The sequence below is a fragment of the Chitinophaga pendula genome (assembly GCF_020386615.1).
GTDB classification, from domain to species: domain Bacteria; phylum Bacteroidota; class Bacteroidia; order Chitinophagales; family Chitinophagaceae; genus Chitinophaga; species Chitinophaga pendula.
The window spans coordinates 6,086,545-6,317,230 of the sequence record NZ_CP077769.1 but is presented as its reverse complement, the minus strand read 5'-3'; the positions used below and the strand labels follow the sequence as shown (position 1 = coordinate 6,317,230).

General features: G+C 47.5%; 198 protein-coding genes and 1 tRNA gene (2 of these 199 running past the window's edge). 104 read left to right on the top strand and 95 right to left on the bottom strand.

Annotation, left to right across the window (positions count from 1 at the left end):
• The 4 genes from KTO58_RS23620 to KTO58_RS23605 form a co-directional block, all read right to left on the bottom strand.
• Positions 1 to 589 carry the beginning of an alpha-ketoacid dehydrogenase subunit alpha/beta gene (locus KTO58_RS23620; protein WP_095837039.1) on the bottom strand. 1,388 nt of this gene lie to the left of the window's left edge, so only the first 589 of its 1,977 coding nucleotides appear in the window; the start codon lies at positions 587 to 589; its stop codon lies off the left edge, out of view.
• 116 nt (positions 590 to 705) lie between these two features.
• Positions 706 to 1,056: a phage holin family protein gene (locus KTO58_RS23615; protein ID WP_095837040.1), complete on the bottom strand. Its 351-nt coding sequence runs from the start codon at positions 1,054 to 1,056 to the stop codon at positions 706 to 708.
• 149 nt (positions 1,057 to 1,205) lie between these two features.
• Complete coding sequence (locus KTO58_RS23610) at positions 1,206 to 1,835, bottom strand: GDSL-type esterase/lipase family protein (protein WP_095837041.1); 630 nt, start codon at positions 1,833 to 1,835, stop codon at positions 1,206 to 1,208.
• Positions 1,836 to 1,923: 88 nt separating this feature from the next.
• Positions 1,924 to 2,853: a hydroxypyruvate isomerase family protein gene (locus KTO58_RS23605; protein WP_095837042.1), complete on the bottom strand. Its 930-nt coding sequence runs from the start codon at positions 2,851 to 2,853 to the stop codon at positions 1,924 to 1,926.
• Positions 2,854 to 3,034: 181 nt separating this feature from the next.
• Between KTO58_RS23605 and KTO58_RS23600 the strand changes: the two genes are divergently transcribed.
• The 3 genes from KTO58_RS23600 (at position 3,035) to KTO58_RS23590 (ending at position 6,910) form a co-directional block, all read left to right on the top strand.
• Entirely contained in the window at positions 3,035 to 4,006 is a 972-nt protein-coding gene (locus KTO58_RS23600) for a formylglycine-generating enzyme family protein (RefSeq protein ID WP_095837043.1), read from the top strand.
• A gap of 147 nt (positions 4,007 to 4,153) precedes the next feature.
• Positions 4,154 to 5,491 (top strand): Gfo/Idh/MocA family protein, encoded by a 1,338-nt coding sequence (locus tag KTO58_RS23595; protein WP_095837044.1) that lies wholly within the window; start codon positions 4,154 to 4,156, stop codon positions 5,489 to 5,491.
• A gap of 108 nt (positions 5,492 to 5,599) precedes the next feature.
• Positions 5,600 to 6,910, top strand: coding sequence for a D-alanyl-D-alanine carboxypeptidase/D-alanyl-D-alanine-endopeptidase (locus KTO58_RS23590; RefSeq protein ID WP_095837045.1), 1,311 nt, complete (start codon positions 5,600 to 5,602; stop codon positions 6,908 to 6,910).
• 47 nt (positions 6,911 to 6,957) lie between these two features.
• Here the strand turns inward: KTO58_RS23590 and KTO58_RS23585 are convergent, their stop codons facing one another.
• Positions 6,958 to 8,706: a carboxypeptidase-like regulatory domain-containing protein gene (locus KTO58_RS23585; RefSeq protein ID WP_095837046.1), complete on the bottom strand. Its 1,749-nt coding sequence runs from the start codon at positions 8,704 to 8,706 to the stop codon at positions 6,958 to 6,960.
• A 558-nt stretch (positions 8,707 to 9,264) separates the two neighbouring features.
• Between KTO58_RS23585 and KTO58_RS23580 the strand changes: the two genes are divergently transcribed.
• Together KTO58_RS23580 and KTO58_RS23575 are read left to right on the top strand one after the other, a co-directional pair.
• Positions 9,265 to 12,348, top strand: coding sequence for a SusC/RagA family TonB-linked outer membrane protein (locus tag KTO58_RS23580; RefSeq protein WP_225859890.1), 3,084 nt, complete (start codon positions 9,265 to 9,267; stop codon positions 12,346 to 12,348).
• Between the two features lie 11 nt (positions 12,349 to 12,359).
• Positions 12,360 to 14,120: a RagB/SusD family nutrient uptake outer membrane protein gene (locus KTO58_RS23575; protein ID WP_095837048.1), complete on the top strand. Its 1,761-nt coding sequence runs from the start codon at positions 12,360 to 12,362 to the stop codon at positions 14,118 to 14,120.
• An 84-nt stretch (positions 14,121 to 14,204) separates the two neighbouring features.
• On the opposite strand, the gene KTO58_RS23570 is transcribed toward KTO58_RS23575, so the two are convergent.
• From KTO58_RS23570 to KTO58_RS23560, 3 genes are all read right to left on the bottom strand, one after another.
• The gene (locus tag KTO58_RS23570; protein WP_198315134.1) at positions 14,205 to 14,747 is read right to left on the bottom strand and encodes a peroxiredoxin family protein; all 543 of its coding nucleotides are present in this window, start codon (positions 14,745 to 14,747) and stop codon (positions 14,205 to 14,207) included.
• Positions 14,748 to 14,843: 96 nt separating this feature from the next.
• The gene (locus tag KTO58_RS23565) at positions 14,844 to 16,256 is read right to left on the bottom strand and encodes a Gfo/Idh/MocA family protein (protein WP_095837050.1); all 1,413 of its coding nucleotides are present in this window, start codon (positions 16,254 to 16,256) and stop codon (positions 14,844 to 14,846) included.
• Positions 16,257 to 16,382: 126 nt separating this feature from the next.
• Positions 16,383 to 17,828 (bottom strand): Gfo/Idh/MocA family protein, encoded by a 1,446-nt coding sequence (locus KTO58_RS23560; protein WP_095837051.1) that lies wholly within the window; start codon positions 17,826 to 17,828, stop codon positions 16,383 to 16,385.
• Between the two features lie 208 nt (positions 17,829 to 18,036).
• Here KTO58_RS23560 and KTO58_RS23555 point away from each other — a divergent pair, with 208 nt between their 5' ends.
• Positions 18,037 to 19,677 (top strand): peptide MFS transporter, encoded by a 1,641-nt coding sequence (locus tag KTO58_RS23555; RefSeq protein ID WP_225859889.1) that lies wholly within the window; start codon positions 18,037 to 18,039, stop codon positions 19,675 to 19,677.
• A 79-nt stretch (positions 19,678 to 19,756) separates the two neighbouring features.
• On the opposite strand, the gene KTO58_RS23550 is transcribed toward KTO58_RS23555, so the two are convergent.
• On the bottom strand, positions 19,757 to 20,443 hold the full coding sequence (locus tag KTO58_RS23550; protein WP_095837052.1) for a gluconate 2-dehydrogenase subunit 3 family protein: 687 nt from the start codon (positions 20,441 to 20,443) through the stop codon (positions 19,757 to 19,759).
• Between the two features lie 63 nt (positions 20,444 to 20,506).
• Positions 20,507 to 22,246, bottom strand: a complete 1,740-nt coding sequence (locus KTO58_RS23545) for a GMC family oxidoreductase (RefSeq protein ID WP_095837053.1) — start codon at positions 22,244 to 22,246, stop codon at positions 20,507 to 20,509.
• A gap of 91 nt (positions 22,247 to 22,337) precedes the next feature.
• Here KTO58_RS23545 and KTO58_RS23540 point away from each other — a divergent pair, with 91 nt between their 5' ends.
• Entirely contained in the window at positions 22,338 to 23,810 is a 1,473-nt protein-coding gene (locus KTO58_RS23540) for a gluconokinase (RefSeq protein ID WP_095837054.1), read from the top strand.
• Between the two features lie 416 nt (positions 23,811 to 24,226).
• Here the strand turns inward: KTO58_RS23540 and mutL are convergent, their stop codons facing one another.
• Complete coding sequence (gene mutL, locus KTO58_RS23535) at positions 24,227 to 26,140, bottom strand: DNA mismatch repair endonuclease MutL (RefSeq protein WP_095837055.1); 1,914 nt, start codon at positions 26,138 to 26,140, stop codon at positions 24,227 to 24,229.
• Between the two features lie 343 nt (positions 26,141 to 26,483).
• Here mutL and msrB point away from each other — a divergent pair, with 343 nt between their 5' ends.
• Together msrB and KTO58_RS23525 are read left to right on the top strand one after the other, a co-directional pair.
• Positions 26,484 to 27,020 carry a peptide-methionine (R)-S-oxide reductase MsrB gene (msrB, locus tag KTO58_RS23530; protein WP_304441915.1) on the top strand — a complete coding sequence of 179 codons (537 nt, stop codon included), beginning with the start codon at positions 26,484 to 26,486 and terminating at the stop codon, positions 27,018 to 27,020.
• Positions 27,021 to 27,190: 170 nt separating this feature from the next.
• Positions 27,191 to 27,733 carry an SRPBCC family protein gene (locus KTO58_RS23525; protein ID WP_095837056.1) on the top strand — a complete coding sequence of 181 codons (543 nt, stop codon included), beginning with the start codon at positions 27,191 to 27,193 and terminating at the stop codon, positions 27,731 to 27,733.
• 67 nt (positions 27,734 to 27,800) lie between these two features.
• Here KTO58_RS23525 and KTO58_RS23520 read toward each other — a convergent pair whose 3' ends face one another.
• From KTO58_RS23520 to KTO58_RS23510, 3 genes are all read right to left on the bottom strand, one after another.
• On the bottom strand, positions 27,801 to 29,513 hold the full coding sequence (locus KTO58_RS23520) for a RagB/SusD family nutrient uptake outer membrane protein (RefSeq protein WP_095837057.1): 1,713 nt from the start codon (positions 29,511 to 29,513) through the stop codon (positions 27,801 to 27,803).
• 19 nt (positions 29,514 to 29,532) lie between these two features.
• Positions 29,533 to 32,772 carry a SusC/RagA family TonB-linked outer membrane protein gene (locus KTO58_RS23515; RefSeq protein ID WP_198315135.1) on the bottom strand — a complete coding sequence of 1,080 codons (3,240 nt, stop codon included), beginning with the start codon at positions 32,770 to 32,772 and terminating at the stop codon, positions 29,533 to 29,535.
• 629 nt (positions 32,773 to 33,401) lie between these two features.
• The gene (locus tag KTO58_RS23510) at positions 33,402 to 33,689 is read right to left on the bottom strand and encodes a YciI family protein (protein WP_095837058.1); all 288 of its coding nucleotides are present in this window, start codon (positions 33,687 to 33,689) and stop codon (positions 33,402 to 33,404) included.
• Between the two features lie 275 nt (positions 33,690 to 33,964).
• Between KTO58_RS23510 and KTO58_RS23505 the strand changes: the two genes are divergently transcribed.
• Complete coding sequence (locus KTO58_RS23505; protein ID WP_157752770.1) at positions 33,965 to 35,602, top strand: amidohydrolase family protein; 1,638 nt, start codon at positions 33,965 to 33,967, stop codon at positions 35,600 to 35,602.
• Between the two features lie 73 nt (positions 35,603 to 35,675).
• Here the strand turns inward: KTO58_RS23505 and KTO58_RS23500 are convergent, their stop codons facing one another.
• A complete protein-coding gene (locus KTO58_RS23500) occupies positions 35,676 to 36,773 on the bottom strand; it encodes a DUF2891 domain-containing protein (RefSeq protein ID WP_095837059.1) in 1,098 nt (365 codons plus the stop codon).
• Positions 36,774 to 36,786: 13 nt separating this feature from the next.
• Complete coding sequence (locus tag KTO58_RS23495) at positions 36,787 to 38,025, bottom strand: NAD(P)/FAD-dependent oxidoreductase (RefSeq protein WP_095837060.1); 1,239 nt, start codon at positions 38,023 to 38,025, stop codon at positions 36,787 to 36,789.
• Positions 38,026 to 38,130: 105 nt separating this feature from the next.
• On the opposite strand from KTO58_RS23495, the gene KTO58_RS23490 reads away from it, so the two are divergent.
• Complete coding sequence (locus KTO58_RS23490; protein WP_095841425.1) at positions 38,131 to 38,436, top strand: YbaB/EbfC family nucleoid-associated protein; 306 nt, start codon at positions 38,131 to 38,133, stop codon at positions 38,434 to 38,436.
• A 261-nt stretch (positions 38,437 to 38,697) separates the two neighbouring features.
• Here KTO58_RS23490 and KTO58_RS23485 read toward each other — a convergent pair whose 3' ends face one another.
• Entirely contained in the window at positions 38,698 to 39,462 is a 765-nt protein-coding gene (locus KTO58_RS23485) for a DUF72 domain-containing protein (protein ID WP_095837061.1), read from the bottom strand.
• A gap of 225 nt (positions 39,463 to 39,687) precedes the next feature.
• Between KTO58_RS23485 and KTO58_RS23480 the strand changes: the two genes are divergently transcribed.
• From KTO58_RS23480 to KTO58_RS23445, 8 genes are all read left to right on the top strand, one after another.
• A complete protein-coding gene (locus tag KTO58_RS23480) occupies positions 39,688 to 39,840 on the top strand; it encodes a hypothetical protein (protein WP_157752771.1) in 153 nt (50 codons plus the stop codon).
• Between the two features lie 17 nt (positions 39,841 to 39,857).
• Positions 39,858 to 40,226, top strand: a complete 369-nt coding sequence (locus KTO58_RS23475; RefSeq protein WP_095837063.1) for a DUF7674 family protein — start codon at positions 39,858 to 39,860, stop codon at positions 40,224 to 40,226.
• A gap of 1 nt (position 40,227) precedes the next feature.
• Positions 40,228 to 40,797: a GNAT family N-acetyltransferase gene (locus KTO58_RS23470; RefSeq protein ID WP_095837064.1), complete on the top strand. Its 570-nt coding sequence runs from the start codon at positions 40,228 to 40,230 to the stop codon at positions 40,795 to 40,797.
• Between the two features lie 40 nt (positions 40,798 to 40,837).
• Positions 40,838 to 40,910, top strand: a tRNA-Thr gene (locus tag KTO58_RS23465).
• A gap of 373 nt (positions 40,911 to 41,283) precedes the next feature.
• A complete protein-coding gene (locus KTO58_RS23460) occupies positions 41,284 to 41,487 on the top strand; it encodes a hypothetical protein (RefSeq protein ID WP_095837065.1) in 204 nt (67 codons plus the stop codon).
• Between the two features lie 411 nt (positions 41,488 to 41,898).
• Positions 41,899 to 42,093 (top strand): YtxH domain-containing protein, encoded by a 195-nt coding sequence (locus KTO58_RS23455; RefSeq protein WP_095837066.1) that lies wholly within the window; start codon positions 41,899 to 41,901, stop codon positions 42,091 to 42,093.
• 22 nt (positions 42,094 to 42,115) lie between these two features.
• A complete protein-coding gene (locus KTO58_RS23450; protein WP_225859888.1) occupies positions 42,116 to 42,466 on the top strand; it encodes a hypothetical protein in 351 nt (116 codons plus the stop codon).
• 63 nt (positions 42,467 to 42,529) lie between these two features.
• A complete protein-coding gene (locus KTO58_RS23445) occupies positions 42,530 to 42,922 on the top strand; it encodes a hypothetical protein (RefSeq protein WP_095837068.1) in 393 nt (130 codons plus the stop codon).
• Here KTO58_RS23445 and KTO58_RS23440 read toward each other — a convergent pair.
• Positions 42,904 to 44,400: a Gfo/Idh/MocA family oxidoreductase gene (locus tag KTO58_RS23440; RefSeq protein ID WP_095837069.1), complete on the bottom strand. Its 1,497-nt coding sequence runs from the start codon at positions 44,398 to 44,400 to the stop codon at positions 42,904 to 42,906. The two genes, KTO58_RS23445 and KTO58_RS23440, sit on opposite strands and share 19 nt — an antisense overlap.
• 339 nt (positions 44,401 to 44,739) lie before the next feature.
• Complete coding sequence (locus KTO58_RS23435; protein WP_095837070.1) at positions 44,740 to 45,216, bottom strand: DUF4920 domain-containing protein; 477 nt, start codon at positions 45,214 to 45,216, stop codon at positions 44,740 to 44,742.
• 223 nt (positions 45,217 to 45,439) lie between these two features.
• On the opposite strand from KTO58_RS23435, the gene KTO58_RS28960 reads away from it, so the two are divergent.
• Positions 45,440 to 45,742 (top strand): aquaporin, encoded by a 303-nt coding sequence (locus KTO58_RS28960; protein WP_198315136.1) that lies wholly within the window; start codon positions 45,440 to 45,442, stop codon positions 45,740 to 45,742.
• Entirely contained in the window at positions 45,646 to 46,143 is a 498-nt protein-coding gene (locus tag KTO58_RS23430; RefSeq protein WP_198315137.1) for an aquaporin, read from the top strand. Before KTO58_RS28960 ends, KTO58_RS23430 begins: the two co-directional genes overlap by 97 nt.
• A 60-nt stretch (positions 46,144 to 46,203) precedes the next feature.
• Here KTO58_RS23430 and obgE read toward each other — a convergent pair whose 3' ends face one another.
• Positions 46,204 to 47,286 (bottom strand): GTPase ObgE, encoded by a 1,083-nt coding sequence (gene obgE, locus KTO58_RS23425; protein WP_095837071.1) that lies wholly within the window; start codon positions 47,284 to 47,286, stop codon positions 46,204 to 46,206.
• A gap of 178 nt (positions 47,287 to 47,464) precedes the next feature.
• A complete protein-coding gene (locus KTO58_RS23420) occupies positions 47,465 to 48,055 on the bottom strand; it encodes an adenylate kinase (protein WP_095837072.1) in 591 nt (196 codons plus the stop codon).
• A 415-nt stretch (positions 48,056 to 48,470) separates the two neighbouring features.
• Here KTO58_RS23420 and KTO58_RS23415 point away from each other — a divergent pair, with 415 nt between their 5' ends.
• A complete protein-coding gene (locus KTO58_RS23415) occupies positions 48,471 to 51,470 on the top strand; it encodes a serine hydrolase domain-containing protein (RefSeq protein ID WP_095837073.1) in 3,000 nt (999 codons plus the stop codon).
• 57 nt (positions 51,471 to 51,527) lie between these two features.
• Here the strand turns inward: KTO58_RS23415 and KTO58_RS23410 are convergent, their stop codons facing one another.
• Positions 51,528 to 51,965, bottom strand: coding sequence for a hypothetical protein (locus KTO58_RS23410; RefSeq protein WP_095837074.1), 438 nt, complete (start codon positions 51,963 to 51,965; stop codon positions 51,528 to 51,530).
• Positions 51,966 to 52,234: 269 nt separating this feature from the next.
• On the opposite strand from KTO58_RS23410, the gene KTO58_RS23405 reads away from it, so the two are divergent.
• A complete protein-coding gene (locus tag KTO58_RS23405) occupies positions 52,235 to 53,290 on the top strand; it encodes a COX15/CtaA family protein (protein ID WP_198315138.1) in 1,056 nt (351 codons plus the stop codon).
• A 109-nt stretch (positions 53,291 to 53,399) separates the two neighbouring features.
• The gene (locus KTO58_RS23400) at positions 53,400 to 55,640 is read left to right on the top strand and encodes a patatin-like phospholipase family protein (protein WP_095837075.1); all 2,241 of its coding nucleotides are present in this window, start codon (positions 53,400 to 53,402) and stop codon (positions 55,638 to 55,640) included.
• Here KTO58_RS23400 and KTO58_RS23395 read toward each other — a convergent pair whose 3' ends face one another.
• Positions 55,641 to 56,657, bottom strand: coding sequence for an alpha/beta fold hydrolase (locus KTO58_RS23395; RefSeq protein ID WP_225859887.1), 1,017 nt, complete (start codon positions 56,655 to 56,657; stop codon positions 55,641 to 55,643).
• Between the two features lie 239 nt (positions 56,658 to 56,896).
• On the opposite strand from KTO58_RS23395, the gene typA reads away from it, so the two are divergent.
• Positions 56,897 to 58,711 (top strand): translational GTPase TypA, encoded by a 1,815-nt coding sequence (gene typA / locus KTO58_RS23390; RefSeq protein WP_095841428.1) that lies wholly within the window; start codon positions 56,897 to 56,899, stop codon positions 58,709 to 58,711.
• A 62-nt stretch (positions 58,712 to 58,773) separates the two neighbouring features.
• Here typA and KTO58_RS23385 read toward each other — a convergent pair whose 3' ends face one another.
• The 6 genes from KTO58_RS23385 to KTO58_RS23360 form a co-directional block, all read right to left on the bottom strand.
• A complete protein-coding gene (locus tag KTO58_RS23385; protein ID WP_095837076.1) occupies positions 58,774 to 59,631 on the bottom strand; it encodes a peptidase associated/transthyretin-like domain-containing protein in 858 nt (285 codons plus the stop codon).
• A 183-nt stretch (positions 59,632 to 59,814) separates the two neighbouring features.
• A complete protein-coding gene (gene recA / locus KTO58_RS23380; protein ID WP_095837077.1) occupies positions 59,815 to 60,825 on the bottom strand; it encodes a recombinase RecA in 1,011 nt (336 codons plus the stop codon).
• A 228-nt stretch (positions 60,826 to 61,053) separates the two neighbouring features.
• Positions 61,054 to 61,743 (bottom strand): hypothetical protein, encoded by a 690-nt coding sequence (locus tag KTO58_RS23375; RefSeq protein ID WP_095837078.1) that lies wholly within the window; start codon positions 61,741 to 61,743, stop codon positions 61,054 to 61,056.
• Between the two features lie 140 nt (positions 61,744 to 61,883).
• Complete coding sequence (gene rpoN / locus KTO58_RS23370; protein WP_095837079.1) at positions 61,884 to 63,386, bottom strand: RNA polymerase factor sigma-54; 1,503 nt, start codon at positions 63,384 to 63,386, stop codon at positions 61,884 to 61,886.
• A 147-nt stretch (positions 63,387 to 63,533) separates the two neighbouring features.
• Positions 63,534 to 64,139: a ribonuclease HII gene (gene rnhB, locus KTO58_RS23365; RefSeq protein WP_095837080.1), complete on the bottom strand. Its 606-nt coding sequence runs from the start codon at positions 64,137 to 64,139 to the stop codon at positions 63,534 to 63,536.
• 134 nt (positions 64,140 to 64,273) lie between these two features.
• Positions 64,274 to 64,705: a hypothetical protein gene (locus KTO58_RS23360; RefSeq protein ID WP_095837081.1), complete on the bottom strand. Its 432-nt coding sequence runs from the start codon at positions 64,703 to 64,705 to the stop codon at positions 64,274 to 64,276.
• Positions 64,706 to 64,962: 257 nt separating this feature from the next.
• Here KTO58_RS23360 and KTO58_RS23355 point away from each other — a divergent pair, with 257 nt between their 5' ends.
• A complete protein-coding gene (locus KTO58_RS23355; protein ID WP_095837082.1) occupies positions 64,963 to 67,122 on the top strand; it encodes a S46 family peptidase in 2,160 nt (719 codons plus the stop codon).
• Between the two features lie 384 nt (positions 67,123 to 67,506).
• Positions 67,507 to 67,875: an IPT/TIG domain-containing protein gene (locus KTO58_RS23350; protein ID WP_095837084.1), complete on the top strand. Its 369-nt coding sequence runs from the start codon at positions 67,507 to 67,509 to the stop codon at positions 67,873 to 67,875.
• 270 nt (positions 67,876 to 68,145) lie between these two features.
• On the opposite strand, the gene KTO58_RS23345 is transcribed toward KTO58_RS23350, so the two are convergent.
• Positions 68,146 to 68,646, bottom strand: a complete 501-nt coding sequence (locus KTO58_RS23345; RefSeq protein ID WP_095837085.1) for an SRPBCC family protein — start codon at positions 68,644 to 68,646, stop codon at positions 68,146 to 68,148.
• A 146-nt stretch (positions 68,647 to 68,792) separates the two neighbouring features.
• Here KTO58_RS23345 and KTO58_RS23340 point away from each other — a divergent pair, with 146 nt between their 5' ends.
• Together KTO58_RS23340 and KTO58_RS23335 are read left to right on the top strand one after the other, a co-directional pair.
• Entirely contained in the window at positions 68,793 to 69,530 is a 738-nt protein-coding gene (locus tag KTO58_RS23340; protein ID WP_095837086.1) for a helix-turn-helix domain-containing protein, read from the top strand.
• Between the two features lie 72 nt (positions 69,531 to 69,602).
• Positions 69,603 to 70,028 carry a VOC family protein gene (locus tag KTO58_RS23335; protein WP_095837087.1) on the top strand — a complete coding sequence of 142 codons (426 nt, stop codon included), beginning with the start codon at positions 69,603 to 69,605 and terminating at the stop codon, positions 70,026 to 70,028.
• 178 nt (positions 70,029 to 70,206) lie between these two features.
• Here the strand turns inward: KTO58_RS23335 and KTO58_RS23330 are convergent, their stop codons facing one another.
• The 12 genes from KTO58_RS23330 to rlmD form a co-directional block, all read right to left on the bottom strand.
• Entirely contained in the window at positions 70,207 to 70,941 is a 735-nt protein-coding gene (locus tag KTO58_RS23330; protein WP_095837088.1) for a DUF4377 domain-containing protein, read from the bottom strand.
• A gap of 38 nt (positions 70,942 to 70,979) precedes the next feature.
• On the bottom strand, positions 70,980 to 71,480 hold the full coding sequence (locus KTO58_RS23325; protein WP_095837089.1) for a hypothetical protein: 501 nt from the start codon (positions 71,478 to 71,480) through the stop codon (positions 70,980 to 70,982).
• 58 nt (positions 71,481 to 71,538) lie between these two features.
• The gene (locus KTO58_RS23320) at positions 71,539 to 72,411 is read right to left on the bottom strand and encodes a hypothetical protein (protein WP_095837090.1); all 873 of its coding nucleotides are present in this window, start codon (positions 72,409 to 72,411) and stop codon (positions 71,539 to 71,541) included.
• 71 nt (positions 72,412 to 72,482) lie between these two features.
• Complete coding sequence (locus KTO58_RS23315) at positions 72,483 to 73,121, bottom strand: alpha-ketoglutarate-dependent dioxygenase AlkB family protein (RefSeq protein ID WP_095837091.1); 639 nt, start codon at positions 73,119 to 73,121, stop codon at positions 72,483 to 72,485.
• On the bottom strand, positions 73,118 to 73,723 hold the full coding sequence (locus KTO58_RS23310) for a DNA-3-methyladenine glycosylase family protein (RefSeq protein ID WP_095837092.1): 606 nt from the start codon (positions 73,721 to 73,723) through the stop codon (positions 73,118 to 73,120). The genes KTO58_RS23315 and KTO58_RS23310 overlap by 4 nt, the downstream gene beginning before the upstream one ends.
• Before the next feature lie 106 nt (positions 73,724 to 73,829).
• The gene (locus tag KTO58_RS23305) at positions 73,830 to 74,807 is read right to left on the bottom strand and encodes a M28 family peptidase (RefSeq protein ID WP_095837093.1); all 978 of its coding nucleotides are present in this window, start codon (positions 74,805 to 74,807) and stop codon (positions 73,830 to 73,832) included.
• A 29-nt stretch (positions 74,808 to 74,836) separates the two neighbouring features.
• Positions 74,837 to 76,339, bottom strand: coding sequence for a cysteine--tRNA ligase (cysS, locus tag KTO58_RS23300; protein ID WP_095837094.1), 1,503 nt, complete (start codon positions 76,337 to 76,339; stop codon positions 74,837 to 74,839).
• Positions 76,340 to 76,483: 144 nt separating this feature from the next.
• Positions 76,484 to 77,605, bottom strand: coding sequence for an endonuclease/exonuclease/phosphatase family protein (locus KTO58_RS23295; RefSeq protein ID WP_095837095.1), 1,122 nt, complete (start codon positions 77,603 to 77,605; stop codon positions 76,484 to 76,486).
• 100 nt (positions 77,606 to 77,705) lie between these two features.
• The gene (locus KTO58_RS23290) at positions 77,706 to 78,824 is read right to left on the bottom strand and encodes an endonuclease/exonuclease/phosphatase family protein (RefSeq protein WP_095837096.1); all 1,119 of its coding nucleotides are present in this window, start codon (positions 78,822 to 78,824) and stop codon (positions 77,706 to 77,708) included.
• A gap of 83 nt (positions 78,825 to 78,907) precedes the next feature.
• A complete protein-coding gene (locus KTO58_RS23285) occupies positions 78,908 to 79,852 on the bottom strand; it encodes a rhomboid family intramembrane serine protease (protein WP_095837097.1) in 945 nt (314 codons plus the stop codon).
• A gap of 431 nt (positions 79,853 to 80,283) precedes the next feature.
• Positions 80,284 to 81,078: a rhomboid family intramembrane serine protease gene (locus tag KTO58_RS23280; RefSeq protein WP_198315139.1), complete on the bottom strand. Its 795-nt coding sequence runs from the start codon at positions 81,076 to 81,078 to the stop codon at positions 80,284 to 80,286.
• Positions 81,079 to 81,131: 53 nt separating this feature from the next.
• Complete coding sequence (rlmD, locus tag KTO58_RS23275) at positions 81,132 to 82,541, bottom strand: 23S rRNA (uracil(1939)-C(5))-methyltransferase RlmD (protein WP_095837098.1); 1,410 nt, start codon at positions 82,539 to 82,541, stop codon at positions 81,132 to 81,134.
• 84 nt (positions 82,542 to 82,625) lie between these two features.
• Between rlmD and KTO58_RS23270 the strand changes: the two genes are divergently transcribed.
• From KTO58_RS23270 to KTO58_RS23255, 4 genes are all read left to right on the top strand, one after another.
• Positions 82,626 to 84,014 (top strand): TlpA family protein disulfide reductase, encoded by a 1,389-nt coding sequence (locus tag KTO58_RS23270; protein ID WP_198315140.1) that lies wholly within the window; start codon positions 82,626 to 82,628, stop codon positions 84,012 to 84,014.
• 162 nt (positions 84,015 to 84,176) lie between these two features.
• Positions 84,177 to 84,920, top strand: coding sequence for a porin family protein (locus tag KTO58_RS23265; protein WP_095837100.1), 744 nt, complete (start codon positions 84,177 to 84,179; stop codon positions 84,918 to 84,920).
• Between the two features lie 184 nt (positions 84,921 to 85,104).
• Positions 85,105 to 85,731, top strand: coding sequence for an outer membrane beta-barrel protein (locus tag KTO58_RS23260; RefSeq protein ID WP_157752772.1), 627 nt, complete (start codon positions 85,105 to 85,107; stop codon positions 85,729 to 85,731).
• A 327-nt stretch (positions 85,732 to 86,058) separates the two neighbouring features.
• The gene (locus tag KTO58_RS23255) at positions 86,059 to 86,751 is read left to right on the top strand and encodes a porin family protein (RefSeq protein ID WP_095837102.1); all 693 of its coding nucleotides are present in this window, start codon (positions 86,059 to 86,061) and stop codon (positions 86,749 to 86,751) included.
• Between the two features lie 402 nt (positions 86,752 to 87,153).
• Here the strand turns inward: KTO58_RS23255 and metF are convergent, their stop codons facing one another.
• Positions 87,154 to 88,107, bottom strand: coding sequence for a methylenetetrahydrofolate reductase [NAD(P)H] (metF, locus tag KTO58_RS23250; RefSeq protein WP_095837103.1), 954 nt, complete (start codon positions 88,105 to 88,107; stop codon positions 87,154 to 87,156).
• 232 nt (positions 88,108 to 88,339) lie between these two features.
• Between metF and lptB the strand changes: the two genes are divergently transcribed.
• The 8 genes from lptB to KTO58_RS23210 all read left to right on the top strand — a co-directional run bounded on the left by lptB (position 88,340) and on the right by KTO58_RS23210 (position 101,750).
• A complete protein-coding gene (lptB, locus tag KTO58_RS23245) occupies positions 88,340 to 89,104 on the top strand; it encodes an LPS export ABC transporter ATP-binding protein (protein WP_095837104.1) in 765 nt (254 codons plus the stop codon).
• Between the two features lie 108 nt (positions 89,105 to 89,212).
• Complete coding sequence (locus KTO58_RS23240; RefSeq protein ID WP_095837105.1) at positions 89,213 to 90,739, top strand: GH3 auxin-responsive promoter family protein; 1,527 nt, start codon at positions 89,213 to 89,215, stop codon at positions 90,737 to 90,739.
• 47 nt (positions 90,740 to 90,786) lie between these two features.
• The gene (fabG, locus tag KTO58_RS23235; RefSeq protein ID WP_095837106.1) at positions 90,787 to 91,536 is read left to right on the top strand and encodes a 3-oxoacyl-[acyl-carrier-protein] reductase; all 750 of its coding nucleotides are present in this window, start codon (positions 90,787 to 90,789) and stop codon (positions 91,534 to 91,536) included.
• Positions 91,537 to 91,727: 191 nt separating this feature from the next.
• Positions 91,728 to 92,282 (top strand): RNA polymerase sigma-70 factor, encoded by a 555-nt coding sequence (locus KTO58_RS23230; protein ID WP_095837107.1) that lies wholly within the window; start codon positions 91,728 to 91,730, stop codon positions 92,280 to 92,282.
• A gap of 72 nt (positions 92,283 to 92,354) precedes the next feature.
• On the top strand, positions 92,355 to 93,485 hold the full coding sequence (locus tag KTO58_RS23225; protein ID WP_095837108.1) for a FecR family protein: 1,131 nt from the start codon (positions 92,355 to 92,357) through the stop codon (positions 93,483 to 93,485).
• A 330-nt stretch (positions 93,486 to 93,815) separates the two neighbouring features.
• Complete coding sequence (locus tag KTO58_RS23220; RefSeq protein ID WP_157752773.1) at positions 93,816 to 97,088, top strand: TonB-dependent receptor; 3,273 nt, start codon at positions 93,816 to 93,818, stop codon at positions 97,086 to 97,088.
• 44 nt (positions 97,089 to 97,132) lie between these two features.
• A complete protein-coding gene (locus tag KTO58_RS23215; RefSeq protein WP_198315141.1) occupies positions 97,133 to 98,665 on the top strand; it encodes a RagB/SusD family nutrient uptake outer membrane protein in 1,533 nt (510 codons plus the stop codon).
• A gap of 94 nt (positions 98,666 to 98,759) precedes the next feature.
• Positions 98,760 to 101,750, top strand: coding sequence for a glycoside hydrolase domain-containing protein (locus KTO58_RS23210; RefSeq protein ID WP_225859886.1), 2,991 nt, complete (start codon positions 98,760 to 98,762; stop codon positions 101,748 to 101,750).
• Positions 101,751 to 101,829: 79 nt separating this feature from the next.
• On the opposite strand, the gene KTO58_RS23205 is transcribed toward KTO58_RS23210, so the two are convergent.
• Positions 101,830 to 102,723: an SMP-30/gluconolactonase/LRE family protein gene (locus KTO58_RS23205; RefSeq protein ID WP_095837111.1), complete on the bottom strand. Its 894-nt coding sequence runs from the start codon at positions 102,721 to 102,723 to the stop codon at positions 101,830 to 101,832.
• 80 nt (positions 102,724 to 102,803) lie between these two features.
• Between KTO58_RS23205 and KTO58_RS23200 the strand changes: the two genes are divergently transcribed.
• A complete protein-coding gene (locus tag KTO58_RS23200; RefSeq protein ID WP_095837112.1) occupies positions 102,804 to 103,856 on the top strand; it encodes a nucleoid-associated protein in 1,053 nt (350 codons plus the stop codon).
• 256 nt (positions 103,857 to 104,112) lie between these two features.
• Here the strand turns inward: KTO58_RS23200 and ricT are convergent, their stop codons facing one another.
• The 7 genes from ricT to radA all read right to left on the bottom strand — a co-directional run bounded on the left by ricT (position 104,113) and on the right by radA (position 112,494).
• Positions 104,113 to 105,624, bottom strand: a complete 1,512-nt coding sequence (gene ricT, locus KTO58_RS23195) for a regulatory iron-sulfur-containing complex subunit RicT (protein ID WP_225859885.1) — start codon at positions 105,622 to 105,624, stop codon at positions 104,113 to 104,115.
• A gap of 284 nt (positions 105,625 to 105,908) precedes the next feature.
• On the bottom strand, positions 105,909 to 107,045 hold the full coding sequence (locus KTO58_RS23190) for a DNA polymerase III subunit (RefSeq protein WP_095837113.1): 1,137 nt from the start codon (positions 107,043 to 107,045) through the stop codon (positions 105,909 to 105,911).
• A gap of 55 nt (positions 107,046 to 107,100) precedes the next feature.
• Positions 107,101 to 107,637, bottom strand: coding sequence for a DUF6252 domain-containing protein (locus KTO58_RS23185; protein ID WP_157752774.1), 537 nt, complete (start codon positions 107,635 to 107,637; stop codon positions 107,101 to 107,103).
• A gap of 158 nt (positions 107,638 to 107,795) precedes the next feature.
• On the bottom strand, positions 107,796 to 108,320 hold the full coding sequence (locus KTO58_RS23180; protein WP_095837115.1) for a glutathione peroxidase: 525 nt from the start codon (positions 108,318 to 108,320) through the stop codon (positions 107,796 to 107,798).
• A 152-nt stretch (positions 108,321 to 108,472) separates the two neighbouring features.
• Positions 108,473 to 109,189, bottom strand: coding sequence for a ComF family protein (locus KTO58_RS23175; protein ID WP_095837116.1), 717 nt, complete (start codon positions 109,187 to 109,189; stop codon positions 108,473 to 108,475).
• Between the two features lie 87 nt (positions 109,190 to 109,276).
• A complete protein-coding gene (locus KTO58_RS23170) occupies positions 109,277 to 110,890 on the bottom strand; it encodes a thiol-activated cytolysin family protein (RefSeq protein ID WP_095837117.1) in 1,614 nt (537 codons plus the stop codon).
• Between the two features lie 233 nt (positions 110,891 to 111,123).
• The gene (gene radA / locus KTO58_RS23165; protein WP_095837118.1) at positions 111,124 to 112,494 is read right to left on the bottom strand and encodes a DNA repair protein RadA; all 1,371 of its coding nucleotides are present in this window, start codon (positions 112,492 to 112,494) and stop codon (positions 111,124 to 111,126) included.
• Between the two features lie 614 nt (positions 112,495 to 113,108).
• On the opposite strand from radA, the gene KTO58_RS23160 reads away from it, so the two are divergent.
• The 8 genes from KTO58_RS23160 (at position 113,109) to pyrH (ending at position 122,824) form a co-directional block, all read left to right on the top strand.
• The gene (locus tag KTO58_RS23160; protein WP_198315142.1) at positions 113,109 to 113,798 is read left to right on the top strand and encodes a zinc metallopeptidase; all 690 of its coding nucleotides are present in this window, start codon (positions 113,109 to 113,111) and stop codon (positions 113,796 to 113,798) included.
• Between the two features lie 364 nt (positions 113,799 to 114,162).
• The gene (locus KTO58_RS23155; RefSeq protein WP_095841432.1) at positions 114,163 to 117,234 is read left to right on the top strand and encodes a SusC/RagA family TonB-linked outer membrane protein; all 3,072 of its coding nucleotides are present in this window, start codon (positions 114,163 to 114,165) and stop codon (positions 117,232 to 117,234) included.
• 44 nt (positions 117,235 to 117,278) lie between these two features.
• Positions 117,279 to 118,643: a RagB/SusD family nutrient uptake outer membrane protein gene (locus KTO58_RS23150; protein WP_198315143.1), complete on the top strand. Its 1,365-nt coding sequence runs from the start codon at positions 117,279 to 117,281 to the stop codon at positions 118,641 to 118,643.
• A 336-nt stretch (positions 118,644 to 118,979) separates the two neighbouring features.
• Positions 118,980 to 119,423 carry a 50S ribosomal protein L13 gene (gene rplM / locus KTO58_RS23145; protein ID WP_095837120.1) on the top strand — a complete coding sequence of 148 codons (444 nt, stop codon included), beginning with the start codon at positions 118,980 to 118,982 and terminating at the stop codon, positions 119,421 to 119,423.
• 14 nt (positions 119,424 to 119,437) lie between these two features.
• Complete coding sequence (rpsI, locus tag KTO58_RS23140; RefSeq protein WP_095837121.1) at positions 119,438 to 119,827, top strand: 30S ribosomal protein S9; 390 nt, start codon at positions 119,438 to 119,440, stop codon at positions 119,825 to 119,827.
• Positions 119,828 to 119,917: 90 nt separating this feature from the next.
• Positions 119,918 to 120,931, top strand: coding sequence for a 30S ribosomal protein S2 (rpsB, locus tag KTO58_RS23135; protein ID WP_095837122.1), 1,014 nt, complete (start codon positions 119,918 to 119,920; stop codon positions 120,929 to 120,931).
• Between the two features lie 149 nt (positions 120,932 to 121,080).
• On the top strand, positions 121,081 to 121,905 hold the full coding sequence (gene tsf / locus KTO58_RS23130; protein ID WP_095837123.1) for a translation elongation factor Ts: 825 nt from the start codon (positions 121,081 to 121,083) through the stop codon (positions 121,903 to 121,905).
• A 205-nt stretch (positions 121,906 to 122,110) separates the two neighbouring features.
• The gene (pyrH, locus tag KTO58_RS23125; RefSeq protein WP_095837124.1) at positions 122,111 to 122,824 is read left to right on the top strand and encodes a UMP kinase; all 714 of its coding nucleotides are present in this window, start codon (positions 122,111 to 122,113) and stop codon (positions 122,822 to 122,824) included.
• An 85-nt stretch (positions 122,825 to 122,909) separates the two neighbouring features.
• Here pyrH and KTO58_RS23120 read toward each other — a convergent pair whose 3' ends face one another.
• Complete coding sequence (locus KTO58_RS23120; RefSeq protein WP_095837125.1) at positions 122,910 to 124,046, bottom strand: DUF3298 and DUF4163 domain-containing protein; 1,137 nt, start codon at positions 124,044 to 124,046, stop codon at positions 122,910 to 122,912.
• 142 nt (positions 124,047 to 124,188) lie between these two features.
• Between KTO58_RS23120 and pdxH the strand changes: the two genes are divergently transcribed.
• Positions 124,189 to 124,836, top strand: a complete 648-nt coding sequence (gene pdxH, locus KTO58_RS23115; protein ID WP_198315144.1) for a pyridoxamine 5'-phosphate oxidase — start codon at positions 124,189 to 124,191, stop codon at positions 124,834 to 124,836.
• Positions 124,837 to 124,940: 104 nt separating this feature from the next.
• Here the strand turns inward: pdxH and KTO58_RS23110 are convergent, their stop codons facing one another.
• The 10 genes from KTO58_RS23110 to KTO58_RS23065 form a co-directional block, all read right to left on the bottom strand.
• Complete coding sequence (locus KTO58_RS23110; RefSeq protein WP_095837126.1) at positions 124,941 to 125,057, bottom strand: 30S ribosomal protein THX; 117 nt, start codon at positions 125,055 to 125,057, stop codon at positions 124,941 to 124,943.
• Positions 125,058 to 125,255: 198 nt separating this feature from the next.
• Complete coding sequence (locus KTO58_RS23105; RefSeq protein ID WP_012788562.1) at positions 125,256 to 125,525, bottom strand: HU family DNA-binding protein; 270 nt, start codon at positions 125,523 to 125,525, stop codon at positions 125,256 to 125,258.
• 305 nt (positions 125,526 to 125,830) lie between these two features.
• Entirely contained in the window at positions 125,831 to 126,133 is a 303-nt protein-coding gene (locus KTO58_RS23100; protein ID WP_095837127.1) for a DUF4286 family protein, read from the bottom strand.
• A 78-nt stretch (positions 126,134 to 126,211) separates the two neighbouring features.
• Positions 126,212 to 126,973, bottom strand: a complete 762-nt coding sequence (locus KTO58_RS23095) for an exodeoxyribonuclease III (protein ID WP_095837128.1) — start codon at positions 126,971 to 126,973, stop codon at positions 126,212 to 126,214.
• 206 nt (positions 126,974 to 127,179) lie between these two features.
• On the bottom strand, positions 127,180 to 129,960 hold the full coding sequence (gene metH, locus KTO58_RS23090; protein WP_095837129.1) for a methionine synthase: 2,781 nt from the start codon (positions 129,958 to 129,960) through the stop codon (positions 127,180 to 127,182).
• A 50-nt stretch (positions 129,961 to 130,010) separates the two neighbouring features.
• Positions 130,011 to 131,027 carry a homocysteine S-methyltransferase family protein gene (locus KTO58_RS23085; RefSeq protein ID WP_095837130.1) on the bottom strand — a complete coding sequence of 339 codons (1,017 nt, stop codon included), beginning with the start codon at positions 131,025 to 131,027 and terminating at the stop codon, positions 130,011 to 130,013.
• Between the two features lie 998 nt (positions 131,028 to 132,025).
• Positions 132,026 to 132,643: a recombination mediator RecR gene (gene recR / locus KTO58_RS23080; protein WP_095837132.1), complete on the bottom strand. Its 618-nt coding sequence runs from the start codon at positions 132,641 to 132,643 to the stop codon at positions 132,026 to 132,028.
• A 52-nt stretch (positions 132,644 to 132,695) separates the two neighbouring features.
• Complete coding sequence (locus KTO58_RS23075; RefSeq protein WP_095837133.1) at positions 132,696 to 134,144, bottom strand: Ig-like domain-containing protein; 1,449 nt, start codon at positions 134,142 to 134,144, stop codon at positions 132,696 to 132,698.
• A 96-nt stretch (positions 134,145 to 134,240) separates the two neighbouring features.
• Positions 134,241 to 137,408, bottom strand: coding sequence for an ATP-dependent helicase (locus tag KTO58_RS23070; protein ID WP_095837134.1), 3,168 nt, complete (start codon positions 137,406 to 137,408; stop codon positions 134,241 to 134,243).
• 148 nt (positions 137,409 to 137,556) lie between these two features.
• Complete coding sequence (locus tag KTO58_RS23065) at positions 137,557 to 137,970, bottom strand: hypothetical protein (protein ID WP_095837135.1); 414 nt, start codon at positions 137,968 to 137,970, stop codon at positions 137,557 to 137,559.
• Between the two features lie 108 nt (positions 137,971 to 138,078).
• Here KTO58_RS23065 and KTO58_RS23060 point away from each other — a divergent pair, with 108 nt between their 5' ends.
• Entirely contained in the window at positions 138,079 to 138,537 is a 459-nt protein-coding gene (locus tag KTO58_RS23060; protein WP_095837136.1) for an SRPBCC family protein, read from the top strand.
• Positions 138,538 to 138,541: 4 nt separating this feature from the next.
• On the opposite strand, the gene KTO58_RS23055 is transcribed toward KTO58_RS23060, so the two are convergent.
• Both KTO58_RS23055 and KTO58_RS23050 read right to left on the bottom strand, forming a co-directional pair.
• The gene (locus tag KTO58_RS23055) at positions 138,542 to 139,072 is read right to left on the bottom strand and encodes a hypothetical protein (protein ID WP_095837137.1); all 531 of its coding nucleotides are present in this window, start codon (positions 139,070 to 139,072) and stop codon (positions 138,542 to 138,544) included.
• A gap of 51 nt (positions 139,073 to 139,123) precedes the next feature.
• Positions 139,124 to 140,116 carry a lipid A deacylase LpxR family protein gene (locus KTO58_RS23050; RefSeq protein ID WP_095837138.1) on the bottom strand — a complete coding sequence of 331 codons (993 nt, stop codon included), beginning with the start codon at positions 140,114 to 140,116 and terminating at the stop codon, positions 139,124 to 139,126.
• A gap of 314 nt (positions 140,117 to 140,430) precedes the next feature.
• On the opposite strand from KTO58_RS23050, the gene KTO58_RS23045 reads away from it, so the two are divergent.
• From KTO58_RS23045 to KTO58_RS23020, 6 genes are all read left to right on the top strand, one after another.
• Complete coding sequence (locus KTO58_RS23045; RefSeq protein WP_095837139.1) at positions 140,431 to 140,940, top strand: RNA polymerase sigma factor; 510 nt, start codon at positions 140,431 to 140,433, stop codon at positions 140,938 to 140,940.
• Positions 140,931 to 141,398 (top strand): hypothetical protein, encoded by a 468-nt coding sequence (locus KTO58_RS23040; RefSeq protein WP_095837140.1) that lies wholly within the window; start codon positions 140,931 to 140,933, stop codon positions 141,396 to 141,398. The genes KTO58_RS23045 and KTO58_RS23040 overlap by 10 nt, the downstream gene beginning before the upstream one ends.
• Positions 141,399 to 141,713: 315 nt before the next feature.
• Positions 141,714 to 142,184, top strand: a complete 471-nt coding sequence (locus tag KTO58_RS23035) for a hypothetical protein (RefSeq protein ID WP_157752775.1) — start codon at positions 141,714 to 141,716, stop codon at positions 142,182 to 142,184.
• Between the two features lie 123 nt (positions 142,185 to 142,307).
• The gene (locus KTO58_RS23030) at positions 142,308 to 142,793 is read left to right on the top strand and encodes a lipocalin family protein (RefSeq protein WP_157752776.1); all 486 of its coding nucleotides are present in this window, start codon (positions 142,308 to 142,310) and stop codon (positions 142,791 to 142,793) included.
• 277 nt (positions 142,794 to 143,070) lie between these two features.
• Positions 143,071 to 143,829 (top strand): metal-dependent hydrolase, encoded by a 759-nt coding sequence (locus tag KTO58_RS23025; protein ID WP_095837143.1) that lies wholly within the window; start codon positions 143,071 to 143,073, stop codon positions 143,827 to 143,829.
• Between the two features lie 34 nt (positions 143,830 to 143,863).
• The gene (locus KTO58_RS23020) at positions 143,864 to 144,370 is read left to right on the top strand and encodes a GNAT family N-acetyltransferase (RefSeq protein WP_157752777.1); all 507 of its coding nucleotides are present in this window, start codon (positions 143,864 to 143,866) and stop codon (positions 144,368 to 144,370) included.
• Positions 144,371 to 144,372: 2 nt separating this feature from the next.
• Here the strand turns inward: KTO58_RS23020 and KTO58_RS23015 are convergent, their stop codons facing one another.
• Positions 144,373 to 145,269, bottom strand: a complete 897-nt coding sequence (locus KTO58_RS23015) for a LysR substrate-binding domain-containing protein (protein ID WP_095837145.1) — start codon at positions 145,267 to 145,269, stop codon at positions 144,373 to 144,375.
• A 289-nt stretch (positions 145,270 to 145,558) separates the two neighbouring features.
• Between KTO58_RS23015 and KTO58_RS23010 the strand changes: the two genes are divergently transcribed.
• Positions 145,559 to 145,894 carry a hypothetical protein gene (locus KTO58_RS23010; RefSeq protein ID WP_095837146.1) on the top strand — a complete coding sequence of 112 codons (336 nt, stop codon included), beginning with the start codon at positions 145,559 to 145,561 and terminating at the stop codon, positions 145,892 to 145,894.
• 131 nt (positions 145,895 to 146,025) lie between these two features.
• Here KTO58_RS23010 and ispG read toward each other — a convergent pair whose 3' ends face one another.
• The gene (ispG, locus tag KTO58_RS23005) at positions 146,026 to 147,996 is read right to left on the bottom strand and encodes a (E)-4-hydroxy-3-methylbut-2-enyl-diphosphate synthase (RefSeq protein ID WP_095841434.1); all 1,971 of its coding nucleotides are present in this window, start codon (positions 147,994 to 147,996) and stop codon (positions 146,026 to 146,028) included.
• 149 nt (positions 147,997 to 148,145) lie between these two features.
• Here ispG and KTO58_RS23000 point away from each other — a divergent pair, with 149 nt between their 5' ends.
• Positions 148,146 to 149,012 (top strand): helix-turn-helix domain-containing protein, encoded by an 867-nt coding sequence (locus KTO58_RS23000; protein WP_095837147.1) that lies wholly within the window; start codon positions 148,146 to 148,148, stop codon positions 149,010 to 149,012.
• A gap of 526 nt (positions 149,013 to 149,538) precedes the next feature.
• On the opposite strand, the gene def is transcribed toward KTO58_RS23000, so the two are convergent.
• A complete protein-coding gene (gene def / locus KTO58_RS22995) occupies positions 149,539 to 150,078 on the bottom strand; it encodes a peptide deformylase (protein ID WP_095837149.1) in 540 nt (179 codons plus the stop codon).
• Between the two features lie 127 nt (positions 150,079 to 150,205).
• Between def and KTO58_RS22990 the strand changes: the two genes are divergently transcribed.
• Positions 150,206 to 151,018: a helix-turn-helix domain-containing protein gene (locus KTO58_RS22990; RefSeq protein ID WP_157752778.1), complete on the top strand. Its 813-nt coding sequence runs from the start codon at positions 150,206 to 150,208 to the stop codon at positions 151,016 to 151,018.
• Between the two features lie 7 nt (positions 151,019 to 151,025).
• Here KTO58_RS22990 and KTO58_RS22985 read toward each other — a convergent pair whose 3' ends face one another.
• The 4 genes from KTO58_RS22985 to kbl form a co-directional block, all read right to left on the bottom strand.
• A complete protein-coding gene (locus KTO58_RS22985) occupies positions 151,026 to 151,799 on the bottom strand; it encodes a tetratricopeptide repeat protein (RefSeq protein ID WP_095837151.1) in 774 nt (257 codons plus the stop codon).
• Positions 151,799 to 152,824 (bottom strand): VWA domain-containing protein, encoded by a 1,026-nt coding sequence (locus KTO58_RS22980; RefSeq protein ID WP_095837152.1) that lies wholly within the window; start codon positions 152,822 to 152,824, stop codon positions 151,799 to 151,801. Before KTO58_RS22980 ends, KTO58_RS22985 begins: the two co-directional genes overlap by 1 nt.
• A 278-nt stretch (positions 152,825 to 153,102) precedes the next feature.
• Entirely contained in the window at positions 153,103 to 153,909 is an 807-nt protein-coding gene (blaOXA, locus tag KTO58_RS22975) for a class D beta-lactamase (RefSeq protein ID WP_095837153.1), read from the bottom strand.
• 130 nt (positions 153,910 to 154,039) lie between these two features.
• Entirely contained in the window at positions 154,040 to 155,227 is a 1,188-nt protein-coding gene (kbl, locus tag KTO58_RS22970; RefSeq protein WP_095837154.1) for a glycine C-acetyltransferase, read from the bottom strand.
• Positions 155,228 to 155,595: 368 nt separating this feature from the next.
• Between kbl and KTO58_RS22965 the strand changes: the two genes are divergently transcribed.
• The 7 genes from KTO58_RS22965 to KTO58_RS22935 all read left to right on the top strand — a co-directional run bounded on the left by KTO58_RS22965 (position 155,596) and on the right by KTO58_RS22935 (position 163,557).
• Complete coding sequence (locus KTO58_RS22965; RefSeq protein WP_095837155.1) at positions 155,596 to 156,081, top strand: RNA polymerase sigma factor; 486 nt, start codon at positions 155,596 to 155,598, stop codon at positions 156,079 to 156,081.
• 26 nt (positions 156,082 to 156,107) lie between these two features.
• Positions 156,108 to 157,193 (top strand): RodZ family helix-turn-helix domain-containing protein, encoded by a 1,086-nt coding sequence (locus KTO58_RS22960; RefSeq protein ID WP_095837156.1) that lies wholly within the window; start codon positions 156,108 to 156,110, stop codon positions 157,191 to 157,193.
• Between the two features lie 44 nt (positions 157,194 to 157,237).
• On the top strand, positions 157,238 to 158,164 hold the full coding sequence (locus KTO58_RS22955) for an outer membrane beta-barrel protein (protein ID WP_095837157.1): 927 nt from the start codon (positions 157,238 to 157,240) through the stop codon (positions 158,162 to 158,164).
• Between the two features lie 31 nt (positions 158,165 to 158,195).
• Positions 158,196 to 158,519 (top strand): hypothetical protein, encoded by a 324-nt coding sequence (locus tag KTO58_RS22950; protein WP_095837158.1) that lies wholly within the window; start codon positions 158,196 to 158,198, stop codon positions 158,517 to 158,519.
• A 388-nt stretch (positions 158,520 to 158,907) separates the two neighbouring features.
• A complete protein-coding gene (locus tag KTO58_RS22945) occupies positions 158,908 to 161,850 on the top strand; it encodes a M16 family metallopeptidase (RefSeq protein WP_095837159.1) in 2,943 nt (980 codons plus the stop codon).
• Between the two features lie 220 nt (positions 161,851 to 162,070).
• Positions 162,071 to 162,637 carry a L,D-transpeptidase family protein gene (locus KTO58_RS22940; RefSeq protein WP_095837160.1) on the top strand — a complete coding sequence of 189 codons (567 nt, stop codon included), beginning with the start codon at positions 162,071 to 162,073 and terminating at the stop codon, positions 162,635 to 162,637.
• Between the two features lie 74 nt (positions 162,638 to 162,711).
• A complete protein-coding gene (locus KTO58_RS22935; RefSeq protein ID WP_157752779.1) occupies positions 162,712 to 163,557 on the top strand; it encodes a hypothetical protein in 846 nt (281 codons plus the stop codon).
• 73 nt (positions 163,558 to 163,630) lie between these two features.
• Here KTO58_RS22935 and KTO58_RS22930 read toward each other — a convergent pair whose 3' ends face one another.
• The 4 genes from KTO58_RS22930 to KTO58_RS22915 all read right to left on the bottom strand — a co-directional run bounded on the left by KTO58_RS22930 (position 163,631) and on the right by KTO58_RS22915 (position 168,847).
• Positions 163,631 to 164,695 carry a hypothetical protein gene (locus tag KTO58_RS22930; protein ID WP_095837162.1) on the bottom strand — a complete coding sequence of 355 codons (1,065 nt, stop codon included), beginning with the start codon at positions 164,693 to 164,695 and terminating at the stop codon, positions 163,631 to 163,633.
• Between the two features lie 127 nt (positions 164,696 to 164,822).
• Positions 164,823 to 166,736, bottom strand: coding sequence for an acetate--CoA ligase (gene acs, locus KTO58_RS22925; protein ID WP_095837163.1), 1,914 nt, complete (start codon positions 166,734 to 166,736; stop codon positions 164,823 to 164,825).
• Positions 166,737 to 166,859: 123 nt separating this feature from the next.
• Positions 166,860 to 167,996 carry a tetratricopeptide repeat protein gene (locus KTO58_RS22920; protein ID WP_095837164.1) on the bottom strand — a complete coding sequence of 379 codons (1,137 nt, stop codon included), beginning with the start codon at positions 167,994 to 167,996 and terminating at the stop codon, positions 166,860 to 166,862.
• Positions 167,997 to 168,232: 236 nt separating this feature from the next.
• Positions 168,233 to 168,847, bottom strand: coding sequence for a helix-turn-helix domain-containing protein (locus tag KTO58_RS22915; protein WP_225859883.1), 615 nt, complete (start codon positions 168,845 to 168,847; stop codon positions 168,233 to 168,235).
• 421 nt (positions 168,848 to 169,268) lie between these two features.
• Between KTO58_RS22915 and KTO58_RS22910 the strand changes: the two genes are divergently transcribed.
• Entirely contained in the window at positions 169,269 to 169,556 is a 288-nt protein-coding gene (locus tag KTO58_RS22910; protein WP_157752780.1) for a hypothetical protein, read from the top strand.
• A gap of 567 nt (positions 169,557 to 170,123) precedes the next feature.
• Positions 170,124 to 170,645 carry a hypothetical protein gene (locus KTO58_RS22905; protein ID WP_157752781.1) on the top strand — a complete coding sequence of 174 codons (522 nt, stop codon included), beginning with the start codon at positions 170,124 to 170,126 and terminating at the stop codon, positions 170,643 to 170,645.
• 153 nt (positions 170,646 to 170,798) lie between these two features.
• On the opposite strand, the gene KTO58_RS22900 is transcribed toward KTO58_RS22905, so the two are convergent.
• A complete protein-coding gene (locus KTO58_RS22900; protein ID WP_095837168.1) occupies positions 170,799 to 171,359 on the bottom strand; it encodes a 5' nucleotidase, NT5C type in 561 nt (186 codons plus the stop codon).
• Between the two features lie 95 nt (positions 171,360 to 171,454).
• On the opposite strand from KTO58_RS22900, the gene KTO58_RS22895 reads away from it, so the two are divergent.
• The 4 genes from KTO58_RS22895 to KTO58_RS22880 all read left to right on the top strand — a co-directional run bounded on the left by KTO58_RS22895 (position 171,455) and on the right by KTO58_RS22880 (position 177,447).
• Positions 171,455 to 172,201: a DeoR/GlpR family DNA-binding transcription regulator gene (locus tag KTO58_RS22895; protein WP_095837169.1), complete on the top strand. Its 747-nt coding sequence runs from the start codon at positions 171,455 to 171,457 to the stop codon at positions 172,199 to 172,201.
• A 32-nt stretch (positions 172,202 to 172,233) separates the two neighbouring features.
• Entirely contained in the window at positions 172,234 to 173,385 is a 1,152-nt protein-coding gene (locus tag KTO58_RS22890; protein WP_095837170.1) for an MFS transporter, read from the top strand.
• 885 nt (positions 173,386 to 174,270) lie between these two features.
• Positions 174,271 to 177,087 carry a carbamoyl-phosphate synthase large subunit gene (gene carB / locus KTO58_RS22885; protein WP_095837171.1) on the top strand — a complete coding sequence of 939 codons (2,817 nt, stop codon included), beginning with the start codon at positions 174,271 to 174,273 and terminating at the stop codon, positions 177,085 to 177,087.
• A 165-nt stretch (positions 177,088 to 177,252) separates the two neighbouring features.
• Positions 177,253 to 177,447 carry a hypothetical protein gene (locus KTO58_RS22880; RefSeq protein WP_095837172.1) on the top strand — a complete coding sequence of 65 codons (195 nt, stop codon included), beginning with the start codon at positions 177,253 to 177,255 and terminating at the stop codon, positions 177,445 to 177,447.
• Between the two features lie 432 nt (positions 177,448 to 177,879).
• Here the strand turns inward: KTO58_RS22880 and KTO58_RS22875 are convergent, their stop codons facing one another.
• From KTO58_RS22875 to KTO58_RS22865, 3 genes are read right to left on the bottom strand one after another with little or no spacing between them, the layout of a single operon-like run.
• Complete coding sequence (locus tag KTO58_RS22875) at positions 177,880 to 178,098, bottom strand: PDZ domain-containing protein (protein WP_095837173.1); 219 nt, start codon at positions 178,096 to 178,098, stop codon at positions 177,880 to 177,882.
• Entirely contained in the window at positions 178,052 to 178,570 is a 519-nt protein-coding gene (locus KTO58_RS22870; RefSeq protein ID WP_095837174.1) for a hypothetical protein, read from the bottom strand. Before KTO58_RS22870 ends, KTO58_RS22875 begins: the two co-directional genes overlap by 47 nt.
• Positions 178,539 to 178,790, bottom strand: coding sequence for a PD40 domain-containing protein (locus tag KTO58_RS22865; protein ID WP_157752782.1), 252 nt, complete (start codon positions 178,788 to 178,790; stop codon positions 178,539 to 178,541). The genes KTO58_RS22870 and KTO58_RS22865 overlap by 32 nt, the downstream gene beginning before the upstream one ends.
• A gap of 475 nt (positions 178,791 to 179,265) precedes the next feature.
• On the opposite strand from KTO58_RS22865, the gene KTO58_RS22860 reads away from it, so the two are divergent.
• The 5 genes from KTO58_RS22860 to KTO58_RS22840 all read left to right on the top strand — a co-directional run bounded on the left by KTO58_RS22860 (position 179,266) and on the right by KTO58_RS22840 (position 185,784).
• Positions 179,266 to 181,350, top strand: coding sequence for a ComEC/Rec2 family competence protein (locus tag KTO58_RS22860; RefSeq protein WP_157752783.1), 2,085 nt, complete (start codon positions 179,266 to 179,268; stop codon positions 181,348 to 181,350).
• Positions 181,351 to 181,362: 12 nt separating this feature from the next.
• Positions 181,363 to 182,877 carry a bifunctional phosphoribosylaminoimidazolecarboxamide formyltransferase/IMP cyclohydrolase gene (purH, locus tag KTO58_RS22855; protein ID WP_095837176.1) on the top strand — a complete coding sequence of 505 codons (1,515 nt, stop codon included), beginning with the start codon at positions 181,363 to 181,365 and terminating at the stop codon, positions 182,875 to 182,877.
• Between the two features lie 165 nt (positions 182,878 to 183,042).
• A complete protein-coding gene (locus KTO58_RS22850; RefSeq protein WP_225859882.1) occupies positions 183,043 to 183,681 on the top strand; it encodes an RNA polymerase sigma factor in 639 nt (212 codons plus the stop codon).
• Positions 183,674 to 185,089, top strand: a complete 1,416-nt coding sequence (locus KTO58_RS22845) for a carboxypeptidase-like regulatory domain-containing protein (RefSeq protein WP_095837177.1) — start codon at positions 183,674 to 183,676, stop codon at positions 185,087 to 185,089. Before KTO58_RS22850 ends, KTO58_RS22845 begins: the two co-directional genes overlap by 8 nt.
• Before the next feature lie 26 nt (positions 185,090 to 185,115).
• A complete protein-coding gene (locus KTO58_RS22840) occupies positions 185,116 to 185,784 on the top strand; it encodes an SGNH/GDSL hydrolase family protein (RefSeq protein ID WP_095837178.1) in 669 nt (222 codons plus the stop codon).
• Positions 185,785 to 185,795: 11 nt separating this feature from the next.
• Here the strand turns inward: KTO58_RS22840 and KTO58_RS22835 are convergent, their stop codons facing one another.
• The 7 genes from KTO58_RS22835 to mutY form a co-directional block, all read right to left on the bottom strand.
• On the bottom strand, positions 185,796 to 185,999 hold the full coding sequence (locus KTO58_RS22835) for a YqaE/Pmp3 family membrane protein (RefSeq protein ID WP_095837179.1): 204 nt from the start codon (positions 185,997 to 185,999) through the stop codon (positions 185,796 to 185,798).
• Between the two features lie 208 nt (positions 186,000 to 186,207).
• Positions 186,208 to 187,584, bottom strand: a complete 1,377-nt coding sequence (locus tag KTO58_RS22830) for a LutB/LldF family L-lactate oxidation iron-sulfur protein (RefSeq protein WP_095837180.1) — start codon at positions 187,582 to 187,584, stop codon at positions 186,208 to 186,210.
• 196 nt (positions 187,585 to 187,780) lie between these two features.
• Positions 187,781 to 188,359, bottom strand: a complete 579-nt coding sequence (locus KTO58_RS22825; RefSeq protein ID WP_095841436.1) for a DUF3109 family protein — start codon at positions 188,357 to 188,359, stop codon at positions 187,781 to 187,783.
• A 90-nt stretch (positions 188,360 to 188,449) separates the two neighbouring features.
• Positions 188,450 to 189,061, bottom strand: a complete 612-nt coding sequence (gene gldD, locus KTO58_RS22820) for a gliding motility lipoprotein GldD (RefSeq protein ID WP_095837181.1) — start codon at positions 189,059 to 189,061, stop codon at positions 188,450 to 188,452.
• 27 nt (positions 189,062 to 189,088) lie between these two features.
• On the bottom strand, positions 189,089 to 190,441 hold the full coding sequence (gene gldE / locus KTO58_RS22815; RefSeq protein WP_225859881.1) for a gliding motility-associated protein GldE: 1,353 nt from the start codon (positions 190,439 to 190,441) through the stop codon (positions 189,089 to 189,091).
• Positions 190,442 to 190,594: 153 nt separating this feature from the next.
• Complete coding sequence (locus tag KTO58_RS22810) at positions 190,595 to 191,050, bottom strand: single-stranded DNA-binding protein (RefSeq protein WP_095837183.1); 456 nt, start codon at positions 191,048 to 191,050, stop codon at positions 190,595 to 190,597.
• A gap of 199 nt (positions 191,051 to 191,249) precedes the next feature.
• Positions 191,250 to 192,320: an A/G-specific adenine glycosylase gene (mutY, locus tag KTO58_RS22805; protein ID WP_095837184.1), complete on the bottom strand. Its 1,071-nt coding sequence runs from the start codon at positions 192,318 to 192,320 to the stop codon at positions 191,250 to 191,252.
• A gap of 389 nt (positions 192,321 to 192,709) precedes the next feature.
• Here mutY and KTO58_RS22800 point away from each other — a divergent pair, with 389 nt between their 5' ends.
• From KTO58_RS22800 to KTO58_RS22780, 4 genes are all read left to right on the top strand, one after another.
• On the top strand, positions 192,710 to 192,997 hold the full coding sequence (locus tag KTO58_RS22800; protein ID WP_073084475.1) for an HU family DNA-binding protein: 288 nt from the start codon (positions 192,710 to 192,712) through the stop codon (positions 192,995 to 192,997).
• A 24-nt stretch (positions 192,998 to 193,021) separates the two neighbouring features.
• Positions 193,022 to 193,864, top strand: coding sequence for a tetratricopeptide repeat protein (locus tag KTO58_RS22795; protein ID WP_095837185.1), 843 nt, complete (start codon positions 193,022 to 193,024; stop codon positions 193,862 to 193,864).
• A gap of 447 nt (positions 193,865 to 194,311) precedes the next feature.
• Entirely contained in the window at positions 194,312 to 195,862 is a 1,551-nt protein-coding gene (locus tag KTO58_RS22785) for an Rne/Rng family ribonuclease (protein ID WP_095837186.1), read from the top strand.
• Positions 195,863 to 196,083: 221 nt separating this feature from the next.
• Positions 196,084 to 197,754, top strand: coding sequence for a L,D-transpeptidase family protein (locus KTO58_RS22780; protein WP_157752784.1), 1,671 nt, complete (start codon positions 196,084 to 196,086; stop codon positions 197,752 to 197,754).
• Positions 197,755 to 197,848: 94 nt separating this feature from the next.
• Here KTO58_RS22780 and KTO58_RS22775 read toward each other — a convergent pair whose 3' ends face one another.
• The gene (locus tag KTO58_RS22775) at positions 197,849 to 198,229 is read right to left on the bottom strand and encodes a RidA family protein (protein ID WP_095837188.1); all 381 of its coding nucleotides are present in this window, start codon (positions 198,227 to 198,229) and stop codon (positions 197,849 to 197,851) included.
• A 125-nt stretch (positions 198,230 to 198,354) separates the two neighbouring features.
• Between KTO58_RS22775 and KTO58_RS22770 the strand changes: the two genes are divergently transcribed.
• The 6 genes from KTO58_RS22770 to KTO58_RS22745 all read left to right on the top strand — a co-directional run bounded on the left by KTO58_RS22770 (position 198,355) and on the right by KTO58_RS22745 (position 203,376).
• The gene (locus KTO58_RS22770; RefSeq protein WP_095837189.1) at positions 198,355 to 199,023 is read left to right on the top strand and encodes a 3-hydroxyacyl-CoA dehydrogenase family protein; all 669 of its coding nucleotides are present in this window, start codon (positions 198,355 to 198,357) and stop codon (positions 199,021 to 199,023) included.
• Positions 199,024 to 199,083: 60 nt separating this feature from the next.
• The gene (gene tsaB, locus KTO58_RS22765) at positions 199,084 to 199,761 is read left to right on the top strand and encodes a tRNA (adenosine(37)-N6)-threonylcarbamoyltransferase complex dimerization subunit type 1 TsaB (protein WP_157752785.1); all 678 of its coding nucleotides are present in this window, start codon (positions 199,084 to 199,086) and stop codon (positions 199,759 to 199,761) included.
• 214 nt (positions 199,762 to 199,975) lie between these two features.
• The gene (locus KTO58_RS22760) at positions 199,976 to 200,335 is read left to right on the top strand and encodes an ArsR/SmtB family transcription factor (RefSeq protein ID WP_073084462.1); all 360 of its coding nucleotides are present in this window, start codon (positions 199,976 to 199,978) and stop codon (positions 200,333 to 200,335) included.
• Between the two features lie 245 nt (positions 200,336 to 200,580).
• Positions 200,581 to 201,984, top strand: coding sequence for an MBL fold metallo-hydrolase (locus tag KTO58_RS22755; protein ID WP_095837192.1), 1,404 nt, complete (start codon positions 200,581 to 200,583; stop codon positions 201,982 to 201,984).
• Positions 201,985 to 202,480: 496 nt separating this feature from the next.
• Positions 202,481 to 202,972, top strand: a complete 492-nt coding sequence (locus KTO58_RS22750) for a BON domain-containing protein (RefSeq protein ID WP_095837193.1) — start codon at positions 202,481 to 202,483, stop codon at positions 202,970 to 202,972.
• 20 nt (positions 202,973 to 202,992) lie between these two features.
• The gene (locus KTO58_RS22745) at positions 202,993 to 203,376 is read left to right on the top strand and encodes a LysM peptidoglycan-binding domain-containing protein (protein ID WP_095837194.1); all 384 of its coding nucleotides are present in this window, start codon (positions 202,993 to 202,995) and stop codon (positions 203,374 to 203,376) included.
• A 72-nt stretch (positions 203,377 to 203,448) separates the two neighbouring features.
• Here KTO58_RS22745 and KTO58_RS22740 read toward each other — a convergent pair whose 3' ends face one another.
• The 3 genes from KTO58_RS22740 to KTO58_RS22730 all read right to left on the bottom strand — a co-directional run bounded on the left by KTO58_RS22740 (position 203,449) and on the right by KTO58_RS22730 (position 206,777).
• Positions 203,449 to 204,324 (bottom strand): lysophospholipid acyltransferase family protein, encoded by an 876-nt coding sequence (locus KTO58_RS22740; protein WP_095837195.1) that lies wholly within the window; start codon positions 204,322 to 204,324, stop codon positions 203,449 to 203,451.
• Positions 204,325 to 204,411: 87 nt separating this feature from the next.
• On the bottom strand, positions 204,412 to 206,010 hold the full coding sequence (nadB, locus tag KTO58_RS22735) for an L-aspartate oxidase (RefSeq protein ID WP_095837196.1): 1,599 nt from the start codon (positions 206,008 to 206,010) through the stop codon (positions 204,412 to 204,414).
• A gap of 68 nt (positions 206,011 to 206,078) precedes the next feature.
• The gene (locus tag KTO58_RS22730) at positions 206,079 to 206,777 is read right to left on the bottom strand and encodes a lysoplasmalogenase (RefSeq protein ID WP_095837197.1); all 699 of its coding nucleotides are present in this window, start codon (positions 206,775 to 206,777) and stop codon (positions 206,079 to 206,081) included.
• Positions 206,778 to 206,927: 150 nt separating this feature from the next.
• Here KTO58_RS22730 and KTO58_RS22725 point away from each other — a divergent pair, with 150 nt between their 5' ends.
• Entirely contained in the window at positions 206,928 to 207,278 is a 351-nt protein-coding gene (locus KTO58_RS22725; protein ID WP_095837198.1) for a hypothetical protein, read from the top strand.
• A gap of 18 nt (positions 207,279 to 207,296) precedes the next feature.
• Here the strand turns inward: KTO58_RS22725 and KTO58_RS22720 are convergent, their stop codons facing one another.
• A complete protein-coding gene (locus tag KTO58_RS22720) occupies positions 207,297 to 208,637 on the bottom strand; it encodes a sensor histidine kinase (protein WP_095837199.1) in 1,341 nt (446 codons plus the stop codon).
• Between the two features lie 20 nt (positions 208,638 to 208,657).
• Positions 208,658 to 210,004 carry a sigma-54-dependent transcriptional regulator gene (locus tag KTO58_RS22715; RefSeq protein ID WP_095837200.1) on the bottom strand — a complete coding sequence of 449 codons (1,347 nt, stop codon included), beginning with the start codon at positions 210,002 to 210,004 and terminating at the stop codon, positions 208,658 to 208,660.
• 339 nt (positions 210,005 to 210,343) lie between these two features.
• Between KTO58_RS22715 and KTO58_RS22710 the strand changes: the two genes are divergently transcribed.
• The 7 genes from KTO58_RS22710 (at position 210,344) to KTO58_RS22680 (ending at position 220,293) form a co-directional block, all read left to right on the top strand.
• A complete protein-coding gene (locus KTO58_RS22710; RefSeq protein WP_095837201.1) occupies positions 210,344 to 211,591 on the top strand; it encodes an efflux RND transporter periplasmic adaptor subunit in 1,248 nt (415 codons plus the stop codon).
• Between the two features lie 188 nt (positions 211,592 to 211,779).
• Positions 211,780 to 212,469 carry an ABC transporter ATP-binding protein gene (locus tag KTO58_RS22705; protein WP_095841437.1) on the top strand — a complete coding sequence of 230 codons (690 nt, stop codon included), beginning with the start codon at positions 211,780 to 211,782 and terminating at the stop codon, positions 212,467 to 212,469.
• Positions 212,470 to 212,864: 395 nt separating this feature from the next.
• Positions 212,865 to 215,279 (top strand): ABC transporter permease, encoded by a 2,415-nt coding sequence (locus KTO58_RS22700; RefSeq protein ID WP_225859880.1) that lies wholly within the window; start codon positions 212,865 to 212,867, stop codon positions 215,277 to 215,279.
• Between the two features lie 45 nt (positions 215,280 to 215,324).
• A complete protein-coding gene (locus KTO58_RS22695; protein WP_095837204.1) occupies positions 215,325 to 215,987 on the top strand; it encodes an ABC transporter ATP-binding protein in 663 nt (220 codons plus the stop codon).
• Between the two features lie 249 nt (positions 215,988 to 216,236).
• Entirely contained in the window at positions 216,237 to 217,688 is a 1,452-nt protein-coding gene (locus KTO58_RS22690; RefSeq protein WP_198315148.1) for a TolC family protein, read from the top strand.
• A gap of 30 nt (positions 217,689 to 217,718) precedes the next feature.
• Positions 217,719 to 219,128: an efflux RND transporter periplasmic adaptor subunit gene (locus KTO58_RS22685; protein ID WP_095837206.1), complete on the top strand. Its 1,410-nt coding sequence runs from the start codon at positions 217,719 to 217,721 to the stop codon at positions 219,126 to 219,128.
• Between the two features lie 145 nt (positions 219,129 to 219,273).
• Positions 219,274 to 220,293: an NAD(P)H-dependent glycerol-3-phosphate dehydrogenase gene (locus KTO58_RS22680; RefSeq protein WP_198315149.1), complete on the top strand. Its 1,020-nt coding sequence runs from the start codon at positions 219,274 to 219,276 to the stop codon at positions 220,291 to 220,293.
• 7 nt (positions 220,294 to 220,300) lie between these two features.
• On the opposite strand, the gene KTO58_RS22675 is transcribed toward KTO58_RS22680, so the two are convergent.
• Positions 220,301 to 220,540 (bottom strand): hypothetical protein, encoded by a 240-nt coding sequence (locus KTO58_RS22675; protein WP_095837207.1) that lies wholly within the window; start codon positions 220,538 to 220,540, stop codon positions 220,301 to 220,303.
• Between the two features lie 442 nt (positions 220,541 to 220,982).
• Between KTO58_RS22675 and KTO58_RS22670 the strand changes: the two genes are divergently transcribed.
• The 4 genes from KTO58_RS22670 to KTO58_RS22655 all read left to right on the top strand — a co-directional run bounded on the left by KTO58_RS22670 (position 220,983) and on the right by KTO58_RS22655 (position 225,788).
• Positions 220,983 to 223,265 carry a glycosyltransferase gene (locus KTO58_RS22670; protein ID WP_095837208.1) on the top strand — a complete coding sequence of 761 codons (2,283 nt, stop codon included), beginning with the start codon at positions 220,983 to 220,985 and terminating at the stop codon, positions 223,263 to 223,265.
• 6 nt (positions 223,266 to 223,271) lie between these two features.
• The gene (locus KTO58_RS22665; RefSeq protein WP_095837209.1) at positions 223,272 to 223,640 is read left to right on the top strand and encodes a response regulator transcription factor; all 369 of its coding nucleotides are present in this window, start codon (positions 223,272 to 223,274) and stop codon (positions 223,638 to 223,640) included.
• A 118-nt stretch (positions 223,641 to 223,758) separates the two neighbouring features.
• Complete coding sequence (locus KTO58_RS22660; protein WP_095837210.1) at positions 223,759 to 225,198, top strand: sigma-54-dependent transcriptional regulator; 1,440 nt, start codon at positions 223,759 to 223,761, stop codon at positions 225,196 to 225,198.
• A 110-nt stretch (positions 225,199 to 225,308) separates the two neighbouring features.
• A complete protein-coding gene (locus tag KTO58_RS22655) occupies positions 225,309 to 225,788 on the top strand; it encodes a low affinity iron permease family protein (RefSeq protein WP_095841439.1) in 480 nt (159 codons plus the stop codon).
• Between the two features lie 47 nt (positions 225,789 to 225,835).
• On the opposite strand, the gene KTO58_RS22650 is transcribed toward KTO58_RS22655, so the two are convergent.
• Both KTO58_RS22650 and KTO58_RS22645 read right to left on the bottom strand, forming a co-directional pair.
• Positions 225,836 to 227,272 (bottom strand): hybrid sensor histidine kinase/response regulator, encoded by a 1,437-nt coding sequence (locus KTO58_RS22650; RefSeq protein ID WP_095837211.1) that lies wholly within the window; start codon positions 227,270 to 227,272, stop codon positions 225,836 to 225,838.
• 75 nt (positions 227,273 to 227,347) lie between these two features.
• Positions 227,348 to 228,790, bottom strand: a complete 1,443-nt coding sequence (locus KTO58_RS22645) for a sensor histidine kinase (RefSeq protein ID WP_095837212.1) — start codon at positions 228,788 to 228,790, stop codon at positions 227,348 to 227,350.
• 451 nt (positions 228,791 to 229,241) lie between these two features.
• Here KTO58_RS22645 and KTO58_RS22640 point away from each other — a divergent pair, with 451 nt between their 5' ends.
• The 3 genes from KTO58_RS22640 to KTO58_RS22630 all read left to right on the top strand — a co-directional run.
• Complete coding sequence (locus KTO58_RS22640; protein WP_095837213.1) at positions 229,242 to 229,544, top strand: hypothetical protein; 303 nt, start codon at positions 229,242 to 229,244, stop codon at positions 229,542 to 229,544.
• 26 nt (positions 229,545 to 229,570) lie between these two features.
• Positions 229,571 to 230,152: a YciE/YciF ferroxidase family protein gene (locus tag KTO58_RS22635; RefSeq protein WP_095837214.1), complete on the top strand. Its 582-nt coding sequence runs from the start codon at positions 229,571 to 229,573 to the stop codon at positions 230,150 to 230,152.
• 108 nt (positions 230,153 to 230,260) lie between these two features.
• Positions 230,261 to 230,686: the 5' portion of a CinA family protein gene (locus KTO58_RS22630; protein WP_095837215.1), read on the top strand. It continues 66 nt past the right edge of the window; the window shows 426 of its 492 coding nt (coding positions 1–426); the start codon lies at positions 230,261 to 230,263; its stop codon lies beyond the right edge, outside the window.

Below are 230,686 nucleotides of genomic sequence, written 5' to 3'. Positions count from 1 at the left end.
TCACTAGCTGTTCGCAGCGATATTGTTCTGCTACCGGCGTACTGAGGCCATAACCATTATTTTCTATGAGGAAGATCACGGGGAGTTCCCATACCGCCGCTACATTCAGTGCTTCATGAAACTCTCCTTCGCTGGTGCCACCTTCGCCGGTAAAGGTGAGGGCTACTTTTTGTTGTTGTTGCAGCTGATATGCGAGTGCGATGCCATCTGCAATAGACAGTTGAGGGCCCAGGTGGGAGATCATGCCGCAGATATGATGTTGGCGGCTGCCGAAATGGAACGAGCGTTCGCGGCCTTTACTATATCCGTCGGGGGAACCTTGCCACTGATGAAATAGTTTATGCAGTGGCATATGGCGGGTTGTAAAAACGCCCAGGTTACGATGTAGCGGAAGTATCCATTCGTCTTCTTCCAGTGCCAGTGTGGCGCCTACTGCAATAGCTTCCTGTCCTATACCGGAGAACCACTTACTGATCTTTCCCTGACGTAATAATAAAAGCATCTTTTCTTCTACCAGGCGCGGATAAAGTAGCGTCTTGTAGAAATGTACCAGTTGTTCGTCGTTGATATTCGTACGGTCGAAATGCATATGGTATAACGTGAAAGGGGTGAAACAGGCGGATGTAAGGAATTATCAGTAAATGCTGAAGGTAGTGGTTGCTGCTGAAAAGTTGCGACAGTTGCCAGTTGGGAAAACAGGCATTTTCAGTTTTCGTCTTTGCTACCGGCCAGGCTGTGCATGATGCTGTTGATAACGGTCATTACGATGCTGAACAATAGGGCCCACCAGAAGCCTTCCACTTTAAAGCCGGGAACCAGTTTGGCAGCGATCAGGATAATGATTGCATTGATAACCAGCAGGAAGAGCCCTAGTGTGACAATTGTAGCAGGCAATGTCAGTATTACCAGGATTGGTTTTACCAGCATATTCAGGAAGGCCAATACGAGCGCCAACAGGAGGGCAGTCAGGAAATCGCTGAGCCTTACACCAGGTAATAAATAGGCGGTCAGCATCGCGGCCAGTGCACTCACTAAAAGACGGATCAGGAAGTTCATAATGTACTGTTTTATACAGTAAATTAACTAAATACTATTGAAATGGGGTGAAGGGGTATCTAAATCTGCCGGGAGGGAATAAAAGAGACAGCCCCCAGAAGTGGTCTGTTTCTTCCAGTGGCTGTGTGGGTATGATATTGTGTGTGTATTTATTTTATCGCTTTATGGATGGTTGTAGCCATAATGGTTGCGCCCACCTTATCAGGATGTACGCCATCGGGAAAGTGGCTGCCGTATGGTTTTAAGGCTGAATACAGGTCGATCACTTTCAGTTTTTCGGCTTTTGCCAGTTTTTTAACGATGGGAATGATCTCATCTTTCACAACGGCTTCACGTATACCAAAGTTATCCTTGAATACCGGCACGGGGTAGCATACATATATTTTCGGTTTAGACGCCAGTTGCCGGAATTCATTGACGAACGCTGCATAGTCGGTATAGAATTCACTGCCATACTTCCAGTTATGTGGCTTGGAATCGTTGGTACCCAGTTTGATGATCACAATATTGGGTTCCCAGGATTTAGCATCGGTGAAGGTGGTTTCGTTCCAGTAGGGATAATCGCCTTTTTTGAGCAGCGTACGTCCACCACGACCGAAATTGCGTACTTCATATTTGTCTCCCAGGAGTCTTTGCAGGTGTGCTGGATAGGTACTATCGCCCAGACCATGTCCTTCCGTGATACTGTTACCGATACAGGCTACTTTTATTTTCTGTTGTGCGTGGGTGATGATGGCGGTAGCAACGAGCATCATCAACAGCAGGAACCGTTTTACCATGGAATTTTATTTTTTTATGAACGCCATCCACTGCCGGGATATGTGAGACTGGCCGACAGGAGGTAGCAAGCGGGTTTATCAGGAAATATTATTTGAAATCATCGCTATCCCGGTATGCTTTGATCAGTGCTAATTCGCCCTCTTTGCCGGGTTTGGAGTTGCCATGTTCCATTCCCATGACACCTTTGTAGCCCTTTTCATACAGGAACTTGAATATATTTTTATAGTTGATCTCACCGGTGGTGGGTTCTTTACGACCCGGGTTGTCACCTATTTGTATGTATGCGATCTCGTCCCAGCACCACTCCATATGTGGAATGATATGACCTTCATTGCGTTGCATATGATAGATGTCGAAAAGTATCTTACAACTGGGGCTTTTTACGGCTTTGCAGATCATGAATGTCTGATCGGAATGGCGAAGGAACAGGTCCGGTGTATCGGAGAGCGGTTCGAGTACCATGGTAAGGCCCTGTTGTTCAAATATTTCTGCGCCGCGACGAAGGGCTTCGATGACATTGGCGGTTTGAATACCTAGTGGCAGATTGCGTTCGAAAAAGCCAGGGACTACTGTCGCCCATTTGGCGTTGACCCGCTTGGCGGTAGCCACGCTTTCGTGGCAGGTCTTGACAAAGGCATCGATAAATTCCTGTTTTCCGGTAGTCAGGGATGTTTTCCAGTTGTTACCCGTGTCTACAACGAATACGCCCATGGTCATATTCAGCTTGGCGAGGAGGGTACCTATTTTTTCCTGTAAGGCGACATCTCTTTTCAGCATCCCATTGTCTTCTATGGCACGGAATCCCTGATCACGCATAAACCGGATCTGGTCCAGGAAATCTTCTCCGGCGCTGTTCTTAAACATGCCGGCATGGGGGGCATAATTGAGATTGAATGTTTTACCAGCCGTCTGAAGGGGAGCGGCGGTAGCAGCAATAGAAGAGGCTATACCGGTGCCCATTGCCATGGCCGAGAGGCTGGCAAAGGTGCTCTGCTGCAGGAATTTTCGTCTTTCCATAACGCTTTGATAAAATTACAGGACTTAAGGAATAGCGATAAATTTAATCGCTTTTCTATGGAAATGCTAGCTTATAGGATAAAAAAAACAGCTCATCCAGCAAATATTTGAGTTTATAAAAAAATATTGCATTCCCGCTCGTTATTTAATAAATTCACCTGCCTATTTTTAATAAACGTAAATGAAACACTTCCTAATGATCATGTCGGCTGGTACTTTTATGTGCCAGGCAGCTGCTGCACAGGAGCAGCCAGCGACGGCATTTACACCTTACGAGCAACAAATACCCGGTACGGACCTAAAATTCAAGATGGTGCCTATACAAGGGGGTTCTTTTTTGATGGGTAGTCCTGCCGGGGAGCAGGGTCGGGGTACCGATGAGGGGCCGCAGCAACAGGTAAAAATATCTCCTTTCTGGATGGGTGCCTGCGAGGTGACCTTTGACGAATATGACATTTATGCTGATGCGGAAAAGGACAAAACACCTACTCCTGACGGGATGACCCGCCCGAGTCCACCTTATATAGACCTGACGTTGGGAATGGGGAAATCCGGAGGATATCCTGCCAACAGTATGAGTCAGTATGGCGCCCTGATGTATTGTCGCTGGCTATATGCCAAAACGGGGATCTTTTTCCGGTTACCGACGGAAGCGGAATGGGAATATGCCTGTCGGGCGGGTAGTACTACAGCTTATCCATTCGGCAAAGATGCCGGTGTGTTGAAGGACTATGCCTGGTATGCAGGTGACAGCGAAAACAAATATCATAAGGTAGGACAGCTGAAGCCTAATGCCTGGGGGCTTTATGATATGTTAGGCAATGTAGGGGAATGGACGATGGATCAATATGACGAGCATTTCCTGGAGAAGGCGGGGAAAGAGAACCCCTGGAATAAGCCAACAGCCAAAACGTCCAGGACTATTAAAGGAGGAAATTATCAGGATACCGCAGATAAGTTAAGAAGTGCTGCCAGATTAAAATCTGATCCGAATTGGAACCGTCGTGATCCACAGATACCTAAGAGTAAATGGTGGAATGCAGATGCGCCATTTATCGGATTCAGGGTTGTAAGACCACAACAGCAACCTACGCCGGCAGAAGCAGCCGAATTCTATGAAACAATGATCGATAAGTATATCGGAGCCAGATAAGTACAGTGTCAAGCAAGTGGGTCAACAGCCCATAATGAGAACAATGAAAATGTAGCCTGTAAGTCCTGATCGTCACATTAAACAATGTATAATATCTACGCGCGCAATTAACACCTAAGAGGTTCAACCAACATAAACACTTTTATCATGAAAGAGCAACAATCATTCCACGCGCAAGGCCGGAGGGAATTTATGAAACAGACGTCCCTATTAGCGGGCGGCCTCCTGGCGATGCCTATATTATCTCATGCCAATTTCTTTTCCGGCAGCAATGATGTCATCAAGGTAGCATTGATCGGTTGTGGTGGCCGGGGTACGGGCGCTGCCGTACAAGCCTTGCGCACCAAGCAGAATGTGCAGTTGGTGGCAATGGCCGATGCGTTTGCTGACCGGCTGGAGAGCAGCTATGAAGGCATAAAAGAAGAACTGGGAGAGCAATCTTCCCGCCTGGCTGTAAAACCGGAGCATAAGTTCGTAGGTTTTGATGCCTATCTCAAAGCGATACCGTTAGCGGATGTGGTGATCTTAACGACTCCTCCCGGATTCCGGCCTATTCATTTTGAGGAGGCGATCAAACAGAATAAGCATGTATTTATGGAGAAGCCGGTGGCGACAGATCCTGCCGGTATAAAGCGCGTATTGGTTGCTGCAGAACAGGCAAAAGCGAAACGTCTGAACGTGGTAGTGGGTTTACAGCGTCATTACCAGGAGTCTTACCGTCAGTTGTATAAACGCCTGAAAGACGGTATGATCGGCGATATCCTGTCTATGCAGGTATGGTGGAACCAAGGTGCATTATGGGTAAAACCCCGTAAACCTGAATATACAGAAATGGAGTACCAGATGCGTAACTGGTATTATTTTAACTGGTTGTGTGGGGATCATATCGTAGAGCAACATATTCATAATATAGACGTGGGTAACTGGTTTATGGGGGCTACTCCTGTTACTGCTGTGGGTATGGGCGGTCGTGCTGTTCGTACGGGCAAAGAGTACGGTGAAATCTATGACCATCACTTTGTAGAGTACCGCTATAACAATGGTGTGGTAATGAATGCACAATGCCGGCATTGGAAAGATGCTGCCAGCCGGGTGGATGAGGAGATCGTAGGAACTAAAGGGCGTATCATTTGTGATAAAGGGATTATCCAGGATCACAAAGGCAAGGTATTGTTCCAGTACCAGCGGAAGCCGGGAGGTGATGTAAGTCCTTACCAGGTAGAGCACGACGAGCTGTTTGCTGCTATTGCCAAGGGAGAATATAAATTCCAGGACGCGGAGCGTGGAGCACAGGCGACCCTATCTGCTATTATCGGCAGGATGGCGACTTATTCCGGCCAGATCATCCCTTGGGATAAGGCACTGAACAGTGGTATTGATCTGCAGCCTAAGGAGTATTCCTTTAATGCCAAACCTCCTGTAACACCGGATGCGGATGGTTTCTATGCATATGCCAAACCGGGGATTACCAAATATTTCAGCTAACCGGCCCTTGTAATTATACATTATGTTTGTGGGGACTGCTGTATGCCGAATTGCATACGGTAGTCCCCACGACATTATAGGCCAGTATTTATCACCCAGATACCATCTATGAAGAGAAGTGTTTTAATCCTGTTGTTGCTGACCGGCGCCTTCTATTCGAGCACGCAAGCGCAATACACACCGGTAAAAAAATGGGCCCAGGAGTTATTACAAAGTATTCCGCTGAAACAGGCACATACCGGCATCAGCATCTACGAACCGGCTACACGTCAATATTGGTATCAATACCAGGCAGATAAGTATTTCACACCGGGTTCCAACACTAAGATATTCAGTTTGTATACTGGTCTGGAAATACTAGGGGATTCATTGCCAGGTATCCGCTATAAGGAAACGGACAGAGTGTTGTATATCAAAGGAATGGGGGACCCGTCTTTCCTGCACCCGGACTATGGTTATCAACCTGTATATGAGCGTTTGCGTGCCGGAGAGCAACCACTGGTCTTATTGCCCGCTGTCAATGAGAACACGCGATTCGGTCCCGGATGGTCCTGGGAGGATTATGCGGAGGACTATCAACCAGAACGGAGTGAATGGCCCATGTACGGTAATGTAGCCCGTATCTGGTATAAGGGAAAGGCTGCGGGTATCAGGCCTGCAAGTATGGAGGCTGGAGGTGGATTTGAGTGGAGGGCTGCAGCGGGGCTCTCTAAGCCGGTTACTATGCGTGATGAGTATCGTAATTACTTTCGATTACAGTGGCCTGCCGGCAGTCAGGATACGTTACGAAGAGAAGTACCTTTCATCACCGGGGATGCGATGGCGTTAGCTGTCCGGCTTGCGGATACTTTGCACCGGCCAGTGCGGCTGGCTACCGGTGCAGATATACCGGATAAATTACTATTACAACACAGCCTACCTGTTGATTCCCTGTTTATTCCCATGATGCACCGGAGCGATAATTTTTTCGCAGAACAGGTATTAATGATGAGCAGTGCTTTATTGTGGGATACGATCAGTAGTAGCCGGATGATCGATCATATGTTGACGCGATATCTGCGGGGATTACCCCATTCGCCGCAGTGGGTAGATGGATCGGGTTTATCCAGGTACAACCTGTTTACGCCGGCAGACTTTATATGGGTATTGGATACCATGTACCGGCGTTTCCCGAAGGAGCGGTTGTGGGAATTATTCCCGACAGGGGGGAAAGGTACGTTGCGCAACTACTATCCGCAGGGATTCGTGCATGCGAAAACAGGTACTTTAAGTGGGTGTGTTACTTTGAGCGGTTATCTGGTTACAAAGAAAGGGAAATTGCTGGTGTTCAGTGTGTTGGTCAATAATCACACGGGGAAGGCAATGGCGGTGAGAAGGGAGGTGGAGCAATTCCTGACGAAGATATGGGCGGGATATTGATAAAAGTAAGGGGGCAGACTGCGTAGGTCTGCCCCCTTGTATAGTGATTAATTCTCTCTCTTTACTTTAAAAGTTCCTGTAACAGGGACAATGACATTGTTTATATCTTTTATATTACCGGAGACAGATCCTATAATATATTCTCCAGCTTTGTTGGCGATTTGAGTAACGGTTACTTTCACGTCTACGTTATTATAGCTGGATGTTGGGTTCCTATAGGAGAAACGGGATGCATTTGCTGTGCCTACTGTATAGGAATCTACAGAAAACTCTAGCCATGTGCTATCTGCACCTCTTTTAGGAGAACCGCTAATTGCAAAACTGTTTGTATTTAAATACGATTTCACGGAATCAAGTGGAGATGTAAATTTCACAGATGTATTATTGATATTCATATCGATAATACCATCTGCGGTCTGCCCACACACTTTAAACGATGGTGTTATGCTACCAATACTTACCTGGAAGGTATTAGTCGTAAGTGCATTGGTTGCATTGTCGAGAAGAGTGAACTCGGCATTTACCTGCGTGTTGGTGCATCGACTTAGTGTGACTTTAAACGTGCCATTACTGATAATAGCCCTGTAATTTTTTCCTTCCAGCAGAATATTCACCAAGCCATTGGCTACCGGATTATTATTACAGTCTTCTACGGTGCCGGTAACAGATAATGCACTGGGGATCGGTATCGCCAGTTTGAAGGTGCCGAGATCAGTAGCTGCAGTCATGGGGGCTAGGTCCTGTTTGAGCAATACGGCGCCGCAGTCATTAAGGATGGTCATTTCTAGCGGTGCGTTAGCGGGTACCATTCCGATCAGCTGGCCTTTATCATTAGTGTATCCATATCCGATACTATTATCCGATTTTTTCTTGATCTGTACAGGTAGATTTGGTAACACGGCGCCCTGTGCATCTAACAGGAGGGCTTTCAGTTGCACGATGGTGAAGGGAGCGTCGCAGTTCCAGAAGGAGAAGTGGCTTACTGTACCTACATACTGTGTGCCCTGTTTGGTCGCGCTGCCATCTTCTTTCCATAGCCCGCTAGCTTCATCAAAATACCATAGGGGGATGGTGGCTGGAGCACTGGCTTGCAGGGATGCGGGTATGTTCATTTTCATCGTTACCTTTTTAGCCGGGTCTAACTGGAGGGTTTCTCCATTATCACCGATCAGTTCTACCGCCATCATGCCGAACGACTGCAATCCTACCTGGGCGCCACCCTGGGCGACGCCACGGAGATCGCCGGGCATGATATCGCGGAAGTTCTTGCTTTCGGGATTGAGATAGGCAAATGCGATGGATACATTACCGGTGTAGATCTGGCCGGCGGCATTCCTGACCTGGCCGGCGACAAAGGTCAGTTCTGTGCTGGGCAGGCTGACGGTACCTCCGCTGCGGCTATCGAAAGTGCCTGCTGTCTTTTTGGGCAGTAGTTCTATTTGCGCGTATGCCTGTGCGTTAGTATTAACCAGCAGGGTACGGGAGCCGGTGAAGTATCCTGGTTTAGTTGCTTTTATCACGGCTCCGGCTGAGGGAACGGCCACTTTCGCGAAGGAGAAGTTACCATTCACATCTGTGGTGGCGGTGATGGTACCGCAAGTAACGGTGGCTCCTTGTACCGGGGACTGATTTTCGTTGAGTACACGGCCTTGCAGGCTGGTTTGGATAACTTCAGGTAGTGGGGGTAAGGTACCTCCATTGCTACTTTCCAGCGAGGTCTCCTTATGGCAGGCGAGAAACGCACCGATCACCAGGAAGACTAATAGGAAGACAGGGTATAGTTTTTTGGTTATCATCGATCTTAAATTGCTATAATCAGGAAGGTTAATCTCCTGTAAATATAGCTGAATGCCTACATGTGTTCAAACTTAGCTGAGGGGATTGCATCATTATAGAGAATGTGTAGTTCCTACGTTTATTTTTAGAAAATATTTAAGTGGATTGCTGTTATCTTGTTAGTGTAATAATTACCCTTTATACAAACACATCAACCAAAAGAAAGGAATTTAACCAAAATCAAACTATCCTGAATATGAATGTATTACCACGGTTGTCGTGCTGCTGGCGCCGCTCGTAGTCATTCATCTGGAATTCCACCAAGAGACCTTTTTCCATTGAGCGTATAAGAACCAGGGTGCGTAAGGACTGCACAATAATGAAAAACTGACAGGCAGTATTACAGCACGCTATCCTACTATTATGGACCTAAAATTAACACTATGGTAAACTGATTCCACTGATACGGCTTGCCCAAGAAGCTGTGTATTACCCACTTTTTATGAAAACAATGAAAGATGCCACAGAGGTAGTACTGCTGCATGCTACCCTATTGATCATTAACTAAAACTTACATTATGGTAAAAATTCCACGCATTGCAAAGCTATTGCTGTTATTGTGCATTGTACCAGCGGCATTGCATAGCTTTTCTGCTGCGGCTGTTCCTGTGCCCGGATTACAGCAACAGCAAAGTCTCACTGTTTCCGGGAAAGTAAAAGATAAAAATGGTAACCCCTTACCGGGCGTAACGGTACTTGTAAAAGACACTAAAAAAGGAGCAACTACGGATGAAAAAGGTAGTTATCAGATCAGGGATGTATCGAAATCTGCGGTGCTTGTATTCCAGTTCATCGGGTTTGAGCGGCAGGAGGCGGCTGTTAGTGCGAACGGAACGGTGAATGTGGTATTAAAGGAGAATGAGCAGACGCTGCAGGAGTATGTGGCGGTAGGTTATGGTGTACAGAAGAAGGTGACGAAAACCGGTTCGGTAGCTTCGATCAAAGGGACGGAGCTTAAGCAGTCGCCAAACGTGAACGTTTCCAACAGTCTGGTGGGGCGGGTGCCGGGTCTGATCGCGATGAACCAGAGTGGGGAGCCAGGTAATGACGGTTCCCGGATATTGATACGCGGTCGGAGTACGACGGGTAATACTAATCCGTTGGTGGTGATAGATGGATTTCCGCGGGATGGGCTGGAGCGTCTGAACCCTAATGACATAGAAAGTATTTCTGTGTTGAAAGATGCGGCTGCAGCCATCTATGGTTCCCGTGCGGCCAATGGTGTGATCCTGGTGACGACCAAGCGAGGTAAATCGGGGAAGCCTACACTCAGTTATGGATTTAACCAAGGTTTTGTACAGCCTACCCGTCTGCCCAAGATGGCTGATGGGCCTACTTATGCCCGTATTGTCAACGAGATCAATGAATATAGTGGTGATAAGCCGAAGTTTACGCCGGAGGATATCCGGAAGTTTGAAGACGGCTCTGATCCCTGGCGGCATCCGAATACGAACTGGTATAAAGCGGTGATCAAGGATGTGGCGTTGCAGAACCGGCATGATCTGTCTATTAGTGGGGGGACGGAGAAGATGACCTATTTCGTGTCGCTGGGGACGCTGTTTCAGGACGGTATCTATAAAAGCAGTGCAACCAATTACAAGCAACATGATGTGCGGGCTAACCTTGACGCGGTGATCACGGACAATATCCGTATACGGGTGGACCTGGCCGGCAGGATGGAGGACCGGAATTTCCCTCCCCGGAGTGCCGGCTCTATCTTCCGGGCGCTGATGCGTGGCCGGCCCACAGAGAATGCTATCTGGCCGAATGGGTTGCCCGGGCCGGATATTGAATATGGTGATAATCCGGTGGTGACTAGTACCAATAAGATAGGTTATGATCGTCAGCGCCGGTATGTGGTGAACAGTGCGCTGGTTGCTGTGATCAATATTCCGAAGGTGCCGGGTTTGTTTGTGGATGGTAGTATGGCTATTGACCAGGCATTTACTTTCCAGAAGCGTTTTACCAAACCCTGGACATTGTATACCCTGGGAGATGGCGTAGATGCTAACGGCCAACCTGTGCTTAATGCTGCGCAGCGAGGGGTGAGTGCGCCGGAGTTATATGAATCCTATGATCAACTGCAAAATATTACGCTGAATGCGAAGCTGAACTATGTCAAATCTTTTGATAAACACTTTGTGAGTGCATTTGTGGCGGTAGAGCAGGCGGAGATGAAAGGCGATAACTTCAACGGGCAGCGCCGCTACTTTGTATCTGACAAGATAGACCAGCTTTTTGCCGGTGCGGACAAGGAGAAAAATATCGACGGTGGGGGGCAGGTTTTTGCCCGGCGGAATTTTTTCGGCCGTGTGTCTTACAACTATAATGAGACGTACCTGTTCGACTTCAACTGGCGGGTGGACGGTTCGCAAAATTTCCCCAGCAATGGCCGTTACGGTTTCTTCCCAGGCGTGTCTGCCGGATGGGTGCTATCTAATGAGCGATTCTGGAAGGAGCGTATCAAGGGGTTGAATTATTTTAAGTTGAGAGGGTCTTTCGGGCAGTTGGGGAATGACCAGGTGCCCAGTTTCCAGTATTTGAGCGCTTATGGTTTCCGGAGTGGTGGTGTGGTATTCGGGACGGATGTTAACAAAGCGATCTATCAATTGCGGACACCTAATCCCAATATTACCTGGGAGGTATTGAACTCTTTCAACATTGGTGTGGAAGGTAAACTGATCAAAGACAAGCTTGGATTTGAGATTGACTATTTCTATCAGCGCAGGTCTAATATCCTGACGCAGCGTAATGCTACGGTGCCTGCTTATACGGGATTGATATTGCCGGATGAGAACCTTGGTAAAGTGCAGAATGCGGGATTTGAGGCATTGATCAGTCATAAGAATGACCTGGGTAAGTTCCACTATGAGGTGATCGGTACGGTTTCTTATTCGCACAATAAAGTATTGTTCAAGGACGAGCCCAGTAATCTGCCGGATTATCAACGGGAGACGGGTAAGCAGATCGGCAGCAACCTGTTTTATGAGGCGATCGGAATTTACAGGGACCAGGCATCTGTAGATAAGACCCCTCATATTGACGGGGCGAGGGCCGGGGATGTTATATTCCGGGATGTGAATGGCGACGGTAAGATCGACGACCTGGATCGTGTGCGGGTAGACCAGACGGAGAGTCCGGAGTGGATACCGGCGTTGACGCTGAGTGGTAAATACAAGAATGTGGATTTCACCATCTTGTTCCAGGGCGGATTTAACGGGCGGCAATATTTGCGGACAGAGTCAGGGTTGATCGGCAATTTCCCGATGCGGTTTGTGGAGGATCGCTGGACGAAGGATAACCCGGATGCTTCCTGGCCACGTGCGTATGACCGTGACCGTGAGTACTGGGTGAACCGTCAGAATACTTTCTGGTATTGGAACACGAACTACGTACGTTTGAAAACGGTGATGATCGGATATACGATACCCGCTTCTTTCCGTAAGCGTATCGGGTTGCAGGATGTGCGCATATATGTGAGTGGCCAGAACCTGCTGACTTTTGACAAAGTAAAGGTATTTGACCCAGAGCTGCCCTGGGGTAGTGGCCAGTTCTATCCTCAGACCAAGATCTACAACGTAGGTATAAACATTACCTTCTAAACCTGTAAGCGATGAAAAAGATACTAAACAATATAATATACGGTGTGTGCCTGATGGCATTGATCTCTACGGGATGTAACAAGGATTTCCTGGAACGTAAGCCGGTGATGGAGGTGCCCGGAGATGATGTGTGGACCGATCCTAACCTGATACAAGCGTATGTGAACGATATGTATTACCAGATGCGTCATGGTTATAATGAGGTGATGCTGGCATCTATGACGGATGAGGCGCGGTTTATCCATGATTATAATACTTCCCGTGTGGTGCAGGGGAATATGTCGGCGGATGATTACGGTCGTATTGGTAGTGATCTTGTGAACTGGAGTACTATCTATACGACGATCAGCAACTGTAACCGTTTTTTTGAAGAGATAGACCGGGCGCCTTTCAGTGATGAGAGCTGGCGAAAGCGACTGAAGGGGGAGACGCACTTTATGCGGGCCTGGTATTATCATTTGCTGGTAAAGTTCCACGGCGGAGTGCCATTGATCACGCGGACTTACAAGCCTAACGACGGTAATATCATGTTGGTGCCCAGGAATTCCTTTGAACAATGTATCCGTTTTATCACAGCGGAGCTGGACAGTGCGATCAACCAGTTGCCGGAGGACTATGACCGTAACAATAAGGGGAGGGCCAGTAAGTTTGCTGCGATGGGATTGAAATCGCGCGTGCTGTTGTATGCAGCCAGCGATTTGTTTAACAACAGCAGTGATACGCTGACGGGTTATACCGGAGGTGATCGCGTTGCACGTTGGAAGGCGGCAAAGGATGCGGCGCTGGCGTTGATACAGACCGGCAAGTTCGAGCTGTATAAGCCGACGGCTTCTCCGGTAGAGAATTATTCGCGGGTATTCCTGGATAAGGACAACAAGGAGATCATCTTCAATAAACTTTTCAATAAGGAGTTGCTAGGTACTTCGCATGATCTATATAATGGGCCTAACGGATATCATAACTGGGGTGGTAATGTACCGCTGGAGAATTTTGTAGCTGGTTACCAGATGGCGGACGGTACACCATTCGACTGGAGCAACGGTAATATGGCGAAGCAGCCTTATGTGGGGCGTGATCCCCGTTTTTATGCAACGATCCTTTATGACGGTGCAAAATGGAAGGCAAGGCCTGCGGATGCCGCTAAGACAGATCCGTTGGGTATTATCCAGACGGGGCGGTATGAGGTATGGAATGCATCGGCTAACCGGGTGGATACGGTATGGGGGTTGGATACGCGTAATAGTGCTATTGAGAACTGGAATGGTACTTATTCAGGTTATTATCTGCGTAAGTTCATGGACATCAACCTGGATGCACAATTTTTCCGAGGTGATCAGCCTTGGGTATTCCTGCGATATGCGGAGATACTGCTGAACTATGCGGAGGCTTGTATCGGTCTGGGAGAGGAAGGAGAGGCAAGGAATTATCTGAACATGGTACGTACCCGCGCGGGTATGCCGGCAACGGCTGCCAGCGGGCAGGGGCTGGTAGATACCTACCGTTATGAGCGCCGTTATGAGCTGGCGTTTGAAGAGCACCGGTACATTGACGCGCGGCGGTGGAAGATTGCGGACAGGGTGTTTAATACTGCGGCGCAGGCGATAGAGATCTATGGGAAGTTAAATCCGGATCACCAGACGCGGGTGTACACCTATACCGTGATCACGACGCAGCCCCGTAAGTTTGACGCCGGTAAGGATTACCTGTTGCCGATACCGGCGAATGAGATCAGGAAGAATCCAGGTATGCTGCGGCAGAACCCGGGATATTAACTGCGATTGGCAGACGTATTAAAATGTGCAGTCGCCGCTATATGTATTTGCATATGACGGCGACTGTTTTTATTTCTCTGCGGATCAGTTGAGGAGTGCGGCTAGTTGTATATCCAGTATATCTCCCCGCAGATCGCGTGCGATGATCCTGCCGGCAGGGTCCAGGAGGAAGTTGGTGGGTAGTACGTTTAATTGATAAATATCCTGCTGTATTCTTCCTGTCCATCCCTGGAGGTTGGACACCTGTGTCCATGGCAGTCTGTCTCGGGCGATGGCTTGCAGCCATTTCTCTTTGTGTTCATCCAGGGATACGCCCAGTACGGTGAAATTTTTGTTTTTGTATTTGTTGTAGAGATTTATGACGTTGGGATGTTCTCTGCGACAATTGGGGCACCAGCTGGCCCAGAAGTCCAGCAGTACGTATTGGCCTCTCAGTGAGGAAAGGGAAACTTGTTTCCCATTTACATCGGGCATGGAAAAGTCGGGAGCTGTCGCTCCGGGCAGCAGGCCTTCACCCTGGGGGGCCTGCGCAGGGGAGTCCTGTGCCGGTGCATTTTTGACAGGGGCTTCACATGCTATTCCACAGGCTATGATTGTAGCCAGCAGGCAGGCAGGTATTTTTTGCATCGTGCGTTTGTTTGTGGCCTCAAAGAACATACATCTACTGTTAATGGAATTATAAAGTTAGTAGTGTGTACTGGTGTTGTGCTTATTGGGAACATGCTATAGTTTCCAGCCAGCGCGGTATTCTCTTTTCACATATTGGTTAGCGTTATCGAAGTTAGCGATACGCATGTCTTTTCCGTTCCATTGCAGTTGTTTGCGACCGGGGCTGCTGAAGTCTTTTCCATTGGTGGAAGGCTGGCGGAAGAAGTAGCTACGCAAGGCGAGGTTGCCCAGCAGGATGGTTTCTGTGAGGGGGCCGGCGCTGCTGAAGGGGGAGCTGGTGTAGGCGCCAAATCCTTTTTTGCAGGCCTGTACCCATTGTTGCTGATGGCCTTCTGCGCCTCCATCGACTGGTTTGATCTTGATACGCGGGAGGGATTGAGCTTTGGAGGCCGGCAGTACGGTGGGATTTTTGCCCCACATGCCGGCGATGATTTTGCCTTCGGTGCCTTCGAATATCATACCACCATCCCAGTCGCCCATGGGCTCGTCGGGACTTAGTTCTGCTGGTCGGCGGGGAAGTATGCCCCCATCGTACCAGGTGAGGGTAACGGGCGGTTTTTCGCCACGGGCGGGGAAGTTAAAATAGATGACGGATGAAGGGGGGCAGCTATCGGTGAGGGCCGCTTCTTTGAAGAAGTCTTCGAATACGCTGCCGGCGCTGCATTCGACGGAAGAGGGGTATCCGAGTTCGAGGGCGCGGAATGGTACGTCCATGATATGGCAGGCCATATCGCCGAGGGCACCGGTGCCGAAGTCCCACCAGCCGCGCCAGCGGAAGGGCATGTACGCTTCGTTGTAATCGCGCATGGGAGCGGTGCCAATCCAGAGGTCCCAGTCTACGCCGGCGGGTACGGTCATTTTATTTTTGGGTGTGGGGATGCCTTGGGGCCATACGGGTCTGTTGGTCCAGCAGTGGACCTGTTGTACCTGTCCGATCACGCCGATGTTGATATAGGCTTCTATGAGGCGGGTATCGTCGCCACTGCTGCCCTGGTTGCCCATTTGGGTAACGACTTTATAACGCTGAGCGGCCTGTGTGAGCATCCGTGCTTCGTATATATCGTGGGTCAGTGGTTTTTCGACGTACACATGTTTGCCCAGTTGCATGGCAGCCATGGCGATGACGGCATGCATATGATCTGGAGTGGAGACCATGACGGCGTCGATGTTTTTACGCTCTTTTTCCAGCAAGGTGCGGAAGTCTTTATAGTATTTTGCTTTAGGGTGTTTTTGCCGGGAGTCCTGGGCTTGTCTGTCGTCGACATCGCATAATGCGACGATGTTGTCGGAGCCATTGTTAAAGGCCTGCTGGATGTTGTAGCTACCTTTTCCGCCGGCGCCGATGGCGGCGATGTTAAGTTTATCGCTGGGGGCGATGTATCCGGGTCCACCCAGTACATGTCGGGGGAGTATGGTGAATCCTGCTGCGATAGCGGCGCCATTGGCGAGGAATTGTCTGCGGTCCATGGTGTTGAGGGTTATTTTACATAAGATACGGAAAAAGGCGCATTGCGTTGGCGGTAGTTGGGCCAATAAAAGAACACCCCGATCTGCGTACAGACCGGGGTGTTAGTGATATCAAGCAATGTGTTATTACACACCTAAAGTCCAGCCATTGCGATATTGACGTTTTACGAACTGGTTAGCATCGTCGAAGTTGGTGATCTTCATGTTGTTGCCATCCCAGAGGAGTTTGATGTACCGGCCCGGGAAGTTGTTGCCGGAGCCTTCTTTACGGATATCGTAGCTACGGATAGCGAGGTTACCCATGAGGATACTTTCGGTGAGCGGGCCAGCGATTTCGAAGGGGGAGCTGAGGGCTTTGGCTTTATCGCTGTTGTAGCCGGCGATGGCAGCGTTTACCCATTGCTGATAGTGTCCTTCTGGTACGCGGGCGATTGTTTGTTTGATGTTCACCTCTTTGGTGCGGGTGGTGGGTAATAAGCTGGGGTACATACCGTAGGTACCGCACATCATTTTACCTTTGGTGCCTTCGAAGATAACGCCGTTACCGCCGTCGCCCATTCTTTCGTTGGGGCCCAGTTCTTCGGGGCGTTGTGGTTGTATGCCACCATCCATCCAGTGCATGGTTACTTCTTTCCCATTTTTGCCTGGGAATCTCATGATTACGTGAGAGGAGGGAGGGCAGCTATCGGGGAAGTATCCACGTTTGAATTCGTCAACGAACACACTACCTACGCTACATTCCACGGAGGTGGGGTATCCCAGTTCGAGTACGCGGAAAGGCGGTTCGATGATGTGACAACCCATGTCGCCGAGGGCGCCGGTACCGTAGTCCCACCAGCCGCGCCAGTTGAAAGGTACCAGTTTGTCTATATAGTCTTTTTGTGGGGCGGTACCCAGCCAGAGGTTCCAGTCGAGTTCTTTTGGTATTTCAGCTTTTTGGGTAGGCCAGGGAATACCCTGTGGCCATACGGGGCGATCTGTCCAGCAGTATACGGTGTGAACATCTCCGATGAGTCCGGCATTGTACCATTCCATCAGTTGACGAACGCCATCGCCGGAGGAGCCCTGGTTACCCATTTGGCTTACCACTTTATATTTTTTAGCCGCCTGCGTGAGCATACGGGCTTCATAAATGTCGTGGGTCAGTGGTTTTTGCACGTATACGTGTTTGCCCAGTTGCATAGCGGCCATTGCTTGTATGGCGTGGTTATGATCGGGGGTGGATACGGATACGGCATCGATATTTTTGTGTTCTTTGTCGAGCATTTCGCGGAAGTCTTTATAGAACTTCGCTTTGGGGAAACGTTTTACGGTATTGGCAGCGCGACGGGCGTCGACATCGCAGAGGTATGCGATATCTACGGGGCCTTTAGAGAATTCAGCGATATCGCTTTCACCTTTACCACCTACACCGATACCGGCGATGCGCAGGCGATCGCTGGGAGCAATAAAACCTTTACCTCCTAATACGTGACGTGGAACGATCATGAAACTAGCTGCAGCCAGGGCGCCGTTTCTGAGGAATGATCTACGGGAAAGTTCATTTCCCTTGTTATTCTTTTCCTGGACCATGAGTGAAAAAATTTTGGATCAATATAGTAGAAAAAAGAGGGAAAAGCGAATTTCCTGTATAAACGGGTGGCTGATTCCCAATGTTTAGCATATTTTAGCGGTTTGGCTATGAGGAATGAAATACGGCGGCTAATAGCAGCGTTTGTTTATTAAGTAAAAAGCGAACTAACTGATACAACCCTTATACCGTTAAACTGACTATCGACTTATGATGCAACAATCTAAACATCCGGCAGCATTGCCATTCCTGTTCCTGTCTGAAATGTGGGAGCGATTCGGATTTTATCTGATCCTGGGTATTTTCCAGTTATACCTGACTGATACCAGCCGGGGAGGTTGGGGGATGGACCGTGCGACAGCGGCGGACATTTTCGGCACTTTTATCGCCGTGGTATACCTGACACCCTTTATTGGCGGATTGTTGGCGGACCGTAAGTTGGGCTACAGCAAATCTATTATTATCGGGGGGATACTGATGGGTTTTGGTTATATCGGCTTATCGGTACATAACCTGACCGTATTTTATATTTCGCTGGCGCTGGTATGTATAGGCAATGGTTTTTTCAAGCCTAACATTTCGACGTTGTTGGGGAATGTGTATAACGATGAGCGTTACCGGAGCCGGAAGGACGTCGGGTATAATATCTTCTATATGGGGATTAACATTGGCGCTTTCATCTGTAATTTCTTTGCTGCTTTTCTGCGTAATAAGGTGGGTTGGGGGGCTGCGTTCATTGCGGCCGGTGTAGGTATGTTCCTGGGGGTGTTGATCTTTATTATCGGGATGAAACATTACAAACATGCGGATGTGCGTAAGCCGGTGCAGGAAGGGGATATGCCGTTGAGCAAGATCTTTTCTGTGGTGTTCCTGCCAGCCATCATTGTGGGGTTGGGAGCGTGGTTTATTCCCGGTAATGTATTTGGTTCTGACTCTACGGATGCGTTCATTTTTGCCTGTATACCGATCCTGATCTTTTTCGTGTCGCTGCTGGTGAAGGCGAGTTCGCGGGACCGGAAGCCTATTGCTGCGTTGCTGGCGATATTTGCTGTTTCCATTGTATTCTGGGCGGTATTCAAGCAGAACGGGACGGCGCTGACGACGTGGGCGCAATATTATACGGACCGGGAGATACCTGCTGTTATAGAGCAACCGGCAAAGGGGCTTTACCTGGTGGAGACGGCACATAATAAAGTGGATTCTGTAACGGCTTTTGATCAGGAGTTCCGGGTAATCAGGGATGCGGCGGGCAAGCCGACGAAGACCTGGGATAAGGAGGCGTATTTCAAGAATGTGGCGCCGGCGCAAATGCCAGCGGTGGGGGTAAGTGTAAGCCTGTATAATACGGAGTTGTTCCAGTCGATCAATCCATTTTTTGTGATCACGCTGACGCCGTTGATCGTGGCTTTTTTTGCCCTGTTGCGGCGACGTAACAAGGAGCCATCGACGCCTACTAAGATTGCGATGGGGCTATTGATATCTGCGTTGTCGACGTTGCTGATGGTAGGGGCAGTATATGTTTGTAGTAATGGCGCTGTGAAGGCCTCTCCCTGGTGGTTGATCGGGTGTTATGGGGTGATAACGATCGGGGAGTTGTTTTTGAGTCCGATGGGATTATCGCTGGTATCGAAGCTGAGCCCGGCGCGTATCACTTCGTTGATGATGGGAGGATGGTTTTTGGCGACATCGATTGGTAATAAGTTGTCTGGTATCCTGGCGACGTTATGGGATACATATGATCATAAGGCGAATTATTTCCTGGTGAACTTTCTGTTGCTTGGCGGGGCTGCGGCGGTGATCTTCCTGATGTTGCGGTGGTTGAACCGGATCTTTAAGGAATATGCGCAGTAGTGATTGCCGGCGATGTATATAAAGCGGCGCGGCTACCTGGTACCAGGTAGCCGCGCTTGTATTTGGACGTGTTATTATATCAATCCCAGGTCATGATGGTGCCACGGTCTTTGATGTTAAGCGACTGTGCCAGTGTTTTTTCGTCGTATGCGAGGCCGTATTGTTTGAGTACGTCATCGGGTACGCCATCCCATTCGTTGGGGGTGTTGCCTTTGTAGCCCAGGTATTCGATACCTGTTTTGCTGGTAAAGTAGCCGGTGGCGGTAAGGTTGCGCATCATGTTGAAGAAAGCGACGCCTTGTGTCATGTCGGCGGGGGCTTTTTCGGGATACGCGATCTTATCGACGAGGGCTATTTGTTGTTCTTTAGAGCAGTCGGTGAAACCTTTGCTATAGTCTTTCAGGCACTGTACGTCGAGCCAGCGGAGGCCGCCGCGCATGGGCAGCTTGTAGTTGGGTTGGTCTTTGACGATGAATTCGATGAATTCCGGTACTTTGGCATCTTGTGCGCTACCGGAGTGATCGTCTGCCGGTATGATGATGTTGGCCAATACGGTGATGGTTTTCATCTCTGCATCGGTGAAGAATTTTTCTTTATGCAGGGAGGCATCGCGTTCGGCTTCTTCTATGGTACGGCCATATGATTCGCCGGCGGCGGTGTTTTCTTCTTTCTTACCGGTATCTTTTTTATCGTTACATGCGGTAAGGATGGCTCCTACAGATAAAGACCCTACAGCGAGTGCTTTGAGGGATTCTCTTCTATCCATAATTGTATATTATTAGCGGTAATGGATTACAAAATGTTGTTGGTCGGCCTGTGTTATGGTGGACTACAGGTTTTGTTTTTTGAGCTGATCGACGATGTACTCGGAGGTACGCAGTGACAAGGCGAGGATGGTCCAGGTAGGATTTTTATCTGCCTGTGACACGAATGAGCCGCCATCTACTACGAATACGTTTTTAACATCGTGGGCTTGGCTGAACTTGTTGAGTACTGATCTTTTCGGATCATCGCCCATGCGGGTGGTGCCTACTTCGTGGATGATCCTGCCCGGGTTTTCGAGGCCATACATGGATTCAGGGCCAGCTTTGGTACCCAGTGCGACGCCACCCATCTGGTGGATGATCTCTTCGAAGGTATCCTGCATGTGTTTGGCCTGTTTGATCTCGTGGTCGCTCCAGGTGTAGTTGAAGCGGAGTACGGGGATCCCGTATTTATCGACTACGTTGGGATCGATTTCGCAGTAGTTGTCTTCGCGGGCGATACATTCACCGCGGCCGGCGAATCCGACGGTGGATCCGAAGAAGCGGCGGTAGTCATCTTTGAGGGATGCGCCATATCCACCGGCCTCTTTGGGTTTTCCATCGGGGCCGGGGTATTTGCCGTTCATATGTTCGATGCCGAATCCGAAGCCATAGGCGGGCATGTTCATGCCGCCCCAGAATTCGACGTGGTATCCGCGGGCGAAGTCGAGTTTTTTATTATCTCCCCACCAGGGTATGTAGAGGTGCATGCCTCCTACGCCATCTTCATTGTAGCGTTTTCGATCCATGAGTTGGGGGAGGAAAGCGCCCCGGGAAGCGCCGGTGGAGTCGTGGAGGTATTTACCTACGACGCCGCTGGAGTTGGCGAGTCCGTTGGGGTGGTTGGCTGATTTAGAGTTGAGGAGCAGCCTGGCGGATTCGCAGGCGCTGGCGGCCAGTACTACTACTTTAGCGTTGACGCGGTATTCCTGGAGGTCGGTTTTATCGACATAGGATACGCCGGTTGCTTTGCCGGTTTTGTCGGTGAGTACTTCGCGGGCCATTGCGTTGACGTAGAGGTCTACGTGGCCTGTTTTCATGGCAGGTTTCACCAGTACGGAGGAGGAGGAGAAGTCGCCATAGACGGTACAGCTGCGGCTGCACTGGCTACAGAAGAAGCAAGGGCTTCTGTCTTTATTAACCGGGCGGGTGAGGATAGAGAGTCGTGATGGTATAACGGGAATGCCTATCTTAGAAGCAGCCTTTTGGATCATGAGTTCGTGGAGGCGTGGTTTTGGAGGAGGCAGGAAGTATCCATCCGGTTCGTTGGGGATCCCTTCTTTGGTGCCGAATACGCCGATCATTTTATCTACCCGATCGTAGTACGGGGCTACTTCTTCGTATGAGATGGGCCAGTCGTCGCCGAGGCCATCATAGCTTTTGTGTTTGAAGTCGCGGGGGCCGAACCGGAGGGAGATACGTCCCCAGTGGTTGGTACGGCCGCCTAACATGCGGGATCTGAACCAGTCGAACTGCGTACCATTCTTTTTCGTATATGGTTCACCGTCAATTTCCCATCCACCGTATGCGGCATCGAAGTCGCCGAAGGGGCGGGTGGTGCTGGCGCCTCTACGGGGAGATTGCCAGGGCCACTTGAGTTGTGTCGATTGTTTTGGGTCGGCCGGGTCGTAGTTAGGGCCAGCTTCCAGCAAGGCTACTTTGAGACCTGCTTCGGAGAGCGTTTTGGCAGCCATTCCGCCACCAGCGCCGGAACCTACAATACACACGTCATAGACTTGACCTTTTTCTTTAATTTCAAATGACATATCGTGGGATTTTTAGCCTTACAAGAGGGTTAAATCTATAAAAAATGCAGAAAATGCAAGGTGTTTTTTATTTTGGTGATCGAATGTATGTATGAGTAAACAGGAACGCTATATAATCGGTGTAGACATAGGTACGGGTAGTACCAAGGTGATCGCCGTGATGCCGGGCGGTAAGATGCCGGCGGTGCACCAGCAAAGTTACCAGACACATCGTCCGCAGGAGGGTTATAGTGAGCAGGATCCGGAGGAGTTGTTGCAGGCGGTGGTGGCGGGTGTACGTACGGTGGTGGCGCAGATGAAGTATGCACCGGCCGGTATTTCATTTAGTGCGGCTATGCACAGTGTGATGGCGGTTGATGAGGACGGTAGTCCTTTGACGCCGTTGATCATTTGGGCGGACAATCGCAGCCAGGCGGTGGCGGATGTGCTGAAAGGCACGGCGCAGGGCCGGCAGTTGTATGAGCGTACCGGGGTGCCTGTGCATCCGATGTCGCCATTATGTAAGATTGTGTGGATGCGGGAGCAGGCGCCGCAGGTGTTTGCGAGGGCGGCGAAGTATGTGGGTATTAAGTCGTATCTCTTTTTCCGTTTTTTTGGTATTTATGTTACGGACTATTCGGTGGCATCTGCTTCCGGGTTGCTGGATATATACACGCTGCAATGGAGTGTACCGGCGATGGCGGTGGCGGGTATCAGTGTGGATCAGTTGCCGAAGCCAGTGAGTCCGGATCATATACTGAAGGGGTTGGGGGACGATATGGCGGAGGCGATGGGTATACCTGCTGATACGCCTTTTATTGCCGGGGGGAGTGATGGTTGCCTGGCGCAGCTGGGTAGTCAGGCGATGGAGCCTGGTCATGCGACGTTAACGATCGGGAGCAGTGGTGCGGTGCGGATGGTGAATTTCAAGGCGGCTACGGATGATAGCGGGCGGTTATTCACGTATGTGCTGATGCCGGAGCAATATATTACTGGTGGCGCTATTAACAATGGCGGGGTGGTGTTACAGTGGTTTATCAAGCAGTTTATGCAGCAAGGGGAGGAAGGGGGTAGTATGGCGGAATGTATAGACCGGGCGTTGGCGGTACCGGCGGGAGCGGAGGGTTTATTATGCCTGCCGTATATGTTGGGAGAGCGGGCGCCGGTGTGGGATGGGCATGCGCGGGGTGCTTTTGTGGGGGTGCAGTTGCATCATACGCCTGCGCATTTTCTGCGGGCGATGTTGGAGGGGATTGCTTTCAGCCTGTTGACGATCACGGAGGGGTTGGAGGAGACGGTATGTCCGGTGACGCATATTTCGGTGAGCGGGGGTTTTACGGCTTCGCCCGGGTGGGTGCAGTTGCTGGCGGATATTTTCCAGCAGTCGATGGCCTTGCAGCAGCAGCGGGATGCTTCGGCTACCGGGGCGGCGATACTGGCTTACCAGGCGTTGGGGATGGACTATCATCCTGAGCAGACGGGGCCTGCGACGGTATTTGCGCCGGATATTCGCCACAGTGCGGTATACCGGGAGCGTTACCAGGAGTACAAGCAGTTGTACGGGCGGTTGGAAGGGTTATTCTGAGGAAGGAAATTGTAATGATATGGGAGGCTGGCCATGGGGCCGGCCTTTTTTGTTGGCGCAGGTGAGTGGTGTGTGTCAGATGACGCGGCCAGGTGTCGCTAAAGGAAAGATGAAAAGTAAGTGATTGTATGTGAGTGAGTTGTGGAGTGGTTGTATAAGCATTCTATAAGCGTTGTATAAGCATTGTATAAGCATTCTATAGCCAGTGTATAGCCATTGTATAGGCGAGGTATATCTATTCTATAAGTGTGGATATGGTTAGCTTATACAAACGGTATACGAATGCTACAGGAATGCTATAGGAATGTTATAGGAGTGTTGAAGGCAAGTTATCAAGGGAGGGTATAAAAAGGCAGGCCCGGATGTGCGTGAGTACATCCGGGCTTGTTGTATAAGGTGTGCGGGGGAGGTGATTATCAGGCACCTCTTTCGAACATTCTGGCCAGGTCGGTTAATTTGAAGGAGATGTAGGTGAATTTACCGGCGGGGGATACGTTGGGCATGCTGCAGGCGAAGAGTTCATCGATGAGGTTTTGCATTTCCTTGGGGGAGAGCGCTTTACCTGCGGGGATGGCGTTATTACGGGCCATGGAGCGGACGAGTTGTTCGCGGCGAGGGAGCCGGAGTTCGTTGCTATAGTTTTTGAACTGTTCTAGCAGGCCTTCGATATTGGCTTGTTCGTTGCCGCTTTGCATATCTGCGGGGGTACCTCTGAGTACGAAGGTATGATTGCCGAAGGGTTCGAGGTCATAGCCGAGGGTACGGAGGTCGGGGAGCATTTCGGCGACCAGCGTTGCATCTGCCGGGAGGAGTTGCAACGTTTGTGGGAACAGGCTTTGTTGTGTGGGCATGGGTGTTTCCTGTAAGGCGCGTTGGTAGCGTTCGTAGAGGATACGTTCATGAGCGGCCTGTTGGTCGACGAGGATGAATCCGGATTTGATCTGGGAGAGGATGTATTGTTGGTGTACCTGTACGGGTACTTTTTGTTCTTCGGTATTATCCTGCCATCCTTCGTCGATGACGGAGGCGGTGGAGGTGCGGCTTTCGAAGTTGGCCGGTATGGTGGTAGCGGCTGGTTGCGACTCTGGGGTAGGCATGGTGTGGAAGTGGCTACGGGCGGTGGTAGTGGTATCGTCGTCGTTGTCACTTTCGTACATGTCTTTCCAGTGGCGCAGGTTGCTGCTGCTTTTATCGATCATGTGGGCCTGGTGGGCCTGTGTAAAGCTTTTATACAGGGAGGACTGTATGGACTGTTCCTGTTGTTGTTCGGTAAAGGGTTGGCTGACGGCGTCGAGTTGTTGTATTTCCGGGTCCAGGTCGAAGTGGAGGGTGGGAGTGACGTTGAATTGGGCCAGGGCGTGTTTTACGGCGGCCTGTACGAAGGCGTACATTACTTTTTCGTCGTCGAACTTGATCTCCTGTTTGGTGGGGTGGACGTTGATATCGACATGGCTGGGGTCTACGTCGATGAACAGGACGTAGAGGGGGAAGCTGTCGGCCGGTATCATTTCGGCGAAAGCGTTCATGACGGCATGGTGGAGGTACGGGCTTTTGATGAAGCGGTTATTAACGAAGAAGAACTGGTCTCCTCTGGTTTTTTTGGCCGTTTCGGGTTTGCCGACGAAACCATGTACGTTCATGTAGTCGGTGCTTTCTTTGACGGTGACGAGGCGAGCGTTGTAGTGCTGGCCGAGTATGGCGATGATACGTTGTTTGAGGGAGCCTTTTTCGAGGTGGAATTGTTCCTGTCCGTTACTATTGAGTACGAACTGGAGGTGAGGGAATGCCATGGCGACGCGGATGAATTCGTCGACAATATGCCGCATTTCTGCTGCGTTACTTTTAAGGAAGTTGCGGCGTGCCGGGACATTGAAGAAGAGGTTCTTCATGGCGATGCTGGTACCTGGGGCGGTCTGGCAGGGTTCCTGGGACCTCACGACGCTGTTGTCGATTTCGAGGAGGGAGCCCAGTTCGTCGTCGTGGCGGCGGGTTTTGAGGACGACCTGGGATACGGCGGCGATGGAGGCGAGGGCTTCTCCGCGGAATCCCATGGTACGGATGTGGAACAGGTCGTCGATGGTTTGGATCTTGGAGGTGGCGTGTCGTTCGAAGCACATGCGGGCATCTGTTTCGCTCATGCCTTTACCGTTGTCGATGACCTGAACGAGTTCTTTGCCGGCGTCGCGGATAATTAGTTGTATTTCCGTAGCACCGGCGTCCACTGCGTTTTCCAAAAGTTCTTTCACTGCCGAGGCGGGTCTTTGAATGACTTCGCCGGCTGCTATCTGGTTGGCTATGTTATCTGGTAATAAATTTATGATGTCCGCCACTTACTTGCCTTTTGGCGTAAAGTTAGTAATAATCATGCAGTTGCCCGAGTGATGTTTAACAAGTGGTTAACAGGCCTGAAGTTTGCGGATGGGAAGCGGGGGAGGGGATTTATATGCTATTTGCCAGCTTAGCGTGGATATACGCCAACGGAGGAGGAGCTTCACACGAAGATGCTATCATGCAAAAAAAGGCATGGTCATCTGTTATTCCGGCAGAACCATAAATGGTGCTGTTTCGTAATTAATATACCGGGCTGAGAAATTTTCAATAATATAGAAAACGTTGTTAATGAGAAGTTAACAGCATTAAATTGCCTGTCTGAAGTGATGGAATCAGATAATTTTGAGTATTGCTGTTTTGCTGGTAGTGGTGATTACCTACTGGTGGAGCGGGATAAAAACCAAGCCAATGGAAGAAGAAAAAAAGAATGCCGTGTATTCCCGCACGGACAGAAGTAAAGTGGACCTGGGAGATGATGAGTGGCGGAGGATATTACCCTCTGATGTGTATAATATAGCCAGGGAGAAGGGAACCGAGTGGGCTTTTACGGGGAAGTACTGGAATAGTAAGGAGGAAGGAACTTATTATTGTGCTGCCTGTGGGAATCCATTATTTGTGTCGGATGCGAAGTTTGACAGTAGTTGTGGTTGGCCGAGTTTTTTTCAGCCTATTGAGAAGTCGAGTGTGATCTATGCGGTGGACAATTCGCATGGTATGCATCGTACGGAGGTGATGTGTGGTCGTTGTAAGGGGCACCTGGGGCATGTATTTGATGATGGTCCGCCACCGACGGGGTTGCGGTATTGTATCAATTCTGTGATCCTGGACTTTGAGGAGGCGAAGGATGCGGAGCGTCGTTACCAGGAGCAAGCGCCTTAAGTAGGGAGGGATCATTAAGATGAAGTTTAATAGCCTGTGTACTGCAATAGCGGGACGAGCTATATTTTTTTCTCCGGAAGTATACTTTGTTTTGCTTCCGGGGGTTATCTCCACTTGAACTGACCGGCCAGATAATTGTATATTAGTTACGTATTAAACCCCTGCCGGTCATGCAAATTTTAAAAGTGATATCCTGGGTACTGGGATTGCTGGTAGTGACGCTGGCGTTGTTGTTGTTAGTGGCGCCGACGCATGTGCAGCTATCGCGTATGGTGATCATTGAGGCACCAGCCAGTAGGGTATGGGGGTATCTGATTCATTTCAGGGAGTTTAATCACTGGAATGCTTGGAAGAAGGCGGACCCTGGTGCCAGGTATAGTATTAGTGGGCGGGATGGGCATGTGGGGGCGGTGGATACGTGGAAGGGGGAGAAGATCGGGGAGGGGCAGCTGGAGCATGTGGCGTTGCAGCCATTTACGCGGGTGAAGCAGCGGCTGACGTTTATCCGGCCCTGGCAGGCGACGGGGAATGTCATTTTTTCGTTGTCGGAGGCGGAAGGACATACTACGGTGATCTGGACTTTTGAGGCTGATTATCCACGTCCGCAGAACGTGTTGGGGTTATTTATGGAGACATCGATCAAGCGGGATTTTGAGGAGGGGTTGGGTAACCTGAAGCAGTTGGTGGAGGCGGGGGGTAAGCAGGAGCCTTAGCTATTTGCTATGATGATATTGGAACGGCCGTCGCGTGGGTACGCGGCGGCCGTTCTTTTTTATGTGGTTAATAGTCTTTGTTCTGTGTGAGGGTGGGTTGTCCGTTTTTGGCGCTGTTGACGATTTCCTGGAGGGGGATGGGATAGTATTCATTTTTATTTTTCACGAAGTTGGCGCCATTGAGGTAGGTGCGTTTAAGTTTTTCTTTGGTGACGTAGTTATTGAGTACCTGGTCGGCGATTCCCCATCTGACGAGGTCGAAAAAGCGATGTCCTTCCATGGCGAATTCGAGGCGTTCTTCGAAGCGTACTGCTTTGCGGGCGGTTTCTTTATCGGCCCATGCGGTGGTATAGAGGCCGATCCTGTAGGCGGCGGCATCGGCGTTGGTACCAGGCATTTTTACGAAACCATTAGGGTTGGCGGCGCGTTGGCGGATGCGGTTGACGAGGGTGCGGGCCCGTTCGAGGGAGCCGACCTCTATCTCGCATTCTGCCAGCCATAGCAGTACATGGGAGAGGCGGACCATGCGATAGTTGTTGGCGTTCTGGCGGGCGTTGCCGTTGAAGGTGTTGGTACCCAGGTCTACTTTATAGAACATGTTTTTGATGGGCGAGTAGGGGCCGGCGTAGGCCTGATCGCGTATCCAGGCTTTGCCGGGATGGACGCCATGATCGAGGTAGGGGATGCCGCGGCGGCCGACGGTCCAGTCGAGGCGAGGGTCGAGGTTACCGGTGTAGGGGGTGAAGGGTGCGGTGGACTCGATATTCTGGTCGTTGGTGACATCGGTATCGTTGAAGTTGTCGACAAGTGGGAGGCCATTGGCATCTGTCTTGAAGGCATTGACCAGGTTCTGTGAAGGCTGGAAGAAGCCGCAGCAGGTGGTGGGGCCTCCATACGGGTAGTTAAGGGTAGCACCCTGGTTACCATTTTCGCCACCCGGTGCGCCATCGTTCACGGAGTGCTGTACTTCGAGTATAGACTCTGCATTGTTGTTGGTGGCGGCGCGGAAGTTGTCGGCATATCGATCTACGAGGGAGTATCCGCCCTGTGATTCTATGGCATCGAGGAGGACTTTGGCTTCGGCATATTTCTGCTGGAAGAGGTATGCTTTGGCCAGCAGGGCGGCAGCGGCCCATTTGGTGGCGCGGCCTTTCTGGTCTTGTCGATGGGGGAGATTTTCGTAGGCGAACTTGAGGTCGGCTTCTATCTTGGGCCAGGTGTTGGCGGTGTTGGGTACTTTGGTGCTTTCCGGGTCTTCGGGGTTGTAGATGGTATCGTCGATGTAGGGGATGTTATTCCACATCTTTTTAGCCTCGAAGTGGTAGTGACCGCGGAGGAAGCGGGCTTCTGCGGTAATGCGTGTACGTTCGTCGTCGTTGATATCTTTGGCTTTGGCCAGCAGTTGCAGGGTGTTATTGCAACGGGAGACGCCATCGTATACGGCGCGCCATTTGCCGCGGAAGTAGCTGTTGTCCGGCAGGATCTGGTAGGTTTCTATCAGAGATATTTCGGGTTGATCGCCGGAGGTGGAACCTTTGTAGGCATCGTCGGAGGCTACGCTGCCATATACCCAATTGTCTGCCGAGCTATGGTAAGTGGTGTTACCTGCTCCGACGCCATCCATGAGGGAGTAGGCGCCAATGAGTACGGCGTTGACGCCGGCGCGGTTGGCCAGTTGTTCGGGGAGTAGTACTCCTTTGGGTTTGAGATCGAGGAAGCTGTCGCTGCAGGCGGCGGACAGGCAGAGTAAGGCGGCTATAAATATTTTACGTGTGTACATAATAGTAAGTTTTAGGAGATCAGAAACTGATGTTTGCACCTACGAGGAATACTTTGGCAACCGGGTAGGCACCTTCGTCGACGCCCATGTGGCGGTCGTTGTTAGGGTCGTAGTTGCGTAAGTTGATCTCCGGATCGAGGCCGGTATATTTGGTGACGGTGAAGAGGTTTTGTGCCTGTACGTATATTTTGAACTGGCTGATAGCGAACCTTTTCAGGAGGCTTTGCGGCAGTTCGTAGGAGACCATGACATTTTTCATCCGGAAGTAGGAACCGTTCTCCAGGTAGTAGGTGGAGGGGTTGCTGCTGATCACGTCGTTGGAGCGGAGTTGTGGTAGTTTGGCATCTGTTTTACCCGGTCTCCAGGAGTCTTCGAGCATACGTACGCTGCGATTGCCACCGAAGGTGGGGAAGTCGGTCCAGTATCTTACGTAGTTGAAGAGGGTATTGCCCTGCACGCCCTGACCGAAGAGGGTGAGGCCGAACTGTTTATAATGCAGGTCGATGTTGATACCGTAGGTGAAATCGGGGTGGGGGTTGCCGATGATGGTGCGGTCGCTGGCGTTGATCTTACCATCGCCATTGATATCACGGAATTTGAACTGGCCTGCTTTGTTGTTGGCGCCGCCGCCGAATTGCACGGCATGTTTGGCTGCTTCATCGTCGGACTGGAAGATACCATCTATTACGTATCCGAAGTAGGAGGAGATGGGTTGTCCGGCTTGTGTGACGGTCATTGCGGGCAGGCGGGTGGTGAAGCCGAAGTAGCGGGTATCTGCGTTGCCATCGGTTTTGTCGACTACGTTTTTATAGCGGCTGAAGTTGACGTTGACATCGTAGGTGAAGTCGCCTTTCATGGCTTCGCCGGCATAGCTGAGGCCCAGTTCTATACCCCGGTTGGTCATTTCGGCGATATTACGGAAAGGGTTGGTGGCGATACCCTGTGTGTATTGTATTTCTACGGGGAACAGCATATCGGAGGTGCGACGATGATATACATCGAGGTTGAAGATGAGTTTCCCTTTGAGGAGGGCGGCGTCGAGGCCGATGTTGGTGGAGGTGGTGGTTTCCCATTTGGCCCGGACGTTGCCGAACTGCATCAGTTCGTATCCCTGGAGGGCGGAGGTGCGGGAGCCATTGAGGTCGTAGAAGGAGGTGGCGGGATTGGTGCCGTAGGTGCTATACGGGGTATAGTTACCTATCTCCTGGTTGCCGGTTTTACCCCATCCGACGCGTAGTTTGAGATCGTTGATGGCGGTGATGGGTTTCATGAAGGCTTCGTCTGAGATACGCCATCCTGCGCTGACGGCCGGGAAGTAGGCCACATTGTATTCTTTAGAGAAGCGGGAGGAGCGGTCGCGACGGAGGGTGAAGTCGATGAGGTATCTGTCGTTGTAGGCGTAGTTTATCTTTCCGAATTCGGAGGCCAGCCGCCAGTCGGTCCATACGCCGCTGTTGGTGGAGGTGCTGGCATTACCGGCATCGATATATTGGTTGTCTTTATCGTCGTTGAAGAAGCGGGTACGTCCGGTGGTGAGGGGGTCGAACATGCTGCTGATGGCTTCTGTACCCAGGAGGATGCCGATGCGGTGTTTGTCGGCCAGTTCCAGTTTATAATTGAGGGTGTTGGACCATGTCCAGGTGTTGCCATAGCCGGTGGTGATGGAGAGGCTGTTGGCGCCTACAGATTCGGAGGATTCGATATCGCGGATGGTGTAGTTGCGGGCGTTGGTCCAGAAGTAGTCGATGCCTATGCTGGTTCTGGCGGTGAGGTTTTTGAGGATATCGGCTTCTAAGTATGCGTTGCCGAAGAGGCGTAGTTCTTTGGCCAGGTTGTCGCGGTTGCGGTAGAGGGCGGCGACGGGATTTTTGGCGTTATCGAGGTCGCCCCCTTTGGTGCCTGCGAAGTTGCCCATGATATCGTATACGGGTATGATGGGTTGCATGCGATAGGCGAAGGAGATGGGATTTCCTTCGTTCTGGTTGCCGGCGGGCTGTCCGATGCGTTCGCCATAGGCTATCTGGAAATTTTCGCCTGCTCTGATGCGTTTGGAGACATTGAATTCGGTATTGGCGCGAACGGAGTAGCGTTTATAGCCGGTATATATCAGTATCCCTTTTTGATTGAAATAGTTAAGTGACATAGCATAGCGGGCGTTTTCGCCGGCGCCGGATACTTTGATCTGGTGGTTTTGGATGGGGGCGGGGTCGAAGATCTCGTCCATCCAGTTGGTCCCTGCTTTGTTGGCTTTGGTGATGAGCCATTTGGTTTTTCGGAAGTCGGGGCCATCGATATCTGCGGAATAGTTGGCCGGGTTGACGCGGGGATCTCCTTCCATGGCGCCATCGGGGAAGATATAGTCGGGAATAACGGGTTGTGCGCCATTGCCGAACTGTGCATGTTTGGGATATCCGTTGGCGGCGACGTTGCCGGCGTTGATGCGGGATTCCCAGAGGAGGCTGGCATATTGTTGTGTATTGAGCAGGTCGAGGAATTTGGCCGGGCGTTGGGTGCCGTAGTAGAAATCATAGCTTAATTTGGGTTTGCCCAGTTTGCCTTTGACGGTGGTGATGATGACTACGCCGTTGCCTGCACGGGAACCATAGATGGAGGCGGCGGAAGCATCTTTGAGGACCTGGGTGGATTCGATATCGCCGAGGTTGAGGGTATTAAGGTTTCCTTTGGTGGGGACGCCATCGATGATATATAGCGGTGAGTTGTCGTTGATGGTACCATAGCCCCGGATACGTACCATGACACTGCCGCCTGGGCTGGCGTCGGTGCCGATGGTTACACCGGCGACCCTGCCTTGTAGTGCTTGTCCGATATTGGTGGCGGGGGTGGACAGAAGTTTTTTGACATCGACGGTGGCGACGGCGCCGGTGATATCTTTTTTAGCCTGGCTGCCGTAGCCGGTTACGACTACTTCATTCAGGTTACCGACGTTTTCGCTGAGGGTGACGTTGAGGGCGGCGGCATTGCCTACGGGTACTTCTTTGGGGGTGAATCCTACGAAGGAGAATACCAGGTTGTCGGAAGCGGCGGCGGTGATGGCGTAGTTGCCTGTGGGGTCGGTGGCGGTACCTTTGTTGGTACCTTTTACGACCACGGTTACGCCGGGTAGTGGTGTGCCTGTTTTTTCATCGGTGACCTTACCGGTGATCTTTTTTTGCTGGGCCCACACCTGAGCGGTGAGTAGCAGCAAGGTGCAGCAACAGGTGATGACGGCTTTAGCGCGGTAAAAAATGTGCATGTTCATACCTTGTTTTTTACATGTGAGGATTGGAATGGAGCGTATATGGTTTATGTATAGACGTAGTTGGTGATACAGGGGCATTTGTTGCCCATGTGTTGCTTGATGATGCGAATGGCGAGACCATGTCATGAGCAGGTGCTCATGGCGGGTATTGACAGTTGTGGGTGTCCCCAAAGTGCTGATTACCGGCCTTTACTGGCTGGTATACAGGGAGTGGTGGCGAGATACCTTATTGACAGTTAGCGGACTTACGTGGAAAAGCATAATTGTGCTGATTTAGGTTGATAATTTATAACACACCAGTACAAGTATCCGGGCATACGACATAATATGCCGGTACGGAACGATAGAAAATCATGGTTCAACAGCTCCTTATTCGTCAGAATGCTTCTTCAAATTGATATGACCTGCTCAGGGGGTCATATAGTGTCGTGGATGAGGAATTTCATAAGATACTAAAATGCGTTCATACCTGCGGGGGTATGGCGGCAGATTAAGATACAACTTTTAGTATACGGTTGCAACTTTTCTTGGGATAATACGAAATGGTAAGGGGGGATTGAGATAGAGGACAGAAATAGTGGCTGTCTGCAGGATAGTTGGCATTTGTTGTTAGTGGATGAAGCCGTCGCCTACGAGATGTAAGGTTCGAGTGCGTTGATATACGAGTTAGGTTCGAATTCGATGATCTCATAGAGTGCCAGCTGGAATTTATCCAGTGGATCATCAGCGATGATCTGTTCTACTTCGCGTCGGCTGGAGGCTTTGCAAAGAATGAGTCCGCCTGTTTTGAGCTTTTTACGACCGGAGAGGATAAACTGACCGCTCTTATAGTATTTTTCCAGGAATGCCTTGTGGGCATCCATATAGTGCTCAATGGCGGCTATCGGGCGTATGTATTGTAAGAGTATCAGGTACATGTGCTGGCTTTACGTTGAAATTTTAGCGCTGTGACTATTAACCTATCCCTTGTCTACGATTTACTGCGATCCTTGACGGGCGATCGCATCCGTTCATATTGAGTGATATATCTTCTGACAAAGGTATAAAAGAATCTTAGTATTTGATGAAGTTATGCGGTACTGGTTGCAGAGTGGTATCTATAAGTGCGCGGAGGTAAATAATATGCGTATACGAAAAGGTAGAGAGGGGGAGATATCGCATTCTTTTGTATCTTTTTGCAAATATTAGCCCTATGTATTTTCGATTAACAGGTTTGTGCCTGCTGGCGACGCTGAGTGTCAGTGCGCAGCGAACTATCCTCCATTGTGGAACGCTTATAGATGCGGTATCCAAGGTTCCCCGCAAAAATATGTCGGTGATCGTTACCGGTAATACGATAACGGCGGTACAGTCCGGATATACGGCTGCGCAGCCTGGTGATAAGGTGATCAACCTGCAGCAGCAGACGGTGACGCCCGGCTGGATGGATATGCATGTGCACCTGGAGAGTGAGACAAATAAGCAGGCGTATGCGGAGAAGTTTACATTGAATCCTGCGGATTATGCTTTTCAGGGAGCTGTATTTGCGGAGCGTACGTTGATGGCGGGTTTTACGACGGTGCGGGATCTGGGAGGCAGTGGTGTGAATATTTCTTTACGGAATGCTATTAACAAGGGGATGATGAAGGGGCCGCGGGTATTTACGGCAGGTAAGGCGATTGCTACGACGGGAGGTCATGCGGATCCTACGAACGGTTATCGCCGGGACCTGATGGGAGATCCGGGGCCGGAAGCGGGGGTAGCGAATGGGCCGGATGAGTGTCGTAAGGCGGTACGGCAGGCGTATAAGAATGGATCGGACCTGATCAAGATCACTGCTACGGGCGGGGTATTGAGTGTAGCGAAGGACGGCAGCAGTCCACAGTTCACCGATGAGGAGCTGGAGGCGATCATCAGCACTGCCAAAGATTACAATATGCGGGTAGCGGCGCATGCGCACGGTGCAGAAGGGATTAAAAGGGCAATCAAGGCAGGTGTGAACTCTATAGAGCATGGCTCTTATATGGATGATGAGGGCATTGCGCTGGCTAAGAAGAGAGGTACCTGGTATGTGCCGACCTTAACGGCAGGTAGATCGGTTGCTGATTCTGCGAAGATCCCTTCCTATTATCCGGAGATCGTACGTCCGAAAGCGGAAGCGATCGGTCCTAAGATACAAGGTACCTTTGCCAAGGCATACAAGGCGGGGGTAAAGATCGCCTTCGGTACGGATGCCGGGGTATATATGCATGGCCGTAACTGGCTGGAGTTCACCTATATGGTGGAGGGCGGTATGCCGGCTATGGAGGCTATCCGTGCAGCCACTATCTATGCGGCGGACCTGTTGGGGATGAAAGATAAACTCGGTAGCATAGAGCCTGGTAAGCTCGCCGATATAGTCGCGGTGGAAGGTAATCCGCTGGACAACATTCAGAACATGGGAAAAGTAAGTTTTGTTATGAAAGACGGAGTCGTATACAAAGGCGCCGGTGCTGGAGAGCCCGGTCCTTCTCAAAGTAAAGGTTTTGCACCTACGGACAAGAAATTCGTGCATGTCGTGAATTTCTATTTGAAGCCCGGCTTATCTGCGGCTGACATCAAAAAATTCGAAGACGGGGTGACCTCGTTGAGTAAGATCCCGGAGATCGCCATTTTCAATCTGGGTAAACCCGCTTCGACGAATCGCCCGGTAATTGACCGGAGCTACAGTTATTGCGAGCTGACGGTGTTTAATAACAAGGCGGATCATGATATCTACCAGGAGCATCCGATCCACAAGCAATTTATCAAGGAGTGCCAGCATCTGTGGGAGAAGGTGGTGATATTTGATTCTGAGACCATCAATTATTAAAGGGTCATCTATGTAAAAGCGGGAGGGGTAGCATGCTGGCATGCTACCCCTCCCGCTTTATATTTTACCCGGATTACCGGGCCCAGGTGAGTGCGTATACGGCGAAGGAGGCGAGCCAGTGTTCGCCTGCATAGTCGCCGCTGGCGACATGTGGGATGGCTGCTTCCAGGTGCTGATTGGCGAGGCGGAGGATGGCCGCCTGATTGTTGCCGGCATGATGGGCGATACCGTAGAGGCACCAAGCCCTGCTGAGGTTAAGGCCATCAAGGTGTACCAGTTTACCATCGGTACGGTCTTTTACCTGTGCGATGGAGAGGATGTCGATCTGTTCTTTAAACAGGCCGGGCAAGAATTGCTGTACCCAGGTTTGATATTCTGCGGCGGGCAGTACTCTCCACATGAGGTCTGCCTCTTCAAGGCAGGGGGAGAGGAAGTCGTAGCCACCAGGTTCCCAGGTGATGGGGCAATCTTTATCCTTGGCGTAGAAGCGGAGGGCGGCCTGACGGATGGCGGTCTGTAAAGCGGCATCCTTGCTGGTAACGGCATAATCCCAGGCGAGACTGAGGCCGAAGGCGAGGTTAGTATGTTCGCCTACGCGGATGGGATACATGATCTTACCCAGGAAGTCGATATATGCCCGGGAGAACTGGGTGGCCAGCGGAGCGATATTAGCCTGTAGTTGTCGGGCTACGGGATCGTTCCAGGTGAGGAGTTCTGTTTGCAGTTGTAGCAGCCAGCTCCAGCCGTAGATGCGTTCGAAGCCTTTATTCTCTTTTTGCTGGAAGATGCGTTGTTCTTTACGGATATTATCGGCGGAGAGATTTTCCAGCAGCTTGGTGCGGATCTGGGCTGCCTCCGGGAGATCCGGAAATGATTTGAGCAATTTTACGAGCATCCAGTGGCCATGTACACTGCTATGCCAGTCGAAGCAACCATAAAAGGCCGGGTGATAGGTCTGTGGCGGTGCGATGAGCTGGCTGTCGGCGAATACCACCCCTGTTTTGTAGGGATATTGTTGTTGCATACAATGCAGGGGGAGCCTGGCCAGGTGGCTGGCGCCAGCGGTGGTAAGGGCGAGCCGGCCTTCGGCGGTATGGGTATACGTTTCCTTTTTATCCTGAGCATATGAAGCTGAGGTGACTAAAAAGGCGAGGAACAGCAATTTTTTCACGATGATGTTGATATTATCGGTTGAAAAGCAATTTCAGGTAGAAGGAGGGTTGTCCCAGTTTTTTGCGCAGGTCGACCTCATGGAACATGCAGGACATGAGCTCTTTAAGTTGCTTGTTGCGGGTACCCATATTCATGAGCATATTGAACAGCCAGGGGTAGCGTACCAATTTTTGCAATTTGGTGCTGACTTGTTGTTCCGGGCCGAGGATGCGGTAAACGGCTTCGTCGTAGGCGGTGAGTGCCTGTTCGCTGAAGTCGTGGGCTTCGATGGCGGCGGCCGCCTGCTGAGCGGCAATACGACCGGAATAAAGGGCATTGCCGATCCCTTCGCCGGTGAAGGGGTCGATCAGGTAGGCGGCGTCGCCGACGAGCATATAACGTTCGCCGGAGAGTTTTCTTCTTTTGCTGCCTAATGGCAGGCCGTAGCCATCGATAGAGCCTGTGAGGGTCGCGTCTTTAAAGCGCTCTTTAAAGACGGGATCGTTTTGCAGCAGCTCTACCAGTATCTTTTTCAAGTTCATTTTCTTCTTACGGGCGACATCACTGACGATACCAACTCCTACGTTGGCTTCTCCATTAGGCAGGGGGAATATCCAGAAGTAGCCTGGCAGTAATCCTTTTAGGAAGTGCAGTTCGATAAAGCTATCCTGATGGAGGTCTTTTACTCCTTTATAATATGCCCGTACGCCTGCCATATAGTGTTCCGGTTCCATGCGGATGTTGGCGACGTCTTTGGTAAAGGAAGAATGTGCGCCATTGGCGACGATGAGTACATCGGCTTTGACGGTGAACTGGCCGGAGGTGTCGGAGATGAGATAGCCATCAGGTTGCCGTTCGTGTTTGTCGATCGTGATGCCTTCGAACAGTTGTATTTCTGGGCGGCGTTTCATTTCATCTACCAGGAAGTTGTCGAAGTCTATTCTTTTACAGACGAATCCTCTGGGATCGTCCCGATGGTTTTGGTAGTCCATAGCGTAGGGGATATCCATTCCTACGCGGTTGGGGGATATGAAGGTGACGCCGAAGCTATTCATTTTGAAGGTTGCTTCCTGGAGGCGCCTGGCCATATCTTTATCTATGCGTTCGAGTATGGTGATTACTTTGCCACTGAGGCCGTCGCCGCAGACTTTGTCTCTCGGGAAAACAGCTTTATCTACTACTACGGAGCGGATACCCAGCTGGGCTAGTTGAAGCGCTGCACATGCGCCGCCGGGGCCGGCACCTATGATACATACTTTTGTTTCGATCATTCCATGAAAATTGGGCTGTTAAGATAAGACAAAATACGGTGCAGGTGTATGCCGGATGGGGAGCCGGGATTTTTTCTGATCTTTACGGCCAGAAAAATACATATTATGTTAGGAGATTTGTTCGGCAAGCTGCAGGAAGCGCAGCAAAAAATGTCAGAAAGTAAGGCGCGTCTGGCGCAGATCACTGTAGAGGGAGAAGCCGGTGATGGTGCCATAAAGGTATTGGTGACAGGTAATCGAGAAGTAAAGAGTATAGAAGTATCCCCCCGGTTGTTGGCAGAAGAGCAGAAAGAGGAGTTGGAGGATCTGTTGATCACAGCGTTGAACAGGGCATTAAAGAATGCTGAGGAGGCCTATGAGGCGGAAATGAAGGGAGTAGCGGGGGGTATGTTTGGCGGTTTGGGGCTGTAAGTAGCGTTAACCATCCGGAACAGCCAATGATAATTGTCATGTATCGTACGAATTAACAGTACTTTATTTATTTCTGTTAAAGTTATTCTAATGTGGAGCAGCGGTAGCTGGTCTGTGAGCAGGAGCTCTATATTTGCTTCATCATGCTACATGCGCAAGCGTTATGGCGATGATGGAGTGAAACACATTTTGGTTTTAGTTTTCAGAATAATAGGTTAAAGTGTTAGTGTTAAGAGGTCCCGTGCTGTCGCGGGGCCTTTTTCATTGTTTGCCCATTTCTTCCGCTATCATGGTATTTAACGTACGTGCATTTTCAATTGCATATCCATAAAAGTCATTATTAAAGAATATCCAAATTTCATGACCATGCTGCAGCCAATGGCAGCATTTTTTCGCATAGGCCCGCAAACTTTGTTTGGTATAGCTGGATGCGTATAATTTTCCAGGACCGTGAAAGCGTAGATAGATATGTTTGGCGGTTACGGCTTCTTTGTAGGGGAATCGTTTTCCGGAGTGGGCGATAACCAATCCTACGTTGTATTTTTCCATCAGTGCCAGGCTATTGCCAGCAAACCAGCTTTTGTCGCGTACCTCTATGGCAAACCGGTAAGAGCCGTATTGTTCGTGTAGGACCTGGTAGAATGCTGCTGCGATATCTTCCTGGAAATGTACCTGTGCAGGTAGTTGTATCAGCACAGGACCCAGCTTGGGTTGTATCAGGTCGAATACGTCAAAGAAGATGCGTAGGGACGATTCGCTATCCCGTAACTTTTTGTAGTGTGTAATGTACCGGCTTAATTTAGGACAGAACCGGAAATGGGCGGGTACTTTTTCAGCCCAATTGATCACAGTCTGTTTTTTAGGCAGGTGATAGAAGCTGGTATTGATCTCTGTACAGTCAAATTCTTTTGCATAGAAGGAAAGGTAATCGATGGGTTTGACATCATCCGGATAATAAAGTCCTTTCCAATCCTTATAGCTCCATCCTGAGGTGCTGATATGCACTTTTGTGCGCCAACTTTTCATAACAGTGCTTTAACAGAAAGGGGTACAAGATATGTACCATATGAGCAGGACTTTACAGATAATGTAAATATCCTTCAGAAACGGAAGGGTTTGTGGCGAGTGCAGAAGGGGGATGTTATCTGTGTGAGGGCTGAAATCTTTGTCTATAGCTTGTTTGCTGGTAAGGAACCTGGGTATGATGGGAGCTGGAATATAATTTGGCATAGTGTATCAAACCTGATCGACATGCAACCGAAGCTCAGCAAAATACCCCGGCGCAGTTTTCACCGGGAGCGGCAATGCCCCCAGCGGCGATACACAATGTATTATATACTGGCGGCGACGGTAGCATTGTCCATTGTAGCACAGTTGCTGGCGAAATATTTACAGCAACATTAAACGAAGAGGAGGTATATATGATCAATCAATATGAAGTACCCGCTTGTATAGAAGATGCGTTGCCTGAGTTAAGGCGGCCATTACATCAGTTTCCAGCCGTGTTTCACATTTACGAAACGGTTACCTGCTTTAAGGACTATATGTTACGTCAGTTACAAGAGCATAATTTCTCTACACTGGCGAGATGTCTGCAGGTGGCGGGCCGGTTATATGAGCGGGGAAACCCGGTAGTACGGAGGGCAGTGGCAGAGATCGTTGTGTCTTCATTGTCCCGGGTGCCATTGGTAGACAAGGTTACCCGTATACAATTGTATTCGCTTATACCCGCCAGTTTTTATCCATTATATATGCAACAACATTTGGGAATCAACACTTCAAACAAATAACATGGAAACCGAGGAAGTCAGTACGCTGACTGCACAGGACATCATTATCCGGACTGCTACCGCAGCCGATGCAGATTTTGCATGGTTCATTACACAGGAGATGGAGGCATCAGCCAAAGCCAGGGGTACTGGTATCTCCAAACGTTCGCCGGAAGCTATCGCAGCCAAGATGCGGGCAGGTAAGGCGGTGATCGCTTTTACACCGGATGGCTACTGGGCCGGGTTTGCTTACCTGGAGAGTTATGATAATGGCCGATATGTATCCAACAGTGGTTTGATCGTGGCGGGGGAGTACCGTAAGCTGGGTATTGCTGCCGCTATCAAGCAACAGTTGTTTGACCTTTGCCGTCAGCTTTATCCGCAGGCAATGATATTTGGTATCACTACCGGCGCCGCTGTTATGAAGATCAATACGCGTATGGGATTTGAACCGGTGGTATATGCAGATATTACACAGGACCCACGGTTCTGGGATGGCTGTAAAAGCTGTGTGAACTATCCTATCCTGACCGCCAAAAACCATAAACATTGTTTATGTACGGCGATGTTATATAATCCGGAAAAAAGCTAAGGAAGAATCGGAGCGGATATGTATTTTTACTATACGTTCCGCCAACCTAGCTCAGCTGGTAGAGCAACAGTTTCGTAAATTGTAGGTCGTGGGTTCGAGCCCCATGGTTGGCTCTTTATATCAAGCCCTTACTACGGTATGCCGTGGTAAGGGCTTGTTTGTTTCATATGATATCTGTCAGGGGATAGCAGTGAGATGTCCTAATATTACCAATGACCGTATATTCTTATCACCTGTAAAATAAAATTCCATGAAGCGATCATTTTCCAACTTTTTATTATTGGATCGTGCGGCGATGAAACATGTCAAGGGCGGTGGCCGTGAGTTGCCTGAAGTTTGTTTTGGCCGAGTACCGTACCTTGTAAAGCAGGACTGTCTGAATATTTGTCCGCAGCCTTGTCAATGCCGGCCTATGATCGCGGGAGAATGGAGATGTGTGCCATGATCTTTTACGTAAGCATTTAAACCCTCAATTAAATAATCTTTATGAAAAAGAACCTGAATTCTTTTGGTACGCCGCTTGGCAGAAATACCTTGCAACAATTAACAGGCGGTGGTGTGACTGCTGCTGCTGCATCCTGTGCCGGCCCCATGTGTGGCGGTTTTGCCGGAGCGACCTGTGAAGGTACCTGTAGATGTGCATGGGTACAGTTTGCTGATTATGGATATTGTGTTGACAAGCGCGGATAACGCCAGCTGATTTTTGTATTAAGCGATGTCTGCCTATTAAGGCAGACATCGCTGTTTGGGAGATATGGGGATTTAGATATGCATATTTTTATTTTATAACGTTTAAATTGAATGTTTACATTCTGATGTGTGTTTTGTATGACAGCTTTGGCATATAATTTGGGTTTGTTTATCATGAGCACGTTTGTAGTGGTAAAAAAAGGTAGTGTTGGTTGGACAATTAATCAGAGATGTTGACCGCAGTGAGCAAAAGTATCTATACTGTATAACCCATTAGAATTAAAATCCAGCCATATTTCGCTATTGTCCATATATGACCACTTGTGTAGACGACGTGTGCCTACAAAAGCCAAACCTAAAGGCTATGCTGTTTGTTAGTATTATTGATTCACACATAAAAAACCATTTATCATGGAGAACAATTCAAATTCATTTTTCACATTTATTGCCGGTGCTGCTGTAGGTGCAGCAGTATGTTATTTCCTGCATACGGATAAGAAAGATGAACTGATCAACAAGGTAAAATATCATGCAGACAGGCTGAAGAATAAGATAAAAGAAGGCAAGCAGCAAGTAGAAGAAGCGATCGACCAAAACCTTTCTTAGTTAAGTATTTCGGTGTTATAACATGAAGAAAAGTGCTATAGAAGAAATCCTGTCACAGACAGGAAATATTGCGAAGCGATATGTGGACACCCGGCTACACCTGTTCCAGCTACAAGCGGCAGGACAGCTGGCAAAGGCGACTGGAATATTTTCAGCGTTGTTGCTGGCTATCCTGCTGTTTTTTGTAGCGGTTTTATTTATGGGTATGGCGCTGGGTTTTTGGATAGAAGTGTATACAGGTAGTTTTGCATTGGGCTTTGCTTGTTCTGCAGGTCTATTTGTGCTACTGCTTGTTATCTTGATCATTTTTCGCAAGCGTCTGTTGCAGCGGCCTATGTTGCACTTTATGATTAAACGTGTGTTTAAAAAATAAATACTGTATCCGCATAATATAGTTTTTATGTAGTCTATTTTTTATCCTATTAAATACGGAGATATGTATCCTGGTAAGATCAATAATATGAAAGCGCTTGCTGCGGAAGTAAGCAGGCTAGATGCTGAACGGGACTACCTGGAATATGAATTGCGGCGATTATTGGCATTTTATAAAAAGGATTACAAAGCGTTGGCGCGAAGTGCTGTAGCGCCTGTACTGGAGCAGTATTATAACCTAAGCCGTGGTTGGAAAATATTGCGTTGGCTGATCCGTTTGGGCTGGCGTACCGGCTGGCTGAAATATTTTTTACAGAAGGTGTTCAAAAAAGTAATTACCTATATCCTGCAATTTGCGGGGATCAAGTTACTTATCAACACCCTGAAAAAAGGAAGGCTGCGAAAACGGGCATTGTCTCCGCAGCCGGTCCGTTATCATTATCCTGCGATAGAATAATCTTCTACTATTTGCGAATGTCCGCATTCATAACTATGTGTGATAACCGGGTTGCCTTGTTTGCCTTGTATATGGGACGCATATGCAGCGCTCATCATTTTAACAGGCATCAGGTGCGATTCGATAGACGACTTTACGTGGTAAGGTTGGCGTAAACCTGCAATGCATTGCAGGAATTCTTCTGTAACTGTTCTTTTCGCCTGTTCTACCACTAAAGCTGCCTGTTGTAATTCATTTCTCTCCGCTATATCCTGCATGGTGATTACTTCGAGCGGTTGTTTACCACCGGTGACGCCTATATTACGGAATACATGTATGTCGAAGTGATTATTCCCTCCCAGCATAAAGTCTTCTTCTGTACTTTTCTCATGTTTATCTTTGGCCTGGTAGGAATGTATCTGTATGTTCTGAAAAGGCCCTTGCTGTATATTGTGGTATTCATGCTTCACGCGGCCGTTGCCTTTATAGAGGTCTTTCCCAGGTAGCAGCCAGTTTCTCCTAGCAAAGCCATTATGTTGCAGGTTGATGGTAATGTTGGCGATATTTTCTTTTGCTTTTAACATGCGAATGATAACGGCGGCATCCATTTCACCAAAGTTTTGGAAGATGTTTTGCAACTGATCGTCGTTGAACAATTTCACTTTATCATATGCTTCACCGAAGTAACGGAGATAGTCTGACTCTTCCAGTTGGGTAAGGAATCCGTTGGGTTGTACGAAGGAGCTGATTACCTGCATTTCATCGGCAAATTTGCCGGTTTGCTCTGACACGGCATAGAATTGATGAATGATATCGAAGATATGATAGCCGCTATGAGAGACTTTACCGTACCCGCTATTATATGGATGGTAATGTTGTGTGACGATCTCTGAAGGCAGGCGCCACTGGCCATCGCAATGATAAGATTGAATGGAGGTGATGGGGCAGTTTGTCTGTGTAGTGATCTCCTCGAGTAGGGTGAGTACCTGCTGAAATCCGGGGTGATATCTACGCTGCACATTTACGATGAATGCCGTGCTTTTTTGACGTTGTAAAGAATGATATTCCTGCATCAGCTGGAGATAGTCGTCCAGTATCCCATCGGCGGCAGCGGGGTCAGTAACTACATGATCGCGGGAAGTGACCGGTTTATCCATCAGGATATGTAGTCCTGTTTGTAACGCCCAGGAGGCATATGGTTTATGTACGGTAGGTTCTGTCGCAATAATGACGCCATTGATCTGGTGATCGGTCACGTATTGTTGCAGCTGGCTGGCAAGTGCGGTCGGAAGCTGTTCTTTGAACGGATCTACGAACAGCAGTTCCGTTTCCGGCATGTGTTGCGAAAAATAATCATTTACGGTTGGTGCTTCTTTTTTAAGATCGATGGCGAGCTTTATCTGTACCGGGTATTTTTGTTGTAAAGCTTTGATAGAAGGAACATAAATCCGGCGGGTGTGCGGGCCAACACCAATGATCATAATGTTAATGGTCTCCATGGACGTGAGGTTGTGACAAGGTTATAAACTGCTAAAAAGTACTACTTATCTGCATAGGGAAACAACCGTGGTAATAGAATTAAAGGTTATTTAATACCCGCTGCAGGCATGATAACAAACAATTATTTTTATAAGACTGGATATGATGCGATCATTATTTTATCGGGTTATGATTAACAATTTTTGGTGTTGAAATACGTGTAAAAAGGAGGGGCAAATTAAGGGCTAATCTCTGGTTATAAAAGTAATCTTTTGCTTGTTGGGTGTGGAAAAAGGGCAGAAAATAAGAACGCCGGTAGCATACTGCCGGCGTTCTTTATAATTGGATGGTAAGTGGTGTTATCTTACCACCAGAACGCCATTGGCAACGATGTCGATATCGGTGCGTGGGGCGTTGATCTTTTCTATTTCTTCTTTGCTTTTGCCTGCATCTTCTGCCCAGTGTTTAAGGCGTTCTACGGAAGTCTCTTTTACTTTAGCAACGCCTTCTACTTCTACGGTTTTGCCTACGATATCCTGTGGCATGAAGAAACCATAATCCTTGAAGCGTACAAGGATAGCTTCTCCATTAGAGCGTTTCAGACGCATAAAGCAGCCTTTTTTCTTACATACTTCTACTACTTCACCCGCTACTTTACCGGTATAGATGGTATCGGACTTTAATTTTTCCTGTAACTGGTCTATGGTCAGGGTCGTATTATTACTAACGGGGGCGCCGTAGGAGACGCCGGGTTTAGCGGAGGGGATAGCAGCTTTCTGGGCCATTGAGGAGCCAGCGATCAGGAGGCTGGCGGCCAGGCATAGTAATATTTTCATGGAGTTGTTTTTGGCGATAAAAATAAGGCAATTCACGCAAGCTGTGGTCACAGATCGGGAAAAAGAAATAAATGAAGCCGACATCCGGATATAGCGACCAGAACAATTTGGTTGACAGCGTTGTATATGTAACAAGTATTCCCATCCGCATAGAGATACTGCCTGCGTTCTGCGGGCAAAATTGTAAGAATTTTTCAGCTATCACCACAAAACAGAGAACATTATGAAATTTTCCTTAATGCAAAAATGTATTGCAGAATTCCTGGGTACGTTTGTACTGGTATTGATGGGCTGCGGGAGCGCCGTATTGGCCGGGCAGCATGTTGGCTTTCTGGGCATTGCCTTTGCCTTCGGGTTATCGGTAGTGAGTATGGCCTATGCGATCGGCCATATTTCGGGATGCCATATTACCCGGCTATTACTATTTCTATGTTATCTACGGGGAAGATATCTGCCGGGGATGCCATTGGGTATATCATTGCGCAGGTATTGGGGGCGATTGCCGGTGCCGGTATATTATTTCTGATTGCACAGGGTAAGGCGGATTATAGTATTGCTGCTGCTGGCCTGGGACAAAATGGTGTCGATGGCGGGTCGCCTGATAAATATACCCTGGCAAGCGGCTTGATCATGGAGGTGGTATTTACAGCTATTTTTTTGCTGGTGGTACACGGTGCGACCAGTAAGAACAGTGGGAACGGGTTGGTCGCAGGGTTGGCCATTGGGTTGAGCTTAACACTCATTCATATTGTCGGGATACCGGTGACTGGTGTTTCTGTGAATCCGGCGAGGAGTATTGGGCCGGCACTCTTTACAGGCGGTGCTGCCTTGTCGAGCTTATGGGTGTTTATTGCAGGGCCGATTGCGGGAGGTTTGATAGGAGGGGGAATATGGAAACTGATCGATAGGGAAAATAGCAAATATTAAGGGCTGTAAAACGGGCGACCAACTGCTAGTTGATCGCCCGTTTTGTATTGATAAGCAATGTTATGCTTGTTCTTCGTCGTCAAGGCCCTCTTCATCGTCATATTCTTCTTCCTCCTCCTCTTTCTCCCAATCTTTTGACAGGGGAGTTACCGGGTTGTTCAAAGCATCCCACAGGATGTCTTTCAGCTGGCTGAGTCCTTGCTGGGTGACTGCGGAGATGAAGATATGCGGTACATCTTCGGGCAGTTCGGCAGAGATGGCAGCTTTGAGTTCATCATCGAGCATATCGCTTTTGCTGATAGCGAGTAGGAATTGTTTGTCGAGCAGTTCCGGATTATATTGTTCCAGTTCGTTAACCAGGATATTGAATTCTGCGCGATGGTCTTTGCTGTCGGCTGGTATAAGGAACAGGAGTACGGAGTTGCGTTCGATATGGCGCAGGAAGCGGTGTCCGAGGCCTTTACCTTCATGCGCGCCTTCGATGATACCAGGAAGGTCGGCGATGCAGAAAGACCGACCGTTGCGATATTCTACCATACCCAGTTGGGGGGTAAGGGTGGTGAAGGCATAGTCTGCTACTTTGGGCTTAGCGGCTGTGATAGTAGAAAGGAGCGTAGACTTTCCTGCATTGGGGAAACCTACCAGTCCTACATCTGCTAATACTTTGAGTTCCAGTAGTTTCCAGCCTTCAATACCTGGTATGCCTGGTTGTGCATATTCGGGGGTCTGGTTGGTAGGGCTTTTGAAATAAGCATTACCGCGGCCACCCTGGCCACCAGGTATCCAGATGATTTCCTGTCCGTCGTGGAGTACTTCGGCCTCTATTTCGCCGGTTTCTTCATCGCGGGCCTGGGTACCGAGGGGGACTTCAATAATAATGTCTTTACCAAAGCGGCCGGTGCAGTTGTCGCCGCTACCGTTTTCGCCATCTTCGGCGATGACATTTTTATGCCAGCGGAGGTGCAATAAGGTCCACAGATGTGCGCTCCCTTTCAGGATGATATGACCGCCACGGCCACCATCGCCACCATCGGGACCTGCCTGAGGGTTGAATTTGGTGCGCATAAAGTGCTTACTGCCGGCGCCGCCCTTACCTGACTTACAGAACACACGTATATAGTCTACAAAATTGCCTTTTTCCACTACTGATATTTAGTTTGAATGAATGAACTATGAGCAGTGATGATGTGGGGATCGCTGCAAATAAAAACGCAAAGATCGTGAAGTTTGGGCGAATTCGTGCAGTTATGAGGCTGCCGGTCGCCGCTTTCACCATCTTTGCGTATTAGTAATGCGGTGTATAGTAGGGTAGAGGGAAGGATTACACCTTTTCTTCTACTACTAATTCATCTACTTCTCTGCTTAGAAGTTCAAAGGTACTTTCGATGGAACCATCTCCTTTTACCTTTTTGAACTTGCCGAATTTAGCGTAATGGTCGGCTACGGGAGCAGTTTTGTTATGATATTCCACGATGCGTGCTTTTACAACGTCTTCACTGGCATCGTCACTACGGCCGGAAGTAACACCTCTGTTGAGCAGGCGGCGGATTAGTTCATCCTCCGGTACTTCCAGGGAAAGTACAATGGTGATGGCTGTTTTCTTCAACGCCAACAGTTTATCTAGTGCTTCTGCCTGGGCAGTAGTACGGGGAAATCCATCAAATATAAAGCCACGGGCAGTAGGGTTTGCATCCAGTTTAGAACTGATCATCCCTATCACTACTTCATCCGGCACAAGATGACCCTGGTCCATGAATTTTTTTGCTTCGAGGCCGAGAGGGGTCTTATCGCCTATTTCAGAACGCAACAAATCCCCTGTGGACAGGTGGATCAGTCCGTACTTATCAATGATGTTAGCACTTTGTGTACCCTTGCCACTACCGGGAGGGCCAAATAAAATCAGATTGATCATGTTTTCTAAATCTTACTTTACTCGCAAGTTTGCAAATATAACAAACAATTGAATGTATGGGTTATTAAAATTAGAATTGATTAAATAATGTGAAATTATTAATCAAAATAGTAAAGATATTTCAAAATAAAGATCAAATCTATGAATTTTCTTGAATACATTTTTGGGAATACTGAACAAGTTTTCTAACAGGATTTATTATATACTTTTTATTGATAATTTGTTGCCGGGCGTTACAATTATCCCATTTTTTGCATGTATTCAGACTGCAGTTACGATAAGATAAGATATTTTTCATGAATAGGCATGACAGTCCTCTTATATGTGGCCAGAATGTTGATAATAGATTGAGTATCATTATCAATATATTTTGGTAGTATCAATGACTGCCCGAAAACTTTTGTAAGTTTATACAATGATGAAACAACTACTGGTTTTAGGAATTACTGGTCTGTTAATGGCCAGCAGCCCTGCCTGGAAGGAAGTGCCTGTCGACAAGGGCAGGAAGAAAGGAACGAAGCAGGAAATGGAACACACACCTGCTGCCCGTTGGGCAGATAGTGTGTTTGATAAGTTGTCGTCTGACGAAAGGATCGCACAATTGATCATGATCCGGGCGCATTCCAACCTGGGGCAGGGACATATCAATGCGGTGATGAAAGACATCCGGGAGAATAAGGTGGGCGGGGTGATCTTTTTTCAGGGAGGGCCGGTGCGACAGGCTTTGCTGACCAATCAGTACCAATCTATATCGGAGGTGCCGCTGCTTGTGGCGATAGATGGAGAGTGGGGGTTGGGAATGCGCTTGGATAGTGTGATCAGCCTACCCCGGAACCTGATGCTGGGGGCTACGCAAGACTCCCTGCTGGCCTATCAGTATGGAAAGCTCATGGGAGACCAGTGCAGGCGTTTGGGGATCCATATAGATTTTGCACCTGATATGGATATCAACAATAACCCCAATAACCCCGTCATCAATGACCGCTCCTTTGGTCAGGATAAATACCAGGTAGCCCGCCTTGGTGTGGGGGTGATACGTGGGTTACAGGATGCTGGAGTGATGGCTAGTGCCAAACACTTCCCGGGTCATGGAGATACCGATACAGACTCTCATTATGATCTGCCTTCTATTAATAAGACAAGACCCCAGCTGGATTCCCTGGAGCTGTATCCTTTTAAGGCGGCAATTGCCGGAGGGGTAGGCTCGGTGATGGTTGCTCATTTATATATACCTGCGATAGATAACAAACCGAATACGCCTACTTCTATTTCTACCAAAGCAGTAACCGATTTGTTACGTCAGGAGTTGGGATTCAAGGGATTGATCATTACGGATGCTTTGGAAATGAAAGGTATTTCCAAGTTTTATAATAACGGACAGGAGTCCCTGCAATCTTTGCTGGCGGGGAATGATCTCATGATATTACCTTCTACGGCAGCAGGTAGTGTTGCTGCTATCCGCAAGGCGATCAAAAAAGGATTGATCTCTAAAGAGGAGGTAAATGAGCGGGTGAAGCGGGTACTGGAAGCTAAATATAACCTGGGGCTACATCGTCCTCAGCAGATCAGCACGGATAATATAACTAATGACATTAACGCAGCAACTGATACTTTACGTAAGCAGATTGCGGAAAAGGCGATCACCTTGTTAAAGAATGATAACCGGCTGATTCCTTTCAATGTGAACAACCGGGATAAAAAGTTGGCTGTTATAGCAGTGGGTGCTGATGGACAGAATACTTTCCTCCAGGCAGTAAAGGCCGTGCGTCCTGACGCGGATATCTTTGTATTCACCTCCAGACAGTCAGCTTCGCAGGCGGCTGCCGTTGCTGCCCGGTTAAAACGAGACTACCAGGCGGTGATTATTGGTTTACATAACTACAATCGCCGGCCTGCCAATGGCTTTGGGATCAGTGCAGCAGAGAAGCTGCTGATCCAGCAACTGGAGCAGGAGATGCCTACGGCCACAGTCGTATTTGGTAATCCTTATGCGATCCAATATTTCTGTGAGGCGCCTACCATCATGGCTGCCTATGAGGACGATGAGATCACGCACCGTGCGGCGGTAAAACTACTTTTCGGACAGTTGTCCCCTAAAGGAAAACTGCCGGTAACAGTATGCGAAACCTTCCCTTTTGGTACCGGTATTACATACGATCTGCCAACGGCGGTTAACCTGCCGCAGGCGATACCGGAAGAGGTAGGGATGAACTCGCGTGTACTACAACGAATTGATGTATTAGCAAATGAAATGATTGCCAAGGGAGCGGCGCCAGGATGTGAGATCCTGGCTATGAAAGACGGGAAGGTGGTTTACAACAAATCATTTGGCTATTATGATTATACCCGCCGGGAGCCGGTTAGCACACAATCTATCTTTGACCTGGCTTCTGTTACCAAAGTATGCGCGACGACTATTGCTATCATGCGGTTGTATGATGAGGGGAAAATAAACCTGGATGCTACACTGGGGGATTATCTGCCCTGGGTGAAGGGAACGGATAAGGAAGGGCTGCGCATTCGGGATATCCTGTTACATCAGGCGGGGTTGGTACCTTATATCCCGTTTTACAAGGAGACGATCTATACCAATGGATTTCCGGATACTGTGATCTATCGACAGGAGGCGGATTCCATACATTCTTTGCGGGTCGCAGAGGAATTATATATGACACGCAGTTATACGGATACAATGTATCGTCGTATCCTGGACAGTAAGTTGTCGCCCAGGCAAGGATATGTGTACAGTGATCTGGACTTTATCTTTCTTGGCAAAATAGTGGAGCAGTTGAGTGCCCGGAAGCTGCAGCGTTATGTGCGGGAGACTTTTTATGAACCATTGGGATTGGCTACGACCGGATTTCGTCCGCGGGAGCGATTTCCGCTGACACAACTGGTGCCGACAGAGTTTGAGCAAACATTCCGGATGCAGTTGTTGCGTGGGGATGTGCATGATCCCGGTGCCGCCATGTTTGGTGGGGTGGCGGGGCATGCCGGCCTTTTTTCCGATGCAAAGGACCTGGCGGTGATCATGCAGATGCTGCTGAACGGGGGCACTTATAACAGCATTCGTTTTATCAAACCGGAGACCGTACGTCTTTTTACTACCTATGGCAGTGCACATAGCCGTCGTGGTCTGGGATTTGACAAACCCGATCGTGATAATGCTTCCCGCCGGGAGCCTTATCCTGCCCGGAGTGCTTCTGCTGCTACCTTCGGACATACCGGTTTTACAGGTACTTGTGTATGGGTGGATCCTACGAATAACCTGGTATTCATTTTCCTTAGTAACAGGGTATGCCCTAATGGAGGATCCAACCTACGGTTGAGCAGTATGCGGGTGCGGGAGAATATCTTCCAGACCCTGTATGATGCGATGACCGCCAAGGTTGAGTTGCAACATATGGCCAAATAAAAAGAGAAAGGCGGGAGGCCCTTCTCTTTTCTTGTTTTCGGTTATAAGTATTCGCAACTATTCGATGTTTGTAACAATGCGGTTTACCTGTGTTTTGGTACCGATCGCAATCGCTTTTTCTGCTACTTTGTTTTTATTGTTACGGATCTCGAAGGTGTAATCACCATCTTCGAGGGACTGTAAGTTGTAGCGAGCAATATAGAGTTGTGTTGCAGGCAATACTTCTCTATGCAGGGTATTGTTGTTACGGTCTTTGATAAACAATACCAGTTTTTCGTTGCTGGGATTGTCTACGCGCAGGCGGAACAACAAGGAGTCTTTGGCTGGCTGTACCAGTTGAATGCTGGGAGCGGCGCCATCGTTAGGTTTTTCGTTGCTGATACGGCTGGTATTATAAGCATATGCACGTTGCTGAGCAGTTGCTGTTACCGAAGTTATAAAGAGGGAAGCTAATACGATACCCAATACTTTGGGTATAGAAAGCAGGTGTTTCATGACATTTGTGTTTTAAAATGTTTGAGCTTTTAAGGGGGCAGTATTAGCTAATACAAAGATGCCTTTCAATTTTCTCCGCAAAGATCATACGTCTCGGTTAACAGAATATTACCGAAGTGTTAAAATAATGTGAGAATTTTAATTAAAAATTTTATATCGATTGTTTTGACCTTATCAGAGAGGGGATACTACAGAACGGGTTTGTTATGTAGTTTTTTATCCCTTCCCGGGCGTCAGTTTCGCATTTGATACTTAATTTTGCAGCGCTTATGGAAAAAATGACGTCAAATCACAGGCCGGTAGCGATCTGGCTTTATATAGGAGTCGGGATGATCATCGTACAGGTGCTATTGGGGGGACTGACCAGGTTAACCGGATCGGGGTTATCTATTACGGAGTGGAAGCCAATACTAGGTGCTTTGCCGCCGATGAATGAGCAAGCTTGGCAAAAGGCGTTTGAACAGTACCAGCAGATAGCGCAGTACAAATATGTGAATAATCACTTTACGCTCTCTGATTTTAAGTTTATTTTCTTCTGGGAGTGGCTACATCGTGACTGGGCCAGGTTGATGGGTCTGGTGTTTGCGGTCCCGTTTATTTATTTCCTGATAAGGCGGAAGATAGACCGGACGATGGTGAATCCCATGATCATATTATTTGTGTTGGGGGCGTTGCAGGGGGCGGTAGGCTGGATCATGGTAAAAAGTGGGCTGAATGAAGAGAATTTATACGTAAGTCATATTCGTCTCGCGGCACATTTTATTGCCGCACTGATATTATTATGCTATGTTTTATGGTTTGCCATGAAACTCAGTGTTCCACGTAGTGAGATACTGAATGTTCCCGGGCTACGCAAACTGAACGTATGGTTGTTAGGCCTGCTGACTGTGCAACTGATCTACGGTGCTTTTATGGCGGGGTTGCATGCTGCACTCAGTGCTAATACCTGGCCGGATATTAATGGCATGTGGGTGCCCGGCGGCATGTTTGTTAAAGGAGGTTTTGTGACAGACATTACGCATAATCATATTACCATACAATTCATTCACCGGGGGCTTGCCTACCTTATTACCCTACTGGTGGCTTTATGGTGGTGGAAAGCCTCACAAACGCCGGAGAGCAGCCTGTTACATCGTGTAAGGTATCTGCCGTTGTTGCTGGTTTTACTACAGGTGCTGCTAGGAGTACTCACGATCCTCAACAGTGATGTGCATATCCCTATCTCTTACGGTATTTTGCACCAGTTTGTAGGTATGTTGTTGTTATTGTCGTTGGTATGGACTTTTTACCTCACACAAAAAGCTCCAGCTGTCGGATATTTATGATGTTGAATGGGCCTCCCCTGGAAGATGACCAGTGGGGGCCTTTTGTTTTAATGCAGTCCTGCTTCATAACTACGGCTATTTTTCGTAAGTTTATTGCAACTAAAGATTCATGAAAGCGAAGTTGCTGTTGGTCAAGATCTACTATTCATTCCCTATACAGTTGCTACTGTTGCATTTTCGCAAGTATCAGGTATTGCTGATATTCTGGTTGATCCTGTTTAGTACGATCAATGGTGGTTTTGCCAAAGTATTTGGTGGAGACGCGTTGTACCTGGACCCGGAATACCTGGGGAATGTAAACTTTTACAGTACAACGATATTAGGCATAGCTGCTGGTATCTTTACCATGAGCTGGCATATTACGACCTTTATCCTGCATACGGGCCGGTTTAAATTTCTTGCCACCACCACACAGCCGTTTTTCAAATACTGTTTGAACAATTCCATTATTCCGCTGGCATTTTTGCTATGTCTGTTATTCCGGGGATGGGAATATCAGCGTTACCAACAGCTAAGCAGCTTTCCCGAGATATTGCTGCTGGCGGAAGGTTTTGTTTGTGGATACCTTTTTGTGATCTTCTTTTCTTTCTTTTATTTTTTTAATGCGGATAAAAATATAGGACGGCGGCTGGAGCGGAAATTCGGTAATACCCGCAACTTCCTGAAGATGGTGCTGAAGCCGACACAGGAGCCGGATGAGAATGCATTGCCTGTCCACAACTACTTTAATACACCCTGGAAGGTACGGAGAGCAAGGAATGTGGACCACTATAACAAACATTACCTGGATAGTATTCTGAAGCAGCACCATTTTGCAGCGATGATCACGGTAGGGTTGGCGCTGGTATTCCTGGTTATACTGGCCTTTATGATGGACTATACGGTATTTCGTATACCGGCGGGCGCCAGTGTGATGTTGTTCTTTGCTTTTCTTATAGGCATTGCTGGTGCATATGCTTATGTGTTGCAGAGCTGGGCTATACCTATGTTGCTGGTGATCTTGTTTGCGCTGAACTGGATGGTGGAGCATGATTGGGTGGATAACCGTAATAAGGCGTATGGCCTAAGTTACCGGATGAAGAAGGAGCGGCCGGAATATAGTGCCAGTGCGCTACAGGACTTTTTTACCAAGGAACGGGCGGATAATGATACTGAGCAAACACGGAAGATATTGGAGAACTGGCGTTCTCATTTTCCGAAAGGAGAGAAGCCTATGCTGGTAGTGATGAATTTCAGTGGCGGGGGGTCGCGTGCCGCAACGTGGAGTATGAATGTTTTGCAGCGATTGGATAGTATGATGGCAGGCGACCTGATGAAACATACGGTTTTGATGACGGGTGCCTCCGGAGGTATGATGGGCGCTACTTATTTCAGGGAACTGTATTACCGCAAACAGCAAGGCGCTCCGATCCAACTGAATGATACTGCTTATACTGCCCGTATCTCAAAAGATCTGCTTAATTCTGTTTTCTCTGCAATGGCTGTGAATGACTTCATCATACCTTTCCGGACTTTTCGTATTGGTAACAATCATTACGCGAAGGATCGCGGATATGCATTTGAACGCCAGCTGAATACAAATACAGGGCACGTATTGGAGAGAACATTGCGGGAATATCAGCTACCCGAACAGCAAGCCTTGATACCAATGCTGGTATGGAATGCTACTATCAACGCTGATGGGCGTCGGTTGTTGATTTCCCCGCAGCCGGTGAGCTATTTATGTGCGCCGGAATATGAATTTCCGACCCGACCTATACGGGATGTGGATGGGGTGGATTTTGCGCAGTATTTTGCTGTGCAAGGAGCTATGGATCTGCGGGTGACGAGTGCTATCCGCATGTGTGCCACTTTCCCGTATGTACTTCCAAATGTATATTTGCCGAGTACGCCGATCGTAGATGTGATGGATGCAGGCATCCGGGATAACTTCGGTCAGCAGACATCCTTAAGATTTCTGTATACTTTCCGGGATTGGATCAATACGCATACTGCCGGCGTTATCTTTTTGCAGGTGAGAGATACACGTAAAAACGATATTGCTGCGATTAAAAAAACAAAAGGACTGAGCGATCTCATGTTCGAACCTTTGTTTACCATGCAACAGCATTGGAGTGCGATGCAGGACTTTAGTCAGGATCACCTGATTAACTACGTAGAAGGATATTTTCCTGATAAATTTCACCGGGTGATCCTGCAGTATGTGCCTCAGCAAGAAAGTAAAGCAGCTGCCCTAAGCTGGCATCTTACCAGCAGGGAAAAAGCAGACATTGCTATTGCATTGGAAAACCCTGCCAACACCAGTGCTTTCAACTATATTATGCAGTTAATGCGCGAAAAAAAGCGCTGATCAATTCGCCTGTAAAAATTCCAATAACGGAGTAATGAATGCCTGATAGGCTTCAATATGTGGCAGGTGGCCGACTCCTTCCAGCGGTACCAGTTTCGCATGTGTTATCTGCTGCGCTGTTTCTTTACCTAATGTTGGATAATCTCCCATTGTTTTACGGACGGCATCGGATACATTGGCCTTTCCCAAAGCGGTACGATCCCTTTGTCCGATGATCAGCAAGGTGGGAACTTTGATCTGACTGAATTCGTAGCACACAGGTTGTGTGAAGATCATGTCATAGGTGAGAGCGGCGTTCCAGGCTACCTGTGCATAGTCCGGGCCTACTGTCCATCCCGCCAGGAGTGTAGCCCATTTCTCAAATGCCGGCTTCCATTTTCCTGCATAATAATTGTCGAGTTGATATTGTTTGATCTTGGTATAGTCCTGTTGTAATTCGGAGGAATACCATTTGTCGACGGATTGATAGGGGACTTTAAGTTTCCAATCTTCGAGTCCTATAGGATTTTCTAGTATCAGGGCAGATACCAGCCCGGGGTACATCAAGGTGAACCTGGTAGCCAGCATACCACCCATAGAGTGTCCGAGAATAGCTGTTTTAGGCACTTTAAGGCTATCCAGCAAGGCCTTCGTCTGTTCAGCCAATAGCTGGAAGGTATATTGTAAGCGTGGTGGTTTAGAGGATTTACCGAAGCCGATCTGGTCTGGTATAATGACCCGGTATCCGGCCTGTGAGAGGTCGGCTGCTGTGCTGTCCCAATAAGCACCGCAAAAATTCTTGCCATGTAGCAGTAGTATGGTCTTCCCATTTGGCTGGGTCGGTTGTACGTCCATAAAAGCCATTTGCAGTTCCTGACCCTGGCTTTTGAGTGAGAAGAAGTGTACCGGATATGGATAGTTATAATCACTCAGTACAGCATCCATTGGGGTAATCTTCTGGGCGATGAGGGCGGTGTGGAGTAACAGTAAGATTAATAGTGCCAGTATATGGCGGTGCATCGTAGAACGGACTTTCATCGGGCAATGGCGATTGATGTGGTTTCCTGGCAGCAAATGTGATGCCTGAAAAGTATCCTGGATAATTAATCCGCTGATTTCCAGTCTATATTAGATGGCAAGTGGGGTAGGCGTCAAATGATTACATTTATTTAAAGCCTCTTTCCTTCAATCTCGGCTGGTTTTCGTACCTTTGCGCCTTCTTTTCGTAGTTGTTGGCCATGAAAAATTTAAAAGCTGACGACGAAATAGTTAAGCATATGAATATTCGTAATATCGCAATTATTGCGCACGTAGACCACGGTAAAACGACATTGGTTGATAAAATCCTTCATCAGGCGAACGTTTTCCGGGCTAACCAGGAGACCGGTGACCTGATCATGGATAGCAACGACCTGGAGAAGGAGCGTGGTATCACCATCTTTAGTAAGAACGCATCTGTGGAGTACAAGGGTACCAAGATCAATGTGATCGATACCCCAGGCCACGCCGACTTTGGTGGTGAGGTAGAGCGTGTATTGAAAATGGCGGACGGTGTGATCCTGCTGGTAGATGCTTTTGAAGGTCCGATGCCCCAGACACGTTTCGTGTTGCAAAAAGCATTGCAACTGCATCTGAAACCTATTGTGGTGATCAACAAGGTTGATAAACCTAACTGTCGCCCGGATGAGGTACATGATTCTGTATTCGAATTATTCTTTAACCTGGATGCTACTGAAGAGCAGCTGAACTTCCCTACCTTCTATGGTTCTGGTAAAAATGGCTGGTTCAACAGTTCCCTGACGCAAAGTGAAGATATTACTCCGCTGATGGATGGTATCCTGCAATATGTACCGGAGCCTAAAGTGAGCGAAGGTACTTTACAGCTGCAGATTACTTCACTGGATTATTCTTCTTTCCTCGGTCGTATTGCGGTAGGTAAAGTAACCCGTGGTGAGATCCGTGAGAACCAGCCGATTGCTTTGATGCAAGCAGATGGTTCTATCAAGAAGTCCCGCGTGAAAGAACTGTATGTATTTGAAGCGCTTGGTAAGAAGAGAGTAACGGAGGTAGTGGCCGGTGATATCTGTGCGGTAGTGGGTCTGGAAGATTTCAACATTGGTGATACCATTGCTGATGCGGAAAACCCGGAAGCACTGCCGATCATCAGTGTAGATGAGCCTACCATGAACATGCTGTTTGGTATCAACAACTCTCCGTTCTTTGGTAAAGATGGTAAGTTCGTGACTTCCCGTCACTTACGTGATCGTTTGGTGAAAGAGACGGAAAAGAACCTGGCTTTGCGTGTAGTTGACTCTGACAATGCGGATACTTTCCTCGTATACGGTCGTGGTATCCTTCACCTGGGTGTATTGATCGAAACAATGCGTCGTGAAGGTTATGAATTGACAGTAGGACAGCCGCAGGTATTGATAAAACATGTGGATGGTAAGAAATGTGAGCCATATGAGATATTAGTAGTAGATGTACCGCAGGAATTCGCCAGCAAAGTGATCGACCTGGTCACTCGTCGTAAGGGTGAGATGCTGATCATGGAGACTAAAGGTGAAATGCAACACCTGGAATTCGATATTCCTTCCCGTGGTCTGATCGGTTTGCGTACGCAAATGTTGACTGCTACTGCTGGTGAGGCAGTAATGGCGCACCGTTTCAGCGATTACAAACCCTGGAAAGGCCCGATCCCTGGTCGTAACAACGGTGTATTGATCGCGAAAGAAGCGGGTTCTACCACTGGTTATTCTCTGGACAAACTGCAGGATAGAGGTTCTTTCTTCGTAGATCCAGGAGAAGAGGTGTACAGAGGTATGATCATTGGTGAGAACAATAAACCGGGTGACCTGGTAGTAAATGCCAACGAGGGTAAGAAGCTGACCAACATGCGTGCGAGCGGAAGTGATGCGGCTACTAACATTGCTCCTAAGATCCTGATGACACTGGAAGAGTGTATGGAATATATCCAGCACGATGAGTGTATCGAGGTAACGCCTAACCACATCCGTATGCGTAAGACCATCCTGGATGAGGAAGAGCGTAAGAAATCTGCTAAGATGATGAAAGCAGAAGAGGTAAAATAGGTTTATAGCACTTCGTTATATGCAAGCCGGTCTGGGTCCCAGACCGGCTTGCTTTTTTGTCTTTAATAGCTGATCTCTACATATGCGGTAGGGGTGCCTTTTTTTTGCTGCCAGCGCCCGTGGCTGCTTTTCCTGACGGAAAGTGTGCCGTTTTTCCGGGTGTCAATTGCAAAGGGACGGGTGCTACCAGCTGCAGTGGGTAGGTATTCGTAGCTGATATAACAATCCTGGGACAACAGGATGTTATAGTTGCTCAGGTCTATATCGAACCAGCCATTGGAGATTGATTGTGTCAGTATGATGTTTTTGTCGATCAGCCGTTTGCCCGGCATGCCATTTTCTATCTGATAGAAATTGATGCGGAAGGTGAGTATATCCGGTTGTTGTAACTGGAGGAAAAGATGTGCGCTGTTGACCTGTCCTTCTTTCCCATTCATTTTTATGAGTTGGGCTACTTCGAAGATGTCGGAGGAGGAATTGGAGGTTGCGGGTATGCGGGAGCTCCCGGCGGGATCTTTTATGCCACTGGTATCCAGGTCAGGGTTCATGCTGATGGATACGGAAACCGTTTCTTCTTCTTTGGGATACAGGATGTATATGCCGGTACGGTTGATGATCATGTCACTCACGGGCACTTGTTGTATGAAATATCCTGGGCATGATAGCGTGATGGTATCGTGCAGGCAGGAGGAAGGGAGTTGTAGTGAAAATTCTCCTTCGGCATTGGAGATGGTACCCTGATCTTTTTGTGAGATACCGATGTTGGCGAAGGGGATATTACGTGGGCCAGGCTGGATGAGGGTGCCTTTGAGATGTAATTGGGCGATTGCGGGTAAGAGGCAGCAAGACAACAGTATTGTTAGTATTATTTTGACCCGGATAGATGGTGTCGATGGTAATATGGGAGATATATAGCACATGGGTGCAATGCTACGGGAAATTTAAGGAATAAGCGCACTGGGGGGTAGGGAAAAGTAGGGTAGTGGTGGGTATGGTCAAAAAAAATCCCCGCCCAGGAGAAGGCAGGGATGTAGGAATACTAACTAACCCAATGCTTAACTAAAACTAAACATATATAACTGTAACTAACTGTGTATGTCGTTTTAAGCTTCTTGTTGTTTTTCGGCTATTTTGGCTTTAATTTTCACTTCCACTTCGGTTGCCACTTCAGGATTGTCGGTGAGGAGTTGTTTTACTGCATCACGGCCTTGTCCTAATTTATTGCCTTCATAGCTGAACCAGCTGCCACTCTTTTGAATGACGCCGTATTCTACGCCCATATCTATCAGTTCGCCTGTTTTGGAGATACCATATCCGAAGATGATATCGAATTCGGCTTGACGGAATGGGGGCGCTACTTTATTCTTTACTATTTTAACTTTTACGCGGTTACCTACTGCTTCGTCACCGTCTTTGATCTGTGTCATACGGCGGATGTCGAGGCGAACGGATGCGTAGAATTTGAGTGCATTACCGCCGGTGGTTGTTTCGGGGTTACCGAACATTACGCCGATCTTTTCACGTAGCTGGTTGATGAATATGCAGCAACAGTTTGTTTTGGCGATGGTAGCGGTCAGTTTACGCAGGGCCTGGGACATGAGGCGTGCCTGTAAGCCCATTTTGCTTTCGCCCATTTCACCTTCCAGTTCACCTTTAGGTACCAGGGCAGCTACGGAGTCTATCACGACTACATCTACTGCTCCGGAGAGGATCAGGCGATCGGCGATTTCCAGGGCCTGTTCACCATGATCGGGTTGGGAGATCAGGAGGGAGTCTACATCTACTCCTAATCTTTGTGCGTAGCTGCTATCGAAGGCATGCTCCGCATCTATTATTGCGCAGATGCCGCCTTTTTTCTGTGCTTCTGCGATTGTATGAATGGCTATTGTCGTTTTACCGGAAGATTCTGGTCCATATATTTCAATGATCCTGCCTTTGGGAAGGCCTCCGATACCCAGCGCTATATCCAGGCCCAGAGAGCCGGTGGATATTACTTCCATTGCATCTGCTGCTTTCTCTCCCATCATCATCACAGATCCCTTTCCGAAATCTTTCTCGATCTTGTCCATGGTGAGACGCAGTGCTTTGAGTTTGTCAGTATTAGCTGTAGACATAGTAGTTAGTTTTATAAATTTAACGGTGTGCTAAGTTATGATGTAATTTTTTATTTTCCTAAAAATTTTAGCATTGTTTCTATTTTGCTAAAACCTGTAGTATTTGACCCGGAATCGATTTTTGTGGTTTAGTCCCTTCATTCCCGATGACAATACAAAGATCAGGTGCCATTGCGCACTGAATATGCGCAGGGTTATTTGTCCGGAAAAAATCTAAAAAAGCCGCTGTTATCCTATGATGGCATAGGCTATCAGCTGGGAGACGATGCCTACTATAAAGCCTGCATTTACTTCCGGGCGGGTGTGTGCGTGCAGGATGAGGCGGGCGGTACCGACCATGCCTGCTACGAAAAAGGTAATGATCAATGGGAAGGTAACATTCATATGCATGCCCCACATCAGGGAGAGCAGGAAGCCGATGACGCCGCCCCAGCCGATGGTATGCATACTGATCTTCAGGTATATATTAGCGATAAAGGACGCGATGATGGCGATGAAGGTACCGAGGAAAAATGCGTTAAAGAACGGAGGGGCTATGCCCTGGCGTTTGAATGTGTAGAAAGCCCAGAAGTAGAAGATCACGGTGCCGACATAGGGGATAATCCGGTCGCGTTGGGACTGCAGGTAGATAGAGCTTACAAAGCCCAATTGGCGGGAGAGTAATACTACTAGCAGGGGGAATACCAGGCTGATGCTGATGACGCGGAAATAGAGGGTATCGAAGGGGAGCCGTATACTTTCCTGTTTGAAGGTCACGAAGTATTCGGGCATTGCCTGTAATACGAGGAAGGTCACTATAGTAGGAATGAACAGGGGGTGCAGTACGTAGGAGATCACCTGAGCGACTGTTCTTATGGAAGCAGGGAACGAGGGTGTTTCTTCAGAAGGAGGTACGATGTGCATTGCTGGTCTTTCCATGTAAGTTTCCGGATTAATTGATGCCCGCAAAGATCGGATATTTTCAGTATTGCTGTCCGGGGGAAAGAAAATATAACGGGGAGGATATGATATGAAAAAAGGGTACTGAAGCGGCAGGCGGCAGTACCCTTAAAAAAAGATCAAAGTTCTTTTCGGAGGCGGGCTACAGGGATGTTGAGTTGTTCCCGGTATTTTGCCACGGTGCGCCGGGCGATATTGTAGCCTTTGTCCTGCAGCATTTTGGTAAGGTGTTCGTCGCTGAGCGGTTTACGTTTGTTTTCGGACTCGATCAGGTCGGACAGTATTTTTTTCACTTCTCTGGTGGATACTTCTTCACCGCTGTCGGTGGAGAGTGATTCAGAGAAGAAAAATTTCAGTTTGAAGGTACCGAACTCTGTTTGTACGTATTTGCTGTTGGCTACGCGGGAGACGGTGGAGATATCCAGTTGGGTGATGTCTGCAATGTCTTTGAGGATCATTGGTTTCATCGTGGTTTCGTCGCCTGTTGTGAAGAAGTCGTGTTGATAGCCCATGATGGATTGCATGGTGGACAGCAAGGTATGTTGCCGTTGTTTGATGGCGTCGATGAACCATTTGGCGGCATCGATCTTTTGCTTGATAAAGAGGACGGCTTCTTTCTGGCGTTTATCTTTTTTATCACCGCGATCGTATTCGCGGAGCATTTCTTTGTAGCCTTCTGAGATGCGGAGGTCGGGGGCATTTTTGGAATTGAGTGTGAGTTCCAGTTTGCCGTTATTATTGAAAATAAAGAAGTCTGGTACGACGTAGCTTTCTGCTTTATTGAGGGTAGCGTAATTGCCACCTGGTTTGGGATTGAGGCGTATGATCTGACCGATCGCGTCTTTTAATCCTTCGTCATTGAGGCCCAGGGCTTTTTGAATTTTCTCGTAGTGTTTTTTGGTGAATTCGTCGAAGTAGTTTTCCAGGATGTGGGTGGCTGTTTGCACGCCCGGGTCGTCCTGATCTCTTCGTTTCAGTTGCAGCAGGAGGCATTCTCTCAGGTCGGTGCAGCATACGCCGGGGGGATCGAATTCCTGTATCCTTTTGATCAGGGTTTTGATTTCTTCCTCGTCGGTGCTGACATTCTGGGAGAAGGAAAGGTCATCTACGATGGCACTTACTTCGCGGCGGAGGTATCCATCGTCGTCGATGCTACCGATTATTTGTTGTGCGATGCGGGCCTGACGGTCTTCCAGTTCCAGCATGCCCAGTTGGCCCAGCAGGTGTTCGTGGAAGGATGTTTCTACTCTTACGGGGATGGTTTTGTTTTCGTCCGGGTCGGGATAGTTATCATCCCGCAGGCGATAGTCAGCGATATCGTCGTCGCCTTCGCTTACATATTCTGAGATATCGATATTATCGTATTCATTTTCGCTGCCATCGGGATCGAAGTCGTCTTCTCCTTCTTCTGCCGTATTAAAATCTTCTGCAGCGTCATTATTATTATTGAAATCTTCTTCCTGCGTATCTTCTTCTCCATATTCGAGCGCAGGATTTTCTTCCAGCTCTTCTTTGATGCGTTCATCCAGATTAGCTGTAGGGACCTGCAGCAGTTTCATCAGTTGAATCTGCTGAGGCGACAATTTCTGCAATAATTTCTGCTGTTGTGTCTGCTTTAACATAATCTTACGTCCCTAACAGGGCAAAATTAATACAATAGTTTAAGTATGGCTCGTCTTTTGTGGACGAAAAGATACTCATAATATTTCAGTAAAATCCGGTGTAATTTCTTGTCGGAAGACAACAGTGCTTCACTCAAAGGTCACAGGTCAAAAGTCCAAATCCAGGGCTAATTGGTCAGGAAGCAGGCGGAATGATTTTCTGTGATATGGCGTATCTCCATGTTGCCGGATTGCGTTACGGTGCTGGATGGTGGGATATCCCTTGTTAACCTGCCAGCCGAAATGCGGATATTCCTCGTGGAGTTGTGACATATGTTCGTCCCGGTATGTTTTGGCCAGTATGGACGCTGCGGCGATACTGGCATATTTCCCATCTCCCTTTATGATACAGGCATGTGGCACATTAGCGTATGGTGTGAAGCGGTTCCCATCTATCAGGATAAATCCCGGTTGTTGGGTCAACTTTTCCAATGCGAGGTGCATGGCCCTGAAAGAGGCTTTAAGGATATTGATCCGGTCTATTTCTTCATTGTCCACGCTGGCTACCGCATAACAAATAGCTTCTTTCTCAATTACATAGCGTAGTGTGTCTCTTTCTGCTGCTTTGAGTTGTTTGGAATCATTCAGTAACGGATGACGGAACCGGTGGGGCAGTATGACGGCAGCGGCGTATACCGGGCCGGCCAAACAACCTCTTCCGGCTTCATCGCAGCCGGCTTCCACAAGTTCTTGTTGATGATATGATAACAGCAAAGCAGAAAAATTAATCCCGGTAAAAATACGATTTTAGCTGAACCCTGAACTTTAAAAAATCGGATGTACAATAAAAAATGGCTGAATAGTATCATCGTATAACCGAAACAGTCATGCTGCCGCGCTGTATTGATTTATTTAAACAGTTCTTTGAAATCTTGTTTAAATTCTGTCCATTCGCTATCGGATTTTTTCATAAAGGTGTTCAGGTCTTTTTTGGTGTTTTCCCAGGCATCCTGGCTACTGTTTTTCACCTCTTCCATTTTTTTGTCTATATCGTTTCTCATGGCTTCCAGCTTTTTGCGGGCTTTTTCGCTTTTGGCGGAGCCTTCTTTTTTCAGTTCTGCTATTCTCACATCGATATCCTGTTTGCGTTGGGCCAGATCGTCCTGCAATTGTTTTTTCTCTTCGGACAGGTAGTCGCCGGCATCTTTTGCGGTTTCTTTGATGCTATCGCCTACTTTCTCCACGCCTTCTTTCATCTCTTCCTTTTTTTCTGCTTGTTTAGGAGTTTCCTGGCAGGCAAAGAATGCAGTTGCGGCAAATAATAAAAAGGCTTTTTTCATATACTGATGTTTTAAAAATTGAATAGCTCTATGTTAGTTTCCTCCATGAGAAGGTGAAAGTTCCCCTTACAAAAGGTGTTCCATTTTTTTAGATGAGGCTTAAGATGTTGTTATGAAAGGTTATAGGGAGATTTATTATTTGTAATATGATAGCTTTCCTCAAAATGTGGCGCCGTCGTTCCCTTCCAGGCGTGGGGTTTTCTGAAAAAATAGTAGGTTTGACCCTCTTTTAAAACAAAATCTTTAACTGACATTTTATGAAGAAAAAAGTATTGGTCCTGCTCTTGCTGCTGGCAGTAAAATTTGCCAAAGCAGACGAGGGTATGTGGCTACCCTATCTGCTGGGACAACAGGTCTATAATGACATGGTAAAAAAAGGTCTGAAGCTCTCCAAAGAACAGTTGTATAGTATCAATAAAGCGTCTATCAAAGATGCGATCATCATTTTTGGAGGTGGTTGTACCGGTGAGATTGTGAGTAGCCAGGGGCTGATATTTACTAACCACCACTGTGGATATGAGGCGATTGCGGATGCGAGCTCTGTGGAACATAACTATCTGAAGGATGGTTTTTATGCGAAGAGCAAGGATCAGGAGATACCTTCGAAGAAATTGTCTGTACAGTTCCTGGTGCGTGTGGAGGATGTGACGAAAGAGGTAGAGGAGGGATTGAAGGGGTTGAATGGACAAGAGCGTATACAAAAGCAGCAGTCAGTAACTGGTGCGATCGTGGCGAAGGCGACGGAAGGTACTGGTTATGAGGCAAGAGTGCTGCCTATGTTCCGTGGTAACCAGTATTTATTGTTTGTATATGAGCGTTATAAGGATATCCGGTTGGTAGGTACGCCTCCGGAGAGTGTGGGAAAATATGGCGGCGATACGGATAACTGGGAATGGCCCCGTCATACTGGTGATTTCTCCGTGTTCCGTGTGTATGCTTCCAAGGATGGAAAACCTGCTGAGTATTCACCTGAGAATGTTCCTTTGAAGCCTAAACATTTCCTGCCTGTTTCTATCAAGGGGGTAAAGGAGAATGATTATGCGATGATCTTTGGTTATCCCGGAGGGACTAACCGTTATGAGAGTTCTTTTGGTGTGGCTTTGAAGACCGCTGTGGAGAATCCTTCGCTGGTAAACCTGCGTGATGTGCGGTTGAAGGCGATGTTTGAGCAGATGAAGAATAATCCTGCGGTGAAGTTGAAACTGGCTTCATCTTATGCCTCTATTGCGAACTACTGGAAGTTTTTTGACGGTGAGAGCAAGCAGCTGTTGAAATACCATGTATTAGAGCAGAAGAAAACGCAGGAAGCAGCTTTTGAGAAATGGGCTGCCGGTAAGCCGGAGTATGCGAATATTTTCTCTGAGTATGACAAGATCTATAAGAGCTGGGCTCCTTATGCGAAACACCGTATGTATATGAACGAAGGGGTGCTGGGATCGCCAGTAGCCGGTTTTGCTGCGAGCCTGCAGGCGGTAGAAAGGGCGCTGGTGCAGCCGAACACACCTGCTGATGCGGTGAAAAAGGCAGTAGAGGCGGCTGATAAGGCACGTACTGCGTTCCTGGAAGAGGAAGATAAAGCCAGTGACCAGAAGATATTGGCGGCTACCTGTAAGATGTTCTATACAGACATTCCGAAAGATCAGCATCCGATTGGGTTTTATGATGGTCTGAAGGCTAAGTTCGGTGCGTTGGATGATGACAATAGTTATCGTTTGTGGGCTGCGGCTTTGATGTCTAATACGATCATCTTTAATGAAGCGAAGTGGAAGGAGTTTGTGGCGAAACCTGATGCAGTGACGCTGCAGACGGATCCTGCTTTTGCTTATGCCAGTGCTTTTATCAAAAATTATGCAGGTAAGTACCAGCCATTGGCGTTGCAGTTCGGGCTGAAGAATGCGGATCTGGGTCGTTTGTATATGAAAGGTATTATGGAGATGGAGCCGAACAAGCAGATGTATCCGGATGCCAATTTCTCTATGCGTCTGAGCTATGGCCAGGTGAAATCTTATGCTCCCCGGGATGCGGTATCTTATGATTATGTGTGTACGATGAAGGGAGTGCTGGAAAAATATCAACCAGGAGATTATGAGTTTGATCTGCCTGCGAACTATGTGGATCTTTACAACAAGAAAGATTTTGGTCAGTATAAAGATCCGAAGCGTAATGATGTAGTAGTGACATTTATTACTACGAATGATATTACGGGCGGCAACTCCGGTTCTCCGGTGTTGAATGCGAATGGTGAGTTGATCGGTTTGGCATTTGACGGTAACTATGAGGCATTGAGCCACAAGATACAGTTTGACCAGGTGTATAATCGTACGATCTGTGTAGATGTGCGTTATGTATTATGGTGTATTGAGAAGCTGGGCGGTGCGAAGAACATTATTGACGAATTGAAGTTGGTGAAGCAGTAACTGTAATGTTTAATTTATAGGAGGTATCCCCTGCGTGATTCATGCGGGGGATATTTTTTTACCACAATTTTCAATTTGGTAACGTCTACGCAGATATGCTGCGTGATGCCTTCGTTACTTTGTGCCGTCATCAGAAAAGAACGGCAACAACCGTCGAAAAGGCAGGCTGGATAAAGGGTCGGGAAGATTTATCTATCTGGTGTGTAAAAAATATTTTTATGAATAACCATATTGATTTGTTGTTAAACGGAAAAATAGTCATAACTTTGCATCCGCTTTTCAAATGATGTTATCAAATACTGCCTGTCCCGGTAAGTGCAGTGATGAAGTTAACCTTGGAGAAACAGTGATTTAATAATAAGAACCCCAGAAAATCAAAAAATTATGATTTACAGGACAATTATCTCAACCGTTATTACGGTTGCGGTCTGCTGGCTATCTGCCTGTCAGACTAATCAGCAGGCGCGTCAAACAGCGCATGTATTACCTACTATTGTGCAATCCGCCACTGCTGGTGCTTATGTAACGATCAAAGGGCATGGTTTCAGTGCGAATGCGGCTGATATCAAGGTGACCTTTGGTAATGTAGAAGCTACGATCATCAGCGCGTCTGCGACGCAGTTGCTGGTGAAAGTGCCTGCCATCGGTAAAGGTACCGTTCGTGTAACTGTGACAGTTAATGATCAGGTATCTGATGTAGCATTGTTTAATTGCACTGCCGTACCGGCATTGGCATATTCTGCGGCCTTCTAGCGGGTAAGGGCATATGAATAGTATACCCATTACTACGGGCCTACGAGGAGGAGTTGCTTTCAATAGGAAAGACCAAGCAGTGATGACATAATGGTCGCATGCCTAGCATCGATCTATCCGGGATATGTTGTACTCCTTGTTACCTTTTATTGTTTGTATACTCCTCCTTTTCCTTTTTATGCATTGCTACTTTTTTCAGGATGCATTGCTCACTTTCTTTCGCTATACGATGATTACTTCCTAGTATGCATCGATGACTGCTTCCATGTTTTATGCATTGATTACTTCTTTTAGCTGCTCGTCTTTGTTGCGTAGATCGATGCCGCCTTCCAGTATAGATTTCAGGTTAGTCATGTAAAATGTCCAGCCATTGGAGCAATCCAGGTGTAGGTTATGTTCCGGTTGTTCGTGAAAGGGGATCTCTTCCTGTGTTAATTCCAATATATATTTTCCCTGTTCATGCCGGATCTGTATGGTTACGATCCCTGCCTTCCCGAATGAAAAACGCAAACGATCCTTTCCATTCATTTCAAGTATAGTGCCTTGTTCTGTTATTTCATCGGGGTGTCCATACCAGCGCCAGAGGTAGGTATCGCCTATTTGTACGGGCAGGTGCGGTTTACGTTGTTGTCCATCCTGTTGTATGAATCTTGCCTGCCGGAGGAACCATTTTTCCAGTTGTGCCGGTATGATAAATGCATCGTAGATAGCTTTGGGGGCAGCTTCTATTGCTATACGCCTCGTGAATCGACTCCATGATTGTGTATGCATAATTGTCGGGTATTAGTAGTTACTTTTATGGCGGCGAATATGTTATGTGTAGTGTATGGCTCTTGATAGGAAGCTTTATATAAAGGTACATATGTTTGGAGGATGCTGTGGACCGAAATTGTTAAATAATCATTGACTTGTAAAGTATGTACAAGGAATTTCGACCCTCTGTGTTATTGCAGCGATATGTGGATGCGTATTGGGTATCGGCTCATGCCGGGGCTACGGTCAGGGCGTTGCGGATATTGCCGGACAGCTGTGCGGATATCATTTTCCATACTGGTGGAGGGATGCTGGCGGGGGATGGGCTGGTGATCGGTACGATGACCGTATACAATGATGTGATTGCTTTGCCAGGTGCTGCCTTACTGGGAATACGGTTCAAGCCGGGCGGGTTATCGGCTTATTGCCGGTTGCCGATGGCGGCTTTGACGGATCAGCGTTATACGTTGCGGGATTTGTCTTTGCGGCAGTTTTATATGTTGCAGGAGCGGTTAGCGGGCCTCACTGACCTGGCGTTGCAGCTTCGTTGTGTGGAGGAGTGGTTGTTGGCTTATTTGCCGGATGTGCATCCCGATACGCAGCGGGTATGGGCGGCTTTATCTGCGCTGCGGGCTGCGGAGGGGAAATGTACGATACCTACGCTGGCGCAGGCTGTATATATGAGTCCCCGTAGTTTTGAGCGGGTGTTCCTACGGGAGGTGGGGGTGAGTGCGAAGGAGATGGGAGGGATCTTTCGTTTCCTGGCGGCGAAGCGGTTGTTGAAAGATCCTGCTGGGGGTACTTTACTGGAGATTGCACTGGCTGCCGGTTATTATGATCATGCTCATTTTACGAAGGCATTCCGGCGATATGCGGGACAGTCGCCCAGTGAGCGGCGTTGAGGATTGTCGTTTTTTTACAAACGGTTCCGAGGCCAGGTTGTTTAACTTTGTCCGTATACAAAAACGAATATTATGAAGCAGCAGCTGACCTTAATTACCCTGGGTGTGCATGACCTGGCGCGGGCGAAAGCTTTTTATGAAGCATTGGGCTGGACCTGTTCTTCTGCCAGCCAGGAGCAGATTATCTTTTTTCAATTGAATAATGGTGTGGGGCTGGCGCTGTACCCCTGGGAACTGCTGGCCGAGGATGTGACGATCCCTGCGGCGGGTGAAGGGTTTCGTGGGGTGACGCTGGCTTATAATGGGGTGGATAAGGCGGAGGTGGACCAGGTACTGGCTACGGCAGCTGCAGCAGGTGCTACTATTGTGAAGCCTGCGCAGGATGTATTCTGGGGTGGTTACAGTGGGTATTTCCGTGATCCGGAAGGGCATTTATTTGAAGTGGCTTATAATCCTCATCTTATTCCGGATGCGAACGGCCAGGTACGGTTTCCGTAACCAGGTGCTATGGTAAAGAGATGCGATGGTAACCGGTGTTACCATGGGCAGGTGCTATGGTAGACTAGCGATATTTAAGGTGATAAAAGACGGTAAAAAGACAGGGCCTGAAGTAACGACTTCAGGCCCTGTCTTTTTATTGATATGTGTGTTTATTGCCAGTTATTTATATGTGTTTTTATTGCCGGGTGGGGTCTACTGGTTTTTCCTGCATGCCGAACATTAGTATGATCTTGCCGCTATCGTAGAGGTTGAGTGTCTGATCGGCAACATCGAAGCGATAGGTGTGGCTATCGAGGAGGCGGAGGAAGGCGCTTTCTCTTTCGTTGGCTTCCTGTTCGATACAAGCTTTGCGGGTGCTGACCACCTGCTGGAATGTGATGGTTGTATCGGAGCTTTCGTAGGCGCCTGAGAGGAGGTTGCAGCCGCCGTTGCCATGGATCTTCATGTTGTTTGGATCGAATTCGATCCACATATCTGAAGGAGCGGTGAGGGTTTTACCATTCAGTTGGATGAGGGCCCATCTTCTGGCGGCGATAAAGCGCCAGGGATTGGTCCGGTCTCCATCGGGTACGGGTGCCGGAGTGGCGGTGGTGGCCGGTGTTTTTTCCAGGACTTTGACCAGTTTGTACCGGAGTGCGGATGCATCTGCCGGTGGGTTATCGACTTTGGTGACGGCGACACGCAGTTTATAGGTGTATCCCGGTTCGAAGTCGAAACCTTCGATGCTATCGTAGAACAGTGTCCAGGTGGAATCTTGTTCGTGCCGGACCTGCATACATTCCATCGGGCCTACGCCGGTGCAGGGTACTTTGTTCTCTTTGATGAGTAAGGTTTCCTGCAGGCCTTTGCCTGAGTTGCAGGTGTTGGCGAGGAGTACTGTTGCCAGTGCGATGGCGAGCTTTGTGATCATAAGGGGCTGGTTTTATGTGGTGATCCGGATCTGCTACCTTAGTCCCTGCACTCGATGTTGGTGAATGGCGTCTGGTTGAATTTTAGCTGTTCGTCTTTTTCTGTATATACGGGTAGTCCTTCTTTATCTAGGTTGGACGGGATGGCTTCCAGCCATTTATCGCCCTCTTTTTTGAATACGACCTTTCTTTTGCTGGTGACGCCTTCACTCATGAATTCATATTCTGCACGCAAGATATTATTCTTTATAACACCATCGAAGGTGCCTTTGTTACTATCTTTTTCGTAGCGGAGGTAGCTGAGTTTACCGGTTGCATGTTCGTTGTCGACGGCCAGTGACAAAAGAGCGGTGTCTTTGCCTTCAATTTGCCTGTAGCACTGCTGCAGGGGGATACCTGGTGGTGGTGGTGCCTGAGCGGAGGTGTCATTATGTGCGGTACTGTCTGTTGTATTGCTGCCATTCTGTTGGGTGTTCCCGGATTGGCAGGCAGCAGCGGCGATGGCCAGGCTGAAAAGCGGAATAATCATTTTGCGTGTCATGTTTCCTATGTACCAAAAAACCTGCCAAGGATAGGTGTTATCGCGAGGAAGGAGGTTGTCAGATGCGTTTGATCCGTTGCAGTATTTCGAGGTAGTATTCGAGTTTGCCCGGGGCTTCGATTTCTACTACTTTGACATCGTTGGCGGCGAGCATATCCAGTTTGAATTTAGAGTCGGCTACGAGGGTGGAGGGGATGTAGTAGTAGAGGGTATTATTGACGGGGATGGTGTTGCGTTGGAATTTTTGCCGGGCGCGATAGGTGAGCAGCCACCAGAGGTCTGTTTCGACGAAGTCGAGGGAGAGGCCGAAGATGTGGATGTCGTGTGTAAAGAAGAAATCGAGCCAGGAGTCGCCGTTGAGCTGTTCGTGTTGGAGGCGTCTGATGAGGGGAAGTTTGGGTGCTTTGGCGCTGGAGTAGGTGGTGCCGGAGACTACGTAGTTGCGCATTTGCTGGAGCTGGCCGCCATAGTGTTCGAACCCGAGATTGATGCTCATGGGGTTATTGCAATCGCCATGGATATGCCAGAAGTAGGTAGGGCCTACTTTATACCGGCGGAATATGCTGTAGAAACGTTCGGTGATGAGGCTGTTGTGATGGGCAGGGATTTTTCCTTCTAGGGTGAATTCGTAGTTGGTGGTGAGGATATGTGCTGGTTCGAGTGCGCGGATGCGTGCGTGTATCTCATTTTCGCGGATGGCGCCAGTTTTCTCTGCGATGAAGGCTTTCAGCGCCGGTTCTTTCAGTTGGTTGAGGCGGATACCGGTGAGGAATATTTCTTCATACAGTAGTGGAAACGGTTTTTTAGGATCGAGTTCGACGCGTTCGCGGGTGTGGGAGAAGTCGAGTATGTCGAGCAGCAGGTCTTTCCAGCTTTGGCCGGGAGACAGGTTATTGATATCGTTTCCGATCAGTAGAACAGGGTGTCGCATAGGATATGTTTTTAATCAAAGGATAGTAACGATGCTGCATGATTGCGGTATAAAGTTATTAAGTAAAGACGCTATTCTATCTGCGCAGGGGGGAAGATATGCCGGAAGGTGAGGTTGATCCTGGCAGGGACGGGTCGTTTGGTTTTGGGTACCTGGTGTTGCCAGTGATGTTGCAACGGGCCGGTCATGATGAGCAGGGAGCCATGTTGCAGATCGACGGTGGCGGTGCGTTGGTGGTCTTGTTTGTGCCTTAGCTGAAATCGGCGGGTGGCGCCGAGGTTGACGGAAGCGATGATGGGGTTGCGGCCCAGTTCGGGTTCGTCGTCGGCATGCCATCCCATGGAGTCCTGGCCATTCCGGTAGTAGTTGAGCAGCACGCTATTAAAGGTAGTGTGGCTGACTGCTTCTATACGGGACTGGATGGTGGATAACACTGGTATCCAGGGTTTTGGGGAGTAGGTGTTGCCGGAGAAGGCGTAGTTGCTGCCGGCATCGCCGTACCAGGCCATGAGGCGAGGGAACGGCACCTGTTTGCCATAGATGATGATGTGTTCCTGTTGCCAGCTGACTTCGTTGAGAAGTTGTTGCATCCAGTTGTCTGCTTCCTGTGGGGGAAAGAAGGACGGGTAGTAGTGCAGCAGGCCATCCTGCAAGGTGATCAGCTGGTGTTCCGGTTCGTGGAAGAAGGGTAGTTGTCTATTTATACTCATACGACGGGTTTCATGTCTTTCCAGGCCCAGAGGTAGCGGCAGGCATGGGAGCGGTAGGGCGCCCATTTAGCGGATATCTTGAGCAGTCGGAGCCGTAATGCTTTTTTATCGTTGGTTTTTTTGATCCTATATAGTTTGATCATTGCCTGTTGTATGCCGAGGTCGTCGATGGAGAAGATATCTTCCCGGCCGAGGTCGAACATCAGCAGCATTTCTACGGTCCATTTACCGACACCTTTGATGCGGGTGAGGTATGTGATGACCTCTTCGTCATTCATTTTGTGTAGTTTCTTATCGGTCAGTTTTTCTTCTATGACGAAGCGGGCTACGTTGTGTACGTAGCTGACTTTGGCATTGGAGAGGCCGATGGCGCGTAGTGTGGGTGCGGGCGTATCGATTACCTGTTGTGGTGTTGGTACTTTTCCATCGTATAGATCGAGGAAGCGTTGGTAAATGATATTGGCCACTTTGACGGATAGCTGCTGGCTCATGATGGCGCCTATGAGCTGCATGGCGATATTCTTGCGCAACGTGAGTTCCTGCAAGGGCGCCTGGATGATGGTAGCCAGGTACTTATCTTTCGAGAGGTGTGCGATGTACATAAGACAAATGATTAGATGTGAATCAATATTTCGTCTTAGTGTCAGCAGTGGGTAGTTAGTAAGCGTAGTACGGGGTTTGAGGGTCCGTACTACGCGGGTATTTTTATCAGAAAGGCTTGGCGTAGATGACTTGCAGGAGGGTTTGGCCTACTGCTTTGAGTGTACGCGGATCTATCACGCTAATATTATCGTTTTGTGTATGCCAGTGTGGGGCGAATCCGCCGTTGGCTTGGAGGGCGATGATATCGAAGGTGGGGATCTTAGCCAGTGTATTGACGTAGATGTGGTCGTCGGTGATGCCGGCGCCATTGTTTTCATATCGGAACAGGTCGGAGTAACCGAGGCTGTTGGCGACATCCCAGAAGGCTTTCATGGGGCCATAGGCGTATTGGCGGGAGGCGGCTTCCATGTAGAACTGGGAGCCGCGGCCGCCTACCATGTCGAACAGGATGCCGTAGTTGGCTTTATAGCCTGGTACGTGTGGGTTTTTGGCCCAGTATTGTGTGCCGAGGCAGTAGCTATCTTCATTTTCGCTGACGCCCATGTCTTCTACATCGGTGAGGAGTATATCGACGCCGATGGTAGGTTTTTGGAGGTGGAACTGCCTGGCTGCTTCTAGGAGGAGACCTACGCCGCTGGCGCCATCGTCGGCGCCGTCGAGTGTTTTTTGTTTATCGAAGGCATCCTGATCGGCATGTGGGCGGGTGTCCCAGTGGGCGAGCAGCAGGATACGTTGTGTGGCTGCCGGGTTGAAAGTGGCGATGATATTGATACAAGGGACGCCTTTTTTGCCTGGAGCGTCTACGGTGGTACGTTGTACGTATACGGTATCGGCGAGAGGTCGGAAGGCGGACAGCAGCCAGTCGGCACATTGTTGTTGTGCCGGTGTGCCAGGTATCCGGGGGCCGAAGCTGACCTGTTTTTGCGTGTAGGCGTAGGCGCTATCTGCCTGGAATGCTGGTATGGGTATGCTATTGGTGGTAGCTGGCGTTTCGTTGCCGGCTTGTTCTTCTTTCTTCCCTGTTGACTGGCAGGCGGCGAGATATATTGCCAGGACTGCTATCAAACTACTGAGTTTGCGCATAACATCATTTGCTTTACTGGCGCTGGTGTTTATCCCTGTTGGAGGGTATAGGACACGGAGCCATCTTTTTCATCTTTGAGCTGGACGCCTATCTCGATCAGCTGATTGCGTATTTTATCTGAAGTGGCGTAGTCCTTTCGGGTTTTGGCCTCTTTGCGCATATCTATTAGCAGTTGGAGTACGCCATCCAGGAGGTTGTTATCTTCTGTCAATGATTCCGGGCGGAGGGCCAGTATTTCTATCAGGAAGGTGTTCCAGGTTTTTTGCAGGAGGAGGAAGGTGTCTTCGCTCAGTTCGTGCATTTTGATCTGGCCTCCTTTTAGGGAGTTGATGACAGGGGTGAGTTCGAAGAGGTTGGCCAGTACTTTGGCGGTGTTGAAGTCGTCGGACATGAATTCGGCGCATTCGTGGCACCATTGGCGGACTTGGGCGTCGAGTTCTTTGTTGAGTTCTCCGGAGGCATTGTTGTACGACAGTTGTTGTAGTACGGCGTAGGCTGCCCATAGGCGTTGGAGGCCTTTTTCGGCGGCCTGGAGTGCTTCATTGGAGAAGTCGAGTGTACCGCGGTAGTGTGTTTGCAGTACGAAGAAGCGGATGGTCATGGGGCTGTAGGGTTTTTCCAGCAGTGGATGTTGGCCGGAAAAGATCTCTGTCAGCTTAATGGTATTGTTATACGCTTTACCCATTTTACGGCCGTTGATGGTGATCATGTTGTTATGCATCCAGTAACGGGCCATGAGTTCATCGTGGGCTACTTCGCTTTGTGCGATTTCGCATTCGTGGTGGGGGAATTGGAGGTCCATTCCACCGCCGTGGATATCGAATTGTTTGCCGAGGTATTTGCTGCTCATGGCGGAGCATTCGATATGCCATCCGGGGAATCCTTCGCCCCATGGGCTGGGCCATCTCATGAGGTGTTCGGGCGGTGCTTTTTTCCAGAGGGCGAAGTCGACTTTGTTATTTTTTTCGTCCTGGCCTTCGAGTTCGCGGGTGGTTTCGAGCATGTCTTCGAGGATGCGGCCGCTGAGGATACCGTATTGGTAGTTGGCGGCGTATTTTTTAACGTCGAAGTAGACGCTGCCGTTGATTTCGTAGGCGTATCCTTTGGCGATGATCTTTTTGATCATTTCGATCTGTTCGATGATATGGCCGGTGGCGGTGGGTTCTATGCTTGGTTCGAGGCAATTGAATTGCAGCATGGCCCAGTGGTATAGGTTGGTATATTTCTGTACCAGCTCCATGGGTTCGATTTTTTCGAGGAGGGCGCCTTTTGCGATTTTATCTTCTGCGGCGCGGCCTTCTTCTTCGAAGTGGCCGGCGTCGGTGATATTTCTTACGTATCTCACTTTATACCCCAGGTGTTGGAGGTATCTGAATACGACATCGAAGGTGATGTAGGGGCGGGCGTGACCCAGGTGAGATTCGCCTGATACGGTAGGTCCGCACACGTACATCCCCACATGTCCCGGGTATAATGGCGTAAAAACCTCTTTTTGCCGGTGGAGGGAGTTGTATATTTTAAGTTCAGACATAGTACTGTTTTCGTAACACGTGTTTCGATTAATGATGCCCTGGTCTTACAGGGGGGATTGCAAATATAAATATATTGTTTTGTCAGCGACGACACTTACAGGAGGAGGAGTATAGTTTAGCGACGTTGTAAGCGGATACGGGTTTCATTCGGGACGTATTGAGAGGTTGGCAATAATGGGATAGTGGTCGGACAGGTCGGAGTTGATTTTCCGGTAGCTGTTGACGGAGAACCGGTTGTCGGGTAGTATGTAGTCTATGCGAAGGGTGGGGGCGATGCCGTCGAAGGTGCGGCCTATGCCGCTGCCGCGTTGCAGGAAAGCGTCCTGGAGGGGCCCCCGGATGGTGAAGTAGGTATAGGAAGCCGGTGTGTCGTTGAAGTCTCCGCAGACGATGACGGGGTGGGGGCTTTCTTTGATGAAGGCGGCCACGATATCGGCTTGGCGGGCGCGGCGGACGAAGGCTTCTCTCATTTTCTGGATGATACCTTTGGTGGCGACGAGGCCGGTATCTTCCTGTTTTTTTATTTTTTCTATGGAGTTATAATCTTTTTCGTTGAAGCGATAGGATTCCAGGTGCATGTTGACGATGCGGATGGTATCTTTTCCTTTGAGCAGGATGTCTGCGTATATGAGGCTTTCGCTGAGGGGGCCTTTGGACAGTTTGACTTTGTCGGCCCGGATAATGGGGTGTTTGGAATAGATGATGCTACCCCAGTGTTGGGTACCGTTGCGGTTAAAGTCGCTGCTGAAGTAGCGGTAAGGTAGTTTCATTTCATGGGAGATATCTTCCCGGTTGTTGAAATCATTTTTTCTTTCGGAGGTATAGAAGTCCTGGAAGCAGGCGATGTCGAGTTCTTGTTTTTTGATAAGGGCGAACATGGCCTGGCGGTTGTATTTGCTATCTTTTTCGTTGTACAGTCCGAACAATCTGACGTTATAGCTCATCATGGTGAAGCTGTTTTTGGGTGCCAGGAATTGTTTTTCGGCAGCGGGGAGTCGGAACGCGATGAAAGCGGTCACTGATTTATACCCGATGGTGAGTGCGACGATGGGGAGCAGTGCGTACCGGAAGTCGAGTACGAGCCAGCAGAGGAAGAATAGGACCAATGCCAGGAGGAGGAATGGGAACACCAATGTGATGAAGCTGATGGGCCAGAACCGGACGGGGGAGATATAAGGTGCCAGGGAGGCCACGAGGAACAGTGCTGCTATGCCTACATTGATGGCCAGAAAGAACCCTTTTGTGAATAGTCTTAAAAATCTCAATTGTCCGTTGCTTTTTTCCTAAAGATAGGGAAGAATGTGATAATCCTTCATAGGGGCAGCGGTGGTATTGCGATCTCTTATCAAGCGGGGGTGGGGGAGGTTATTCTTTTTTGAGGGAGAAGGAGGCCATGATGGGGTAGTGTTCGAGGAGGGCATTTCTGAAGGTAGAGAAGCCATGTATATTAAACTGTTGGTGGGCGAGTATGTAGTCGATGCGGAGGGTGGGTGAGAGGTAGGATAGGGTGCGGCCGAGGCCCTGGCCGTGGTGGAGGAATGCGTCCTGGAGGCCGTTGCTGATGGTGAAGTAGGTGTAGGATACGGGGGTATCGTTAAAGTCGCCGCAGATGATGAAGGGGTATGGGCTGGTGGCGGCGAGGGAGGCCAGTGATTCGGCCTGGCGGGCGCGGGTGGCGAAGGTGTTGCGCATTTTTGCGAGCAGGTGTCTGGGGGAGCCAGCGGGTGTGTTGTGTTGCTGGCCGAAGGCCATGCCGGGGTAGTCGTTGGCGTTGAGCATATAGGATTTGAGCTGGGCGGTGAAGATGCGGACGGTATCCTGGTGGATACGGAGGTCTGCCTGGAGGAAGCTGCTGCCGCTGCCGTTGGGGTTATTGCCGCAGGGGATGCTGATGGCGTTGAGGATGGGATGTTTGGAGAAGAGGATGATGCCGTATCTCCAGGTGTCCCAGTGAGTTCTGTCGCAGGTGAAGTAGTGATAATTGTATCCATATGAGCGGACGATGCGTTGGAGGTGGTCGGTGAGTTCGGGTTTGTCGTTGGTATAGAATTCCTGGAGGCAGAGTATGTCGGGTTGTGCATGTTGGAGGGCGTTATAGATGGCGGTGACGCGGGAGGAGTCGTGTGTGTAGTACCGGAGGCCCATGTTGCTGGTGTTGAAGGTCATGACGGTGAACTGTTGTTCCTGGTCGCGGGAGGCGTTTTGGGGGGTGGGGTGGAGGCCGAAGGTAACGTATATGGCTTTGGTGCAACAGAGGAGGGCGATGGTAGACAAGGTTGCGAGTGGCCAGCGTTTGCAGATGATCCATATGGGGATAAAGCAGGCGGCTATGATGCTGGTGATGGGGAAGAGGAGGCCGGCGAAGCCGCTGAGCCAGTAGCTGCCTGGACTGAGGTAAGGCAGGTAAGCTGAGAGGAGTGATGCTATGATCACCAGGCTGTTGCCGATGAGCAACAGTCGTTGGATAGGACGAAGTTTCTGCACAGTAGTAGCGGGGTTAAGGGGTTACTAAAATAAGTAATTCCACCTACCGGCAGTGTAAATTTTTTATGAATTAAAAGACAGTTTTACTGTTGGCTGGCGCGCAGTAGGGTTTGTCTTTCTTCGGCGGAGAGGGCATCGATCCCCAGTTCATTGATCTTATCGAGGATCTCGTTGAGCCTGTTTTCGGGAACGGCGCCTATTTTGCGAAAGGCGGGGGTATTGTTGGCGGTGGTGGTAGCGTGTGCGAAGATGTTTCTTTTGATGGATTCTTCGGCGGCTTGTTTGCGAGCGGGAGCGGGGTGGAAGACGTGTGTGATATTGAAGAGGAGTCGATTGAGCCAGGCGCCCATGTCGCGGCCATTTTTCCATTGCCACATATAGAGTGCACCCATGATGGCGCCTCCGGCGAGGGGGGCGTAGTATACGGGGTCTTGTTCCATATAGGCGCTGGTGAGTACATGGAGGGCTATAAAGAGCGTGGTAATGATCCAGAGGGGGATACCGCCGCCTAACATGGGGAATATGCGATAGCCGGGGGTAATGGTGGTGGCACCGATGGCGAGGGCCATTACGCTGGCGGAGGCGCCCATGAGGGTAGCGGTGTGGGCGCCGGCCTGGAAGGCTGGCAACAGGTGGATGGCGGTGAGGTAGGTTGCGGCGCCTGCGAGGCCTCCGAAGAGATAGAGGGGGAGGATACGCTGGTGGCCGGCGACATTCTGTAGTAGGGTACCGAAGCAGTATAGCCAGAGCATGTTACTGAATACAAAAGCGACGCCGATGTGTGTAAAGAGATGGGTGATGATGGTCCAGGGGCGGGTGATGAGTAAGGAAAAGTCGGCAGGCATAACGGCCTGGGCGAGCACCTCGGCATTGAACTGGGCCGTGGGCATATTTTCCATGTTATAGATCACCCGGGTAAAGAACAATACAATATATATCGTCAGGTTTACCACCATAATCTGGGTCACCATATTGCGGCCTTCTCCCAGTGAGAGTCGTGGTGACCGTTCTTTTTCCGCTACTTGCATATTATATCGCTTTACAGGAACAAAATTACAGAAAAAAAGGTCCTAAACGACAACAGCAATAATCTCTCCAAAGGTGTGTCCGGGTGGGGCTGGCGCTTGACAAGTGGTTGCTGAGCGGGCATTTGCCTGGGGATCAATGTATTGCGAAGGGGTTGTATAAGCGTTCTATAAGCATTGTATAAGTGATGTATAGCGGTTGTATATGCGAGGTATATCCGGGGTATACCTGATGTATAGTGGTTGTATAAGTATGTATATGGTTAGCTTATACAAATGTTATACGAATGATACAGGAATGTTATAGGAAAGCTACAGGAAGGGAGGTGGCGGCGGTATTGTTGAGCGGGCCAGGAGCAGGGCATGTGAGGGTAAAAGCAGATCGGCTGGCCCGGGAGGGGGTCAGCCGATCTGCTTATGTGTATGAGTATTTGTCAGTAGAAATTAGAGCGGTTCCTGCTGTTCCATATTTTGAGCAGCAGGAAGCTGAAAAGTACGCCTCCGAGGTGTGCGAAGTGGGCGACGTTGTCTCCTGCTGAGTTTTGTATACCGGAGAATAGTTCGAGGAGGATGAGTACACCTACGAAATATTTCGCTTTTACGGGGAAGAGGAAATACAGGAAGATGAGGCTATTTGGGAATAGGTATCCGAATGCGAAGAGTATGCCGTATACGGCGCCGGATGCGCCCAGGGTGGCGGTATCGCGGTATCTTTCCAGGAATTGCTGGAGGAATACTTTGGCATCCTGTAGTTGATCCGGAGAGCTTGGGTAGTTGACCAGTTCATATTGTCCTACGACGAGGTCGTATTTCCGTTGCAGGATGGAGAAGTTGGTTTGGGATGGATCTTCGAGGAATGCGTGTATATCTCTGGTGATGTTGATGTTTTCGTAAGTGAGTACGCCCATGTGGCAGAGGGCGGCGCCGAGGCCGCAGACCATATAGAATATGAGGAATCTTTTGGGTCCCCAGAGGTTTTCGAGGGTGCTTCCGAACATCCACAAGGTGAACATGTTCATGAACAGGTGTCCGAAGGAACCGTGCATGAAGAGGTGTGTAACGATCTGGTGGGGTTTAAAGAGGTCGGAATTCCAGTAATGGAGTGCGAACAGGTCGACGAGTTTGTCGCCTACTGTGATTTGGGCGAGGTAAACTAACCCGTTGATGATCAGCAGGTTTTTAATTACCAGAGGGAGTATTTCGAATCTTCCGGGCCTAAGCTCATTCATTGTCTAATAGGTCATTTATTATAAAAATAGGCAACGCCATTGGAACGCTGTTATCAGGTTCTTTTGCGTAGTAGTACTACGTTTTCAATATGGTGGGTATGCGGGAACATGTCGACGGGCTGTACTTTTTCGACGGTATACATTTCGTCGAGTAGTGCCAGGTCCCTGGCTTGTGTGGCCGGGTTGCAGCTGACGTATACGATTTTGGGTGCTGCTATTTCCAGCAGTTTCTTCACCAGTTTTCCGTGCATACCGGCGCGTGGCGGGTCGGTGATGATCACGTCGGGTTGGCCGTGGTGGGTGAAGAATTGGTCATCGCATATATCTACTACGTCTCCTGCGAAGAATTCGGCGTTGTTGACGTTGTTCCTGTGGGCATTTTCTTTTGCATCGTCGATGGCTTCTTTGATCAGTTCTATGCCGATCACTTTTTTGGCCTGTCGGGATACGAAGATGCCGATACTACCTGTACCGCAGTACAAGTCATAAACAATTTCCGTTCCTGTTAGTTCTGCGAAGTTGCGGGTTACCTGGTAGAGTACTTCTCCCTGGTATGTATTGGTCTGAAAGAAGGATTTGGGACCGATCTTAAATACGAAGTCTTCCAGTTTTTCCTCTACATATCCTTTTCCGTAGAACGTTTTAGGTTCGAGGTCAAAGATAGTATCATTCTTTTTAGGATTGATGGTATATACGATGCTGGTGATCGCGGGTACTTTTTCGAGGAGGTGATTGAGTAGTGCTTCGCGGTTTTTACGGTCTTCGTGGTGGATAACGAGGTTGACCATTACTTCGCCGGTGGTGCAGATGCGTACGACCATATTACGGAGCCATCCTTCGTGGGCGCGGATGTCGTAGAAGGGCAGTTCGTGTTGGAGGGCGTAATCGCGCACGGTATTTTTGATCAGGTTGACCGGTTCTTCCTGCAGGTGGCAGGTTGTTATGTCGAGTACTTTATCGAACAGTTTGGGTACATGGAATCCGAAGGCGTTGCGTTGTGGTATTTCGCCCTCGGTTTGCTGTATTTCTTCTGTGGTGAGATATGCACGGTTGCTGAAGGTGAACTCCAATTTGTTGCGGTAGTGGGAGGTGTGTTTAGAGCCGAGGATGGGGCTGATGGGCGGTAAAGTCATTTTACCGATGCGTTGCAAATGATCTACGACCTGTTGCTCTTTGTATTGGAGTTGGAGGGAGTAGGGGAGCATTTGCCATTTGCAGCCGCCGCAGCCGCCGAAATGTTGGCAAAAGGGAGTAGTACGATCGGGGGAATAGGTGTGGAAGTGCACTGCTTTTCCTTCTGCCCAGTCTTTTTTGTTTTTGCTGAGCCTTACGTCTACTATATCGCCGGGCACTACGCCGCCGTCGATGAAGATTACTTTACCGTCTTTACGGGCCAGGGCTTTACCTTCTGCGGCGTATGCGCTTACGGGTACTTGCTCCAGGACTACATTCTTTTTTCTCACGCCTGCAAAGGTAATGAAAGTTTGAGAGGGGCGGGGGGAGGTATTCAATTTTTCCCTTACATTTACTTTCTTGTTATTATGCCTATGCGTACATTCTTATTGTTGGTGGCTGGCTTACTGAGCCAGTTGGGGCTGCAGGCGCAGCAGGGATACCAGCTTACGATACATTTTAAGGATTATACCGCCGGGAAGATGTACCTGGCGAATTATATGGGGAAGAGTATTTTCCTGGCGGATTCGGCGGAGATCGATGCTGGTGGTAAGGCGGTGCTGAAGGGTGCTGCGGCGTTGCCTGGCGGGATTTACCTAGTGGTATTTCCGGGGAAGCAGCGTTATTTCGAGTTGTTGCTGGACAAGCAGCAGACGTTTAGTATTGAGGCGGATTCGTCTGATGTGGTAGGGAAGACGGTGTATAAGACATCGGCTGACAATGAGCAGTTCCTGGCTTACAACCGTTTTCTGGCGAGTAAGGAGACGTTAAGTAATAAGATACAGCAGCAGTTGTCGGCTGCGCGTACGGCGGCGGACACTGCGGCTGCGCGTCCTTTGCAGGTGGAGTTGAACAAGCAGATACAGCAGTACCGGGATGATGTGATCGGGCGGCAGCCGAAGACGTTGCTAGCGGCTATATTCCGGGCGATGAAGGAGCCGGAGGTACCGGAGAAGCCTGCGGGAGAAGATTCTACCTATGGGTACCGTTATTATAAGGCGCATTACTGGGATAGTGTGGACCTGGCTGATGGGCGGCTGGTGCGGACGCCTATATTGGACGGGCGGTTGCAGAAGTATTTTACGCAGCTGGTGGTGACGCATCCGGACTCTATTGTAGTAGCGGCGGATGAGTTGATTGCGCGTACGCGTAAGGACAAGGAGATGTTCAAGTATGTATTGTGGTGGTTGACCTATAACTATGAGACCTCTCCTTATATGGGTATGGATGCTGTGTTTGTACACCTGGTGGAGAAGTATTATGTGGCCGGGGATGCGTATTGGCTGAATGAGGAGCAGTTGAACAAGATCATTGCCAGGGCGTATTCGATTGCGCCGAACCTGATCGGTCAGCAGGCGCCGCCATTGGACCTGAAGGATTCTACGAACACGAAGGTGGTATCATTATATAAGACGCAGGCGAAGTATACGGTGCTGGTGTTTTGGGATCCTACCTGCGGGCATTGCAAGACGGAGGTGCCTAAGCTGGATTCTGCTTACCGGGCGAGCTGGCAGCAGAAGCAGGTGGCGATCATCGGTATTAAGACGGAGGGGACGCAGCAGGAGTGGATGCAATTTATCAAGCAGCATCAGCTGAAGGGATGGATACATGCGTGGGATCCGACGGGGCAGAGTAACTACCGGCGGTTGTATGATGTGTATAGTACGCCGGTGGTGTATTTGCTGGATGAAAAGAAAAAGATCATTGCGAAGCGATTGGGCGTGGAGCAGTTAGGTAGTTTCCTGGATAGAGTGGCTAAATAAGCCCGAAAAGGAGGTTAATTGTTTGACATTTATTAACATATGAGAAGAATAATCAGCTGTTTATTTGTTTTAACTCATTGTAATACAATTAGATAAGTTCTTTAAAAAGGTATTTGGCACAGTCTTTGAAATCTGAGTAGTCATAATAAAAATCTGTAGGTTATGACTAAGAAAATTATCCTTTCATGTGCTGCCCTAGCACTCTCTTTCGGAGCGATGGCTCAAGCGAGAGTAGGTGTTAAAGGAGGTGTTAACTTCGCCACTATTTCAAAAGACAACGCTGGTAACTTCAGTAGAAGTCAGGGTATCACCCGTTATCACATAGGTGCAATTGTTGACCTCCCGTTATCTCCCATTTTATCATTGCAGCCCGGCGTGTTCTATACCAGCAAAGGCTCCAAACTGGAGGCTGGTAACAAGGATAACGCGACCATCACAAATCCGTACAGTAAGAACGAGACCAATCCACAGTACATTGAAGTACCTATTAACCTGGTTGGTAAAATTCCCATTGGTAATGGTACTACGAAACTTTTTGCAGGTATCGGACCCTACTTTGCTTTTGGTGTAGCTGGTAAGAACAAATCTGAGTCTTCTTATAAGGATGCTACAGGTGCGACGATTACAGCATCTGCATCCAAGAAGATCAAGTGGGATGATGACAATCCGTTTGTGAATGGTGATCCTAACTATGGTGCTGACAAGTACAAACGTTTTGACTTTGGTGGTAACCTGATGGTTGGTGCTGAGTTTGGCAACTTCCTGGTATCTGCTCAATACGGGATGGGTTTTGCGAAGATCAACTCTGGAAGTGTAAACAGCCGTAATGACAATAATAAGAACCGTGTATTCGGTGTATCCGTAGGTTATCTGTTCGGCCGTACTCCTAAGAACACTAAGCCATAATTAACGGGAGCCTATTGAGTAAACAGCTACTCATTTCCTTTTAACAGCGATAAGTTAAATGCAACTTCTCAGTGCATAACGGGCTGCACATGTAATCCAACTAGAACGACAAACAGCTTAGATAAAAAACAACAGATATGACGCCATGCCCGTTTGGCGTCATATTTCACAAACAACACTTCCAATGAAAAAGTTATTATTGTCCGTTGCCGCGCTGATGATTGCCGGCTTATCTTTTGGGCAGGTTAAATTTGGTATCGTAGCCGGACCGCAGTTTTCGAGTTATACGACCAAGGCTAATGGTCAGAGTAAGGAGACCAGTAAATTATTGACCAGCGTGCGCGCGGGTATTACGGTTGATTTACCGCTGGCAGATGAATTTTACATCGGAACAGGGTTATTATATTCTGGTAAAGGAGGACAAGATAAAGCCGGTTCCAACATTAGTTTTAAATCCAGGCTTTCTTACCTGCAATTGCCGATTAATTTCCTCTTCAAACCTGAAGTAGGTAGTGGTAACCTGGTGTTAGGGGTTGGTCCTTATATCGCTTATGGCCTCGGTGGTAAACACGAAGGTAATTTTGCCGGCCTGGTGAATGTGGAAAGAAAGGCTTTTGATGATGAGGCAGGTGCTGCCAAATTAAAACGTTTTGATGCAGGTGCTGGTCTGGTAGTAGGTTATGAGCTGAAAGGCGGATTGAATTTCGGCCTGAATGCTGACCTGGGGCTGGTGAATGCGTATGACAATACGGATAATGGCCGTAGATGGAAAAACACGTCTTTCGGTGTATCTGTAGGGTATAAATTCTAATTCAGACAATTACGACCTTATTAATAAAAGGGAGACGCTGCTTTCGAAAGAGGGCGGCGTTTTTTTATGTTTCCTATTGAAAACCTCCCTTTTTTAAGGTATATATTAGAAAAAATCATCCAGTAATCTATGTTACTTAGATATTATCAAAGTGTTTTATTTTGGAAAATTTAACATTTGATATCAAATGTTATGTAGATTTGGGTGTTTATTACTTGAGTGCGGTATTTTAGAGAGCCAGTTTTAGCACAGGAACAAACCAGTTTTAGCACAGCAATCAAATAGGACAATATTCATTCATTCCCTTCCTTAAAGATCAGTTTATCGATGAAAAAATTTACCCTGGTACTGTTGCCAGCTATATTGTTTTGTTATTCTCTGAAAGCCCAATGGAGTTTAGGCCTTCGGGTAGGTTATGCCGGTTCCAGTCTTCATACGGAAACGGTTGGTAACAAGACCCAAGGAGATGGCCGGCTAGATAGCTATCAAATGGGGCTGATGCTGGATGTGCCTTTAGGTAACAACATGTATATTCAATCTACGCTAAGTTATATTACCAAGGGAGGTCAGCTGGAGCAGTTGAGTGCGAAGCCATCTGGTGTGTATTTGCCGGAGGCGAATGAGGTGAAGCTGCGTTACCTGGAGTTGCCGGTATTATTTGTTTATAAGGTCCCTTTAGGATTTGGTAAGCTGACGGTGGGGGCGGGTCCTTATGCGGGATATGGACTGGATGGGAAGTACAACCTGGCTATCCGGTATAATGGCAGTGTGGTGCAGAGCAGTACGCAGGATATCAGTTTTAGCGGCGGGCGTTCGGGGATTATGTCTACTGATCTGTTGGTGAAGCGCTGGGATGCGGGTGCGTATTTTCAGTTGGGGTTGGAGTTGAACAAGCTGGTGACTTTGCATGCTAATTACAGTTATGGTCTGGTAGATATTGATGCTATTAAGGGGAACGTGTTGAAGAACCGTACGCTGGGTATTACGCTGGGAGTATTGCTCAGCCGGGAAGATTATTAATAACGATATTATATCTGTCCACTTTTTTTCCGATACGACAGCCGGCATATTGCCGGCTGTTTTTATTTGGGGGTGTGGGGCGTATTGGCTAAAATCCCCCAGGGAGTGTTTGAGATGGAGCTATTCTGATAGTATTTTCTGCTTTTTTGCTGCAGTCTTAAAAAATTTTTAGGAGGTTATAGGGGGGGAATGAATTATTGCCGTCCTATAATTGAAGTTGGAGGAATTATTTCCTACGACTGACATAGGAACAGTAAAACTAAAAAGTGTGACAGTTATAAGGATTTGCCACTACGTTTCCACGTAATGGCATTTTTTTTTGTGGTCATGTGGAGGAGAGGGGCCATAAAAAAGGGCCATCTTGCCGACAGCCCTTTATTTGTATCCTAGTATTTACTTTTTTTAGCAGAAGGCAGCTACTGCGGCCTCTACTACTTTGGGTTTGCCCAGGGTATAATAGTGGAGTACGGGTACACCGAACTTTTTCAATTCTTTAGACTGGTGGATCAGCCATTCGGTGCCGACTTCTTCTACTTCTTTATCGGATTTACATTTAAGTATTTCGGAGGACAGGTCGGTAGGGATATCGACATGGAAGGTCCTTGGGAGGACGGATAGTTGTTTTTTGCTGGTCATGGGTTTCAGACCCGGGATGATCGGTACGGTGATGCCCATTTCGCGGCATTTATTGACGAAGTCGAAGAATTTCTGGTTATCGAAGAACATTTGCGTAACGATATAGTCGGCGCCGTTCTCTACTTTACGTTTGAGATAGCCCATATCGGTTTGCATGTTGGGGGCTTCGAAGTGTTTTTCCGGGTATCCTGCTACGCCGATGCAGAATTTGGTTTTTACGCCACTTTGCAGGTCTTCTTCGAGGTAGATGCCATTGTTCATATGGGCTACCTGGTTGAGGAGGTCGATGGCGTACCGGTGTCCGTTTGGATCAGGTTCGAAGGAGGATTCGTTTTTAGGGGCGTCACCTCTCAGAACCAATACGTTATCGACGCCGAGGAAGTTAAGATCGATGAGGGCATTTTCTGTTTCTTCCCGGCTAAAGCCGCCGCAGATGAGGTGAGGGACTGCATCGACATTGTAGTGGTTCATGATGGCGGCGCAGATGCCTACGGTACCGGGGCGTTTGCGGATCTCCACTTTTTCGAAGGAGCCATCTGTTTTCTTTTTGAACATATGCTCACTGCGGTGGTAGGTGACATTGATGAAAGCGGGTTTGAATTCCATGAGGGGATCGAGGTGATCGTAGATGGACTCGATGCTTTTGCCCTTTAAGGGGGGAAGAATCTCAAAGGAGATCAATGTATCTTTTGCCTGTGCAATATGTTCTGTTACTTTCATAATATATAGTATGATAGATGGGGCCTTTGTTATTTACTAAAGACGGGCAAAAATAATATATCTCTGGATGAATTTACAACTAAGGTTACGTTAAGTGGGAGGGGGTATGTGCGGGTGTTGGGTAAGGGGGGCTGGTTGTTTTTAACGTTTTGTTGGCAGCTGGTTTTAAGCCCCTTGGGAAATTGGTGGTGGTCAAGTGAATGAAATGCTTATTTTTGCTAAGTTTGATCATATGGCATTAAGAATACATACGGATCAGTTGGTGAAGCGGTACCGTAACAGGACTGTGGTGAACCATGTATCCGTGGAAGTTACTCAAGGAGAGATCGTAGGATTGCTGGGGCCGAATGGAGCCGGTAAGACCACTACCTTTTACATGGTGGTAGGTTTGATCAAGCCGGATGAGGGAGAGGTATTCCTGGATGATATCAATATTACGAAGCTCCCGATGTATAAGCGGGCGCAGATGGGGATTGGTTATTTGCCTCAGGAGGCTTCGGTGTTCCGGAAGCTGAGTGTGGAGGATAATATTGCTGCGGTATTGGAGATGACGGATTTGAAGAAGGCGCAGCAGCGAGACAAGCTGGAGGAGTTGCTGGAGGAGTTCCGGTTGAAGCATGTACGTAAGAGCCCCGGAGATGTACTGAGTGGTGGTGAGCGCCGGCGTACGGAGATTGCGCGGGCGTTGGCAGTGGACCCCAAATTCATCCTGTTGGATGAGCCGTTTGCAGGTATTGACCCTATTGCCGTGGAAGACATACAGGCTATTGTAGCCAAATTGAAATATAAGAACATCGGTATTCTCATCACAGACCACAATGTACAGGAGACGCTGTCTATTACAGACAGGGCATACCTGCTGTTTGAAGGAAAGATCCTGAAATCGGGTAGTGCGGAAGAGCTGGCAGAGGACGAACAGGTAAGAAAGGTGTATCTTGGCCAGAATTTTATTTTACGTCGGAAGAATTACCTGGACGAGGCGGCCAAGCAGCAGTAATATATTCCGGGCCGGCAGGTCCGGAACTGGCGTTTTACCGCCGGGCGAACTAACACAAGACCATTATTAAAGCTAAACAACTAAAGAGGTCGTACCCGTAATCCTATTATGAGAATTTTAAGTCCTGCAATATCACAGCTGGCGCGTTTGCGTATGGGGCGAATAGAGCATTTTATGCAATATCCCCAGCAGGTGCAGCAGCAGGTATTTCAAAACCTGATCAGTGCTGCGCAGTACACTGAATTCGGGAAGCAATATGGCTTTTCCAACATCTTCAAGATGGATGAGTACAAAAGGCGTGTTCCCATTCATGACTATGACAGCATTAAGCCGTATATACAACGGGTGATGGAAGGGCAGCAGAATGTACTATGGAATACTCCTATCAAGTGGTTTGCCAAGTCGAGCGGTACGACTGCTGACAAGAGCAAGTTCATTCCTGTAACGGTGGAGAGCCTGGATGAGTGTCATTACCGTTCGGGGCGGGATGTATTGTCCCTTTTCTATAACAACTTCCCTGATTCGGATTTGCTGACGGGCAAGTCGTTGGTGATAGGGGGGAGTCATCAGGTAAACAAGCTGGCAGAAGGCGGGGATTCCTATTATGGGGATCTGAGTGCTGTGATGCTACAGAACATGCCGTTTTACGGCAATATGATCCGTACGCCGGACCTGTCTATTGCGTTGATGGATGAGTGGGAAGAGAAGATAGAGCGGATGGCGAATGCGGTGATCCATGAAAATGTTACTTCTATAGCCGGTGTACCGACCTGGACGCTGGTATTGATCCGGCGTATATTTGAACTGACGGGTACTGATAACCTGGCGGATGTGTGGCCTAACCTGGAGCTATATATGCATGGCGGGGTTAGTTTTACGCCCTACCGCGAGCAGTTTGCTCGCCTGATCCGTAAGCCGGGGATGTACTATCAGGAGACGTACAATGCTTCTGAAGGTTTTTTTGCGGCGCAGGATGTGATCGGTGAGGAAGGGCTGCTGTTATTCCTGAATCACGGTATATTCTACGAGTTCATGCCGATGGAGGAATATGGTAGTGCGGAGCCGCGTACGTTGCAGCTGAATGAAGTAGAGCTGGGTAAGAACTATGCGTTGATCATCAGCACTAATGGTGGCTTGTGGCGTTACCTGGTGGGAGATACGGTACAATTCACTTCTTTATCGCCTTTCCGTATCAAAGTGAGTGGACGTACGAAGTCGTTCATCAATGCATTCGGGGAGGAGCTGATCGTGGAGAACTCTGACCGGGCTATTGCGAAGGCGAGCGAGGTGACGGGTGCGATTGTGAATGATTACACGGCGGCGCCTGTTTACTTCAGTGAAGGCTCTAACGGAGGGCATGAGTGGCTGGTAGAGATGGAGGTGATGCCGGATAGTGTAGATCATTTTACGCAGGTGTTGGATGAGACGCTGAAGACGATCAATTCGGACTATGAGGCGAAACGTCATAAGGATATTGCGTTGCGGCTGCCTACGGTGCATGTATTGCCCCAGGGCGCTTTTTGTGAATGGCTCAAGAGCAAAGGTAAACTGGGCGGTCAGCATAAGGTACCCCGGTTGAGCAATGAGCGTCATTATGTAGAGGAGATATTGAGATTTGTCGCCAATAATAAATAACCATTACTTATAACCTACACACTTAAATACAAATCAGATATTAGCATATGAAATTACTGGACAACAAGGTAGCGATCGTAACAGGGGCCAGCAGAGGTATCGGAGAAGCGGTAGCAATAAAGTTTGCTGAAGAGGGCGCTCATGTCGCGTTTACTTATTTAAGCTCTGATGCGAAGGCGAAGGCACTGGAAGAGAAGCTGCAGGCGATGGGTGTAAAGGCCAAAGCCTATAAATCCAATGCAGGTGTATATGAGGAGTGTGAGACGCTGGTGGCAGATGTGCTGAAGGAGTTTGGCGCTATCGATATCTGTGTTAACAACGCCGGTATTTCCAAAGACAACCTCTTGCTGCGTATGAGCCAGGACCAGTGGGATGATGTGATGGATATCAACCTGAAGAGCGTATATAACATGACCAAACATGTGATCCGTCCGATGATGAAAGCCAAAAGTGGTGCTATCATCAATATGAGTTCTATCATTGGTATCAAGGGTAATGCGGGTCAGAGCAGTTATGCTGCTTCCAAAGCGGGTATCATTGGTTTTACCAAGTCTATCGCTGCGGAGCTGGGTAGCCGTAATATTCGTTGTAATGCGGTAGCGCCTGGTTTTATTGAAACTGACATGACCAGCTATCTGAAAGACGGTACCGGTGCGAGCGATTATATCGCTAAAATACCGCTGGGACGTTTTGGTAGTACGGAAGATGTGGCGAATGTGACATTGTTCCTGGCTTCCAATCTGGGTAGTTATGTGACGGGGCAGGTGATCAGTGCTTGTGGCGGTCTGAATATGTAATACAGACTTATTCTTTATACAGAAGGCTTATACTGGTATGGTATAAGCCTTTTTTTATGGTGTTGGCTGTCATTTGCGGGGGGATATTTTCATTTGCAGGAATAACTACAGCAGATTGTCAAAAATTGAAGGATATTGCAGGTGCAGCGCCCGGAATATAATATATTGGCACTGTCACATCTGTTTATTCATTGAAGGGGGAGAATCATCATATCACACAGCATGGGCTGGACAGTTTTGAACGTATGTACAGGCGGTATTATGCCGCTTTGTGTGTGTATGCTTTTGATCTTGTGAACCGTCATGAGCTGGCGGAGGAGATTGTACAAGATACGTTTGTGAGGATATGGGAGAAGTTTGATGAGATAGATATATCGGTATCGGAGCAGGCTTATTTATACAGGGCTGTTCATAATAATTGTCTCAATTTTGTAAAGCAGGCGCGTATGCGGTTGCAATATAGCCCGGAGATGATACAGCAGCTGGAGTCGCGGATTTCTTTGTTATCTGTTGGGGCGGGGCCTATAGAGAAGTTGCATGATCAGCAGCTGCAGCAGTTTACGGCAACGGCGATCAACCAGTTACCGCCGCAGTGCCGGGATGTATTCCGGTTGAGCCGATACGAGCATCTTAGTTACCCGGAGATCGCCCGGGAGTTGAATATATCCGTTAATACCGTGAAAACCCAGATGGCGAGGGCTTTGTACAAGTTACGGGCGTCGTTGTTACCCTTACTGAAAAAATAATTCAAAAATATTTTTGTTGTTTGTCACCCTATGTGTTACTGTCAATTGTCTTAGTAATCAGTTTAGTCTATTATGAACCCAACCCTTTCACCGGAACAGGCGGATGATCTGATCATACGTTTTCTCTCCGGCCAGACAAGTATAGAGGAGCAGCAGCTGCTGGAGCAGTGGATGGCGGCAGATGAGGATCATCTGCAACAGTTCATTGCTTTACGTGATACGTGGCTGCTGAGCTATCAGCCGGATGCGGGTGCGCCTTATAATACGGGGGCAGCCTGGTCGGCGATGGGTTTGGAGCAGGCGGAGGTACATCGTCCGTTTTGGAAACGGATGAGACCGGGATGGGGGAGTATAGCGGCATTGCTGCTACTGAGTATGGTAATAGGCGGTGGGGTGGTATTTGCCTTTTTACAGGGGCGTATGGGCGGCGGTAATGATGGGGTGGTAACGGTGGTAAGTCCGAAAGGGGCGACGACCTATGTGCAGTTGTCTGACGGTAGTGAGGTATGGTTGAATGCCGGCAGCCGGTTGTTATATGCAAGAGGGTACGATGCAGATAAGCGGGAGGTGAAACTGGAAGGGGAGGCTTTTTTCAAGGTAAGGACCAACCCGGCGAAACCTTTTGTGGTAAAGGCGGCTGATCTTCGGATCAAGGCATTGGGTACATCCTTTAATGTAAAGGCTTATGCGGAAGAGCAAACGGTTGTGACGACGCTGGTAGAAGGTAAGGTAAAGATAGAAGCGCCGGATGTGTCGAAAGCGGTGGATATTGTATTGCAACCGCGGCAGCATGTTACCTATCATAGGGCAGCAGCTGTTGCTGAGGACCGGACTGTTCCGGTAGCGGCCCATAAGAAAGTAATGCCTGCTGCCTCTACGATAGAGAGTAGCCAGCTGGAGGATACGGCCCCTTACACTGCCTGGGTGGCGGGCAACTGGATCATCTCTTCAGCGACTTTGGAAGAGCTAGCAGTGACTATGGAACGTAAATATAACGTAAGGGTTGTATTTGCATCTGAGGAACTGAAACACTATAAATTCAGCGGCACCTTCCGTCAGGAGACGTTAGAGCAGGTGCTGGACGTTTTGAAATTAACAGCGCCACTTAGTTATCAGATCAACCACGGACTTGTGATGTTAAAGATGGACAGTGAACTAAAAGAACAATATTCCCGAGCGCTGCCGGGAAGCCATAGTAAGTAGAACATTGTAGTAAAATAAACAGTGAACTAAACAAGAACAGTAATCCGCGCGCTGCCGGGGGCAATGGAAAGTATGTAGAACAATGTAGGAACCAGCGTAATTATTTCACCTGTAAACCAGAATCTATGCAACGTCTGCACGGATAAATTTCACACAAAAAAATTGGGGCATTGCGACTGCCCCAACCAACGAACATCCCTTGCTATGGCAGTTGTTTGCGACATGACTGCCATAAAAACATTCGTCTTAACTAAAAATCTCTACAAGTTTATGAAAATCACATCAAACTTGCTGGCATTTCTTTGCCTCAAGCGAAAAATTCTGCTTGCCATGAAACTAACCATCATCTTGACTTTACTGGCAGTATTACAGGTATCAGCCAACTCTTTCGCGCAACAGACGATCAGTGAATTACAGGTTGAGAAGAAGAGCATCAGAGAGATATTTAAGCAAATAGAGCGTAACAGTAGTTTCCGTTTCTTTTACAATGAGGAGTTTTCCGACCTGAATAATATTCATAGTATACATGTTAAGGACAAAAAGATCAGTGATGTAATGGACCTGCTATTTGCCGGTACCAATACTACTTTCCGGGTGTTAGAGAACAACCTGGTGGTGATTACGCCTGATCCCAGGAGTGTGCGTCAGAAGGTATCCGGTAAGGTATCGGATGCTAAGACGGGGGAGGCATTGCCCGGTGTGACCGTTTCGGTAGAAGGTACTTCTATTGGCGGGTTGACGGATGCGCAAGGTCATTTTACGATTGACGTACCTGGTGATAAACAGACACTGGTGTTTTCCTTTATGGGGTATATCAGTCAGAAGCTGAGCATTGCCGGCCGTAAGCAGCTGGATGTGCAATTGGAGCCGGATACCAAGAAGCTGGATGAGATTGTCGTGGTGGGTTATGGTACGACACGCAAGAGTGATCTGACGGGATCTATCACATCTTTGAAGGCTACTGAGCTGGAGAAGACGGTAGTGACCAACCCGACGCAGATGCTGGCTGGCCGTGCTGCAGGTGTGCAGGTGACACAGACCAGTGCTGCTCCCGGCGGTCGTATTTCGGTACAGGTGAGGGGTGGTAACTCTATCTCCAGTTCGAATGAGCCCTTGTATATAGTGGATGGTTTCCCGATGGCGTCGCTAGATGCCAACCAGTTGAATCCCGGCGATATTGAAGGGATGGAGGTGCTGAAGGATGCATCTGCTACGGCTATTTACGGTGCGCGCGGTGCGAACGGTGTGGTGATCATCACCACCAAAAGAGGCGGTACCGGTACCCGTGTGACCTATGACGGTTACTATGGAGTGAATAAACTCAGCAAGGAAATACCTCTAATCGGTGCACAGGACTTTATGAGCCTGATGAATACCAAAGCGGCGATGAATGGTAACCCAGCGGTATTCTCGCCTGACGAGATCAAAAATGTGCTGGCTACCGTAGGGCCACAAGGTACCAATTGGCAGAAAGAAATATTGCGTACGGGTTCTACACAAAGTCACCAGATAGCGATCGCTACTGGTAGCGAGAATACCAAGGTATATCTCTCCGGTAACTACTTCCGTCAGAAAGGGGTGATCTCCAATACGGATTTCATCCGGTATACCGGTAATCTGAGTGTAGAGCAGAAGATCGGTGAGCGTTTCAAGTCGGGAGTGAATGTGCGTGGTTATCGTACGGAGTCTGACCTGAAAGGTTTTGAAGGGAGCATAGTAGAGTCCAACATTATGTACAACCTGTTGCGTTATGATCCTACTGTGCCTATCCGTAATGCAGATGGAACTTATGGCAGGTCCAAACTGCCGATGTACGGTAACAACCCGCTGGTGTATGTATATGAGCCTACTGATCGTGAGAACAACGTCGGTTTTCACGGAGATGCCAACGCCTCCTATGAGATCATCAAAGGGCTTTCTGCCAAGATGAACGTAGGTTATGATTATGCAGCCAATACTAAAGGAACATACACTCCTACCACCATTCCCGGCAGCATCGGTTCTGCCTCTAAGCGGAAAAGCGGCACCAGTCGTGCATTGATGGAGTTATTTGCCAACTATGATCGTTCATTTGGTAAAGATCACCGAATCAATGCACTGGCTGGTTATTCTTACCAGAAGGACATTTATGAAGACCTGTATGGGGCTTCTTCTGACTACTCCAATGACTACTTCCTATATCATAACCTGGGAGCGGGCAAGAACAGATCTGACCTGCAGACGCTGCAGAACTCCTCTGTGCTGACTTCTTACTTTGGTCGTGTGAACTATGCCTTTAAAGACAGGTATTTGCTGACTGCTACTTTCCGTGCGGACGGTTCTTCCCGTTTTGGTAAGAACAACAAGTTTGGTTATTTCCCCTCTGCATCTGTAGCGTGGAGAGCTTCAGAGGAGCAGTTTGTAAAGGACTGGGGTGTATTCTCCAACCTGAAGGTACGTGCGAGCTATGGTCTGACGGGTAATGACCGTATTCCTAACTACAGTGCACTGGCACGTATGGGTGTAAAGATCGTATCTACTGACGGGGAGACGGTATCAAAAGGACTGGCACCGGATAATATCCTCAATCCTGATCTGAAATGGGAAACCACCTCACAGTTTGATGCTGGTATCGATATGGGTTTCTTTGATAACCGTCTGAACGTTACAGCAGACTATTACTACAAGCGTACTACCGACCTGTTGCAGAACGTACCTACTTCTATCATTACCGGTTTCAACTCTATGCTGGTCAATGCCGGTACGTTAGAGAACCGTGGTATTGAGCTGGGGATCGAAAGTGTGAACTTCCGTACGGACAAGTTCTCCTGGAATACGGCTTTCAATATTGCTTTCAACAAGAACAAGGTGGTATCTCTCGGTGGCCGTGACCAGATCATCATTACCGGTAACAAGCCGGACGGTTCTGCTGCTTATATGGAGTTTAGCATACTGCGTCCGGGATTAGCGCTCAGTTCAATCTATGGTTATATCTGGGATGGTATTATCCAGCAAGGAGAGAAGTACAGTGCGCAGCCTAACGCTGTGCCTGGCGATCCGAAGTTCAGGGATGTGAATGGCGACGGTATTATTGATGCGAAAGACCGTACTGTGATCGGTAATGGTAATCCTGATTTCTTCTTTGGGTTAACTAATGACCTGAAGTATAAGAACTGGGATCTGACTGTATTTTTCCAAGGGTCATTCGGTAATGAGTTGTACAATGTGAACCGGCTGATACTGGAAGAGAACCGTTCTCCGGAGGCGCTGCACTTCTGGCGCCCGGATAATCCCAGCACTACTGTACCCCGCAATGGTTATTACAGTCTGCAATACGGCGGATATGTTAACTCCCGTTTTGTGGAGGATGCGTCTTATGTAAGATTAAAAAATATCGTGTTGGGCTATACGTTCCCGGTAAAGAACTGGGGTAAATCTGTGAAGAACCTGCGTTTGTATGTGAATGCACAGAACCTGTTCACGATTACAAAGTACACTGGTTTTGATCCGGAGGTGAGTACGGATGCGGCATCCGGCATGAATGCCAACCTGGGTCGTGGTAAGGATTTCAACTCTTATCCTGCCAGCCGTATTTATATGGTAGGCGCTCGTCTTACCCTGTAATTGAAAGTGAAGTAATGTATTGCAAACAGTCAAAAAGAACGACCATGAAATATCTTAAATATATATTGGTAGCAGGGTTGGCGATAGGAAGTGCTGCCTGCGAGAAACCGCTGGAAGAGACGCCTTATAGTGTGATACCCGGAGAGCAAGCCTACAATACCAAGGCAGATGCAGATGCAGCTGTGATCGGGATGTATGCTGCATTATATCCTAACTACTGGATGTATTATGGCGGTTACCATATGGTGGTAACCGATATGACGACACCGATGGGCTACAATACACCCGGTGGAGATCTGAAGCAGATGGTGGACTTTGCGTGGAGTCCTGCCAATCAATATCTGCAGAACGAATGGCGGCATATGTGGTCGCTGGTATTCCGTGCTAACCTGGCATTGGAGAAGCTGCCCGGTATCGGGGCATTGGATGAAGCCGTTAAAAAAGAGTATCTGGGGCATGCGCGATTTCTGCGGGCATTGGGTTACTATGACTTGACGAGCCTGTGGGGGGATGTGCCATTGGTATTGCGCAGCAATATCGGCGGTACGGCCAAGCCTCACCGTAACAAACAGGCGATGGTAGAAGCGCAGATCATAGAAGACCTGGTAGCGGCGGCAGCGGCATTACCCGCTAAGCAACCTTCTAACCGGGAGGCCTGGGCTACGCAAGGTGCGGCATATGGTTTATTATGTAAGATCTACCTGCGTCAGAAAAATTACGCCAAGGTAGAAGAGTATGCCCGTAAGATCATGGCTACCGGCCGTTATGACCTGTTCCAGCCGCAGACGGAAGGAGCGAACAAATTGTACAGTGATCTGTTCCTGGAGAGTAACAAACGTGATAATGAATTCATCTATAAGATCATGTATGCTCCTACGGAAGACGGTCTGAATGGTATGGGGGTGCATAACCGGCCTACGGACCTGGATCAGTTTGAGGGGTATGCTTATTATGGTGTGTCGCTGGATTTCTGGTGGACATTTGAAGACAGCGATCCCCGTGGTAAATGTTTCCTTTCTGAATATACCGGTATCACGGGTAAACAATACCGTGCCCCTAAGCAAGGAGAAACATTACCAACGAACATCGCGCCGATGCCTGCGGTATATTCCAAAAAATTCTTTGTAGAGAAAGGGAAGGATCCCAATTTCGACGGTCATAATATGCCTATCCTGCGGTATGCCGATATCCTGCTTTGTTTGGCGGAAGCTATTAATGAGCAGACGGGTCCGAGTGCGGAAGCGATAGAGTTGGTGAACCAGATAAAACGTCGTGCAGGTGCTACTGAGTTGCCTACTTCCGGTTTCTCCAAGGAGACGCTGCGTGACAAGATCTTCCAGGAGAGAGGCTGGGAGCTGGTGTTTGAAATGAAACACCGTGAGGATCTGATGCGTCGGGGTACCTATGTGGAGGCATGTAATAAATACATTGCGGCCCGTAAGTCGAGGGGTGCATTAGGATTGGCTAATGTGGGGCCTGAGAAGCTTTACTTCCCAGTTCCGCAGGAAGAGGTGAATGCTAATCCGAATATTACCCAGCCACCTATTGATGTCATCGAGTTCCCGGCTATCAAATAAACAACTTCCATGACACTGTGAATGATGAATAATGCACCGTTCCCTGTTCAGTTGGGGAATGGTGCTTTTTTTTATGATATGAAAAGACGTTAGTATGAATCATTTGACAAGACGGTATTGGGGTGTTGCGCTCCTTTTTTCTATCTGCTGCCTGACGGTACAGGCACAGCAAGTGAAGTATACGACCGGTAATAATGAGTGGGATACGGATTCACTGGGCAATCACCGGGCGGTGGTACACTTCAAAGGCGGCGGTACAACGGCGCGGGTGGTGATACCGTGGCGGTTGCGGAGTATACAGCCACATCAGCGTATCATCGTGCAGGATGCAGCTACACGACAGCTGGTAGCACCGGTATACGTACGGTCGCTGGACCGGGAGCAGGGGGATATACAATTTACACCGATTTCAGGGAAGGGCATCTACTACGTGTATTATCTGCCATATAAAAACGAGGGAAGGTCCAATTATCCGAAAGGCGTTTATCTGCAAGCGGATCATAATGTGAGCGAACCTTTGCAAGGTAAACTGCCGGCGCCGAATGTAACGGTACAGGCATTGCAAGCCATCGATACGTTCAATACGTTTTACCCCATGGAGGTGATCGCCACGGCGGCGGAGGTGAAGCGGCTGCGGGCGCAGCATCTGCAAGCGCCTTTCCTCGTGTTTCCGGAGGACCGGTTGCATGCTATCCGTATGACGGATGATCTGCCACAGCGATGGATACAATCCGGGCCAGGTTATCGTTTTGCCGGTAAGGCAGACAAAGGGGAATATTTTGCCTGGCAGCTGGGGCTTTATGCATTGAAGCACCTGCAACAGGTAAGGATACAATTCGGAGATCTGCGGTCAGCAGCGGGACAGGTGATCCCGGCGAGCCGTATGAGCTGTATCAATACGGACGGAACTACTTACGAAGCGACGCCTTTGAAGCAAGACGTTCATGTAGCGGCAGACAAGGTACAGGCCATGTGGTGTGGGGTAGATATCCCCAAGGAGCAGGCAGCAGGCGTTTACAAAGGTGTGGTAAAGATACAGGCAGCGGGTCTGGCCGCGGTACCGGTACAGGTGGAGATCACGATCACGGATAAACTGGCAGTGAACGGCGGTGCGGATGAGCCCTGGAAGCAGACCCGGCTGAAGTGGTTAAATTCTACGCTGGCACAGGAGAATGCGGTGATCGCACCTTATACACCGTTGGTCGTGCAAGACCGTACCATACAGCTGTTAGGACGGCAGGTAACGTTAGGCGAAGATGGATTGCCTGCACAGATACAGACTTATTTTACACCAGAGATGACCAGTTTGTCTGCCGTGCCACGTGCTTTGCTGAAGCAGCCTATCCGACTGGATGTATGGACGGTTGACGGTGGTAAGCCGGTAGACTGGCAAAATACGCGTTGGGCATTTACCGGCCAGCAGCCCGGTAAGGTAAGCTGGCAGGCAGAGCGTAAGGCGCAGGGGTTGCAGTTGCTGCTGGATGCTTCACTGGAGTTTGACGGTTATATGATCTATACCATGCGGCTGATCGCCTCACAGGCAGTGACGGTAAAAGACATCGCCTTACAGATACCGATGGATGCAACGGTGGCCAGGTATATGATGGGATTGAACCATAAGGGCGGTGCACGGCCCGGCCATATAGACTGGAAATGGGACGTAGCGCATAAAAACCAAGACGGTGCCTGGATAGGAGATGTTAACGGCGGGTTACAGTTTTCCTTACGTGATCAACATTACTCTCGCCCGCTGAATACTAACTTTTACCTGCAGAAACCTTTAGTATTGCCTGTCTCCTGGGGGAATGGCGACAAAGGCGGAATTACTATGAAAGAGGAGAAGGAGACCTGGCTTATCCGTAGTTATAGTGGAGAACGTACGCTGCAGCAGGGAGATACGTTATATTTCAACTTCCACCTGATCGTAACACCTTTTCATCCGATCAATACAGATTTCCAGTGGGCTAACCGCTTTTATCACAAGTACGACAACCTGGATACCATTAAACGTACAGGCGCTACTGTGATCAATATCCACCATGCGAATCCTATTAATCCGTGGATCAATTATCCTTTTATAGAACATGCCAAAATGAAGTCCTATATAGATGATGCGCATCGTAAGGGGCTAAAGGTAAAGATCTACAATACAGTAAGGGAATTGTCCAACAGGGCTTATGAAACATTTGCCCTGCGTAGTCTGGGTCATGAGGTGTATACGGCAGGACCCGGTGGTGGATATGCCTGGCTGCAGGAGCATGTTGGTAAGGATTATATCGCTGCCTGGTTTGTGCCTGAGATCAAAGATGCGGCTATTGTCAACAGCGGTATGAACCGCTGGCATAACTATTATGTGGAGGGGATGAACTGGCTGGTAGATCATGTGGGTATTGACGGGATCTACCTGGATGATGTAGCTTTTGACCGGGTGACGATGAAACGCATCAAGCGGGTATTGACGAAAGCGGGGCATCCTGGTATTATCGATCTTCACTCTGCCAACCAGTATAATAAACATGATGGTTTTATCAACAGTGCGTTGTTGTATATGGAGCATTTCCCTTATCTGAACAGGTTATGGTTCGGCGAATATTTTGATTATGAGCAGAACGATCCGGATTTCTTCCTGACGGAGGTGAGTGGTATTCCATTTGGCCTGATGGGGGAGATGTTGCAGGACGGTGGTAATCCGTGGAGAGGGATGGTATATGGTATGACCAGCCGGTTGCCCTGGAGTGAGACGGCTGACCCACGGAATATCTGGAAGGTATGGGATGATTTCGGCATACAGGGTTCTAAGATGATCGGTTACTGGGTAGCGGATAACCCGGTAAAGAGCAGTGATCCGAAGGTGCCGGTGACCATTTACAGAAAGCCCGGGGCTGTGCTGTTATCTATTGCCAGCTGGGCAGCCACGGATACGACGGTGAAATTGCAGATAGACTGGAAAGCTTTGGGGATAGATCCGGCGAACGCGGTGATCAAGGCGCCAGAGATCCGTAATTTCCAGGAAGGGCGGGTATTTGACAAAGATGCGGCTATTCCGGTAGCAAAAAACAAAGGTTGGCTGTTGGTGATCCAATAGTCCATAGCACTGATATCGACAGGGGTTGTTGTATGTAACACATACGACAACCCCTGTTCTATTTTGCAATTGTTTTTGATCAGAATTTGGCCCCTGGTATATCGACGAGGAACATCTCTATACATTTTCTATCCTGCAGGGTAACGTATACGGTTTTCCCATCTTTACCGCCGAAGACCAGGTTAGAGCATGCCTTTCCTTTGAGTGGAATTTCTCTTACGAGGCTGCCATTGGGGGCCAATACGGCGATAGTCCCTTTACCATGGCGGGCGACATAGAGGTTGCCTGCTTTATCGCATTTCATGCCATCGAAGCCGAAGTCGGTGAATTCAGCGAACAGCTGTTTGTTGGATATGTTGCCGGCGGCATCGACCTTATATTTCCAGATCTTCCTTTGTATGCTTTCGTTGACGTACAGTGTCTTTTCATCCGGGCTGAGGGTAATACCGTTGGTGGTACCCATATTGTCTTCCAGCAGGACGAGTTTGCCCCCATTGTCTATACGCCAGAGTTTTCCGGTTTGATCTTTCCAGTTGGGATCGGAGGCGAACAGCTGATCTTTGCTATTGATACAGAGATCATTGGGCTGGTTGAAGTGTGTGGAGTGGACATAAACACTTACCTTTTTGGTTTGTGTATTGACCATCAGCACGTTGTGTCCGATAAAGTCGGGGAGTAACATATTACCCTGGCTATTGAACTGGATACTGTTACCGATGCTGCTGTCGGGAAGGGTGAGATAGCGTTGTCCGGCGCCGGTGGTGGGGTCTATTTTGCCGATGGTACCGTCTTTGAGATAGTTGACTACATAGAGATTGCCAGCTTTATCGAAGTTGGGACCTTCAATATTTTGTGAGAACTGGTTTTCCTTGGTGAGGTCATGGGCCTGGAAGAGGGCTAGTTTTTGTGTCTGTGCCTGGGAATAGCAATACAGGGAGCACAAGAGGGCAAGTAAGCCAAAGGTTTTTTTCATGGTGATGTTGATTAGATCGGGATGTCAAAATAATAAAAGATCAGTTATTTACTATTTTCGCGGGGCAATTACCGCACGCTATGATCCATGTAACGGAATTTAATGATCTGCAGCACTTGTCGATCCATAAGGTGGGCAATTCATCGCAGGAGGAGCCACTGATCTGTTCGCAGCAGCCATTGGAGATGAAGGATGAGACGATCAGCCAGCTGCTGATCACTTATTTTATCCAGCCTTTTACTAATAATGCGGAATACTTCCGGTTTTATCATGAAGCTGATTTGCAGCTGAACGAGGTATTCCAGTATTGTAAGCGCATATTTGAGGACCGGGAAGTATTTCACGAGCAATCTGTAAATATTGCCAAACATCTGTATAAACATTCGACACATCCGAAGATAAAGGGAGGGGAGTTGTATGTGGCTTATTTTTCCCGGTGCCAGGTAGATGGGGAGGAAGTAGCGGCCGTGGGTATCTTCAAGTCGGAGAACCGGGATACTTATCTGAAGGTGTTCCTGGCAGATGAGAACTACCAGGTGAATTATGACGATGGTATCAACATCAATAAGCTGGATAAGGGATGTCTGATCTTTAATATTGCGGAGGAGGAAGGGTATAAGGTAAGTGTGGTGGATAGCATCAGTAAGCAGACGGAGGCGGTGTATTGGAAGGATGCTTTTTTGCAGGTGCAGCGTGTAGAGGACAGTTATCATCAGACAGAGGTGGCGGTAAATATGTGTAAGCAATTTATCAGTAATAAGTTGCCTACGGAGTATGAGATGAATAAGGTAGATCAGATGGATCTGTTGAATAAGTCTGCCGCTTATTTTAAGGAGAAGGAGCAATTCAATATGGATGATTTTGCGGAGGAAGTATTGGGGCATCCGGAGGCGATTGCTTCATTCAGGGAGTATAAGGATCATTTTCAGTCGGAGCATCAGCAGCCATTGCCGGACGAGTTTGACATTTCATCGCATGCGGTGAAGAAGCAGCAGAAGGTGTTTAAGAGTGTATTAAAACTGGATAAGAACTTCCATGTGTATATACACGGCAACCGGGATCTGGTAGAAAGGGGATTTGATGAGGCGACGAATATGTATTATTACAAGCTGTTATTTGAGAATGAAAGTTAGTTAAAGACAACATGAGAATATGGAGGGGCCGTTCCGGAAGGGGCGGCTTTTTGTTGTATGGTCAGGTTAGGTGTTGGATAGAGGATAGGTATACGAATGATACAGGAGAGTTATGGGAAAGGTGGACGTGAGATAAGGAATGGCAGTGGTGGGCAAAAGTCAGGAGGTGATTATTAATCATTTATATAGTAAATAAAAAAAGGGCCGGCCATATAGTCTGCATGACATTATTGGCCGGCCCGGTTATTTTTGGCAGCTATTGCTGCGGTTTATTATTTGGACTTTGTTTAGGTTTTGGAGGTCTACGGTGTTCCCGTTTTGGATCTCTTTCCTTTGGTTTTTGGTCGGGGCGTTGTGGTTGGCCCTGTGGTTGTCCGCCTTCTGCTTTTGGTTTGGGCGGTTGTCCGCCTCTGTTTTCAGGACGTGGAGGGCGGTTTTCGCGGCCTTCCTGTTTCGGCGCTTGTTGTTTATTGTCGGGACGTTGATTACCGCGTTCGCGATGTTCGCCCCGTTCGCGGTGTTCCTGTTTGGGATTGCCGCTGCGGTTAGGTTCTGGTTTACCCTCTGGTTGGTTACCGCCTTTGGCCGGTGTGTTGGGTTTATTGGCGGGGGCAGCAGTTTCCAGTTTTTGCTTTTGTTTTTTGTCTTTATCCTTCTGTTTACGTTTATGGGACGTTTTTTCCAGGGATTTCAGACTGATCTGGCCAACTACGTCGGCGAAGCCGAGATCTGTTTCTTTAGGTTTTGACGCGACTACTTCTACTGCTTTAAGGTCGTCGGGGCGTATACCTTGTTTGTTGAGCTGCCGGATCTCTTTCACGCGGGTGATGGTGAGGGGGTATTGCTTATTACTGTTTTCGTAAGAATACCACATGAGATTTTTGAAGATATCTTTCTTCTGCAGGTTGGCAGTTCCGTTAGCTGTCTGAATGGAGTCGGCATCTTCCGGGAAGTCTTTGAGGGCATCCAGGTAGGTATCGAGTTCGTAGTTAAGGCAGCATTTGAGGCGTCCGCATTGACCGGATAGTTTGGCCTGGTTGATAGACAGGTTTTGGTATCTGGCGGCGGTGGTATTGACGCTTTTGAAGTCTGAGAGCCAGGTGGAGCAGCACAATTCGCGTCCGCAGCTGCCGATGCCACCTACTTTTCCTGCTTCCTGCCGGGCGCCTATCTGGCGCATTTCCACTTTTACGCGGAATTCGGAAGCATATATTTTAATCAGTTCGCGGAAGTCGACGCGATCGTCCGCGGTGTAGAAGAATGTTGCTTTACGGCCATCTGCCTGGATTTCTACTTCGGCCAGTTTCATTTCGAGGCCCAGATTTCTGGCCAGTGCTCTGGCTTTGATCATGGCATCTCTTTCGCGGGCCTTGTTTTCTTTCATGCGGTTGAGGTCGTCTACAGAGGACCTGCGGAGTATTTTTTTGACTTCCGGGGTATCTTCTGCGCGACGTTTTTTCATCTGTAGTTTTACCAGTTCGCCAGTGAGGCTGACGGTACCTACATCGAAACCACTGATGCCTTCTACCGTTACCATTTCTCCTTTTTCAAAGATCTGTTTGGTGACGTTACGAAAGAAATCCTTGCGACTACCGTTATTAAAGCTTACTTCTATAATGTCAAATGGTGCTAAGCTATCACCTGTGGGAATATTGGCCAGCCAGTCGAATACATTCAGTCTATTACAACCTCCGCTACTACAACCTCCGTTACTTTTGCATCCTGCCGGCTTCCCTTCCGCACCCGTACCACATCCGGCACAAGCCATATAATTTAGTTTAAATTAAACAAATAACAATTTCCTTGCATTCCTAATCCCTTAAGGTACAGTTTTCTCACGAAAACACAAAAAGGGTGAAGTTACAAAGGTACGTTTTCAAATCAGAACTTGCGTTTTTCATCCCGGTAAGATGAAGTTTGGTAGCGGGTGCGGAGGAGGTGGGAGTGTCTGTATTGGCTATACGAAGGCGTTGCATCCGCATAGGGATGGAAATGATGCGACTGTCCATGATCTTGCTGGACGGGGAGCATAGCGTGCCTGGGGTTATATTATTATACCGGCAGTTCTTTTTTCCTGAATATATACTGTAATTGTATAGAAAGGGCGTGGAAGAGGATCTTGCCATTGGCATTCCTTTCTATATAATAGCAAGCATTATCGAGTGCGGTGCAGATCTGTTCGATTTGTTGCAGGTTGGCCAGTTTTTGCAATTTGGCGGCGAAGTCGACTTCATCGTCTGAGAATGCCAGTTGTGCTTTATCCAGGTATTGTAGTCTTACGGTATGTTCCAGGAGGTTGATGAAGTACCGGAGGAACTGTTTTTGTTTTTCCCGGCCCATTTTAGCGCTGGAGATATTTTCTATCCATTGTTGCAGGCTGGGTTTATTACCGGTAAAGATAAAATTGAGCCAGGTTCTGAGCAGTTCGTGGTAGTCATCTTCGGCATGTTGAAGGAGGGAGAGTGCTTCCCGGTAGTTACCCATGGCGATGGTGGCCACCTGTTGTGCCCTGGCGGGGGTTGCATTACTGCGGTGTACGAGTGCATCGACGAGGATGGGTTTGGGTAGCGGGTTGATCTTGATCAGGTGTGTACGGGACAGAATGGTAGCCAGTATTTGTTCCTGATTTTCTGCGACGAGGATGAATAAGGTATCTGGTGGGGGTTCTTCGATCAGTTTAAGGAGTCGGTTACCCTCGTTGCCCAAGTATTCAGGCATCCACATCAATAATATTTTATAGCCGCTTTCGAAGCTTTTGAGGCTTAGTTTGCGGATGATGTCCTGGCATTCGAGGGCGGTGATATTGCCCTGTTTGTTTTCGGCGCCGATAAATTGGAGCCAGTCGTATGCGTTTCCGTAGGGAAATGAGTTGATGAACTCTCGCCATTCTGCGACGTAGTCGGTGCTGACGGGTTTATCGCCTGGTTTCCGTGGGATAACGGGGTAGGAGAAGTGGATATCCGGGTGGATATATTGGGATGCTTTTATGCAGGCGGAGCAACGGCCACAGGCGCCATTTTCCTGTTTGTCTTCACAAACCAGGTATTGGGTAAGGGCGAGACCAAGGGGGAGGCCGCCGGCTCCTTCGGGTGCCAGCAGCAGCAGGGCATGGCCGAGCCGATTCTGTTGTATGGATTGTATCAGGTGTTGGCTGATATTTTCCTGTCCGATAATGTCTGAGAAAAGCATCCGTGCAAATTAAATGAAAAGGCAGAATGCAGCAAACCTGTATAAAAGGAGATGATTACTTCAGGGAGCTGAAGCATACGTTAGTGAAAGTTCCTTTTCCTATAGTGGTGCGATTGTCCGCTTCGAAATAATAGGTGCCTGAAATGATATGGTCTTCAGGACTGATCTTAGTAATGGTAATGGCAGAGGTGTCAGTATCTGCGAAGCGGTACCCGCTGCCGCTTTTAACGCCTAATACCATGAAGCCGCCGGTGTTAGACGTACCTTTTGCGAAGGAGTATGTTTTAAGCTGCATGGCATCGGAGCCGAGCGAACTTTCTTCGTATGGGCCATCTTTGATGTTCAGCACGAGTCTTACGGAGTCTGAAAGGGCTTCCAGGCTCATGAGCTTAAACTTGCCGGTGTCGGTGCGGGAGCGAAACAGGGTATTGTTTACTACGCGCATGGTGACAGTTTTCCCTGCGATCTGCAATTGCATGGCTGCAGAGGTGCAGTTATAGGGAGCACTATCACCGGAGCGTTTGCAGGAAGTTACTGCCAGCATACATATGCAGGAAGCCGTGACCAGTAAAGAAGGAAGACATCTATTCATAAACAAAGTGTATAACGGTGGCATTAACATGCCTATGTGAGCGGACAGCACTATAATTTCTTTCAATGCGGACTATCTGGTATATAGCATATCATATCCTGTACATATCAACTATGTAAGGAAGGTCAGGTGTAAATATTATTGTGCAGGCCGTGCGTTTACTTTTTCTCTATCGCTGCTATGACAGCAGGATCCGTTGGTTGGGTCTTGGGAGAAAATACAGCGACCAGGTTACCTTTTTCGTCCAGGAGGTATTTCTGGAAGTTCCAGGTTACTTCGGCTGGTTCCATGTGTTTGGCTTTACTTTCAGTCAGCAGCCATTTGTACAACGGATGGATGTCATCCCCTTTAACAGATATTTTAGCTGCCATGGGGAAGGTAACTGCATATTTTTTTGAACAGAAAGCCTGGATCTCGGCGTTGGATCCTGGTTCCTGCTGCCCGAAGTTGTTGGCAGGGAATCCTACGATCACGAGTTTGTCTTTGTACTTGGTATACAGTTTTTCCAGTTCGGCATATTGCGGTGTGTTGCCGCACATGGAGGCGGTATTTACAACCAGTATCTTTTTGCCTTTGTAATCGGCAAAATTGATCTTTCCGCCATCGATAGATGCTACTTTAAAATCGTATATGTTGCCTGATTTAAGAAATAACAATAAGGAGAGTAATGCCATTTTAAGCATAAAATGCAGATTTACGGATTAAAAACATCTATTCAGTAGTGAGTATAAAGGTAATTATCCGCTACTAAAATAATATAAAAATATGAGCAATGGTGTGTGAAGCTTAGGTTAAGCTATTGGTAATCAGTATTACAGGAGTTGAGGGGGGATTACTAACGTACAGCCATGGCCAGGCTGCAGATGCTTACATTGGCCCCGGTTTTTAATAGCTGGAGGCAGCAGGCTTCTGTTGTGGCACCGGTGGTAATGATGTCATCAACAAGCAGGAAATGATCCCGGGCGTATGTTGCGGGATGCTTGATATGGAAGGCTTGTGTTACGTTTTGCCAGCGGGTTTCGCGATTGTGTTTTGTTTGGGAGTGTTTGAAATGGGAACGGTAGAGTAGTTCTTTAACTGGTTGCTGTATAATGGCAGCGATGCCATTTGCCAGTAAAGCAGACTGATTATAGCCGCGTTGCCGTTGTCGTTGTCGATGCAGGGGGACAGGTACAATGGCGGTGATCTCTTGTATCCACGGGAATTGGAGGAGCTGCAGTCCCATCTGGCGGCCCATGTAGCGGGCTATATCCTGTCGTTGGTGGTATTTAAATTGGTAGACGAGCTGTTGAAGTGGGGAAGGTTGTATATAATAATATATAGCTGCGGCATGCTGCACATTTATCCGTCCCTGAAAGATACGTGCTGCCGGGTGGTCGTTGTGTGACAGGCATTGTGTAGCGGGTAACTGGTGCAGGCAGGTCAGGCATAATACTTCTTCTGCATCTGTCAGATCTTGTCCACAGATCTCGCAACAATGCGGGTAAAACAGGTGTACCAGGGAGCGGTAGAAAGAAACGAGCGGCTGCATGGGGTTGGGGGATGGATTCATTACTAAAATAAGTATAAAATGTATAGCGTGATATTAACAGGTGGGTTCGCCCACACCCACCTGTTAATGCCGGGTGTAGTTTTTTAATTAATTCCAGACCGGAGCACTGGTGGTATATCCATTCCCTGATCTGAGTACGTAGTGATAAGAGGAAGAGTAAAAGGAACCCCCTCTGCCGCCCTTAGACGTTTTTGAATACGTTATTTTATCTTTTTCCAGTAAGATGCGTGTTCCTTTGGCGGTGTTTTTAACTTTTTTCTCTGTGGTGGTGGTCACGGGAGTTGTTGTGACCCCAGGTTCTCTGCTATTTTTTGATAAGGTAACGCTGTAGTCGAATTGAATGACATTAGATGCTTTGACCGATTTTGTACAATTAACGTCCTGATAGAAGGCGAGGTATATATCTTCGATGGTTGTCTCGCGGGTAGATCCTGCAGATGGAAAACTAAGTTCATTTCGTTGATTGCTGAATTCTATTCGTGCATATACTTTTTCGATATTGCCGTAATTAATCTGGAATTGTGCTTTGTAAGCAGAATGGTCGCTCAGATAACGCATGTTGAACGTGATGGGTACTCCGGGAGCTTGCGCAGAAAAGGTTTGGCCACCTCCCAGATACTGCAGGAAGTTTTGGTAGCCATTTATTGTCTGCACGGCTTGTGCCCCCAGGCCACCTACGAGGTAGATTTTTATATCGGCGCTATTAATCGTATTGATTTCCTCCTGCGTGAGTGTATTGGAGCCATTAACGATGCCTAATATGCCGAATGCTTTTTCGAAAGCTTTTTTCAACTCATCAAAGCCAGCATCAGATTCCACGGTGATGATTCCCAGTCTTCCATAGGTAACGGAGCTTACATACAACGGAGAGTAAGCGCCTATTATATTGGGGTCAACATTCAGGTCGATCAGCTGGCCTGCTTTTGGGATGTCCATATCGATGGTGAAATTCTTTTGAATGAATTTAGCCATGAGGCCTGTTGATCTGGATATCTTTTTAATATTGGTAGTGGTGCCGCTGGAGGAGTTGAAAAATATCAGATTGGTATTTTTCCCGGTTGCAAAAAGTTCTTTCAGTTCGTCGTAGTAGGTGAATTCTTTGATGTTCAGGTTATACTTAGCAAACCCTAACTGTGCGAACTGGCTATTGAGCAGTACGTTATTTACCTGCCTGGTGGTAGCGGAGAGGGATGGTATGTCTATGGTGGCGGCTACTTTGCCTGCCGGCGCGGGTAATGACACAGAAACACTGATGGGTTTAGGGGTGTAGCCGATGACAGGATTGAAATCGAAGTTTTCTACAGAGTTACCTTTTATCAATGCGCCAGGAAAGATCTGATCTTCATAATCAGTATATACGACATGTTCGTTTGCTTCAACGAGCCAGGAGTAGGCGCCGGTATTCCAGTTAATTACTTCGCGTATCGGATTGATACCTGAGATGACAGTACCTGGGAATTGTGCGGGATCCTCTGCCCGCTTTTGTTCGTCTAGTGAGGCCTGGATATGGAGGGAGCTGTCGGTGTAAGGTGACCTTGGCTGTTGATCCCGAAGATCGATTTGTATTAATTGCTCGGGGTATTTTTTCAGGTGGCTGAAACCGGCAGATTCCTTTGCGGCCGACATAGGTTCGGCTTCTTTTTTACAGGAATAGAGTATGGCTGTGCTCAACAGAAGCCATAGGAAGGGGATTCGTGACATACAAAACAGATTGAAATTATTAAGATGATTAAAAGAAACGGGTACTAACAAGTGCTATTTCGGTATATATAATATGGTAGGGTGCGGGTGAACAAATCCGGGATAACGAAAAAAAAACGCTGACCACTATTTATTATACTAAAATAGTGGGACAATAATAATGAATTCAGTGATAGGTTGGTATCTATCACTGGGGAACTAGATAACGAATATGAAAATTTGATGATTCCGGGTTAGAACAGTTTTTGGTATACTTCTTCTACCCGGCCTACGGAGATCACGTCTATATTGAAACGGCTGAAGTCTACCCCTTTCTTATTATACCGGGAGATGAAGATCCTTTCGAAGCCTAGTTTTTCTGCTTCTGCGATCCGTTGTTCGATCCGGTTGACAGCTCGGATTTCTCCGCTAAGTCCTACTTCTCCCGCAAAGCATATTTTGCTGGAGACGGCGATATCTTCATAAGAGGAGAGGAGCGCGCAGAGGACAGCTAGATCGATAGAGGGATCTTCTACTCTGATGCCGCCGGCTATATTGAGGAATACATCTTTAACGCCGAAATGGAATCCACCTCTTTTTTCGAGTACGGCCAGTAGCAGTTGTAGCCTACGGAGGTCGAAGCCGGTAGCGGTACGTTGCGGGGTACCGTATACAGATTGTGTGACGAGGGCCTGTACTTCGATCAGCATGGGGCGCATGCCTTCCATGGTGGAGGCGATGGCGACACCACTCAGTTCATCTTCTCTTTGGGAGATGAGGATTTCAGAGGGGTTGGTTACCTGTCTGAGGCCCTCTCCGGTCATTTCGTATATACCTAGTTCTGCTGTGGATCCGAATCGGTTTTTGATAGTACGTAGTATGCGATAGGCATAATGTTGGTCTCCTTCGAACTGGAGGACGGTGTCTACCATATGTTCAAGTATTTTAGGACCAGCAATGGTGCCATCTTTAGTGATGTGGCCGATAAGGAATACGGGGGTATTAGTTTCTTTGGCGAAACGTTGCATTTCGGCGGCGGATTCCTTTATCTGGGATACGCTGCCTGGTGCTGACTCAATAAAGGGGGACTGTAGGGTTTGTATGGAGTCAATGATGACCAGTTGTGGCTGTAATTTTTTTATTTCTTGGAAGATGGTTTGGGTAGAGGTTTCGGTGAGCAGGTAGAAGCGTTCGTTTTTGGTTTTGAGACGATCTGCGCGCATCTTTATTTGTTGTGCGCTTTCTTCTCCGCTGACGTAGAGGGTGGTGATATTTTGCAGTAGCAAGGCGTTTTGCAGGAATAATGTGGATTTGCCGATACCGGGTTCTCCGCCTACGAGAACGAGGGAGCCGGTGACGATGCCACCACCCAGTACGCGGTTCAGCTCTGCGTCGGCAGTCTGCCATCTTTCTTCTGCTGCGCCGCTTACTTCGGAGAGGTGTACGGTTTTATCTGTTTTGGCAGTTGTTTCGTTTTTCCATTCTTGTTGACGCAGTGGTATTTCTTTCTGGATCTTTTCTTCTACGAAGGTGTTCCATTGTCCGCAGCTAGGGCAACGGCCGTTCCATTTAGCTGCTTCATAGCCACAATTCTGACAAAAAAAGGCTGTTTTTATTTTACTCATCATTTTTAGATACCTCGGTTACAAATTAACGGGTTATCTGTAGAATGGCGGGTGTTTTTTTGTTTTTTATGGGGTAAGAGGGGATAAATTGATATGATGGGCTAAGATGAACCGAGAAGATATTGTTTGGTAAAAAGAAAAAGAGCCAACAGAAGATTCCGTTGACTCTTTCTACTTACTAACCCATTAAATTCAGGTCTAAATTACTAAATGGCTTCAGAATAAAAAAGTTTATTTAAAGGATGTGAATAACTTTTGATCTTTTTTTATAATGTAATAGATCGGCTCCCATCGGCCATTTCAGCGGTTTAGAGATTGACAATTACTTTCAGCAATTTGGCCTAAAATGTTGATAAATAGGGTTGATGTTGATTATAAATGTATATAAAAAAAGGGGCATAGAATATTTTCTACTAATGACAAATAGTCTTATTTCAATAGGGGCAAAAGATGGTTTGTTGTCAATATGGCAGTGTTAAGTTTATGCAATGACACAAAAAAAGATTTCATAGCGTCAAATATTAAGGAAATCATAAAACCTGTTCATTTGATCGGCCTGGACTCTTATTTGAGGAGGGTAGTTGTAACTTTACATGACTTTAACCACATTGAATATGACACCAGGAATTATGATCGTATCGTTGATCTTTGTCGGGATCAGCATGCTCGTGAGTTTCAGATTAAAGAGCAAGTTTAAGGAATATAGTGAGGTACCGGTTTCATCCGGTATGACCGGCAAGCAGGTAGCGGAGAAAATGCTACGGGATAATAATATTTTTGATGTGCAGGTAGTATCAGTAGATGGTTTTCTTTCTGATCACTATAATCCTGAGAATAAGACGGTAAACCTCAGTCCGGACGTTTACAGTGGGGCAAGTGTAGCGGCGGCAGCTGTGGCCGCCCACGAATGCGGGCATGCGGTGCAGCATGCCACTGCTTACAAATGGTTGGGATTGCGATCCAAGCTGGTACCTGCTGTACAGGTAAGTTCCAATTTGGTTCAATGGGTGTTACTTGGGGGAATCCTGTTGATTAATGTATTTCCACAATTGTTGCTGGGGGGTATTATACTTTTTGGGGTGACTACGCTCTTTTCCGTTATTACTCTGCCTGTTGAGTTCGATGCATCTAACCGGGCATTGGCCTGGCTGAACCGTACCGATATTATGCGTGCGCAGGAGCATGCCAAGGCGAAAGATGCTTTGTGGTGGGCTGCGATGACCTATGTGGTCGCTGCAGTGGCTTCTGTGGTTACTTTATTACAATATATACTTATATATGCAGGAGCCCGATCTCGCGATTAAAAAGACCTACTATACATCAAAAAAGCCACCCAATGGGTGGCTTTTTTATTATAAGGCTATATTTGTAGGACAAGAATACCTGAATTCAGGGAGGAATATCTTTTATGATGATCAAAAAAGATATGTAATTTGCGTTTGTTAACGAAGAGTTCATATTTGAACCCTACTACTTGAACACAACTACTTGAACACAACCAATTGAACACAACTAATTGAACATTTGAGCGAGGAAGCACTTTTTTAACTAACTGTTGATTTATTTGTTGCTGCTGAGAATAAGGTTAGAATTTGCCTACCTGCATTTGATTTGTATTTAATTGTTTATTGAGAATAATCTGTTTTTTATTAACCAAAAACTATGTTTATGCGAAGGTTTTACTCATTGTTGACCTTAGTACTCCTATGTCTCACTTTTTTTACTGCCGCAATGGCGCAGAACAAAACCCTTACCGGAAAAGTAACCGATGCTAAGGATGGTGCTGTGTTGCCAGGAGTGACTGTAAAGGTGAAGGGGTCGAATCTTGGTACTGTCACGAAGATAGACGGTACGTTCAGTGTACCTGTACCCGAGAGGGCTACTGCGCTGATTTTTTCATTTGTTGGATATGGGGATAAGGAGGTATCTATTGTGGGGCAAACTAATTTAAATGTATCGCTGTCTACCGGTGATAAGGATTTGTCTGAGGTGGTAGTTGTGGGCTACGGTACGCAGACTAAGCGTGATATTACCGGATCTGTAGCGAAGGTGACGACGAAGGATATTGCGAACCAGCCGGTGGCAACTTTCGAATCTTCTATTCAGGGTCGTGCAGCAGGTGTTGTTATTGAATCTGGTAGCGGTAAAGTAGGTCAGGCTATGAAGATACGTATTCGTGGTACGTCTTCCGTTTCTGCCAGCAGCCAGCCTTTGTATGTTGTCGATGGGATGCCTATTATCTCTGCCAGCCAGTCAGATGTTACCAACGACCCTACGAATCCTATTGCAGACCTTAACCCGAATGACATTGAGTCGGTGGAAGTATTAAAAGATGCTGCTGCGTCTGCTATTTATGGTGCGCGGGCATCCAATGGTGTGGTATTAATCACTACCAAGAGAGGTAAGCTGGGAGACAAGACCAACATTGAGCTGAATGTTTCTACCAGCTTTAGTAAACCTACCAGAAAGAGAGGGTTCCTGAATGCGAACGAATATCTTGACCTGGTAAAAGAAGTAGCTACCAATGATGGAAGGACTGACTTTAAAAACAATGATACTGGCTATCCTGATGAAGCGACTGCTATCAATGATTATTATAATTATTATGTTGACAACTATATAACTCCTTTTGCTGCGGGAACAGACTGGCAGAAAAGGGCGGTGAATACTAACTGGGAGGATCAGGTGTATCGTAAAACGGCTCATACCCGGCAGATAGATCTGGCAGTGTCCGGTGGTAATGAAAAAACCCGCTATTATGCATCTGGTACATACGCTGATCAGGAGGCAATCGTGATCGTAAACAGGTTCAGAAGATATGGTGCCCGTTTGAATCTTGATCATAATGCTAACAGTAAGTTATCATTCGGACTTAATCTGAATGTAAATCGTCAGCAGCTTGACCGTGTTGCAAATGATAACGCATTGTCAACTCCGGGGCAGATTGTGGCATTGCAGCCATTTTCCCCGATCATTGATCCTGCTACCAACGATCTTAACCTGAATACCTTGTATGCGAATGGATTGCTGGCAGCACGGGAGAGCTTTAACAAGCAGGTAGGTATCCGTACTATCGGTAATGTATATGCTAATTATTACATCTTGCCGTCTTTAAGTTTCCGGACGGAGCTGGGTACAGATATCTATAACCTGGATGAGGAAGATTACAGAGGACGTAATACACAGGATGGTGCCGGTATAGGTAAGGGTAGTTATATTCATAGTCAGAATGTCTCATTGAACAGCAATAACTACTTCAACTTTAATCCTAATCTGGGTAGCCGCCATAAGCTGACAGCTACATTGGGTATGAGTTATCTGCAAAATGATTTTACCGGTTCATTAGTGAGTGGAGAGAACTTTCCTTCAGATGCGATTAAAAATCTGTCTGGAGCTGCTACGATCAGCGATGGTTCTTCTTCTTCCCAGCGTTATACCTTCCTCTCATATTTCTTCCGCTCTACTTATACCTATAAGGATAAGTACATGGCCTCTTTTAGTGTTCGTACAGATGGGTCTTCTCGTTTCGGGCCTAATAACAGGTATGGTTGGTTTCCTGCGGGATCTCTTGGTTGGGTAATATCTGAGGAGGATTTTCTGAAAGGAAGTAAAACGCTCAATTATTTAAAGATCAGAGGTAGCTATGGATTAACAGGTAATGCGGAGATTGGAGAGAACCGTATTTATACGTTGATGGATGTGGTGCGTTATCCTGGATTGCCCGGGTTCCAGCCTGTACAGATCGGTAACCCGAACCTGAAATGGGAGAGAACAGCGCAGGCGGATATCGGTCTTGAGTTTGGATTCTTTGACAACCGCCTGAGTGGTGAGATCGATTATTATAATAAGCAAACTTCTGACCTGTTGCTTCGTGCCAATGTGCCTTTGTCTACCGGTTATGGGTTTGTATATCGTAACGTAGGTAAGATGGAGAACAAAGGGGTAGAAATCCTGTTGAACTCTAAAAACATTGTTGGCAAAGACTTTACCTGGTCTACTTCACTGAATGTGGCGTATAACAAAAACCGGGTAAAAGACTTACAGGGTCAGATTATCGACGCTGGTGAGCAACGTGCGATTGAAGGACAACCTATCGGTGTATTTTTCCTGCGTAAGTTCGTAGGTGTTGATCCGGCCAATGGCGATGCATTGTACGAAGGAGCGGATGGCAAACCAACCAACAACTATGGAGCGGCTCCGCGCCAGATAGTAGGCAGATCTAATCCGGACTGGACAGGTGGTTTTAATAACACCTTCAGTTATCAAGGTATTGACCTGAGTGTGTTCTTTACTTTTGTGCAAGGCAACCAGGTCTATAACAGAGCCGGGCAGTATATGAGTTCTGGCTTTGGTGGTGGATTTGACAACCAGACCCGTGACATCCTGAACAGGTGGCAAAAGCCGGGTGACATCACGGATGTACCCCGTGTATCTTCTAGCTATGCTACCGGTAACCAGACTTCTTCCCGCTGGATATATGACGGTTCCTACATCCGCTTAAAGACGCTGACACTGGGATACAATCTGCCCAAGTCCGTGTTAAATACAATCAAGTTTTCGGGTGTTCGTATTTACGTAGCCGGATATAACCTTTGGACGAAGACGAAGTATCCTGGTGATCCGGAAGTGAATACAGGTACGCTGGGGAATGTGGCCAGTGACAACATTGTAGGCGGAGTAGATTTTTACACTATTCCGCAGGCTAAAACATTTACCGTGGGACTAAATGTGAAATTTTAATCCGGAGTGTACTCCATCGTATGGTATCATTCAAACAGAAAAACATGAAAGCAGGATTCAAATATCTTAGTTATATACTTTTAGGCGCCACCATTGCCGCAGCGGTAGCCTGTAACAAGAAGCTGGACGTATTGCCAGGCGCGCAGATCACGCCGGATCAGATACGTAATGGAGATGATGTAAAGGCGACGCTGGCCGGCGGCTATAGTTCTTTGCAGAATGCAAGTGCTTATGGTGAGCAATATTTATCTGTGCCGGAACTGCTGGCTAATACCAATATCAGGTGGGTAGGCACTTTTGCTACCTATCGTGATGTTGCCTTAAAACAGCAGGTGGTTACTTTGGCACTGGCCACAGATATCTGGAACAGGGGGTATAAAACGATCAATACCATGAACCTTGTGCTGAGTAAGCTTAATCTTTTATCCGCTGCTGAGCAGGCGGTGATAGGCGGCGAGGCTAAATTCCTCCGGGCTATTACTTACTTTGAGCTGGCCGGTATGTTTGGTAAGCCTTATTCGGCTGGTAATATTACTACCAATGTGACAGTGCCTATTGTATTGACACCTATTATATCTGATGATCAGGTGCCTGCTGGTACACAGCCTCGTGCTTCTGTCGACGATCTTTATAAACAAGTGATCAGCGATCTGAAGGATGCAGCTGCCACCTTGCCGGCGGGAAATGGCGTTAAGGCGAATAAATTTTCAGCGTTTGCTTTCCTGGCAAGGGTATATCTGGCACAAGGAAATTATGCACTGGCTGCTGCATCTGCTGATTCTGTGATCAGCAAGGGCGGTTTTTCGCTGACTTCCAGTTTTGATAAGGAGTTTAACAATGCGGGTGTATGGTCATCTGAGGATATATTTGCTATTATTCAGAATGCACAAAGTAATGCAGGAACGACTAATAACGGGCTGGTGACCTTTTTTGCGCCTAAGCCTTTTGGTCGCGGTGACATAGCCGTGCAGCCTTCTCAGCTGGCCCTTTATGATGACGGGGATGCCCGTAAGGAATATTATCAGGCGAATGCACAGAATACCATTTTCTATACCAAGAAATGGAGTGTTTTATACGGAACTATTCCTGTAGTGAGGTTGGCGGAGATGTATCTGACGCGTGCGGAAGCGAATTTGCAGAATAATTCCAGCATTGGCGCTACGCCATTGGATGATGTGAACCGGGTACGTGACCGTTCAAAGGCTGGTATTTTAAGTGCGGTAACGGTAAATGATGTGGTAGCGGAGCGTGAGCGGGAGTTGGCCTTCGAAGGGGACCTTTTCCGTACGGTGAAGCGTCTGAAGAAAAATGTGGGCAACAGGCCTTATGATGATAATAAGCTGGTATTGCCGGTGCCGCAGCGTGAGCGGGATGTAAATCCGAAGTTATCGCAGAACCCGGGGTATTAATTCATTCTTATGCATTATTATATAGGAAGGGCTGGCCATGGCGCCAGCCTTTCTTATTTATATAATTATGGGGATAGGGACGGGTTGTTAGGTATTGTTTACCAGTTGATTAGGTAGGAGAGGAGAACGGACAGTCTGCTAGGGCGTTGTTTTTCAGGGGATTTATTGTCGTTAATAACTTTTAAGCAAATTTTTAATTGTTAATCAATATGTTATAAGGGGTATTGTGAAAAAAGTTGTCTAAATGTATGGTTATTTGAAAAGAGCGGTGTAGTTTTGCACTCCCGATTTTAGGGGAATTTTTTAATAGCGTAGGAAATTTTTATCGTATACACAATGAATACTTTAAGTTTTAAAACAAAATCCGCCAACGAAGCTTACGTAAAGCGCGATTGGTACATTGTAGATGCTACAAATCTGACCCTTGGCAGAGTATGTGCTAAGATGGCGGCTATTTTAAGAGGCAAGAACAAGCCTTACTACACCCCTCATACTGATTGTGGTGATTATATCATCGTGATCAATGCAGAAAAGATTGTGCTTACTGGTAATAAGATCAACGACAAGGAATACCTGACATTCTCTGGTTATCCCGGAGGTCAGAAAGCTGAGGTAGCCAAAGATCTGCTGAAGCGTCGTCCTGAAGTGGTGATCGAAAGGGCTATCAAAGGTATGTTGCCTAAGAATCGCCTTGGCCGTAAGATGTACAAAAAATTATTTGTATATGCAGGAGCAGAGCATCCTCACGCGGCACAGAAACCACAAACTTTAACTTTCTAATTTTTCTCTGATACATGGAAAAGCAAAAAAATACCATCGGTCGTCGTAAGGAAGCTGTTGCCCGCGTGTACATAAGCAAGGGTAATGGTAACATTACTGTGAACGACAAGGATTATAAAACATATTTCTCTCTCATATACCTGCAAAATCAGGTAGAGCTGCCGTTGAAGACGATTGATGCATTGGATAAATTTGACATCAAAGTGAATGCACAGGGTGGTGGTATCAAAGGTCAGGCAGAAGCTATTAAGCTGGGTATCGCGCGTGCACTGTGTGAGGTGAATGCTGAATTCCGTCCTGCGCTGAAAGCTGTTGGTGTACTGACCCGTGATCCTAGAGCAGTAGAGCGTAAGAAACCAGGTAAACGTAAGGCTAGAAGAAGCTTCCAGTTCTCTAAACGCTAATACATGGGAGCGATTAGCTGTTAGCCATTGTACTAATAGCTATCAGCTAGAGCTAAATTTTATTGATCCTTTTAATTGAGACAAATAAACATGGAAAATAATACCTCATTACAGCAGCAGTTACTGGAGGCAGGTGTTCACTTCGGTCACCTGAAGAAGAAGTGGAACCCCAAGATGCTGCCTTATATTTTCGCAGAAAAGAAAGGTATTCATATCATCGACCTGAACAAAACTGTAGAAGGTCTGCAGGAAGCAGCGGCTGCGCTGAAATCCATCGCGAAGAGCGGTAAAAAGATCATGTTCGTTGCTACCAAAAAGCAAGCGAAAGAGATCGTAGCTGATGCGGCTAAGCGCGTAAACATGCCATTCGTAACCGAAAGATGGTTAGGTGGTATGCTCACTAACTTCGCTACTATCCGTAAGAGTGTAAAGAAGATGCAGAGCATCGAGAAAATGCTGTCTGACGGTACTTTTGATAATATCACTAAGAAAGAGCGTCTCACGTTAACCCGTGATAAAGATAAAATGGAGAAAGTACTGGGTGGTATCGCTCAGCTGGCACGTGTGCCTGCGGCTCTCTTCATCGTGGACATCAGCCATGAGCACATTGCATTGGCTGAAGCCCGCAAACTGGGTATCTCTACCTTCGGTATGGTAGATACCAACTCTGATCCTACCCGTGTAGATTTCTCTATTCCTGCCAACGATGATGCGACTAAATCTATCGCTATCATTACCAACTACATTGCTGCTGCGATTGCAGAAGGTCTGGCTGAGAGAGCAAATGAAAAACCTGAGGACATCGAGGAAGAAGAAGAACAGGACAGCAAAGCGCTGAAATTTGAGCTGGAAGGTGGTGAAGATCGTGAGCGTGGCAGAAGGAATGGTCCTGGTGGCGGTGGTAGAAGTGCAGGTGGTCCTGGTGGTGGTCAAAACCGTGGTGGCGGTGGTCCTAACCGTGGTGGTGGTCAAAATCGCGGCGGCGGTGGTCCTAATCGCGGTGGCGGTGGCCCTAACCGTGGTGGTGGCCCTGGTGGCGGCGCTCGTCGTCCATCCAACACTGGCGGTGGTGGCAACAGGAGACCTGGTGGTCCCAGACCCTAACAAGTAATGAGTGGCAATGGCTAATAGTGCCCATCTTTATACCAGGAAGTCTTTTGCTTTCTGATATAGCTGGATACTCTTAACCATTGCCTAACATATACTTCTTAACTTCGCCCACATTACTCAACTTTTTAAATTATTTATATATCATGGCAAATATTACAGCAGCTGATGTAAACAAACTGCGTCAGCAAACTGGAGCGGGTATGATGGACTGCAGGAAAGCGCTGGTAGAAAGTGATGGTGATTTCGAAAAGGCAGTAGATTACCTGCGTAAAAAAGGACAGAAAGTAGCTGCGCTGCGTTCTGACCGCGAAACTAAAGAAGGTGTTATTATCGCTAAGACCAGTGCAGATGGCAAAACCGGTGTGATCGTAGGTCTGGGTTGTGAAACTGACTTCGTTGCAAAAAACGAAGATTTTATAAAATTCGCTCAGTCTATTGTTGACCTGGCGCTGGCTAACGGTATCTCCTCTGCAGAAGAACTGAATGGTGCTACACTGGATGGTGCTACTGTTGCTGATAAAGTAAACGACCAGGTTGCCAAGATTGGTGAGAAAATCACTTTGAGCAAATTTGAGAAAGTAACTGCTGCTGCTGTAGTAGCTTATATCCACGGTAACTACCGTATGGGTGTACTGGTTGGTTTCTCTAAAGAAGTGAGTGAAGAGACAGGTAAGGACGTAGCTATGCAGATCGCTGCTATGAACCCTATCGCAGTTGATGCGGATGGTGTAGCTCCTGAGCTGATCGCTCGTGAGAGAGAGATCGCTGTAGAGCAGATCAAAGCCGAGGGTAAGCCTGCTGAAATGGCGGAGAAAATTGCTCAAGGTAAGATCGCTAAATTCTTCAAAGAAAGCACCCTGCTGCAGCAGGCGTTTGTAAAGGATGGTAACAAATCCGTTGCAGACCACCTGAAATCAGTAGATGCTGACCTGAAAGTAACCGAATTCAAGCGCGTCGCCCTCGGGTAATCGAACTATATTTTGAAAAAGGAGAGATCGAAAGATACTCTCCTTTTTTTTGCGCCTTGCCGTTGGCAGGTGCAGGTGGTGGGAAACAACAGGGAATCATGCTATATTTGCAGCGCTTCTGGCGAAATAGCCGGCATACAGCAAAATTCGTATATTAGAAGACCGTAACTACATTAGCAAATACAACAAAACATTATTAAGAGTCATGTTGCCAAAGTATAAGCGTATTTTGCTCAAACTGAGCGGAGAGTCCCTTATGGGCGAAGGAAATTATGGTATAGATCATAAAGTGATTTCTCAGTATGCGTATGACATTAAAGCGATCACGGATTTGGGTGTTCAGGTTGCAATTGTTATCGGAGGTGGAAACATCTACCGGGGCATGAATGAGGCTGAAACCGGTATCGAACGCGCACAGGGAGACTATATGGGGATGCTTGCCACTGTGATCAACGGGATGGCGATGCAAAGCGGACTGGAGAAAGTAGGCTTATACACCCGTTTGCAATCTGCTATTAAAATGGAGCAGATCGCAGAACCTTATATCCGCCGCCGCGCGATCCGTCACCTGGAGAAAGGTCGTGTGGTAATATTTGGCGCCGGTACGGGCAACCCTTACTTTACGACCGATACTGCTGCTTCTCTGCGTGCTATCGAGATACAGGCAGATGTGATCCTGAAGGGTACCCGTGTAGATGGTATTTATACTGCAGATCCTGAGAAGGATAGTACTGCTACCCGTTTTGAGACCATCACTTTCTCTGAGGTATACCAGAAATCATTGAATGTGATGGATATGACTGCATTCACACTTTGCCAGGAGAACAAATTACCCATTATCGTTTTTGATATGAATAAGCCGGGGAACCTGTTCCAGGTGATCATGGGAAAGAATGTAGGTACACTTGTAAAAGGCTGATAATTAACTCATTGCATATAATTGATAAGGCCCTGTACGCTACCGTACAGGGCCTTATCAATTATACCGGAGAAGGAAGTCCTGATTATGGCTCTTTCATGTATTGACGTATCCTGGTGAAGGGGAGGAAAAGGGTGACCTGTCCCATGGCATAGGGACCGATCTCGTAGGCGGTATAGCTGAAACCGACTCCTTTGTCTGTCATATAGAAGTTATCGGAGACAGGAATGGTATCTACCAGTAGCATGCTGTTGAGCGGATCTGTGGGGGCCATTTTGTATTTTTCGCGGAATGCGGTAGCCAGGAGGTCTTCTATCGGATGCTGGTAGCCAGGTTTAAAGATATCAGTTATCTTCAGTACCTTCTTTTTGTCCAGGTCCAATGTGGTGTATGTGCTACCGCCGTTGCCATGAGCACCGCCGGTGTAGGAGTAACCATACCGTTCTATCACCAGCAGCGGAAATTTGTTCCATACCACCTTTACGTCGCCTTCGTCAGACCAGTTCCATGTAGCTGCGGTGAAATCGTCGTCAATATTACTACTGTCGGCGGTGATGATGTTGCCCTGATAATCAGTCAGGAAGTCGTGTACCTGGTCTTTCAGTAATTGTTGCGGGGAGGTGGCTTTGGCGTTGCCTATGAGCTGCTGACGGATGAATGCGGCTACCTTTTCGTCTGTATTGGTGGCCGGCCAGATAATGGCGTTGCTGACCTGGCCTTTGGCAGAACCTTTCAATCCTGGTTTTAGTTCGACGGAATCGCTGCTAAAGTATACATCAAAGCGTACGGCGTTGCTAAAGTCGCGCTTCAGGGTAAATGGATAAGAGGTGCCTTCTCCGCGCCAGGTGCCTTTAAAGGTGCCGTCATTATCCAAGGTGCCGTTGAAGGTGATCTCTTCTTCGGAGCGCGTATTTTCGAAGAGTACGAGGTGTTTGCTGGAATCGATGCTACCCCATATATCTATTGGTTCTCCTATTTTTTCGTAGCTATAGTATCCTCTGAATATATTAGGTCCATTTTTCAGCAGGTGCATGGTGAGTGCCTGTCCGGCCAATGTACCCTTTAATTGTACGTAAAAATAGGGTGTGGCGGAAAGATCCTGATCAGTAGCTGCGGTTGCCGTACTATCTGACTGCTGGTCTGCGGGCTGGCCTTTCTTACTGTTGCCGCATCCGAAGCAGAGGCTGGCTGAGATGAAGCCACTTAATAACAGCTGTTTCATAGTATTCGTTTAGTGTATACTTCCTTACAAATGTAAGATACTGCTGCATATGAAATGTGTCTTTGTCGATGCCGGCGGCTGACTAAAATCATGGTGACGAGTCGGTAATCCTTAATAAATTTGTAGCTCAAATAACTGGAACATGCTGAATAGAAGTATTGCAGACCTGCGTAAGGACTATCAACTGGCTGCTCTGAGTGAGCAGGATGTGGATAAGGATCCTTTCAGGCAATTTGATAAATGGTGGCAGGAGGCGTTACATGGGGAAGTGGATGAAGCGAATGCGATGACGCTGGCTACCAGTACTGTGGAAGGGAAACCTACGGCCCGTATTGTATTATTAAAGAGTTTTGATGAGAATGGGTTTGTATTCTTCAGTAATTACGAGAGCCGTAAAGGGCAGGAGATGGATGCGAATCCGCAGGTATCGTTATTGTTCTTCTGGCGGGAATTACAACGGCAAGTACGTATAGACGGTGTCGTTAGTAAGGTGTCTGCAGAGATGAGTGATGAGTATTACGATTCCCGGCCATTGGGAAGTCGTATTGGTGCAATTGCATCACCTCAGAGCCGTGTGATTGCGGACCGGGCTATCCTGGAGGAAATGGTCAGTAAAGTAGCGGAACGTTATGTGTCGGAGGCACCGGAGCGACCAGTTTATTGGGGAGGCTATCAGGTGAAGCCTTTGCTGATAGAATTCTGGCAGGGGCGTAGCAGTCGTTTGCATGACCGTATACAATATACTCCCGGATTGGCGGGCAGCTGGCAGATAGTGCGGCTGGCTCCTTGAGGAAGGGTAAATGCAAAATGTAATACTTTAAATGGTTGTGATGACGGTTATTGATTCCGTACGGTCCGGCATTTAGAATTTTACATTTTGCATTTTAGTTTGCCTTAAGCTTTTGGTGCAGCTTTAGCGGCAGTGTTCTTCCTGGTTTTAGAAGATCTGGCTTTGCCAAAAGAGCCATTGGAGATCTTACCTTTTTTGGTTTTGATATCACCTCTACCCATAACAAATTGATTGAAGTTTGTTTGTTTATAAATTACAGCGGGCCTATCAGGTGGGCTACCAGCTGCGTTTTGCGCGCAAATTAATGAATTTTATGATCATTTGTATGCAGCGATTCCCGGAGGGTGTATAAGTAATAGCAACAAAAAAGCAAGAAACATACCTGTTCCTTGCTTGAATAAGTTGTGCTAACTAACTGATTAGAGCTTGTCAGATAAAGCTTTACCAGCTTTGAACTTAGCAACTTTCTTAGCTTTGATCTTGATGATCTGGCCAGTCTGAGGATTTCTACCGTTACGAGCAGCACGTTTAGATACAGAGAAAGTACCGAAACCTACCAGTGTTACTTTACCACCTTTCTTCAGGGTATCAGCAACAGCTTTAGTAAAAGAATCCAGAGCTTCGTTAGCTTGGGTTTTAGTGATACCGGCATCTTTAGCCAGCTTGTCGATTAATTCGGCTTTGTTCATAGTTAGTAAGATTTAACTAGTGAAAAATGTTTGATGTGAGCAAATATAGCGCGTTTTATCAGATTACCAAATTTTTCAACAATTTTTTAAGGAATTTTTTATCGGCTGAAAAAGGCTACAGATAACGGTTACAGCAGATTGCCGGGTTGGCGGGTGAGCATATGAAACTATCGTTGGATTTCATAAATCCCCGTCAGTATTATGTTTGAGGCCTTTCGAACTATAAACGGCACAATAGGTCAAGTATTGTACCAAACTGCCAATCCCTTGAAAACAGTGGATTTCCTGTGGATAAGTTTGGGTCATTAAACGACCTGCATAACGGTTCTAAACGCTACAAACTGGTCTCCGAACAGGTCTATCGTCTTTTGACGGAAGTATGGAGCATGCTCCCGGATGTAGGTTTGATAGTTTTCGAGGCTATCTGTAACGTATTGGACGGTGTAAGTAGGGCCATCGGTGTCGTCCTGTTCGAGCAGGCGGCACATACGATAGTCGTGAAACAGGCCAGTGTCGAGTATTTCAGGGATGTGTACTTCCTTAATCCATCGCAGCCAATCTGTATGGATGTTGTGCGTGACTTTTATGGTGATGTTGTAGATGATCATAATATGCTGTTAGAAAGCCCTGCTATGGTGATGGCAGGGCTTTCGTTGTATAAAAATATTGTCAGGAAAGTAGGTAGATTATACCAATTCGAGGTATACGGGACAGTGATCAGAGTGTTTCACCTGTTGCCATATCTGGGCGCCTTTAAGACGTTCGGACAGGGGTTCGGTGACGTTGATATAGTCGATGCGCCAGCCTTTATTATTGTTCCTGGCATTGGCCCGGAAGCTCCACCAGCTGTACTGGTGTGGTTCGGGATTATATCGGCGGAAGGTGTCGATAAAGCCGTTTTCGAAGAGTTTATCCATCCAGGCTCTCTCTTCGGGGAGGAAGCCGGTGGAGTTCTTATTACCGACAGGATCGTGGATATCGATGGGTTTGTGGCAGATGTTATAGTCTCCGCAAACGATGAGATTGGGTCTGGTTTTGCGTAGTTCGGCCAGGTATCCAAAGAACTCATCCAGCCATTGGTATTTATAGGTTTGCCTGTCGTCTCCGCTGGTGCCGGAGGGGATGTAGGTATTGATCAGCGTGATATCGCCGAAATCGAGGCGTATAACGCGGCCTTCCGCATCGCTTTGCATGAAGCCATTACCATATTGAACGAAGTCGGGTTTGATACGGGTCAACACTGCTACACCGCTGTAGCCCTTTTTCTGGGCGGGGTACCAGTAGTGCAGGTAGCCTAATTTGTCGAATTGCTGGAAGTCTACATTTTCCTGTTGTGCTTTTATTTCCTGCAGGCAGATGATATCTGCGGGATCTGTTTGCAGCCATTCGGTAAAACCTTTCGTCATGGCCGAGCGGAGACCATTCACATTGTAAGATACAATTCTCATAAATGAAGCGTTATGACGGGCGGCAGCAGCGGTTGCGGTGCATAGCCCCGGGATGGTAGTTTATATTGCTAAGGTAAGGATAATTCCTGCTCTATGTGAAAGGGGCAGTAGGCGGCAAAAAAGGACGCCCTGGTGCTGCCGGATGTAGCCGGTGGGACCAGGGCGGTTGTTATTATAAGGTACCGGCTGTTATGGCCGGAGATGGATCACACATCATATTCCAGGTTGGGGCGGAGCCATTTTTCGGCTTCTTCCACGGGCCAGTTTTTGCGGCGGGCGTAGTCTTCCACCTGGTCTTTTTCGATCTTGCCGATACCGAAGTATTTGGCTTCGGGGTTGGCAAAGTACCATCCGCTTACGCTGGATGCGGGGTACATAGCCAGGGATTCGGTGAGGGTGATGCCGGTGTTGTTGGTGGCATCGAGCAGGTCGAATAGTTTGTATTTTTCGGTATGTTCCGGGCAGGCGGGATAGCCGGGGGCCGGGCGTATACCTTCGTATGCTTCTTTGATCAGTTCATCATTGCTGAGATGTTCTTCGCTGGCGTACCCCCAGAATTCCATGCGGACCCGTTTGTGCATCAGCTCTGCGAAGGCTTCTGCCAGACGATCGGCGAGCGCTTTCAGCATGATACTACTGTAGTCGTCGTGTTCCTTTTCGAACTTCTCCAGCCACTTTTCGATACCTATACCGGTAGTAACGGCGAAACCACCGATATAGTCCTGTTTACCGGTTTCTTTTGGTGCGATGAAGTCGGCAAGGCTGAAGTTGGGTTGTCCCGGCGCTTTTTTAACCTGTTGGCGCAGGAATTCCAATGTCTGTGCCGCTATTTCCGGATGGGCTGGCGTTACCTGTACGGTATCGGGTCCGGTTGTGTTGGCGGGGAATATTCCGATCACGGCATTGGCGGTGAGCCATTTGCCATCTATGAGCTGCCGTAGCATTATGCAGGCATCTTCATATAGTTTGGTGGCCTCTTTACCTACTACTTCGTCAGAGAGGATCTGCGGGAATTTACCGTGCAGTTCCCAGGCGATGAAGAAGGGTTGCCAGTCGATATATTCGGCGATCTCTCCCAGATCGTAGGAAGAGAAGGTCTGTACACCTATGTTGCGGGGCGTTACCGGCTGGAATTTGTTCCAGTCGATATTGGCCTTTAGTTTGGTGGACTGTTCGTAGGTGAGGTATTGTTTGGTTGGTTTTTTGTTGCGGAATGCTTCATTGAGCCGTTGGTATTCTTCCTGTACTTCGGTGAGGAAGTTCTTTTTCAGGGCTTTATTGAGCAGACTGCCAGTAACGGTTACGCTACGAGAGGCGTCGAGTACGTGTACTACGCCATGGCCGTATTCAGGTGCGATCTTTACTGCGGTGTGTGTCCTAGAGGTAGTAGCGCCGCCGATCAGGAGGGGTATATCAAACTGCTGACGTTTGAGTTCGCGGGCGATATGCACCATTTCATCGAGGCTAGGGGTGATCAGGCCACTTAGTCCGATGATATCAACATTTTCTGCTTTGGCGGTCTGCAGTATCTTTTCGGCAGGTACCATTACGCCCATATCGATGATGTCGTAGCCATTACAGCCGAGTACTACGCCTACGATGTTCTTACCGATGTCGTGTACGTCGCCTTTTACGGTGGCAAGTAGTATTTTACCAGCGGATTTGATTTCTCCGCCGTTCTCCTCTACCATGCGTTTTTTCTCCTCTTCTATAAAGGGAGTGAGCACCGCCACCGATTTTTTCATTACGCGGGCGCTTTTTACTACCTGGGGGAGGAACATTTTACCGCTGCCGAAGAGGTCTCCGACGATGTTCATTCCCTCCATCAGGGGGCCTTCGATCACTTCCAGCGGTTTATTGTATTTGAGACGGGCTTCTTCTGTATCTGCTTCTATATATTCGGTGATCCCGTTGACTAGGGCGTGACTAAGGCGTTCTTCGATGGTACCTTGCCGCCAGGTCTCGTCTTTTTCTATCACTTTGCCTTTGGCCTTTACGGTTTCGGCAAAGGCGATAAGTCGTTCGGTGGCGTCTTCCCGTCGGTTGAGGATAGCATCTTCACAGAGTTCTCTCAGCTGTGGTTCGATCTCGTCGTAGATCTGGATCATACCGGCATTTACGATACCCATATCCATGCCGGCTTTGATGGCATGGTAAAGGAATACGGAGTGCATGGCGTCTCTCACGGTGTCGTTTCCACGGAAAGAGAAGGATATGTTACTTACCCCGCCACTTACTTTGGTAAGGGGCATGAGTTGTTTGATCTGGCGGGTCGCTTCGATGAATTCAACGGCATAGTTATTATGCTCTTCGATACCGGTGGCGATCGCGAATATGTTGGGGTCGAATATGATATCCTGGGGGTCATATCCGACTTGTTCTGTGAGTATTTTATAAGCGCGGTGGCTGAAGTTGACCTTTTTTTCCAGGGTGTCTGCCTGGCCATATTCATCGAATGCCATGATCACCACGGCGGCGCCATAGCGCTGGCATATCTCTGCCTGCTCGATGAACTTGGCTTCTCCTTCTTTTAAGCTGATGGAGTTGACGATACATTTACCCTGGATACATTTCAGCCCTGCTTCGATGATGCTGAACTTACTGGAGTCGATCATGACGGGGATCCGGGATATATCGGGTTCGGATGCCAGCAGGTTGAGGAAGGTGTTCATGGCTTTTTCGCCATCGAGGAGGGCGTCGTCCATGTTCACATCGAGTACCTGGGCGCCGTTTTCCACCTGTTGGCGGGCTACGGAGAGTGCTTCTTCGTATTGTCCTTCCCGGATGAGCCGGGCGAATTTTTTAGAGCCGGTAACGTTGGTACGTTCGCCGACGTTGATAAAGTTGGTTTCGGGTCTTACGACCAGTGGCTCCAGGCCGCTGAGGCGCAGGAAGGGGCGAATGACCAGTGGGGTGGCAGAGGTAGTATCGGGGGACAATGGGGAGATATCTTCTGTCGTATGGTCGGAAGTGATAGTATAATCCATGTTGTAACTTGGCTTACTTTGAAAGAGATCAGGAAAATATGTGACGGTTATTACACCACGGCCTCAGCTAAGATAGGCAGTGGGCGAGGTGACAGTGAACTAACATGTTGTGCGATATGCCTGATGTGATCAGGGGTGGTTCCGCAGCATCCGCCCACAATATTAACAAATCCTTCTTTGGCGAAGTCTTCGATGATATGGGCGGTGTCTTCCGGTTCTTCGTCATATTCCCCGAAGGCATTCGGTAAGCCGGCGTTCGGATAGCAGCTTACATAGCAGCTTGCGATGCGGGAGAGCTCTTCCACGTGCGGACGCATCTGTTCTCCACCAAGGGCACAGTTAAGACCTATGGAGAAGGGTTTGGCATGCATGACGGATATATAGAAGGCTTCCAGTGTCTGGCCACTGAGGGTCCGGCCTGAAGCATCGGTAATAGTACCGGAGATCATGATCGGGAGCTGAGGGGTATGGGTATCACTGAAGAATTTCTTGATGGCATAAATAGCTGCCTTACAGTTGAGGGTATCGAAAATAGTCTCAATCAGCAGGATATCAGCACCGCCGTCATATAGCCCTTTGATCTGTTCATAATAGGCTTCTACCACTTCGTCGAAGGTAACGGACCTGAAGCCGGGGTTATTTACATCAGGAGAAAGTGACAGGGTTTTATTGAGTGGGCCGATAGCGCCTGCTACAAAACGGGGTTTGTCCGGGTTGCGGCTGGTATAATCTGTAGTCGCTTTTTTGGCGATCTGCGCGGCAGCGACGTTGAGCTCATAGGCCAGGTGTTGCATGTCATAATCTGCCTGGGCGATAGATGTGCTGCTGAAAGTATTGGTTTCGATAATATCCGCCCCAGCTTCCAGGTATTCACGATGTATGGCTTCTACGATCTGCGGCTGTGTAAGGCAAAGGAGGTCATTGTTACCTTTTACATCACTGTGGTGATCTTTGAAGCGATCGCCACGGTAATCTTCTTCTTCCAGTTTGTAACGTTGTATCATGGTGCCCATGGCACCGTCAATGATCAAAATGCGCTCAGTAGCGCATTGGGCTAATGTTTTCATCTTGTGATGTTTATTAGTTACGGTTTAAAAAGCCTTTGGGTCGAACAATAAACAAATCCACCCGCGGGAACCCTGCAAAGATAACTAAAGTCCAAATCAATTAAGCATTTATTGGTACCGGGGAGGAGGGCTGATGGAGTACCGTGAGAGGGCCGGATCAGGTGATAAGGCCAGGTTAATTATAGGTATACTATAGGAATGATACAGGAAAGGTGGACGTGAATTATACAGGAGGCTACTAATCCATTAATTATTAATCAATTGTGAGGCCACGAAAAGTATGCCGGATCGAAGAGTTATTCCACTGACGAAGAGGCCCGGGGGGCTGTGCTTGTATTAGAGGAGAGAGGCTAAGGTAGGGGAGAATTGATTTAATAATAATTTTTTTAAATTCAATAGTAGCCTGCATTTGAACGGTGTTTTTGCAAGATTTCAGCAGTAAGGGAGAAAAATATTTTTTGTTAGTCTATATTTCCTACTATATTTGTAGGGTAATAAGGCGGTAAGGCGCTACGGTAGCCACCCATTATACTACATGATATGCAAAAACAGTCTTTCATAAAGCCCTCTAAAACGCCACGCGCGTTGCACGCAGCCTCCACCTGCTGTGAGTCGTGTTGTACGTACTGTTGTTAATGAGCTTCCACCAATTCTCCTGCTTATTTACGTGTAGTATTCAAACCAATCTTTTATGACGATTTCTGAGCATATCAATAGCTTACAGCGGCACTTGGCGCAGCTGGGTTTATACCAGGTACCTGTGGAGGGAGCTGAGTCCGAGGTATTTAAAGTTTGCTTTTTGAACAAGTATGAGATGCAGCAATGGCAAAGGCTGCGTGAGGAACAATCAGTTAATAAAGCTGCCGGAAGTCAAACGGAAGGCAGGGACAGATATAATTCAAGAGATTCGAAGTAATCTTTTTTCATAACGTGGAATTACAGGTTAAACACACACGGGTGCTTTTGAGCACCCGTATTTTTTTGTGCCTATAAATATATTACTTCTGCACGTAACTTTCTAATGGTAATCTATTAGAAATGGAACGGGCGAGGGTCATTTCGTCTGCATATTCCAGTTCTCCTCCGAAGGCGATGCCACGGGCGATCGTGGTGATCTTCACCGGGTATTCTTTTAACTTTTTGGACAGGTAATATATGGTGGTATCTCCTTCGATGGTGGGACTGACAGCCATGATAATCTCTTCTATTCCCTGCTGGGCGACCCGTTCTACCAAGCTATGAATATTAAGTTGATCCGGGCCGATGCCATCGATAGGGGAGATGATCCCTCCGAGAATATGGTAAAGGCCGTTATACTGCTGGGTATTTTCGATGGCCATTACATCCCGGATGCTTTCGACTACACATACCACAGATTTATTACGGGTATGGCTGGCGCAGATGGTACATATCTCTTCGTCGGCTACATTATGACATTGGCGGCAGAACTTGATCTGTTGCCGCATGCGGGAGATGGCGTCACTGAATTGCTGTACTTGTCCCGGGTCTTGCTTTAGCAGGTGCAAAACAAGGCGCAGGGCCGTTTTTTTACCGATCCCTGGTAACCTGGAAAATTCATTAACCGCATTTTCGATCAGTGCAGAAGAAAAGATCATGATACAAAGTTAGTCATACAGCGGAAAAAGCCCGCATTTTGCCCTGGGATCACTATATGGCGATTTTTTCGTTGACGCCCCAGTTGGCTTTCAGATTTATCTTATTAGGGTAACTGACTACCCGTTCGGGTTGTTTTTTAGGCGAGCCGTAGTATACGCCCCGGTCCCATTTACCATTGCCGTTCTCATCAATCAGGAGGCGTATTTCATATTCTCCCGGTTGGAGCAATTCCTGTTTCCAGATTCCTTTACTGACATCGCCGGTATATTTGATCTCTTTATCCTTTACCAGCTGAACGATGTATTTCAAGCTATCGGAGTGGTTTGCATTTTTGGTACTATCGCTGATGGTAAGGGAGATCTGGATCTTACCATAGTCATTCCTCTTTTTGGAGATAAATGCGGTCGTATCTGCTTTCGTCAGTTGCTGATCAAGTGTATCGGTAGGTGCTGTTTTCGCGGTAATGAGCCGGTAGGGTGTACCTTCTTTCCATTTATAGAAGATGGAGAGTTTGGTGCGGGTAGAGTCGAAGGAGTGGGTGAAAGGGACGGGAGTAAACAAGGTATCCTCTGTCAGTTCCATTTGGGTACTGTCGAGGGATTTTATCGGGATGGTGAATGTCATTAACAGGGGGCCTGTCAGTTCCTGTTGTCCTCCTTCGAGTGCGGCGGAAACGTATAGCCTGGGTTTCTTTTTGTCTTTATCTTTTTTTTCCGGCTCTGCTTCAGCTGCGTTTTCGTCTGGTTTTTTGATTAGGGTGGTATCTGCTTCGGCAAACAGCAGCAGGTCTACGTCTTTGAGATTTTGTGTACTCAGATGGATAAGGCTGTCTGCGAAACCGATCAATTCGGTGGGTTGTGTGTATTGGAGGTCCCGGTCTTCTTCTTTCAATGCGAATAGTTTATAGGTACCGGGGGCCAGATTTTTGAATCGGTAGCTGCCATCTCCTTTGGACTTGGCATAGTAGACGGGTTTTTCCTTGGATACTACGGAGTCCATGGTGTGGCGATAGAGCATTACGGCTACGTTGCTATCTACTTTGCCGGTTTCTGCCACGACGAGTTTACCACTGATATTCAAGGAGTCGAGGTAATCGCCTGTTGATACTACGTATTGAAAGTCTTCGATCGGGTTACGTTCGTTAACATCCTTTACGGCATCGGCAAAGTGGAAGGTGTAGGTGGTATTGGCTTCGAGGGTATCCTTTATTTCCATGGTGATGGTCCTCAGTTTGGCAACCACGTTGGGTGTCCGTTTGAGGGTAGGGGATACGATCATTTTATCGATGATATTGTCTAGTTCCACGTATTCATTGAAGTGGAAGGTTACTTTTTTGCTTTTGAAGTGCAGGGATGAATCGAGGGGATAGACATCCACCAGTACAGGTGGGATGGTATCCCTGGGCCCACCGCCCGGAGGTACTATATTGGCACAGTTAGAGAAAAAACAGGACGCTATAAATATTAGTCCGCAGGCCCAATACCGGAAAAGTTGTGTCATGTGATGTTATTAAAAGCCAATTTCCAGAAAAAAATGGAAAATGGCGCTCAAAATTATCTATTCCCTGCATGGCAGCCATCAATTCTTTTGGAAAGATCAAAACCGGGCTTCCGGTTCTTCGTCTTCGAGGTCGTGCAGGGCGATATGCAGCTTATTATCCTTCACGAAGTTACACCAGGGGCAGTCTTCTTTGCCGCAGCCGGTATAGAAATCATATCGCTGGATGCGTTCCCAGGTATCTACGATCTGTTCCGTAACGGTGGTCATGTCTTCCGGGGTGATAACTACTTTCTCTTTGTGATATAGCTTTTGTTTATTGGGTTCTATAAAGTCGAATTCTGTACTTACGACCTGCCAGTTCCGTTGTTTGTAATTGTCCAGCAATATTTTATAGAACACGGCTTGCCGCCAATAGTCGCCTCCATGGGGGTGGCGTTCATTTGGGCGGTCGAATTTGCGGTAGTCTTTGATTGCCTTTTCGTAGTCGCCCGTCTTATAATCTACTACGTTGACCTGGCTACCTTCAAATTCCAGTTTATCCACCTTGCCTTTGATCGGTACTCCTTTGATGATCACATTACGGATGTTCCTTTCTACGCTGACGATCTTATTCCAGCTGTGGATATAGGTATCGTAGTAGCTATTGAGGATATCCTTTCCGTATTCCATCCTACGTTCAAAGGATTCCCGGGTAAAACATTCGCGATTGCGTAGCATGCTCCAGGTAAAGTCGCGGATGAATGCTTCTTTGGAAGGGAAGGCGTTGGCGGGGTCTTCCTGCATTTTCTGGAACAGTTTCTCTACTGCGAAGTGTACTGCAGAGCCGAACTCTGTGTTCTCTGAACGGCCGGTAGGGACGCGGACCAGGTTTTTATAGAAGAAGCCCAGGGGGCAGTCGAGGTAGTTATTAAGTGCGGTCACGTTCATCACGAAGTTGCCCAGCATGGCTTCTACGAAGAGCTGGTCAATACGGGCAATCTCGGGCGCCTGGTTTTTCGAGTAATTGAGTAGTTCGAAGTCGAACATGGTCTCCTCCGAATGGGTGATCTTTTCATTGGGCAGTATATGCTGTTCGCTTATTTCGGTAAGGAACATGCTTGGTTCCAGCTGTTTGCCATCCTGTTTGTGTTCCGGGTAGCTGATATACAAGTATTTTTCTGCCCGGGTGATGGCTACGTAAAATAGGCGGCGTAATTCCTGCTCGTCCGTAGAGGTGGCCTGTGTGGAGAATACGGTATCCGGGAATACAAAGCCGCTGTTGTTCTTCCGTTTTTTCTCCCACACGTGGGAGTTGGTACCTGCCATGAACACATATTCAAACTCCAGTCCTTTGGAGCCATGTGCGGTGATGAGATTGACGCCTTTTTCGTTGCCGGAGACCTGTACCAGGGGGATAGGAATTTTATTGTTTTCCATCAGGTCGACCATTTCCATAAAGGCCGTTATATTGAGATCAGGATTGCGGCGGGTTTCTTCTTTGATGAAGTCGAATAGTGCCTGCAATACTTTCATGAGCCATATTTTCTCTGGAGACTCCATGATATGGGCCATAATACCTCCTTCCTGTATCATGCTGGCGAATAGCTGTTGCAGGGTGAGGTTATGCGCTTCCCGTATCCAGGTTTCCAGCATTTTACTGAGGGCGATGAGAGCTTCATCGGGAGCGGAGGTAAATAATGACAGGTTGCGGGTGGTTTGCCATTCCTGCAGGTATTGGCGGATGGAGGTCTTTTCCTGGTAACCTTTTTCCGCTACTTTGATGCTGATACGAGCGGCTTCTATACCAGGGATGTTATAGAAGTCGTAGTGCATGATGCTGAACAGGAGGTCATCGCCGCTGTAGGGAGTATCCAGTTCGCAGGCGACATATCGCATCAGGGTGAGTACTTTACGAGCGAAAGGGACTTCGAAGAGGTTGATATTCCGTTTGGAATAAAAGGGCAATCCTTTCAGGCGGAAGTATTGGGCCAGCTCTTCTCCATACCGGTTTTCGCGATAGATAACAGCGACCTTGCCGGCTGGCACGCCTTGTTCCAGTAGTTTGGCGACAGTGAGTGTAATGCCTGCCATTTCGTCCCGGGGAGTATCGTAACGATGTATGGCCGGAGGTATGTCGAGAGGAACCAGGTGGCTATTGCTGGCTTTGAGTTGTTTGCTGAGGCCAGGTAGCTGGTTGACCAGACGGGAGTTGCCATTATTGTCGATGAGAGCCATGGAGATATCAAGGATATTCTGCACCGAGCGGTAGTTCTGTGTGAGTACGATGGTGCGGAGCGTATCTACGAAGCTACTGGCGAACTGTTCCATGTTTTCCACGTTGGCGCCCTGGAAACGGTAGATAGATTGATCGTCGTCTCCTACTACGAATACATTGGGCAGTTCTTCTCCATCTATCAGCAGGCGGATCAGCTGGTTTTGTGTACCGCTGGTATCCTGGTATTCATCTACCAGGATGTATTGAAAGCGTTCTTTGTAATCGGCCAGGAGGTTAGGGTGCTGTTGAAAGGCCCTGATCACCCAGTTGATCATATCATCGAAGTCGTATCGATTGGCCGCGTGCATCAGTGACTGGAATACATCAAACTGCTCTACAGCGGCCTGCAGGCGTGCCATTTTTTCCTGTTCGATCTCAATTTTATCTGTGCGGATATCTCCTTTCTTAAAATTTTTAGTGGCCCGTTTACAGATATATTCTTCCCTGGTGGGGAGGCTATCGAGATAAGCCCGGATACAATCCTTTATGTATGCGACGGTCCAGCCTTCCCGTTTCATAGCGGAAAAGAGGGAGGTCAGGTTTTTCATATCGAAATAGACGTCACCCCGGTATCTTTTGAGTGGGTTGTCTTTTCCGAAGCCATCGATCAGTTTCTTTAATAATTGGATCTTTTCCAGTTCTGATATGGGGTCGAGGGATGTCTTTTCAAAAAGACCGAGATTATCCTGGATGACCTCATTGCAGAAGGAGTGGAACGTGTGGATATTGACCCGATAGGCATCGGGGCCTATGAAGTCAGTAAGCCGTTTACGCATGGCTACGGTGCCTGCATCGGTGTAGGTGAGGCACAATATGTTCTGGGGCATGAAATCGGAGTCCTGAAGGATCTTACCGATGCGTGATGCCAGTATCTGTGTTTTACCAGTACCGGGACCAGCGATCACCATGATCGGGCCTTCCGTATTATCTACTGCTTCCCGCTGTTGTGCATTCAGCTTTTCATACACATCTTTGAAACGGCTCTGATATTGTTGTGATTCACGCGACATTCTGAATATTTACGATTTACATCCGGTATCCCTTTACCTGGGAGGTGGAGGGATAGCAGAACATACAAAAATACGCTAAAAATCGGCGCTAAACTTGTGGGTGATCCGGCAGCTTTATTGCAGCAGCGATGTGGTCGGGCGAAAACAATTAGGGTCTGGTGACGGCGGCTTTGCCATGTCCGTTGAGCAGCATCCACCCGGGAGCGGTATTATCAGCGGTAGTCATCGGCACGATGTATATCAGGCAAGGGGAGGAAGGGATACCTTTTTTCCAGGCATAGTGTGCTACTGCGAGGGTTTTGCCGAAGGAGACGCCTGTTTTATTTTGTATCACCTGGTTGATCTGAACGGTATCCCAGATATACCTGCGATCTTCTCCTCTGGCGATCAGTTTTACATGTAGTACGGCGGTGGCTGCTGCTGCTTTGGCAGAATCGACAGGGATTGACGGGTGTTTGTCTTTGGTGCCCTGTTGAGCGATTGTGCCGGTGTGGTCGCCTGCATTGCCACATCCACTGATGACAAGCGGTAGCAGGCAGGTGATTGCAAAAAGTAGCCTCATTGGTGCAAACAGGTGTTTTTGTTGATACAGTAAGGGTTTTGCCGCGAAAGTACGGATAATCCTTTAGTTCATGTTATCTTTAATAAGGCTGTGAAAGCCATTTATTTTATGAGTAAGACATACAGATTAGAATACACACAGGTATTACCGGTAAGCCTGGGGCGTGCCTGGGATTTCTTTTCCCGGCCGGAGAATCTGCCACATATTACACCACCGTATATGCGATTTACGGTAACCTCTCCTGCACAGGGGCGATCCATTTATCCCGGACAGATCATCACGTATACCTTACAGCCGGTGTTGGGTATTCCTATGCGTTGGGTAACGGAGATCACGCATGTACGTGACATGGAATACTTTGTAGATGAGCAGCGGGATGGCCCTTACCGTATGTGGCATCATCAGCATCATTTCCAGGAAGTGGAATCGGGGGTGCTGATGAAAGATATCGTACACTACCAGATACCTTTCGGGCCTTTAGGCCGGTTTGCCAACTATGTGTTTGTACAACGGCAGCTGGAGTCGCTGTTTACATTCCGGCGACAACAGACAGCTGTTTTACTCTGAGAGCTTATTGTGTGATATCACTGCTTCTGGACAAGTGATCTCCATTGAAGAAGTGGAGGGTCTTTAGTCCGCTTTTGGCTACGCTGCCTATCCAGAGGGGGGTGATGGTATAGGTGTTTTTTGCACCTGCGGTTGCAGTGAAGTGTAGGTCCGCCGTGTTATTCTGGTCGTTGATCTCCGCTTTTTGCAATTGAATGGTTGTACTGTAGCTGGTAACGGGCATGCTAACAGCGATGACCAGTTCCGTACCAAAATCAGGGGTGGTGATGGGAGTGCTAAGTGTTTTGGCGGTTGCAAATAGGCTATCGAAAGATTTCTGATTATCGATTATCCAGAAGGTAAGGCTATCCGCGACTTTGATATTGTTTTTAACGAAGTAGCCATCTACCGGTTTTACGGCCAGCTGGGTGATAATCGGTGGTTGGGCCGCGGAGGGGGTATCTGTATCCGGCTTTTTATCTGAGGAGGTAGTTGGCTGTTGTCCGCAGGCTGTTGCCAGTATTGCGGTGGCGAGGAAGGGGAGGAGGCGTTTCATGAAAGTGTTTAGGTTTAGCGCAAATATAACAGCTGTTACTGTTACAATGTTCTAGGGCAAGGCTACGTACAAGGAAATATTTCCTACTTCGTGCCGGGGAGCCCCTTTTAATTCGGCGCTGTTGCTGCGTTGGGTATAGGTGACGGCGACGCCCCGGAAGGAGACGGCGGTACCGAATTCGAGGGTGGTGGACCAGCGGCGCTGGCGGGTGGTATTATACTCGCTTTCCATCAACATTTTATTATAATGGTGACTGAAGATGCTGCCTTCCAGCAGAGCGTTATGAAATACGCCTTCTGCGGAGGGACGGATGTATGCATATATTTCCGGCCAGGCTCTTTTTTCGGGGGTAGTGCCGGTTGGTTGTCCGAAGTAGGGTCTGAAATAGCCAGCCCGGATGGTGGCGTTGATGGTAGCGCTATTGATCATTGTACCTGTATAGACGGCGGCACCTCCGAGGATATCTATCCAGGAGGCGGGCTGCCATAACATTTTTTCTGCGCGTAGGCTGTAGTTGATCAGCAGGTCGTTGGGTAACTGGTTGCCCCATCCCATCGGCCGCTGGGCATCAATTACACGATGCATTAATGTTTGCGCTTCTTTGGCAAAGGCCCAGGGGCCCATTACCCCCAACAGCCATTCGCTATGGAGGTTGTATTTTTTGTCCGGATTATAGGAAAGAAGGCCATGGGCGCCGTATAATGCGCCGGCGTAGGAATAATCGTTGGGCTGATATTGTGTGGTGGCGAGATCGGTGGGGGTGATCATGATCTGCATGACGCTCCAGTAGTATCGGTTAATGCTGTTACGGCCGGTTTGTGGGAGTACCCATTTGTCAAACGACCGGGCTGGTTTTTTCCGGAAGTAGAAATAGTCGATACGAGTGCCATTGGTATATGCTTCATCCGTGCCCTGACCGCTGATGTTGAACAGGTCATTATCTTCATATATCCTCAGCATCCGTTGCTGTTCGGGTAGCATTATTTGTGCTTTCACTCCTGTGGTGGCCAGGACGATGCCCAACCATAATAGAACCTTCTTCATAAAAAGTGCACATTATATTCATTCCGGGCTGCGGATAGGCGGAATAGCGCTTACCGGCACGGAAAGGTGACTACAGCAATAGCAGTTGAAGGTGAGTGATAAGTTGTGGTTTAAGTGCGATAACAGACAGTAGTATCGGAGTGGGAGGATCTATGATCCATTCCGTGGTGCTACCGGCAGGGTACAAAGGTAAGGGGGGAAATGCGGATAGCAAGGGAGAATCCTGCCTGTTGGGGTAAAAAAAGTTGCCGGGGTTCATATGATTGTTTGAATTAATTAATTACTTTAGCTTATAAACTAACACCCCTAAATTATTGCAGCACGCTACCGTACATATCAGTGAGCAGGTTCTGATAGACCAGCTTATTGCGGGAGACCCCTCAGCCAGAGAAACCCTGTATGACAAATATGCTGCAGCGCTATACGGAATTGTGCTGCAGATCGTTCCCTCGAGAGATAAGGCAGATGATGTACTTGTGAAAGTATTCAATTATATCTTCCTGCATATTACTGCCTTCAGGGCATCCGGTCACTATACGCTTTTTGCGTGGATGATGCGGATTACCCGGAAGATAGCAGTGGAAGAGGCGCCACCGATGGCTGCCGTTGGTAATGAGATTGCTTTGCGGGATAACAGTTTAATGCAGCGTTTCGCGGTTTCTTTGCCGGAGGAAATGTACCAGGCGTTTCGTCTTTGTTATTATAAAGGCTTGCAGCCGGAAGCTGTGGCACGTATGTTGGGGAGTACACCGGAGGAGGTTAGTTTTGCTTTAAAACAATCCATGGTTGCATTTAGAAAATTCCTGAAAGATAATTGGAGCTAAAACAATACATAGAGAGCGGCATTATCGAGTTTTATGCGTTAGGGCTGGCCTCTGAGGAGGAGCAAGCGGAGTTAATGCGTATGCGGCAATTGTACCCGGAACTGGGTACGGAGATAGCGGCTGTAGAAGCCCGTTTGCAACAGATGGCTTTTGACGAGGCAGTGCCTCCGCCTGAGCGATTGCGGGAACGAGCTTTAGCAGGAGCCAACTGGCAGGATGCGAAAACGGGCAAACGCGGTAATGCGCGATCCAATTATACCTTTATTAATATCCAACCTAAGAAGGGGGATTATATATCAGTTCACAAGTGGTGGAAATACCTGTTCATTATAGTATTTGTTTTATCGAAAGTATTTTTAGTAGCAGCGATATACTTTTACCTGAAGTATAAGCAGCTAGAGGAAGAGCGGGATGCAGCACAACCGGTAAGAACGGAGGCTGTTCAGGCGCATCCATAAGATTGTTATTAAGATCGAAAGAAGGTTTTATAAGGCTGATTATCTTGCCTGTTACAGTATTATTGAGACAGATAGTAGCCAATACACCTATTATTGAAGAGCCATTGGTTGACCTGCGCCATCTAGTATTCCGGTCTTTATGCCTTCGGAACCATTTATGAAGGGTTGATAACACTGATCAGCCTTTTATCATTGTCGCTGAGTGAAATTACTTACTCATTCAGAAGCTCAGTATCCATATATTATTTTAAAAACGAATTTATTATATTTGTAATCCTGTCTGCAAGTGTACATGTAATAAATAACATTGATAATTTGGACCTCACTCAATATATAGAAAGTGGCATTATAGAAAGCTGCGTATTAGGTCTGGCGAGCCCGGAAGAGCGGGATATGCTGGCACGGATGCGTATACTTTATCCTGAGGTGGATGAGGAGGCAGAAGCGGTAGAGCAGAGATTGGAACGAGTGGCTGTTGACGAGATGGTACCGCCGCCTGTGCATGTGTGGACAAGGATTGCCAGGCGTGTGCATTGGCATATGCCACCTCCTCCTGCGGAGGAGGAGCCTCCCCAGCGACCTGTAGATGACCGTGCCTATACAATCAACGTGATGCCAAGGGTAATGACTATCAGTATCTGGTGGCGTTGTGCTTTTGTAGGGTTGTGTATGCTGGTGATGGCCTTATTAGCGACTACCTATTATTTTTATACTAAATATCATCAGTTGGAGGAGAAGGTCCTGCAACTTTCTCTACCTGCTGTGAAGGCATCTGCTCAGCCGTAGCTGGCTATTTTATTATTGCTATAACCCGCTATGGGTCTGTTTTTTGTCTACCCTGCCTTATAACTGAATGCTTTTGGTATGTTTCTTGCTTTTGCTGAAATTAGCAATAAAATCACCTTCGAAATGAAAAAACTATTCACCGTATTACTGCTGGCTGCTTCTTTATTTGCAATTTCCTGTTCCAGTCCTTCAGGAGCTACAGGCCAGACTACCTCAAAAAAATCTGTGATCGGTAGCTGGATTATGACCGATATCTCTTTTGAGGGCATCCCGGAGAGGGCAAAAGTAACTGTGTTTGATCAGGCTTCTTATGAGTGCTTTAAAGGGAGCCAATGGGTATTGCCATCTAATGGTAAAGGGTCTTATACTTTATCTTCTACCGCAGAAGGATGTTCGCCAGCTTCGCAGCAGATCATGTGGTCGCTGTACAAAGCGGGAGGCACGGACCAGTTCCAGTTCAAAAAACTGTATGATGGCGTTAAACCTAAGAACGTAGCCGAAGGGTATCGTGTATCGGTAAATAACAACGGTAATACAATGAGCTGGCGTGCGACCGTAAATTTCGAGGATAAAAACGCTTACATTATTTACACGTTACAGCGCAGATAATACAGTCGAAGATATAACTACGTATATACGGGGCCGTTTCTTACAGAGGAGCGGCCCTTTTATATTGTTGCGTGTGGCTGATCACGTTAAAGGAGGCTGGGTATCAGATAGATATCGATGGCCTGTGCACATATTATGGCACAGGGGCCATCCTGTCCGGGAATAGCTGATAAAGCATAATTACGCCTTATATGGTCCCATTCAAAATACCTATATTAGTACTGCAAATAAATTGCGGAGCTTTATACCGGCTGTAGGGACCGGAACAAAACATACCATGGAAAACACGCCAACTACTACAGTACAGTTGCTGGCCTTCGCCAGTTTTAAAGTAACTACTCCTGAAGGCCGGGTAATATTAGTAGACCCCTGGATTACCGGCAACAAATTATTACCTGAAGGGCTGAGTTGGCCTGAACAGGTAGATCTCATACTGATCACGCATGGTCATGGTGATCACCTGGATACCCGGCTGGTAGAGGTAGTACAGGAAAAATCCATCAAGGTGGTGGCTAATCCTTTAGTACGTTGGTACTTACGGGAGCAGGGTTTGCCTGACAGTATACTGGAGGGTATGAACGTGGGAGGTACTATTTTCCCATTGGAAGAGGTGGCCGTAACGATGACGAATGCATTTCACGTATCTCACGTGAACCAGCCGGATGGTAAGGTTGGGTATACGCATGCGACGGTGGGATTTATACTCCGGCTCAGTGACGGATATACGATCTATTTTGCGGCAGACACTTCGGTGTTTGGTGACATGCGGTTGATAGGGGAGATCTACCGACCGGATCTGGCGGTGTTGCCGATCGGGGACCGGTTCACAATGGGGCCGCTGGAGGCATCTCATGCTATCCGTTTGTTGCAGGTGAAACATGTGATACCTTGTCATTATGGTAATTTTGGCGGTCTGACAGGGACGCCGGCTGCTTTGCAGGCGTTGATCGCAGACATGCCGGATGTGCAGCTGCATGTGCTGGAAGCGGGGGAGAGCTGGACACCGGCGAAGAGGCTGGTAGGTGCTTCCCATTAAGATATAGACGCTTTAGGACTTAATTGTTAAATGTTTGATCCTTCCTGTTGAAACATCTCGGTTGATGGTGTATCCCTGTAATCTGCCTTTGCTGGTAATGTTCCTGCAGCAGAACGAGGCTGCCTTTCGTATGCTTGACGTACATGCTCCTGAGGATTGGCCCCGGGAGGATCTGGTGGAAGCATTACCTTATTTTATTTCACAGCTGCAGCAGCAGCCGGACGCCTATCCCTGGTTCTGCTGGGTGATCGTAGACAAAGATATTCGTACGATAGCCGGGGATATTGGATTTAAGGGAGTGCCTAACAAGGCGGGAGCGGTGGAGATCGGATATAGCATACTGCCTGCTTATCGTAATAAAGGATATGCGACAGAGGCGGTGGAAGGTATGTTGTCCTGGGCTTTTATGCATCAATCAGTACGCCGGGTGCTGGCGGAGTGTGATGTAACGAATATAGCCTCTGTAAATGTATTACAGAAGGCAGGTATGCATTTAATCGCTAATAATGGGGAGATGCTTTACTGGCAGAAAATGAAATAACATTATTGTTCTGCCGCGTGCTGGCGGGCGAATCGCATGAAGAGCTGGGCCAGTTTGTCTTGTTGTCCCTGTAGATAGATAAAATGATATTTTCTTACCAACCGGAAGTTTCTGACCGGCAATATCATAAACTCGCCGCTGTCCAATTCCCGCTGGACGGCATGCAAAGAAAGGAATGCGGCACAGGGGGCGTGCCGGAGGTAGGATTTGATACTTTCAGTGTTGCCCATGTACATAGCGATATTCAGATCGGTCAACTTAAGTTTGAGTCTTTTCAGTTCATCTATAATCACTTCCAAAGTACCGGAGCCTTGTTCGCGCATAAGCAAAGGGATATTTTTCAGATCTGCCGGGCTTAATGCTTCTTCATAGTCGTATTTATACTTCACATTTCCTATCAGTGCTATTTCATCTTTGGCAAACTCCACGTATTTGATGACCGGATTTTTAGACCTGCCTTCAATAATACCCAGCTGAATGGTTTTTTCTACCAGCGCTTGTTCTACTTGTTCGGTGTTGCCACTGATGAGGGAGGTCCGGATCTCGGGATATCGCTGGTTGAACCTGGCGAGAAGGGACGGTATGAAATATTGGGCGATTGTACTACTGGCGCCTATGGGTAAATGGCCTCCCTGTGCATTTTTTAATTGATTGATATCATATTCCAGATTACGGTAGCTGGTAAAGATCTGTCCGGCATGGTGCATCAGCACTTGTCCGGCTTGTGTGATCTTAATCTTGTTGCCGATCCTTTCAAACAGTGCCATTCCCAGTTGTTGTTCCAGCTCGTGTATATGTTTGGTAACGGCTGGTTGGGAGATGAATAGCTCTTCTGCTGCTTTGGTGAAGCTGAGGCGCCTGGCCACTGTATAAAACACTTTTAACCTGAAATCAAACATGTTGTAAATGTAAAAAAATTAGTGAAGCGCAGGTGAGTAGGAATGAGGGGAGGCAGGAGGGAAGGAATTTCAGTACAATTCTCATAGTGAAACCGTAGATATACGCTTGTACTAAAGGTCCTATTGGGAGTACCTTTGTGTCGTCCAATAAATATGGTTAACCCCAATCTATACCATATTTAGCGCAGGTGAGCCGTTCCCAAGCAAGCAGGGACGGCGGACCTTGCCGGCCTTTCATCATTAAAACCGTTAATGCCCATTAGCGACCGTAACGATTAAAAAGTGTACTATGGCAATTAAAGTTTTTGAGATCAAAGATTACCGGTCATCCCTCTCTTACAAAGAGGTTATTATTTGGGATGGAGCCCCAGTGACCATCAAAGGATCTATTGTTTGTTACGGAGAGGCAGGTTACCGTTTTATAGCCTATTTCCTGCCTTCAGGTGTTCAGAAGCCGTCGGCTGCTTACCTGCAAAGGGAGCGGCTGGGAGTGGTCTTTCTGCCTATCGACGAGATGGTGGAGTTAACAGACCTACTCGAACACGGCGGTTGTGTTTATGCTTACATGGATAGCGAGATGCCCCAACTCAACTATCTGTGTACCATGGAAGAGTGCAAAATGTAGCCCCGAACCCCACCCCCCAAAGCGTCCTTGTTGTACAGAAAAACATTACTGTGATCGATAATGCAAAAACGGTTAAGTTATCACTATCCTGGTGTAACTTAACCGTTCTTTCTTATGGATATTACCGTTGGTTATACGGTTTGTGCCTTTAGCGCCACAGGTTCTTTGTCGACCCACATACCATTCTCTTTGATCAGATTGATAAGTTCCTGTACGGCTACATCGCTGTTGAGGCCTCTTTTTACGACTTCTTTTCCTTTGTAGAGGGTGATTTTCCCTACGCCACTGCCTACATAACCGAAATCCGCGTCTGCCATTTCTCCGGGACCATTTACGATACAGCCCATGATAGCGATCTTCACTCCTTTCAGGTGATGCGTGACGGCCCTGATACGGGCGGTCGTCTCCTGGAGGTCGAAAAGGGTACGGCCGCAGGAGGGGCAGGAGATGTATTCCGTTTTGGAGATACGGGTACGGGTGGCTTGCAGGATGCCGAATGCAACTTGGTTAAGGCTGGCAATATCGTTGACGGTGCGTTCCAGGTCGTAGTTGATGGCGAGGCAGATGCCGTCGCCGAAACCATCCAGCAGAAGTGCGCCGGCTTCCGTAGCATATTGTATGAGTCGCTCATCGGCGACGGGCAGGCGGGCATCGCAGAGGATGATACAAGGATTTTCCACCTTTTCGTCTACCAGGGTGATAAAGAAACGACGGATAGCCGCCATTGCATGTGCATTTTCTGTGCAGGCACAGAGCACCACGGTGTGGTCTTTTTTAACCTTTTGAAGGAACCCATCCGGCAGCGGGGTGCCTGCCATTATGCTCACCATATTGAGCATAGTGGATCGCTGTCCCTCTTGCATATACTCTTCGACGGAAAGGAAGGGGAAATATTTCTCTTTGTCGGCCGCCTGTAGCCATTGCTGGTACCAGGTGATCACTTTGAGTGTGCCTGGCAGCGCGAATGGTAATATTTCTTCTGTGAAGATGTAGTCCGCTGCCTGATCGCCGATGTTCCATTTATCAGTATCTGCATCGTAGTGATATCCGATACCTTCCAGGTGGGCGGGTTGTATATCTTTTATCTTTCCGTAGTCTGCCAGTACGACGGGGACCTGTTTGTGGCCGATGTTATCTACGGCGAAGGATTCCCGGCGGGTATAGTTGAACGGAGAGTAAGGTATGTGTTCTACCAGCGTGATGGGGGCGTGATCGCGTCCATTAGCATAGCGTTTGACGATGTCCTTACAGACCGGCAATTCGAATTCCGGATCTTCGGTGAGGGATACACGGATGGTATCCCCAATGCCATCTTCGAGGAGGGTGCCTATACCGATAGCAGATTTGATGCGGCCATCTTCTCCATCGCCGGCTTCTGTTACCCCGAGGTGCAGGGGGTAGCAATGTCCCAGTTCTTCCTGCATGGTATGCACAAGCAGGCGATAGGCTTGCACCATTACCTGGGGATTGCTGGCTTTCATGCTCAGTACAATATTGCGGTAGTTGAAACTTTCAGCGATCCGGAGGAATTCCATGGCACTTTCGACCATGCCCATGGGGGTATCGCCATAGCGGCTCATGATGCGATCGCTCAGGGAGCCGTGGTTAGTACCGATACGCATGGCGGTGCCATATTCCTTGCAGATATCTACCAGGGGGGAGAATTTTTCGCGAATGCGGTCTATTTCTTCCTGGTATTCGGCGTCGGTATATTCGAGGGTTTCAAATTTCTTTTTGTCGACGTAATTGCCCGGGTTGATCCTTACTTTCTCAACGATGCGGGCAGCTATTTCAGCTGCATTAGGCGTAAAGTGGATATCTGCTACGAGAGGGGTTGTGTATCCTCTTTTGTGTAGTTCGTTGCGGATATGTAGCAGGTTTTCCGCTTCTTTTTTGCTGGGGGCGGTGATCCTGACGAGTTCAGCGCCGGCTTCGATACAACGGATGGCCTGAGCGACGGTCCCGGCGGTATCCATGGTATCTGTAGTGGTCATGGTTTGAATGCGGATGGGGTGTTTGCTGCCAATGAGCAGGTCTCCCACTTTGACTTCCAATGTTTCCAATCTTTTATAGGCGGTCAGTGCATTACAATATAGCTGCATAATCATTCTTTCTTTTCCGGTCCGGTATTCCCTTGGTGGGAAGGCCATGAATATAGCAAAGGTATGGAAAAGCCTATTCGCTTAAAAGGGGATTAAATTTACATAAGCGGATAGGGTATTGGGATGTATTGGATTAATTTTACAGGGTTATGTCCCTAGATAAAGGCATTGATATTCCATACCAGCAGTTGCCTTTTAGTAGCACCGGGCAATTCCATATTTTTCCGCTCAGCAGTTTTATAAGCGATCTGGCGCGGTTGCCGCACCGTCATCATCATTATCAACTGATATGGTTTACACAGGCTTCGGGGCAACATGTAGTGGATTTCGTTTCTTATGAGTTGAAAGACAACCTGTTATTCTTACTGGAGCCGGGTCAGGTACATCAGTTGCTGGATAGTACGAGGGAAGGGCATAGTATTGTATTTTCCGAGAAGTTCTATTTTTCCAATAAGCAGGAGCGGGAGACACTTTTTGATTTTTCCCATTTATTTGATAGTAGTAATGGCTATATGCCGATCCCTTTAGGGAAGGATGCGGTAGCTGCTTTAGAGAAGCTAGCGGAGTTGATGTACCTGGAGCGAAACAACCGTTATTGCAACCGGGGGATCATCAAACATTACCTGAATGCCTTTCTTTTGCTGGCGGAGCGGGAGAAAAAGCAGGCGGTGGGTAATATTGAGCCTGGTACCGGCGACGAGCGGGTATGGCAGTTGCGACGATTGGTAGACCAGCACTTCCGTACGGAGCACCAGGCGGCGTTTTATGCAGATGCTTTTGCATTAACTCCCAAACGATTAAATGAGATTACCCGGGAGCGTACCGGGCGTACGGTCACGGAGCTGGTACATACCCGGTTGGTACTGGAGGCGAAACGTAACCTGGCATTCAGCCATAAGAGTATTAAAGAAATCAGTTATGAACTTGGGTTTGAGGACCCAGCATACTTCAGTCGTTTTTTCAAGCACCATGCCGGTAACTCTCCCCAGGATTTTCGGGACCGGATGTTAAAATAGTCCAAGATTGTCGCCAGTTTGTCCTACACCTAAACCGGTTTAGCAACTAATTTTGCATCGTTCTTCACCCACAAGTTATTTAACTGGCTGATTGTACTAATTGATGAATAGACACTGCCGGGCTACCTATAAATCGATAGCGTGCTGCCAGCTGAAGGTAATAGAATGATAATAGAATTTTAAGGAACAACCATGCTTATGAGGTACTGGCGAACGGCCGCGGTGTAATCTGCATAATGTTTTCAGCAAGAGGGGATTGGGGTACAACGCCAGGCATTTACCGATATTTTGCGCCAAAGCCGCTGCCGCCGGTATTATCATAAAAAGGTTTCATCCATCAAACATATTTGACCGGGATACTGCAAGGATTTATTCGTTTTTTAGGAACAAAACCACGATAAAAAGGTAATAGAGTGATGTCAAATGCCCCTAGCAAGCAGATATTCCGGTCTTAACTTTAGAACGATAGAATGGTTAAAGACTCAAACACGAGCCGGTTTTTTAGCCGGCTTTTTTGTGCAAGTAACTATTGTAATCGCATTGGATAATGTTGTTTAAAGCGTCCGCGGGTGATGTTGCGTAATTTGCCTGATAGCAGGTTGCGTCGTAATGATGGCAACAAGTCCAGGTAAAGCCGGCCATTAATATGGTCATACTCATGCTGGATGATCCGGGCGGTATGTCCTGTAAATATATCTTCCTGCCAGTTGAAGCTGGTGTCCTGGTACCGAATCGTGATCCTCGCTGACCGCGGTACTTTTTCCCAGATGCCCGGTATACTGAGGCAGCCTTCGTCTTCCCAGTTCTCTTCTACTCCATATTGTGTGATAACTGCGTTCAGGAATGCCTGCCGGATGGTAAGTCCGTTTTGCTGCTGCGAGCTGTCGACGATAAAAAGCTGCCATGGCACATTGACCTGAGGGGCTGCGAGACCAGCACCACCAGCGTTATCAAGCGTATGCCACATATTGACTAACAACTGTTCGAGGCCGGGATGGCCGGGAGATATCGCCTCACAATGAGTGCGCAGTATGGGAGCTCCATATGCTATGATAGGAAGGATCATGTTATTGTTATTTCTTGTCACAAAGGAAAGGGGGGCAGGCACAATGGGCTGGTAAGTTTTGGACATCCGTTTCAATCATCAGCCCTAAACCATTCTGCTATTGTAATTTTGTGATATGCCGGTAGATATGCTTGTACATATACTTTGTGGTAACACATCAGGCGGGTGTGCCAAAGAGGCCGTTCCTGCGACAGCTTTATGTGGTATTGTAGAGCGTTATTATTGGTACGAACATCAGCAGGAGGGAACGGTGTGGGCTACCCTGGACGGACAGCCGGTGTTGCTGTTTTTATTAGACGCTCCTTATCAAATACAATTTACCGGCAAGTACCAGGTATGTATGCACGATGCATTTTGTTGTAGTCAGGGATTACGTCAGACTTATATTACCGGTTTGAGTCCGGGTATGCGGATATTGGCTGTAAAGTTCAGTTGTACGGGATTGTCCATGCTCATGCCGGGAGGCAATAATATGGGAGGTTTATCACCATTGGCCCCTATATATGATCTGTGGGGAACGGCGGGACGGGCACTGACAGTAGCTTTAAGAGAAAGTAGTACCGTGATGTCGCAGAGAGCGCTATTGGATCAGTTCCTGGTGGAACAGCTTTCTTTACCCGCTGTCGATAATCATATGCTGCACCTGGTGGTATCGCGTATCCGATCAAAACGTGGGCTGTTGTCGGTACAACACCTTTGTAGTGAGCTGAGATTAAATTATAAATGGCTGGAGCGCAATTTTCGGCGCCATCTGGGTACTACACCGAAGAGGTACATTGATACGATCCGCTTTTTGCATGCTTACCTGAAAATACAGGAGGGGGGAGATGATCTGGTACAAATAGCTTATGAGAGTGGTTATTACGATCATCATCATTTTGTAAAAGTATGCCGGCAGCATACGGGATATGCTCCTTCCAGGTTGTTATCCCTTGCATGAAAAAGCATTACCAGTCCTTTTCTACCTGTACTGGCTGGGCTTTTGCTTTTTTCAGCTTATCCTGCAGTTTCTTCTCTTCCTGAGAAAGTGCCTGCAGTAATCTTTCTGCCTCCTGTTTATTTAGTTTGCTAGGTTGTGGCTGTGGTTTTTCATTCTCTTTGTCGTCGCCGTCTTTTTTATCCTGTTGGTTCTGGTCTTTTTTATCCTGGTCTTTTTTGTCTTTATCCTGCTGATCTTTATCCTTATTCTGATCTTTTTTGTCTTTATTCTTGTCTTTGTCCTTATTGTCTTTCTTATCTTTTTTATCATCGCCTCCGCCGCCTTGCTGTTGTTTTTTCAGCATGGCCTGTGCATAAGCGAGGTTATAGCGGGCCTCTTCGTCTTTAGGATCGATTTTGAGGGCCTTTTTGTAGGATTTGATACTTTCTTCCCAGTTTTTGGCTTCCATGTAGGTATTGCCGATGTTATAATTGGCGTCGCCTTTTACATCGTTTTTACTTGCCAGCTTAACGGAGTTGGCATATTGGGTGCGCGCATCGTCGAAACGCTTTTGTTCATAGAGTGAGTTGCCCAGGTTATAATGTCCCGTTACGGATTGCCGGTTTTTTTCCAGTGCTTTTTTATAGTTGGCTTCTGCATCGGTGTATTGTTGTTTTTTGTACAATTCGTTGCCTTTGCGGATATATTTATTACCTGCGGTCTGTGCGTTGGTGGTCATGATATATGCCAGGAACAGACAGCTTGTGATAATGATGCGATATGTGAATTTCCTTCTATTCATTACTTCTCTATAGCGGTGATAGTATCTGTGTTTCTGCGGCGGCGTACTTCGGGAAGGAAGAACTCCAGGATGACGAGCAGGAGGCTGATACCCAGGAAATATTGAAAATAACTATTGTAGTCTGTGAATACGTTTTCACCGAATTCTTTTTGTTCCATGCCATCTATTTTGTTGACGATGGTGGTAACTGCTTCTTCGGTATTGTCGAGGTGTTCGTAGATGCCTTTGCCGGCAGAAGCGATTGATTTGAGGGCTTCTTCGTTGAGCTTAGTAATTACGACGTTGCCGTCGCGGTCTTTTTTATATTCTCCGGTTTCTGCATCCGGAATGGGGGAACCGGTAGGGGCGCCTATTCCGATCGTATTGATAACCACTCCATTTTCAAAGGCTGCTTTGGCACGTTGTATGGCATGTTCGTCATGATCTTCTCCATCGGAGATGATGATGAGAGATTTGTGTTTACGCTCTTTTTTATTGAAGGCTTCGTCGCTTACTTGTATGGCTTCACCGATAGCGGTGCCCTGTGTGGGGATCATATCGGGTGTAACAGTATTGAGGTACATGCGCGCGGCGGAGTAATCTACCGTGAGTGGCATCTGAAGGTAAGCATTCCCGGCGAATACCACGATGCCTACCCGATCATTGTCGAGTTTGTCGAGGAGTTTGCTGATGAACTGTTTGGACCGGGTTAGTCTGTCGGGTTTGATGTCGTTTGCCAGCATGCTTTTACTTACGTCGAGGGCGATAATGACATCGACACCTTTGCGAGTAATCTTTTCCATGCGGCTTCCTTTCTGCAGATTAGCCAGGCCGATCACTCCGAAAAAGAAGGCCACAAACAGGAGGAGAAACTTCAGCGTGAAAAGCTTACGGGAGTAGCCCATAAAGAGCTGTTCAACGAGGGAAGGATCGCCCAGTTTGCGTACGGACCGGCGTTTCCACCAGCTGACGGCAAGAAAGGCCCCTTGCAGGACCAGGAGGAGGGTGAGTACCCATAAATATTCACTATGCTGAAAACGTAACATATTTTCTTTTCAAGTACTTATGCCTGGCGATTCGCCGGGCAGCTTCAAATATAATTTTTTTGGTACGCTTTACCCAATGGCGGTGCACTCTTTTAGGAGTTTTTTAACGGTAAGTTGTTGTGTAGGTACTGTTTGTTGATGGTGAGAAGCCGAAATATAAGCGGGCTTAACTTATAAGGATAGTATGATGAGGCTGTTGCGGGGAACGGGTTGATACTGGGCTGTTAACGCGGAGAGCCGCTATACGCGACTCTCCGGAAAAATTTTAGCTGTAGGGATTACATGTTGCCTTCCAGATATCCTTCCTCTTTAAGGATGCTGTAGAGGATGTCCCTACGGGCTGCTTTCATATCAAACTTCATATTATCTGATTCGAGATTGAGTACGAAGAACGACGGATGTCCATTTTCTTCTATCCAGCCTACAATCCATCCGATCATTTTTTTCTCGCCGATAAAGCCCCATCCTGTTTTATAATGAAGCTCATATTTGGGTGTTTTTTCCATAAGCATGACATCCCGGACCATTTTCATGGTAGTTTTATGGAAGGGTAGTTTATCGAAATAGAGCTGTTTGACTAGGCCGAGTTCTTCATCGGGAGATATCTGGAGGGTATTATCCACCCAGAAGGTATCTATTTTGGATATTTTTCTGTTGCCATATTTTACGGAGTCCAGCCATTGTTGCATGGTTGGTTTTCCAATGCGCCGGGCTACTTCCTGGAAATAGGTGAAAGAGGAGAGCTGGAATGCCTGTTTCATACTGAGATCATGGTTCCAGTCTTCATTCCAGCGTTTGATGCCATCCCATTTGATGACCATGCTGGTATCTTTGATGACGCCGGTTTCAATGCCAACGAGGGAGTTGAAGATCTTGAAGGTGGAGGCCGGTAGGAATCTTTCTTTGGCGCGGTCGATATTATATACTTTGAACGTGCCCTGGCTGTTGTTGTAGAGCATGAAGGTACCTTCTACCTTATATTTGGTAAAGTGTTTTTCCCATTCTTTCCCCTCTTTTACGTTATTAGGGGCGCAGGCGACCGCGAAGAGGGTGATTGTCAATAATATCCAGCCAAATTGTTTCATCTTATCCTAGAAGATTTTTTAAAGAATGCTGCAAAAGTACGGAAGACCGGCCTTGTATAAAAATGCAAGCGGACATCTGCCGGTAAGGGAGATGTCCGCCTGGTTATAAAACGGGTGTTATGGGCACTATTTACTTAATAACGCCTAGCTCTTTGCCTACTTTGGTGAAAGCTGCTATGGCTTTATCCAGGTGTTCCTGTTCGTGAGCTGCGCTGAGCTGTACGCGGATACGGGCTTGTCCTTTTGGTACAACCGGGAAGAAGAAGCCGATCACGTAGATGCCCTCCTGGAGGAGTTTGTCGGCAAACTGCTGACTGAGTACGGCGTCATAGAGCATTACCGGTACGATGGGATGATCGCCAGGTTTGATGTCGAAGCCTGCTTCAGTCATTTTGGAACGGAAGTATTTTGTGTTGTATTCCAGTTTGTCGCGGAGGGTGGTCGTTTGGCTGAGCATGTCGAGTACGGCGATCGAGGCGCCGACTATGCTGGGGGCTACGGAGTTGGAGAACAGGTAGGGGCGGCTGCGCTGGCGGAGCATATCGATGATCTCTTTACGTCCACTGGTGAAGCCGCCGGATGCGCCACCCAGTGCTTTACCCAGTGTGCCGGTGATGATATCTACGCGTCCCATGACATTGCGGTATTCGTGAGTACCACGTCCTGTTTTGCCTAGGAATCCGGAGGAGTGGCTTTCGTCGATCATAACAATCGCGTCATATTTGTCGGCCAGGTCGCAGATCTTATCCAGCTGGGCGATGGTGCCGTCCATGCTGAAGGAACCGTCGGTAACGATGATGCGGCTGCGGGCGCCCTGGGATTCTTTCAGTTTAACTTCCAGGTCATCCATATTATTATGCTCATAGCGATAGCGCTGCGCTTTACAAAGGCGAACGCCATCGATGATAGAGGCATGGTTGAGGGCATCAGAGATGATGGCATCCTGTTCGCTAAAAAGGGGTTCGAACACGCCACCATTAGCATCGAATGCTGCTACATAGAGGATGGTGTCTTCTGTTCCCAGGAAGCTGGCCAGTTTTTCTTCCAGCTCGCGGTGAATATCCTGGGTACCGCAGATAAAGCGAACGCTGCTCATACCATAGCCATGGGTATCTATTGCTTTTTTAGCAGCGGCTATTACATCGGGGTGAGAAGATAAGCCGAGGTAGTTGTTGGCGCAGAAGTTAATCACTGTTTTTCCGCCCACTTGTATTTCCGCTCCTTGTTCGGAGGTGATGATCCTTTCGTTTTTGTAAAGGCCGGCGGTTTGGATCTCGTCCAGCTCCTGCCGCAGACGGGCAATAAATTTCTCATTCATAAGAAAGCAGATTTAGTAAAATCGAGAGCAACAAAGTTATGGGAATAAATGTATTACGAATCGCATATATGGGGAAGGAGGAGTGTGAAGGAGGTAAAAAGTTTGACCGGCATGTAACATTTAACAGCTGGTTTGCGTCATAGTACTATCATAATGGGGCCTGGCTTGCCATCGGAATGGGCCTGCAAACGTATAGGATATGTAGCATATTGATAGTCAGGCACTAGGGGGTGGGAAGGGATAAAGGGTCTCTCAACGAACCAACTGTTACATTGGGCTGTAAAGTTTGAGGCGGCCATTTTCGGTAGCGGGAAGGCATGATTTAAAAGTATTTATCGGAACTTAGCACTAAAATCCCGCGGCACCGGATGACGGAAAAGGAGTTTAACAAATGCGTGGATCTGTACGCCGATAATCTCTTCCGGTTCATAGTAAAAAACCTGGAGCATACAGAAGATGCGAGAGACGTAGTACAGAATGCGTTTGAAATATTGTGGAAGCACTGTGCAGATGTGCCTTTTGAGAAAGGCAAGTCATATCTGTTTACAGTAGCCTACCACAATATGATAGACCATGTCCGTAAAGTAAAGCGGGTAACGCTGGTAGAGCAGTTTAAAGAAGAGGCCAAGATATCGGAACAACGGGTAAATAATGCTAAAGAGGTGATAGAGAAGGCGTTAAGTAAATTGACGGAAGTGCAGCGTTCTTTGGTTATTTTAAAGGACTACGAAGGGTATAGTTATGAAGAGATAGGTGCGATCATGGAGTTAAACCCTTCACAGGTGAAAGTATACCTGCATCGGGCTAGGCAGCACCTACGGAATTACCTGGTAAAAATGGAAAATGTTATTTGATGGTCATTCAATTTTATTATTGAGCATTGGCGATAGATATTAACATATCAAACTATGAAGAGTACCTCTACAGTTATGTAGACGGTGAGCTTAACGCTACAGAAAAGGTTGCGTTTGAGTGCTTTATGGAGCAACATCCACAGGTGCGGCAGGAGCTTTCCTTATTGGAGGGAACTAAGTTGCCTGCAGATCCTGCTGTTGGGTTTGAGAATAAGGCATCCCTGTACCGGGGGGGGGATGCGTTGAATGCGCAACAATATGAAAGTTACTTACTTAGCTATATAGATGGGGAGTTGTCTGCCACTGAGCGGGAGAAACTGGAGGGATTGGTACGTACGCATGCACATATCGCACGTGAACTGGAAATACTCCAGGTGACCAAATTACAACCTGATACTTCGATCCTTTTCAAGGATAAACAACTGTTATACCGTCATACCAGCCGTAGCCGGCGGATCCATCCTGCCTGGTGGGCGGCTGCGGCGGCCGCGTTGGTAGCTGGATGGCTCTTATGGATGCCCGTAAAGCAGGATATTGTGCCTGTAGCTGATGGGCCTATTGCGAAGGTCCAGCCTATGGGGCCGGCTTCTTCGAAAGGGGTATCTTCCGGGACATCTACTGCACCTGCTACGCCACCGGCAATTTCTGATAATACCGCAATAGAGTCCACTAATACTGCGGAGCCGGCGATAGCGGCCACCGGTACCCGGCAGATGTCGGCAGCGAAACGCAATGCTGCGACGGCAAAGGAAAATACGGCTCTAGCTGCATCAGCATCCGTACCTGAGTCGCAGGAGGCTCCGGCAGAGGCTGTGGCTGCGTTAAAACTCCCGCAGCCCCGCAATACTACTGAAGAAGTGGTACAGGCGCATATTGACAAAAGTGTCAATGTGGGCAGTGTAAGCGGGATAGCGGTACAAGCGTCAGCTGATCAGAAAGGGGCATTGCTGGCTAATAGTGCGCCGCTTGCCGCCGAAAAGGCAATAGCTACGCCACCACCACCTCCTCCACCTGGTGAGCTGATCATGTCTGTAAGTAGCAGTGGAGAGAGTAAATTGATGGACAAAGTAACTAATGTAGCCCGGTTTTTCGGTAGGAAGCGCAATAAGTAAGTAATAAGCATCCATGAAACCCTGCAAAAATGTGAAGTAATTATATGAAGCATAAAATTTTACACCTGAGTGTGCTGATCATGTTATTGACGATGGGGGTAGGGTATGAGGCTGCCGGACAGGCGGTTTCTGATACGACCTGGATCAAGGGGCTGGTGATTGTAAAGCATAAGGACATCAAGGGTAAGTCTAGTTATAAAATATACCAGGATACTGCTTATCAACGTGCTAAGTTGAAGAAGAACCTGCATACGCGCTGGCTGGTATTTGACCTTGGATTTAATAATTTTATGGACCGGAGTGATTATGGAGGGGCCAGTTATTTAAATTACTATGTCGCTCCTTCGGGAGCTTTTCAGGGGGATGCTTGGATGAAGCGGTATGATTATTCTGCGGCGGGATTGAATACGTTAGCTCCCCGTCCGGCTAGTGAGCCGCTGACGCCTTCTGAATTTAAACTGATCACGGGCAAGTCGATCAACTTCAATATATGGTTGCTGATGCAGCGGTTGAATATCTATAAGCATAAGCTGAACCTTGTATATGCCATTGGTTTGGAGATGAACAATTACCGTTATACTAGGAATATTACTTATGTGCCGGGTTATACGGCAAAAATCATTCGGGATTCAGTGAACTTTTCCAAGAATAAATTGTTTGCTGAGTACCTATCTGTTCCGGTGATGTTGAATTATACTTCTAATCCAGCTAGACCGAATCGTGCTTTCAAGATGAGTTTTGGTGTGATGGGCGGTTATCTGGTAAAAGCGCGGACTAAACAGATCAGTGAGGAGCGCGGGAAGGTGCGTAAGGTTGATGATTTTAACCTGAACAAATGGCGGCTGGCCCTTACCGGCGAGGTCGGGTATGGACCGGTGAAACTATACGGAAACTTTGGGCTTACGCCTCTACATGATTATGGTTTGGAACAGTATCCATTTTCAGTGGGGTTGAGACTTAATAGCTTCTGATTTACCCTGTAAATCACAATTAATTATCCTTATGAGATCATTGTTCGCCTTTCTGGCTTGTACGGCTTTTATTGTCTGGGCGCATTCCAGCGATCAACATATCGTAGGTGTGAGAGCACAGCAGCAACAGCAGCAGGAATTATCGGGTATGAGCCGGGATCGAGTTCCTGAGCATGTACAGCGAGCGGTCAAACCAGACTTTTATGGCCATATCCATCCGGCATCTTTTATTAAAGCGTTGCCTTTAAAGCATCTGAAAAACCATAAATTGTCAATGACAGAGATGCATTATTCCAGTAGGACTGCTATTATTTTGCCTGTCAACATTAATTCCAACGGGCTTTTTAGCTATTAACATTTTCTTATTTTTTACTGAGTCACCTATATATCGGTTAACAGGAGCGATGGATTCCCATTTGCCCTGATGGTAAAACTGCTGCCATTTAAAGGCTAAATCTGCCTTTTTTCCACATTTTTTAGTTAATTTTTACCCCTGTCCCTTATATTTGGTTATGGTCTCATTCGGCTGGATAAGTTGAATGGCTTTATCCGCGAAGCTTTTGACCTGAGCAAATATTGACTGTCGGGAATTATCCGGTTGCCTATGAGACAACAAATACCTGCGATACCGGTATATAAATCTTCCCCAAGTGACTATTAGGTAAAACTGGCATTCGGGTAATTAATACTCGTTAATGAATTCGAAACTATTGTTTACTAAATACAAAAACCAATCTAAAAGTATGTTTAAGAAGGCGATTTTACTGTTCCTGTTAGCAGGTACAGTATTGGTGCATACTGTAGATGCCCAAGGCAAGTATGAATGGAAGGAGGGCAGTTCCGGAGGGTATAAGTATAAATATGTCACCAATGACCCGATGCAGGCGCGATTTTATACACTCAAAAACGGGTTGACCGTGATACTGAGTGTAAACAAGAAAGAGCCCCGTATTCAGACATTAATAGGTGTGCGTGCAGGTAGTAATAATGATCCTTCTGATCATACTGGGCTGGCGCACTATCTGGAGCATCTGCTGTTTAAGGGTACGGACAAATTCGGCACCCTGGACTGGGCAAAGGAAAAGGGATACCTGGACCAGGTAGAAGCCTTGTACGATACCTATAACAAGACAACCGATGCGGCTGCGCGTAAGCAGATATATCATCAGATAGACAGCGTATCTGGTATTGCTGCCAAATATGCTATTGCCAATGAATATGACGGTATGATGTCGGCGATGGGTGCGCAGGGTACTAATGCGCATACCTGGGTGGAGGAGACGGTGTATGAAGAAGATATTCCTTCGAATGCGGTTGACAAATACCTGACCGTACAGTCTGAGCGCTTCCGTCTGCCAATATTCCGCTTGTTCCACACGGAGCTGGAGGCGGTATATGAGGAAAAGAACAGGGGGCTGGACAACGATGCGCGTAAGATGTACGAGACGATGTTGGCGACTTTGTTCCCTACACACAACTATGGACAACAGTCTACTATCGGTACGGTAGAGCATCTGAAAAACCCTTCTCTGAAAGCTATCCGTAATTTCTACAATACCTATTATGTACCTAATAATATGGCGTTGGTAATGGCGGGTGATTTTGATCCGGATTATGTGATCAAAAAGGTGGATGAGCAGTTTGCTTACATGCAGACGAAGCAGCTGGATGAGTATCATGGGCCGAAAGAAGCACCTATCGCAGCGCCTATAGTTAAAGAGGTGTATGGACCTGATGCGGAGAGTGTTAACATTGCTTTCCGGGTGCCCGGGGCTAAAGATGTTAAGTCACTTTTACTGGAGACTGTGGTGGCTAAGATATTGTCCAATGGTAAGGCTGGTCTGATGGACCTTAACCTGAATAAACAGCAGAAAGTGTTGGGTGCAGGTGTAAGCACGTTGAACTGGAAAGACTACGGTGTCGTTTCACTGACGGGTAAGGCCAAACAAGGTCAGACTTTGGAAGAGGTTAAAGACCTGTTGCTCGGACAACTGGAAATCCTGAAAAAAGGCGATTTTGATGAGACGCTGGTGAAGGCTATTGTTAATAATAACAAACTGGCTGAATTACAAGGTCTTGATAATAACGGCAATCGTGCCAGCTCTATCATGGATGCTTTCATTAAGGACAGGGGCGAAAACTGGCTGTCTGACGTAGCGTTTTCTGATGAGATGGCCAAGATCACCAAACAGGATATTGTAGCTTTTGCCAACGAGTACTTTACCAACAACTACGCCTTACTCTACAAACGTAAGGGAGAGGACAAGAACATACAAAAAGTAGAGAAGCCTGCTATCACGCCGGTAGCGGTGAACAGAGATGCGAAATCTCCTTATCTTCAAACTATTGCTGCAATGCCTGCCACGCCGGTAAAACCACAGTGGTTAGACTACAATAAGGATATGCAGAAGAGCAAAATTGGTCCTGCGGAGGTATTATACGTGCAGAACAAGGACAACAGTTTGTTCCGTTTGTATTATCGCTTTGACATGGGTAGCTGGAATAACAAAAAGCTTCCGCTGGCAGGTAGTTACTTACAGTTCCTGGGTACTGACAAGTATACAGCGGAGCAGATCAGTAAGGAGTTCTACAACATTGCCTGCAGCTTTGTTATTTCTTCCGGATCAGAGTTTACTTCTATCGCTATATCAGGATTGCAGGAGAATTTTGACAAAGCAGTGGCGTTGTTTGAACATCTGCTGAAAAACTGTAAACCTGATGAAGCGGCGTTGACTGCACTTAAAGGACGTTTGCTAAAGACACGTACAGATAGTAAACTAAACAAAGGTGCTATCATGAACGGCTTGCGTCAGTATGCTACTTATGGTAGTAAAAATCCGTTCAACTTCCAGTTGACAAAAGATGAAGTGAATGCACTTACTTCTGCTGAGCTAGTGAACATTTTACACGAGCTGCCTTCTTACAATCACCGGGTTATTTATTATGGTCCTCAATCTTTGTCTGCTGCTACTGCTGCGCTGAAGAAGGTGCACCAGCTGCCTGCGGCCTTTAAGGCAACTCCTGCTGCAGAAAAATTTACGCAGGTAGACCAAAGCAAAAACCAGGTATTGTTTGCAGACTATGATATGGTACAGGCAGAGGTAGCGTGGCTGCGTAATACGGATCAATACAATCCGGATCACACTGCGCTTATCAACCTGTTTAATGCATACTATGGTGGTGGTATGGGATCTATTGTATTCCAGACTATCCGTGAATCTAAAGCATTAGCGTACTCAACATATGCGTTCTATGCTCCTCCTACCAAGAAAGAAGATCGTTATTTCATCACGGCTTATGTGGGTAGCCAGGCTGATAAGATGAATGAAGCCATCGTTGGTATGAACGAGTTGCTGAATGAGTTACCTAATTCAGAGAAGGTACTGCAAACTGCCAAGGAGAGCATCCGTCAGGATATTGAGACCCAGCGTATTACACAAGACGGTATTATTTTCAATTACCTGGCATCTGAAAAATTAGGATTGAAAAATGATAACCGTAAGCAGGTGTACGATCAGATCAACAAGCTGAATTTCAGCGATGTGAAAAAATTCCATGACACTTATTTGTCGCATAAGCCATATACCTATACCATATTGGCTTCCGAGAAAAAGATCAGTGAAGATGATCTGAAGAAGTATGGAGATGTGAAGAAATTATCGCTAGAAGAAATATTCGGGTACTAATTTTTATCGCAGTATATCAAGGAGAAAAGGAGCAAGGTATTCAAAACCAGCTCCTTTTCTCCTTTTTGCATCATAGGCAATAAACATATACTGGTTTACGTTATTCCAACAACCATATCGGAGCAGATATTTTTGTTCAAGATGTATGTATTTTTGCGCGGCAAAAGACCACATTAAAGAAGTGGACCTTGTGTTTATTTTATCTAAACTCCTGTGAAAAATGCGTCCTAACTACCGGCTCCTCAGCCTGTTATTACTAGTATTTATTTTTACGACCAGCTTTAATAATGATAGTTATTTATATACCGTAAGGCTTACTCCTGGCTCCATTGATCCAGAGAAGATATTTCTTCTGGTAGACAAGAGTGATTACCGGTTGTATCTATATGAGGATGTTACGCTACGTAAGATCTATAAGGTAGTGTTCGGCAATAAGGATCAGTCGGACAAATTTTTTGAAGGAGACCGTCGTACGCCGGAGGGCACGTTTCATATACTTAGCAAACGATTTGACAACCGGTGGAGCCGGTTCATGCTGCTGGATTATCCTAATGAGTCTTCCTGGGATAAGTTTCATCAACGGCAGTCGCAAGGGAAGATCTCTTCGGCTGCTGATATTGGTGGCGGGATCGGTATTCATGGCGTGGAATATAATTCCGGTATCCGTGACAACTATGTGGAAGGAAGGATCAACTGGACATTGGGGTGTGTAAGTATGAAAAATAGCGATGTGAATGAGTTGTATGAATTAATAAAAGTGGGAACTCCTGTCGTGATCAGACCCTGATACTGGCATTTCTGGTAATATTTTTGTGGTCTCAAGAGACGAAACGAAATCCATATCTGAGAAAAACGGACCCTATGAACTGGAACCAACGCTCCCGAAAAGCAATGTATAGTGCTGTCTCTTTCGCTATTATCCATTTGTTATTACTGACGGCTTGTGTAAAAGAAAAAGCAGAAGGAGGGCAGCCTCCGGAAGAAGAATATATCCTGGAGAAGAAAGGAGAAGGTACTGTAAGCGGTAAGTTGACCGTAAGCCGTGATAGGGGTGGTGTGCGGGTGGCCATCACGTTGCAGGGTACTGATCCGCAGAAAAGGTATATAGCTGGAATTTATGAGGATGCCAGTATCACTGGTGGGCCGTTGACCTTGACGCTGGGTGCTATCCCGGGTAATACCGGTAAACTGGATACTTTAGTCAAGCAGCTGAATAATGGGATCCTGACTTCTTATACGGAGCTGGTGAACTATAACGGACATTTGCTGATCAGGGAAGAGACGGTCGACAGCACTGTTGTATCGGGGGCTGATGTAGGTGGGAACGAATTGACCGGTAATGTGCGTAATTATTCATTGGACAGCGTTTCGGCTGCAGGCAGTAAAGGTACCTTTACTATCGCTGAGCGGAAAAATGGTCATACGCTTTGTACTGTTACTTTGACGCGAACTATGCCACAGTACACTTATACCACCCGTATCCTGGATGGTACTCCTGCTGAGGCGCCGGTAGTAGCGATCACATTAGGTAGTTTTGATGCTTTCCGTCAGTCGTTACAGCAAAACATTACACAGAAGGATGATCAATCTGTGATACAATATAAAGACCTGTCGGAATATAACGGTTACGTTACTGTTGTTGGGGAAAGTATCTCCTCCGGTAGTCAAGTAGTGGCGCAAGGCAATATTGGCCATAATGCGCCATGATCCAATATATAGGCGAGATTGGGTCTTGTGGAAGGTGCGCTCTGCTCGGGTAGGGCGCGCTTTTTTTATATCATTACTTTCCAGTTCTTCTTTTTCCAAACATGACCATTGGCAGTCGCCGATCTTTTTTGCCAGTGGCCAATATACCCGGTGCGACGCAATATAATATGGTTGCTGCCAGAGCCAGCAGGCCGAGAGGCAGGAACCGGTCCACGATATTATCCTGTCCGTCTATTGCCAGAAAATGCGTTAACCACTCCACTGCTCCATATAATAATAACAACATGGGAAACATTAGTAGCGGGCTAAGCCTGTAGTTGATGGCGCCGATCAGAAAACCGATGGCATGCCACAGCAGCAGGAACAGGGGCAGGAGATGCCGTTGCCACAGTTCGTGCGTATGCTGGTCGAGTAAAAATTGTGTGTCTTTGATCTGCCGGACCATAGAGAGTATGGTGGGTCCCGTTTCTTCACCGGAAGGTAAGATGGGAGTACCTTCTCCTTTGGTGGTATAGACGTCGTGCCAGGAGATACCTGTTTCGGGGACTTTATAGATGTAATAATTGGCCCTGAGTTGGGAGGGGGTGCTGTTATCATGCAGATAGGAGATCAGTTGCTGCCGGTCTGTGTTGATCTGGGTTGTGAGGGAGTCTGTTTGTTCTATCAGCCGGCTGGTGCTGCTGAATCGGGAGTAGCTGTCAAAAAGGGAGGGAGCTACTTCGGGCAGAGGTTTGTCTGGGCTTTTTACGATGATATTGTATAGCAGAGTTTTGCTCCGGAGGCTTACGAAAGGTTGTACGCGGGCGTTCAGCATTAGCATAGCAAAGCTTAGTACTGCGGGTATGAATAGGGAGGTGCGGAATAATTTAAGGGGTAGTTTGTACCAGTATTTGCCCAGATAATATCCCAGGGCTGCTGCGGCGATGAAGGCGGGCATATGTGTGCTGCGCAGGAGGTATTCGGTCATCTGCCAGCCGAGGAGGCGGAGCAGGGTATTGGCGGTGAGGTGTTTGTAAGATAGGTCGGCATAGTAGGTATATACGAAGAGAGCGGTGGCAAAGAGTCCTATCAGGAGCCACGTGAGCAGGAAGGCTGGTAACCAACTGCGGAGGAATATTCTGACCAGTCCGGATCTCATGCATCAATGGTAAGCTAGTGAAGCTGCAATGTAAAAAAAAGTCCGCAGGCATTGTACAGGGAGCGCATTGTAAGGCGGGCCCTGTACTTTCCTGCGGACGGTATAGCTATTGGTTGATGAGTCTGTATTAGAGTTTGCCGCGTTTTATTTCTTCTACGACAGCAGGGTCCAGCAGTGTGGAGGTGTCGCCGAGGTTTTCGGTATCTCCTTCTGCGATCTTGCGGAGGATGCGCCGCATGATCTTGCCGCTGCGTGTTTTGGGCAGGCCGCTAACGAACTGTATCTTATCGGGTTTGGCAATGGGGCCGATGATGCGAGCCACGGTTTGCGCGATATCCCTTTTGGTAAGTTCGGGATCGCCGGAGAGGCGGTCGTTGATGACGTAGGCGTAGATACCTTGGCCTTTGATGTCGTGCGGATAGCCTACTACGGCGCTTTCTACTACGCCGGCGTGCATGTTGATGGCATTTTCCACTTCGGCGGTACCTATGCGGTGGCCGCTTACATTGAGTACATCGTCGACACGGCCGGTGATGCGGTAGTAGCCATCTTCATCGCGGAGACAGCCATCTCCGGTGAAGTAGAGATTTTCGTAGGTGGAGAAGTATGTTTTCCGGCAGCGTTCATGATCGCCATAGGTAGTACGGATGATACCGGGCCATGGGAATTTGATACAGAGGTTACCGCTGACGCCATTGCCTTCCAGTTCTTTCCCATTTTCGTCGACGAGTACGGGTTGTATACCGGGTAGGGGGAGGGTGGCATAGCCCGGTTTTTCGGGTGTCACTCCTGCGATGGGTGTGATCATGATGCCACCGGTTTCTGTTTGCCACCAGGTGTCTGCGATGGGGCATCTGCCTTTACCGATATTATCTTTAAACCAGTGCCAGGCTTCTTCATTAATTGGTTCGCCTACGCTACCCAGTCTTCTGAGGGAGCTGAGGTCTTTATGATTTACGGGGCCGAGGCCGAAGCTCATGAGGCTTCTGATGGCGGTGGGGGCTGTGTAGAGGATGTTCACGCGGAACTTGTCTACGATTTCCCAGAGTCGTCCGGCATCGGGCCAGGTGGGGACACCTTCGAACATGAGAGTGGTGGCGCCTGCGCTGAGCGGGCCGTATACAATGTAGCTATGACCGGTGATCCAGCCTACGTCTGCTGTACAGAAGTATACTTCTCCCGGTTGGTATTGGAAGGTATTAACGAATGTGTAATTGGCATATACCATGTAACCGGCGCAGGTGTGTACTACGCCTTTGGGTTTACCGGTGGAGCCGGAGGTGTAAAGGATGAAGAGCATGTCTTCTGCGTCCATTTCTTCGGCTGGGCAGGGCGGGTTGCCTTGTGTTTCTATTTGTTTGATCTCGTCTTCCCACCAGGAGTCGCGGCCTTTGAGCATGCTAACAGGGGTGCGGGTGCGGGTGCAGACGATCACTTTTTTAACGGAAGGGCAGGCCATGAGTGCGTCGTCGATGACTGCCTTGAGGGGGATGTCTTTTGCACCGCGGTAGGCGCCATCGCAGGTGATCACGAGGCTACATTGTGCGTCGTTGATACGGTCGGCGATGGACTGGGCGCTAAAGCCGCCGAATACTACGGAGTGGATGGCGCCGATACGTGCACATGCCAGTACGGCGATGGCCAGTTCGGGGATCATGCCCATGTAGATGCAGATGCGGTCTCCTTTTTTTACCCCGTTATTTTTCAGTGCGTTAGCAAACTGGCATACCTTATTATACAGGTCCCGATAAGTAATAACGCGGTGCCGTTCTTCCGGATCGTTGGGTTCCCAGATGATGGCCGGTTTGTTACCCAGTGTACCGAGGTGCCTGTCGAGGCAGTTTTCGGTGATATTGAGTTTGGCACCGGTGAACCATTTGACATCCGGGTCTTTAAAATTCCAGTCCAGGACGTTGTCCCACTTGCGTCGCCAATAGAAGTGGTCTGCCACGTTGGCCCAGAAGCCCTGCGGGTCCATTACGCTCTGTTGATACGCCTGTTTATACTCATCTAAGTTGTTGATCTGATACGGGTAAGCCATAGCTGCTACTTTTTGTATTGTTAACTGTTCATAACGGGCACTAAATTTAATAAAGATAAATGAGGAATAATAGTACTCCGGTTGAACAGGTGAGCAGTATGACGGTTGAGCGGGATGAAAGTACTATTGCCCGGCTACGGCCTGCACATATTTGTATATAGCCTGTTCTTCTTCGTCTTTGGGTTTTGCCAGCCGCAGGTATTTTTTATAGTATTTGTTTGCTATTGTTTTATTCTGCAGGCGGGACTCGTACATGCGGCCGAGGCTATATTGGCGCAAGGGCTCGTGAGACAGGAAGAAGGACGTGTCGTAATTGGCGGCTGCCTGTTTGTATTGTTTTAACAATTCGTAGTTGCCGGCCATGGCTGCGTAATATTCCTCGAGGCTTTTTGATTTGGCCATATTGATACAGAGGAGGAGCAGCTGGTTGCTTTGGTCATAATTTTTTAACCTGTTATGTGCCAGTGCGGCGTAGTAGATGATGCCTTCGAGGGCTGCTTGCCGGCTTGTCATATACTCATTGACACGGATGCATTCATCAAACCGCGCGCTGTTGAAACAGGCGGCAGCGACATACATCATGGCGGAAGGAGCGGTGAGGTTCTGTTCCATCAGCCGTTGGCCCAGCTGGATGGTTCTTAGGTAATGTTTCTGAAAGTAGGCGGATCGTATGGCGGGTATAAGGACAAATGCGTTCATGGAGTCTTTACTGAGATAGGGCAGGAGTATGCTATCTGCGGTGGTGTATTGTTTGCGTTCTACCCATTCTTCTCCTAAGCGGGATACTACTTTGGGGTCTGAAGGGTTGAGCGTATAGGCTTTGCTCAGGTATACAAATGCAGTATCGTGCTGGCGGGTATTGCTGTATGCAAATGCGAGTTGCCGGTAGTGGATGGCTTTATCGGGTTGGAGGGAGATGAGTTGACGATAATGTGGGATGGCCAGAGCGGGTTTATCCTGTTGTATATATATAGTAGCGAGTTGCAGGTGCGGTAGTATGGCGCTACTATCAATCTGCAGCCATTGGTTATAGGCGGCTGCGGCTTGGTCGGGCTTGCCGGAGAGGTTGTAGGTATATCCAAGCAGGGAGAGTGTGGTGGGATCTTTTGTGGTGGTGGTGTTATTAATATATAGGATAGCTTCGTCGTATTGTTGTTGTTGGAGATAGTCGACGACGATGGCTTTGCTGAACGAAGGTGTTTGTTGAGCGATGGTGGTGGCTGGGAGTATGGCTAGCAGGATCAGGCGAATCAGGTGCATGGCAAAAGATTTCAGTAAAACTAATTATTTAGTTTTAAAAAGAAAAATTTAGTTAGCGAAGAAAAATAGGAGGGGTGGATACCATTTAATGATGGGATCATGGGTCTACAAGCTGGTGTGCAGCGATCAACAGCTGTGGGGTTCTTTTGTTATGTATGAGTTGTGTGAACCGGGGTTAGCTATTATTTGAGATGGTCTGCGGGTTTGATATTATAGGGGTTTGTTCTTTGTTGGGATTATTTTTTGGTGCGTATTTGTTTCCGGAGTTGTACTATATCTTTTTTTACTTGTTCGAGTGTTTCTTTTAGTGCGCTATGGTTTTTGAGTAGTTGGTTGTGTTCTTCGAGCAGTTTATAATATTTTTCTCTCATGGCCATCATTTCGTCACTTTCTGCTTGTCGGGATTCTTCGGCTGTACCTGGTCGGAGGAATGCGGTGACGCTTGTTTCGAGTGATCGGACGGCTCGTTCGAGTTCTTCTGGTGAGAAGATTTCTTTGTCGAAGAGGTTGTACATGGTGCGTCTGCTCATGCCGAGGCGCCGGGCGAGTCGTGTTTTGTTGAGGCCTCTTTCGGAGATGAGTTCTTGCAGTCGTTGTCCGTGATGGATATTATTATTGTTGTCGGTGCGGCCTGCTGCTACTCCTTTCCAGTCGAAGAATTCGTCGGTGGTGATGCCGATGAGGTTACAGAACTTTTCCAGGGTACTTCTTTTCATATCACTTTTACGGAGGTGATAGTGAGCTATTTGGTTGGTGAAGCCTGCCATTGCTGCAAACTCCACAATTTTGATCTTTTTTTGTTTCAGGATCAGTTTTAGTCGCTGCCCCATATGTATAAACCTAGCCTGCATTATAATTTGTTTTATTTATATCCGCGCTATTTATACAATATAATAATTTGTTTATCATTTAATGAATTTTTCAACTCAAATTGAACAAAAAAAAATCATTTGTCTGTAGGGCTGAAATCTTTGCCTGTATGTGGCTGAAGTATATTTGCAACTGCGGGGTTATAGCATGGGGAATGTCTAAATAAGGTGTCGTTGAGACACTATCAACAAAAAAAATGATAAAAAAAGTGGACGTTTCATTAGTATGTAATGAAATCCCTTGTCCTGACCGGGATACAGGCTGTTTATATATGTTGATAATGGTAAACAAAAATTAGCATACTCGATTTATTATAAATACATTTGCTTACATTCTGAATGAAAATAAGGATATCAATAATTAACGCCGACAAATAAATCAACGACTAAAAAGCAAATGTCTATGAAGAGAAAGCTTCCCCCAAACTTACCGTTTGTAAACATGCTGCATGATCTGCACAACCAGTTGTTCAATTGTCCGATAGAGTTCAGGGACCGGGTATGTGAGGAATGTTCGTGGAGTATTCCTACATTTTACCGGAAGATGAAGGCGATAGACCGGACGACATCGGGCAAGGGTAAGTTAGTGCCTGCGCTGAGTAATGCGGAGCGGGAAAAGATCATTGCCGTATTTGATGAGGTGTATGAGACGATGTGGGAGTATTGTAGCAAATATCGTAAGCCTCGGTAAAAGCTATCCAACTGTTAACTTCTCCTACCATCCGCATTTTTTTTATTTCCTACCTAGTAAGATCGAGGGCGCCCCCACCACCGCTAATCACAGTTCCCTTTGTTGCAAATTGAAATAAACCGTATCATTTTTCTTCTCTGTTTTTCATCTTCTCTTTTCTACTGATCTATTGTTTTTTTACTGTGTTTGTTTTGTTGTTAATACCTAATCATTTCCCTTACTTACTGCCTGGATCATTCACGAAAGATAGTGTTACTGCTTGTTAATCATTACCACCATTATAAGTATGATAACCCTATTATCATATTGATATTCAGCAATTATATATCTTATAAGTTTTTGTTTTGTGTCATTAATCCTTTTATATTTGCTCCATCACCTGAGCATACCTCATTGGCATTTGACCACGTGAATGATGATAAGTTAATTTGCTAAAAGGAATGATATCAGCTTGTGATAAATGTCCCCAAAACAATTAAAGTCTGTTAACAGGATAATCACTTTTTTAAAAATCGATAGCAGATGAGTAACCCCAAGTATATAATTAACCATCAAAAAATAAAAAGTATGAGAAAGCGAGATCCATTCATTGGTACGGATACTGGCTATTTGCGTCTGGAATTGGCGGGTGCGCCACATTTGTTGACGCATAAGCGTTATGTCAGCATTATTGCGAAGGAATTGAACCGTGCGATCCGGAGTCGTCAGATCAAGGTGGGGGCGTATGATATTACGCCGGGTGTATTGGAGTTGTTAGTCCAGCGGGTGGAGATGCCGTTGCCTTTGTGGCGGGACGCGTTTGTGAGTAATCTGAGTTGTGCTATTTATGCGCGATTGGAGCGGGAAGTGAGGGGGCACCGGGGAGAGTGGTTGAAACATTATGTGGATGAGCGAGGTGTGATATCGCCGCCGTTGTTATGGTCCCGGCAGGTGTATCAGCCGATATTGAGCAGTGAGATGTATGAGGAGAAGCAATTGCGGATGTGGTTGTTGCCCGTACGGGAGGGATTGGTAACGGATATGGCGTATTATCCTTACAACAGTATTAACAACCGGGCTGGTATTCAGCAGTTGGGAATCAATTGGTAGACGATCAAGGTCGTCCATTTTACTGGGTAGTGAGTGGCGGATGGAGATGAGGGGGTGATAGGCGGTTTGTTTCGCAACGGCCGTGCGAAACAAGCCCGGAAGAGGGTTGGTGTCATCCGCGGTCACCAGTTATTGTTTGTTATCCGGATGCTATCAGGCAGCGGAGGGTTCGAGCGTATGTATAGCAGGGGTGTTGTTCAGCAGCAGGTCGCCTGCTTCCCGCCAGGAGTTGATACGTTTGTATCCTTCCACGTATATGTTGTGAGGGGCAGTGAACATGAGGGCTTCGCCATTGAAGGCGCTGAGGTTCTTAATGTGATCGTCTATCATGTAGTCTGCCTGCACGATGGTCTTGGATCCACAGAATACGATGTTATGCCAGCTGATGAACGGGAAGTGTTCATTGAGCCAGGCTAATTTTTCTTCCAGTGATTTCGGGAATTCTGTAGCGGCGGAAACGATAAATACCTCATATTTTTTAACCAGTTCCCGGATTACCTCCTGACTATCTGCCATTATGGGGGATGTTCTGAAGAAGCCGGGCGTGTGTAAAAAGCCGGGTACGATACCTTCCTGGGGGAAACCGGTTGTTTCGGGTTTGCCGTTCAGGGAGTTACGTTCTACTGTTACGCCGTATCTGGCAGCATACCAATCTATATATTGTTGGGTTGTATCAGCCATCACTCCATCCATGTCTATAACAATTCTTGCCATATTTTGCGATTTATTGCAAAGTTATGCTTTTTATTTATGTTTACCTGCGTTTATGTTGCAAAATATTTCATAACTTCGCATAAAATTGCAAGATTATGCTGAAAGAAGAACGGCTGGATTACATTTTGCGGAAGTTGAAAGAGGACCAGAAGGTGTTGCATGCGGAATTGAGCGATGCTTTACAGGTATCGGAGGATACGGTCCGGAGGGATCTGGATGTGCTGGCGCAGAATGGGCTGTTAATAAAGGTGAGGGGAGGGGCGATCCCACATTCTCCTAACCCGTTTTCTTTTAAGGAGCGTATACAATTACATGAAGATGATAAAAAGACGATTGCTGCGAAGGCCTTGTCTTTTTTGCATGATGGGCAGACGATCATATTGGACGGGGGGACATCGACCTATACATTGGTCAAGTTGTTTCCGCCGCATTTGAAGCTGACGGTGGTGACTAACAATGTGCCTATTGCGATGCAGCTGATCGATCATCCGAGTACGGAGGTGATATTGACGGGAGGGCGCATATTTAAGAATTCGCAGGTGACGGCGGGTATGGATTCCATCCGGATGTTGCAGAAAGTGCGGGCGGATATTTGTTTTCTGGGGATCTGCAGTTTGCATACGGAGGTAGGGGTGACGGGGCCTGATATGGAGGAGGCGGAGGTGAAGTCGACGATGGTGCAGGCGGCCAACCGGGTGATTGCTTTGTCTACGACGGATAAGGTAGGTACTGCGGAGCCGTACCGGGTGTGTGATATTACGGCATTGGATACTATTATTACAGATAGGCCACAGGAAGCGATATTACAGCCTTACATCAATATGGGCATCAAGGTGATATGATGTATCAAGCGTTAATTAACAGTACAATATAAATGATCCAGGAGTTGACATTGGACAATTCGTCTAAACGGGCGGCGCGTATAGCGGTGAGTGCCCTCTTCTTTTTGACGGGGCTTTGCTTTTCGAGCTGGGCTTCGCGTATACCTGCGATACAGCAATCCCTGCATTTGTCTGATGGAGGACTGGGAGGGATATTGTTGGCGTTGCCGATAGGTTCGTTGATATCGATGCCGGTAGCGGGATGGTTGGTAAGCCGATTTGGGAGCCGGCAGGTGTTGATGGTGACGGCCTTACTATACGCGGCTTTGTTGCCGACATTGGGGTTGGTGCAGGCTTCCTGGCAGTTGTTTGGCTGTCTGCTGACCTTTGGGTTTGTGGGTAGTTTGGCGAACATATCCGTTAATACGCAGGCGGTAGCGGTGGAGAAGATGTATAACCGATCTATAATGGCATCCTTTCACGGTTTGTGGAGTCTGGCCGGATTTACCGGGGCGGCCATAGGTGCTGCGATGGGAGCGGGGAGGGTGGCACCTTACCAGCATTTTCTGTTGATCACGGCGATTGCGTGGATTATAGTAGTTAGTAGTATACGGCATGTGGTGGCACATGATTCGGCGCCGCAGGAGCGGAAGGCGATGTTTGCCCGTCCGGATGGTCTGTTGATGATATTAGGGATCATTGCTTTTTGTTCGATGATCTGTGAGGGGGCTATGTTTGACTGGAGTGGTGTTTATTTCAAGAAGGTAGTAATGGTACCGGATGGTATGTCGGGTGTGGGATATGCGGCCTTTATGAGTACGATGGCTGGTTTCCGGTTTATTGCAGATTTTCTGACCACTAAACTGGGACGCCGGAGGATGTTGCAGTTCAGTGGGGCTTTCACTGCTGGTGGCTTGTTGATCGCGGTATGTTTTCCTTATTTCTATAGTGCCATATTTGGATTTCTGTTAGTGGGTGCGGGGGTATCTGCGGTAGTACCGCTGGTATACAGTGGGGCCGGGAAGTCCAAAAAGCTTTCCCCGGGTATGGCGTTGGCAACGGTATCTACTATTGGTTACCTGGGTTTCTTAATGGGGCCGCCGCTGATAGGTTTTGTGTCGGAGGCTACCAACCTGATGGTATCTTTTTCCATTATAGCTGTGATGGGGATGTGTATCGCCATTATGGGCTCCAGGGTGGAATGATAACTCTTTAAAAAGCGATCCTCCGCTTATATGTGTAGCGGGGGAGAGACTAAACGTGGAATTATATGACGGGCCGGCCTTTGTGGCTGGCCTTTTTTATTATACACTGGGTATAGGTATGTTATAGGAGAGCTACGGGAGAGGTGGACCTGAATTAAGGAAATAGGGATTCCGGAATAGTGGTTTGATAGGGCCTGGGTATAGGTATGTTATAGGAGAGCTACGGGAGAGGTGGACCTGAATTAAGGAAATAGGGATTCTGGAATAGTGGTTTGATAGGGCCTGGGTATAGGTATGTTATAGGAGAGCTACGGGAGAGGTGGATGCAAGTTATATTGGATATAAATAAAAAGGGGCCGACCAGTAAAGGGCGGCCCTTTTGGGGCTATTATGCCGACGACAATTATAAACGATCGGCAATCATTGAAATATATCTTAACCTTTAGTGGCAGGGCATGTATGCGATTACTACCGTCAAGAGGATGATTTTGTATCTGAGAGAATGTGGTAAATGCTAAGCCAGTATATTTAACAATATCGATTCGGGTATAAGGGACTAAGCCATGCTATAAGTCTGTATTAAACACGCACTTGACAACTTAATGTATCGAAAGATCGTTATGGTAAAATTAATGGGATGTATGTAGATAAGAAAGCGTATTAATACGTGTTTTTTGGATAGCAATAAAAGCTTATATGGTTTTTTTAAAGCCTATGTAAATGCGGCTTTACCGGAAATGGGCAGAAGACCGGGAGGGGAAAATGCGGTTTATTTCAAAAAATAATGTCGCAAAAGTTTTTGAAACCCGTAACTTTGCACGATTTTTTTTGTCCATCGCTGGCATGAAGATCAATTTGGTTTTTCATTTTCAATAGATTACACAAATGCCAAAAGACTCATCTATCAAATCTGTTCTCATTATTGGTTCTGGTCCTATTATTATTGGTCAGGCTTGCGAATTTGACTATTCCGGCTCACAGGCAGCACGTTCGTTGCGTGAGGAGGGGATAAAAGTGATTTTGATTAATTCCAACCCCGCTACCATTATGACCGACCCTATGATGGCTGATAGGGTGTACCTGCTACCATTGACGGTAGAAAGTATAGAGCAGATTCTCGAGGAAAACGAGATAGATGCGGTACTGCCTACCATGGGAGGACAAACGGCGCTGAACCTTTGTAAGGAGGTAGACGAGCTGGGTATCTGGGAGAAATTTAATGTGCGCCTGATCGGGGTGGACATTAAGGCGATCGACAAAGCTGAAGACAGGGAGCAGTTCCGTCAGTGGATGATCCAATTGGGTATACCGGTAGCACCTGCGCGGACGGCTAACTCGTTCCTGGAGGGTAAGGAGTTTGCTCAGGAGATTGGATTTCCGTTGGTAATACGGCCTTCATTTACGCTGGGAGGTACCGGTGGTGGTTTTGTACACAGCAAGGATGATCTGGACGAAGCGTTGGATCGCGGTCTGAAAGCGTCTCCGATACACGAGGTACTGGTTGAAAAGGCGGTACTGGGCTGGAAGGAGTACGAGCTGGAGTTGCTGCGTGACAAGAATGACAATGTGGTGATCATATGTACGGTAGAGAACCTGGATCCTATGGGGGTACATACCGGGGATTCTATTACGGTAGCGCCTGCTATGACACTGAGCGACACTGCATTCCAGGACATGCGTAACAAGGCCATGATGATGATGCGCGACCTCGGTAACTTTGCTGGTGGTTGTAACGTGCAGTTTGCGCTGGACCCTGCGACGGAACAGTTGATCGCGATAGAGATCAACCCGAGGGTAAGCCGTTCTTCTGCACTGGCATCTAAAGCGACTGGTTATCCGATTGCAAAGATCGCAGCGAAGCTGGCGATCGGTTATACGCTGGATGAGCTGGAGAACCAGATCACCAAAACCACTTCAGCGTTTTTCGAGCCTGCGCTCGATTATGTGATTGTAAAGATGCCCCGTTGGAACTTTGACAAGTTCAAAGGAGCGGATCAGACATTGGGTCTGCAGATGAAATCAGTGGGTGAGGTAATGGCGATCGGCCGTACTTTCCCTGAAGCGTTGCAGAAAGCATGTCAGAGCCTGGAGAACGATGCAATCGGTCTGGGATATTATGGTAAGTCGCTGATGAAGAGCGAGCAATTGCTGGAGCGCCTGAAGACGCCTACCTGGGATCGTATCTTCCGTATTAAAGATGCATTGATGGAAGGTATGTCTGTAAAGAGCATACACCAGCATACTTATATAGATCGTTGGTTTCTGCACCAGATCAACGACATCGTGACGATGGAAAAACAACTGGCGGAAGAGGACCTGAATTCCATTACGGCCGGTATGTTGCAGGACGCGAAGAAGATGGGCTTCTCTGACAAACAGCTGGCTCACTTGTTGGGTAACTGTGAGGAAGAGGAGGTATATGAAAAACGTAAGCAGCTGGGTATTGTCCGTACTTATAAGATGGTAGATACCTGCAGTGCTGAGTTTGAAGCCAAGACGCCTTATTTCTACTCTACTTTTGATACGCAGAACGAGAGCATCCCTTCTGAGAAGAAAAAGATCATCGTATTAGGTTCCGGACCTAACCGTATCGGTCAGGGTATTGAATTTGACTACTGTTGTACGCACGGGTTGCTGGCTATCCAGGAATGTGGTTATGATGCGATCATGGTGAACTGTAATCCTGAGACGGTATCTACCGATTTCGATATGGCGAGCAAGCTGTACTTCGAGCCGGTGTTCTGGGAGAACCTGTGGGAGATCATTGAGCTGGAGAAACCGGAAGGTGTAATTGTGCAACTGGGTGGCCAGACGGCGCTGAAGCTGGCGAAGAAACTGGAAGAGAAAGGTGTCCGTATCATCGGTACTTCCTTTGACAATATGGATATCGCTGAGGACCGTGGTCGTTTCTCTGATATGCTGAAAGAACTGGGTATTCCTTATCCTAACTATGGTACTGCCTACAATACTGATGAGGCGATCGAGGTTGCTAAAGAGGTAGGTTATCCGGTGTTGGTACGTCCTTCTTATGTACTGGGTGGTCAGCGTATGCGTATCGTGATCAACGAGGAGGAGCTGGAGCAATCTGTACTGAGCTTGCTGAAGCACCTACCAGGTAATAAGATCCTGATCGACCACTTCCTTGACAGATGTCAAGAGGCGGAGATCGATGCTATCTTTGACGGTGAGAATTTCCATGTAATGGGTTGTATGGAGCATATTGAACCTGCTGGTATTCACAGTGGAGACAGTAATGCTGTACTGCCTGCGTTCAACCTTTCTCCGATGGAGGTGACTACAATGGAATACTACTCTGAGAAGATTGCGCGTGCGTTGAATATCCGTGGTTTGATCAACATCCAGTTCGCCATCAAAAACGGGCAGGTATATGTGATCGAAGCAAACCCACGTGCTTCCCGTACTACGCCATTCATTGCCAAAGCATACCAGGTACCTTACCTGAACATTGCGACCAAGGTAATGCTGGGAGAGAAGAAACTGACTGATTTTACGATAGAGAAACGTCTGGAAGGTTTTGCGATCAAGGAGCCTGTGTTCTCCTTCAATAAGTTCCCAGGTGTGAACAAGGAATTAGGCCCTGAGATGAAATCTACCGGGGAGGCTATCCGCTTTATCAAAGACCTGCGTGATCCTTATTTCCGCACTTTGTATAAGGAGAAGAGCATGTACCTGAGTAAATAAGTTCATGACTATTTTATTATAGCAACGGTTGCCTTGTTACAAGGCAACCGTTTTTGCTTATAGCCATTTTCATTTAGCCCTTACCGGAGGAACAGGAACAGGTGTTGCCTGTTTGTTGTCCAGCTGGGGGAGTGGAAGTTCAATCGCTTTTTCCCGTTGAGGATCATGCCCGGCAATTACTTCTTTAGTGGGCATTTCTACTTCAATGTCTGCTTTTACGCCCTCATTTTCGATGGCCTACCGTCCATCCCGGGTATAGAGAGCAATGCGAGGAACGGTGAGGGTACTGCCATCTATCAGCGGGGGATAGTTATAGATTTCAACCAGTATACCCATGGTGGTACCTATGATGGCACCTAACTGACTTTCCCGGAACATGTAAGGGAGGAGGTCGCCCCCCTGAGCCTGCGTAAGAGTTGGTGATCAGTATTTTGGGGCTGAAGATCGCATTATCAGGGGTAGTGGTTGTTCTTCCATCGCGGGTGCCCCAGTAGTTAAGCAATTTGCGATCCAGCATATTGATGATATAATCGGCTGCGGAGCCGCCGCCATTGAACCGTTCGTCGATCACGCCCCCTTTTCTATCCAGTTGTGCGAACTAATAGCGATTGAAAAAGTTATATCCTTCATCGCCTGTGTCAGTCAGATAGATGTATGCCAGTTTACCTTTGCTGAGCCGGTCTACTTAGAGGCGGTTGCTTTCCACCCAATCCATTAGTCTGAGGTTGGCCTCATTGGCGACGGGGATAACAGTATATTCCCTGGCGGTATGGATGTATGGTTTGTTATTGACTAATATCCTTGTTTGCCGGCGGTATTTTGGAACAGGCTATACAGGTTAATGTGTTCATTTAAGGGGGTACCATTTACTGCCAGCAGGTAGTAGCCTTCAGGTATCTGTATTCCTGGTTGTACCAGTGGTGAGGGCGTATTTGCATCCAAGACAGGAGTTGAATAGATCTTTTTAAAGCGGTAATGTCCATTTTCCACGGCATAGTTTACTCCGAGCATGCCTGTATTTACATTGGCCGCTGCGGGCACATCGCCCTGCCCGACATAGTTGTGGCCGGATGACAAGCTCACTCATTATTTCGTGAAAGAGATAATTGAGGTCATCGCGGTGGCCGACGAAAGGTAAAAACACCTCATATTTTTTCTGGAGTGCTTTCCAACCGGCACCATGCATATTAGCCACATAAAAATAGTCCCGCTGCTGGCGCCAGCGTTCATTGTACATTTGTTTCCATTCGGAGACAGGATCTACCAGTAGCCGGATCTCCGCAGTATTCAGTGCGCCATCGCCTACCTGGGCTTTATTACTGCTGTTGATAATACCATACTTTGTGTTTGTAGCATATAAGAGCGTTTTGCCATCCTGACCCCAGGCAGCTGAAAAAAGGGGATCAAGGGTTTCATAGAGGTCCTTATCTACTGCAGTTACTTTCTTTGTGCTAATGTCTATATAAAGCGATCCATTTGCCATCGGGCGAGAGCATGGGTTCTGTTTCGCTATCCGGATTGACGGTGATGCGATGGAGATGTTGCCCGTCCCGATCGGCTACCCATATGTCGCCGGCATATGTAAAGGAGATGTGTTTGTTGCTGACAGATGGGCTTCGTATTAATAAGCTTTCCTGTTGTGTAGCAGTTGAGAGGGATAACACTAACGCACAACCCATTATACCAAGGGGATTCTTTCGCATAGTGGGGATGGGTGATTGGTGATAAAATGATTGGGTAATATAAAAACGAAAAGCGGTATTTGAGTTACCGCTTATAAATGAAGCATAGGTTATAAACCGACATTTTAAAAACTTAGAGCCTGATAAAGATCAGGCTCTTTTTTTTCCCTCAAAATAACCATTAAAGACACGACTATTCATTCAATTAAATGACCTAAATAGCGTGACCGGTAATGCAGTTTACAAATAATCAGATGTATTAAAAAGATTGTTAACTAATCAATAACAGATAGAGAAAAACAAACTTTTATAATTATTGATAATCAATACATAATGATTATTTCGTTTTTCTATGTATAAAACCTGCACTTACCTTCGGATGGATTTTGCATGTTTTACGGAGGGGCTTTCCGGTGATCTGATTTGGGCGGATTAACATTTTATAAACTGTTTTTCTATTGATAACGAATATCTTTAATCATTAAAGGATTGTCGTGTGACCCCTATCTGGAAGAAGGCCCCATTTCTCAAGTTATTACCTGTATTTACCGGAGGTATTTTATGTGCGCAGTATTTAATGCTGTCTGTATGGCATTGGGTATTGTTATTGGCGTCAGGGTTGGTGTATCTGTGTTGGGTAGGTGGAAGATCGATGTGGCGGCGGTTTGTGTCGGAAGGTGGGCGTATGCCTGGTATATGGATGTTGATATTTGGCATGGGAGGATTATTGATGTACAATGCAGATGCCCGTAGGGCGCCAGGTTACTTTGGGCAGCTATTGTCTGATAGTTGCCGGTTAGCTGTTTGTTTGTCTGATGTGCCGGTGGGGCGGGCACGAACTTATAAAGTAACAGCTGAAGTGATGGGGATTGTTAGGGGGCATGTCTGGCAGCCAGCGAGGGGTAAGTTGCTTTTGTACCTGGCGAAGGACAGCAGTTCGGGGCGGCTAGGATATGGAGATCGGTTGTTATTGGTTAATCGTGTGCGGGCGCTGAGGGGTAGTGGACATCCCGGAGGTTTTGACTATGCCGCTTATTGTGCCCGTAAGGGTATATTATACCAGGCCTATCTCCGAGGTGGAGACTGGTGCGTAATAGCGGGAAGGTCCGGCGGCTGGTATATGGATCTACTGATAAGAGGCCGGTCTTATTGTATATCGGTATTGCGCCGGTATGTCGGAGCGGGCGCGGTATCGGGGGTGGCGGAGGCGTTGCTGATAGGCTACCGGGAGGACCTTAATACGGACCTGGTAAAGGCATATTCGCATACCGGCATCATGCATATCATTGCCATTTCCGGTATGCACCTGGCGTTATTATATGGTGCTTTGCTGTGGTTGATGCGTTGGTGGCCATCCCATCGGGGCGCGGGAATATGCAAGAGTGTTGTTGTGCTAGTATTGCTTTGGGGATTTGCCTTATTAACGGGAGCGGCAGCATCAGTATTGAGGGCAGCGGTGATGTTTTCCTTTGTGACGATAGGCACTTTCCTGATGAAAAGGGAGGGGAATATGGCGAATATGCTGGCAGCCTCTGCATTCCTGTTGTTGTGTTATGATCCGTATTTACTGGCGGACGCCGGTTTTCAGTTATCCTATCTCGCGGTGCTCAGCATTTTGCTGTTGTACAGGCCGATATACGGCCTATTGCGATGTCCTAACTGGTGGCTGGACAAGTTGTGGGATGCTACGGCGCTGACGTTCGCGGCGCAGGTGTTTACCTTGCCGGTATGCTTATATTACTTTCACCAGTTGCCTCATTTATTTTTGCCGGCCAACCTGGTGGCGGTACCCTTGTCGACGTTGGTACTTTACGGGGAGGTGGTGTTATTATGTTTGTCCGGTTGGCCGGCGGCAGCACAGATAGTTGGGCATGGTATCCGATGGTTGTTGTCATTATTAAATGATATCATTTTTCAGCTGGATCGTTTGCCCTGGTCTGTGACCGATCATATTCACTTTCCGTGGTATGCGCTGGTATGTCTGTATTTGATCATTTGCAGCCTGACGGCCTGGTGGTTATTGCAATGGAGGAGGGGAGGATTATTATCGCCAGGGATATTGCTGTTATGGATAGTGATGGGATGGTATAGTGAGTGGGCTGATCGGGGGACGAGGCGGATTGTGGTGTATAATATTCCGGGGCATAGTGCGATAGATCTTATAAAAGGGCGTGAGGTGTGGTATGCGGGGGATACTTCCTTGGTGCGACAGGCTGCGTTGGCGGAGCGTTATATTATACCGACGCGGGTATATTGGCATTTGCCGGTATTAGTAGGAGGGCAGCGCTGGAGCGGGCATATGGGAAAGGCAATCAGTTTTGGCGGGAAGCGGATGATCATCGTGGATACTGTGCTTCCTAAGGCACGGATTCTGAGAAAGTTACAAACGGATTATGTTTTACTTTCACATAATCCGAAGGTGTCTATCAAGGAGTTGTCGGAGTTTTATGCTTTTAAGACGGTCATTTTTGATGCTTCTAATTCCTCCTGGAAAATCGAACAATGGAAAAGTGATTGTTACGCGCTAACTTTGCGCTGCTTTTCGGTTCCGGATCAGGGAGCCTTTGTCATAAATTTCTAATGTTTTCCATTCATGCAGAAGCAAATTAAATCAGCATTGATCTCCGTTTTCTATAAAGACAACCTGGAGGCCATTGTAAAAAAATTGGGTGAACAAGGTGTGACGATCTATTCTACCGGTGGGACTCAAAAATTCATAGAAGAACAAGGGGTTAAATGCGTAGCGGTAGAAGATCTGACGGCTTATCCTTCCATACTGGGAGGAAGGGTAAAGACCTTACACCCGAAGGTGTTTGGTGGTATTTTGGCCCGCCGGGAGCAGGGCCAGGACCTGGATCAGCTTCAGCAGTATGAGATACCGGAAATCGACCTGGTGATCGTAGACCTTTATCCTTTTGAAGAGACGGTAAAGACGACTTCCGAAGAGCAAGCTATCATTGAGAAAATCGACATCGGCGGTGTATCGCTGATACGTGCTGCTGGTAAGAATCATAAAGATGTGGTGATTGTGGCTTCAAAAGATCAGTATGCTGATCTGGAGCAGGTGCTGATCAGCAATAATGGGGCGACTACCCTGGAGGAACGTCGTGCTTTTGCAGCGAAGGCATTTGAGGTATGTGCGCACTACGATGTGGCGATTGCCCAGTGGTTCCTGCGTGATGGCGGTAGTGCTAATTTCCAGGTATCCAAGCCACAGGGCCAGGTGATGCGTTATGGAGAGAATCCTCATCAACGCGGTGTATTCTACGGAGATCTTTCTGAGATATTTGAGCAGTTGCATGGGAAGGAACTTTCCTATAACAACCTGGTAGATGTGGATGCTGCGTGCCAGCTGATCGCAGAGTTTAAAGAGACCACTTTTGCTGTGATCAAGCACACCAACGTATGTGGTATTGCCAGTCGCGGTACGCTGAAGGTTGCATGGGAAGAGGCATTAGCAGGAGATAAGGAGAGTGCGTTTGGTGGCGTACTGGTATGTAATGCACAAGTAGATAAGGAAACTGCGGCTTCTATCAGTGAGATATTTTTTGAGATACTGATCGCACCTGGATTTGATGAAGAGGCATTGACCATATTGAAAGGTAAAAAGAACCGTATCCTGTTGCAACAGCGTAAAGCCGTGCAGCCCGCCCAGCAGTTCAAAAACGTATTGAATGGCGTGCTGGTACAGGATGGTGATAATGACAATTATAAAGATTGGACAGAAGCCGGGGCCCGCAGTGCGAGTGAGGCGGAAAAAGCGGACCTGGAATTTGCCAACCTGGTATGCAAGCATCTTAAATCTAATGCTATTGCACTTGTAAAAGACCGGCAGTTGGTAGGTAAAGGTTGCGGGCAGACGTCCCGGATCGATGCTTTACGACATGCGATCGAGAAGGCGAAACAGTTTAATTTTGATCTGAAGGGAGCGGTGATGGCATCTGATGCTTTCTTCCCATTTGATGACTGTGTAAGAATCGCTGATGAAGCTGGTATCTCTGCGGTGATCCAACCCGGAGGTTCTGTAAGGGATAATGATTCCATTAGTTACTGTAAGGAGCATAATATGGTAATGGTCATGACCGGTATGCGTCATTTCCGTCACTAAGCAGATATAAACATATTGAGAAGAGGGGCTGTTTTTATAAAACAGCCCTTTTTTATGGTCTTGCTGGCACTTATCATTGTGCTATAGTCAGGTGGAATTCGTTGTTATAAGGGATATAGATCGGCATTATAATTTGTTATAGATTGCGGAAAATTTAATAGTATATTGTTCCATCAGCAGCCGGATAATGATAACGGCACTGCTTTTGCCCACACCAAGGAGAAGATGTCTTTTATACAGCAAAATATGATGCAGGATGCGGATGATGCAGCGTTGATCCGGGAGTATAAAGCTACCGGACAGCTGGATTATCTGGCAGCCCTTTACCAGCGGTATATGAACCTGGTATATGGGGTGTGTCTGAAATATTTTGATGCGGAGGCGAGTAAGGATGCGGTGATGCAGATATTTGAGGAGCTGATAGTAAAGGTGCAACAGCATGAGATACAGAACTTTAAGAGCTGGCTGCATGTGTTGTCGCGGAATCATTGCCTGATGAAGTTAAGGGCGATGAAGGGGCGAGAGGGCCGCGTGGTGTCGATGGATGAGCGGCCGATTATGGAAAGCGAGGAAATATTACATCATGACAACGGATTAAACCTGGAGCAGCGGTTGCAGGTGATGGAGAAGTGTATGGATACTTTACCGGCAGAGCAGAAGCAGAGTGTAGATCTCTTTTATCTGCAGGAGAAGAGTTACCGGGAAGTGGCTGCTATTACGGGATACGAGATGACAAAAGTGAAGAGTTATATACAGAATGGAAAGCGTAATTTAAAAATCTGTATGGACCGTCAACATGTCTGAAAAACGTTCACATATAGGCAATGTGGTCAGTGAAGAGCTGATACGGCAATACCTGGCAGGGGAGTTGGATGATAAGGCTATGCATCAACTGGAGAAGCAGGCATTGGATGATCCTTTCCTGGCGGAGGCGCTGGAGGGTTATGCAGCGCATGTTCCTGATCAGCGGGCAGCTCTATCTGAGCTGGAGGGCCGTTTGATGCAACGGGTGCAGCAGCCTGTGCGGCAGGAGAAAGGGAAGGTGAGGGCGTTGTATTACCGGTGGGCGGCTGCGGCTGCGATATTGGTATTAATGGGTATCAGTACTTTGTGGCTATTCCGGCAGCCGGAGTCCCGTACGCCGGGTATTGCGATGAAGACTTTGCCCCAAGTGGATACGGTAGTGAATAGTACCGCATTAAGCGACAGTGCGCCTTTAAAGGAAGCAGCACCATCGGCGGCGCTGGCTGCAGCGACACCCAAGAAGGATCTGTTGGCGAAGGACGAGGTGAAACGTCCTGCGACGCCTAAACAGCGGCATCCTCCGGTACTTGCCCAGCGGCAACAGATGGCCTATGCGGCGCCGGTTCCGGCAGAGGCAGCTACTATGGATATGAGTAAGGTGAGTACTGATCATAACGACACTGTGGCTGCGATGGCTGGCATGAATGCGATAAAGGGGGTAGAAGTAATTGGTTATAAATCCATGGCGGAAAGTAGAAGCGTGTCAGCAGCGGTGACGAGGGTTCAGCCTTCTGATTTAACGGGGGACAATGTTATAAGTAATAAGCTCAGTGGCAAGGTGGCGGGTGTACCGGTAATCGCTAATGAGCGGGTGTTGCGTGGAGTAGTGGTGGATAAAGATAGTCGTGAGCCTTTGACCGGTGTAACGGTGGCTACTGTAAAGGGGCGAAACGGTACTGTGACGGATACTGAAGGACGTTTTTCCTTACCGGTGGATAAGCAAAAAAGTGATGTGTCCCTTAGATTTAACTATATAGGGTTTAATGAGGAGAAAAGAGTCATAGGTGCTGATGAAAATGATATCAGCATTGCCATGAAGCCGACAAATGAGGCATTACAAGAAGTAGTCGTGACTGGTATGGGCCGGACTAAAGACAAAGAGGACGAAGATCAAACTACATATGGTAGTCCTCGTCCCGAAATGGGTTTTAAAGCTTTCCGGCAATATCTGAGTGAGCATACGCATTTCCCGCCGACAGAAACCGATCGCAAACAGCCGGTGAAAGTAGGTGTTTCCTTTATAGTGCAGCCTTCGGGGGAATTATCAGATTTCAACATATACAGGAGTGCGGGGAAGGCTTTTGAAGACGAGGCTATCCGCGTAATAAAAGAAGGCCCAGATTGGTTACCCGCTTCCGATAAAAAAGCCACTCGGGTCAAGGTGATGGTAAGATTCAAACGCCACTGATCATTCACTAATATATTGTAATTGTTATGAAAAAAGCCCTGTTCATATTGCTGTGTAGTATGGCTGTCCACACGCTATCCGCGCAAAAGAGAGTTGTTATATTAGGATCTTCTACGGCTGAAGGAACCGGGCCTAAATCGGAAGATAGTACCTGGGTGCATATGTTTACCGAAAGCGTAGACGCCAAGTACCAGGCTACTGTTGTTAATCTGGCGAAAGGAGGATATACGAGTTATCAGATCATGGCGTCGGATTTTGTTGCTCCTGAGGGGCGGTTGACACCGGATACGGCGCGTAATATTACTAAGGCGCTTTCCTTAGGTGCGGACATGATCATTATCAATATGCCGACCAATGATCTCGCCAAAGGGTATTCGCCGGCCGAATACCTGGAGAATCTGCGGCAGATCAATAAGATAGCCCAAGAGCATCATGTTATTTGTTTTGTGGCGACTCCTCAGCCACGTACCAAACTGACGAAGGAGAAAAGAATGGAACTGGTGTCCCTGCCGGATTCAATACGCAGAGATTATCCTAAATACTACATTGATTTCTGGACAGGACTTGCCGCTAAGGATGGAAAGATATTACCGGAGTATGATTGTGGCGATGGTATACATTTAAATGGCAAGGGGCATCTGATACTGATAGAATCTGTGTTTAAATCACTCAGGAAGCGTAAGATATACAAGTGAGCCTGGGGAGATCAGCGGCCACTACGTTCCATTGCCCTGATCAATCTGCGGTTGCGGCGATCTGCCCGGGACTCATTCAGTGAAACTACCGCCCAGATGGCAGCAGGTAGCCAACCGATCAAGGTGATCTGAAGAATCAGGCATAGTATGCCGCGGAGTATTCTACCACGTAGTAGAAAGGATAACCAAGGTAAGAGAATTGCAATCAGCGTCATAGAAAACAAGATTTAGGTTGCCTCCAACCAATACGGTTGGTCATTCACTGCCTGAAATTACGAAAATGTGGATGCAGTAAGGGCTTAATTAGGATAAAGGTTATCATGCGGATGGATGAACGGGCGTACGACAATGCCAGCATAATATAACAAGAGGGGCTGCCAGTATACTGGCAGCCCCTCTTGTTATGAATGATATAAATGATCATTATCCTTTACGTTCCTTCCAAAGCTGATTGAACGATTTGGGAGCGAATATGGGTAGTTCCCGATCGTCTCCCCAGCTTTTGGTGAAGAATTTTTTCATGAAGAAGTTTTTCATTTTGCCGCTGGCGAGGTTCATCATCCTACGGCTGAGGGAGGCTTGTTTCCAGCCAAACCAGGCCATTTTCTCGCTGCCGGAGGTATAATTCTCTTCTACTGCTTTATGCCGGTTGTGTAACAGCAGTTCATGCAAATTGATCCTAACGGGGCAGACTTCGGTACAGTTACCACATAGGGAGGAGGCATAGCTCAGGTGCATGTATGATTCCATTCCTCTGAGGTGTGGTGTGATAATGGAGCCGATAGGGCCACTATAAGTGGTGTCGTAGGTATGACCTCCGATATTTTTGTATACGGGGCAGGCGTTGAGGCAGGATCCGCAGCGGATACAGTAGAGGCTTTCTCTCGCTTCTATATCTGCGAGGATATTTGTGCGGCCGTTATCCATGAGGATGACATACATTTCTTCCGGGCCATCTACTTCTCCTTCCTGACGGGGACCGCTGAAGATGGAGTTATAAACGGTGACCTGCTGGCCGGTACCATAGGTAGCCAACAAGGGCCAGAAGAGGGCCAGGTCGTTGACAGAAGGCAGCATTTTCTCGATACCAACCAGCACAATGTGGGTCTTTGGAAATGCTGTGCTCAGGCGGGCATTGCCTTCATTTTCGCTGACGGCGACGGCGCCGATATCTGCCAATATAAAGTTGGCACCGGTGATGCCGATATCTGCCTGTACGTATTTTTCTCTTAGTTTCTCTCTGGCTACCAGTGTGAGCTGTTCGGGTGTGAGGCCAGGTTCGGTCCCTAATTTTTCGGTGAACAGGCGTGCGACGTCTTCCTTGCTTTTGTGCATGGCAGGTGTGACGATGTGATAGGGAGGTTCTCCATCTAGTTGTTGGATATATTCACCGAGATCCGTTTCGACACATTCGATTCCATGTTTTTCGAGGAAGGCATTGAGATGTACTTCTTCGGTGGCCATTGATTTGCTTTTGACAATGCTTTTGCACTGTTTGGCGTGGCAGATGGCTAGAATTTCTTCCAATACCTGGTCGGCATTTTCTGCCCAGATGACTTTACCGCCTCTTTGGGTAAAATGCATCTCGAAATCTTCGAGGTGTTTATCCAGGTGTTCGAGGGCGCGCCATTTAATATTTTTGGCTCTTTCGCGCGCCGTTGGTAGTTCGGTGAATTGGGTTTTGCCGTTTTTTACCGCGGCGTTATATTTTCCTATATTATAGTTGATGGTCTTGCGGTGATTAAGGTCAGCCGCTTTTTGCTCACTTTTTTCCAGGAAGGAAGATGCGGTTTGATGCATAGCTTTCTAAGTTCCAGTTTTCCAAAATTCCGCTCTGGCTGATGGGCCAGCAGCAATACCTGAGCCTTTTGTATGTGTTGCCGGGGCCGGTCGGGTATTATTCATCAAAAAATAAACCAATAAATAGTTAACTCGGTCACCTACAAATACATAGATGGCATAAAGATAGGGAAGTTTACGAATAGCTATGTAGTGGCTACTTGGGGTTGGTATTATATTTCCTGGCTATTTTGTCGAGGACCTGGTAAAACTCTTCTCCATATTTGCGGATAAGGGCTTCCCGTAAGAAACGATAAACGGGTACTTTGAGCTGACGTCCGTTTTTGCACGCCGGTTTGCAAACGTCCCAGCGGTCGTAGTTGACGGCTTCAAATGTTTCGTATTTCTTGATACGGATGGGATATAGATGGCAGGAGATAGGCTTTTTGAAGTTGACTACGCCATCGTTATATGCTTTTTCTATGGCGCAGCCTACGATACCGTGATCATCGATGGCTGCATAGGCACAGATACCTTTATTGACAATGGGAGTTACGTAGCCGTATTCGTCGTCGATGGTGTTGGTGCCGGTGTGTTCTATTTCGGCGATTCCTTCGGGGCGGAGGTATGATTTGATGGCCGGGTATATTTTTTTGAGGGTTTTGACCTCTGTTTTGTCCAGCGGGGCACCACAGTCTCCCGCTACACAGCAGGCACCTTTGCAGGCGCCCAGGTTACAGACAAATTGCTCCTCTACTACTTCGTCACTAATGTATTTGTCGTCGATTATGATCATAATAGCGAATATATGTTGCTCTGTATCGGTTGAGCAGCACTGCAAAGTTAGTATAAATGGTGAATAGTGCGGGAGGGTGTTGTGCGGGGATTATTTCCACTTGAGGGATTCTACCAGTCTCCACATATCTTCTTCCAGGAATTTGTGGACAGGAGCGAGGGAGTCGGCGTTGGGAGCGGCGTCAAAATAGAGGGCGCCACGGAGGAAGTGCTGGGTGGAGTCGGTGGCGAAAAACTGTTTGGCGGAAGCGGCGTTGCCTCCTACCTCGTAGAACAAGCCTTTTACATGATTGGGTGTGCTGATTTCTTTCTCTTCAATAGATTCGGCCTTATAGGTGTGTTTATAGGTCATCTTGAAGGCATCATTTACCAGTTTGGGTAAGGTGTTGTTATTGAACCCGATCTGTTTGTAGCTCAGGTATATTTTGCCATGGAGGGTAGGGAATTCGATATTGATCCAGTAAGGGTTTTCGGGTTTGTCGCTGAAGAAGAGGGTATCCTGTACGACGCGTGCGTAGGCAGGATATTCGAATGTATATGGATAGCCCGGCATATCAAATACCTGGTATTTCCTTTCGGGAAACTGGATGTTGAAGTACCCTCTGGGTTTGGGGGTATAAGTATTATCGCATGCGCAAAGGAGTAATGTGAATATCAGCAGGTATAGTCGTTTTTTCCTTTGTCCGGCATTGATGTTTAACATTACAGGTATTGTTGCTTTGTGTGATTATCAGTCGGTTTCTCCCAGATCGTAGTTGACATTGACCTGTACTTTCTGTATACGCATTTTACTTACTTCCAGCACGGTGAAGTCATAATTGGCATAGCTGATAACGCTGTTTTCTTCCGGGAATTTTCCGGCGAGTTCGAGTATGAGGCCACCGATAGAATCGCTTTCACCTTTTACATGTTCGAAGGTATCCTGAGGGATGTCCATGATACGGCACACGTCGTTCAGCATGGTTTTGCCTTCGAATACATAGGTATTATTATCTACTTTGCTGTAGTTGAATTCTTCTTCGTCAAATTCGTCTTTGATATCTCCGATCACTTCTTCCATGATATCTTCCAGGGTAACGATGCCGGAGGTACCGCCAAATTCGTCTACTACGACGGCAAAGTGCATGCGTCGGGTTTGGAATTCGGTGAGGAGATCTTCTATGAGTTTGTGTCCATGAACAAAGAAGGGCTGTCTCATTACCTGGTGCCAGTCGAAGGCGGCGCCTTTATCAATATGAGGGAGCAGGTCTTTGGTGTGTACGACGCCGACGATATTGTCGAGATTACCTTTGAATACGGGTAACCTGGAGTAGTGGAGGTCTGCTACCTGGGTGATGACTTTATCGAAGGAGCTATCGTATTCGACACCGGAAACGTCGAGGCGGGTCCTCATGATCTGTTTTACGGTGATGTTGCCGAATTTGAGGATGCCTTTCAGGATATTTTTTTCTTCCTGGGATGCGGTGGGGTCGACGCTCATTTCGATGGCATCGTCTATTTCCTGGTAGTTGACCTGTCCGGCGCTGCGATTAAAGAAGCGGGCTTCTATGCTGGTGCTGAGACCAACGAAAAAGTCGCTTACGGGTTCGAGGGTGGCGTAGATAACGCTGACGAACCAGGCGAAGTAGGTAGCGAACCGGATATTATTTTGTGCGGCCCATACTCTGGGGAGCACTTGTCCGAAGAAAAGGAGGACCAGGCTGATAATGGCCAGTCTGACTACAAAGGAAACGACCGGGAATGTCTGCAGGGCTTCCATCTGGTTGATCAGGTAATTGGTAACCATGATGAATGCGATGCTGAGGAGCAGGCCGGCTATCTGCAGGGAGGCCAGCAGGGAGCGTGGTTTTTCCAGCATTTTGGTAATGAGCCTGCCGCTGGTGTTCTGCCGTGTCTTGAGAACGTTTAGGTCTTTGTAGTTGAGAGAGAAGAAAGCCACTTCTGCGCCGGAGACAATGAATGCCAGCAGCAGAATGATAAATATCACCAGCAGGTACACCACCACGTTAGGTGTGGCAATTGGTGCAGCAGCTTGGAGGAAGAATGGCTTTCCGGATATAATGCTTGCCGAATGGATATCCAAAATATTCAACTTTGGTGTAATAAATCTAAAAATAAGGGAAAGTAATTCATGTTATATATCACCTTGAATCGCTTCCCCTTATGCAAATATAAGTAATGTCCCATTACGGGATGACCGGTAGGGAATTAACTTATAATTTTTATGAATAATGGTTTAAAACGGCAGATCGTCAGCGGGTTCGCTCATGGATGGAGGGATATCCATATTTGGATAACTTTCGCCAGGGGTTGTGCCTGTGCTGCTATGGGAGATGGGATGATCCGAATGGTTCAGGTCCATACGTTTATCCAACATAACAAGGTTATCGCCCACTACTTCTGTGGCGAATTTCTTATTGCCTTCTTTGTCTTCCCAACTACGGGTGCGCAGTCGTCCTTCGATATACACGAGGCTTCCTTTGTGCAGGTATTTTTGGGCGAGTTCTGCCAGTCCGCGCCAGAGGACTACTGTATGCCATTCTGTTTGTGATATGAGCTTGCCGGCTCTGTCTTTAAATGTTTCTGTTGTAGCCAGTGAGAATTTGGCAACTGCAATATTACCTTCTAGGAACTGTACGTCAGGATCTCTGCCTAAATTACCAATCAGGATTACTTTATTGACACCTCTCATAGTTGCAGGTTTTTTTAACCTATTGATAAAATGTTCTTCTTATATAATAGAAAACAACCTACTTAAAGTTAATGTTTTTTCCAATCGTTATGGAAAAATTTCTTTGCCTGTAGGGCTTTAACGATAAGTTTTGTACAGGTACTGCAAGATTCGGGCCATGGCCTACGTAGAATACTATACGATAAGTGAGATGAGTGTATCAGAGGAGGCGGAGGCTGTTATCGGTCAGGAAGTCGGTGATGGTTTTAGGGAAGGCATATTTGTCCAGCTCGCTGTGGTGTACCGGGAATAGGTCCGGCAAGGATGGCTTGCGGGAGGTATTGATCTCGATGAACTGGCTGTGGATGGTTTGGTGGGTCAGTTGCTGTTTGAAGCTACGGGATACTTTCACGATCTGGTGGGAGGTGTTGCCCAGGTGTGTCTGGAAAGCCTCGGTTTGCAGCAGTTGGGAGAGGTCTGCAGGTTCGGGTGTTTCGATCAGGAAGAATTCGTGCAGGTTTTGCCAGATATCGCTGGCGGTGCGTTTGTGGAGGTATACGTGGTCTTTATGGCGTACGACGATCTGGTGGAAGTATCGATGTTTGATGACGAGTTTTTTTGATTTGACGGGGAGGTTGGAGATGGTTTGTTGTTTGAGTGCTTCGCAGCGGGAGGTTACGGGGCATTGGTGGCAGGCAGGTTGTTGTGGTTTGCAGATGACAGCTCCGAAGTCCATAATGGCCTGGTTGTATTGAGCGGAGGCATGGGGGGGTAGGAGCTCGGCGGCGAGTGTGCTGAATTCTTTTTTACCGGCGGTGCTGTCTATGGGGGTAAATATATTGAAGTAGCGGGCCAGTACGCGGAATACGTTTCCATCGAGTACGGCATGGGGGAGGTTGAATGCGAAGGAGGCGATGGCGGCGGCGGTATATGGGCCAATTCCTTTGAGGGATTGGATATCGTGGTAGGAGGACGGGAATTGTGCGTTGAAATCGGTGACGATCTGCCGGGCGGCTGCGAGCATGTTTTTACAGCGAGCGTAATAGCCGAGGCCTTGCCAGAGGCGGAATACTTCTTCTTCGGGGGCTTGGGCGAGTAGTTTTACGGTGGGGTAGTTTTGGATGAACCGTTCATAGTATGGCCATCCTTGTTCTACTCTTGTTTGTTGGAGTATGATCTCTGACAGCCATATTTTGTAAGGGTCTTTTTCTCCTTTCCAGGGCATGCTGCGGGTGTTCTCGGTGTTGTTCCATTCCAGCAGGCTGGTTGTAAAGTATGCTTTTTTGGTCATAAGTAATTGTTCGTCAGGCCTTTATCCCGGTTTATGCGTGAGGAGCAGGGGCCTGTTTTTTGTTTTTTAAGGTGTCAGGAGAGGCTTTGGATAAAATTTTCATTTTCAATCAATTTTTTAAGAAAAAAGCGTGTAATGAATATTATTTTTTGTATATTCGTTACTCGATGGTTTTGTGAAAATTTAAACCATTCTCATTTACCGGTAGCTCTATATGCTTTGAAATGCGCGACGGCCCCGGTTTTTCTGACAGCAATCTAAATAAAGTGCAAATAAAACGAATTCGGTTCAAGTAAGGTATATAGAAAAATACTAAAACTTATTTGGCTAAAATTCAACAAATAGAAATTTTTAAATAACTTTGGGATAAGTAATCCTCCGCTTCAATTATGAGAAAAGCTGATTTGATTAACAACATTGCTGAAAAAACCGGCATCCCCAAAGTAGATGTGTTAGTAACGCTCGAGGCCATGTTCAAGGAGGTCAAGGAGGCATTGGCGAATGGCGAACACATTTACATCCGTGGATTTGGCAGTTTTATTACTAAGAAACGCGCAGCCAAGATAGGCCGGAACATTAAGAAGAATGTAGCTGTGGAGATCCCCGAGCACTTCATTCCTGCTTTTAAGCCATCTAAAGAATTTGTTGCAGAAGTAAAGAAGCTTAAAAGTTCTTAATTTTGCCTCCTAATATTTTTAGGTGTGCAAAAATCTCAAGTTCTCCTCGTAGGCGCTGCAGCTGCGTTATTAGTTGTATTAGTTGCCTTTGGGCGTACGACGCCAAAGACTGATAAGAATGCCATGCCAACTGCCGCTCATGAACATAGCGGACAGGAGGTTCCCGCATTTGAATTTAGCGACCTTTTAGCATCTGCTAAGAAGAAGATTCCTGCCGAAAAGTTATTGCTGGTAAACGAATGGGAAAACAAAGTCGTTCGTGGTGATGTAAAGGGCCAGCAAATCCTCGCCTTCAAGCAGTTATATACTGTATGGGACAGTCTCAACCAGCTGCCCGTAGCTGCTTATTATCTGGGAGAAGCAGCTAAGTTGGAAAATTCCGAAAAAAGCCTCACCTTTGCAGCCAATTTATTTTTGGAGCATCTACAACATGCGCCCAGTCCTGAGATCGGGAAATGGGAAGCTACCCAAGCTGCTGCTTTACTGGATAAAGCGATTGCATTAAATCCTGGGAATGATTCGCTGAAAATACAACAGGCCATGGCGTATATGACTGCCGGGGAGCCTATGTCGGGGGTAGCGCGGCTACGGGAAGTAGTGGCGGCTAATCCGGACAATATCGAGGCTCAGGTAACGCTGGCTAATCTTGCTATTACTTCTGGTCAGTTTGACAAGGCGATCAGCAGGATGGAGGAGTTGTTAAAACGTCATCCGGAAGAGGCCAAAGCTGTTTTTGTATTGGCGGAAGCTTATAAGAGTCAGGGTAATACGAAGAAGGCGGTGGAGTTGTTTAAGCGTTGTAAGGAGTTGCTGAAGGATCCTGAGTTAAAAGCGGCGATAGACGATTATATTAAAAAGATTCAATAATATTTCATTTTTCAAACATTTTAAACTTATTAGCGTATGCCTTGCGGTAAGAAAAGAAAAAGACATAAGATAGCTACCCACAAACGTAAAAAGAGGCTGAGAAAGAACCGGCATAAGAAGAATAAGAAATAGTCACTCCTGTTTCCCGCCATTTACACTTACCAGGTATTTTTCTACCGCGGGGATTGGACAAAAATTTTGATATATCCTGCATGATTTTGGCGAATATTACTAAATTGCCAAGGTCATGCAGGTTGTTCCATAATATCCCGCTAAAGAATTTCCGGATACTGCCTGCAGATCGCTAGACCCTTAAGCAATCCATCATCACGTACTGTGAAGAATATGCTAACTTTAATGTTGGCTAACATTGGTATGCAATAAGCTGTTATTAAGCGGCCATGCATAACCCGAAGGTGAAGTTTTAATGGTAAAAATTTCGGACGCTTGAACAAGGAACTTATTATAAATGCGGCTCCCACAGGTGTGGAAATAGCGTTGCTGGAAGATAAAAAATTGGTGGAACTGCACCACGAGAGTGGCAATCCTAACTTTGCGGTTGGCGATCTGTATATGGGACGGGTAAAAAAACTGATTCCCGGCCTGAATGCTGCTTTTGTCGATGTGGGGTTTGAAAAGGATGCTTTTCTTCATTATACGGACCTTAGTCCATATATCCGTTCCATACTTAAGTTTACCCAGCAAGCTATTAGCGATAAGACCCCAGAGGGCTTTGACTTTACGAAGTTCAAAAATGAACCAGAGATCGTAAAGACAGGAAAAATTACGGATGTACTGGGGGGAAAACCCAATATACTGGTACAGATACTCAAGGAACCCATCTCTTCAAAAGGTCCCCGGCTTAGTTGTGAAATCTCTCTCCCTGGAAGATTTATAGTGTTAACACCCTTTAACGACATTGTTGCGGTATCTAAAAAGATACATTCTTCTGAAGAAAGAAAGCGGTTACAGAAAATAGTGGAGGCTATCAAGGCGCCTAATTTTGGTGTGATCGTACGCACAGCGGCCGAAGGTAAGAAGACAGCGGAACTACATGAGGATCTGACCACATTGGTAGAGACCTGGAAGAATATCCAGGCTAATCTTCGCGGTGCGCAACCTCCCCAGAAGATACTCAGTGAGCAGGCTAAAACGACCAGTATACTGCGGGACCTGCTCAACGAGAGTTTTAACAAGATCGTCATCAACGATAAGAACATCTATACTGATACCCGGGCTTACATACAGAAGATCGCTCCGGAGAAGCAGGATATAGTCACTTATTACCATAATGGCGCCCCGATATTTGATCATTTTGGTATTACGCGGCAGGTGAAGGCTTCCTTTGGGAAGACGGTTAACCTGGATAGCGGGGTATATCTGATCATTGAGGCGACGGAGGCGTTGCATGTGATCGATGTGAACAGTGGTTATAAGAGCTCCAGCAATAACCAGGAGCAGAATGCCCTGGCCTCCAATCTGGAGGCGGCGGCAGAAATAGCCCGTCAGTTGAGACTCCGTGATCTGGGTGGTATTATCATCATCGACTTCATAGATATGAAGTTGCCCGAGAACAAGAAGGTGGTGTATGAGGCCATGGAGAAATTTATGGCACAGGACCGGGCTAAACACACGATACTTCCTATTTCCAAATTCGGATTGATGCAGATCACGCGGCAGCGTGTGAAGCCGGAGGTTACGATCTCTGTAGCGGAAGATTGTCCGGCTTGCAAGGGCACTGGTAAGATCGGCGCTTCTGTATTAATAGTGGACGATGTCGAGAAGAACTTGTTATACCTGTTGAATCATCAGCATAAGGGATTGACGATACATGTGCATCCTATTCTGCATGCCTACCTGACCAAAGGGTTCCTGACTTCCAAGCAGTGGAAATGGTATTTCCAGTTCAGGAAATGGATCAAGGTGAAGGCTGACAGTAATTATCACCTTACAGAATATCATTTTTTTGACGACAGTGACGAAGAAATTAAATTATAGTGAATAAGGAGGTCCACAGCGACCTCCTTATTTGTTTCAGGAAGAGGTGCGAGGGGATTGGAGGGGACCTGCCTATATTTGTACGATCATTTTACATGTGCTATAGCCTAGCGATCATCAAGAAATCACGAAGGAAACAAGAACATTGGCGGGGCTTATTTGTTTTTATCAGGGCGAATGACCGCAACATTAACACCAATCAACAGCAATCCAATACAGTTATGCCTATACGTTATTATGCCGGATGGCTTATTTTATTATTATTAGTGGCTGCGTCCTGCGGCCGTTCGGGGAAGGGTACAAAACAGCCTAAGGTCAGGGATACGACCCATTATACCCGGCAGGAGTATATAGACCTGGCATTGGATTCCAGCCAGGTGGGGCATTTTCTGCAATCGCATCCTGAGTATCAGTCTTACCGGGAGTATATCCAGCGTTTTTATCAGAAGCGGGATTACCACTATGCCTGGATCAGCAATGATGGGCTGCTGACGGAGCAGGCGGGTAACTTCATCAACCTGATGAAAAATGATCCTGCTTACTTAGTGAATGACAGCAGCCGGGTGGGTAAGCCTATACAGCAGTTGTATGATACGTTAGTAGTGGAAGGCGGTAAGTTGCATCCGGGAGATGTGAATATGTCGAAGATAGAGTTGATGCTGACGGCGCAGTTCTTCCTGTATGGTAATAAGGTGTGGGGCGGTATGACGGCGGATTCGGCGAAGGACTTGGAATGGTTTATTCCGCGGAAGAAGCTGGATATGGAGAGTGTATTGGATTCGATGTTGAAGCGGCCTGCTACTGCCTTTGAGGAAGGTGAGCCGGTAAATAAGCAATATAAGCTGCTGAGAGACGCTTTGCGACGGATGGGAGCATTGGAGGCTAAGGGGGCCTGGGATTCGCTGAAAATAGCGGTTAAAAGCTATAAAAAGGGGGATTCTGCGCAATTGATCGCGGCGGTGAAGACGAGGTTGCATGCATTGGGTGATTTGCCGGTGATAGATAGTGGGCGGGTGTTTACGCCGATGTTGGATTCGGCTATCCGGATCTTTGAGCAGCGGATGGGGTTGAAGGAGGATGGATTGATCCGGCAGGGGGTGTTGGATGCGTTGAATATACCGTTGCAGCAGCGTATCCGGCAGTTGCTGGTGAATATGGAGCGGCTGCGTTGGGTGCCGATAGAGCCTGCGAGTGATTATCTGCTGGTGAACATTCCTGAGTTCAAGCTACATGTATACCAGGAAGGGAAGCTGGACTGGAGTTGTAATGTGGTGGTGGGTAGGCCGGGCACGAATACGGTGATATTCAGTAAGAACATGCGATTTGTGGTGTTCAGTCCCTACTGGAATGTGCCTCCGGGGATACTGGCGCATGAGGTGTTGCCGGCGGCGAAGCGGAATCCGGGTTATCTGGCGAGGCAGAATATGGAGGTGGTAGGATCGAGCGGGAAGGTGATTCCGGCGTCTGCTATCAGCTGGGGTAAATACAGTGGGGGTAATTTCCCTTATATCGTACGGCAGAAGCCCGGTAACCGGAATGCGTTGGGTAAGGTGAAGTTCCTGTTTCCGAATGAGTACAATATTTACCTGCATGATACGCCCAGCCGGGGATTATTCGGGGAGACGAAACGTTCTTTCAGTCATGGTTGTATACGGGTAGCGGAGCCTGCTAAGCTGGCGGATTGGTTGTTGCGGAAGGATTCTGCGTGGACGCCTGCGCGGATCGAGACGGCGATGAATGCCGGAAAGGAGCAATTTGTGACGTTGAAGAACCAGGTGCCGGTGTTTATCGGATATTTTACAGCTTTTGTGGATAGTAAGGGGCATTTGAATTTCCGGGAAGATGTGTATGGGCATGATGCCCGACTGGCGCAGCAGTTGTTTGGTAAATAGTATAAGGTGGCCAAGCGCTATAAAAGAATTGTCCATGCGCTGTAAAAGAAAAGGAGGAACCTATCGTTCCTCCTTTTCTTTTATGCTGTAAGAATTATTTAGCTGCGATCACGGATATTTCTACGTTTACTCCACGGGGCAGTGCTGCTACCTGTACGGTTTCGCGTGCGGGGAAGTAACCGCTGAAGTATTTACCATATACTTCGTTGATATCGGAGAATGTTTGCATATCGGTGATGAAGATGGTAGATTTCAGGATATCGCTGAAGTCCATGCCTGCTTCTGCCAGTATGCTTTTGAGGTTTTGCATTACCTGGTGAGTTTCGGCGATGATATCGGAAGTAACGAGCTGGTTGGTTTCCGGATGGAGGGCGATCTGGCCGGATACGAACAGCATATTGCCTGCTTTAACGGCCTGGTTGTAGGGGCCAATTGGGGCAGGGGCTTTAGTGGTGTTGATGACTTGTTTTTCCATAGGCTGTAAAAATACCAAAAACGGGTACCAAATCCATATTAAGTATTATTTACCGGAGGGGCTAATTGGCGGGCTTTTGGAATAGTATTTTGGAATTTGCGCTGTGGGTGCTTAGGTTTGTATATATGAACAATATAAATATCCTGGTGATAGGGGCGCAGCAGCGCTATCTTGAATTACAGCAGAAGGGGTTACCGGCTGAAGGAGTTCATTGGCGGCGTGATCTGGAGGATGATGCGGAGTTGGATGCGTACCAGTTGGTGATAGACCTGGATCTGGATGAGCATTTGCGCAGGGCGGGTATTTATGCCCGGTATCCGCAGGTGATGGTATTGGGATGTATTGTGCGGAGTACGTTGGCGGCTTTGATGGGGCGGTATGCATTTGAGCAGGGATTTAATATTGTGGGATGTAACTGGCTGCCGGGATTCATTAATATGCCGCAGACGGAGATATCGTTGATGGATGAGGAGCAGGAGCCGGTGGTGCGGGAGTTGCTGGAGCGATTGGGATGGCGGTATACGCTGGTGCAGGATGAGGTGGGGATGGTGATTCCGCGGGTGGTGTGTATGATCATCAATGAAGCATATTATACTGCGGAGGAAGGTACTGCCAGCCGGGAGGATATAGATATTTCCATGCGGTTGGGTACCAATTATCCTTATGGGCCATTTGAGTGGTGTGAGCGGATCGGGATCAGGAATGTATATGAAGTGCTGGCGGCGGTATTGTCTGCTACCGGTGATGAAAGATATGAAGTAAGTCCTATGCTGGCAGCTGAAGCGGGGGGATGATGCTGGGGCGGGACATTTTTGATTGCATGTGTATTACAAACAAGGTTAAATCGATCAACGTTGGCTTTAATATTGAACATTGATACTGCTACCAGTACGGGATCTGTATGCCTGTCCAGGGATGGGCGGGTGTTACAGACATTGGTTAATGATAAGCAGCAGGATCATGCTGCTACGATGGTGGTATATGTGGAGCGGATATTGGCGGAGCAGGGTATACGGCCGTCGGAGCTGGATGCTGTTGCGGTGAGTGCGGGGCCTGGTTCTTATACTGGATTACGCGTAGGTGTGGCTACGGCGAAGGGGTTGTGTTATACCTGGGAGAAGCCGTTGCTGGCTATTTCTACTTTACAGCTGATGGCGCAGGGTATGCATGCTGCCGGGCATCCGGAAGTGGATCTGTATTGTCCGATGCTGGATGCGCGACGTATGGAGGTATTTACAGCATTGTATGATACTGCTATTTCAGTTGTATTAGCGCCGCAGGCGCTGATATTGGATGAGCATACTTTTGCGGCTGAGTTGGCACAACAGCGGATTTTATTTTTCGGGGATGGTAGTATGAAGTGGAAAACATTATCGGGGGAGCCTGCGCATGCTTTATTTGCAGATTACACTATTAGTGCGGAGCATATGATTCCTTTATCTGAGGCGGCTTTTAGCCGAGAGGAGTATGCAGATGTTGCTTATTTCAGTCCTTATTACCTGAAGCCATTTTTCCATCCGCAGCGTAGGTAGCATATGAGCGTTTAGTCTGTCATATAAATGTCAAATTATACCTTTTTGCCAAATGAGGCCATTTATATATGAAAAAATAAGGTATAGAAATTTTTTTTATTGTGACAAATATTATAATTTTGTGTAAATCGACACCTGATATTGTTATCTAACAAGGCCAGGAAGACTGTCCGTTGATCCCTTTCATTTCATCATTTTTTAAAACTATTATGCGATGGAAAAAACATTATTAACGACCTCTTCTAATACTCTTATTATTTCTAGAGGTAACAATGAAAAAGACCAGATCAAATTGGATTACATTGCTGTAAAAAAGGCTGCTATGGTATTGCGTGCAATCAATCATAAGCTGCGCCAGCAAATGATCAAGCTGCTGGAAGATCATAAAAAGATGACTGTGACTGAGATATATGTGAAGCTTCGTTTGGAGCAGTCAGTTGCTTCTCAGCATTTGGCTATTTTGAGACGAGCAGGCATTGTAATTACAGAGAGAGATGGTAAGTTTATCCACTATACGATTAACAAGCAGCGTATTGCTGAAGTTGCCAAATTTGTGGAAGAACTGGTGGGATAATTTTTCTTCGGAAATATTAAACCATTCCAAACTATATCAAAAAAGTAGCCATATGGCTACTTTTTTTATTTTGTAACGTATATAGATGCCCGTTTTCGTGGTATTCGTGCGGTGATATGTACGATGACAGAAACGCGGATGTATGATAGTAATCATGGAATGTTTATAGCGGTATAGATAATCCTGATAGCAATCATAGGAGGGGCGCCGGGGGAATTTCGTATTTTTGTGAAAATCAAAAACCAATGTTCGTAAAACAATTATATACAAGTTGTTTATCAGAAGCTGCATACTTTATTGAATCGGAAGGGGTAGCTGTGGTAATAGATCCATTGAGGGATATAGATGAGTATCTGGCGTTGGCGAAGGAGCGGAATGCGGAGATCAAGTACATTTTTGAAACACATTTTCACGCAGATTTTGTATCGGGGCATTTGGATCTGGCTGCGGCGACTCAAGCGCCTATAGTATATGGACCGGGAGCGATTACTAATTTTCCTATTTACCAGGCGAAGGACGGGGAGCGGTTTCAGATCGGGCAATTGACGCTGGAGGTATTGCATACGCCGGGTCATACGCTGGAATCGTCTTGTTACCTGTTGTATGACGAGGCGGGTCGTCCGCACAGTGTGTTTACCGGGGATACGTTGTTTGTCGGGGATGTGGGTCGTCCGGATTTGTTCAGTGGTAATCTGACGAAGGAAGAGTTGGCTGGTCATTTGTTTGATTCGTTGAATAACAAGATCAAGACGTTGCCGGATCATGTGACGGTGTATCCTGCGCACGGCCCTGGTTCTGCGTGTGGTAAGAACCTAGGACCGGAGACGTTTAGTACTATCGGAGACGAGAAGCGCGGCAATTATGCGTTGCTGGCGACGGACAAGGCACAATTTGTGGCGGAAGTGACGGATGGGCTGGTAACGCCTCCTTCTTATTTCCCGATCAATGCGAAGATCAACAAGGAAGGTTATGATGCGTTGACTGCGATCATGGAGAAGAGTATGCGTCCGTTAGCGGTAGCTGATTTCAAGCAGGTGGTGAAGGGTGGTGCTTTGATACTGGATACGCGTAAGGCGGCGACGTTTACGGAAGGATTTGTGCCTGGTTCTATCAGTATTGGCTTGGAGGGCCGTTTTGCGGAATGGGCGGGTAGTTTGTTGCCATTTGATCAGGAGATGGTATTGGTAACGGAGCCAGGTCAGGAAGAAGAGACGGTAGTGCGGTTGGCGCGGGTAGGTTTTGACAAGGTGGTAGGGTACCTGGAAGGTGGATATGAAGCGTGGATTGCTGCCGGTGAGAACCGGGATCTGATCATCTCTGTGGAGCCGGATGAGTTGGCGATGGATATACCGCATGATGAGCATCTAGTTATAGTAGACGTGCGCAAGCCTGCGGAATATGCGGACGGGCATATTAAGGGTGCGATCAACCTAACGCTGAGTGATATGACTGATCCGGGTAATCTGGGCGACTTTGATGATAATCACAACCTGTACGTGCATTGCCAGGGAGGTTACCGTAGTGTGATTGCCTGTTCGATGTTGAAGCGGGAAGGTATCCACAATCTGCGGAATGTGGAAGGTGGATTTAACAAAATGAAAGAGGAGAAAGGGTTGAAGGTAGAGAAGGAGAAGAACGTGTTGAATTAATCCTTTTGTAATGATACTTGAAAAGGCTGGCCGGTGGCTGGCCTTTTTTGTTGGTGGTAACGGGCTGCTGGATAAGTTGATGGTGGAAGGGTAATTGTTTGTAAATGAGCATCTTGCATACTTGTTGCATATAGGTTGTATAAGCGTTGTATAAGCATTGTATATGCAACTATATGCCTTGCTTATACAATGACTATACGAATGCTACAGGAATGATACAGGAGAGCTATAGGAGAGGGGGCGGGGAATTGGGGGCATGAAAATTTTCAAATGATGCATACCTGATATATAAAGAATATTATGCATTTATTTGTCGGTGCGGCGGGTGGGTGTAATGCGCTACAGGCGGTGCGGGAGGGGTATTATTGTGTGGTTGAGGCTGATGGGCCTGTAGGCTAAGATCACTTCTTTCTGGCTGATTAACAATAAGTTAAAGGGGAAGGGACAGAACCTATTAGCACGGTATTTGTTTACTCTTATAAAAAATTGTACTACTATGAAATCTAGGTCTTTATTGTTAGCCTGTCTGTTATCGATAGGCGTATGCTTATTTGCCTGTAAGCCAAATGATAGCAAGGTACAGGCGGCTGTTAACGAGAAGTTGAGTACTTCTCCCGGTGTGACGGCTGATGTGAAGGGTGGAGTGGTAACATTGAGCGGGGAGGTAGCTGATGAAGCTGCTAAAGCTGCTGCGGAGGAATCTGTAAAAGGTGTTACTGGTGTGAAGTCTGTGAGCAACAATATCATGGTGCAGGCGCCACCGCCTCCTGCTGCTGCTCCTACTGTTGAAATCAATCCTGATGATGTATTGAAGAAAAGGCTGGATTCTGCTTATGCGGCGGCTGGTTTTTCGGATGTGAAGGTATCTGTGGTGAGTGGAGAGGTTACTTTGGATGGTAGTGCCAAGAAAGCGGATGTTCGTAAGATCATGCAGACTGCGCAGGAAGCTAAACCTAAGAAGGTGAACAATAAACTCACATTAAAATAACTCCTTAAAAACTTATTGTTATGGGTTTACAAGACAAATACCAGGAGCTGATCAACCAGGCTAACAGTGCTGGTGTAAGCGGTTTGCAGGTAACGGAAAAGGACGGTGTGTTGTATGTGAACGGTACGGCGCCCTCTGCGCAGATCAAGGATCAGTTGTGGGATACTTATGAGAAGCTGGATCCGGAGATGCGTGCTGCGGACCTGGTGTTGAATATCAACCTAGCTGCTGGAGCGGGAGGTGGAGAGCAGGAGTACGAGGTGAAGTCCGGGGACAATCTGAGTAAGATTGCCAAGAATTATCCGGGAGTATCCTGGCAGGATATTTTTGAGGCGAATAAGGATCAGATCAAGGATCCTAATTTGATCAAACCAGGTCAGAAGCTGAAGATACCCTCTGCTTAGCGGAAGGAGATGTTATAAATAAAAAGCGGGAAGGCAGTGATGCGCTTCCCGTTTTTTTTATGTGTATGTGTATCAGGTTTGGGGATGGGATACCGGGTTGTACTGGTGTTTCCAGCGGCGGTGGCTCCATACCCATACTTCTGGTTGTTCGTGAATATTTTTTTCCAGGAACTGTACGAATGCTTCGGTGATTTTTCCTTCTGGTTCGCGGAGGGGTTCTTCGAATGCGAGTTTGAGTTCGGCTTTATAGTATCCTCTTTTTGTTTTTCTTATATCTGCGAATACGACGGGGATGTTATGACGGCGGGCGGCCATTTCGGGGCCTTTATAGAACGGTGTCATTTTGTTAAGGAAGGGGAACCAGTAGCAGCGGCGGGGGTTGCCCGGGTTTTGGTCGGCGACGAGTGCGATGAGATATTGTTTTTGCATCCAGGGGTTCATGGCCTCGCGCATATCGTTGGCGGGTATGAGTGTGGTGCCGAATTTTTCGCGGAAGTGCCGGAACATGCGATCAACGGCTTTGTTGGTGATGGGCATGTATACGACGAGGAATGGGAATGCTACGCCTTGCATACAGAAGAGGTTTGCCCATTCCCAGTTGAAATTATGGCCAAGGTGAAGCTGGCAGCTTTTGCCCTGTGCATATAATTGATGGAGTACGGAGAGGTCGCAGATAAAGCGTCGTTGCAACTGTTTTTTGCTCATGGTGAGCAGTTTGATGGTTTCGACCATCATATCGGTGAGGTTGCGATAATATTTTTTGGCCAGGGCGTCTATCTCTTTGGGTGATTTATCCGGGAATGCCTGTTGGAGGTTGTTATTAACGACTTCGCGGCGGTAGCGGATGATATGATAGATGAGTACAAAGAGTCCGTCGCTGATGCCATATAGGAGCCACAGCGGGAGAATAGAAACCGAATAGCAGAAGATCAGTAGAAGATAATACATTTTTTATGATGCGATCACCGGTTAGGTTGTCCTGATGTGCAAATGTACGAAAAGGGTGCTTTAGGGCCGGTTAGTATTTGCCGGTTATCAGAGCACGATATTTTGTATCAGTTCGCATTTGTATGGATAGTCGGTATTGAAGTGGAGGCCTCTGCTTTCTTTGCGGAAGGTGGCTCCTTTTACGATCAGGTAACCTGCGGTGATGAGGTTTCTGAGTTCGCAGAGTTGTGGTGATACGGCTGTTTTTTCGTAGAGTGATTCTGTTTCTTCGTGTAGTATATCGAGGCGGCGCATGGCGCGTTGGAGGCGTTCGTCGGTGCGGACGATGCCTACGTAGTCGCTCATGATCTGTTTGAGTTCTTTCAGGCTTTGCGTGATGAGGATCATTTCCCTGGGGGCGGTGGTGCCGGTGGCATCCCAGTCTGGAACCATTGTCCGGAAGGCGGTGTTATCGATGTTTTTAACGGCATCGAGGTAACATCTGTGCGCGAATACCATTGCTTCCAGGAGGGAGTTGCTGGCGAGGCGGTTAGCGCCATGGAGGCCTGTGCTGGCGCATTCGCCGCAGGCGTATAGATTACGGATGGAGGTGCGGCCCCATTCGTCTGTTTTGATGCCACCGCAGCTGTAGTGGGCGGCGGGGGCTACGGGTATCATTTGCTGGCTGACGTCGATGCCTATGGAGAGGCATTTTTCATAGATATTGGGGAAGTGGTGGATGAACTTTTCTTTATCCATGTGCCGGCAATCGAGGAATACATGTTCGGTACCGGCGAGTTTCATTTCGCTGTCTATAGCGCGGGCGACGATATCGCGAGGTGCGAGGGAGAGTCTTGCGTCATATTTGTGCATGAAATCTTCGCCCTGTATGTTCCTGAGAATGGCGCCATCGCCTCTTACTGCTTCGGTGATGAGGAAGGAGTTGCTGACGCCGGGCTGATAGAGGGCGGTGGGATGGAACTGGATAAATTCCATGTTCTCGATCCTGCCTTTGGCGCGGTATACCATGGCTATTCCATCGCCGGTAGCGATAGCGGGATTGGTGGTGCTGCGGTATACCTGGCCGTTGCCACCGGTGGCGAGCAAGGTGATGCGACCCAGGATGGTTTCGATCTTATTGGTTTTGAGATTGAGTACGTATACGCCGTAGCATTCGATATCCGGGGTGGCTTTAGTGACGAGGAATCCCAGGTGGTGTTGTGTGATGAGATCGACTACGAAGCAGTGGGTAATGAGTTCGATATTTGGTTTGCGGTGGAGGGCTTCGAGGAGGGCTCGTTCTATTTCTTTGCCGGTGACATCTTTGTGATGGATGACGCGGAATTCGGAGTGTCCGCCTTCGCGGCCGAGGGAGAAGTCTCCATCGGGGTTTTTATCGAAGTTAGCGCCCCAGGCGATGATCTCGTTGACCCGTTGGGGGCCTTCGGTGATCACTATTTCGACGGTTTGAGGGTTGCAGAGTCCATCGCCGGCGATGAGGGTATCTTCTATATGTTTTTCGAAGCTGTCGTTTTCCAGGTCATTTACTACGGCTACTCCGCCTTGTGCGTATTTGGTATTGGTTTCATCTTCCCTGGTTTTGGTGATGATGGTGATCTTTTTATCAGGGAAGGTATCTGCTATTTTCAACGCATAGGTAAGTCCTGCTATTCCGGAGCCTATCACTAAAAAGTCCACTTGTTGCATTTGCTAAAGATACGAACGCGGATGAATTATTTCGCGGACGATGTTAGGAATGGCGGGGGATGGGCGGGTTATCGTGTAGCGAGGGCGTTGTGGCGGCGGGTGTCGAGATAGGCGACACTACCGCTAACGATGCCCCATTGTGCCAGGCCATAGGTGAGCATTACCCACCATTGTGCGGCTGGCAGTGGCTGATAGAACTTGTTGGTGGCGAGTAGGGCATCGGAGATGATAAAGACGATGGCCCCTATCAGTATGCGCCAGGTACGTGGCTGGGTGTTGAAGTGGAAGGCATGCATGGCGCAGAGGAGGGTGAACGATATGGTGATGGCGTAGATGATAACGGGGACTAGTAAGGGTCCCAGGTGGGGGAGGAGGAAAAAGATGAATGCCAGTACGCAGGCTTCGGTGAGGAAGATGAACGGCCATCGGCATAGTACGAGGGGGGGATTGGTGTATCTAATTTTGAGGAAGAGGCTGATATAGCAAAGGTGGGACAGGAGGAAGCTGCCCAGTCCTGCCATGAAGAATACTTCCTGCCGGGCATCGAACATGAGCAGGATGTCGCCGGCCCAGGAGCAGCAGAGGGCTGCAATGAGCAATGTTTTGAATACGGGTGGGGTATTGGTGAGCGCTTTAAGGGAGTAGATGATGAGGGTGAGGACCAGTAATGGTTTGGTGGCCAGTTGTAGTGTGGGGTATTGTAAGGTGATAGCGCCCAGGTGGAGGGCGAGTATGGTAAAATACAGGAGATGCCAGTTCTTATGCATGGGTATACAGGGTTATTGTTGTGTACAATATAAGGTTTTTTGTCATTACAACATTTGCGGATGGGCTATGGTCGGGGTCTTACACATTAACAACCTCTTCACAAAAAAGACCTATTTATAGGCTACTATTGGCGGATAAAACCCTCGGCTATGAATAGAGCTGTACTCCCTGTTATGTTAGTGTTGATTGTGGTTGGCTGTAGTAAAAGTCCTGCTGTATTGCATGCGTTGTTTCCGGATAGTAAGCTGGATTATTCGGGGCGGGTATTGGGGCCTGTGCGTGGTTGTGGCGGGCATCCCTGGGAGGTGGTATACCGGGTGCCGGGGGGTAGTGAGAAGGGGTATGATACGGCGATGACGTTGGATCTGCCTGTTAGTTTCCAGGAGGAGGGGAAGGAGTTCCGGTTCAGGGTGGTGGACAGTCGTCCGTTTCCTTTTCCGTGTCTGGCCAATCGTATTTATCCTTCTGTGATCGGGATGAAGGAGGTGCAGGTACCTTAAGGGAGGTGGGGGTGGGGATCATCCGACGGGGACGGTGACGAGGAAGGTGGTGCCTCCGCCGCTGGTGTGGCTTACTTTTAATTGGCCGCCATGCATTTGAATGATTTGTTGGGAGAGGCTGAGGCCGATGCCGCTTCCTTTTTTCTTGGTGGTATAGAATGGGATGAAGATTTTGTTCATGGCATCGCTGTCTATGCCTGGGCCGTTGTCGGCGATCTCAATACAGGCGAGTTGGTTGTTGCTGCTGATATAGGTTTTGGTTTGGATGGTGGGGTTGGGTATATGTTCGAGTGCATCCATGGCATTTTTGAGGAGGTTGATCAGTACCATTTGGAGTTGAGCGTTATCGGCGCGGATTTCCATGTTTTCGGTTTCGACGATGAGTTGATAGGTGATGCCTGCTTGTTTGAGATCGGGGTACAGGAGGTTACTGATGGAGGTGAGTAGTGTTTTTACGTTGACGTTGGTGAACTGTGGTTTGGGGAGGGTGGTATAATCGCGGTAGGCGTTGACGAAGTTCATGATGCCTTTGCTGCGGCTTTCTATGGTTTGTAGTGCTTCCTGCAGGTCGGTGATGGCTTCTGTCTGGTTGGTAGTGGGCATGATATCCTGTTCTACGATTTCGCGCATGGTGCCGATGAGGGAAACGATGGGTGTTACGGAGTTCATGATTTCGTGGCGGAGTATTTTGGTCAGGTTCTGCCAGGCTTCCAGTTCTTTATCCTGTAGTTCGGAGTGGATGTTCTGGATGGATATCAGTTTGACCAATCTGCCTTGTAGTCTGACGGTGGCGGCGTGTATGCTGAGTTGTTGTTCCTGTTGGGTGCGATAGAGTGTTTTATGGCCGGATTTGAGTTGCAGGAGTAGTGCTGGCAGGTCGGGGTGTGTGGGAACCATTTCTGCCAGGTTACGGAGGCGATATATGTTGAGTAGCCGGAAGGCGGCGGGGTTGATCAGTTCGATCTTACCTTCTGCGTCGAAGGAGAGGACGCCGATGCTGATATGTTGTACGATGGTATCTATGTATTTGAGGTTGGCTTCTTTTTCGGCGCGTGTTTGCCGGAAGGCTTCCAGCACTTCATTGAATTGCTGGTTGAGGAGTCGGAAGCTTTTGCCCAGTTTGTTATCTGCGCTGAACCGGATGGAAAAGTCTTCATAGCGGATGGATTCCATGAAGAGGGTGAGTTTGCGGTTGACGCGGGTGAGGTAGTGGTACAGGCCGAATATCTGTAAGAGGATGATGGGTAGTACCAGTAGTCCGGTGTTAGTGCCAGCGGTGAGCCATAGCCAGATGCCGGCGGCCATTGTTATTGACAGCAGCAGGATGCGCAGGAGTATAAAGAGGCTAAAGCGGTTCATTGGCGTAATTATTCCGATGGCTATATATTATATTTTTCCAGTCTTCTATATAGGGCTGCTCTGCTGAGGCCTAATTCGCGGGCAGCTTCTGTGATGTTGCCATTACATTTTTTCATGGCTTGATGGATCATATTCCGTTCCATTTCTTCGAGGTTATATCCGGTGTTGAGTGCTTGTCCGGCGGAGGCGCTTTTCAGGAATACGTCTTTGGGTTGGAGTGATCTTCCCTGGGCGAGTATTACGGCGCGTTCTATGGCATGCTGGAGTTCGCGGATATTTCCGGGCCAGTCGTATTGTCGTAGTGGTACGAGCAGTGATTCGTGTAGGGAGGTGACCGGGCGTTTATATTTTTCGCGGTATACCTGGAGGAAGTGTTCGGCGAGGGGGACGATATCTTCGATGCGTTCGCGTAGTGGTGGCAGGTTGATCTCAATGGTGTTGATACGATAGAGGAGATCCTGCCGGAACTGGTGTTGTGCGGTCATCTGGACGATATCGCGGTTGGTGGCGCAGATGAGGCGGACGTTAATTGGGATATTTTTATTGGAGCCTACTTTGGTGACGTATCTGTTTTGCAGTACGGTGAGTAATTTGGCTTGGAATGGGAGGCTGATATTTCCTATTTCGTCGAGGAAGATGGTGCCTTCGGCGGCTTCTTCGAAGCGGCCGATTCTGTCTTCGCGGGCATCGGTGAAGGCGCCTTTGACGTGGCCGAACAGTTCGCTTTCGAAGAGGGATTCGCTGATGGCGCCGAGGTCGACGCTGACGAATGTTTTTTGATTGCGGAGGGAGAGCTGGTGGATATGTCTGGCGAGGAGGTCTTTACCGGTACCATTTTCTCCCAGGATGAGTACATTGGCATCTGTGCCTGCGACGCGGGCGACGGTATCCATGACCTGCATCATGGCAGGGCTGTTGCCGATGAGTGTTGTCTGGGACTGGCTTTGTGGTGCTTCTTTGGTGACGGTGGTGTTATTCTTCTTATTATAAGCGGTTTGAATGGTTGCCAGGAGTTTATCGTTTTCCCAGGGTTTGAGTACGAAATCGACTGCCCCTGCTTTGATGGCCCTTACGGCCATTTCGACGTCGCCGTATGCGGTGAACAGTACTACTGCCATGTCCGGTTTTATATCGAGGATACGGTCGAGCCATTCGAAGCCTTCTTTTCCGCTGCTGAGGTCGCGGGTGAAGTTCATGTCGAGGAGGATGACATCGTAGTCGAAGTTGGTGACGAGGTATGGTATTTTTTGTGGATTCTTTTCGAAGTCTACCTGTTCGAAATGTCGTTTTAATAGCAGTCTGGCGGCGCGTAATACATCTACATCATCATCTACTATCAGTATTTTTCCCGGTAACATTGTACTCATTAGTTATTTGCTGTTTTGATTTGGGCGTATCCCAGCGGACCTACTATTTGCGGATACGGTGTCGTTAGGCCACCAGCAAACAGTATTCCTATTATGGCCGGTTATGCCTTCAGGAGGGCTCTATGGGCCAGCAGCAAGATAAACAAAGATTGGTAGGAATGGTGCGGCTTTTACGAAACGGGGGTCAAGTGTCCGGAAATGGACGTTGACTGTTCGGCATAGTACATCGGGAGCGGGCGTCTTGATTTCTAAAGTATTGGGATTGAGTTTGTTAGAGTATTGGCATACGGCTTGACTTTCCTGTGCAGCAAACTAATGCAACCCTAATTAGAAAATTTTATGGACAGAAAAATAGAAAAGAAGTTTTGGTCGAAAAAGCGCATTTATCTTATCAGCGGGATATCTGTAGTGGCGATGCTGCTTTTGTATAATCTCATTTTTGCGGATCATCGTTCGCGGTTGAACGTAGAGAAGGACAAAATTACGATTTCGACGGTTACGAAAGGCACTTTTGATGTATATATCGCGGTGACGGCGGTGGTGCATCCTCTGAAGACCATCCGGCTGGATGCTATTGAGGGGGGGTATGTAAGCCGTAAGTATATGGAGGGAGGTAGTATGGTAAAGCGGGGTGATAGTATACTCCGGTTGGAGAACCAGCGTCTGATGATGGACTTTGTGAATCATGAGACGGAGATCTACCGGTTGATCAACGAGTTGCAGAATACGCGTTTGCGTTTGAAGCAAGATCGTTTCGCATTGCAGCAGAAGTTGTCTGACCTTAACTTCAAGATCGACCAGGCGAAGGATCTGTTTGACCGTAACAAGCAGTTGGTAGATGAGAAGATCGTGTCCAGGCAGGAGTTTAACAAGAACAAGATAGAGTATGAGGGTTTGGTAAAGCAGCGGGAGATAGAGGTCAAATCGCAGGATTTCCAGGAGGAGAATGCGAAGTTGCAGATCGCCCAGCTGGAGAGCACTATTGGCCGTATGCAGCGTAACCTGCAGCTGATGAAGGATAACCTGAACAACCTGGTGGTACGTGCCCCGGTAGATGGCCAGTTGTCTTCCATAGATGTGGAGGTAGGTACGAATATTACTGCGGGACAGAACATTGGTCAGATTGATGACATGGACGGTTTTAAGTTGCGTGCGGAGATTGACGAGCATTATATTTCCCGGGTATTTTCCGGTCTGAAGGCCACTTTTGAGTTTAACGGCAAGAGTTATCCGTTAACGATTATGAAGGTATATCCGGAGGTAAAGAACGGTCGTTTTAACGTGGACATGACGTTTGACGGAAAGGTGCCGGAGGGTATCCGTCGTGGACAGTCTAGTCCTATACGTCTTGAGTTAGGTAAGTCTTCTTCTGCGGTGTTGCTGCCCTTAGGCGGATTTTTCTCTGACACTGGTGGTAACTGGGTGTATGTAGTAGACAAGGGGGGGAACAGGGCTGTAAAGCGTAAGATATCCCTTGGCCAGAAGAACCCCTTGTATTTCGAAGTATTGGAAGGTTTGCAGCCTGGGGAGCAGGTGATCACCTCTTCTTATGAGAACTTCGGCGACAAGGAAGTGCTGGTGTTTTAGTACCGTATAGGTTATATTTGAATAGCCACTCATTACAGACAGCAAGCAAAAGGAGAGGGGTGAAAGCGGGTTTTGCATTCACAGTTGTTTTCCTGCTTATCAGCTCTCTCCGCGTGCTGCCAATAGCGATAAATAAAATTTTTACAAATCAAGCAGCGCTTGCCGTTGCTTTTACAAACCAAAAGCATATGATTCGTACCCTTAATCTGCAAAAGCTCTTTACAACAGAAGAAGTAGAAACCACTGCGTTGAATGGTATTAATATGGATGTACAGGATGGTGAATTTGTAGCGATCATGGGACCTTCGGGTTGTGGTAAGTCCACGTTGCTGAATATATTGGGATTGCTGGATAACCCTACCGGCGGGGAGTATCATTTCTGGGGTAACGAGGTAGCGAAGATGAGTGAGCGTCAGCGTGCGCAGTTGCGTAAAGGTGCTATTGGCTTCGTATTCCAGAGTTTTAACCTGATCGATGAGTTAACTGTATTTGAGAATGTAGAATTGCCTTTACTATATCTGAAAGTACCTGCTGCAGATCGTAAGCAACGGGTAGAGGAGGTACTGGAGCGTATGAACATTATGCATCGTCGTAATCACTTCCCCCAGCAGTTGTCCGGTGGTCAGCAGCAGCGTGTTGCGATTGCGCGTGCGGTAGTCGCTAAGCCTAAGTTGATATTGGCGGATGAGCCTACCGGTAACCTGGATTCGACTAATGGGGAAGAGGTGATGAAGTTGTTGCAAGAATTGAATGATGCCGGTACTACTTTGATCATGGTGACGCACTCTCCTTATGATGCCGGATTTGCGCACCGTATTGTCAATCTGTTTGATGGACGTGTGGTGACAGAGAACATTAAGGAGCAGTTCCATATCTAGTATTTAGTGTGAATCCGTTACCATTTTATCAGCTATACTGTGGCATGTCAGGCATTGTCCCGGATCATCAGGATGAGGGATAAGCAGTCATTATAGTAGCCCGCATAGCCGGGCTACTATGTAAGCGGTTGTTGTTTTTAGTGTCTGAAGCGATCGTCTCCGATATATTTTTTGGTGCACATGCTGTGCTGTCTATCAGACACCGTTTCTCTGTGAATTGCGACGAAACCAATCTGATCATATAAATAAGTGTTTACAAGTAGAATAACAAGTGACTAATCGGGAAACATGTATCCACATGTCCCGCTATTTATCACCCGGGGATGTTTTGTGCGAACGGGTGTCTGCGAACAGGAATGTTTATTATTTATTACCTGAAAGGAAACTATAACCACATGTTTTTCAATTATCTTAAAATAGCCTGGCGTAATCTGCTAAAGCAGAAGGTATACGCTTTTGTGAATGTGATAGGGATGTCTGCTGCTTTTAGTGCAACGATCATACTGGTGCTGGTGTCTTACCGGGAGTGGTCCTTCAATAAATTTCATGAGAACAGGGACCGTATCTATCAGTTTTACCGGGAGGAGTATCGTCCGGAGGGGATAGAGGAATCTACGAGTACGCCTGCTCCGATGATGGGTGCGTGGAAGAGGGAGTGTCCCGGCATTGAGAAGATCACCCGATTTACTGCGGATACAAAGCCGGTGACATCCGGTGATCAATCATATAATTACAGTATCGGATATGCGGATGCTGATTTCCTGGACATGTTCTCTTTCCCGTTGGTGCAAGGGGATAAGCGCAAGGCATTGGCGCAACAGGACCAGATCATCATCTCGGAGAAGGTTGCAGCTGCGGTGTTCAAAGGTGGACAGGTAGTAGGGAAGCCGCTGACGGTCAAATATTCGGGCGGCAAAGACCGTACTTACATTGTAAGTGGGGTGATGCAAAATGTGCCGGAACTGAGCAGTATTAAATTTGAGTTGTTGGCTCGTTTTGAGCGGGCGCCTTATTACGATGAGATCAAGGAGGACTGGGATAGTCATTCTTACCGATTGTTTGCGCAGCTGCAACCCGGTGTAAGTATGTCGGATATTGAGCGGTTCAGCAAGCCGCTTGTTAATAAATATTTTGCCAACGGTATTCGTGATCTTAAGCGGGATGGTGCGGTAGGAGATAAAGAGGGACAGTTAATCAGGCTGAAAGGGATACCCTTGCCTGAATGGCGATTCAGTAAGGTGAGTACTTATGGTAATGGCTCCAGTAAATTATTCCCCTGGTTACTGATATTATTGGGGATAGTGATCACGATGACGGCCTGTGTGAACTTTGTGAATCTTTCTATTGCGCGGTCGTTTACCCGTTCTGGAGAGATCGGGTTAAGAAAAGCGTTGGGGGCGGTTCGCTGGCAGTTGGGGATACAGTTCTGGTGTGAGGCGTTCATATTATGTATGTTATCATTGGTACTGTGTGTCGTGATATTGTTTTCCGGCATGAAGACATTTAATGCGGCGTTCCACAGCAATATATCATTAGCGCCCTTTGTAGATCCTGTATTGATGGCTTACCTGTTGATTGGATTTGCGTTGATCACTTTGCTGGCGGGCGGTTATCCGGCATGGCTGGTATCGAAGGTGAATGTGGTGGAGGTATTAAAGGGGAAATTGAAACTGGGTAGTAGCGGGAAAGTGCGGAATGCGTTGATCATTTTCCAGTTCATCGTGGCTACGTTGCTGATCAGCTGTACGCTGGTGATTTCTCAACAGTTGCATTACATGCGGGTACGGCCATTGGGTTTTGATAAGGACCAGGTGGTGAGTATCCCGGTTCGGGAGGGACTTAACAAGGGCCAGGTGCTTACGATGATGCGGGACCGCTTATCGGGTGAGTCCAGTGTGCTGGGTGTAACGGGTACGAGTACGAATATCGGATTAGGTAAGGATGGGTCTACCCGTCTATCCAAGTGGGGATTTGATTATAAAGGAAGGGGTATCAAGACGCAATGGCAGGAAGTAGGGTATGATTATGCGAAGACATTGGGGGTACAGATGGTGGCCGGCCGTGATTTTTCCCGGACATTTGGCGGGGACTCGACCGGTGTGGTGATCAATGAGGAGCTGGCCAGGTTGCTGCAGGAAAAAGAACCTGTAGGGGCGTTTTTAGACATGGACGGTCAAAAACGGGAGATTGTGGGTGTGATCAAAAATTACAATTTTGAGTCTTTGCACCAGCGGGTAGCGCCATTGATGCTGACGCTGGGAGCAGATGCGGCACCGGAATATATATTTGTGAAGGTAACAGCGGGTGGTGTGGCCAATGCCATGCCGATGCTGAAGCGTATATGGGATAACGTGACAGACAAGGCTACATTTGAGGGGACGTTCCTGGATGAGAATACACAGAGTATGTATAAGCAGGAGCAGTACTTTTCGATCATATTAAGATCGGGTGCGGGTTTGGCGATCATCATCTCTTGTATGGGCTTGTTTGCGATAGGGGTGTTAGTGATTTCTCAACGCAGTAAGGAGGTGGGTATCCGGAAGGTATTGGGCGCCTCTGTGTTGGGGATTGTGGGGTTACTGTCCAAGGATTTTATCAAGTTGGTATTGATAGCTTTGGTTGTTGCGTTACCGGCTTGCTGGTATGTGATGAGACAGTGGTTGGCGGGATTTGCTTACCGGGTGGAGATTGCCTGGTGGGTGTATGTGGTGACGGCGGTGACGGCGATCGTGATAGCGTTTATGGCGGTTAGTTTTCAATCGTTGCGTGCGGCCTTGTCGAATCCTGTGAAAGCATTGAAAGACAGGTGATTGTTTATATAAATTACTTATTGAGCGGAGAAAAAACAGCAGTACATGATACAGTTAAAGCACGTTTACAAACATTACCCAGTTGGTTTTGGCAAGCATGAGATATTAAAGGATATAGACCTGGTGATACATGAAGGAGAGTTTGTATCGATCATGGGGCCTTCGGGTTCCGGCAAATCTACCCTGTTGCATATATTGGGTTTGCTGGAGGAGCCTACGCAGGGGGAGTATTTTTTTGAAGGGGAGTTAGTGCATAAGATGAGTGAGAAGCGGCGGACGCAGCTTCACCGTGGGAGTATCGGGTTTGTATTCCAGGCGTATCATCTGATCGATGAGTTGACGGTATATGAAAATATAGAGACGCCATTATTATATAAGAATGTTTCATCGTCGGAGCGTAAGAGCAGGGTAGCGGATGTGCTGGACCGGTTTAACATTGTGGCGAAGAAGGATTTGTTTCCCAACCAGCTATCGGGAGGTCAGCAGCAGCTGGTGGGTATTGCGCGGGCGATAGTAGCGGAGCCCCGGGTGATACTGGCAGATGAGCCGACCGGCAATTTGCATTCTGAGCAGGCGAAGACAATTATGGAATTGTTCAAGCAGTTGAATGAGCAGGATAAAATTACCATTGTGCAGGTGACCCATTCGGATATCAATGCTACCTATGGCAACAGGATCATACAGATCAAGGATGGGAAGATCATATAATAATCCAGCAGCATTTGTTTACAGGTAAATAACAGAAACCGGAGCAGTTGCCGTTAGGGGTAATATCCGGTTTTTGCCGTCTATGGGGTATTATTCATACGCTATAGACAAATATTTAACAAAGTCTATAAATAAGATATTATGTTTTATATTAAATTAGTGTCCCCGAGTGCCGTACCTAATAAAAAATTACCTTTTGTAAAAAACGGTAGCAAGGTATCACTTCAATTACTATATTTTTGTCAGGCTATGAAATCACTCAAAGTTCCAGGAGCTATCCTGGTATCGTTCTTATTGTTTGCTAACGCTCAAACCACTAGTGCACAGGATACGTGGAGTCTTCAACGGAGTGTGGATTATGCCTTAGCCAATAATATTCAGATCAAGCAAGCGGATGTACAGAAACGTTTGGCGGAGTTAACGCTGAAGCAGTATCAGATGTCGATGTTACCGAGTTTGTCGGGTACTATTAACGGGCAGGGAAACTTTGGCCGTAGTGTGAACCAGGCGACCTATACATTTGAAAATAATACGTTCTTCAACTCGCAGGCGTATCTTAATGGAGGTATTGATCTGTTCAACTGGTTTTCCAAGCAGAATGCTATTGCGGCTGCCAAGTATGATACTAAATCCCAGAGTTTTTTACAGCAGAAGGCCCGGAATGACCTTTCCTTTAACATAGCTACGGCATTTTTAAAGATCATTCTTAACAAGGAGCAGGTGAATATCACGAAAGTGAGCCTGCAGCAGACGACGGCTAACCTCGACAATACCAAAAAGTTAGTGATGGCCGGTTCTGTACCGGAGAGTAACCAGGCGGATTTGGAAGCGCAGCAGGCGTTGGACAGTTCTAACCTGATTGCTGCTGAGAACGCAGTGGTGATCAGTACTTTAGAGATGAAAGCGTTGTTGAACCTGGGATTTGATGTACCCTATGTACCGGAGATCCCTGCTAATATTGCAGCGCTGCCTTTACCGAGATTGGATGAGGTAGACCCGGAGATGGTATTTAGTGCGGCCATGAGTATTAACCCGCTGATGAAGTCGTACGAAATGCGTATCCATGGTGCGGAGAAAAATGTGGCATCTATGAGGGGGCAGTTGTTCCCGACTTTACGGGCGACTTACGGATTGACAACAAACTATGCCAATAACATTACGCAAACTAATTTTAATAATCCATCAGGACCTTTTGTTACGCCAATTGGTACTGTGAATGTGAATGGTACGGAGTATCCGGTAGTAAGGAGTGATTATAAATATGGTACGCTAAAGACACCTTTCGGAGAGCAGATCAGTAACCAGTTTGGTCAAAGTGTAGGTCTTACCCTGAGTATTCCTATTCTGAATGCATGGCAGGGCCGTACTAATTTAAATAAGGCGAAAGTGAACGCGGTTGATGTGACTTTGGCCAGGGATCTGGATCGTCAGAAATTGCGTCAGGATATATATACTGCTCATGCCAACGCAGTATCATCTATACAGAAGTTCCAGGCATCCAGCAGAAGGGTGGAGGCCGCACAGAAAGCCTATGATTTTGCGACCAAGCGTTTCAACATAGGATTAATGAATACGATCGATTATATTACCACACAAAGTAATCTGTACAAAGCGCAGATCGATAAAGTATCGGCGCAGTATGACTACATATTTAAGATGAAATTGTTGGAGTTTTACAGGGATCAAAAGATCACCCTGTAGGGCTCGTTTACCCTTTATGAAACAAACCATATGAAGAAAAAGACACTTTACAGGATCTTAGGCGGCCTAGTCGGATTGATCTTATTGCTCATCATACTAAAGGCTGCAGGAGTGGTAGGTAAGGATGAAGGATTAAAAGTATCTGTAGACAACGCCAGCAACAAAAACATTATTGAAGTAGTATCTGCCAGCGGAAAGATATATCCGGAGGTGGAGGTTAAGATCAGTTCTGACGTATCTGGTCAGGTAACGGATCTGCCGGTGCAGGAAGGTGATTCTGTAAAGAAAGGTCAGGTGTTAGTAAAGATCTACGCCGATATATATGGTTCCATGAGGGATAAGGCGGTGGCTGCGTTGAGTCAGTCTCAGGCACAGCTGGCCAATGTGAGCGCTTCCCTGAATGCATTCAAGGCGAAACTGGAGCAGGCTAAAGCTGCTTACGATCGTAATAAAGAATTGTTTACACAAAAAGTAGTATCCAGGACAGAGTTTGAAACTGCGGAGGCTAATTACAGGGCTGCGCTGGCGGACTATAACGCTAACGTACAATCGGTGAATAGCAACAGGTTTGCGGTACAGAACTCACAGGCGGGTCTGACAGAGGCCAATAAGAACCTGGAGCGTACTACCATTACTTCTCCGATCGATGGCGTAGTATCCTTACTGCCCTTGAAAAAGGGAGAGCGCGTGGTGGGTACTGCGCAAATGACCGGTACCGAGATCATGCGGGTAGCGGATATGAATGTGATGGAAGTACAGGTGGACGTGGGTGAAAATGATATCCCGAAAGTAAAATACGGAGATACTGCTATCATTGAAGTAGATGCGTATAACAGCCGTAAGTTCAAAGGCATTGTAACGCAGATTGCCAGCTCCAGCAAAGGAGCCGCTACTGCTACTGCTACTACTACTTCTTCTGCGGAGCAGGTAACTAGTTATATTGTTCATATCCGTATACTGGTGGATAGCTACAGAGACCTGCTGGATCCGAATAAACCCCGTTCTTTCCCTTTCCGTCCGGGTATGAGTGCGAGTGTTGATATCCAGACTACGCGTCATAGCAACGTATTGTCTGTACCGATCAATGCGGTGACCACCCGTTCTGGTAAAGCAGATGCCGACGATAAGAAAGAGAAGGGCAAGGAAAAATCCGAGCAGGAGAAAAAAGATGAAGAGGCCGATAAAAAAGCTGCTGCTGATGACAACGCGAAAGAATTGAGTGAGGTAGTGTTTGTATTCAATGCGGCCGACAATACTGTCAAGATGGTAAAAGTGACTACCGGTATACAGGATGAGAGCTTTATTGAAATCACTTCCGGGTTGAAAGCCGGCGACCAGGTGATAAGTGCGCCTTACTCTGCTATTTCCCGTGAATTGCAGAATGGGCGTAAGGTAAAGGTGGTGGCGAAGACGGCATTGTTTGAGAGCACCAAGAAATAATTTATAAATAGCATATTATTTGCCCCGGAGGTGTAAGGACACTCCGGGGCTTTTTTATACCCTAAACGGAGGTGTTGCCTGGAAACTTCTGATACTCCGGGCATGACTTATAAGGAATTTATTTACTTTGCGGAAAATATGAGCTGTGAGTAAAGTAGGAATTATTGGTAGTGGCAGCTGGGCAACAGCGTTGGCAAAGATCCTGACGGATAATGGACAGGAGATCAATTGGTGGATCCGGAATGAGGAGACGATCCGGCATATGCGGCAGCGTCATCATAACAAACATTATCTTACTTCTGTATATTTTGATACCCAGTTGTTACAATTGAGCAGCAGTATCGTTACTACGGTTGAGGAGAGTGATGTATTGGTATTGGCGGTTCCGTCGGCTTTCCTGGTAGATGTATTAGACCAGTTATCGGCTGCCGATCTGCAAGGCAAACGGATCGTTTCTGCTATTAAAGGCTTGGTTCCCAGGGGGAATGTGCTAATTAACGAATACCTGGCGGAAAAATTTGGTGTGTCTGCGGATCAGTATTTTACGATTACCGGGCCTTGTCATGCGGAAGAAGTGGCGAATGAGAAGCTTTCTTATCTGACTTTTTCCGGTACTTCCTATGAGTCTGCGCAGGAGATCGCCGGACTGTTTGGCAATGCCTACTTACAGACGACGGTGAATACTGACGTGATTGGCGTGCAGCAGGCAGCAGTATTAAAGAATATCTATGCGTTGGGTGCAGGTATTGCGCACGGGCTTGAATACGGAGATAATTTCCTGAGTGTATATATTACCAACTGTTTCCGGGAGATGCAGCATTTCCTGGAGTTATTTGAGCAGCAGCGGAGTGTACAAACCGGGCTGGAGGCAGTGGTGCATAATTATAACGCCAGCGCTTACCTTGGAGACCTGTTGGTGACGTGCTACTCGTTGCATAGCCGTAACCGGACGTTTGGTAACATGATAGGGAAGGGGTATAGTGTAAAGGCAGCGCAGCTGGAGTTAAATATGATTGCGGAGGGCTATTATGCCAGCAAATGTATTGCGGAGATGAATGAGCGGGTGGGGGCTCCTATGCCGGTGGCAAGGGCGGTTTATGATATTTTGTGGAAGCACGGACATGCCTCTGAAGTATTTCAATCCCTGGAGAAGGATTTCATATAAGTATCCACTATATAAGTTGTTTTGTATTAATGAAGTAATGACATATCATCCATTCGATATGCGGTAGTAATTCTTTTACCGGTAGTTTATTGCCTTTCAGTGACTTGATCTTATTCTTTTCTGTTAGCAGATAAGTGAGTGTTATCCCATCTACCCCAACGATAAATTTTCTCTCTTTTGGCACTTTGCGCAATGTGACTGTTTTGACTGTACCGTTAACGGTGAAGGAACACGCGAGGTTTTTCATGCGTTGTATTTTGGGGCTATTTAGAAATAGCTGTGGTGCTGGTTCGGTATATCAATGCTGTAAAGCTAAGTTGTGTTAATTAGAAGACTGTGAAGATTTGGTTAATGTATGTAAAAAAAGCTGTTCTGCAGGGCAGAACAGCCGTAACTAAAACAACAGCTATGATAAAAAAGATGAAGATTCGGTAATAGTGTACTAAGTAGTTGACAATTACTATGCCATGGGGGGATGGCAGATGAATAGACGAGTGATCGAGGAAGGTATGGTTTGCGGGTTTTAGTATTGCTATTCATTTGCAAACAAAGTGGGGAATCGGGGTTTGCTGGATTGTAGAAAAAAGTACACAGTTTTTATCGGGCTTGTTCTAACTCCCTGGGATTCTTCGTTGGATTGATATTTGAAACATTAATGTTCCGGAAAAACGATAAAAAAGGGTTAGACTATGAACAAATTCATGCTTTTTGTTACATCATTTCCGCCCCGTCAGTGTGGCATAGCGACGTTTGCAGAAGATCTGGTAAATGCACTGCAGAAATCTTTTTCGTCGGAATTGAGAATCGAGATATGTGCTTTGTCTGAATACGGAAAGCCTGGTAACTCGCTTACTTCATTGGTGACCAGTACGTTAAATCCATTTGATATAGATAGTTGTATTGCCTGGGCACATGATGTAAATGCGAATGAGCAGATAGACCTGGTATGTTTTGAACATGAATTTGGTCTATATGGAGGGGAATACGGCTATAATCTGTTAGCTATGTTGTCTCTCTTAAATAAGCCGTTCTTAGTGCGATTTCATACGGTGTTGCCGTATCCGGATCCGAAGTGCCAGAAGGTAGTGAGTCTTATCAGTGCCCTGGCATCTAAAGTGATGGTGATGACCAGGACTTCTGCTAATATATTGGTGGATGTGTACAAGGTGCCGGAGAATAAGATCATACACATTCCTCACGGGACCCATGCACATGTTATAGATGACAGACAGCAGCTGAAAGAGCAGTATGGACTGGACGGGAGGTTGGTGTTGTCTACGTTTGGGTTAATCAGTGAGAATAAGGGCCTGGAAACCGGGATACGTGCGATGGCAGATATTGCCAAGCAATTTCCTAATGCTTTATACCTGATACTGGGTAAGACGCACCCGACTATCCTGGCAAGGGAAGGAGAGGCTTATCGTAACCGGCTGGAAGCCTTGGTAGCCGAATTGGGGCTGCAGCGGCATGTACGGTTTGTCAATAGCTATCTTTCCCTGGAGACGTTGCTGGACTACTTATCTGTCACGGATCTTTATTTGTTTACTTCTATAGATCCTCACCAGGCTGTTAGTGGAACATTTGTTTATGCGATGAGTGCGGGTTGTCCTATTATAGCTACCGGTTTTACCCAAGCGAAGGAGATGCTGGATGACACCTGCGGTCGTATTATCGGATTTAACGACCATGCGCAGCTGGCCGCGAATGCGGTGGCATTGCTGGGCAATCCTTTGTTAAGGGAGGAGATGAGCCGTAATGCGATTGAAAAGACGCGTAGTTCATTGTGGGATAACGTAGCGATTTCGCACATGTCTCTAATCAGCGATATCCTGGATAATGCAGCAGCGCCGATGCCGAGTCTGCCGCCAGCTTATCTGGATCATGTGGACAGGTTGACGGACGAATTCGGTATGATACAGTTTTGTAAACATGACGTTCCAGACCCGGCATCCGGTTATACGCTGGACGACAATTCCCGCGCGTTGATTGCTATCTGTATGTATGCGGAGACCATCAGCGCTAATAGTTACACGTTGGCGTTAGCACGTAAGTATCTCAATTTCATAGAGTATTGTCAGCAACCAGATGGGCGATTCCTTAATTACGTGAATATAGATGGTAGTTTTGGAGAGATGAATGAGACGTGTAACCTGGATGATGCGAATGGACGGGCGATGTGGGCATTGGGTTACGTATTGCGGTTGCACAAGATCCTTCCGAAGGCGTTAATACAGCAGGCCTACGCGATATTGCAACCCTGCCGGGAGTGGATTGGTATGATACGTTCTCCTCGCGCGATGGCTTTTATTATCAAGGGCTTATACTATTATCTGCAGTATAGAAACAGTCAGCAGGCCAGGGATGTCCTGGATGAATTGGCCGCGACGCTGCTATCGGCTTACCGGAAGGAGCAGGACAGCAACTGGAAATGGTATGAATCTTATCTGACCTATGGTAACGCCGTGTTGCCGGAGGCAATGATGATGGCTTATATGACGACCAAGCGGGATGTATACCGGCAGACGGCGCTGGAAAGTTTTGATTTCCTGTGTAATAAGACCTTCACGGATCAGTATATGAAGGTGATCAATAACCGGAGCTGGCATCATAAAGATCAGGCGCAGTCGGTGGTAGCAGAAGACGGTGGAGAGCAGTCGATAGAGGTGGCATATACCATGATGACATTGCACACTTTTTATGAGGCCACTGGTAATAATACTTTCCTGGAGCGGATGCGGGTAGCTTTCAGCTGGTATTTAGGGAACAACCATTTGAAACAGTTGATCTACAATCCTATTACTTTTGGCTGTTATGACGGTCTGGAGAAGCATAATGTGAACCAAAATCAGGGAGCAGAATCGAGTGTCTGTTATCTTATGGCCAGATTATTGATGGAACAATGGAGCAAATACAAGCCTATTCCGACCGTAGCCAAAGGTTTGGAGCCAGCTGTAAGAGCCAGTATTAATTAATTAGTAATGAAAGGACCGTTTATATTGATTATTGACGATGAACCTGACATATGTAGACTGTTGCAATTGAGTCTTGTAAGGCATGGGTATAATGTAAAGTATGTACATGCTTTGAAAGAAGGGTTGCAATACCTCCAACATCATCAGCAACCGGACCTACTTTTTCTGGATATTCATTTGCCTGACGGCTCTGGTCTGGAGGCATTGCCTATTATTAAAAAAAGTTGTCCGGCGTTACCTGTTATTACGATCAGTGCATATGATAATGGATTGGAGAAGCAGAAAGCATTGCGTGCAGGCGCTACTCATTTTTTGGCTAAGCCTTTCAGTGTCAAGAATTTAGATGAACTAATGATTGCGATGAAAAGTGCATAGCCAGGAATTTTCGTAATTTTATTCAAAACAATACCGTGTGTATTTGTTATAAGTTAATACACAGGAATAATAACGTTTAAAGGGTAGACAGTAGCTGCACCATAACACGTAAACTATTATGAGGAATATATTAATCATAGATGATGAGATCAACATTTGTACGCTCTTAAGCAAGTTCTTGGGAAAGCATGGTTTTAAGGTAGATGCTACCATGTCTGGTAGTGCTGCCCTTAAGATGATGAAGGAGAAACCTTATGAGCTAGTACTGTGTGATTATCGCCTTAAAGATACGGACGGTGCGCAGCTGTTGCAGGATATCCGGCAGATAGATCCTCGTACGATCGTCATTATTATTACCGGATATACTGATGTTCGTATTGCCGTGGAAATGGTAAAGAATGGGGCATATGACTACTTGTCCAAGCCATTGTATCCGGATGAGATATTGAACCTGGTGCATAAGGCATTTGCGCATATGGATGAAGAGCGTGAGCGGGAAGCTACGCGACCGATGTCAATGCCTGTGAGTAGTAACGGTAGTGCTTCGGATGCTAAGCCTGCAAGAAGTGATATGCCTGAGGGTAAGAAATATGTATATGGGGAAAGTGAGGGTGCGAAGGAACTGATCCGGCAAATAAAATTGGTTGCTCCGACGGATTATAGTGTGATCATCTTTGGAGAAACGGGTACGGGTAAGGAATCTGTTGCACATTTGATCCATCATCATAGTAAGCGTCATGCACAGCCTTTTGTGGCATTGGATTGCGGTAGCTTGTCGAAAGAATTGGCTGCCAGTGAATTGTTTGGACACGAAAAGGGAGCATTTACGGGTGCGATCAATACAAAGATTGGGGCTTTTGAGCAAGCGCAGGGTGGCACATTGTTCCTCGATGAGGTAGCGAATCTTTCTTACGATATACAAGTCGCATTGCTGCGTGTGATACAGGAAAAGGTGATACGCAGGGTAGGTAGTCTGAAAGAGATACCGGTAGATGTGCGTATTATTGTGGCTTCGAATGAAAAGCTTTCCGAATCGGTGCAACGCGGTCGTTTCAGGGAAGACCTTTTCCATCGTTTCAATGAGTTTACCATTTACATTCCGCCATTACGCGAACGTATACAGGATCTACCGCTGTTTGTAGAAGCATTTGTAAATCAGGTAGAGAAAGAGTTGCAGAAGAATTGTGGTAAGGTATCTAAAGAGGTATGGGATTGTTTCCGTAGGTATTCCTGGCCGGGCAATATCCGTGAGTTGAAAAATGTGATCAGAAGGGCATGTCTGCTGACACCGGAGCATGAAGATATTACCATGTCGACATTGCCATTGGAAATGAAGGAGACGGCAAGTAATTCATTTGATGACGAGCCGGCGGCCGGAGAACTGGCTGCTCTTGTGAATGACAATGATCTCAAAACAGTGGCTTTACAGGCAGAGTATAATAAGATCATCAATGTACTGAAGGAAGTGAAGTATAACAAAACTAAAGCAGCACAGTTGCTGAACATAGACCGTAAGACATTATATAACAAACTGCGGTTACTCAATATCAACTATTGATAACTACTATAATATTTTCAATGATCTTTTAAGCGCCATCCATCAGGATGGCGCTTTTTTTATTCGGTGGTATAGGTTTTGCAAATGTTTTTATAGAAATAATCCGCATTATGAGTACTAAAAGGAAACCTCTTCCAGCTGCTGGTAGTAAGTCTACCTCTATTAACTTCTTTGAAAAATTTTCTTCTCAGGTGATCTGTGCGACAGGGAGTGCCTGGGCATTTTTTATTGCATTAGGAATTATTGTTGTTTGGGCTGTTTCGGGGCCTATTTTCGGGTACTCGGATACCTGGCAATTGGTGATTAATACCGGTACTACTATTATTACATTTCTAATGGTATTCGTTATACAGAAATCACAGAATAAAGAATCGAAATCGGTACAGCTCAAGTTGAATGAATTGATTGCTGCATCTCAGGAGGCAAGTAACCGGCTGATAGATGTAGAAGATCTTTCAGAAGAGGAGTTGGATGTATTACATAAGTATTATAAGATACTTGCGGATAATACGCGTAAGAAGGTGAAAATGCGGGAGACGCATTCTGTTGAAGAAGCGATCAAGGATAGTGATGAGAAACTAAAACACTAATGGTCATTTGCAGCTCAGGAGCCCTGAGCTGCAAATGATGGATTATACTACTCACTAAGGGGTAATGTAATAGTGAAAGTCGTGCCGCTGCCGGCCTCACTTTCCACATGTATAGTGCCTTTATGGCTGACAATGATATTGTGTGTGCTGGTAAGACCCAGGCCTGATCCTTTGGGTTTGCTGGTAAAGAATGGATCGAATAGTTTGTTTTTGTTTTCCTCCGGTATTCCTGCTCCGTTGTCTGTAATCTCTACTTTGGCTTTGTTCTGATTCATGGAAGTATTGATGGTCAGTATGCCTTCTCCCGGTGACATTGCCTCAATGGCGTTGATGACAATATTCAGGAGTGCGATCAATACTTTTTCCTCATCGGCGGGTATCCGGATATCCGGTGTTGTATAGTTTTTTATCAGCTTTATCTCATTCAGTTGGATCCGGTCGTTGGCCAGCAGTAGCGTTTTGTCTACCAGTTCGTTGATACCTTTGTGTTCGATGTTGAGTTCTACCATGCGGGTGGAATGCAACATTTCTGTGATCAACTGATTGATGCGAGTGCAGTTGCGTTCGATGATGTCTACGTATAGCTGGCTATCTTCGAAGCTGGGAGGGTCTGTTTTGAACTGGCTGACGGCGAGCAATATGTTAGTAAGCGGGTTACGTACTTCGTGTGCGATGACGCGGGCAATACGGCCGGTGATAACAAACTTTTGCTGTTGTTGTTTTTCCTGTTCTTCCTTCTTTTTCTCTGTTATGTCCTGGACTACACAAAGGAATATCTGGGCTTCTTCGTCGAGTTTTACGGCATTGATGATGCCATTTAGTTTTATGCCTTCTTTATTTTTCAGGTCGAATTCTTCCTGGACGATACCTCCTTCTTCGCAGATGCCGTCGATGAACCGGGTGCTTTGTTCTTCGGTGAAGAAAAGGTTTCTCAGGTTTAGCTGGAGGATTTCGTCTTTTGAATATTTAAGGATGCGTAGCGCCGCCGGGTTGGCGTCGATGATATTCTTATCGCAATCGGCCATGAATATCAGGTCGTGTGATTTTTCGAATACACCATAGTATTTTCTTTCGCTTTCTTCGATGATGCGCAGGTGATTGGATTCGTCCAGGGCGTACCTAATGGAGCGTTCGAGCTGATCGGCATTGATCTCCCCTTTCACCAGGTAGTCGGAAGCACCTGCAAGCATTGCTTCTTTATCGATTGCATAGTCTCCTTTACCGGTGAGCATGATCACCGGGGCTTTGAATTGCAGTTGTTGGAAATGGTGGAGAATATCTATTCCGGTGTATGGGCCGAGCCGATAGTCGACCAGGTAGATGCCATGTCGTTTTTTATTGATCTCTTCCAGGCCGGATGCATAGGTAGGAGCCCAGTCCATTTTGTATTGTCCTGGTGAAATATCTTCCAGTAGCGAGCTAACCAGGAAAAAATCATCTTCATCGTCATCGATCATTAAGATCTGAACTGGATTTTCTTTCATGTAGTAGTGTATAATAAATGGGCATTTACCGCAAATTTGCAGCCAGCCCTTTTATCAGCAAGAAAGATGCTAATTTTATATGGGTAGATGTTCTCTACTTGAAAGCTGCTTTAATGGCAGAATAATGACAAAAGTGGCGCCTTTGTCGGGGTATCCGTACGCCATGATGTAGCCATGATGGCTTTCTACTATTTTCTTACAGATGGCCAGGCCGATGCCTGTACCGGAGTATTCACTAACGCCGTGCAGGCGTTGGAAAAGGAGGAATATGCGTTCTGCATAGGTCTGGTCAAAACCTATACCGTTGTCTTCCAGGCAAATACGGCAGAAGTCGTCATTTGCCAGGTTTTCTTTGATGATGCTGATATCTTTACCTTTTATCAGCTGATAGGTGATAGTAATCTCCAGGGGTCTTTCCGGATGTGCAAATTTAATTGCGTTGGTAAGGATATTCATCAGCAGCTGCTGGAAGGAGGTGGCGCTGCCTTCTATAGTGGGTAGTGACGATGGGTAGTTGATCGTAACATGATGTTCCTGCAAGCTGATCTCAATATCGCTTATTACATCCTGGAGCAAAGCATCCATGTCAACGGGAGAGATGCTTTCCATTGTGATACGTCCGGCACGGGAGAACACGAGGAGGTCGTTGATCAGGACGCGCATGCGTGCTACTGCGGCGACCATGCGATCTAACATCTGTTGTGCATCCGGTGGCAGGTCGTTTTTATATTTCAGTTGCAACCGGTCGCTGAAGGTGGATATCTTACGTAAGGGTTCCTGCAGGTCGTGAGAGGCGACGTAGGCGAACTGTTCCAATTCCTGATTGGTCTTATTTAGCAATGCAATGTTTTGCTGCAAATCACGCTGGAATGATTTTAATCTTTTTTCGATATGAAGTTGTAGCTGAAATTCTTTTGTAAGCGTGACATAAGAGTAGATACCGATCAGTATTGCCAGTATGGAAGAGGCGAATATAATGGGTACCCATAATACGTTGAAGAAGTTGAAGAGTTCTGCGTTTTCGTGTAGTTGTGCTTCTTCGATATGGATCATGTCCTGCACTTTCTTGTCCAGCAGGTCCATGCTACGTTCTCCTTCATTAACGGATATACGGGCGCCTAAGAGGCTATCTTTTTGTTCGCCCATCATCAGTTGCTGGTATTTCACGGTGAGCAGCCGGTTTAGGGTATCGAGGTGTTGTTGTTGCTGTGGATTATCAGCGGTAACTTTTCGTAGCAGCAGATATTCCTGCTCGATCTTTTTACTCCTTTCTTCCATGCTGGGTTTGAGAAAGGACGAATCTTTTGTGAGGTTATATCCCCGTATAGCGGCCTCTGCGTCTTTTAGCTGTTTCGTGATCACTTCCAGCCGCTTCGAAACTTCAATGGTGTGGTTTAAACGTTTCGCATTGTCAAGGAGGTACTTTGTGACAAGATAAGAGAATATCGATGCCGTTATAACTACGGTGAAAGCAATGAAAAAGCCTAGTCTGATCTTCTTTTGTACAGGTATGTGCATGAAATCTAAATCCGGTATTTCTGTAAGTCTGGTTAAAATTAAAGTCTATTTCCACAATAACGCAGCAGTCTGATCCTGTCGTATACTGCTGCAACATCTATATTTCTGACAGGAAAATAATAGTTGAATTTACATCATCTGCGGGAGATTTCGTGCAATAGTGTCATGGCGACAAATGTATGATCTGTTGTAAGCCTTTCAGGGAAAGAATTTCTACAGAGTGAAAACGCTTTTCTACACGGTATGTTTGTGTTTCGGGTTGTTCCTAAGAGGGAGATGTTATTGGAATGAACTTTGATTTTTAAATAATATAGTTATCAATTACTAATCAAGATAGAATCAACGAACAAGGCTGCTTATACAGACTAGTATAGCAAGTACAGATTAATAACAAGTTCAGGATGAGGATAAATAAATTGTTCGTATTTCCTAACATCAAAAATCTGGAGTTATGAAGAATCAGGAAAAACCAGGACCGCAGGTCCCTCCGTTGGAACAGCCCAACAGATCAGAGCCTAAAAGGGAAGAACCAGGCACCCATCCTGGCAGAGAGCAACCTCAAACTCCGCCTCCTCCTAATCCTGCTACCCCTCCGCCAACACCCAATGAAGTGCCAGACAGGGATATTAAAAGAGAAACACCTCCTCAGCCGCAGGCCACACAAGAGCAGCCGCTGGCAGAACGGATATGGGAGCAAGACAAAGAAGACGTTGAGGAGCGCTCTCCTTCACTATATCCTGACAAAGTAGAATAATCATTACAAAATAAAAATTTAATCATATGGCAAGCACAACTCGTAAAACCACATCTAAGACAACCAGTAACAATCGTAACACCCGTTCTACCGCAAAGAAGAGCGGCAGCATGGCCAACTCTAAATTCCATAAACTCTTTCTTGACGAGCTGAAGGATATTTATTGGGCCGAGAAGAACCTGGTAAAGGCATTACCTAAAATGCAAAAGGGAGCGACTTCAGAAGAGCTTGCCAGTGCTATTGCTGACCACGTTGAGCAAACCAAGGAACATGTGAGCCGTCTGGAGCAAGTGTTTGAAATGCTGGAAGAAAGAGCTGTCGCAAAAAAGTGCGAGGCTATGGAAGGTTTGATAGAAGAAGGGAAACAGGTATTAGAGGATACGGATGAAGATAGTATGGTAAGAGATGCCGGTATCATCATTGCCTCCCAGAAAATAGAGCATTACGAGATTGCAGCATATGGCAGTCTTTACACATTGGCTTCGAAGATGGGACATGATGAAGTGGCGCAACTGCTAGAGCAAACGCTCGCAGAGGAGAAGGAAACGGACAGCTTGTTGACCAATATTGCTGAATCGACAGTGAACGATGAGGCCCTTGCGGAATAAAAATATTTAACGAAGCTGTATTTGTTGGATGGAAACCCGGAAGAAAGGTTCCCGCAATAGACGTTGCGGGACCTTTTAATTTATGATAAAGGATAAACACTTGTAACCTTGAGCACATTTAAGGAGTTCTTTATTCGGAATAATTTGACCATTGCCACTGCTGAAAGTGTAACAGCGGGACAGTTGCAGCTCTCGTTCAGCATAATGGACGGGGCAGTACAGTTTTTTCAGGGAGGCATAACTGCATATAATATAGGGCAGAAGGTGAAACACCTGCAAGTGGAGCCAATACATGCAGGTGCCTGTAATTGTGTGTCTGAGCAGGTTGCACAGGAGATGGCTTTACATGTTTGCAGTTTATTTAACTCCTCTGTAGGTATTGCTATTACAGGTTACGCTGCCAGCGTGCCGGAGTTGAATATTCAAGAAATATTTGCCTACTACGCGATTGTCTGCCGGGGGCAGGTAGTGGTTTCGGAACGGATTACGCCGGCTATACAGCAGCCGGTTTCTGCGGTGGTGGCGTCGTATGCG

Excerpts from the sequence above, each read along its gene's own strand:
- KTO58_RS23615 (WP_095837040.1), bottom strand. The coding sequence starts at position 1,056 with ATGAACTTCCTGATCCGTCTTTTAGTGAGTGCACTGGCCGCGATGCTG.
- KTO58_RS23610 (WP_095837041.1), bottom strand. The coding sequence starts at position 1,835 with ATGGTAAAACGGTTCCTGCTGTTGATGATGCTCGTTGCTACCGCCATC.
- KTO58_RS23605 (WP_095837042.1), bottom strand. The coding sequence starts at position 2,853 with ATGGAAAGACGAAAATTCCTGCAGCAGAGCACCTTTGCCAGCCTCTCG.
- KTO58_RS23600 (WP_095837043.1), top strand. The coding sequence starts at position 3,035 with ATGAAACACTTCCTAATGATCATGTCGGCTGGTACTTTTATGTGCCAG.
- KTO58_RS23595 (WP_095837044.1), top strand. The coding sequence starts at position 4,154 with ATGAAAGAGCAACAATCATTCCACGCGCAAGGCCGGAGGGAATTTATG.
- KTO58_RS23590 (WP_095837045.1), top strand. The coding sequence starts at position 5,600 with ATGAAGAGAAGTGTTTTAATCCTGTTGTTGCTGACCGGCGCCTTCTAT.
- KTO58_RS23585 (WP_095837046.1), bottom strand. The coding sequence starts at position 8,706 with ATGATAACCAAAAAACTATACCCTGTCTTCCTATTAGTCTTCCTGGTG.
- KTO58_RS23580 (WP_225859890.1), top strand. The coding sequence starts at position 9,265 with ATGGTAAAAATTCCACGCATTGCAAAGCTATTGCTGTTATTGTGCATT.
- KTO58_RS23575 (WP_095837048.1), top strand. The coding sequence starts at position 12,360 with ATGAAAAAGATACTAAACAATATAATATACGGTGTGTGCCTGATGGCA.
- KTO58_RS23570 (WP_198315134.1), bottom strand. The coding sequence starts at position 14,747 with ATGCAAAAAATACCTGCCTGCCTGCTGGCTACAATCATAGCCTGTGGA.
- KTO58_RS23565 (WP_095837050.1), bottom strand. The coding sequence starts at position 16,256 with ATGGACCGCAGACAATTCCTCGCCAATGGCGCCGCTATCGCAGCAGGA.
- KTO58_RS23560 (WP_095837051.1), bottom strand. The coding sequence starts at position 17,828 with ATGGTCCAGGAAAAGAATAACAAGGGAAATGAACTTTCCCGTAGATCA.
- KTO58_RS23555 (WP_225859889.1), top strand. The coding sequence starts at position 18,037 with ATGATGCAACAATCTAAACATCCGGCAGCATTGCCATTCCTGTTCCTG.
- KTO58_RS23550 (WP_095837052.1), bottom strand. The coding sequence starts at position 20,443 with ATGGATAGAAGAGAATCCCTCAAAGCACTCGCTGTAGGGTCTTTATCT.
- KTO58_RS23545 (WP_095837053.1), bottom strand. The coding sequence starts at position 22,246 with ATGTCATTTGAAATTAAAGAAAAAGGTCAAGTCTATGACGTGTGTATT.
- KTO58_RS23540 (WP_095837054.1), top strand. The coding sequence starts at position 22,338 with ATGAGTAAACAGGAACGCTATATAATCGGTGTAGACATAGGTACGGGT.
- KTO58_RS23525 (WP_095837056.1), top strand. The coding sequence starts at position 27,191 with ATGCAAATTTTAAAAGTGATATCCTGGGTACTGGGATTGCTGGTAGTG.
- KTO58_RS23520 (WP_095837057.1), bottom strand. The coding sequence starts at position 29,513 with ATGTACACACGTAAAATATTTATAGCCGCCTTACTCTGCCTGTCCGCC.
- KTO58_RS23515 (WP_198315135.1), bottom strand. The coding sequence starts at position 32,772 with ATGAACATGCACATTTTTTACCGCGCTAAAGCCGTCATCACCTGTTGC.
- KTO58_RS23510 (WP_095837058.1), bottom strand. The coding sequence starts at position 33,689 with ATGTACCTGATACTCTTACAATACATACGCCCGATAGCCGCCATTGAG.
- KTO58_RS23505 (WP_157752770.1), top strand. The coding sequence starts at position 33,965 with ATGTATTTTCGATTAACAGGTTTGTGCCTGCTGGCGACGCTGAGTGTC.
- KTO58_RS23495 (WP_095837060.1), bottom strand. The coding sequence starts at position 38,025 with ATGATCGAAACAAAAGTATGTATCATAGGTGCCGGCCCCGGCGGCGCA.
- KTO58_RS23490 (WP_095841425.1), top strand. The coding sequence starts at position 38,131 with ATGTTAGGAGATTTGTTCGGCAAGCTGCAGGAAGCGCAGCAAAAAATG.
- KTO58_RS23485 (WP_095837061.1), bottom strand. The coding sequence starts at position 39,462 with ATGAAAAGTTGGCGCACAAAAGTGCATATCAGCACCTCAGGATGGAGC.
- KTO58_RS23480 (WP_157752771.1), top strand. The coding sequence starts at position 39,688 with ATGCAACCGAAGCTCAGCAAAATACCCCGGCGCAGTTTTCACCGGGAG.
- KTO58_RS23475 (WP_095837063.1), top strand. The coding sequence starts at position 39,858 with ATGATCAATCAATATGAAGTACCCGCTTGTATAGAAGATGCGTTGCCT.
- KTO58_RS23470 (WP_095837064.1), top strand. The coding sequence starts at position 40,228 with ATGGAAACCGAGGAAGTCAGTACGCTGACTGCACAGGACATCATTATC.
- KTO58_RS23460 (WP_095837065.1), top strand. The coding sequence starts at position 41,284 with ATGAAAAAGAACCTGAATTCTTTTGGTACGCCGCTTGGCAGAAATACC.
- KTO58_RS23455 (WP_095837066.1), top strand. The coding sequence starts at position 41,899 with ATGGAGAACAATTCAAATTCATTTTTCACATTTATTGCCGGTGCTGCT.
- KTO58_RS23450 (WP_225859888.1), top strand. The coding sequence starts at position 42,116 with ATGAAGAAAAGTGCTATAGAAGAAATCCTGTCACAGACAGGAAATATT.
- KTO58_RS23445 (WP_095837068.1), top strand. The coding sequence starts at position 42,530 with ATGTATCCTGGTAAGATCAATAATATGAAAGCGCTTGCTGCGGAAGTA.
- KTO58_RS23440 (WP_095837069.1), bottom strand. The coding sequence starts at position 44,400 with ATGGAGACCATTAACATTATGATCATTGGTGTTGGCCCGCACACCCGC.
- KTO58_RS23435 (WP_095837070.1), bottom strand. The coding sequence starts at position 45,216 with ATGAAAATATTACTATGCCTGGCCGCCAGCCTCCTGATCGCTGGCTCC.
- KTO58_RS28960 (WP_198315136.1), top strand. The coding sequence starts at position 45,440 with ATGAAATTTTCCTTAATGCAAAAATGTATTGCAGAATTCCTGGGTACG.
- KTO58_RS23430 (WP_198315137.1), top strand. The coding sequence starts at position 45,646 with ATGTTATCTACGGGGAAGATATCTGCCGGGGATGCCATTGGGTATATC.
- KTO58_RS23420 (WP_095837072.1), bottom strand. The coding sequence starts at position 48,055 with ATGATCAATCTGATTTTATTTGGCCCTCCCGGTAGTGGCAAGGGTACA.
- KTO58_RS23415 (WP_095837073.1), top strand. The coding sequence starts at position 48,471 with ATGATGAAACAACTACTGGTTTTAGGAATTACTGGTCTGTTAATGGCC.
- KTO58_RS23410 (WP_095837074.1), bottom strand. The coding sequence starts at position 51,965 with ATGAAACACCTGCTTTCTATACCCAAAGTATTGGGTATCGTATTAGCT.
- KTO58_RS23405 (WP_198315138.1), top strand. The coding sequence starts at position 52,235 with ATGGAAAAAATGACGTCAAATCACAGGCCGGTAGCGATCTGGCTTTAT.
- KTO58_RS23400 (WP_095837075.1), top strand. The coding sequence starts at position 53,400 with ATGAAAGCGAAGTTGCTGTTGGTCAAGATCTACTATTCATTCCCTATA.
- KTO58_RS23395 (WP_225859887.1), bottom strand. The coding sequence starts at position 56,657 with ATGAAAGTCCGTTCTACGATGCACCGCCATATACTGGCACTATTAATC.
- typA (WP_095841428.1), top strand. The coding sequence starts at position 56,897 with ATGAATATTCGTAATATCGCAATTATTGCGCACGTAGACCACGGTAAA.
- KTO58_RS23385 (WP_095837076.1), bottom strand. The coding sequence starts at position 59,631 with ATGTGCTATATATCTCCCATATTACCATCGACACCATCTATCCGGGTC.
- recA (WP_095837077.1), bottom strand. The coding sequence starts at position 60,825 with ATGTCTACAGCTAATACTGACAAACTCAAAGCACTGCGTCTCACCATG.
- KTO58_RS23375 (WP_095837078.1), bottom strand. The coding sequence starts at position 61,743 with ATGGAAAGACCAGCAATGCACATCGTACCTCCTTCTGAAGAAACACCC.
- rpoN (WP_095837079.1), bottom strand. The coding sequence starts at position 63,386 with ATGTTAAAGCAGACACAACAGCAGAAATTATTGCAGAAATTGTCGCCT.
- KTO58_RS23360 (WP_095837081.1), bottom strand. The coding sequence starts at position 64,705 with ATGAAAAAAGCCTTTTTATTATTTGCCGCAACTGCATTCTTTGCCTGC.
- KTO58_RS23355 (WP_095837082.1), top strand. The coding sequence starts at position 64,963 with ATGAAGAAAAAAGTATTGGTCCTGCTCTTGCTGCTGGCAGTAAAATTT.
- KTO58_RS23350 (WP_095837084.1), top strand. The coding sequence starts at position 67,507 with ATGATTTACAGGACAATTATCTCAACCGTTATTACGGTTGCGGTCTGC.
- KTO58_RS23345 (WP_095837085.1), bottom strand. The coding sequence starts at position 68,646 with ATGCATACACAATCATGGAGTCGATTCACGAGGCGTATAGCAATAGAA.
- KTO58_RS23340 (WP_095837086.1), top strand. The coding sequence starts at position 68,793 with ATGTACAAGGAATTTCGACCCTCTGTGTTATTGCAGCGATATGTGGAT.
- KTO58_RS23335 (WP_095837087.1), top strand. The coding sequence starts at position 69,603 with ATGAAGCAGCAGCTGACCTTAATTACCCTGGGTGTGCATGACCTGGCG.
- KTO58_RS23330 (WP_095837088.1), bottom strand. The coding sequence starts at position 70,941 with ATGATCACAAAGCTCGCCATCGCACTGGCAACAGTACTCCTCGCCAAC.
- KTO58_RS23325 (WP_095837089.1), bottom strand. The coding sequence starts at position 71,480 with ATGACACGCAAAATGATTATTCCGCTTTTCAGCCTGGCCATCGCCGCT.
- KTO58_RS23320 (WP_095837090.1), bottom strand. The coding sequence starts at position 72,411 with ATGCGACACCCTGTTCTACTGATCGGAAACGATATCAATAACCTGTCT.
- KTO58_RS23315 (WP_095837091.1), bottom strand. The coding sequence starts at position 73,121 with ATGAGTATAAATAGACAACTACCCTTCTTCCACGAACCGGAACACCAG.
- KTO58_RS23310 (WP_095837092.1), bottom strand. The coding sequence starts at position 73,723 with ATGTACATCGCACACCTCTCGAAAGATAAGTACCTGGCTACCATCATC.
- KTO58_RS23305 (WP_095837093.1), bottom strand. The coding sequence starts at position 74,807 with ATGCGCAAACTCAGTAGTTTGATAGCAGTCCTGGCAATATATCTCGCC.
- cysS (WP_095837094.1), bottom strand. The coding sequence starts at position 76,339 with ATGTCTGAACTTAAAATATACAACTCCCTCCACCGGCAAAAAGAGGTT.
- KTO58_RS23285 (WP_095837097.1), bottom strand. The coding sequence starts at position 79,852 with ATGCAAGTAGCGGAAAAAGAACGGTCACCACGACTCTCACTGGGAGAA.
- KTO58_RS23280 (WP_198315139.1), bottom strand. The coding sequence starts at position 81,078 with ATGAATGAGCTTAGGCCCGGAAGATTCGAAATACTCCCTCTGGTAATT.
- KTO58_RS23270 (WP_198315140.1), top strand. The coding sequence starts at position 82,626 with ATGCGTACATTCTTATTGTTGGTGGCTGGCTTACTGAGCCAGTTGGGG.
- KTO58_RS23265 (WP_095837100.1), top strand. The coding sequence starts at position 84,177 with ATGACTAAGAAAATTATCCTTTCATGTGCTGCCCTAGCACTCTCTTTC.
- KTO58_RS23260 (WP_157752772.1), top strand. The coding sequence starts at position 85,105 with ATGAAAAAGTTATTATTGTCCGTTGCCGCGCTGATGATTGCCGGCTTA.
- KTO58_RS23255 (WP_095837102.1), top strand. The coding sequence starts at position 86,059 with ATGAAAAAATTTACCCTGGTACTGTTGCCAGCTATATTGTTTTGTTAT.
- metF (WP_095837103.1), bottom strand. The coding sequence starts at position 88,107 with ATGAAAGTAACAGAACATATTGCACAGGCAAAAGATACATTGATCTCC.
- lptB (WP_095837104.1), top strand. The coding sequence starts at position 88,340 with ATGGCATTAAGAATACATACGGATCAGTTGGTGAAGCGGTACCGTAAC.
- KTO58_RS23240 (WP_095837105.1), top strand. The coding sequence starts at position 89,213 with ATGAGAATTTTAAGTCCTGCAATATCACAGCTGGCGCGTTTGCGTATG.
- fabG (WP_095837106.1), top strand. The coding sequence starts at position 90,787 with ATGAAATTACTGGACAACAAGGTAGCGATCGTAACAGGGGCCAGCAGA.
- KTO58_RS23225 (WP_095837108.1), top strand. The coding sequence starts at position 92,355 with ATGAACCCAACCCTTTCACCGGAACAGGCGGATGATCTGATCATACGT.
- KTO58_RS23220 (WP_157752773.1), top strand. The coding sequence starts at position 93,816 with ATGAAACTAACCATCATCTTGACTTTACTGGCAGTATTACAGGTATCA.
- KTO58_RS23215 (WP_198315141.1), top strand. The coding sequence starts at position 97,133 with ATGAAATATCTTAAATATATATTGGTAGCAGGGTTGGCGATAGGAAGT.
- KTO58_RS23210 (WP_225859886.1), top strand. The coding sequence starts at position 98,760 with ATGAATCATTTGACAAGACGGTATTGGGGTGTTGCGCTCCTTTTTTCT.
- KTO58_RS23205 (WP_095837111.1), bottom strand. The coding sequence starts at position 102,723 with ATGAAAAAAACCTTTGGCTTACTTGCCCTCTTGTGCTCCCTGTATTGC.
- KTO58_RS23200 (WP_095837112.1), top strand. The coding sequence starts at position 102,804 with ATGATCCATGTAACGGAATTTAATGATCTGCAGCACTTGTCGATCCAT.
- ricT (WP_225859885.1), bottom strand. The coding sequence starts at position 105,624 with ATGGCTTGTGCCGGATGTGGTACGGGTGCGGAAGGGAAGCCGGCAGGA.
- KTO58_RS23190 (WP_095837113.1), bottom strand. The coding sequence starts at position 107,045 with ATGCTTTTCTCAGACATTATCGGACAGGAAAATATCAGCCAACACCTG.
- KTO58_RS23185 (WP_157752774.1), bottom strand. The coding sequence starts at position 107,637 with ATGAATAGATGTCTTCCTTCTTTACTGGTCACGGCTTCCTGCATATGT.
- KTO58_RS23180 (WP_095837115.1), bottom strand. The coding sequence starts at position 108,320 with ATGCTTAAAATGGCATTACTCTCCTTATTGTTATTTCTTAAATCAGGC.
- KTO58_RS23175 (WP_095837116.1), bottom strand. The coding sequence starts at position 109,189 with ATGAATCCATCCCCCAACCCCATGCAGCCGCTCGTTTCTTTCTACCGC.
- KTO58_RS23170 (WP_095837117.1), bottom strand. The coding sequence starts at position 110,890 with ATGTCACGAATCCCCTTCCTATGGCTTCTGTTGAGCACAGCCATACTC.
- radA (WP_095837118.1), bottom strand. The coding sequence starts at position 112,494 with ATGAGTAAAATAAAAACAGCCTTTTTTTGTCAGAATTGTGGCTATGAA.
- KTO58_RS23160 (WP_198315142.1), top strand. The coding sequence starts at position 113,109 with ATGACACCAGGAATTATGATCGTATCGTTGATCTTTGTCGGGATCAGC.
- KTO58_RS23155 (WP_095841432.1), top strand. The coding sequence starts at position 114,163 with ATGCGAAGGTTTTACTCATTGTTGACCTTAGTACTCCTATGTCTCACT.
- KTO58_RS23150 (WP_198315143.1), top strand. The coding sequence starts at position 117,279 with ATGAAAGCAGGATTCAAATATCTTAGTTATATACTTTTAGGCGCCACC.
- rplM (WP_095837120.1), top strand. The coding sequence starts at position 118,980 with ATGAATACTTTAAGTTTTAAAACAAAATCCGCCAACGAAGCTTACGTA.
- rpsI (WP_095837121.1), top strand. The coding sequence starts at position 119,438 with ATGGAAAAGCAAAAAAATACCATCGGTCGTCGTAAGGAAGCTGTTGCC.
- rpsB (WP_095837122.1), top strand. The coding sequence starts at position 119,918 with ATGGAAAATAATACCTCATTACAGCAGCAGTTACTGGAGGCAGGTGTT.
- tsf (WP_095837123.1), top strand. The coding sequence starts at position 121,081 with ATGGCAAATATTACAGCAGCTGATGTAAACAAACTGCGTCAGCAAACT.
- pyrH (WP_095837124.1), top strand. The coding sequence starts at position 122,111 with ATGTTGCCAAAGTATAAGCGTATTTTGCTCAAACTGAGCGGAGAGTCC.
- KTO58_RS23120 (WP_095837125.1), bottom strand. The coding sequence starts at position 124,046 with ATGAAACAGCTGTTATTAAGTGGCTTCATCTCAGCCAGCCTCTGCTTC.
- pdxH (WP_198315144.1), top strand. The coding sequence starts at position 124,189 with ATGCTGAATAGAAGTATTGCAGACCTGCGTAAGGACTATCAACTGGCT.
- KTO58_RS23110 (WP_095837126.1), bottom strand. The coding sequence starts at position 125,057 with ATGGGTAGAGGTGATATCAAAACCAAAAAAGGTAAGATCTCCAATGGC.
- KTO58_RS23105 (WP_012788562.1), bottom strand. The coding sequence starts at position 125,525 with ATGAACAAAGCCGAATTAATCGACAAGCTGGCTAAAGATGCCGGTATC.
- KTO58_RS23100 (WP_095837127.1), bottom strand. The coding sequence starts at position 126,133 with ATGATCATCTACAACATCACCATAAAAGTCACGCACAACATCCATACA.
- KTO58_RS23095 (WP_095837128.1), bottom strand. The coding sequence starts at position 126,973 with ATGAGAATTGTATCTTACAATGTGAATGGTCTCCGCTCGGCCATGACG.
- metH (WP_095837129.1), bottom strand. The coding sequence starts at position 129,960 with ATGGATTATACTATCACTTCCGACCATACGACAGAAGATATCTCCCCA.
- KTO58_RS23085 (WP_095837130.1), bottom strand. The coding sequence starts at position 131,027 with ATGAAAACATTAGCCCAATGCGCTACTGAGCGCATTTTGATCATTGAC.
- recR (WP_095837132.1), bottom strand. The coding sequence starts at position 132,643 with ATGATCTTTTCTTCTGCACTGATCGAAAATGCGGTTAATGAATTTTCC.
- KTO58_RS23075 (WP_095837133.1), bottom strand. The coding sequence starts at position 134,144 with ATGACACAACTTTTCCGGTATTGGGCCTGCGGACTAATATTTATAGCG.
- KTO58_RS23070 (WP_095837134.1), bottom strand. The coding sequence starts at position 137,408 with ATGTCGCGTGAATCACAACAATATCAGAGCCGTTTCAAAGATGTGTAT.
- KTO58_RS23065 (WP_095837135.1), bottom strand. The coding sequence starts at position 137,970 with ATGAGGCTACTTTTTGCAATCACCTGCCTGCTACCGCTTGTCATCAGT.
- KTO58_RS23060 (WP_095837136.1), top strand. The coding sequence starts at position 138,079 with ATGAGTAAGACATACAGATTAGAATACACACAGGTATTACCGGTAAGC.
- KTO58_RS23055 (WP_095837137.1), bottom strand. The coding sequence starts at position 139,072 with ATGAAACGCCTCCTCCCCTTCCTCGCCACCGCAATACTGGCAACAGCC.
- KTO58_RS23050 (WP_095837138.1), bottom strand. The coding sequence starts at position 140,116 with ATGAAGAAGGTTCTATTATGGTTGGGCATCGTCCTGGCCACCACAGGA.
- KTO58_RS23030 (WP_157752776.1), top strand. The coding sequence starts at position 142,308 with ATGAAAAAACTATTCACCGTATTACTGCTGGCTGCTTCTTTATTTGCA.
- KTO58_RS23025 (WP_095837143.1), top strand. The coding sequence starts at position 143,071 with ATGGAAAACACGCCAACTACTACAGTACAGTTGCTGGCCTTCGCCAGT.
- KTO58_RS23015 (WP_095837145.1), bottom strand. The coding sequence starts at position 145,269 with ATGTTTGATTTCAGGTTAAAAGTGTTTTATACAGTGGCCAGGCGCCTC.
- KTO58_RS23010 (WP_095837146.1), top strand. The coding sequence starts at position 145,559 with ATGGCAATTAAAGTTTTTGAGATCAAAGATTACCGGTCATCCCTCTCT.
- ispG (WP_095841434.1), bottom strand. The coding sequence starts at position 147,996 with ATGCAGCTATATTGTAATGCACTGACCGCCTATAAAAGATTGGAAACA.
- KTO58_RS23000 (WP_095837147.1), top strand. The coding sequence starts at position 148,146 with ATGTCCCTAGATAAAGGCATTGATATTCCATACCAGCAGTTGCCTTTT.
- def (WP_095837149.1), bottom strand. The coding sequence starts at position 150,078 with ATGATCCTTCCTATCATAGCATATGGAGCTCCCATACTGCGCACTCAT.
- KTO58_RS22990 (WP_157752778.1), top strand. The coding sequence starts at position 150,206 with ATGCTTGTACATATACTTTGTGGTAACACATCAGGCGGGTGTGCCAAA.
- KTO58_RS22985 (WP_095837151.1), bottom strand. The coding sequence starts at position 151,799 with ATGAATAGAAGGAAATTCACATATCGCATCATTATCACAAGCTGTCTG.
- KTO58_RS22980 (WP_095837152.1), bottom strand. The coding sequence starts at position 152,824 with ATGTTACGTTTTCAGCATAGTGAATATTTATGGGTACTCACCCTCCTC.
- blaOXA (WP_095837153.1), bottom strand. The coding sequence starts at position 153,909 with ATGAAACAATTTGGCTGGATATTATTGACAATCACCCTCTTCGCGGTC.
- kbl (WP_095837154.1), bottom strand. The coding sequence starts at position 155,227 with ATGAATGAGAAATTTATTGCCCGTCTGCGGCAGGAGCTGGACGAGATC.
- KTO58_RS22965 (WP_095837155.1), top strand. The coding sequence starts at position 155,596 with ATGACGGAAAAGGAGTTTAACAAATGCGTGGATCTGTACGCCGATAAT.
- KTO58_RS22955 (WP_095837157.1), top strand. The coding sequence starts at position 157,238 with ATGAAGCATAAAATTTTACACCTGAGTGTGCTGATCATGTTATTGACG.
- KTO58_RS22950 (WP_095837158.1), top strand. The coding sequence starts at position 158,196 with ATGAGATCATTGTTCGCCTTTCTGGCTTGTACGGCTTTTATTGTCTGG.
- KTO58_RS22945 (WP_095837159.1), top strand. The coding sequence starts at position 158,908 with ATGTTTAAGAAGGCGATTTTACTGTTCCTGTTAGCAGGTACAGTATTG.
- KTO58_RS22940 (WP_095837160.1), top strand. The coding sequence starts at position 162,071 with ATGCGTCCTAACTACCGGCTCCTCAGCCTGTTATTACTAGTATTTATT.
- KTO58_RS22935 (WP_157752779.1), top strand. The coding sequence starts at position 162,712 with ATGAACTGGAACCAACGCTCCCGAAAAGCAATGTATAGTGCTGTCTCT.
- KTO58_RS22930 (WP_095837162.1), bottom strand. The coding sequence starts at position 164,695 with ATGAGATCCGGACTGGTCAGAATATTCCTCCGCAGTTGGTTACCAGCC.
- acs (WP_095837163.1), bottom strand. The coding sequence starts at position 166,736 with ATGGCTTACCCGTATCAGATCAACAACTTAGATGAGTATAAACAGGCG.
- KTO58_RS22920 (WP_095837164.1), bottom strand. The coding sequence starts at position 167,996 with ATGCACCTGATTCGCCTGATCCTGCTAGCCATACTCCCAGCCACCACC.
- KTO58_RS22915 (WP_225859883.1), bottom strand. The coding sequence starts at position 168,847 with ATGCAGGCTAGGTTTATACATATGGGGCAGCGACTAAAACTGATCCTG.
- KTO58_RS22910 (WP_157752780.1), top strand. The coding sequence starts at position 169,269 with ATGAAGAGAAAGCTTCCCCCAAACTTACCGTTTGTAAACATGCTGCAT.
- KTO58_RS22905 (WP_157752781.1), top strand. The coding sequence starts at position 170,124 with ATGAGAAAGCGAGATCCATTCATTGGTACGGATACTGGCTATTTGCGT.
- KTO58_RS22900 (WP_095837168.1), bottom strand. The coding sequence starts at position 171,359 with ATGGCAAGAATTGTTATAGACATGGATGGAGTGATGGCTGATACAACC.
- KTO58_RS22895 (WP_095837169.1), top strand. The coding sequence starts at position 171,455 with ATGCTGAAAGAAGAACGGCTGGATTACATTTTGCGGAAGTTGAAAGAG.
- KTO58_RS22890 (WP_095837170.1), top strand. The coding sequence starts at position 172,234 with ATGATCCAGGAGTTGACATTGGACAATTCGTCTAAACGGGCGGCGCGT.
- carB (WP_095837171.1), top strand. The coding sequence starts at position 174,271 with ATGCCAAAAGACTCATCTATCAAATCTGTTCTCATTATTGGTTCTGGT.
- KTO58_RS22880 (WP_095837172.1), top strand. The coding sequence starts at position 177,253 with ATGCCCGGCAATTACTTCTTTAGTGGGCATTTCTACTTCAATGTCTGC.
- KTO58_RS22875 (WP_095837173.1), bottom strand. The coding sequence starts at position 178,098 with ATGCTCGGAGTAAACTATGCCGTGGAAAATGGACATTACCGCTTTAAA.
- KTO58_RS22870 (WP_095837174.1), bottom strand. The coding sequence starts at position 178,570 with ATGGCAAATGGATCGCTTTATATAGACATTAGCACAAAGAAAGTAACT.
- KTO58_RS22865 (WP_157752782.1), bottom strand. The coding sequence starts at position 178,790 with ATGCGAAAGAATCCCCTTGGTATAATGGGTTGTGCGTTAGTGTTATCC.
- purH (WP_095837176.1), top strand. The coding sequence starts at position 181,363 with ATGCAGAAGCAAATTAAATCAGCATTGATCTCCGTTTTCTATAAAGAC.
- KTO58_RS22845 (WP_095837177.1), top strand. The coding sequence starts at position 183,674 with ATGTCTGAAAAACGTTCACATATAGGCAATGTGGTCAGTGAAGAGCTG.
- KTO58_RS22840 (WP_095837178.1), top strand. The coding sequence starts at position 185,116 with ATGAAAAAAGCCCTGTTCATATTGCTGTGTAGTATGGCTGTCCACACG.
- KTO58_RS22835 (WP_095837179.1), bottom strand. The coding sequence starts at position 185,999 with ATGACGCTGATTGCAATTCTCTTACCTTGGTTATCCTTTCTACTACGT.
- KTO58_RS22830 (WP_095837180.1), bottom strand. The coding sequence starts at position 187,584 with ATGCATCAAACCGCATCTTCCTTCCTGGAAAAAAGTGAGCAAAAAGCG.
- KTO58_RS22825 (WP_095841436.1), bottom strand. The coding sequence starts at position 188,359 with ATGATCATAATCGACGACAAATACATTAGTGACGAAGTAGTAGAGGAG.
- gldD (WP_095837181.1), bottom strand. The coding sequence starts at position 189,061 with ATGTTAAACATCAATGCCGGACAAAGGAAAAAACGACTATACCTGCTG.
- KTO58_RS22810 (WP_095837183.1), bottom strand. The coding sequence starts at position 191,050 with ATGAGAGGTGTCAATAAAGTAATCCTGATTGGTAATTTAGGCAGAGAT.
- mutY (WP_095837184.1), bottom strand. The coding sequence starts at position 192,320 with ATGACCAAAAAAGCATACTTTACAACCAGCCTGCTGGAATGGAACAAC.
- KTO58_RS22800 (WP_073084475.1), top strand. The coding sequence starts at position 192,710 with ATGAGAAAAGCTGATTTGATTAACAACATTGCTGAAAAAACCGGCATC.
- KTO58_RS22780 (WP_157752784.1), top strand. The coding sequence starts at position 196,084 with ATGCCTATACGTTATTATGCCGGATGGCTTATTTTATTATTATTAGTG.
- KTO58_RS22775 (WP_095837188.1), bottom strand. The coding sequence starts at position 198,229 with ATGGAAAAACAAGTCATCAACACCACTAAAGCCCCTGCCCCAATTGGC.
- KTO58_RS22770 (WP_095837189.1), top strand. The coding sequence starts at position 198,355 with ATGAACAATATAAATATCCTGGTGATAGGGGCGCAGCAGCGCTATCTT.
- KTO58_RS22760 (WP_073084462.1), top strand. The coding sequence starts at position 199,976 with ATGGAAAAAACATTATTAACGACCTCTTCTAATACTCTTATTATTTCT.
- KTO58_RS22755 (WP_095837192.1), top strand. The coding sequence starts at position 200,581 with ATGTTCGTAAAACAATTATATACAAGTTGTTTATCAGAAGCTGCATAC.
- KTO58_RS22750 (WP_095837193.1), top strand. The coding sequence starts at position 202,481 with ATGAAATCTAGGTCTTTATTGTTAGCCTGTCTGTTATCGATAGGCGTA.
- KTO58_RS22745 (WP_095837194.1), top strand. The coding sequence starts at position 202,993 with ATGGGTTTACAAGACAAATACCAGGAGCTGATCAACCAGGCTAACAGT.
- KTO58_RS22740 (WP_095837195.1), bottom strand. The coding sequence starts at position 204,324 with ATGTATTATCTTCTACTGATCTTCTGCTATTCGGTTTCTATTCTCCCG.
- nadB (WP_095837196.1), bottom strand. The coding sequence starts at position 206,010 with ATGCAACAAGTGGACTTTTTAGTGATAGGCTCCGGAATAGCAGGACTT.
- KTO58_RS22730 (WP_095837197.1), bottom strand. The coding sequence starts at position 206,777 with ATGCATAAGAACTGGCATCTCCTGTATTTTACCATACTCGCCCTCCAC.
- KTO58_RS22725 (WP_095837198.1), top strand. The coding sequence starts at position 206,928 with ATGAATAGAGCTGTACTCCCTGTTATGTTAGTGTTGATTGTGGTTGGC.
- KTO58_RS22720 (WP_095837199.1), bottom strand. The coding sequence starts at position 208,637 with ATGAACCGCTTTAGCCTCTTTATACTCCTGCGCATCCTGCTGCTGTCA.
- KTO58_RS22715 (WP_095837200.1), bottom strand. The coding sequence starts at position 210,004 with ATGAGTACAATGTTACCGGGAAAAATACTGATAGTAGATGATGATGTA.
- KTO58_RS22710 (WP_095837201.1), top strand. The coding sequence starts at position 210,344 with ATGGACAGAAAAATAGAAAAGAAGTTTTGGTCGAAAAAGCGCATTTAT.
- KTO58_RS22705 (WP_095841437.1), top strand. The coding sequence starts at position 211,780 with ATGATTCGTACCCTTAATCTGCAAAAGCTCTTTACAACAGAAGAAGTA.
- KTO58_RS22700 (WP_225859880.1), top strand. The coding sequence starts at position 212,865 with ATGTTTTTCAATTATCTTAAAATAGCCTGGCGTAATCTGCTAAAGCAG.
- KTO58_RS22695 (WP_095837204.1), top strand. The coding sequence starts at position 215,325 with ATGATACAGTTAAAGCACGTTTACAAACATTACCCAGTTGGTTTTGGC.
- KTO58_RS22690 (WP_198315148.1), top strand. The coding sequence starts at position 216,237 with ATGAAATCACTCAAAGTTCCAGGAGCTATCCTGGTATCGTTCTTATTG.
- KTO58_RS22685 (WP_095837206.1), top strand. The coding sequence starts at position 217,719 with ATGAAGAAAAAGACACTTTACAGGATCTTAGGCGGCCTAGTCGGATTG.
- KTO58_RS22675 (WP_095837207.1), bottom strand. The coding sequence starts at position 220,540 with ATGAAAAACCTCGCGTGTTCCTTCACCGTTAACGGTACAGTCAAAACA.
- KTO58_RS22670 (WP_095837208.1), top strand. The coding sequence starts at position 220,983 with ATGAACAAATTCATGCTTTTTGTTACATCATTTCCGCCCCGTCAGTGT.
- KTO58_RS22665 (WP_095837209.1), top strand. The coding sequence starts at position 223,272 with ATGAAAGGACCGTTTATATTGATTATTGACGATGAACCTGACATATGT.
- KTO58_RS22660 (WP_095837210.1), top strand. The coding sequence starts at position 223,759 with ATGAGGAATATATTAATCATAGATGATGAGATCAACATTTGTACGCTC.
- KTO58_RS22655 (WP_095841439.1), top strand. The coding sequence starts at position 225,309 with ATGAGTACTAAAAGGAAACCTCTTCCAGCTGCTGGTAGTAAGTCTACC.
- KTO58_RS22650 (WP_095837211.1), bottom strand. The coding sequence starts at position 227,272 with ATGAAAGAAAATCCAGTTCAGATCTTAATGATCGATGACGATGAAGAT.
- KTO58_RS22645 (WP_095837212.1), bottom strand. The coding sequence starts at position 228,790 with ATGCACATACCTGTACAAAAGAAGATCAGACTAGGCTTTTTCATTGCT.
- KTO58_RS22640 (WP_095837213.1), top strand. The coding sequence starts at position 229,242 with ATGAAGAATCAGGAAAAACCAGGACCGCAGGTCCCTCCGTTGGAACAG.
- KTO58_RS22635 (WP_095837214.1), top strand. The coding sequence starts at position 229,571 with ATGGCAAGCACAACTCGTAAAACCACATCTAAGACAACCAGTAACAAT.